Annotated in this window: 216 protein-coding genes, 4 tRNA genes, 4 pseudogenes and 1 riboswitch (2 of these 225 cut by a window edge); of the genes and pseudogenes, 104 read left to right on the top strand and 120 right to left on the bottom strand. The window is 43.8% G+C overall.

Annotated features, from left to right (window positions below):
* Together B1A85_RS02190 and B1A85_RS02185 are read right to left on the bottom strand one after the other, a co-directional pair.
* Positions 1-17, bottom strand: partial view of an amidophosphoribosyltransferase gene (locus B1A85_RS02190; protein ID WP_104545285.1) — the 5' end (the start) only. It extends 919 nt beyond the left edge of the window; the window shows 17 of its 936 coding nt (coding positions 1-17); it begins with the start codon at positions 15-17; its stop codon lies off the left edge, out of view.
* Between the two features lie 210 nt (positions 18-227).
* The gene (locus B1A85_RS02185; RefSeq protein ID WP_104545284.1) at positions 228-1,010 is read right to left on the bottom strand and encodes a GntR family transcriptional regulator; all 783 of its coding nucleotides are present in this window, start codon (positions 1,008-1,010) and stop codon (positions 228-230) included.
* A gap of 159 nt (positions 1,011-1,169) precedes the next feature.
* Here B1A85_RS02185 and B1A85_RS02180 point away from each other — a divergent pair, with 159 nt between their 5' ends.
* From B1A85_RS02180 to B1A85_RS02170, 3 genes are all read left to right on the top strand, one after another.
* Positions 1,170-2,372 (top strand): FAD-binding oxidoreductase, encoded by a 1,203-nt coding sequence (locus B1A85_RS02180; RefSeq protein WP_104545283.1) that lies wholly within the window; start codon positions 1,170-1,172, stop codon positions 2,370-2,372.
* A 283-nt stretch (positions 2,373-2,655) separates the two neighbouring features.
* Positions 2,656-3,003: an S-layer homology domain-containing protein gene (locus B1A85_RS02175; RefSeq protein ID WP_104545282.1), complete on the top strand. Its 348-nt coding sequence runs from the start codon at positions 2,656-2,658 to the stop codon at positions 3,001-3,003.
* Between the two features lie 61 nt (positions 3,004-3,064).
* Complete coding sequence (locus B1A85_RS02170; protein WP_104545281.1) at positions 3,065-4,483, top strand: cytochrome P450; 1,419 nt, start codon at positions 3,065-3,067, stop codon at positions 4,481-4,483.
* Between the two features lie 119 nt (positions 4,484-4,602).
* Here B1A85_RS02170 and B1A85_RS02165 read toward each other — a convergent pair whose 3' ends face one another.
* The 3 genes from B1A85_RS02165 to B1A85_RS02155 are packed head-to-tail and all read right to left on the bottom strand — an operon-like array spanning position 4,603 to position 8,896.
* Positions 4,603-6,198, bottom strand: coding sequence for an ATP-binding protein (locus B1A85_RS02165; protein ID WP_104545280.1), 1,596 nt, complete (start codon positions 6,196-6,198; stop codon positions 4,603-4,605).
* 2 nt (positions 6,199-6,200) lie between these two features.
* A complete protein-coding gene (locus tag B1A85_RS02160; protein ID WP_104545279.1) occupies positions 6,201-6,653 on the bottom strand; it encodes a response regulator in 453 nt (150 codons plus the stop codon).
* A complete protein-coding gene (locus B1A85_RS02155) occupies positions 6,650-8,896 on the bottom strand; it encodes an ATP-binding protein (RefSeq protein ID WP_104545278.1) in 2,247 nt (748 codons plus the stop codon). Before B1A85_RS02155 ends, B1A85_RS02160 begins: the two co-directional genes overlap by 4 nt.
* 359 nt (positions 8,897-9,255) lie before the next feature.
* On the opposite strand from B1A85_RS02155, the gene B1A85_RS02150 reads away from it, so the two are divergent.
* Together B1A85_RS02150 and cydB are read left to right on the top strand one after the other, a co-directional pair.
* Positions 9,256-10,701 carry a cytochrome ubiquinol oxidase subunit I gene (locus B1A85_RS02150; protein ID WP_104545277.1) on the top strand — a complete coding sequence of 482 codons (1,446 nt, stop codon included), beginning with the start codon at positions 9,256-9,258 and terminating at the stop codon, positions 10,699-10,701.
* 107 nt (positions 10,702-10,808) lie between these two features.
* Entirely contained in the window at positions 10,809-11,822 is a 1,014-nt protein-coding gene (gene cydB / locus B1A85_RS02145) for a cytochrome d ubiquinol oxidase subunit II (protein WP_104545276.1), read from the top strand.
* A gap of 19 nt (positions 11,823-11,841) precedes the next feature.
* On the opposite strand, the gene B1A85_RS02140 is transcribed toward cydB, so the two are convergent.
* The gene (locus B1A85_RS02140; protein WP_104545275.1) at positions 11,842-12,273 is read right to left on the bottom strand and encodes a nucleoside deaminase; all 432 of its coding nucleotides are present in this window, start codon (positions 12,271-12,273) and stop codon (positions 11,842-11,844) included.
* A 15-nt stretch (positions 12,274-12,288) separates the two neighbouring features.
* On the opposite strand from B1A85_RS02140, the gene B1A85_RS02135 reads away from it, so the two are divergent.
* Positions 12,289-13,209: a nucleoside hydrolase gene (locus B1A85_RS02135; protein WP_104545274.1), complete on the top strand. Its 921-nt coding sequence runs from the start codon at positions 12,289-12,291 to the stop codon at positions 13,207-13,209.
* Positions 13,210-13,315: 106 nt separating this feature from the next.
* On the opposite strand, the gene B1A85_RS02130 is transcribed toward B1A85_RS02135, so the two are convergent.
* Positions 13,316-13,885, bottom strand: coding sequence for an NUDIX hydrolase (locus tag B1A85_RS02130; RefSeq protein ID WP_104545273.1), 570 nt, complete (start codon positions 13,883-13,885; stop codon positions 13,316-13,318).
* Between the two features lie 116 nt (positions 13,886-14,001).
* Between B1A85_RS02130 and B1A85_RS02125 the strand changes: the two genes are divergently transcribed.
* On the top strand, positions 14,002-15,054 hold the full coding sequence (locus B1A85_RS02125) for a dipeptide epimerase (protein WP_104545272.1): 1,053 nt from the start codon (positions 14,002-14,004) through the stop codon (positions 15,052-15,054).
* The gene (locus B1A85_RS02120; RefSeq protein WP_104545271.1) at positions 15,038-16,087 is read left to right on the top strand and encodes a DUF1611 domain-containing protein; all 1,050 of its coding nucleotides are present in this window, start codon (positions 15,038-15,040) and stop codon (positions 16,085-16,087) included. Before B1A85_RS02125 ends, B1A85_RS02120 begins: the two co-directional genes overlap by 17 nt.
* 124 nt (positions 16,088-16,211) lie before the next feature.
* Here the strand turns inward: B1A85_RS02120 and B1A85_RS23800 are convergent, their stop codons facing one another.
* Both B1A85_RS23800 and B1A85_RS02115 read right to left on the bottom strand, forming a co-directional pair.
* Positions 16,212-16,385: a hypothetical protein gene (locus B1A85_RS23800; RefSeq protein WP_168192330.1), complete on the bottom strand. Its 174-nt coding sequence runs from the start codon at positions 16,383-16,385 to the stop codon at positions 16,212-16,214.
* 182 nt (positions 16,386-16,567) lie between these two features.
* On the bottom strand, positions 16,568-17,275 hold the full coding sequence (locus B1A85_RS02115) for a Crp/Fnr family transcriptional regulator (RefSeq protein ID WP_104545270.1): 708 nt from the start codon (positions 17,273-17,275) through the stop codon (positions 16,568-16,570).
* Between the two features lie 766 nt (positions 17,276-18,041).
* Here B1A85_RS02115 and B1A85_RS02110 point away from each other — a divergent pair.
* From B1A85_RS02110 to B1A85_RS02100, 3 genes are all read left to right on the top strand, one after another.
* The gene (locus B1A85_RS02110) at positions 18,042-19,634 is read left to right on the top strand and encodes a M48 family metallopeptidase (protein WP_104545269.1); all 1,593 of its coding nucleotides are present in this window, start codon (positions 18,042-18,044) and stop codon (positions 19,632-19,634) included.
* Positions 19,635-19,756: 122 nt separating this feature from the next.
* Positions 19,757-20,551: a COP23 domain-containing protein gene (locus B1A85_RS02105; RefSeq protein ID WP_104545268.1), complete on the top strand. Its 795-nt coding sequence runs from the start codon at positions 19,757-19,759 to the stop codon at positions 20,549-20,551.
* A gap of 42 nt (positions 20,552-20,593) precedes the next feature.
* The gene (locus B1A85_RS02100) at positions 20,594-21,091 is read left to right on the top strand and encodes a DUF427 domain-containing protein (protein ID WP_104545267.1); all 498 of its coding nucleotides are present in this window, start codon (positions 20,594-20,596) and stop codon (positions 21,089-21,091) included.
* Positions 21,092-21,104: 13 nt separating this feature from the next.
* Here B1A85_RS02100 and B1A85_RS25900 read toward each other — a convergent pair whose 3' ends face one another.
* Positions 21,105-21,398: an HNH endonuclease gene (locus tag B1A85_RS25900; RefSeq protein ID WP_371681630.1), complete on the bottom strand. Its 294-nt coding sequence runs from the start codon at positions 21,396-21,398 to the stop codon at positions 21,105-21,107.
* A 349-nt stretch (positions 21,399-21,747) separates the two neighbouring features.
* Here B1A85_RS25900 and dapB point away from each other — a divergent pair, with 349 nt between their 5' ends.
* Together dapB and B1A85_RS02085 are read left to right on the top strand one after the other, a co-directional pair.
* Positions 21,748-22,578 carry a 4-hydroxy-tetrahydrodipicolinate reductase gene (dapB, locus tag B1A85_RS02090; RefSeq protein ID WP_104545266.1) on the top strand — a complete coding sequence of 277 codons (831 nt, stop codon included), beginning with the start codon at positions 21,748-21,750 and terminating at the stop codon, positions 22,576-22,578.
* A 30-nt stretch (positions 22,579-22,608) separates the two neighbouring features.
* On the top strand, positions 22,609-23,322 hold the full coding sequence (locus B1A85_RS02085; protein ID WP_104545265.1) for a phosphate ABC transporter permease: 714 nt from the start codon (positions 22,609-22,611) through the stop codon (positions 23,320-23,322).
* Positions 23,323-23,334: 12 nt separating this feature from the next.
* Here the strand turns inward: B1A85_RS02085 and B1A85_RS02080 are convergent, their stop codons facing one another.
* From B1A85_RS02080 to B1A85_RS02060, 5 genes are all read right to left on the bottom strand, one after another.
* Entirely contained in the window at positions 23,335-24,141 is an 807-nt protein-coding gene (locus B1A85_RS02080) for a TPM domain-containing protein (protein WP_104545264.1), read from the bottom strand.
* A gap of 253 nt (positions 24,142-24,394) precedes the next feature.
* Complete coding sequence (locus B1A85_RS02075; protein ID WP_104545263.1) at positions 24,395-25,000, bottom strand: rhomboid family intramembrane serine protease; 606 nt, start codon at positions 24,998-25,000, stop codon at positions 24,395-24,397.
* 129 nt (positions 25,001-25,129) lie between these two features.
* Positions 25,130-25,702 carry a hypothetical protein gene (locus tag B1A85_RS02070; RefSeq protein ID WP_104545262.1) on the bottom strand — a complete coding sequence of 191 codons (573 nt, stop codon included), beginning with the start codon at positions 25,700-25,702 and terminating at the stop codon, positions 25,130-25,132.
* A gap of 18 nt (positions 25,703-25,720) precedes the next feature.
* On the bottom strand, positions 25,721-26,071 hold the full coding sequence (locus B1A85_RS02065; protein WP_104545261.1) for a YtxH domain-containing protein: 351 nt from the start codon (positions 26,069-26,071) through the stop codon (positions 25,721-25,723).
* Between the two features lie 121 nt (positions 26,072-26,192).
* Positions 26,193-26,540 carry a hypothetical protein gene (locus B1A85_RS02060; RefSeq protein ID WP_104545260.1) on the bottom strand — a complete coding sequence of 116 codons (348 nt, stop codon included), beginning with the start codon at positions 26,538-26,540 and terminating at the stop codon, positions 26,193-26,195.
* A 153-nt stretch (positions 26,541-26,693) separates the two neighbouring features.
* On the opposite strand from B1A85_RS02060, the gene B1A85_RS02055 reads away from it, so the two are divergent.
* Positions 26,694-28,112 carry a hypothetical protein gene (locus tag B1A85_RS02055; protein WP_104545259.1) on the top strand — a complete coding sequence of 473 codons (1,419 nt, stop codon included), beginning with the start codon at positions 26,694-26,696 and terminating at the stop codon, positions 28,110-28,112.
* Positions 28,113-28,244: 132 nt separating this feature from the next.
* Here B1A85_RS02055 and B1A85_RS02050 read toward each other — a convergent pair whose 3' ends face one another.
* The 6 genes from B1A85_RS02050 to B1A85_RS02025 form a co-directional block, all read right to left on the bottom strand.
* A complete protein-coding gene (locus B1A85_RS02050; RefSeq protein ID WP_104545258.1) occupies positions 28,245-29,129 on the bottom strand; it encodes a manganese catalase family protein in 885 nt (294 codons plus the stop codon).
* A 643-nt stretch (positions 29,130-29,772) separates the two neighbouring features.
* Entirely contained in the window at positions 29,773-30,114 is a 342-nt protein-coding gene (locus B1A85_RS02045; RefSeq protein ID WP_104545257.1) for a cupin domain-containing protein, read from the bottom strand.
* Positions 30,115-30,132: 18 nt separating this feature from the next.
* Positions 30,133-31,302, bottom strand: a complete 1,170-nt coding sequence (locus tag B1A85_RS02040) for a zinc-dependent alcohol dehydrogenase (RefSeq protein ID WP_104545256.1) — start codon at positions 31,300-31,302, stop codon at positions 30,133-30,135.
* Between the two features lie 68 nt (positions 31,303-31,370).
* The gene (locus B1A85_RS02035) at positions 31,371-32,540 is read right to left on the bottom strand and encodes a zinc-dependent alcohol dehydrogenase (protein WP_104545255.1); all 1,170 of its coding nucleotides are present in this window, start codon (positions 32,538-32,540) and stop codon (positions 31,371-31,373) included.
* A gap of 66 nt (positions 32,541-32,606) precedes the next feature.
* Complete coding sequence (locus B1A85_RS02030) at positions 32,607-33,314, bottom strand: SRPBCC family protein (protein ID WP_104545254.1); 708 nt, start codon at positions 33,312-33,314, stop codon at positions 32,607-32,609.
* Positions 33,315-33,407: 93 nt separating this feature from the next.
* On the bottom strand, positions 33,408-34,508 hold the full coding sequence (locus B1A85_RS02025) for a DJ-1/PfpI/YhbO family deglycase/protease (protein ID WP_210404131.1): 1,101 nt from the start codon (positions 34,506-34,508) through the stop codon (positions 33,408-33,410).
* A gap of 474 nt (positions 34,509-34,982) precedes the next feature.
* On the opposite strand from B1A85_RS02025, the gene B1A85_RS02020 reads away from it, so the two are divergent.
* Entirely contained in the window at positions 34,983-35,387 is a 405-nt protein-coding gene (locus B1A85_RS02020; RefSeq protein WP_104545253.1) for a DUF6335 family protein, read from the top strand.
* A gap of 44 nt (positions 35,388-35,431) precedes the next feature.
* Here the strand turns inward: B1A85_RS02020 and B1A85_RS02015 are convergent, their stop codons facing one another.
* Positions 35,432-36,307: an SDR family NAD(P)-dependent oxidoreductase gene (locus B1A85_RS02015; protein WP_104545252.1), complete on the bottom strand. Its 876-nt coding sequence runs from the start codon at positions 36,305-36,307 to the stop codon at positions 35,432-35,434.
* Positions 36,308-36,571: 264 nt separating this feature from the next.
* Between B1A85_RS02015 and B1A85_RS02010 the strand changes: the two genes are divergently transcribed.
* The 5 genes from B1A85_RS02010 (at position 36,572) to rdgB (ending at position 41,680) form a co-directional block, all read left to right on the top strand.
* A complete protein-coding gene (locus tag B1A85_RS02010) occupies positions 36,572-37,057 on the top strand; it encodes an orange carotenoid protein N-terminal domain-containing protein (protein ID WP_104545251.1) in 486 nt (161 codons plus the stop codon).
* Positions 37,058-37,282: 225 nt separating this feature from the next.
* Positions 37,283-37,783, top strand: a complete 501-nt coding sequence (locus tag B1A85_RS02005) for an orange carotenoid protein N-terminal domain-containing protein (protein WP_104545250.1) — start codon at positions 37,283-37,285, stop codon at positions 37,781-37,783.
* A 205-nt stretch (positions 37,784-37,988) separates the two neighbouring features.
* Positions 37,989-39,281, top strand: a complete 1,293-nt coding sequence (locus B1A85_RS02000) for a phosphatidylserine/phosphatidylglycerophosphate/cardiolipin synthase family protein (protein ID WP_104545249.1) — start codon at positions 37,989-37,991, stop codon at positions 39,279-39,281.
* A gap of 281 nt (positions 39,282-39,562) precedes the next feature.
* Positions 39,563-40,996: a phosphoglucomutase/phosphomannomutase family protein gene (locus B1A85_RS01995; RefSeq protein WP_104545248.1), complete on the top strand. Its 1,434-nt coding sequence runs from the start codon at positions 39,563-39,565 to the stop codon at positions 40,994-40,996.
* Between the two features lie 81 nt (positions 40,997-41,077).
* Positions 41,078-41,680 (top strand): RdgB/HAM1 family non-canonical purine NTP pyrophosphatase, encoded by a 603-nt coding sequence (gene rdgB, locus B1A85_RS01990; protein WP_104545247.1) that lies wholly within the window; start codon positions 41,078-41,080, stop codon positions 41,678-41,680.
* Positions 41,681-41,838: 158 nt separating this feature from the next.
* Here rdgB and B1A85_RS01985 read toward each other — a convergent pair whose 3' ends face one another.
* The 5 genes from B1A85_RS01985 to B1A85_RS25485 form a co-directional block, all read right to left on the bottom strand.
* A complete protein-coding gene (locus B1A85_RS01985) occupies positions 41,839-42,177 on the bottom strand; it encodes a P-II family nitrogen regulator (protein WP_104545246.1) in 339 nt (112 codons plus the stop codon).
* Between the two features lie 257 nt (positions 42,178-42,434).
* Complete coding sequence (locus B1A85_RS01980; RefSeq protein ID WP_104545245.1) at positions 42,435-42,950, bottom strand: hypothetical protein; 516 nt, start codon at positions 42,948-42,950, stop codon at positions 42,435-42,437.
* 163 nt (positions 42,951-43,113) lie between these two features.
* Positions 43,114-43,926, bottom strand: a complete 813-nt coding sequence (gene thiD / locus B1A85_RS01975; protein ID WP_104545244.1) for a bifunctional hydroxymethylpyrimidine kinase/phosphomethylpyrimidine kinase — start codon at positions 43,924-43,926, stop codon at positions 43,114-43,116.
* Positions 43,927-44,010: 84 nt separating this feature from the next.
* The gene (gene crtW / locus B1A85_RS01970; RefSeq protein WP_210404130.1) at positions 44,011-44,796 is read right to left on the bottom strand and encodes a beta-carotene ketolase CrtW; all 786 of its coding nucleotides are present in this window, start codon (positions 44,794-44,796) and stop codon (positions 44,011-44,013) included.
* Between the two features lie 597 nt (positions 44,797-45,393).
* Positions 45,394-45,525, bottom strand: a complete 132-nt coding sequence (locus B1A85_RS25485) for a hypothetical protein (protein ID WP_256387426.1) — start codon at positions 45,523-45,525, stop codon at positions 45,394-45,396.
* 144 nt (positions 45,526-45,669) lie between these two features.
* Between B1A85_RS25485 and B1A85_RS01965 the strand changes: the two genes are divergently transcribed.
* Positions 45,670-46,485 (top strand): SDR family oxidoreductase, encoded by an 816-nt coding sequence (locus tag B1A85_RS01965; protein WP_104545243.1) that lies wholly within the window; start codon positions 45,670-45,672, stop codon positions 46,483-46,485.
* Here B1A85_RS01965 and B1A85_RS01960 read toward each other — a convergent pair.
* Positions 46,482-46,892 (bottom strand): helix-turn-helix transcriptional regulator, encoded by a 411-nt coding sequence (locus tag B1A85_RS01960; RefSeq protein WP_104545242.1) that lies wholly within the window; start codon positions 46,890-46,892, stop codon positions 46,482-46,484. The genes B1A85_RS01965 and B1A85_RS01960 overlap by 4 nt on opposite strands.
* A gap of 200 nt (positions 46,893-47,092) precedes the next feature.
* Here B1A85_RS01960 and B1A85_RS01955 point away from each other — a divergent pair, with 200 nt between their 5' ends.
* From B1A85_RS01955 to B1A85_RS01940, 3 genes are all read left to right on the top strand, one after another.
* Positions 47,093-47,947 carry a metal ABC transporter permease gene (locus tag B1A85_RS01955; protein ID WP_104545241.1) on the top strand — a complete coding sequence of 285 codons (855 nt, stop codon included), beginning with the start codon at positions 47,093-47,095 and terminating at the stop codon, positions 47,945-47,947.
* A gap of 66 nt (positions 47,948-48,013) precedes the next feature.
* A tRNA-Phe gene (locus B1A85_RS01950) sits at positions 48,014-48,086 on the top strand.
* Positions 48,087-49,251: 1,165 nt separating this feature from the next.
* Entirely contained in the window at positions 49,252-49,914 is a 663-nt protein-coding gene (locus B1A85_RS01940) for a hypothetical protein (protein WP_104545240.1), read from the top strand.
* A gap of 15 nt (positions 49,915-49,929) precedes the next feature.
* On the opposite strand, the gene B1A85_RS01935 is transcribed toward B1A85_RS01940, so the two are convergent.
* The 3 genes from B1A85_RS01935 to sir form a co-directional block, all read right to left on the bottom strand.
* Complete coding sequence (locus B1A85_RS01935) at positions 49,930-51,006, bottom strand: M48 family metallopeptidase (RefSeq protein ID WP_104545239.1); 1,077 nt, start codon at positions 51,004-51,006, stop codon at positions 49,930-49,932.
* A gap of 29 nt (positions 51,007-51,035) precedes the next feature.
* Positions 51,036-51,749 (bottom strand): 16S rRNA (uracil(1498)-N(3))-methyltransferase, encoded by a 714-nt coding sequence (locus B1A85_RS01930; protein ID WP_104545238.1) that lies wholly within the window; start codon positions 51,747-51,749, stop codon positions 51,036-51,038.
* A gap of 119 nt (positions 51,750-51,868) precedes the next feature.
* Entirely contained in the window at positions 51,869-53,860 is a 1,992-nt protein-coding gene (gene sir / locus B1A85_RS01925) for a sulfite reductase, ferredoxin dependent (protein ID WP_104545237.1), read from the bottom strand.
* A 772-nt stretch (positions 53,861-54,632) separates the two neighbouring features.
* On the opposite strand from sir, the gene B1A85_RS01920 reads away from it, so the two are divergent.
* Positions 54,633-56,231 carry a polysaccharide biosynthesis protein gene (locus B1A85_RS01920; protein WP_104545236.1) on the top strand — a complete coding sequence of 533 codons (1,599 nt, stop codon included), beginning with the start codon at positions 54,633-54,635 and terminating at the stop codon, positions 56,229-56,231.
* Between the two features lie 288 nt (positions 56,232-56,519).
* Here B1A85_RS01920 and B1A85_RS01915 read toward each other — a convergent pair whose 3' ends face one another.
* Positions 56,520-57,047 (bottom strand): outer membrane beta-barrel protein, encoded by a 528-nt coding sequence (locus B1A85_RS01915; RefSeq protein WP_104545235.1) that lies wholly within the window; start codon positions 57,045-57,047, stop codon positions 56,520-56,522.
* Positions 57,048-57,618: 571 nt separating this feature from the next.
* On the opposite strand from B1A85_RS01915, the pseudogene B1A85_RS25895 reads away from it, so the two are divergent.
* Positions 57,619-58,257: pseudogene (locus tag B1A85_RS25895) on the top strand (Uma2 family endonuclease).
* A gap of 26 nt (positions 58,258-58,283) precedes the next feature.
* Here B1A85_RS25895 and B1A85_RS01905 read toward each other — a convergent pair.
* Positions 58,284-59,579: a hemolysin family protein gene (locus B1A85_RS01905; RefSeq protein WP_104545234.1), complete on the bottom strand. Its 1,296-nt coding sequence runs from the start codon at positions 59,577-59,579 to the stop codon at positions 58,284-58,286.
* Between the two features lie 359 nt (positions 59,580-59,938).
* On the opposite strand from B1A85_RS01905, the gene mfd reads away from it, so the two are divergent.
* Together mfd and B1A85_RS01895 are read left to right on the top strand one after the other, a co-directional pair.
* The gene (gene mfd, locus B1A85_RS01900; RefSeq protein ID WP_104545233.1) at positions 59,939-63,460 is read left to right on the top strand and encodes a transcription-repair coupling factor; all 3,522 of its coding nucleotides are present in this window, start codon (positions 59,939-59,941) and stop codon (positions 63,458-63,460) included.
* A 484-nt stretch (positions 63,461-63,944) separates the two neighbouring features.
* A complete protein-coding gene (locus B1A85_RS01895; protein ID WP_104545232.1) occupies positions 63,945-64,697 on the top strand; it encodes a creatininase family protein in 753 nt (250 codons plus the stop codon).
* Here the strand turns inward: B1A85_RS01895 and B1A85_RS01890 are convergent.
* Positions 64,664-65,182 carry a GNAT family N-acetyltransferase gene (locus tag B1A85_RS01890; protein ID WP_104546273.1) on the bottom strand — a complete coding sequence of 173 codons (519 nt, stop codon included), beginning with the start codon at positions 65,180-65,182 and terminating at the stop codon, positions 64,664-64,666. The two genes, B1A85_RS01895 and B1A85_RS01890, sit on opposite strands and share 34 nt — an antisense overlap.
* 102 nt (positions 65,183-65,284) lie before the next feature.
* Here B1A85_RS01890 and B1A85_RS01885 point away from each other — a divergent pair, with 102 nt between their 5' ends.
* The 3 genes from B1A85_RS01885 (at position 65,285) to B1A85_RS01875 (ending at position 68,978) form a co-directional block, all read left to right on the top strand.
* Entirely contained in the window at positions 65,285-65,905 is a 621-nt protein-coding gene (locus tag B1A85_RS01885; protein WP_104545231.1) for a Uma2 family endonuclease, read from the top strand.
* Between the two features lie 384 nt (positions 65,906-66,289).
* Positions 66,290-67,735 carry an NCS2 family permease gene (locus tag B1A85_RS01880; protein WP_104545230.1) on the top strand — a complete coding sequence of 482 codons (1,446 nt, stop codon included), beginning with the start codon at positions 66,290-66,292 and terminating at the stop codon, positions 67,733-67,735.
* Between the two features lie 232 nt (positions 67,736-67,967).
* A complete protein-coding gene (locus tag B1A85_RS01875) occupies positions 67,968-68,978 on the top strand; it encodes an adenosine deaminase (RefSeq protein ID WP_104545229.1) in 1,011 nt (336 codons plus the stop codon).
* 73 nt (positions 68,979-69,051) lie between these two features.
* Here the strand turns inward: B1A85_RS01875 and B1A85_RS01870 are convergent, their stop codons facing one another.
* Positions 69,052-71,073 carry an NAD-binding protein gene (locus B1A85_RS01870; protein ID WP_104545228.1) on the bottom strand — a complete coding sequence of 674 codons (2,022 nt, stop codon included), beginning with the start codon at positions 71,071-71,073 and terminating at the stop codon, positions 69,052-69,054.
* Between the two features lie 218 nt (positions 71,074-71,291).
* Here B1A85_RS01870 and ppk2 point away from each other — a divergent pair, with 218 nt between their 5' ends.
* The 3 genes from ppk2 to B1A85_RS01855 all read left to right on the top strand — a co-directional run bounded on the left by ppk2 (position 71,292) and on the right by B1A85_RS01855 (position 74,174).
* Positions 71,292-72,119: a polyphosphate kinase 2 gene (ppk2, locus tag B1A85_RS01865; protein WP_104545227.1), complete on the top strand. Its 828-nt coding sequence runs from the start codon at positions 71,292-71,294 to the stop codon at positions 72,117-72,119.
* A 116-nt stretch (positions 72,120-72,235) separates the two neighbouring features.
* Positions 72,236-72,700 carry a beta-lactamase hydrolase domain-containing protein gene (locus tag B1A85_RS01860; protein ID WP_104545226.1) on the top strand — a complete coding sequence of 155 codons (465 nt, stop codon included), beginning with the start codon at positions 72,236-72,238 and terminating at the stop codon, positions 72,698-72,700.
* A 61-nt stretch (positions 72,701-72,761) separates the two neighbouring features.
* A complete protein-coding gene (locus tag B1A85_RS01855; RefSeq protein ID WP_104545225.1) occupies positions 72,762-74,174 on the top strand; it encodes a rhodanese-like domain-containing protein in 1,413 nt (470 codons plus the stop codon).
* 81 nt (positions 74,175-74,255) lie between these two features.
* Here the strand turns inward: B1A85_RS01855 and B1A85_RS01850 are convergent, their stop codons facing one another.
* The 3 genes from B1A85_RS01850 to B1A85_RS01840 form a co-directional block, all read right to left on the bottom strand.
* Positions 74,256-75,035, bottom strand: coding sequence for a sulfite exporter TauE/SafE family protein (locus B1A85_RS01850; protein WP_104545224.1), 780 nt, complete (start codon positions 75,033-75,035; stop codon positions 74,256-74,258).
* 57 nt (positions 75,036-75,092) lie between these two features.
* Positions 75,093-75,656, bottom strand: a complete 564-nt coding sequence (locus B1A85_RS01845) for a rhodanese-like domain-containing protein (RefSeq protein ID WP_104545223.1) — start codon at positions 75,654-75,656, stop codon at positions 75,093-75,095.
* 91 nt (positions 75,657-75,747) lie between these two features.
* On the bottom strand, positions 75,748-76,446 hold the full coding sequence (locus tag B1A85_RS01840) for an MBL fold metallo-hydrolase (RefSeq protein ID WP_104545222.1): 699 nt from the start codon (positions 76,444-76,446) through the stop codon (positions 75,748-75,750).
* A gap of 367 nt (positions 76,447-76,813) precedes the next feature.
* On the opposite strand from B1A85_RS01840, the gene B1A85_RS01835 reads away from it, so the two are divergent.
* Complete coding sequence (locus B1A85_RS01835; RefSeq protein WP_104545221.1) at positions 76,814-78,130, top strand: FAD/NAD(P)-binding oxidoreductase; 1,317 nt, start codon at positions 76,814-76,816, stop codon at positions 78,128-78,130.
* Between the two features lie 48 nt (positions 78,131-78,178).
* On the opposite strand, the gene B1A85_RS01830 is transcribed toward B1A85_RS01835, so the two are convergent.
* The 4 genes from B1A85_RS01830 to B1A85_RS01815 form a co-directional block, all read right to left on the bottom strand.
* The gene (locus B1A85_RS01830) at positions 78,179-78,586 is read right to left on the bottom strand and encodes a helix-turn-helix transcriptional regulator (RefSeq protein ID WP_104545220.1); all 408 of its coding nucleotides are present in this window, start codon (positions 78,584-78,586) and stop codon (positions 78,179-78,181) included.
* A gap of 81 nt (positions 78,587-78,667) precedes the next feature.
* Positions 78,668-80,875 (bottom strand): molybdopterin oxidoreductase family protein, encoded by a 2,208-nt coding sequence (locus B1A85_RS01825; protein WP_104545219.1) that lies wholly within the window; start codon positions 80,873-80,875, stop codon positions 78,668-78,670.
* 99 nt (positions 80,876-80,974) lie between these two features.
* Entirely contained in the window at positions 80,975-81,811 is an 837-nt protein-coding gene (locus B1A85_RS01820; RefSeq protein WP_104545218.1) for a nitrate ABC transporter ATP-binding protein, read from the bottom strand.
* A gap of 37 nt (positions 81,812-81,848) precedes the next feature.
* Positions 81,849-83,852, bottom strand: coding sequence for a nitrate ABC transporter ATP-binding protein (locus B1A85_RS01815; protein ID WP_104545217.1), 2,004 nt, complete (start codon positions 83,850-83,852; stop codon positions 81,849-81,851).
* Here B1A85_RS01815 and B1A85_RS01810 point away from each other — a divergent pair.
* Entirely contained in the window at positions 83,817-84,137 is a 321-nt protein-coding gene (locus B1A85_RS01810) for a hypothetical protein (protein ID WP_146087124.1), read from the top strand. The two genes, B1A85_RS01815 and B1A85_RS01810, sit on opposite strands and share 36 nt — an antisense overlap.
* A gap of 129 nt (positions 84,138-84,266) precedes the next feature.
* Here B1A85_RS01810 and ntrB read toward each other — a convergent pair whose 3' ends face one another.
* Genes ntrB through B1A85_RS01795 form a run of 3 tightly spaced genes read right to left on the bottom strand, consistent with a single transcriptional unit; the run spans position 84,267 to position 88,092 of the window.
* The gene (gene ntrB, locus B1A85_RS01805; protein ID WP_104545215.1) at positions 84,267-85,100 is read right to left on the bottom strand and encodes a nitrate ABC transporter permease; all 834 of its coding nucleotides are present in this window, start codon (positions 85,098-85,100) and stop codon (positions 84,267-84,269) included.
* Between the two features lie 54 nt (positions 85,101-85,154).
* A complete protein-coding gene (locus B1A85_RS01800; protein ID WP_104545214.1) occupies positions 85,155-86,483 on the bottom strand; it encodes a CmpA/NrtA family ABC transporter substrate-binding protein in 1,329 nt (442 codons plus the stop codon).
* Positions 86,484-86,541: 58 nt separating this feature from the next.
* The gene (locus tag B1A85_RS01795) at positions 86,542-88,092 is read right to left on the bottom strand and encodes a ferredoxin--nitrite reductase (RefSeq protein WP_104545213.1); all 1,551 of its coding nucleotides are present in this window, start codon (positions 88,090-88,092) and stop codon (positions 86,542-86,544) included.
* Positions 88,093-88,664: 572 nt separating this feature from the next.
* Between B1A85_RS01795 and B1A85_RS01790 the strand changes: the two genes are divergently transcribed.
* From B1A85_RS01790 to B1A85_RS01765, 6 genes are all read left to right on the top strand, one after another.
* Positions 88,665-89,966 carry a HEAT repeat domain-containing protein gene (locus tag B1A85_RS01790; protein WP_210404128.1) on the top strand — a complete coding sequence of 434 codons (1,302 nt, stop codon included), beginning with the start codon at positions 88,665-88,667 and terminating at the stop codon, positions 89,964-89,966.
* A 253-nt stretch (positions 89,967-90,219) separates the two neighbouring features.
* Positions 90,220-91,188, top strand: coding sequence for a LysR family transcriptional regulator (locus B1A85_RS01785; RefSeq protein ID WP_104545211.1), 969 nt, complete (start codon positions 90,220-90,222; stop codon positions 91,186-91,188).
* A gap of 54 nt (positions 91,189-91,242) precedes the next feature.
* Positions 91,243-92,316 (top strand): anthranilate phosphoribosyltransferase family protein, encoded by a 1,074-nt coding sequence (locus B1A85_RS01780; RefSeq protein ID WP_104545210.1) that lies wholly within the window; start codon positions 91,243-91,245, stop codon positions 92,314-92,316.
* 466 nt (positions 92,317-92,782) lie between these two features.
* Positions 92,783-93,394, top strand: a complete 612-nt coding sequence (locus tag B1A85_RS01775) for a FeoA family protein (protein WP_104545209.1) — start codon at positions 92,783-92,785, stop codon at positions 93,392-93,394.
* Positions 93,391-95,715: a Fe(2+) transporter permease subunit FeoB gene (gene feoB / locus B1A85_RS01770; RefSeq protein ID WP_104545208.1), complete on the top strand. Its 2,325-nt coding sequence runs from the start codon at positions 93,391-93,393 to the stop codon at positions 95,713-95,715. Before B1A85_RS01775 ends, feoB begins: the two co-directional genes overlap by 4 nt.
* An 83-nt stretch (positions 95,716-95,798) precedes the next feature.
* The gene (locus tag B1A85_RS01765) at positions 95,799-96,065 is read left to right on the top strand and encodes a FeoC-like transcriptional regulator (protein ID WP_104545207.1); all 267 of its coding nucleotides are present in this window, start codon (positions 95,799-95,801) and stop codon (positions 96,063-96,065) included.
* On the opposite strand, the gene panD is transcribed toward B1A85_RS01765, so the two are convergent.
* The 3 genes from panD to B1A85_RS01750 all read right to left on the bottom strand — a co-directional run bounded on the left by panD (position 96,038) and on the right by B1A85_RS01750 (position 97,439).
* Positions 96,038-96,421 carry an aspartate 1-decarboxylase gene (panD, locus tag B1A85_RS01760; RefSeq protein ID WP_104545206.1) on the bottom strand — a complete coding sequence of 128 codons (384 nt, stop codon included), beginning with the start codon at positions 96,419-96,421 and terminating at the stop codon, positions 96,038-96,040. The two genes, B1A85_RS01765 and panD, sit on opposite strands and share 28 nt — an antisense overlap.
* A 100-nt stretch (positions 96,422-96,521) precedes the next feature.
* The gene (locus B1A85_RS01755) at positions 96,522-97,061 is read right to left on the bottom strand and encodes an inorganic diphosphatase (protein ID WP_104545205.1); all 540 of its coding nucleotides are present in this window, start codon (positions 97,059-97,061) and stop codon (positions 96,522-96,524) included.
* Positions 97,062-97,235: 174 nt separating this feature from the next.
* On the bottom strand, positions 97,236-97,439 hold the full coding sequence (locus tag B1A85_RS01750) for a hypothetical protein (protein ID WP_073550518.1): 204 nt from the start codon (positions 97,437-97,439) through the stop codon (positions 97,236-97,238).
* A 455-nt stretch (positions 97,440-97,894) separates the two neighbouring features.
* Between B1A85_RS01750 and B1A85_RS01745 the strand changes: the two genes are divergently transcribed.
* The 3 genes from B1A85_RS01745 (at position 97,895) to B1A85_RS01735 (ending at position 100,302) form a co-directional block, all read left to right on the top strand.
* Positions 97,895-99,223 carry a chloride channel protein gene (locus B1A85_RS01745; RefSeq protein WP_104545204.1) on the top strand — a complete coding sequence of 443 codons (1,329 nt, stop codon included), beginning with the start codon at positions 97,895-97,897 and terminating at the stop codon, positions 99,221-99,223.
* Between the two features lie 104 nt (positions 99,224-99,327).
* Positions 99,328-99,795: a phosphate-starvation-inducible PsiE family protein gene (locus B1A85_RS01740; RefSeq protein WP_104545203.1), complete on the top strand. Its 468-nt coding sequence runs from the start codon at positions 99,328-99,330 to the stop codon at positions 99,793-99,795.
* A 57-nt stretch (positions 99,796-99,852) separates the two neighbouring features.
* Entirely contained in the window at positions 99,853-100,302 is a 450-nt protein-coding gene (locus tag B1A85_RS01735; protein WP_104545202.1) for a nitrate reductase associated protein, read from the top strand.
* Between the two features lie 39 nt (positions 100,303-100,341).
* Here B1A85_RS01735 and B1A85_RS01730 read toward each other — a convergent pair whose 3' ends face one another.
* The 4 genes from B1A85_RS01730 to B1A85_RS01715 all read right to left on the bottom strand — a co-directional run bounded on the left by B1A85_RS01730 (position 100,342) and on the right by B1A85_RS01715 (position 103,421).
* Positions 100,342-101,103, bottom strand: a complete 762-nt coding sequence (locus B1A85_RS01730) for a HEAT repeat domain-containing protein (protein WP_104545201.1) — start codon at positions 101,101-101,103, stop codon at positions 100,342-100,344.
* Between the two features lie 229 nt (positions 101,104-101,332).
* Positions 101,333-101,830, bottom strand: coding sequence for an N-acetyltransferase (locus B1A85_RS01725; protein WP_104545200.1), 498 nt, complete (start codon positions 101,828-101,830; stop codon positions 101,333-101,335).
* Positions 101,823-102,041 (bottom strand): hypothetical protein, encoded by a 219-nt coding sequence (locus B1A85_RS01720; RefSeq protein ID WP_104545199.1) that lies wholly within the window; start codon positions 102,039-102,041, stop codon positions 101,823-101,825. Before B1A85_RS01720 ends, B1A85_RS01725 begins: the two co-directional genes overlap by 8 nt.
* 168 nt (positions 102,042-102,209) lie before the next feature.
* Complete coding sequence (locus tag B1A85_RS01715; protein WP_104546272.1) at positions 102,210-103,421, bottom strand: AmpG family muropeptide MFS transporter; 1,212 nt, start codon at positions 103,419-103,421, stop codon at positions 102,210-102,212.
* A gap of 219 nt (positions 103,422-103,640) precedes the next feature.
* Between B1A85_RS01715 and B1A85_RS01710 the strand changes: the two are divergent.
* A pseudogene (locus tag B1A85_RS01710) lies at positions 103,641-104,222 on the top strand (Uma2 family endonuclease).
* Positions 104,223-104,239: 17 nt separating this feature from the next.
* Here the strand turns inward: B1A85_RS01710 and B1A85_RS01705 are convergent.
* The 3 genes from B1A85_RS01705 to dndD all read right to left on the bottom strand — a co-directional run bounded on the left by B1A85_RS01705 (position 104,240) and on the right by dndD (position 108,154).
* Positions 104,240-105,688 (bottom strand): DNA phosphorothioation-associated putative methyltransferase, encoded by a 1,449-nt coding sequence (locus tag B1A85_RS01705; protein WP_104545198.1) that lies wholly within the window; start codon positions 105,686-105,688, stop codon positions 104,240-104,242.
* A 26-nt stretch (positions 105,689-105,714) separates the two neighbouring features.
* Positions 105,715-106,104: a DNA sulfur modification protein DndE gene (gene dndE, locus B1A85_RS01700; protein ID WP_104545197.1), complete on the bottom strand. Its 390-nt coding sequence runs from the start codon at positions 106,102-106,104 to the stop codon at positions 105,715-105,717.
* Positions 106,105-106,174: 70 nt separating this feature from the next.
* Positions 106,175-108,154, bottom strand: a complete 1,980-nt coding sequence (gene dndD / locus B1A85_RS01695) for a DNA sulfur modification protein DndD (protein ID WP_104545196.1) — start codon at positions 108,152-108,154, stop codon at positions 106,175-106,177.
* Between the two features lie 244 nt (positions 108,155-108,398).
* Here dndD and B1A85_RS01690 point away from each other — a divergent pair, with 244 nt between their 5' ends.
* Together B1A85_RS01690 and B1A85_RS01685 are read left to right on the top strand one after the other, a co-directional pair.
* Positions 108,399-108,962, top strand: coding sequence for a L,D-transpeptidase (locus B1A85_RS01690; protein WP_210404127.1), 564 nt, complete (start codon positions 108,399-108,401; stop codon positions 108,960-108,962).
* A gap of 301 nt (positions 108,963-109,263) precedes the next feature.
* Positions 109,264-109,758 (top strand): hypothetical protein, encoded by a 495-nt coding sequence (locus B1A85_RS01685; protein WP_104545195.1) that lies wholly within the window; start codon positions 109,264-109,266, stop codon positions 109,756-109,758.
* Positions 109,759-109,833: 75 nt separating this feature from the next.
* On the opposite strand, the gene dndC is transcribed toward B1A85_RS01685, so the two are convergent.
* Positions 109,834-111,450 (bottom strand): DNA phosphorothioation system sulfurtransferase DndC, encoded by a 1,617-nt coding sequence (dndC, locus tag B1A85_RS01680; RefSeq protein ID WP_246841292.1) that lies wholly within the window; start codon positions 111,448-111,450, stop codon positions 109,834-109,836.
* A gap of 176 nt (positions 111,451-111,626) precedes the next feature.
* On the opposite strand from dndC, the gene B1A85_RS01675 reads away from it, so the two are divergent.
* Positions 111,627-113,195 carry a DGQHR domain-containing protein gene (locus B1A85_RS01675; protein ID WP_104545194.1) on the top strand — a complete coding sequence of 523 codons (1,569 nt, stop codon included), beginning with the start codon at positions 111,627-111,629 and terminating at the stop codon, positions 113,193-113,195.
* A gap of 344 nt (positions 113,196-113,539) precedes the next feature.
* Here the strand turns inward: B1A85_RS01675 and B1A85_RS01670 are convergent, their stop codons facing one another.
* Genes B1A85_RS01670 through B1A85_RS23795 form a run of 3 tightly spaced genes read right to left on the bottom strand, consistent with a single transcriptional unit; the run spans position 113,540 to position 116,292 of the window.
* Positions 113,540-114,010, bottom strand: a complete 471-nt coding sequence (locus B1A85_RS01670; protein WP_104545193.1) for a DNA phosphorothioation-associated protein 4 — start codon at positions 114,008-114,010, stop codon at positions 113,540-113,542.
* Positions 114,011-114,052: 42 nt separating this feature from the next.
* Complete coding sequence (locus B1A85_RS01665) at positions 114,053-116,122, bottom strand: AAA family ATPase (protein WP_104545192.1); 2,070 nt, start codon at positions 116,120-116,122, stop codon at positions 114,053-114,055.
* Positions 116,119-116,292 (bottom strand): hypothetical protein, encoded by a 174-nt coding sequence (locus B1A85_RS23795; RefSeq protein WP_168192329.1) that lies wholly within the window; start codon positions 116,290-116,292, stop codon positions 116,119-116,121. The genes B1A85_RS01665 and B1A85_RS23795 overlap by 4 nt, the downstream gene beginning before the upstream one ends.
* A gap of 879 nt (positions 116,293-117,171) precedes the next feature.
* Here B1A85_RS23795 and B1A85_RS25890 point away from each other — a divergent pair.
* Positions 117,172-117,403 (top strand): annotated as a pseudogene (locus B1A85_RS25890) (type II toxin-antitoxin system HicA family toxin).
* 105 nt (positions 117,404-117,508) lie between these two features.
* The gene (gene murJ, locus B1A85_RS01645; RefSeq protein ID WP_104545191.1) at positions 117,509-119,101 is read left to right on the top strand and encodes a murein biosynthesis integral membrane protein MurJ; all 1,593 of its coding nucleotides are present in this window, start codon (positions 117,509-117,511) and stop codon (positions 119,099-119,101) included.
* A 6-nt stretch (positions 119,102-119,107) separates the two neighbouring features.
* Here the strand turns inward: murJ and B1A85_RS01640 are convergent, their stop codons facing one another.
* The 3 genes from B1A85_RS01640 to B1A85_RS01625 all read right to left on the bottom strand — a co-directional run bounded on the left by B1A85_RS01640 (position 119,108) and on the right by B1A85_RS01625 (position 121,039).
* Complete coding sequence (locus B1A85_RS01640) at positions 119,108-119,416, bottom strand: DUF3181 family protein (protein ID WP_104545190.1); 309 nt, start codon at positions 119,414-119,416, stop codon at positions 119,108-119,110.
* 70 nt (positions 119,417-119,486) lie between these two features.
* A complete protein-coding gene (locus tag B1A85_RS01635; RefSeq protein WP_015188348.1) occupies positions 119,487-119,750 on the bottom strand; it encodes a 2TM domain-containing protein in 264 nt (87 codons plus the stop codon).
* A gap of 596 nt (positions 119,751-120,346) precedes the next feature.
* A complete protein-coding gene (locus tag B1A85_RS01625; protein WP_104545189.1) occupies positions 120,347-121,039 on the bottom strand; it encodes a hypothetical protein in 693 nt (230 codons plus the stop codon).
* 224 nt (positions 121,040-121,263) lie between these two features.
* Between B1A85_RS01625 and B1A85_RS01620 the strand changes: the two genes are divergently transcribed.
* Positions 121,264-121,638 (top strand): hypothetical protein, encoded by a 375-nt coding sequence (locus B1A85_RS01620; protein ID WP_210404126.1) that lies wholly within the window; start codon positions 121,264-121,266, stop codon positions 121,636-121,638.
* A gap of 5 nt (positions 121,639-121,643) precedes the next feature.
* On the opposite strand, the gene B1A85_RS01615 is transcribed toward B1A85_RS01620, so the two are convergent.
* The 3 genes from B1A85_RS01615 to moaC form a co-directional block, all read right to left on the bottom strand.
* A complete protein-coding gene (locus B1A85_RS01615; protein WP_104545188.1) occupies positions 121,644-122,600 on the bottom strand; it encodes an arsenic resistance protein in 957 nt (318 codons plus the stop codon).
* A 124-nt stretch (positions 122,601-122,724) separates the two neighbouring features.
* Positions 122,725-123,282 (bottom strand): Uma2 family endonuclease, encoded by a 558-nt coding sequence (locus B1A85_RS01610; protein ID WP_104545187.1) that lies wholly within the window; start codon positions 123,280-123,282, stop codon positions 122,725-122,727.
* A gap of 59 nt (positions 123,283-123,341) precedes the next feature.
* The gene (moaC, locus tag B1A85_RS01605) at positions 123,342-123,839 is read right to left on the bottom strand and encodes a cyclic pyranopterin monophosphate synthase MoaC (protein WP_104545186.1); all 498 of its coding nucleotides are present in this window, start codon (positions 123,837-123,839) and stop codon (positions 123,342-123,344) included.
* Positions 123,840-123,894: 55 nt separating this feature from the next.
* Here moaC and B1A85_RS01600 point away from each other — a divergent pair.
* Positions 123,895-123,968, top strand: a tRNA-Arg gene (locus B1A85_RS01600).
* A 6-nt stretch (positions 123,969-123,974) separates the two neighbouring features.
* On the opposite strand, the gene B1A85_RS01595 is transcribed toward B1A85_RS01600, so the two are convergent.
* From B1A85_RS01595 to B1A85_RS01585, 3 genes are all read right to left on the bottom strand, one after another.
* Positions 123,975-125,198, bottom strand: a complete 1,224-nt coding sequence (locus B1A85_RS01595; RefSeq protein ID WP_104545185.1) for an MFS transporter — start codon at positions 125,196-125,198, stop codon at positions 123,975-123,977.
* Between the two features lie 149 nt (positions 125,199-125,347).
* Positions 125,348-126,358, bottom strand: coding sequence for a glycosyltransferase (locus B1A85_RS01590; protein ID WP_104545184.1), 1,011 nt, complete (start codon positions 126,356-126,358; stop codon positions 125,348-125,350).
* Positions 126,359-127,054 (bottom strand): C40 family peptidase, encoded by a 696-nt coding sequence (locus B1A85_RS01585; protein ID WP_104545183.1) that lies wholly within the window; start codon positions 127,052-127,054, stop codon positions 126,359-126,361.
* Between the two features lie 62 nt (positions 127,055-127,116).
* On the opposite strand from B1A85_RS01585, the gene B1A85_RS01580 reads away from it, so the two are divergent.
* Positions 127,117-128,043, top strand: coding sequence for a serine hydrolase (locus tag B1A85_RS01580; RefSeq protein WP_104545182.1), 927 nt, complete (start codon positions 127,117-127,119; stop codon positions 128,041-128,043).
* A 52-nt stretch (positions 128,044-128,095) separates the two neighbouring features.
* Here B1A85_RS01580 and B1A85_RS01575 read toward each other — a convergent pair whose 3' ends face one another.
* The 5 genes from B1A85_RS01575 to B1A85_RS01555 all read right to left on the bottom strand — a co-directional run bounded on the left by B1A85_RS01575 (position 128,096) and on the right by B1A85_RS01555 (position 132,494).
* Positions 128,096-129,316, bottom strand: a complete 1,221-nt coding sequence (locus B1A85_RS01575) for an aspartate aminotransferase (protein ID WP_104545181.1) — start codon at positions 129,314-129,316, stop codon at positions 128,096-128,098.
* Positions 129,313-130,476, bottom strand: a complete 1,164-nt coding sequence (locus tag B1A85_RS01570; protein ID WP_104545180.1) for an iron-containing alcohol dehydrogenase family protein — start codon at positions 130,474-130,476, stop codon at positions 129,313-129,315. The genes B1A85_RS01575 and B1A85_RS01570 overlap by 4 nt, the downstream gene beginning before the upstream one ends.
* Before the next feature lie 23 nt (positions 130,477-130,499).
* A complete protein-coding gene (locus tag B1A85_RS01565; RefSeq protein ID WP_104545179.1) occupies positions 130,500-131,018 on the bottom strand; it encodes a Ycf51 family protein in 519 nt (172 codons plus the stop codon).
* 222 nt (positions 131,019-131,240) lie between these two features.
* Positions 131,241-131,708, bottom strand: a complete 468-nt coding sequence (gene sufU / locus B1A85_RS01560) for a Fe-S cluster assembly sulfur transfer protein SufU (RefSeq protein ID WP_104545178.1) — start codon at positions 131,706-131,708, stop codon at positions 131,241-131,243.
* Positions 131,709-131,750: 42 nt separating this feature from the next.
* The gene (locus tag B1A85_RS01555) at positions 131,751-132,494 is read right to left on the bottom strand and encodes a biotin--[acetyl-CoA-carboxylase] ligase (RefSeq protein WP_256387434.1); all 744 of its coding nucleotides are present in this window, start codon (positions 132,492-132,494) and stop codon (positions 131,751-131,753) included.
* A 289-nt stretch (positions 132,495-132,783) separates the two neighbouring features.
* Positions 132,784-132,913, top strand: a riboswitch (guanidine-I (ykkC/yxkD leader).
* Positions 132,914-133,012: 99 nt separating this feature from the next.
* On the opposite strand from B1A85_RS01555, the gene B1A85_RS01550 reads away from it, so the two are divergent.
* From B1A85_RS01550 to uca, 3 genes are all read left to right on the top strand, one after another.
* Positions 133,013-133,768 (top strand): urea amidolyase associated protein UAAP1, encoded by a 756-nt coding sequence (locus B1A85_RS01550; RefSeq protein ID WP_104545176.1) that lies wholly within the window; start codon positions 133,013-133,015, stop codon positions 133,766-133,768.
* Between the two features lie 117 nt (positions 133,769-133,885).
* Positions 133,886-134,527, top strand: coding sequence for an urea amidolyase associated protein UAAP2 (locus tag B1A85_RS01545; RefSeq protein WP_104545175.1), 642 nt, complete (start codon positions 133,886-133,888; stop codon positions 134,525-134,527).
* A gap of 265 nt (positions 134,528-134,792) precedes the next feature.
* Entirely contained in the window at positions 134,793-138,392 is a 3,600-nt protein-coding gene (gene uca / locus B1A85_RS01540) for an urea carboxylase (protein WP_104545174.1), read from the top strand.
* Between the two features lie 70 nt (positions 138,393-138,462).
* Here uca and B1A85_RS01535 read toward each other — a convergent pair whose 3' ends face one another.
* The 3 genes from B1A85_RS01535 to dnaK all read right to left on the bottom strand — a co-directional run bounded on the left by B1A85_RS01535 (position 138,463) and on the right by dnaK (position 143,056).
* Complete coding sequence (locus tag B1A85_RS01535; protein ID WP_104545173.1) at positions 138,463-139,524, bottom strand: iron ABC transporter substrate-binding protein; 1,062 nt, start codon at positions 139,522-139,524, stop codon at positions 138,463-138,465.
* A 424-nt stretch (positions 139,525-139,948) separates the two neighbouring features.
* On the bottom strand, positions 139,949-140,932 hold the full coding sequence (locus B1A85_RS25885; protein WP_104545172.1) for a DnaJ C-terminal domain-containing protein: 984 nt from the start codon (positions 140,930-140,932) through the stop codon (positions 139,949-139,951).
* A gap of 111 nt (positions 140,933-141,043) precedes the next feature.
* Positions 141,044-143,056: a molecular chaperone DnaK gene (gene dnaK, locus B1A85_RS01525; RefSeq protein WP_104545171.1), complete on the bottom strand. Its 2,013-nt coding sequence runs from the start codon at positions 143,054-143,056 to the stop codon at positions 141,044-141,046.
* 267 nt (positions 143,057-143,323) lie between these two features.
* Between dnaK and B1A85_RS01520 the strand changes: the two genes are divergently transcribed.
* From B1A85_RS01520 to B1A85_RS01500, 5 genes are all read left to right on the top strand, one after another.
* A complete protein-coding gene (locus tag B1A85_RS01520) occupies positions 143,324-143,452 on the top strand; it encodes a DUF4351 domain-containing protein (RefSeq protein ID WP_104545170.1) in 129 nt (42 codons plus the stop codon).
* Positions 143,453-143,708: 256 nt separating this feature from the next.
* Positions 143,709-144,176, top strand: coding sequence for a hypothetical protein (locus B1A85_RS01515; RefSeq protein WP_104545169.1), 468 nt, complete (start codon positions 143,709-143,711; stop codon positions 144,174-144,176).
* Positions 144,160-145,092 (top strand): 15-cis-phytoene synthase CrtB, encoded by a 933-nt coding sequence (gene crtB / locus B1A85_RS01510; protein ID WP_104545168.1) that lies wholly within the window; start codon positions 144,160-144,162, stop codon positions 145,090-145,092. Before B1A85_RS01515 ends, crtB begins: the two co-directional genes overlap by 17 nt.
* A 104-nt stretch (positions 145,093-145,196) precedes the next feature.
* Positions 145,197-145,288 (top strand) — tRNA-Ser (locus tag B1A85_RS01505).
* A gap of 151 nt (positions 145,289-145,439) precedes the next feature.
* Positions 145,440-146,804, top strand: coding sequence for an ABC transporter substrate-binding protein (locus tag B1A85_RS01500; RefSeq protein ID WP_104545167.1), 1,365 nt, complete (start codon positions 145,440-145,442; stop codon positions 146,802-146,804).
* Positions 146,805-147,011: 207 nt separating this feature from the next.
* Here the strand turns inward: B1A85_RS01500 and B1A85_RS01495 are convergent, their stop codons facing one another.
* Positions 147,012-147,767 (bottom strand): hypothetical protein, encoded by a 756-nt coding sequence (locus B1A85_RS01495; RefSeq protein WP_104545166.1) that lies wholly within the window; start codon positions 147,765-147,767, stop codon positions 147,012-147,014.
* Positions 147,768-148,110: 343 nt separating this feature from the next.
* Here B1A85_RS01495 and B1A85_RS01490 point away from each other — a divergent pair, with 343 nt between their 5' ends.
* On the top strand, positions 148,111-148,776 hold the full coding sequence (locus B1A85_RS01490) for an SGNH/GDSL hydrolase family protein (protein WP_104545165.1): 666 nt from the start codon (positions 148,111-148,113) through the stop codon (positions 148,774-148,776).
* Between the two features lie 16 nt (positions 148,777-148,792).
* Here the strand turns inward: B1A85_RS01490 and B1A85_RS01485 are convergent, their stop codons facing one another.
* Positions 148,793-149,404 (bottom strand): DUF2062 domain-containing protein, encoded by a 612-nt coding sequence (locus B1A85_RS01485; RefSeq protein WP_104545164.1) that lies wholly within the window; start codon positions 149,402-149,404, stop codon positions 148,793-148,795.
* Between the two features lie 166 nt (positions 149,405-149,570).
* On the opposite strand from B1A85_RS01485, the gene B1A85_RS01480 reads away from it, so the two are divergent.
* Positions 149,571-150,008, top strand: coding sequence for a thioesterase family protein (locus B1A85_RS01480; RefSeq protein WP_104545163.1), 438 nt, complete (start codon positions 149,571-149,573; stop codon positions 150,006-150,008).
* A gap of 29 nt (positions 150,009-150,037) precedes the next feature.
* On the opposite strand, the gene B1A85_RS01475 is transcribed toward B1A85_RS01480, so the two are convergent.
* From B1A85_RS01475 to B1A85_RS01455, 5 genes are all read right to left on the bottom strand, one after another.
* Positions 150,038-150,454 carry a DUF1636 domain-containing protein gene (locus B1A85_RS01475; RefSeq protein ID WP_210404124.1) on the bottom strand — a complete coding sequence of 139 codons (417 nt, stop codon included), beginning with the start codon at positions 150,452-150,454 and terminating at the stop codon, positions 150,038-150,040.
* Between the two features lie 50 nt (positions 150,455-150,504).
* On the bottom strand, positions 150,505-151,494 hold the full coding sequence (locus tag B1A85_RS01470) for an iron-siderophore ABC transporter substrate-binding protein (protein WP_210404123.1): 990 nt from the start codon (positions 151,492-151,494) through the stop codon (positions 150,505-150,507).
* Entirely contained in the window at positions 151,469-153,925 is a 2,457-nt protein-coding gene (locus B1A85_RS01465; RefSeq protein ID WP_104545161.1) for a TonB-dependent siderophore receptor, read from the bottom strand. The genes B1A85_RS01470 and B1A85_RS01465 overlap by 26 nt, the downstream gene beginning before the upstream one ends.
* Before the next feature lie 144 nt (positions 153,926-154,069).
* Positions 154,070-155,032 carry an AraC family transcriptional regulator gene (locus B1A85_RS01460; RefSeq protein ID WP_104545160.1) on the bottom strand — a complete coding sequence of 321 codons (963 nt, stop codon included), beginning with the start codon at positions 155,030-155,032 and terminating at the stop codon, positions 154,070-154,072.
* An 88-nt stretch (positions 155,033-155,120) separates the two neighbouring features.
* Positions 155,121-155,768, bottom strand: coding sequence for a TVP38/TMEM64 family protein (locus B1A85_RS01455; protein ID WP_210404122.1), 648 nt, complete (start codon positions 155,766-155,768; stop codon positions 155,121-155,123).
* 123 nt (positions 155,769-155,891) lie between these two features.
* Here B1A85_RS01455 and B1A85_RS01450 point away from each other — a divergent pair, with 123 nt between their 5' ends.
* The 8 genes from B1A85_RS01450 to B1A85_RS01415 all read left to right on the top strand — a co-directional run bounded on the left by B1A85_RS01450 (position 155,892) and on the right by B1A85_RS01415 (position 162,917).
* Positions 155,892-156,332 carry a GNAT family N-acetyltransferase gene (locus B1A85_RS01450; protein ID WP_146087123.1) on the top strand — a complete coding sequence of 147 codons (441 nt, stop codon included), beginning with the start codon at positions 155,892-155,894 and terminating at the stop codon, positions 156,330-156,332.
* Between the two features lie 59 nt (positions 156,333-156,391).
* Positions 156,392-156,715 carry a helix-turn-helix transcriptional regulator gene (locus B1A85_RS01445; protein ID WP_104545157.1) on the top strand — a complete coding sequence of 108 codons (324 nt, stop codon included), beginning with the start codon at positions 156,392-156,394 and terminating at the stop codon, positions 156,713-156,715.
* Between the two features lie 116 nt (positions 156,716-156,831).
* Positions 156,832-157,884: a PstS family phosphate ABC transporter substrate-binding protein gene (locus B1A85_RS01440; protein ID WP_104545156.1), complete on the top strand. Its 1,053-nt coding sequence runs from the start codon at positions 156,832-156,834 to the stop codon at positions 157,882-157,884.
* A gap of 145 nt (positions 157,885-158,029) precedes the next feature.
* On the top strand, positions 158,030-159,184 hold the full coding sequence (gene arsB, locus B1A85_RS01435) for an ACR3 family arsenite efflux transporter (protein ID WP_104545155.1): 1,155 nt from the start codon (positions 158,030-158,032) through the stop codon (positions 159,182-159,184).
* A 73-nt stretch (positions 159,185-159,257) separates the two neighbouring features.
* Complete coding sequence (gene arsH, locus B1A85_RS01430; protein WP_104545154.1) at positions 159,258-159,935, top strand: arsenical resistance protein ArsH; 678 nt, start codon at positions 159,258-159,260, stop codon at positions 159,933-159,935.
* A gap of 102 nt (positions 159,936-160,037) precedes the next feature.
* The gene (gene arsC / locus B1A85_RS01425; RefSeq protein ID WP_210404121.1) at positions 160,038-160,451 is read left to right on the top strand and encodes an arsenate reductase, glutathione/glutaredoxin type; all 414 of its coding nucleotides are present in this window, start codon (positions 160,038-160,040) and stop codon (positions 160,449-160,451) included.
* Between the two features lie 14 nt (positions 160,452-160,465).
* On the top strand, positions 160,466-161,806 hold the full coding sequence (locus B1A85_RS01420; RefSeq protein WP_104545153.1) for an FAD-dependent oxidoreductase: 1,341 nt from the start codon (positions 160,466-160,468) through the stop codon (positions 161,804-161,806).
* 112 nt (positions 161,807-161,918) lie between these two features.
* Complete coding sequence (locus B1A85_RS01415) at positions 161,919-162,917, top strand: 1-acyl-sn-glycerol-3-phosphate acyltransferase (RefSeq protein WP_104545152.1); 999 nt, start codon at positions 161,919-161,921, stop codon at positions 162,915-162,917.
* Between the two features lie 129 nt (positions 162,918-163,046).
* Here B1A85_RS01415 and rppA read toward each other — a convergent pair whose 3' ends face one another.
* Positions 163,047-163,733, bottom strand: coding sequence for a two-component system response regulator RppA (gene rppA / locus B1A85_RS01410; RefSeq protein WP_104545151.1), 687 nt, complete (start codon positions 163,731-163,733; stop codon positions 163,047-163,049).
* Between the two features lie 115 nt (positions 163,734-163,848).
* On the opposite strand from rppA, the gene hisG reads away from it, so the two are divergent.
* Both hisG and B1A85_RS01400 read left to right on the top strand, forming a co-directional pair.
* On the top strand, positions 163,849-164,493 hold the full coding sequence (gene hisG / locus B1A85_RS01405) for an ATP phosphoribosyltransferase (protein WP_104545150.1): 645 nt from the start codon (positions 163,849-163,851) through the stop codon (positions 164,491-164,493).
* Between the two features lie 91 nt (positions 164,494-164,584).
* Complete coding sequence (locus B1A85_RS01400; protein ID WP_210404120.1) at positions 164,585-165,283, top strand: class I SAM-dependent methyltransferase; 699 nt, start codon at positions 164,585-164,587, stop codon at positions 165,281-165,283.
* A 96-nt stretch (positions 165,284-165,379) separates the two neighbouring features.
* Here the strand turns inward: B1A85_RS01400 and B1A85_RS01395 are convergent, their stop codons facing one another.
* Positions 165,380-165,835 carry a hypothetical protein gene (locus B1A85_RS01395; RefSeq protein ID WP_104545148.1) on the bottom strand — a complete coding sequence of 152 codons (456 nt, stop codon included), beginning with the start codon at positions 165,833-165,835 and terminating at the stop codon, positions 165,380-165,382.
* An 83-nt stretch (positions 165,836-165,918) separates the two neighbouring features.
* A complete protein-coding gene (locus B1A85_RS25480; RefSeq protein WP_256387425.1) occupies positions 165,919-166,047 on the bottom strand; it encodes a hypothetical protein in 129 nt (42 codons plus the stop codon).
* On the opposite strand from B1A85_RS25480, the gene B1A85_RS01390 reads away from it, so the two are divergent.
* Entirely contained in the window at positions 166,046-167,881 is a 1,836-nt protein-coding gene (locus tag B1A85_RS01390; protein WP_104545147.1) for an ABC transporter ATP-binding protein, read from the top strand. The genes B1A85_RS25480 and B1A85_RS01390 overlap by 2 nt on opposite strands.
* Positions 167,882-168,032: 151 nt before the next feature.
* Here B1A85_RS01390 and B1A85_RS01385 read toward each other — a convergent pair whose 3' ends face one another.
* The 3 genes from B1A85_RS01385 to holA all read right to left on the bottom strand — a co-directional run bounded on the left by B1A85_RS01385 (position 168,033) and on the right by holA (position 172,642).
* On the bottom strand, positions 168,033-170,123 hold the full coding sequence (locus B1A85_RS01385; RefSeq protein ID WP_104545146.1) for a PhoX family phosphatase: 2,091 nt from the start codon (positions 170,121-170,123) through the stop codon (positions 168,033-168,035).
* An 809-nt stretch (positions 170,124-170,932) separates the two neighbouring features.
* The gene (locus B1A85_RS01380) at positions 170,933-171,427 is read right to left on the bottom strand and encodes a DUF4168 domain-containing protein (protein ID WP_104545145.1); all 495 of its coding nucleotides are present in this window, start codon (positions 171,425-171,427) and stop codon (positions 170,933-170,935) included.
* Positions 171,428-171,664: 237 nt separating this feature from the next.
* A complete protein-coding gene (gene holA, locus B1A85_RS01375; protein ID WP_104546268.1) occupies positions 171,665-172,642 on the bottom strand; it encodes a DNA polymerase III subunit delta in 978 nt (325 codons plus the stop codon).
* Positions 172,643-172,653: 11 nt separating this feature from the next.
* On the opposite strand from holA, the gene B1A85_RS01370 reads away from it, so the two are divergent.
* Both B1A85_RS01370 and cbiE read left to right on the top strand, forming a co-directional pair.
* On the top strand, positions 172,654-173,283 hold the full coding sequence (locus B1A85_RS01370) for a cobalt-precorrin-8X methylmutase (protein ID WP_104545144.1): 630 nt from the start codon (positions 172,654-172,656) through the stop codon (positions 173,281-173,283).
* Positions 173,284-173,298: 15 nt separating this feature from the next.
* Complete coding sequence (gene cbiE / locus B1A85_RS01365; RefSeq protein WP_104545143.1) at positions 173,299-174,540, top strand: precorrin-6y C5,15-methyltransferase (decarboxylating) subunit CbiE; 1,242 nt, start codon at positions 173,299-173,301, stop codon at positions 174,538-174,540.
* A 36-nt stretch (positions 174,541-174,576) separates the two neighbouring features.
* On the opposite strand, the gene B1A85_RS01360 is transcribed toward cbiE, so the two are convergent.
* Both B1A85_RS01360 and B1A85_RS01355 read right to left on the bottom strand, forming a co-directional pair.
* Positions 174,577-175,383, bottom strand: a complete 807-nt coding sequence (locus tag B1A85_RS01360; protein ID WP_104545142.1) for a CPBP family intramembrane glutamic endopeptidase — start codon at positions 175,381-175,383, stop codon at positions 174,577-174,579.
* Between the two features lie 144 nt (positions 175,384-175,527).
* Complete coding sequence (locus B1A85_RS01355) at positions 175,528-175,941, bottom strand: AbrB family transcriptional regulator (protein ID WP_104545141.1); 414 nt, start codon at positions 175,939-175,941, stop codon at positions 175,528-175,530.
* 743 nt (positions 175,942-176,684) lie between these two features.
* Between B1A85_RS01355 and B1A85_RS01350 the strand changes: the two genes are divergently transcribed.
* Positions 176,685-177,680, top strand: coding sequence for a succinate dehydrogenase/fumarate reductase iron-sulfur subunit (locus B1A85_RS01350; RefSeq protein WP_104545140.1), 996 nt, complete (start codon positions 176,685-176,687; stop codon positions 177,678-177,680).
* An 89-nt stretch (positions 177,681-177,769) separates the two neighbouring features.
* Here the strand turns inward: B1A85_RS01350 and B1A85_RS01345 are convergent, their stop codons facing one another.
* From B1A85_RS01345 to psbX, 4 genes are all read right to left on the bottom strand, one after another.
* Complete coding sequence (locus tag B1A85_RS01345; protein WP_104546267.1) at positions 177,770-178,279, bottom strand: TolB family protein; 510 nt, start codon at positions 178,277-178,279, stop codon at positions 177,770-177,772.
* 227 nt (positions 178,280-178,506) lie between these two features.
* Positions 178,507-179,088, bottom strand: coding sequence for a TolB family protein (locus B1A85_RS01340; protein ID WP_104545139.1), 582 nt, complete (start codon positions 179,086-179,088; stop codon positions 178,507-178,509).
* A 168-nt stretch (positions 179,089-179,256) separates the two neighbouring features.
* The gene (locus B1A85_RS01335; RefSeq protein WP_104545138.1) at positions 179,257-180,168 is read right to left on the bottom strand and encodes a Ycf66 family protein; all 912 of its coding nucleotides are present in this window, start codon (positions 180,166-180,168) and stop codon (positions 179,257-179,259) included.
* 216 nt (positions 180,169-180,384) lie between these two features.
* Positions 180,385-180,504 (bottom strand): photosystem II reaction center X protein, encoded by a 120-nt coding sequence (gene psbX / locus B1A85_RS01330; RefSeq protein WP_104545137.1) that lies wholly within the window; start codon positions 180,502-180,504, stop codon positions 180,385-180,387.
* A 321-nt stretch (positions 180,505-180,825) separates the two neighbouring features.
* On the opposite strand from psbX, the gene B1A85_RS01325 reads away from it, so the two are divergent.
* Complete coding sequence (locus B1A85_RS01325; RefSeq protein WP_104545136.1) at positions 180,826-181,119, top strand: YggT family protein; 294 nt, start codon at positions 180,826-180,828, stop codon at positions 181,117-181,119.
* Positions 181,120-181,224: 105 nt separating this feature from the next.
* Here the strand turns inward: B1A85_RS01325 and accC are convergent, their stop codons facing one another.
* Positions 181,225-182,580: an acetyl-CoA carboxylase biotin carboxylase subunit gene (gene accC / locus B1A85_RS01320; RefSeq protein ID WP_104545135.1), complete on the bottom strand. Its 1,356-nt coding sequence runs from the start codon at positions 182,578-182,580 to the stop codon at positions 181,225-181,227.
* 146 nt (positions 182,581-182,726) lie between these two features.
* On the opposite strand from accC, the gene B1A85_RS01315 reads away from it, so the two are divergent.
* Positions 182,727-182,808: transfer RNA gene (locus B1A85_RS01315), tRNA-Leu, on the top strand.
* A gap of 39 nt (positions 182,809-182,847) precedes the next feature.
* Here B1A85_RS01315 and ffh read toward each other — a convergent pair.
* Positions 182,848-184,305: a signal recognition particle protein gene (gene ffh, locus B1A85_RS01310; protein ID WP_104545134.1), complete on the bottom strand. Its 1,458-nt coding sequence runs from the start codon at positions 184,303-184,305 to the stop codon at positions 182,848-182,850.
* A gap of 427 nt (positions 184,306-184,732) precedes the next feature.
* On the opposite strand from ffh, the gene B1A85_RS01305 reads away from it, so the two are divergent.
* Entirely contained in the window at positions 184,733-184,936 is a 204-nt protein-coding gene (locus B1A85_RS01305; RefSeq protein WP_104545133.1) for a hypothetical protein, read from the top strand.
* 256 nt (positions 184,937-185,192) lie between these two features.
* On the opposite strand, the gene B1A85_RS01300 is transcribed toward B1A85_RS01305, so the two are convergent.
* The 4 genes from B1A85_RS01300 to B1A85_RS01280 form a co-directional block, all read right to left on the bottom strand.
* Positions 185,193-185,975, bottom strand: a complete 783-nt coding sequence (locus B1A85_RS01300; protein WP_104545132.1) for an amino acid ABC transporter ATP-binding protein — start codon at positions 185,973-185,975, stop codon at positions 185,193-185,195.
* A 58-nt stretch (positions 185,976-186,033) separates the two neighbouring features.
* Positions 186,034-187,239 carry an amino acid ABC transporter permease gene (locus B1A85_RS01295; protein ID WP_168192327.1) on the bottom strand — a complete coding sequence of 402 codons (1,206 nt, stop codon included), beginning with the start codon at positions 187,237-187,239 and terminating at the stop codon, positions 186,034-186,036.
* A 265-nt stretch (positions 187,240-187,504) separates the two neighbouring features.
* Positions 187,505-188,704, bottom strand: coding sequence for an amino acid ABC transporter permease (locus B1A85_RS01285; RefSeq protein ID WP_104545130.1), 1,200 nt, complete (start codon positions 188,702-188,704; stop codon positions 187,505-187,507).
* A gap of 168 nt (positions 188,705-188,872) precedes the next feature.
* Positions 188,873-189,937 (bottom strand): amino acid ABC transporter substrate-binding protein, encoded by a 1,065-nt coding sequence (locus tag B1A85_RS01280; RefSeq protein WP_104545129.1) that lies wholly within the window; start codon positions 189,935-189,937, stop codon positions 188,873-188,875.
* A gap of 617 nt (positions 189,938-190,554) precedes the next feature.
* Here B1A85_RS01280 and B1A85_RS01275 point away from each other — a divergent pair.
* The 6 genes from B1A85_RS01275 to B1A85_RS01250 all read left to right on the top strand — a co-directional run bounded on the left by B1A85_RS01275 (position 190,555) and on the right by B1A85_RS01250 (position 197,428).
* Entirely contained in the window at positions 190,555-190,806 is a 252-nt protein-coding gene (locus B1A85_RS01275) for a hypothetical protein (protein ID WP_104545128.1), read from the top strand.
* Positions 190,807-191,382: 576 nt separating this feature from the next.
* Positions 191,383-192,693 carry an ABC transporter substrate-binding protein gene (locus B1A85_RS01270; protein WP_104545127.1) on the top strand — a complete coding sequence of 437 codons (1,311 nt, stop codon included), beginning with the start codon at positions 191,383-191,385 and terminating at the stop codon, positions 192,691-192,693.
* A gap of 166 nt (positions 192,694-192,859) precedes the next feature.
* Positions 192,860-193,771, top strand: coding sequence for a carbohydrate ABC transporter permease (locus B1A85_RS01265; RefSeq protein WP_104545126.1), 912 nt, complete (start codon positions 192,860-192,862; stop codon positions 193,769-193,771).
* 16 nt (positions 193,772-193,787) lie between these two features.
* Entirely contained in the window at positions 193,788-194,675 is an 888-nt protein-coding gene (locus B1A85_RS01260) for a carbohydrate ABC transporter permease (protein WP_104545125.1), read from the top strand.
* Positions 194,676-194,756: 81 nt separating this feature from the next.
* Positions 194,757-195,857 carry an ABC transporter ATP-binding protein gene (locus B1A85_RS01255; protein ID WP_104545124.1) on the top strand — a complete coding sequence of 367 codons (1,101 nt, stop codon included), beginning with the start codon at positions 194,757-194,759 and terminating at the stop codon, positions 195,855-195,857.
* A gap of 68 nt (positions 195,858-195,925) precedes the next feature.
* Positions 195,926-197,428, top strand: a complete 1,503-nt coding sequence (locus tag B1A85_RS01250; protein ID WP_104545123.1) for a trehalase family glycosidase — start codon at positions 195,926-195,928, stop codon at positions 197,426-197,428.
* A gap of 16 nt (positions 197,429-197,444) precedes the next feature.
* Here B1A85_RS01250 and B1A85_RS01245 read toward each other — a convergent pair whose 3' ends face one another.
* Together B1A85_RS01245 and folB are read right to left on the bottom strand one after the other, a co-directional pair.
* Positions 197,445-197,858, bottom strand: a complete 414-nt coding sequence (locus B1A85_RS01245; RefSeq protein WP_104545122.1) for a ubiquinol-cytochrome c reductase iron-sulfur subunit — start codon at positions 197,856-197,858, stop codon at positions 197,445-197,447.
* Between the two features lie 72 nt (positions 197,859-197,930).
* Positions 197,931-198,287 carry a dihydroneopterin aldolase gene (folB, locus tag B1A85_RS01240; RefSeq protein ID WP_104545121.1) on the bottom strand — a complete coding sequence of 119 codons (357 nt, stop codon included), beginning with the start codon at positions 198,285-198,287 and terminating at the stop codon, positions 197,931-197,933.
* Between the two features lie 48 nt (positions 198,288-198,335).
* Here folB and menD point away from each other — a divergent pair, with 48 nt between their 5' ends.
* Complete coding sequence (menD, locus tag B1A85_RS01235) at positions 198,336-200,063, top strand: 2-succinyl-5-enolpyruvyl-6-hydroxy-3-cyclohexene-1-carboxylic-acid synthase (RefSeq protein WP_104545120.1); 1,728 nt, start codon at positions 198,336-198,338, stop codon at positions 200,061-200,063.
* Positions 200,064-200,083: 20 nt separating this feature from the next.
* On the opposite strand, the gene trpB is transcribed toward menD, so the two are convergent.
* Positions 200,084-201,316, bottom strand: a complete 1,233-nt coding sequence (trpB, locus tag B1A85_RS01230; RefSeq protein WP_104545119.1) for a tryptophan synthase subunit beta — start codon at positions 201,314-201,316, stop codon at positions 200,084-200,086.
* 138 nt (positions 201,317-201,454) lie between these two features.
* Here trpB and B1A85_RS01225 point away from each other — a divergent pair, with 138 nt between their 5' ends.
* Complete coding sequence (locus B1A85_RS01225; protein ID WP_104545118.1) at positions 201,455-201,802, top strand: translation initiation factor; 348 nt, start codon at positions 201,455-201,457, stop codon at positions 201,800-201,802.
* Between the two features lie 99 nt (positions 201,803-201,901).
* Positions 201,902-202,060: a YqaE/Pmp3 family membrane protein gene (locus B1A85_RS01220; protein WP_104545117.1), complete on the top strand. Its 159-nt coding sequence runs from the start codon at positions 201,902-201,904 to the stop codon at positions 202,058-202,060.
* A gap of 94 nt (positions 202,061-202,154) precedes the next feature.
* Here the strand turns inward: B1A85_RS01220 and B1A85_RS01215 are convergent, their stop codons facing one another.
* From B1A85_RS01215 to B1A85_RS01205, 3 genes are read right to left on the bottom strand one after another with little or no spacing between them, the layout of a single operon-like run.
* Positions 202,155-202,352: a hypothetical protein gene (locus B1A85_RS01215; protein ID WP_104545116.1), complete on the bottom strand. Its 198-nt coding sequence runs from the start codon at positions 202,350-202,352 to the stop codon at positions 202,155-202,157.
* 14 nt (positions 202,353-202,366) lie between these two features.
* The gene (locus B1A85_RS01210) at positions 202,367-203,161 is read right to left on the bottom strand and encodes a dienelactone hydrolase family protein (protein WP_104545115.1); all 795 of its coding nucleotides are present in this window, start codon (positions 203,159-203,161) and stop codon (positions 202,367-202,369) included.
* A gap of 17 nt (positions 203,162-203,178) precedes the next feature.
* Positions 203,179-204,792, bottom strand: coding sequence for an NAD(P)H-quinone oxidoreductase subunit 4 (locus B1A85_RS01205; RefSeq protein WP_104545114.1), 1,614 nt, complete (start codon positions 204,790-204,792; stop codon positions 203,179-203,181).
* A 248-nt stretch (positions 204,793-205,040) separates the two neighbouring features.
* Here B1A85_RS01205 and B1A85_RS01200 point away from each other — a divergent pair, with 248 nt between their 5' ends.
* Positions 205,041-205,400, top strand: coding sequence for a hypothetical protein (locus B1A85_RS01200; protein WP_104545113.1), 360 nt, complete (start codon positions 205,041-205,043; stop codon positions 205,398-205,400).
* Positions 205,401-205,459: 59 nt separating this feature from the next.
* Here B1A85_RS01200 and B1A85_RS01195 read toward each other — a convergent pair whose 3' ends face one another.
* The 3 genes from B1A85_RS01195 to B1A85_RS01185 form a co-directional block, all read right to left on the bottom strand.
* A complete protein-coding gene (locus B1A85_RS01195; protein WP_104545112.1) occupies positions 205,460-205,960 on the bottom strand; it encodes a hypothetical protein in 501 nt (166 codons plus the stop codon).
* An 8-nt stretch (positions 205,961-205,968) separates the two neighbouring features.
* Entirely contained in the window at positions 205,969-206,904 is a 936-nt protein-coding gene (thrB, locus tag B1A85_RS01190) for a homoserine kinase (protein ID WP_210404118.1), read from the bottom strand.
* A gap of 147 nt (positions 206,905-207,051) precedes the next feature.
* Positions 207,052-208,041, bottom strand: coding sequence for a sodium:calcium antiporter (locus B1A85_RS01185; protein ID WP_210404117.1), 990 nt, complete (start codon positions 208,039-208,041; stop codon positions 207,052-207,054).
* A gap of 121 nt (positions 208,042-208,162) precedes the next feature.
* Here B1A85_RS01185 and B1A85_RS01180 point away from each other — a divergent pair, with 121 nt between their 5' ends.
* Positions 208,163-208,714 carry a Chromate resistance protein ChrB gene (locus B1A85_RS01180; protein WP_104545109.1) on the top strand — a complete coding sequence of 184 codons (552 nt, stop codon included), beginning with the start codon at positions 208,163-208,165 and terminating at the stop codon, positions 208,712-208,714.
* Between the two features lie 4 nt (positions 208,715-208,718).
* Here the strand turns inward: B1A85_RS01180 and B1A85_RS25880 are convergent.
* Positions 208,719-209,570 (bottom strand): annotated as a pseudogene (locus tag B1A85_RS25880) (PLP-dependent aminotransferase family protein); the annotation flags it as partial.
* A gap of 664 nt (positions 209,571-210,234) precedes the next feature.
* On the opposite strand from B1A85_RS25880, the gene B1A85_RS23790 reads away from it, so the two are divergent.
* A complete protein-coding gene (locus B1A85_RS23790) occupies positions 210,235-210,387 on the top strand; it encodes a hypothetical protein (RefSeq protein WP_168192326.1) in 153 nt (50 codons plus the stop codon).
* A 380-nt stretch (positions 210,388-210,767) separates the two neighbouring features.
* Here the strand turns inward: B1A85_RS23790 and B1A85_RS01165 are convergent, their stop codons facing one another.
* Both B1A85_RS01165 and B1A85_RS01160 read right to left on the bottom strand, forming a co-directional pair.
* A complete protein-coding gene (locus B1A85_RS01165) occupies positions 210,768-212,030 on the bottom strand; it encodes an HhoA/HhoB/HtrA family serine endopeptidase (protein ID WP_104545107.1) in 1,263 nt (420 codons plus the stop codon).
* A gap of 698 nt (positions 212,031-212,728) precedes the next feature.
* Positions 212,729-213,571: a prephenate/arogenate dehydrogenase gene (locus B1A85_RS01160; RefSeq protein WP_104545106.1), complete on the bottom strand. Its 843-nt coding sequence runs from the start codon at positions 213,569-213,571 to the stop codon at positions 212,729-212,731.
* Between the two features lie 62 nt (positions 213,572-213,633).
* Here B1A85_RS01160 and B1A85_RS01155 point away from each other — a divergent pair, with 62 nt between their 5' ends.
* Together B1A85_RS01155 and B1A85_RS01150 are read left to right on the top strand one after the other, a co-directional pair.
* A complete protein-coding gene (locus B1A85_RS01155; protein WP_104545105.1) occupies positions 213,634-214,233 on the top strand; it encodes a DUF1517 domain-containing protein in 600 nt (199 codons plus the stop codon).
* Positions 214,234-214,311: 78 nt separating this feature from the next.
* A complete protein-coding gene (locus B1A85_RS01150) occupies positions 214,312-215,220 on the top strand; it encodes a hypothetical protein (RefSeq protein WP_104545104.1) in 909 nt (302 codons plus the stop codon).
* Between the two features lie 141 nt (positions 215,221-215,361).
* On the opposite strand, the gene B1A85_RS01145 is transcribed toward B1A85_RS01150, so the two are convergent.
* Positions 215,362-217,032: a Ppx/GppA phosphatase family protein gene (locus tag B1A85_RS01145; protein WP_104545103.1), complete on the bottom strand. Its 1,671-nt coding sequence runs from the start codon at positions 217,030-217,032 to the stop codon at positions 215,362-215,364.
* 107 nt (positions 217,033-217,139) lie between these two features.
* Here B1A85_RS01145 and B1A85_RS01140 point away from each other — a divergent pair, with 107 nt between their 5' ends.
* From B1A85_RS01140 to B1A85_RS01130, 3 genes are read left to right on the top strand one after another with little or no spacing between them, the layout of a single operon-like run.
* On the top strand, positions 217,140-218,021 hold the full coding sequence (locus tag B1A85_RS01140) for a 4-hydroxybenzoate solanesyltransferase (protein ID WP_104545102.1): 882 nt from the start codon (positions 217,140-217,142) through the stop codon (positions 218,019-218,021).
* A 6-nt stretch (positions 218,022-218,027) separates the two neighbouring features.
* Entirely contained in the window at positions 218,028-218,525 is a 498-nt protein-coding gene (locus tag B1A85_RS01135; RefSeq protein WP_104545101.1) for a TIGR00725 family protein, read from the top strand.
* A 44-nt stretch (positions 218,526-218,569) separates the two neighbouring features.
* The gene (locus B1A85_RS01130; protein ID WP_104545100.1) at positions 218,570-219,130 is read left to right on the top strand and encodes a Uma2 family endonuclease; all 561 of its coding nucleotides are present in this window, start codon (positions 218,570-218,572) and stop codon (positions 219,128-219,130) included.
* Positions 219,131-219,142: 12 nt separating this feature from the next.
* Here B1A85_RS01130 and B1A85_RS24220 read toward each other — a convergent pair whose 3' ends face one another.
* From B1A85_RS24220 to B1A85_RS01115, 3 genes are all read right to left on the bottom strand, one after another.
* Complete coding sequence (locus tag B1A85_RS24220; RefSeq protein ID WP_210404114.1) at positions 219,143-219,367, bottom strand: pyridoxamine 5'-phosphate oxidase family protein; 225 nt, start codon at positions 219,365-219,367, stop codon at positions 219,143-219,145.
* A 249-nt stretch (positions 219,368-219,616) separates the two neighbouring features.
* Positions 219,617-220,213 (bottom strand): glutathione S-transferase family protein, encoded by a 597-nt coding sequence (locus B1A85_RS01120; RefSeq protein ID WP_104546265.1) that lies wholly within the window; start codon positions 220,211-220,213, stop codon positions 219,617-219,619.
* A 289-nt stretch (positions 220,214-220,502) separates the two neighbouring features.
* Positions 220,503-221,210: a PD-(D/E)XK nuclease family protein gene (locus B1A85_RS01115; protein WP_104545099.1), complete on the bottom strand. Its 708-nt coding sequence runs from the start codon at positions 221,208-221,210 to the stop codon at positions 220,503-220,505.
* A gap of 141 nt (positions 221,211-221,351) precedes the next feature.
* Here B1A85_RS01115 and B1A85_RS01110 point away from each other — a divergent pair, with 141 nt between their 5' ends.
* Positions 221,352-222,020 (top strand): S-layer homology domain-containing protein, encoded by a 669-nt coding sequence (locus B1A85_RS01110; RefSeq protein ID WP_104545098.1) that lies wholly within the window; start codon positions 221,352-221,354, stop codon positions 222,018-222,020.
* 70 nt (positions 222,021-222,090) lie between these two features.
* Entirely contained in the window at positions 222,091-222,831 is a 741-nt protein-coding gene (locus B1A85_RS01105; RefSeq protein ID WP_210404113.1) for a chromophore lyase CpcT/CpeT, read from the top strand.
* Here B1A85_RS01105 and B1A85_RS01100 read toward each other — a convergent pair.
* Positions 222,779-224,674, bottom strand: a complete 1,896-nt coding sequence (locus B1A85_RS01100) for a GTPase family protein (protein ID WP_104545097.1) — start codon at positions 224,672-224,674, stop codon at positions 222,779-222,781. The genes B1A85_RS01105 and B1A85_RS01100 overlap by 53 nt on opposite strands.
* 271 nt (positions 224,675-224,945) lie before the next feature.
* Between B1A85_RS01100 and B1A85_RS01095 the strand changes: the two genes are divergently transcribed.
* Positions 224,946-225,491 (top strand): Uma2 family endonuclease, encoded by a 546-nt coding sequence (locus tag B1A85_RS01095; protein WP_104545096.1) that lies wholly within the window; start codon positions 224,946-224,948, stop codon positions 225,489-225,491.
* Between the two features lie 190 nt (positions 225,492-225,681).
* On the opposite strand, the gene ilvA is transcribed toward B1A85_RS01095, so the two are convergent.
* Positions 225,682-227,193: a threonine ammonia-lyase, biosynthetic gene (gene ilvA / locus B1A85_RS01085; RefSeq protein ID WP_104545094.1), complete on the bottom strand. Its 1,512-nt coding sequence runs from the start codon at positions 227,191-227,193 to the stop codon at positions 225,682-225,684.
* Positions 227,194-227,262: 69 nt separating this feature from the next.
* Here ilvA and B1A85_RS23785 point away from each other — a divergent pair, with 69 nt between their 5' ends.
* From B1A85_RS23785 to B1A85_RS01075, 3 genes are all read left to right on the top strand, one after another.
* Entirely contained in the window at positions 227,263-227,439 is a 177-nt protein-coding gene (locus B1A85_RS23785; protein ID WP_168192325.1) for a hypothetical protein, read from the top strand.
* Between the two features lie 14 nt (positions 227,440-227,453).
* The gene (locus B1A85_RS01080) at positions 227,454-228,428 is read left to right on the top strand and encodes an aldo/keto reductase (RefSeq protein ID WP_104546264.1); all 975 of its coding nucleotides are present in this window, start codon (positions 227,454-227,456) and stop codon (positions 228,426-228,428) included.
* Between the two features lie 296 nt (positions 228,429-228,724).
* Complete coding sequence (locus B1A85_RS01075) at positions 228,725-229,915, top strand: DUF4336 domain-containing protein (RefSeq protein ID WP_104545093.1); 1,191 nt, start codon at positions 228,725-228,727, stop codon at positions 229,913-229,915.
* Positions 229,916-229,941: 26 nt separating this feature from the next.
* Here the strand turns inward: B1A85_RS01075 and B1A85_RS01070 are convergent, their stop codons facing one another.
* Positions 229,942-230,686 carry the 3' portion of a GTPase family protein gene (locus B1A85_RS01070; protein WP_104545092.1) on the bottom strand. The gene runs 560 nt beyond the window's last position, so the window shows 745 of its 1,305 coding nt (coding positions 561-1,305); the start codon falls outside the window, past its right edge — the gene reads right to left on this strand; its stop codon occupies positions 229,942-229,944.

The following is a 230,686-nucleotide window of genomic DNA, read 5'->3' as shown; positions in this document are numbered from 1 at the left end:
CCCGCTATACCACACACAATCTATCCCTCCCGCAGCCTAAAGCTAATCATCACTTGATATATAGCAACCTCAAATAATTTATAAAAATCTCTCTAACTATCTTTCCTTCGCGTACTTTGCGTGCTTTGTGGTTTATTTCAAAAAAAACACCTCAAATTACGATTGCGATAGCCTGGTACATTTTATCTTGTTATAACAAGAATAAATGCCGAAAACTGTGTCTAAAATTACCGATTTTCTGGGGTTTCCTTCCCAGCCTGAACAGTAGTATTCTGCTTAGTTAACGTTACCGAATAGCATAAAGTATCAGCGCGCGAAAGCGTCTCACCACAAATTACGGGTTTATCTCCTGTTGTATAAGCCACGTAACGATTCACAAGCAACGGCGCACCCAGGGGGATGTCTAAAAATTCGCTAACTTCATGCGTCGCATGCGTGCATTCTACGATCGTTTCCACGCGTTCAATCGATACACCATTACTATCGAGTGTCGGGTAAATTAAGCTCGATTGTAGTTCGGTAGCAAATGTTTTACCCAAATCAAACGGAATATAAGTAATGTCTACAGCCACAGGATTTCGATCCGCGAGAATGATCTTTTTCTGGCAGTAAACTTGTGGTGTACCCTCCTCTAGCTGTAACTGCTTGCATACCTTGGGTGAAGGCGCAACGATATCAAAACTGAGGCTGCGAATGCTAGCGGTAGAACCTTGACGCGCCATGTCTTCATCAAAGAAGATCAGCGGATTTGATAGCGATCGCGTCACCTTCTTGCGGTCTTTCACAAAAACTCCCTTACCGCGATGCGAAATCACTAACCCTTGATTAACTAAATTAGCGATCGCGCGGCGCACAGTAATTCGACTCACGTTAAATTGCAACATTAACTGATGTTCGCTTGGTAGTTGCTCTCCTGGTGAGTATTCATCGCTCAAAATTTGCTCGCGCAGCTTTTCTGAAATTGCTAAATGTAAGGGAAGGTTGGAATTAACTGCTACTATCGATGTCATCGAAAATATCCGAGAGCCTTTCTTTTATTGTGTCACGTATCGCTTTTGCTATGGCTCTAGATAAATTTAAACATACTTGTTATAATAAGTTTTTTTTACCTCTAGGTCGGGTAACATTCATCACCAATTACCTCTAGACGTTCATTAGGAGAATTCTGAATGGTTGAGACAGCAGATATTGTTGTAGTTGGTGGGGGGTGTATTGGCGCATCAATTGCGTTACACTTAGCACAAAATCACGCGGGTAAGATAGTTCTACTAGAACAAAAAGAACTCGCAAACGGTGCATCGGGTAAAGGTATCGGGATTATCCGCACGCACTACACGCATCCTGCGTTAGCAGAATTAGCCTATCTGTCTCAACAGCGATTTCACAATTTTAAAGAACTTTATGGCGGTTACGACAGTGGCTTTCATCCTTGCGGTTACTTCGTGTTAGTCGGAGAATCTGACGTCGCCACGCTCAAATCTGTCGTGCAAATGCATCAATCAATGAATATCAAGGTCGATCTGATTGACTTACCGCAAGTGCAAGCACGAGTTCCTCACCTTAATCTCGATGATGTCGCGGCTGTAGCGTATGAACCACACTCAGGTTATGGTAGCCCACCACAAACAACGCTAGCGTTTGCCCAACGCGCCGCAGATTTGGGGGTAGAAGTGCTGACGCAAACACCTGTTAAAGATATCGAGTTAGATGCAGCTGGAAAGATACATGGTGTTGTCACTACGAAAGGTGCGATCGCTACGCGCACTGTTGTAGATTGTGTCGGTCCTTGGGCACGAAAATTTACGCAAAACTTGGGCTTAGAATTTCCTGTCAATCCGGTTGTGGAACACGTTGTTGTTGTCGAAAGACCAGTCGAATTTTCGCAAAATCATCCTGTGGTGTCTGATTTAGTGAATCTCTGCTATTCGCGCTCAGATCCACAGCAACCTTACACGCGAATTGGCAATTCTGACCCTAAATATCATCCACAGTTTATGTTACCAGACGCTGATGATTTTCACGGGCAAATTTATCCGCAAATTACTGAAGAATTACATCTAAAACTGATTCAACGCTATCCTATTCTCGAAAAAGGCAAGGTTGTTGAAAAGTATTCGGGTATCTGGGGCGTTACGCCCGATTATCAACCAATTATCGACCGTCTTGAGCATATTCCAGGCTTATACTGTGCCGTTGGATTTAGCGGTCACGGCTACAAACTTAGTCCAATTATTGGAGAAGTGATGAGTCAATTTATTCTCGGCGATCGCACCTCGATTGATAAGTTAAATCTCTTTCGCTTCCGTCGTTTTCAAGAAAATGACTTGGTCGTTTCACCCGTTAGTTATGGGCAAGCAAAAGGTTTGCGATGAAAAGAGGGAAGAGTACTTGCAAAACTTGCCGTTTCACCATATACTGTTTTTAGTATAATGGGAATATAAGCAAAAATTTTAAAGCTGCTTAGATTTCCATTATAAAAAAATGATAGCAGAAATTTTCTTCAACTTAAATGGGTAATCCCTCCTAATCACAGCGGAAACATTCTAAAGTATCTCAACGTTGAGAAGAATAGTGGTAGTAAAGGACGTTGCAAAATATAAGTAAGAGGTAAAAAGGTCAAAGCCACTATCCAGCACGACTTAAAAGATTAAAACAATGTCCAAGCTCTTAAAAACCCTAATAAAAGGCGCGATCGCAACTCCCCTGATGGCGGCAAGTTTATATACATCCGCTGTAGCGCAAACGCCAAGTACCCCACCAGTCCCAAACAACGAGCAACCAGGTTGCCTTGCAGGGTATCCTGACGGAACGTTTCGCGGCGATCGCCCAGTGACGCGCTACGAATTTGCAGCAGGATTAAACGCTTGCCTAGACCGTGTAAATCAACTGTTACCTAACCGCGAAAACTTAGCAACACGAGCTGAATTTGAAGCCTTAATTCAACGCCAACGCGAACTCAACGCCGAAATTCGCGAACTCAACGGTAGAGTGAGTGGTGAGTGATGTAAACAAACACTATTTCTCCTCTGCACCTCTACTTCCTCAGCTTCTTCTACTCCATGTTATGGATAACCAAAAACTTCCCGACGGTCCAAGTCCCTCCTTCATACAGCGTAGAATCAATATGCTGCGGTGGATTTTCAATCCGCTAGCAATAGTTGAAAAACGCTATCAGCAGTACGGCGATATTTATGTAGTTGCCAAGAACGTCTCACCGCTCGTTGTTTACATCAGCAACCCTGAAGCACTCCAGCAAATTTTTAGCGCGCCTGCGGGAACATTTGATAGTAGTGGTGCAAACCGCGTTTTATTACCACTGCTTGGCGATCGCTCGTTAATTTTACTCGATGGAGTGGCGCATCAACGCCAGCGCAAGTTATTAATGCCACCTTTTCACGGCGATCGCTTAAAAGCGTATGGCGAGATTATTCGCGAGATAACGCAACAAGTCATTAGCCGCTGGGAAGTGGGTAAACCTTTCAACGTGCGTGCGTCGATGCAAGAAATTTCCTTGCGCGTGATTTTGAGTGCGGTGTTTGGCTTAGATCAAGGCGATCGCTTTGAGGAACTGAGAAAGCTTTTGACACGGCTATTAGACGCGGTAGGTTCTCCGATGAGTTCGATGCTGCTGTTTTTCCCGTCGCTACAAAAAGATTGGGGAGTATGGAGTCCCTGGGGGCGTTTTTTGAACTTGCGATCGCAAATCGACCAATTAATCTACGCTGAAATTGCCGCCCGTCGAGCAGCGGACGTGCAAGGCGATGACATTCTTAGTTTACTCTTACAAGCACGCGACGAAAATGGTCAACCAATGACCGATCGAGAATTGCGTGACGAACTTGTAACGTTACTTTTTGCCGGACATGAAACGACAGCTTCGGCGTTATCGTGGGCATTGTACTGGATTGATAAGTTACCTGAAGTCCGCGAGAAGTTATTGCAAGAACTCGACACGCTTCCACCCAACGCCGATCCTAGTGTAGTTGTGCGGCTACAGTATTTAAATGCGGTTTGTTGCGAAACTTTGCGCATTTACCCAATAGCGATTAATACGTTTCCGCGCGTTGTGCGATCGCCAATCGAGATTATGGGCTACCACTTTGAACCTGGTACGCTGTTGCTTCCCTCAGTTTATCTCGTGCATCACCGCGAAGATCTCTATCCCGAACCGAAGCGTTTCAAACCCGAACGTTTTATAGAAAGACAGTTTTCGCCTTATGAATACTTACCGTTTGGTGGTGGGAATCGTCGTTGTATTGGACTAGCGTTTGCCCAGTTTGAGATGAAATTAGTTTTGGCAACAATTCTAACGCAATACGACTTGCAACTTGCAACGAAAACACCAATTAAACCGACTCGTCGAGGACCTACGGTTGCGCCTTCAGGAAATTTGCGCATGGTTGTGAAGCAAGTGCGGGTGCAGAGGAGCGGAGGGGCAGAGGAGCAGGGGAGCAGAGGAGAAATTGTTGGTATTTCTCATTAAGTTAGTAATATCTCTCCGGCTAAATAACCAAGTAGTTAGTTGCTAGTGACTAGTCACCCTTCACCTTTACTGAGCATTTTTGTGGACTCTAATCAAGCGAGTTTGATATAAAACAATGCTTAAATTATGGACAGACAATTTGATGTGGTTTGAGTTTGAAGGATGTTTGTTTTTGGAAATTCGATTGTAAAGGTTGAGCCTTGGTTAACGCCAGGACTTTCGACCTTGACGGAGCCACCATGAAGTTGCACAATGTGATCGACAATCGCCAGTCCTAACCCTAATCCACCGTGTCGTGTTGAGTCGGCTTGCCGAAATCGCTCAAAGACGTGCGGTAGAAAATCAGGGCTAATTCCTTGCCCAGTATCGCTGACGGTAATTTGAATGGCGCGATCGCTACACTCTAATTTGACTTGAACGCGTCCTTGATGTGGTGTAAACTTAACAGCATTTGATAGTAAGTTCCAGAACACTTGCTGCAAGCGAGTTGCATCACCGTAGAAGAGTACCGATGGAGTTACGGCATCGTATTGGTTTTGATGTGGTACGATTGTCAATTCAACTTGAATTGCTTTCGCTTCCGCTAGTGGATGTACAGTATCGATTGCAGATTGCAGTATAACGACCAAGTCTACGCATTGCATATTTAAGTGCAGCTTACCAGAAACAATGCACGATACATCGAGTAAATCGTCGATCAGTTGCTTTTGTAACCTGACGTTGCGTTCAATTGTTTCGTAAGCGCGGGAAATTTGCTCTTCTGTTAACTTGTGTGCTTGCAGTAGCTGTGCGTACATCAAGATCGCTGTTAGGGGGTTACGCAACTCGTGCGAAACCATGGCTAGAAAAACATCTTTGGAGTGGTTGGCGGCTTCTGCTGCACTACGGGCGAGTTGTTCTTGCAAGAGTAATTGCGCGCGTTCTTCTTCTAAGCACTTGCGGTCTGTAATATCGCGCCAGGCGATCGCAAAACCATCACCGAGTTGTGTCACGCGGATATCCAAGGCTTTGCGAATCTGCGGTCGCTCTTCATCTGTATACAAAAGAACTTCTTTTGCTAAGGGTTTGCCTGTTTTCACCACTTGGCAAATTTCGTCAAACAACCCTGCTTGAGAAAATAGCGGTAGCTTTAAAAGTGAGGTGCCAATTTGTTCGGCGGCGTTCATCTTGCTGAACGCGCAAGCGGCGGCATTGACATATTCAATCGTAAAATCTACAATTTCACCAGTATCATTGCGGATACTCTTGCAAATTCCAAAGCAGTCGAGCATCGTTTCCACCGAAGTTTGAAATCGCTGTTCGCTTTGCGCAAGTAAGTTTTGCAGGTGCGTGCGTTTAATCGCGTTATGAATGGCAATCCGCAAGCTTTCTGCGGTTGTTTCTCCCTTAACTAAGTAGTCTAATGCACCGCTTTTCATAGCTTGGACGGCGACCGCTTCATTCCCTTGACCGGTTAGCATAATTACAGGTAAGTTGGTCTTACCCGTTTGCAACTGCAAATGACTTAAAAACTCCAACCCATTGATATCGGGTAGCAAGAAATCTAATAAAATGACATCGGGCTGAACTAAGTTGCACAATTCTAAGCCGTTTTCGCCATATTCTTCGCCAAAAATTTCGTATTTATACGTCTCATCTTTGAGTAAATAGCGGCGATAAGTATCTCGATCTTCTTGACAATCGTCAATAATTACAATTGTCCGTTTTTGTACCATAATTATCCTCTTACTGAGTTAGGAAGAATGACTGCTTCAAACCAGTAATCGATTAAAACTTGGACAGTTCGCATCAATTTTTTGATATCAATTGGTTTAATAATATAACCATTAACTCCATAGCGATAACAGATTTCAATATCTTTCGGATTAGAAGAAGTTGTAAAAACCACAACCGGAATCATCTTGAGTTCTTCGTCTTGTTTAATTTGTTCTAAAACTTCTCTTCCATCAGTTCCTGGTAGATTCAGATCGAGAAGAATAATTGCTGGGCGCGGTGCTTTTGTTAAGTCGCTATATTGTCCTTTATGACGTAGAAAATCTAAAGCTTCATCCCCATCAACACATCGATAGATAGTGTTTGTAATTGATGCTTTGCGGAGAATACGTTCAAACGCCGCAAAATCTTCATCACTATCTTCAATTAAGAGTAATGGTTGAGTTGATCCTGTCATTGACTCACCCTCACACTTGGCAAGGTGAAATAGAAAGTACTTCCTTCTCCGTAGGTTGATTCTACCCAAATTTTGCCATGATGACGTTCTACAATTTTTTTAGCGATTGTTAACCCTGCACCGGTACCACCTCCATATTTATTGAGTGGATGTAAGCGTTTAAAGATCCGAAAAATTGCATCAAAATGTTTTTCTTTAATCCCGATTCCGTTATCTTTTACATACAAAGTTATTGATTCTGGCTGAGTTGGTGGGGAGTCTAAAAAGCCAATTTCTACTATTTTATCAGGTTTATTGTTATATTTGATAGCATTGCTAATTAAGTTACTAAAGACTTCGCTCATCTGAACTGGATCGCAGTAAACTGATGGTAAAGGTCGCGGAATACGGATATCAACCGCAGTTTCTTTTAAGCTAATATTAAGAATATCAATAACACCGTTAACTAATTCATTCAAATCTGTCTTGCGTAGCGCTAATTCTACGCGCCCTAAGCGCGAAAAATGAAGGAGGGAATTGATCAAGTCTTCCATTCGCTGCGTTAAGCGCACGAGAGTTTGTAGTTTTGAAACTCCTTCGGCTTCAAGAACATCTGCGTAATCTTCGATCAAAAAGTTTGAGTAGTTATGAATTCCCCGCAGCGGTTCTTTAAGATCGTGCGAAGCAATGTAAGCAAATGCATCAAGTTCGCTATTACTGCGGGCTAATTCCATATTAATTCGTGCGAGTTCATCCGCTTTACGCAAAACAATTCCTACGATCGCACTCCGCAATTCTAGGACAGCATCAATCTCGCATTGTTTCCAGGGTAACGACTGCGATCGCACAGTTTCTTGCCAAAGCTCAAACGATTTACGCGGCGATAACTCAAAGTTTCCGTACGGATCGCCACCCCAGTTGACTGTCTGAATGACTTCAGGGCGAAACCACAAAACATAATTTTTTTGCATCTGCGAAATGGATAAAACAATCAAACCACTTGCAACTTCTTTAAACTTCTCCGCTATTGGATAGTGCTTGGGCAAACAATCGGTGTAAAAAATATCGTTATCAATCTTTGTTTCTACCCATTCAATTAAATGATAAATATCGCTCTTACTAGGCGTTTTACCTGCAACGGATAGATCGCCATTCGTACAAATTGCAACGCCTTGCGCATCCACTAATTTGAGTAAATTCGCTTTGTCCTTAACTAAACCATCCATGAAGTTTTCTGTTAAGGGCATTGCTTCAATAAATTTTGTTTGAATTGATTTTAAGCGAATTTTGTAGTCTAGATTTTCATTTTCTTCCTTATTTGCTAATTCTAAAGACATCACTTGTCCTAAAAACTCACACGCCGTCCGAACTTCATACGAGACATACTTGGGAGAATAATGGTGACAAGCAATCAATCCCCATAATTTTTTATCTTTATTCAATGAAATCGACATCGAAGCCGTAACGCCCATATTTCTGAGGTACTCTAAATGACATGGGGAAACACTTCGTAAAACTGCGTAACTGAGGTCGAGAGGTTGGTTTGTAATTGGATTTTGTAGAGGAACTAATTCTTTTGGCTGTGCGTTGATATCAGGAATCAACCGCAAGCGATTGAGCATATACAATTTTTTTGCTTGGTCAGGAATATCCGTAGCAGGATAGTGTAAACCCAAGTAAGAAGTTAAATCTTCGCGTTTTTGTTCTGCAACAACTTTCCCAGCTTGTTTGCCATCAAACTGATAGATCATCACGCGGTCAAAGCCTGTCAATTTTTGTACTTCTTGCGTGATGCTTTGACACATTTCTAATAGCGTTGGTGCCTTTTGCATTTTGGCGATCGCACCCTTAACTAAATGATAAAACCTAATAAAATCTCTGTCCTCTTGCGTCAACTTAGGTTCTAGTTCTAGAATGAGAATCTCACCGCATCGATGCAGAATGCCATCAAAATTTTTAATGTTATTACTTATAGCGAGTGAAAGCTTTATCGGATTAACACTTTCAAAATCTTTCACTAAGCATCCTTCAATAAAATGCAATTCTGTAGGAGACAATAAATCTTTTAAGCTTCGATTGAGCAATGCTTGCGGATGAAAACCAAGTAATTCAAATGTATTATTGCTAACTTGAATAATTTCTAACTGAGGTTCTTTGAGCGCAAAAAGTAGACCGTGCGGTTGAATCGCTCCCGAAAGGTGAAGAAATTCTTTATCATATGTTGTTAGTATTGGTTGAACTACGATCTCTTCACTTTGACTCATCGCTTTCCTTTGATAGAAATTGCAATTTTATTCTGATGCAAAAAACAAAATAAAAATAGTAGATAAAAATGGCTAATACGTCAGAGGTGTTTTGAGGATGGAACAATCTAGCTAAAATTGTAACTATTTTTGAATTATTTCAACTATTGACCTGAGTAATGTTTCGATATTTTAAGGAGTTTATAGATTTAAAAAGAATGGATTTCACTATAAAAGCTATTCAAAGCTACTTCAGTACCATTACTAATGATTTATGACCGAGCATTGCAATTCATGAGCTTAAAATTTCCTTATAAAACTAAAGTAATCTTTGCGTTCTTTGTATAAGACTTATAGTTATTAATCAGGGGATGCCAAACATGGACTTGTTATCTAACACTGTAGCGCTGTCGCGAATGCAATTTGCGCTTACGGCGATATTTCATATGTTATGGCCCGTCCTCACCACAGGTATGGGAATATATCTCGTCATCGTCGAGGGCTTGTGGCTCAAAACGCGCAATCCTGACTATTATTACCACGCACGCTTTTGGTCAAAGTTTTACGTACTCAATTTTGGCATCGGTGTTGCTACGGGTATTCCAATGGAATTTCAGTTTGGTACGAACTGGGCGCCGTTTTCCGAAGCTGTTGGTAACTTTTTCGGGAGTGTGATTGGATTTGAAGCTTCCTGGGCATTTATGCTAGAGGCAGCATTTTTAGGGATTATGTTGTTTGGCTGGGAACGCGTTAATCCGATCGTTCACTTTCTTTCGACAATTCTTGTTGCCGTCGGTGCTAACTTATCCACGTTATGGATTTTGACTGCCAATTCTTGGATGCAGACACCAGCGGGTGGAGAAATGGTGGATGGCAAATTTATTGTCCACGATTACTTTCAAGCGATTCTCAATCCATTTATGGTAAATAGCGTACTGCATATGTTTTTTGCGACGCTAGAGACTTCGCTATTTGTCATTGGGGGAATTAGTGCTTGGTACATTCTCAACAATCGCCACAGCGCGTTTTTTGCCAAGTCGTTGAAAATTGTTTTAGCAGCTGCGATCGCCGTCGCCCCCTTACAAATTTACATCGGACACTTAAGCGGCGAACAAGTATATCACTACCAACCCTCGAAACTGGCGGCGATGGAAGCCCAGTGGAAAACCACTCCCGCCGGACAACCCGCAGATTGGAGTTTACTCGCATTACCTAACGACAAAGCTGAAAGAAACGACTGGGAGATCGCGATTCCCAATGCCTTAGGCTACATTCTCGAATTCAAGAAAAATCTGTCGGAACCAATACGCGGCTTAAGCGAGTGGAAACCCGAAGATCGTCCGCATTTGGTTGGTCTAATTTATTATGCTTTCCGCACAATGATTGCGATCGGCTTTTTCTTCGCAGGATTGATGCTGTTTAGTACCTTGCAGTGGCTGCGCGGTAAACTATCGCCAGAAAACATTAGCCAGCAGCGATTACTGATGCTTGGTTGGATTTTTGCTGCACCGCTAGGATACATCGCGGTAGAATCTGGTTGGATTGTGCGTTGTGTCGGTCGTCAACCTTGGACATTGTACGGACAAATTCGCACCGTCGATGCGGCTTCTCCTCTTCCTGCAAGTAATGTTTTAGTTTCGCTTGTCAGTTTTGCTACTGTCTACACCATACTATTTATCGCTGCGTTGTACTTTGGTAGTCGCATTATCCGCCGCGGACCAAACTTAGAATTACCAATACCTGAATTAAAAATTACCAAACCGGCAATTGATACAAAACCTGGTAGATTTGTGCCTGACGAACGCCCTGTTGAAGCAGAGCAGTAACTTGGTAAATGGTAACAGGTAATTGGCGATCGCTTTATACTACCGATTACCCGTTACCCATTACCACTCTTCACAGAGAAAAGTAACACTTACATAAACCTAAACTTATGGAGACACTAGAGTATTTTTTACCTCAAGTGTGGTTTGCTATCTTAGCATTATTTCTCTTCCTCTACGTCGTGCTTGACGGATTCGATTTAGGAGTGGGAATTTTGTCGCTGACGTCTTCAGACGAGGAACGGCGAGGACTATTAATGACTAGCTTAAGTAATATTTGGGATGCGAACGAAACTTGGTTAGTACTAATGGGTGGTGGGTTATTTGGTGCGTTTCCCCTTGCTTACGGCACGATTCTCAATGCACTTTATATCCCAATTATTGCAATGGTCTTTGGATTTATTTTTCGCGGAGTAGCGTTTGAATTTCGCGAGTTATCTAAGCGTAAGTTTTTTTGGAATATTGCCTTTGGTGCAGGAAGTTTTATTGCGGCACTGAGTCAAGGGTTTGCCCTTGGTAGTGTATTAAAAGGCATCAAAGTCGATGAATCAGGACACTTCATTGGCAGTACTTGGGATTGGTTTAGCTGGCAATCAGTCTTAGTTGCATTAACACTCATTCAAGGCTATGTCTTGATTGGTTCAACGTACCTTGTTTGGAAAACCGAAGGAGAACTTCAAGAAACGCATTACAAAACTGCTAAAATTGCTGCTTGGACGACATTAATTGGTGCAATTTTAATTACAATCACTACACCAATATTTTACGTAAGCGCGAGAGAGCGCTTATTTCAGCAACCTTTAGTTTATGTTTTTGCTATTATTCCTTTACTCGGAGTGTGGCTGATTTGGCAACTCCTCCAAAGTTTAAACCGTAAAGAAGAACGCGCTCCTTTTGTCTGGACTATCTTACTGTTTGTGCTGACATTTATTGGACTAGCTTTAGTTGTATTTCCTTACATTATTCCTACTGAAATCACAATTTACCAAGCCGCAGCCGATCCAAGTTCTCTCGTTATTATGATTATATTTATCGGCTTCCTAATTCCCGTCATGTTATTCTACAACTTATATCAATATATCGTCTTTCGTGGCAAAGTCACGGGTAGTTCCTACGGAGAGTAATAACTTTTATCCCTAACTCCTATTTTCCAATATCCTCATTCCATAATTGAGGATTTTCTCGAATGAATTCTTGCATTAATTTTTTGCATTCATCTAAATCTAAGTCAATGACTTCCACTCCATGAGACTCCATGAATTCTTTAGCACCAGAAAAAGTTTCTGATTCGCCCGCAATGACTTTTTTGATTCCAAATTGAACAACGGCACCTGCACAAAGATAGCAAGGCATCAAAGTAGAATACAACGTTGTACCTCGATAGGTGCCGATTCTACCAGCATTGCGCAGACAATCAATTTCTGCATGAGTCACTGGATCGCCGTCTTGAACGCGCTTATTATGTCCTCTACCGAGAACTTTTCCGTCTTTGACTAGTACCGAACCGATGGGGATACCACCTTCATCTCGTCCTTGTTTTGCTTCGGCGATCGCAGCTGTCATAAATTCATCCATAAATTCTCCCTAACTATGTCCAAACAACTCGTACTCATGGACCACGATGGTGGTGTTGATGATTATCTCGCAACAATGCTGCTGATGACGATGGATCGGATACAACCTTTAGGCGTTGTCGTGACTCCGGCGGATTGTTACGCACAACCTGCTGTTAGCGCGACGCGCAAAATTCTTGATTTGATGGGACGATTTGACATTCCAGTAGCCGAAAGCACCGTACGCGGTATCAATCCTTTCCCGCGACTTTATCGCCGCGATTCATTCATCGTCGATCACCTGCCAATTCTCAATCAAAGCGAAGTGCGATCGCCTTTGGTTTCAGAAACTGGGCAAGAATTTATGGTACGGGTGCTACTAGAGGCACCTGAACCAGTAACGCTGATGGTAACAGGTCCACTCACAACAGTTGCCGTTGCTTTAGATACCGCGCCAGAAATCGAGGCAAAAATTGCCAAAATTGTCTGGATGGGTGGGGCGTTGAATGTTCCTGGAAATGTGGAGAAAAGCTTAGAAGCTGGACAAGATGGCTCAGCAGAGTGGAATGTATATTGGGACCCAGTTTCGGCAGCGCGAGTCTGGCAAACTCAAATTGAAATTATCATCTGTCCGTTAGATTTAACGAATACGGTTCCCGTAACATCAGAAATCGTCTATCAAATGGGCAAACAACGCCAGTATCCGCTATCCGATTTAGCAGGACAATGTTACGCCTTGGTAATTCCACAAGATTATTATTTTTGGGATGTCTTAGCAACAGCCTATCTCGCGCATCCAGAGTTTTACGAATTGCGCGAATGGGAAACCGAAATTATAACAACTGGTGCGAGTCAGGGGCGAACAAAAATCACACCTGGGGGGCGTAAAATCTGGGCAATGGATAAAGTTGATAAGTCAAGTTTTTATGATTATATTTTGCAACAGTGGCGGCGTTAGGGGAAGGTAGAGGGGCAGAGGCGCAGAGGACGCAGAGGGGCAGAGGACGCAGGGGAAGCAGAGGAGAAATTATCTATGTTTCTTGTATTATTAAAATATTACTTAATTAATTTTGATGACTTGACTGCACGTTATTTAGGTAGTTTAAGCCCATAAAGATAGCGGATACAGTTCCGGCGACGTTGATTTCGTTGGATGCTATTTTTTCTAGAACTTTGGAGACTGGAACAAGGACGACTTCTATTTCTTCTGTAGAATCTAATTCTTGTTGACCTAGTTTTTTTACATCTGTTGCTAGAAATAAATGAATTTTGTTCGAGTCTTTCACAGGATTGTCGTAAAGAATTCCGAGTGGTATTGCTGTTTTTGCGGTGTATCCTGTTTCTTCTCTTAATTCGCGCAATGCGGCAACTTGAGGATCTTCTATTTGATTATCAAACGTTCCCGCAGGAAGTTCTAGTAAAATCTCACCTGCACCATGTCGATATTGACGAACAAAGACAATTTCTCGATCGCAGGTAATCGGTAAAATCAAAGCGACATCAAGGCGAATATTAATAAAATAGTCATCAACGATCTTCCCATTAGGTAACTCAATTTCATCTTGACGGACTTTACACCATTGATTATCAACCACCATCCTAGAACTCAAAATTCTCCATTTCCTTAAACCCATAAACTCCCAAATCTTAAATTAACAATCAAAACTTTAACATATATATAAAGACCTCCCCATTCCTACTTCTATCTTTGTGTTCTTTGTGTCCTTTGTGGTTTGTAAAAACGTACCCCATGCGAATCGAACTTGAAACCTTCACCATAAACAAACGCTTTCCCCTAACAATTAGTCGAGGAACAACAGCCCAAACAACAAACTTGTGGATTAAGCTAGAACACGATCGCATCGTTGGCTGGGGAGAAGCATCGCCGTTTTCCTTAGGAAACTACCGACAATCTACAGAAATTCTCCAACAAGCACTACAGCAAATCATTCCCCAATTAGAAGCATATAATCCTTGGCAGCGCCAACAAATTGAAACGCTACTCCATAACACTCAACTACCTTCAGCAGCAAAAGCAGCAATAGATATGGCGTTACACGACTGGTTTGGTAAGTGCGTCAACTTACCCTTATGGCAAATTTGGGGATTAGATTGCTCGCGCATCGTTCCCACCTCTGTCACAATTGGAATTAATTCTCCAGAAGGCGCGCAAACGCGAGTGCGCGATTGGCTACAATTTGCCGACATACGCGTCATTAAAGTTAAACTAGGTAATCCCGCAGGTATCGCCGCAGACCGCGCCATGTTCTCAGCAGTAAAAGAAGCAGCAACAACACAAGATATCTTTGTAGACGCAAATGGAGGGTGGAATCTCGAAGATGCGATCGCAATGTGTGCTTGGTTAGCCGATGCAGGTGTTAAGTACGTCGAACAACCCCTACCACAAGGCGCAGAAGAACAATTAAAAGAATTAAAAAAGCGATCGCCGTTGCCCATTTTTGTCGATGAAAGCTGTCATACTAGCGCTGATATTCCCCAACTTGCACGTGGCGTTGATGGCATTAATATCAAACTAATGAAAGCTGGAGGCTTAACCGAAGCAATTCGCATGGTACACACCGCACGCGCGTATGGGTTGCAAATCATGTTTGGTTGCTATTCGGATAGTGCGCTTGCCAATACCGCCGCCGCACAACTTGCACCTCTAGCAGATTATTTAGATTTAGATAGTCATATGAATTTAATTGACGATCCCTTTAGCGGTGTAACACTCAATAAAGGGCGAGTTATGCCAAATCACAAACCTGGATTAGGAGTAGAACGCAGTGCAGCTTGCAGCTAATCAACGAATCGCAATTTTGCTACACGAGGGAATTCGCGGTAATGGTAACGGTAAAACAGGGTTAGCACTTTTGCGCTATAGTGAATCTCCTGTCGTTGCTGTCATCGACAAAGATTGCGCTGGGGAATCTTTATCTGCATTAACAGGGATCGCCAGTGATATCCCGATCGTTGCGTCGGTTAATGATGCATTAGCTTATACTCCAAATGTACTGACGATTGGTATTGCCCCATCTGGTGGTGTTTTACCGCAAGCATGGTTGCAGGAGATAAAATGCGCCGTTACCGCCGGATTATCTGTCGTTAATGGATTGCACACGCCACTTGCCACAATTCCAGAATTGCGATCGCACTTGCGTGAAGGACAATCGATCTGGGATGTGCGTCAAGAACCCCCCAATTTAACTATTGGGAGTGGTAAAGCGCGATCGCTCTCGTGTCGCCGCGTGTTAACTGTGGGTACAGATATGGCGGTTGGTAAAATGTCTGCAAGTTTAGAACTCAACGCCGTCGCGAAAAAACAAGGATTGCGTTCTAAATTCCTCGCCACAGGACAAGCTGGAATAATGATTTCTGGTGATGGTATTCCCTTAGATGCGGTACGCGTCGATTTTGCGGCGGGTGCTGTCGAACAACTTGTTTTACGCTACGGTGCAGATAACGATATGTTATTTATCGAAGGACAAGGTTCGCTGTTGCATCCTGGTTCAACGGCAACGTTACCACTGATTCGCGGTACGCAACCAACGCACTTAATTTTAGTGCATCGTGCCGGACAAGCGCACGTACGCAATCATCCTCACGTCCCAATTCCACCATTATCGGAAGTCATCAAACTCTACGAAAGCGTTGCTACTGCTGCTGGTGCGTTTGCACCTGTAAAGGTTGTGGGAATCGCCCTCAATACTGCACATTTAGATGAATCAACTGCCAAATCCGCGATCGCGCAAGTTCAAGCCGAGACAAATCTCCCTTGCACAGATGTTGTCCGGTTTGATGCGGAATCGTTACTCAGTGCAATTATACAACAATAGTTTGCTTCAATGTATGATTTTACACATGTTATCTACTCAGGAATTGTCTCCTCACTGCCCTTAGGAAAACAATTTACTGAAACCAACTTTGCAAAATTTGATACAGTAACTCATTTAAATTGAGTTAGAGCGAGAAGACAGCGTGACATTCTCTTTTTTTCATGTTCTTCAGAATCTCAATGACTAACTGACGCTGTTTTGGTGTCAGTTTTCTCAAACTATCTCCCCACAATTGTTCAATAGCCTTTTGGTGAGCATCATCGTTACTATTGTTCGCAGAGTTTGTTGACTCATTCATGCTAATCCTTTTTGTTTGGCAGACGAACGACAATAATTGATAGAAGCACCCTTGATGCACAATGACTGAGTTAACTAAAAATTTGTACCACAACCAGCATACGCAAACGAGTCCGAGTTTATCTGTACGGTTCCGAACATATCAGAAAACTCGAATAAAAGTGCTTGGGCAAGCTAGCTGTTCTAAGAACCAAGTAATCGCTGATATTCTGTCTTAAGTACTTGATAACACTCACAAGCGGTTAATTCGAGTGCTTCTCGGTCGGTAATATTGATTTTGCCACGACTATAACGAATCATTCCCGCTCGACTCAGCGTACTTGCAGCTACTGTAACCCCACTGCGACGCGTCCCTAGCATTTGCGCAATGAATTCTTGCGTTAACGGTAATTCTTCTGATTCGACGCGATCGCTGACTGTGAGTAACCATCGCGAAAGCCTTTCCTCTAATGTATGCAACCGATTACAAGCCGCAGATTGTCCCGCTTGCGTGTACAGTGCTTGCGTATAACGTAGCAAGAGTTTTTGTAACGCACCACCTCGGTAAAACTCTTCTTTGAGAATCTCTGCTTTCATTTTCAGCGCCTCACCTGGAATCTGCACTACAGTTTGATGAACTGCTGTATCATCCCCCCAGCACACAGGAATACCTACCATACCTTCTTTAGCAACTATCCCGACTTCGATGATCGAACCATCTTGCATAATCGAGACGGCGGAAATCATGGCGGTGGTGGGAAAATAGATATCCGCAATGACTTCCCCTGCATTGTGCAGGACTCTTTGAAAAGGTAGCGAAACAGGTTCTAGATGGGGCGCAAGTCGCTGATAATCTTCACTCGGTAAAGCAGCGAGCAGCCTACTACCATACCGATTCGAGTTCTCGCACATTTATGTCAAAACTTCCTCAATTTTAAGTAATTTTTTAGACTTTTTAAACAAATTTCGCAACGCAAACATGCGAAATTCTTGTCCTGATGACCAAGGACAAGTTTAGTTGACACAAAAAGCAATTTCACAAGTTTTTTACTATAAAAGCAGAAAAGAGCTTCATCAGATCAGATCCCAAGACCGAAGTATTATATCTTAAGATTTTCTATATTTTTGTCATTAGAAAAACTTGTTAAAATTATAAGTGTTTGAAATAGATTTACAGCGCATAGGTTAAGCAAAGTGACAGAAAATCTCCTTAGTTTAGTCACGTATGAAGCGTTTAAATTTTAGAGGTTTCGCAGGAAACACAGTATAATTCTAGCACTCTTGCAAAGATTTTTATATAAATTAAGCTGCCAGTTGTTTAGATAAAAACAGTATTTTGACGACAAATATAGTAGTTTTTATCTATTAAAAAATAGAGCCGACCCATAGCAATCAATATTAAAAAGGAAAGCAGCGAGCAACCGAGAGCGAAAATAGTCAATATTCAAGCAAAAGTCTCTTAGGCATAGAAAAAACCACTAGTCAAACTTGCGCCTTGAATTTTTTCCTTGAGACTTCCTACACAAATCACAAATGCCTGACAACTTTCTACGGGGCTACTCACAGGAGGTTTCTTTTCCCCTCAACCTAAATACTACGACGAGTGACTAGTAACTCACATCCAAAGAAAATTGCCTAAACTGAGAATAAACTCAACCAGCAATTGAGCTTTCCACCTATGAAACCGATCTGGAACTCACTGTTGCTCAGCTTAAACGCAGTTCTATTTTCTGCTGGAACGTCAATTGTTTTAGCTGAACCTGTCAAAGACTCTAGTCCTAGTGCGATCGTTGTTCCTGTTGAAGGAGAAGCGATCCAGCCTGAGAATGCCACACCCCAGAGCAAACAACCTGCCTCTATACAAGAAATTGTAGATAAACTTAATGCTGCCGTCAAACTAAGTCCAGAAGAAATTGCGCGTCAGCAAAAATTGATCGAAGCCGATCGCTTGTATTTAGGAGGACAATTCGCCGCCGCCGAAAAAATATATCGCGAAGTCAAAGCACCATTTGCGACAGGCTCAGCCGATGTTATTCAGCGTCCACCTGCAATTGTCGATCCTGCACAACTTCCACCAGCAGGGAAAGTTTACTGGCGCGAAGCTGAAGCAGCTTTTCAACACAAAAAAGTTGCTTCCCGAATGATGGTACCTTTGCGGTTATTAGTCGAGCAATATCCAGAGTTTATTCCTGGTCATCTGCGATTAGCGGAAGCATTGCAAAAATTTGACCACAATAAAGAAGCGATCGCCGTCTTAGAACGCGCTGTCACGCTTTATCCGGAACAACCCGATTTAGTCAAAGCCAAAGTTACCGCACTTGCTGAATCCAAACAATGGATAGAAGCATCCCTCGCCGCGCGTCAATTTGCTTTACTTAGAAGTTCAAACGCCCAGCAGGCGAACGAATTTATTCAGCTTGCGGATACTCACTTAGAACGATATCAAAGGCACTTGCGCGCAGAGCTAACAGGCAATACGATCGCCAATATCTTAACAGGTGCCTTAGGCTACGCGCTCACAGGTAATCTCTTAGGTCCCTTTTCAGCAGTGCAAACTACGACAATGCTACTACGCGGCGAATCAGCGGTTGGGGAATCCGTCGCGAACCAAGCGCGGGAACAGCTAGAAATTGTCACCGATAAAGCAGTTGTCGATTATGTCAATGAAATCGGACAAAGACTCGCGCAGGTGGCTGGGCGCAATGATTTTAAATACGAATTCTACGTCGTTTTAGATAAAGATTTAAACGCTTTTGCGCTACCAGGCGGTAAGGTGTTTATTAATGCTGGGGCAATTACAAGTGCTAACTCTGAGGCAGAATTAGCAGGGCTACTAGCGCATGAATTAGCACACGCTGTTTTGTCGCATGGTTTTCAGCTAGTCGCTGAAGGGAATCTTGTTGCGAATGTCACGCAATTTTTCCCCTACGGCGGTACTGTAGCAAATTTGGTTTCCCTCAATTACAGCCGTGAAATGGAACAGCAAGCTGACGTTTTAGGGACGCGACTTCTAGCCTCGACAGGTTATGCTGCGGATGGCTTGCGTAACTTGATGGTGACACTTCAAAAAGAAGAAACAAAAACGCCCTTTACGTGGTTATCTTCACACCCCCCCACAAGCGATCGCATCCGCTACCTTGAATCGATTATTCAACGACATGGTTACAACCGCTACGCTTACGAAGGTGTCGCCCGACACAACGAAATCAAACAAAGGGTAGAAAAATTGCTACAAGCGAAACAATCTGAACGGAAAAAGCATCAACGGTAAATAAAGAGTAAGGGTGCACAGGTGCAGGGGAGTTTCAATTACCAATTCAAAACTCACGCACTAGCCACTAACCACCCGTCACTGTCTCTAGCCCCTCTCTTTTTACAATCGAGGAGTCGCTTATGTCACCACAATTGCAATTTGCTTGGCGAAGTATTGGTTTGTCTGTTGGGGTAGCAACCGCGTTACTGGGTAATAGCGTTATGGCTGCGCCACATTACAACTGGATTGCGCAGGTGAATCCTACAGTACCACCTGTTGTTGTTGATACCGAGCCACTACCGCCCGTTCCCGGAACAACACCGCCGAATGGTTCGACAGTCCCTAACGTGACAACAGGTACGCGGTTTACGTGTCAATTGAATAACGGTCAGTATACCGTCATGTATCAGCCTGAAAGTCAGCCAAACCGCTTTTTCCCCTGGGCTACTCCGACAGCCTTAGGTGGCGGTTGGAGCGAACAACGGCGTTGTGAAGAAATTAGCCGTCGCTTAGAAGCTTATCGTCCTGATGGTTTACTAGAACTCACAACAGGCGTAGAGAATAATTACAATACAGTCTGCGTGATCACGCAACGAGTTCCTTCGTGTCGAATTGTGTTTACCGTACCGCCTGGACAAGACCCGATCTTAACGCGCGATCGCGTCTTTGAAAACTTGACGATCGCCGATAGCGGTCAACAGACAACAGGCGTTTATACTTATACCAATCGTGGCAACGAACTCGACCAGTTATTGAACCTAGGACGTTCAGTTCTTGGTGGTAACAATCGACGTTCGGCACGTAGTATTGACTTAAGACCTTTCCTCGATCGCGCTGATGGAGGTAATGCTTCTCGCCTCAGCGGTGGCGTTCCCGCCCGCAGTAATACACAATCGCGACCGAGTACTGGAAGACTTAATCCTAGCAGGTTTTAGCTGCTAAAGTAGAGCTAATTGCTAAATGCTCAAGAGCTAAACATGGTTAACCGCGATCGCATTCAACCAGGTCCTGGACAAGAATCAGTATGGGATTATCCCCGTCCACCGCGCTTAGAAGATACCGACAAGCATATTCAGGTGATTTTTAATGAAATTGCGATCGCCGATACCCACCATGCCAAACGAGTACTAGAAACAAGCCATCCACCTGTTTATTACATCCCACCGAGTGATATCAAAATGGAGTACCTCATCCGTACTCCGCAATCTAGCTTTTGTGAGTGGAAAGGAGTTGCAGGCTATTACACCGTTGCTGTAGGAGACAAGCAAGTTCCCAACGCCGCGTGGTTTTATCCTAACCCAACCCCTGCTTTTGCTGGAATTAAAGATTATGTCGCTTTCTATCCACACTTGATGGATGCTTGCTATGTCAATGGTGAAAAAGTACAACCCCAACCAGGAAACTTCTACGGTGGTTGGATTACCAGTGATATCGTAGGTCCATTTAAAGGCGGTCCAGGAACGTGGGGATGGTAGCTTGATGATGCGTCTATCTTCGCTTTCGCGCACTTTTGACGCGTCTATTCGGGTCTTGCTTGCATACCCAAGCCAAAAACTTGCTCATTTGGGGCTCATTTTTCAGCTTTTCTAGCGAATTTAGCTCTTGGGCTAAACGCGTATTATCAAATAACGTATGAATTTGTTTGTGGCACGCAGTACATATATTAATTTTGGGTCCATGATGACCTTTTTTCTGTCGAGGAATTAGGTGATGAACGGTTAGTTTTTCTATGGTTCTTTCACATAATTCACACTGGCTAAAATTTCGCAAGGTAAAGTTAATTATTATATCTAAGACGATCAAAAGTTAATTTATGTTTTGTTTTGAAGATTTAACAAACCACTAAGGTCTCAAAGAAAGGATAAGAAGATAGTTTTATAAGTTTCTAAAAATTGCTGTAGCTGTCTTAAAGCATCGACAATCTCTTTTAATTTCTGTTTTATTTAGACTTGGGAATTGCTTGTGAGTTAAATAATCATTTTATGAATATATATTAATTATAGTAGCTTTAGTAGTAAATGTAGTAGGAAAATCTGGTTTTTTATTGTCGAGCTTGCAAGTTTACAACTTAAAATCGGTTCGCATCGCCTTGATTGATCTAAAATGCGGTTGATGAGTCCAAATTGAGCGCATGGTAAATCAAGCTCCGATTCCAGTAGTGGTGAATGGTGCTGCTGGCAAAATGGGTCGTGAAGTTGTTAAAGCCGTCTCGCAAGCAAGCGACATGGTTTTACTGGGTGCAGTAGATCGCAATCCTGAATACAATGGTAAAGATGCAGGAGAAGTCGCAGGATTAAGCGAACCGCTAGAAGTACCGATTACCGATCAATTAGAACCTACGCTAGCCCTGGCAACGCAAGAAAGGCAATTAGGGGTGATGGTAGATTTTACGCATCCGAATAGCGTGTATGACAATATTCGCGCGGCGATCGCCTATGGTATTCGTCCAGTTGTGGGAACAACAGGATTAAGTGTTGAGCAAATTCAAGACTTAGCCGAATTCGCGGATAAAGCAAGTACTGGCTGTTTAATAATTCCGAATTTCTCAATTGGTATAGTGTTACTTCAAGAAGCCGCCGTCAGAGCATCGCAATATTTTGACCATGTAGAAATTATTGAACTGCATCACAATCAAAAAGCCGATGCGCCGAGTGGAACCGCGATTCAAACTGCGCAGATGCTTGCAGAAATGGGTAAAACATACAATCCCCCCAGCGTAGAAGAAACCGAAAAGCTACCAGGAGCAAGAGGCAGTGTTGCCGATGAAGGTATTAGAATTCATAGTGTACGTCTTCCTGGACTGGTTGCTCACCAAGAAGTGATTTTTGGCGCACCAGGACAAATTTATACTTTACGCCATGATACGAGCGATCGCGCTTGTTATATGCCTGGAGTTTTGTTGGCAATTCGTAAAGTCACGCAACTTAAATCGCTAGTCTATGGCTTAGAAAAGATACTGTAATTACATATCTTCCTTCACTCCTTACCCCTCATGTTAGTTCCACTCACGCGCCAAAAATTTGAACAACTGATTCCCCGCATTGCAACTGGCGATCAGTACAAATATTATTGGGGCAAATTTCCTGATTTCTTGAAGCGACTGCTGATTTCAGTTGTCAGTGTTGTTGCTGTTTGGATTGTGCGACTGATTGTCGGTGAAGGATTTGGCATAATTCTCTTTCCGGTAGGCGCGATCGCTGGACTTTATTGGTTATGGGGACCTGTTTTATGGGCAAGTTTACGTAACACCGAATATCGTAAATATCCCTACAGCGGTTTTCTGCGCGGACGCGTTTTGGATGTCTACATCACCGAAGAATTAATTGGTACAGAAGAAACTGTTAACGACAAAGGCGACTTGGTCATTGTCGAAAACCGCGAACGGCGACTTAATGTAGAAGTTGGCGATGAAACCGGATTTACAACTCAAATCCAAGTTCCTCTACGCCGCTCTCACCAAGATGTTGTCCCAAATCAAATCGCAGAAATGGTTGTGCTTTCGACTCGCTCGGATCTAAGTAGCATTGCTAAAGTGACAGATATTTACATTCCGAGCCGTAACCTTTGGATAAGTGACTATCCTTACTTACAAAAGAACGTCTTTGTGGAAATGAGTCGCCGTTTGCGCGAGAGTCGAGGGCGATCGCGTCCATCCCCGCGTCGTAGACCCCGCGCCTCCTACCCGCAAGATGCAGAAAGATGGTAAAAAAAGCGTCGCTTATGTTTCTGATGCTGAAGAACGATTGAGCACCGGAGACAAATAAGCTACCAAAGCGCCAATGAGAAATCCTGCAATGTTGCGTACCAAAGGTAGCCACTCAGAAGTACGCGTGACAACCGGACCAATCCCAAAGGCAATAAATAAAATTCCCCAAAGTGGTGAAAAAATTAAAGCCCATTGCCAAGCAAATATTTGTCCAGGGCGTCGAGGTTGCGCCGCCAAGCCACAAACGACTCCTCCAATCACCGAAGTAATCAAGGTCAAAATCCACTGTTCGCGCGGTAATCCAGGAACAACGCGACAACCCCCTTGGCGCAAACATGCTTCAACCGACTCGATCGATTGAATAATCGCTTGGTCTTCTCCCTCTTCGCGGACAAAATACAAATTACCAAAGCGCGTTTGCAATTCTACCCAAAACGTCCGAGGTAGTAGCTGATAGACTGCATCGCCTACATTAAAGTTGAGAATGTTTCCCCCACGCGAATCGGCAACAACTAAAACACTTTTTTCATCTAAATTCCAAAAATCTTTGACCGCTGTGCCTGGCGTGCGATCGTACTGTGTCAAAACGCGGAGTTTCCACCCAGTTTCGGCTTCAAATTCTTCAAGTTCTTGTGCTAATCGCTCTTCCTGAACGCTCGTGAGCGATTTTGCTAAATCTATAATTGGCGTCGGTTGATCGGGAAGTAGTTCAGGATTGTTGTAGGCAAGGGCTACAGGAGCGGATATCAACCAAACTGCGCCAGCCAAAAAGAATGCAAATACGCTTACCAGTAATCGTCGCCAAATAGAACACTGCATGGACAATTCTATATAAATCTCAAATTTGAACACAAACTAAATGGTTTTATTGTAAAGAGTCACAAAAAAGATGATACTTCTTTACATTTTGTAACTTTACTCTAATTTAGCCGACGACCGCGAACAAACTCAATCCCCCGTCAGGAGAATCTCAGGTTTTGCCGAAAAAAGCTAGGTGAAAGAGGAGCAGGGGAAGAATACTACTATATTTCTAGATAACTCAACACTCACGCACTAATTACTAGCCAATCTTTCACCCACCCCTTGCCCCTTCAGTTGGTTGCAGTCGCATTAAAAATAAAATAAGCACTACACCGACTAAAGCGCCGCCCAGGTGCGCAATGTGGTCAACACCGTCTTGAATGCCTGTTTGTCGTAACTCAAAGACTACGCGCTCAATCACAAATTGACCGAGAATGAGAACTTCTAAGATTTTTCGCCAATGCCAGCTGAGTTTGATGAGAACACTGACAGCAAATAAACCAAAAACTGCTCCTGACGCCCCTAATGAGTAAACCGCACCCCCGTGAAAGAAATAACTCATGAGACTACCGCCTAGTCCGCAAATAATGTAAGAACTGACGACTCCAACAATCCCCTCTTCTTCTTCCACAATCCTGCCAAATATATAGAGAAAAAACAGATTTCCTGAGATGTGCGCCCAGTTGGCATGACAGAACATTGAAGTGAAAAACTGATACCAAGCTGGAGAAGCGTGATTAAGGTAGAGATTTTGGATAAACGGAATACCTAAAACGCGATCGGCAATAAATACAACCAAGTTGACAATAATTAGCGTGAAAACACCGTTGTAATTTTGTTTAGGGTAAGTTGTTAACGGCTGGTCTTTGTTGAGCATTTTGATGATGTCTCCAGCGATCTAGGAGAGGTTTGAAAGCAGAGGTCAGGGAATGCTTGTGATTTGACACGGTGCAGTTTAAGAAATGTGAGAGCTTGTATGCCAGCTAACCTCAAACTTCTGACCTCTTCAATCTACCGTTTCAACATCATCGCTGTCATCGTGCCAATTTGATTGATCGTAGCGTACTTGATTTGACTCTAATTCAGGGGTGTAGTTGTGATATTGTTCAATCGATGCAGCTTCTTCTGAGAATTCTTCTTGATAAGGAAGATTACTCGTGCTGCGGACTTGTCGCGATCGCTGTCCTCCTGAAAGGCGATCGCCGCTGCGACGCGAACCACGCGTAAAAGTCCTCCAAGCCACTTTTACGCCTGTAAAAACGCTGCGCGTGCTCACTTCCACTTTCTGGACTTGTTTTACCGCCTTATCAAGACTTTGGTCTACTTGCTTGGCAACGTTAGTTGCGCTTTGTACTCCTTGACTTACATCATCAGTTAAATCGCTAATTTCTAAACCTGTTAAGCGAATTGCTTCTAGTGTGGGTGGTAAATCGCGGCGCAGGGTATCAAACAATTTCTCTGCACTGCGAGCCGCCCGCGCTAATTCTTGTAAAGCTGGCAAGGCTGCCACCAATACTGCGGTTAAACTCACCGCTACTAATAGAATCGACAGTCCCAGCCAGAATAAAGGGTCAATCACGAGTAGATTAATAAATAGTTATAAGCGGTCTAGAAGCGGAGGTTGATCCGAAGAAGCTTCCATTTTATTCTGGCGAGCAGATATTTGCCGCTCTTGTTGGCTTGCCTCAATTCCTGCTGCCAAAGCTTCTCGCAATCGTTCCAGCGTATCATCCCAGTTACGGAGCGCTGTTTCTGATAAGCGATCTGCTTGGATTTGGACGCTTGTTGATAAATCTTCTGCTAATTCTGGTAGAGCATCAGCAGATTTTTTCAGCAAGGTGCGTGTTTCGCGTCCAGTACGCGGTGCCATTAGCAAGCCTGTGAGAGTGCCAATAGCAGCCCCCAACAACATACCGCCAACAAAAACCCCAGAACGGTTGTTAGACATATCTCAATCTATCTCCTTACACTCATTTTATGTAAGTTTGCTCGGCTTGCGCGACTATCGCTGTATCGTGCTCCAAAAATCCAGGTTAACTCATATGAGAGGTTAACGTTTGAATTGAGGATTACTTATAAGTGTATTTTGCCAAAGCTTTGCGGAAAAATCTTGTCTGACGCAGCAGTGCAATTTGCTGTGCAATCTGTAACCCAACTACCAAAAGATTTAATACTTGCTGGATTCTTAACAGTTTTAATTCTTGCGAAATGTCTCCCTGTCGCGTTTGGCGGATCGCCATTCTACCGACAGCGATCGCCTCTGGAGTTCGTTGTAAAGCTGCACGAGTCACCCGCTCATACACAAGTAAAACATCTGCTATCTGCGCTAACTTGAGCCTGAAACGCCAAATCTGCCAAGCAATAAACAAAAGAACTAGTGTCAGTCCTAGATTAATGCAGATAACAACTGTCACCATTGCCGATCGAATAGCTCCAACGATTTTCTAAGGCAGTCATATCCCTAGTACTATCAAGCTTAAGCTAGATGAGTATCACTTACCCTACTATGTTAATTTCCAATCTGGCAACGCTTTAGTGCATCCTTAATTTAAGGCTTAATTTAAATAACTATGTCCTTCGTGCAACAAAAATCTTCTCCAAATAAGCCCAGCCGTCACCGCCGAGGTATCGAAAGATTTTTTGCGATCGTCGCGCTCATTAACTTTTGTTTAGTATTGTTTGACTATAGCTATATACCTTGGCGAGATTTTTATTTTCATGCAGTTCCTGCCTTTACTCAACGATACGATTTTTTCAAAGGTATTGAACCGCATCGAGAAACTGAACGTTATCTTGCTCAGGTCAATGCACTAAAACAACAAGTCGAGCTAACTGGTTTGCAGTCACAGGAAACAGAAAATTTACTGCAAGAATTACAGTTTTTGAGTAACGAAATGATCGAAGATAATCCCTTTGCTGAGGCAAATAAGTCAGGAGCGCTAGCTAAGATTAAAAACCAAATTCGCGCTCGCATGCATGAAGAATCTGCGCATAAAGCTTTTGACTTGTTTTGGAGTACGCAACATTTATCGCCACAAAATTTGCAGCAGGAGTTCAACTTTTTTGATACACAACTTAGACCATTAATTGAGACTAACTATTATCGCGATATTGGCACTAATGGCAAATTTGTCGATAAGTTTTGGCTGATTGACTTACCGTTTGTTGTTTTATTTGGCTGCGAATTTGTCGTCCGGACTTTTGCAATTAGTCGTAAATATCCAGACTTAAACTGGTTACAATCGATGCTCCGGCGTTGGTTCGATCTTTTACTTCTACTACCATTTTGGCGCTGGCTAAGAATTATTCCTTTAACCGTTCGCTTATATCAATCTGAACTTGTCGATCTCGAACCACTGCGCGAACAAATCAATCATGACGTGGTAATTAATTTTGCTGAAGAAATTACCGAAATTGTAGGAATTCGGATTATCGATCAAGCGCAGGATGCTTTAAAGCGAGGAGATGTCGCAAATTGGGTCTTAAATCCAGAATCACGCCGTCCTTATATCAATATTAATAATACGAACGAAGTGCAGGCGATCGCAGCGCGTTTGCTCGACTTGAGCATTCATCAAGTGCTACCCAAAATGCAGCCCGACATAGAAGCTTTGGTACAGCACATGGTTATCAATAGTCTTAATCAATCTCCGTTGTACCGTCAAATTCAAAATGTGCCAGGAATGCGGCGCTTACCTGAGCAATTAACCGAAAAACTCGCCACAGATATCTCCCACAGTGCGTATAGCACTATGAGTCATTTCCTGCAAGATCCTGTTGTCATGCAGCTATCAAACCAGTTAGTGGAAAACTTTATTCAAGCTTTGCAAGTCGAACTACAAAAACAACAAAATGTTCAAGAAATTCAATCGCTTGTTATCGATCTTTTAGAAGAAATCAAAATCAACTACGTCAAAGGAATTGCCACTGAAGGTGTAGAAAAACTTTGGGAAGAGTCATATCAACTTCGTAAAATCGCTCAGCAATGAAGCTACAGTAGTTGTCTAGTTTATTCAACTAATAAACTCTTGTAAATCAGAAAAAGGGAGACTCGATTGCTTTCAATCATCTCCCTTCGTATAATTGCAATGATTATGGCACTTCTATGCGGCAAGTATTGATTATGCTTGACCTGCTGTACCAGGAACTTGGCTTGTTTTACTTGTACCGTGCAAACGCGGATCGGGTTGTGGTGGTTCGGGTTCAGGTCCCATTGGTTGCGGATTTGCTACATACTCAAATTCGCCTTTGCCATCTGGTGTAGGACCTTTAGCCCAACGTCCTTCAGCGCTTTGCGTACCTTCTGAATGGTTCAAGAACTTATAAGCATACTCATTCTTGCCGTATTCATACGCGATACTGGGAGAGATTGGTCCTTCTAGCCCTTCACTTTGTAGATCTTCAATTGCTGCTAACCACTGGTTTTGATGCATCGTGTCACGAGCAATCATGAAACTGAGCGTATCTTTCACGCCTGAGTCGTCGGTCATCTCATACAACCGTACAGCCTGCATCAAACCTTGAGACTCAGCATGGAGATTAGAGCGAAAGTCAGCAAGTAAATTACCACTCGCAACAATAAACCGACCATTCCAAGGAAAACCAACGCTATCAGCTGGCATTGCACCTAAACCTGAGACAATTCCGTGCTGGGGGTTCATTGCAGCTGCCATAATTTCGTCGCGTACGTTATTGCCGCCCATCACTGCGCCTACAATACGGTCTGTAGCTCCTTCTTCCTGAACTTTCAGGGGTGCTTTATCGAGTAGATACGCAATCATAGTTGCTACCATCTCGACATGACCAATTTCCTCAGTTCCAATATCGAGTAGCATATCGCGGTATTTTGCAGGTCCTCGGCAGTTCCAACCTTGAAATAAGTACTGCATCATCACAGTCATTTCGCCAAAAGCACCGCCCACTAACTCTTGCATCTTTTTAGCAAATAGAGGGTCTGGTTTATCTGGTGGAGTAAAATACTGTAACCGCTTTTGATGAAAAAACATCTAAATTCTCCCTAATAAAATTTTTGCTTCTAGCCACACAAGACATCAATAAAGATGCCTCTATCGCGGCATCTCATCTAGACAATTGATATCTTTGTACTATCTTTAAGTATCTATTTAAAAAGCTTAATTACATCAGCCATTGGGCAGACAAAAAATATCCAATTTATATAGGTATAACTGCTATTTTTAACTAATAAAGTAGCAAAAAACACCACCTTTCAATACATTTAAACATTCTATATATATTTAAGTAATTAAACTCTTGTAATTTACTTAAAATATGTGTCTAAAAATTTTGCTTTTCCTCGGCAAGTTCGCAAATGTAATGACTTTAGAGTTTTTTCTTACTAGATATTAAAGTATTATTAATCTAATATTTAACAATCATTTAACAAAAACTGCAAAAAAATAAATAACACCATTTCTCTGAATAAGAAGTACAATTAATTTCTCCTCTACCCTTTTGCACCTGAAGCGGTCTATTTATAGAAACTTTAAAGCAAGACGATATAAGACCTCGCTTGTCCTTTCTTTGTGTACTTTGTGAACTTTGTGGTTATTTCAAAAAGCTCTGGCAACTAAAAAAACCGCTACTTTTCATAGTAGCGGCTCAACAAATACTTCAAGTGTTGTTATGGCTTTAAGCCTCATCGCGCCCATGTACTTGGGCGGGTGGACTTGTAGCTTCAACGGCGGTAAAAGATTCAAGGATTTTATATGTGTGAGAAGCACCTTTAGGGACAACCCAAGAATCTCCTGGTTCTAGCAACAGCTTTTGACCTTCAAGGTGTAGCTCTGCACGACCCTGAATAACATAGCCGACCGTTTCGTACTCGCGCGTTGCTTCAGGTTTTGGTTCGCCTGGTTGTTCATTTTCCCAAAGCCGCATGGAAACGGTTTTACCCGACGCAAGATATTTTTGCCCCATTGCGCCGTGTGGCGAATGACTCGAACTGACTTTAATAACCGTAGTGTCACTCATACTAGCTTTTCTCCAGTGTTATGGCTTAAGTACAACCTTGATGCAATTGTCTTTTTTGTGCTTAAAAATCTCGTACCCGTGCGGTGCATCTTCTAACTTCAGCCGATGCGTGATCACAAAAGAAGGGTCAATTTCGCCGTTTTGAATTCGTTCTAACAAAGGTTTCAAATAGCGATGGACGTGCGTTTGTCCCATTTTGAAAGTCAAACCTTTGTTCATCGCCGCACCCATTGGAATTTTATCGAGGAAGCCACCATAAACGCCAGCGAGTGAGACGTGACCGCCTTTGCTACACGACAAGATAACTTGTCGCAGTGCAGTTGGGCGATCGGTTTCTAGGCGTACCGCTTGCTTAACTTGGTCGTAAAGCGCCATTGGTCCGGTTCCGTGTGCTTCCATACCCACAGCATCAAGACAAGCATCAGGACCGCGACCGCCAGTCATTTCTTTGAGGGCTTCGCCTGGGTCAATTTCTTCGTAGTTAATGACCTCAGCTTTACCAATTTCTTTTGCCATTTGTAGGCGTTCCGGAATGCGATCGATCGCGATGACGCGTTCTGCACCTAGCATATAAGCACTTTTAATCGCAAACTGTCCGACAGGTCCACAGCCCCAAACGGCGACGATATCACCAGGTTTGATATGGCAATTCTCCGCCGCCATGTAGCCTGTAGGGAAAATATCAGTTAGAAATAATACTTGCTCGTCTGCTAAACCGTCAGGAATTTTGAGCAAACCGACATCAGCAAAAGGAACGCGGGCGTATTCCGCTTGACCCCCAGCGTAGCCACCAAACAAGTGCGAATAGCCAAATAACCCTGCTGGCGAATAACCCATTTGCACTTCCGTCATCCAGGCGTTGGGGTTAGAGTTATCGCACAAAGACCACAAATCGCGCTGACAGAAAAAGCAGTTACCACAGGAAATAGTGAAAGGAACAACGACGCGATCGCCTACTTTTACATTCTTAACAGCGTTCCCAATCTCGACAACTTCTCCCATAAATTCGTGACCGAGGATGTCACCTTTTTGCATCGTGGGAATGTAGCCATCGTAGATGTGTAAATCTGAACCACAGATTGCGGTTGATGTAATTTTAATAATCGCATCGCGGGGATTGAGAATTTTTGGATCTGGCACTGTCTCGACCCGCACATCGTTAGCGCCATACCAGCAAACAGCTTTCATATTAATACTTGACTTGGTAATTGGTAATTGGTTAGTTTTTGCCTTATAACCCTTGATCTCTCTCAGTTTTACGGTTTTAGTACGACTTTGACGCAATTATCTTGCTTCTGCTGGAAAATCTTGTAAGCGTGGGGTGCTTCGTCTAGGGGTAACTGATGCGTGACGATAAACGACGGATCGAGTTTGCCATCTAGGACGAGTTGTAACAACAAACGCATATATTTCTGTCCGTGCATTTGCCCCATCCTAAACGTCAAACCTTTGTTGAATGCTGCACCCAAGGGCATTTTGTCTACAAAACCACCATAGACACCCATAATTGAGAGCGTACCGCCTTTACGACACGCTACCATCATTTGGCGCAAGACGTGCGGGCGGTCGGTTTCTAGCTTCAGCTTTTGCTTGGTTTGGTCGTAGAAGTCTTCAACACCTACGCCGTGTGCTTCTAACCCAACCGCATCGATGCAGCAATCAGGTCCGCGTCCGCCGGTCATTTCTTTAAGCGCGTCGCCTGGATCGACCTCCTCGTAATTAATCGTTTCAGCTTTAGCGTATTTTCTTGCCATCTCCAAGCGTTCGGGAAAACGGTCAATTGCAATCACGCGTTCTGCACCCATCATGTAAGCGCTAATCATCGCAAATTGTCCGACAGCACCGCAACCCCAAACGGCTACCGTATCGCCAGGCTGAATATCGCATAACTCTGCGCCCATGTACCCTGTAGGAATCGCATCGGAAATAAAGAGTAGCTTCTCGTCGGGTAATTCTTTGGGAACTTTCAAAACGCCAACATCTGCAAACGGTACGCGGATGTATTCGGCTTGCGCCCCTGCATAACCGCCTAAGAGGTGCGAGTAACCATAAATTGCGGAAGTGATATTACCGAATAGCTTTTCTTCCATCCAGCCGTTGGGGTTAGAGTTGTCGCACAGCGACCACATGTCGCGTTCGCAATAGTAGCAACGACCGCAACCGATTGTTGAAGGAACAACAACGCGATCGCCTACTTGTAAATTGTTAACGCCCTTACCAACTTCGACTACTTCCCCCATAAATTCGTGACCGATAATGTCACCTTTTTGCACTGTAGGGATATAACCACCATAAATATGTAGGTCAGAACCACAAATTGCAGTAGATGTAATCTTTACGATCGCATCGCGCGGGTTGAGTATTTTCGGGTCTGGAACATTATCTACCCGCACATTATTAGCACTTTGCCAGCAGACAGCTTTCATCTCAATTCTTAAATTTTAGATTTTTGCAGCGAGAAAAATAGTCTTTTGTTCTTCACTTTTCACTTACTAATCTCTACCGGAAGGTTGACCTTCGGTTGTCGCGATTTCTCCAGCTTCCATAAGTTGCTTAAAGCGACGCAATTCGTCACCGATTTGTTGGTCGGGTTCTTCGCCAAAAAGTTTAGCAAGGGCGGAAGCGATCGCCCCTCCTGGCGGGTTGTATTCCATGACAACTTTGACTTCAGTTCCGCGATTTCCTGGGGCGGGTTTAAAGCGCACAAAACCGGAATTTTCTATATCTGCGTCTTCGGTTGAAGCCCACGCGATCAATTCGTTTTCTTGCTCTTGAATAATTTCGGCATCCCATTCAACTTTAGCATCGAGGGGCGCTTTAGCTACCCAGTGCGATCGCTTATCGTCTAACACTGTTACCGATTCAAGATGCTTCATGAATGTCGGTAATTTTTCAAAATCGCGCCAGTAGCTATAAAGTTCTGCTGCTGGTTTATTAATCGTTACCGTTTTTTCGACTTTAATCGGTTGATTCAAGCCAAGCGCTTCTTGGGCTTGCTTGAGCGTACTTTGTTTTTTTGCTCCTTGGTATAGTAAGCCACCGCCTGCAACCGCCATTAACACGCCACGCAGCGATCGCTGTCTTAAACCCATTAATACCATTGCACCGCCACCGATTAACGACGCCCAGCGTTCTTTTTCGCCTGCTTCGATAGATTCTGGCGATTGTTCGCTTGATTTATCTTGTGGTGTTAATTCCATAACAACTAATAGATTGCAACTTGTATGTACAAACTTTCAGATTAAAAATTGAGAAAAGGAGAAAAGTCAAACCTTTCTCCTTACTTATCTTTATTACTGAGCAGCGATCGCAGGTCCGGTTGTTGGTTTACCTGGTTTGATTTCGCTTCCTACACGTGCGCGATAAAGTTTGACTAGCTGTTGCTCTTGCTGCATCATATCTTGAGCAATATCGCGTAATAGGTCAGTCGTTACAGGGTCGCTGGTACTTACCATCAAGGTAGAAATATCGTTGATCCCTGTTTGCAAGTCACCTAACGCGCTGCGGATTTGATAGATATCGTCACTACCGCGAAGTGCAGCTTTGACTTTGGCGTATTTATCAGCAATATTTGCAGTTAATGATGGTTTTTCTCCCAAAGCAGCTAAACGTGCTTCTAGCTTTTGGATGTGCTGCAATTTATTTTGCATCATTTGTTGAAAGAGCGATCGCACTTCGCTATCTGATTCTTTTTGTGCATATTGCTCTAGTGCTTCTTGCGCATAACGCTCACCCGCCAACGCCGTATTTAAAGCTTGGACGATTTCACCTTTTTTCGAACCACCCCACGCATCAGCGAGTTTCCACCATTCTGCATTTCTATCAGTTTCGTCGGGAAGCGCAGCTTCTTTACCACCGTAACCTAAACGGCTCAAAATCGCAGTTGTAAAGATTGGCAAATCTCCAGGTTGACGCGAAGTAATCAAGTTACCATCGACGACTACCGGCTCATCAACATAATTTGCTCCCGCGTTAATCATGTCCTTACGCACTGCAATAAAGCCAGTCGCTGTTTTACCTTTTAGCAAGTCGCCTTCAATCAAAACTTGTGGTCCGTGACAAACCGCCGCCACGATTTTGCCTTGTTCCATAGCTTCTTGCACAAAGCGTACAGTATTCGGGTTGCGGCGCATCCGATCGGGAGCCATACCGCCAGGAACGATTACAGCATCAAACTCGGAAGCCATTGCTTCTGTGGTGGTTCCGTCGGCTTCTTTAGCTAGCTTTCCTTGCTTACCTTTGTACGTTTCATTCGTACGCGAACCCAAAATTGTGACGTCAAATCCTGCTTGCTTTAAAGCATTGTATGGTATTTGAAATTCGACGTCCTCAACTCCGTTCTCAATGAGAATAGCTACTTTTTTGCGACTTCGAGAATTGCTAGAAATTGTCATTTGTCCTCCTAAAGTAGTGTAGTGTGTTGATTCGATATTCAACTGCGATCGCTAAGTGACTTAGAAATTGATGCAATCTGTTTTGCTGTAGATAACTTGTCAAAGTTGTAAACACACTGACGCGTATATAGGAAAAACTACCTTTGCGTGATTTGAATGACACATTGAGAAAATGCTTGAACTATATACCTGCCGTTTCTCATACAGTATTGGCGATCGCAAGAAGTAGCTTTACGCCAGTGTGGTTGAGATTGCTGTATTTGTAACAACGCGGCTTTACACCAATTCCTTTTACTAGGTTATGTATCTTGCCCTGAGCTTCTCGTCACTCCAAAGGGATATATTTCTTCTCTCATGGGGGATATCCCTTAAGAAATAGCTTGCCTTGCAATCAAAAAGGGTATGGTGGAAATATAAGACGGTTAGCGACAAGTTTTGTCAAACTTTCTCGCAGTGTATGAGGATGTAAAGGCTATGGCTGAAAAAGTAAATCCAGACGAAGATTTTATTAATGATGAAGACCTAGAAGACACAAATCCATCGTATGGTACCGGAGTACACACACCACCAGGAGTTGATGCAGGTAGAGCAGAGGGTTGGCGCGATCGCATGAGTGACTACACCGATGTTAGTCCAGAATTATCAGGTGGGGACTTGGATGCAGCATGGGATCAAGCTGATGTTGCGGGGGAAGAAGCCGTAGGAGGAACTGCGCCAACTCCCGACCAGAACGTTGTCGATGAAATCGGTGCTGCTGTAGGTTTAGATATGGCAGAAGAAGAGTACGTCCATACAACCGAAGTGTTGAACATTCGTGACGATCGCCGTTGGGAATTAGACCCGCAATCCTCCGAAGACTATGAAGAACACGCAGATTAAATTACTGTCGGGTAGAGCATAATTTCTACCCGATAAGCGAATTGCTATTTAATGGTTTGCGTATCTTTATTGTCTAATCCTTCTTGCGCGTGTTCCAAGCGTAATTCACCTTGCGGTTCTGAACGAAACCACATCGGAGTATCAGAACCAACAGCACCTTTAGCGACAGTGACGCCACCATCAACTAGCCACAACGCACCTGTAACATAGCTTGCTTCCGAAGATGCGATAAAAGCATACACGTTCGCAACTTCTTCTGGTGTACCGCGTCGCGCCATCGGCGTACCTTGGATGAGCATTTTTTCCATTTTGCTATCCATTGGACCTTTTTCTTTGCGCGTCCATGCAGTATCAATCGCCCCAGGACAAACGCAGTTTGCGCGAATACAGTACTTTGCTTGCTCGACCGCAACACCCTTCATAAAAGAGTGCATCCAGCCTTTCGTACCTCCATACGGCGTGTTTTGCGCAATGCCATTAAACCCTGCTTCCGAACCAGCAGAGACGATATTACCACGCGATTTTTGCAAGTGTGGTAGGGCATACTTAGTCATTAAGAACGCAGAACGGATATTCATCCGAATTGTGTCGTCAAAAACTTCCACTGGATAATCTTGCGTTTCAGCCGTCGCGAGAAAAACTCCCGCATTGTTAATCAGAATATCTAATTGTCCATACGCAGTAATTGCCGTTTGCACGCAGTTTTGCGCGTGGAACTCTTGAGAAACATCACCCGCGTAAGGAACTGCTTCGCCGCCATATTTTTTAATGGCGTCTACAACATCTTGGATCGGGTCGTCAGGTAAGCCGTTGACAACAACTTTTGCACCTTCTTTGGCAAACTTATGGGCGATCGCTTCACCAATTCCCGTACCGCCTCCCGTCACGATCGCAACTTTGTCTTCCAAACGTCGGCTCACGTTCAATTCCTCCTGAGATAGCCTTTACTTCAATTTGCGCAGCATAAAGTTGATATACATCTGTCTTCAGTGGGGTTCATTCAAATCGCGTCTTTTGATACCGTTCGTTTAGGTTAGTTTTCTAGATTGCTAGCAGAGGTCAGAGGTCAGAGTTAACACAGGGGTAATAATTCTGAGTGTCTTTAATGTCCTAACCATATTGACCTGTGTTATAGCGAAAGAATCTAGCTGTAGTTTATTTGAGCAATTTGAGTCGAGGTATTTATGCCAACAACTAATGATGAGACGATTACTCAAGTCGTCAAAGCTTTTCAAAGCTTGAGTGTAGACGAACAACTGGCTTTATTCTGGTTCATTTACAAAGAAATGGGTGATTCGATTACACCCGCTGCACCTCAAGCGAGTACCGTTTCTCCTGATATTGCGGAAGGACTTTTCAATCAAATTAAAGAAAAATCGCACGAAGAACAGCTACAATTTCAGCGCGATCTAATTAATAAAGCTGATACTGAATATACGCGGATGTACGGCTCTATGAGCGATACGACTAAATTATTAGTTTGGTATCGCTTAGCGCAAGGAATGGATAGCGGTACAATTATCCCCATGCCTCCTAACTACGAGCTTTCTTCTGAAGCAAAACAAGTTCTAGAACAAGTCAAAGGACTTGAATTTGAACAACAAATTACAACCTTACGCGACTATGTAGCACCTATGGGTGCAGAACCCGCAGGTGGATCAGAAGTATAAATGCAATGTGCTTCTTTGAAGAAGTTGAATTTGTTATTGTAGTGTTTCTAGACAACTCAAAAAGGCAATAGAAATGCTATAGCAAACTAGTTAGAAAGTTGAATATTTTCGCTTTCTAACTTCACAACTGCAATCGGAATTGGGTCATTATCTAACTGCGTTGCTATCTGTTTTTCCTGTTCTCAAAAGTCAGCTAAGACAAAAATTGAAATTGAAGAGGGTGCTATGACTTCTGCGAACACGGATGTTCTCAATCAATCTGTAAAAGCTTTCAAACAATTAGATATCGACGATCGCCTAGCAGCGATGGCGCTAATTTATCAAGATGTGGCTAGCGCGGTTCCCCCCGAAGTAGGAAATGCATCAGAAGTATCAGGATTAGTCGCTAAAATTCAGGAACTGTCTCAAGAAAGACAAGTTGATGCGTTGCGCGATCTCTTACCTGCAAGCCGCAACGATCAAAATGAAACAACGCTCGATCCTAATCCAGCTAAGGCGTTAACCGAACTCGTTTCTGGTGAAAATACTGTTCCTACCGGCGAGTATGGCTCCATGAAAACCGAGTCAAAGTTAGCATTTTGGTATCAAGTGGCGCAAAAGCTTGGTAATGGTGTTGTTGGAATACCTAACGACTATAACCCTTCGGCAAAAGTAACTGAGTTGTTAAACTCGCTGCGATCGCTCGATACCGAACAGAAGTTGAACTTTTTAACACAAGTTGTTTAGGCGATCGCTATTACTCAATCATCTCAAGTCTTGTAGAGTTAATATGCTCTAGTACTGAGTATATTGCAACTTACATTCTGCATTTACTTTTCCCAGTGTGGCTACTGCTGTATAGTATTAATTTGTACTAAAGTCGTAGCAGCATTGGGAATTTTTTCCTTATAGTTAATTGCAGACGCTGCTGGCGAGAAAGAAAAATGTCAAGATGATCCAACTTTATCCAGTGTTCCGTTGGTTGGGCGTAGCAGCGTTAGTAATAGCAGGTGTCGTTGTTTTTATTTTGTACTTTAGAGGAACGTTTCGCGATCGCGTCGAGTACAAAATCAAAAACGTTCCCGCGCCGCGCGATCCGCGATTTCCTTTAGCACTTGCTAGCCTATCAAACTCTGTGACAACCAGCGGACGCTTGACAGGTTTTTGGGTAGAATCAGAAGCCATTAATGCAGCAAGACTTGCAGCTATTCGCAGCGCCCAGCATGCAATTCATTTTGAAACCTTTTTCATGACTCCAGGGCGACGCGTCAATGACTTAGCCGATGCACTAATTGAACGCGCGCAAGCAGGGGTTGAAGTTGAAATGGTTGTCGATCAATACGGTGCAAAAAAACTGTCGCGGCGTTATTGGCATCGATTACGCGCTGCTGGAATTAATATCCATTTTTACAACGATTTTAACTGGAAAGCTCCGGTAGATTACTTTGCGCGCACGCACCGCAAACTACTGCTCATCGACGGTAAAGTAGGCTTAATTGGTGGCGCAGGAATTTCTGACTATTGGGACGGAGTTGACAAGATCCAAGATACAGGTCCTTGGTACGATTTTGAGATGCGCTGGGAAGGTGAAGTCGTCGCCGCCCTTGAAGGAATATTCATGCAGCACTGGACTTACGTACGCGGTACTGCTAACTTAGACCCTCAAATTTTTAATCCGCTACCCAACGATGATGCAACTGTTCTAGTCACCGCCGGTGACGATCCTTCGTATCGCGCCTCATCGGTAAGAGCATTATTTCAAGTAAGTATCTCGGCTGCAAAACAACGAATTTGGATTGCTAGCCCCTACTTCGTCCCTGACGAAAACTTGCGAAGAGAACTCGTCAGCGCAAAAAATAATGGAATTGATGTCCGCATTCTGACAAATGGTAGTCAGTGTGACAAGAAATTTGTCTACTACGCCTCGTGCGAACTTTACGGCAATTTACTCAAAGCAGGCGTGAAAATTTATGAATACCAACCGAGTATGATGCACGCCAAAGCCTTGCTGTTAGACCGTGACTGGGTGAGTAGCGGAAGTGCAAATTTCGATCCGCGCAGTTTCTTTCACAATGACGAACTGGATATATCTTCTGCTGACGAGCAACTCGTGCAAAATATCGAGCAATTTTTTCTTAAAGGATTTGCTAAAAGCGACCAGATCGATCGAACTCAGTGGCGTAAGCGTCCAATTTGGCAACGCATCGCGGGTAGAGTTGTATTATTCTTTCAATGGCAATTATAAATAGCTTCGGTTTCTACCGTTCAGCTATTTAAACCAATACCTGCAAAGATCGGTTTATACAACACTCATCTTGGCATAAGTCCACGCAGGTGGACTTAGTTTTTAAGCTGCACGGATGATAAAGGGCGGAGGACACCTCCGCCCAACATCCTTGACTTTAGTCGCCAAGCTCTACATTATCAATTACCCAACAAAAGACAAGGTGCGATTTTCATTAATGCTAAACTTTCAATGTTAGATTCGATCCAAGTTAATAGTGCAAATATAATAGGATACACTCGATGCCAGTTGCTGGAAATGCAATCAAATTTGGTACAGACGGTTGGCGAGGAATCATTGGTGATGAGTTTACCTTTGATAATCTTTCGCTAGTTGCGCCGATCGCAGCAAAAGTATTATCGCAAACGTATGGCGATACGGGTAGCAATACGGTTATTGTGGGTTATGACCGTCGCTTTATGGCAGAAGTGTTTGCCCAAAAAGCCGCAAAAGCCGTCACCGAAGCTGGTTTTGATGTCTTGCTTTCAGAAACTTACGCTCCTACCCCAGCGTTTAGCTTAGCAGCAAAGCAGCATAATGCATTAGGTGCATTAGTCATTACAGCAAGTCACAATCCTGGTAGCTATCTAGGATTAAAGGTCAAAGGTGCTTTTGGTGGTTCGGTTCCGCCGGAAGTCACGCGAAACATTGAAGCATTGCTGAGTGAACCATTACCTACCCAGACAACGGGCAAGATATCGCACTTTAACCCTTGGCAAAACTACTGCGAAACCTTACGCGCGAAAGTCGATATTGAAAAAATTCGCGCTTGTATTACGCAAGGAAAGTTGAGTGTATTTGCAGATGCAATGCACGGTGCTGCGTCTGGCGGGTTGTCGCAGATCTTGGGAGTACCCATCGAGGAAATCAATAGCGATCGCGATCCTCTGTTTGGTGGCGGTGCGCCGGAACCGCTACCGCGTTACTTATCACGTTTATTTCGCTTGATGCGATCGCACCAAAGAAGCGCTGCTGGCGCTTTAGCGGTAGGATTAGTCTTTGATGGCGATGCCGATCGCATTGCTGCGGTAGATGGACAAGGAAATTTCTTGAGTTCGCAAGTTTTAATTCCAATCCTCATCGAACACCTAGCAGTTGAGCGCGGTTTGACTGGCGAGATTGTGAAAACGGTGAGTGGTTCGGATTTAATTCCTAAAGTTGCTGCTTTACACCAATTATCTGTTTATGAAACACCGATTGGTTATAAATACATCGCCGATCGCATGTTAGAAACTCAGGTGTTACTAGGCGGTGAGGAATCGGGCGGAATCGGTTATGGAACGCATATTCCCGAACGCGATGCTTTGTTATCTGCGTTGTACGTCCTCGAAGCGATCGCCACTTCGCAAACCGATTTAAGCGATTTATATCGTCAATTACAGGCAAAAACTAATTTTACTTCTGCCTACGATCGCATTGATTTGCCACTCGCTAGTATGGAAGTGCGATCGCGATTGTTAGCGCAACTCCAAAATCAACCGCCAAGCGAAATCGCGGGCGAACGCGTTCAAGATTGTCTTAGCATCGATGGCTATAAGTTCCGCTTAGCCGATAACAGTTGGTTAATGATTCGTTTTAGTGGAACAGAACCCGTTCTACGCTTGTATTGTGAAGCTCCTACAATGCAACAAGTCCATCGTACCTTAGCTTGGGCGAAACAGTGGGCAGGTGGGTGAGAGGGAAGCGATATTCCTTAAAAAAGAGCTACAAATAATTTCTCCTCTGCCCCTCTGCCCCTCTACCCCTCTGCTGCCGATATGAATGCGGTATCTGTCAGTCAACAGCCAAATTTACTCGTAGTCGCGACAAGTAATCCAGGTAAGCTGCGCGAAATGCAAGCTTATCTTGTCGGTTTGGGATGGGAATTAATTCTCAAGCCAGAAGCTTTGGAAGTTGAGGAAACAGGAAGTACTTTTGTTGAAAATGCGTGTCTCAAAGCATCTACGGTAGCAAAAGCAACAGGTCAGTGGGCGATCGCCGATGATTCTGGTTTAGCCATTGATGCGCTTAATGGCGCTCCTGGCGTGTATTCTGCGCGGTATGGTCAAACTGACGCTGACCGCATTCAACGAGTCTTGACCGAATTAGAAAACGCAGCAAATCGCCAAGCAGAGTTTGTTTGTGCGATCGCGATCGCGCGTCCTGATGGTGAAATTGCGCTGCAAACCCAAGGAACTTGTCGCGGTGAAATTCTCTTTGCCCCTCGCGGTAGTGGCGGTTTTGGGTATGACCCGATTTTCTATGTACCAAGTCACAACATGACTTTTGCTGAAATGCCTCCTGAAGTCAAACAGCAAGTCAGCCATCGCGGTCAAGCCTTCAAAGTGCTACTTCCCCAACTCGCCAAACTTGGCGTTTAGGCTGGCGATATAGAAAGCAGAGGGTGCAGGGGTGCAGAGAAGGAATAGTGTTTTCTATATAACTCAAAACGCATCTCTCAAAACTCGTAACTAGTCACTAGCCACTCACAACTAGCTACTAGCCACTCGCTCAAGCGCCCCTCGCTACTAGCCTTTTGTTACACTGCTTCTAGATTCTTTTCTCCTGTTCGAATCCGAACTACTTGCTCTACTGGTGAGATAAAGATTTTACCATCTCCAATTTCCCCTGTACGGGCGGCAGCGATTACTTTATCTACCACCATATCGACTTGACTATCCTCAACAACGATTTCAACTTTGAGTTTTTGCAAAAACTCTACCGTGTATTCTGAACCACGATAACGTTCTGTTTGACCTTTTTGCCGTCCAAAGCCGCGAACTTCAGAAACTGTCATGCCAACAATACCAGCGTTGACGAGCGCGATTTTGACTTCATCGAGTTTGAAAGGACGGATAATTGCTTCAACTTTTTTCAATTTTCTTCACTCCTTACTTAAATTTGCTGAACATTCAAATAAAAGCTACTAACACATCAGTTCTAAAACAAAGTTAATTTAGTAGATGATGTCACATTCCGTCAATTCGTTATTTTCCATAAAAAGGATGACAGGTGCAATGTTTGTCTTGTGAGTGAAACATGAATTTTTAAATAGCATCCCACTATCTCAGTATTTAGTAACAAATAATACATTAAACTAATAGTACGCGGTTTTTGGGCAAAAGATTTCCTGATTCAACGATTAGACCGCAGTGGTCCCACAATCAGATAACCTGCACCAAACGCTGAGACAACAATGATTAAAATTGCGATCGCCAAGCCCCAACCGTTCACTTCTGAAGCCGTTGGAGACGCGCGACGGCGATAGCGCCCGTCTGCTTGTTCTGTATGTAAGCGTCCAACTGTACTTGTTTGCTTTGGTAGTACTGTCATCGGCTTGACTGTTTTTTTGCGGCGCTGCGTTGACCGCGAAGACGCAGCAGGTGGAGTAGCATGATGACTGCGGCTATATGGTGGCGTACTATCAACGATTTGTTGCAGCCGGATAACCGACTGAACAGCGGTTTCGATTTCTTGTCGCAGTTGCTGATTTTGTTTGGCTAACGCGTAATTTTCTGCACTCAGCAAGTTAATTTTGGCTTCTGTCGCTTGCAGTTGTGCAGCAAGTTCCTTGTATACCGAAAGCGGTACCGAGGGTGAGTCGTGTCTTCCAGAGGTAGAATTAGGGCTAGGGGTTGTACTCAATCGCATCGATGCCTTGGCATAAAGAACAGAACTTCATCAGGCTAGCCAGATCGGTGTTAGTCAGCGATCGGATTCAGCCATCCTGTAAGGTTATGCACAAAAGAATAGTCGATCTTGCCTTAGTTTTGTAGCTACTTAGAAAAAAGTAAAAAACAAGCTTTGTAGTTTTTTAGCTATCCATTGCTAACAACGGAAAAAAGTGTCCTACAGGTCCAGATCCGCCACCAATATCTAACGCGTATTGCAGCGCCGCAGTCACATACTCTTTCGCACGGCGGACAGCACTCAAGGTATCACTTCCCAGCGCCAGATGAGCCGCGATCGCAGCAGCTAAAGTACAACCCGTACCATGCGTATTATTTGTGTCTACCTGCATCGTTGTTAAAGTTTCCCAGCGCTGTCCGTCAAACCACACATCCACGCCACGCAGACTACCTGTCATTCCGCCGCCTTTAACTAAAACTGCTTTTGCACCGAGGCGATAAATTTGCCCCGCCGCTGCGCGCATGTCATCGATGGTATGAATTTCTAAACCGCTTAACAACTGCGCTTCGTACTTATTCGGAGTGACAATCGTTGCTAACGAAATTAAATCTCGCAAACTCGCAACCGCCGCATCGTCAATTAACTGCGCGCCTGTACGCGATACCATCACGGGATCGACAACCAAATTCTGAATTTCTAACTCTTTTACTTGCTGGGTAACTGCTGTGATAATCTCTTGATTTAACAACATTCCTGTTTTTGCAGCTTGAATTCCAATATCTTCAACAACTGCTTGTATCTGTGCAATCACAGCGTCGGCTGGTAGCGCGTCAACACGCGTCACTCCTAATGTATTTTGTGCCGTTATGCAAGTAATCGCACTCGTACCATGAACGCAATGAAAAGCAAACGTGCGTAAATCTGCTTGAATTCCTGCACCACCACCACTATCGGAACCAGCAATTGTTAAAGCAACAGGGATCTTTGATTTTGTCACAATCGTAAATTTGGTTATGTCCTTGTAAGCTTATTATAAATAGCAGTTGTGTGAAGACAAAAAACTACCTTTGAAATTCGCTCGTTAAACCTTAGCTTTTTTGTATACCTCTGGCAATTTCCACCAAGGAACATTTGGATATTCGTGATGTTCTCGATGATAACCAAAATGATAGCAAGTAATGAATGACCAAAAAACAGGTAGCGGATTACTTTGGGCTTTATGAATATTTGTATATCCGCCTACTGGCTCTCGATGTGGCAAGAAGGTTCCAAAATAAAATAGCTGCACGGAACTCAAAATAGAAGGAACTACCCAAAACAAAGTTAAATTTTTTTCGGGCAAATGCAGTACACAACTTGCTAGATAAAATATAACAACTAACCCCAATATCCTCCACCAACTCCAGTATTTTTTCATAAAGTGAAAATACCAACTCAAAAAGTTCGTTTCTTGACCATTATGAAAATCTGGATCTAGTTCGCTAGCTGGATTTTGGTGATGTTGCCAGTGCGCTTTGAGAAGTTTTTTATAAGAAAAAAGCGCGTATAGTACTACGGCTAATGAGCCGATGAAGTTATTCACTTTAATATTCTCAGGAAAAACAACTCCATGCATAGCATCATGAGCCGTAATAAAAAGACCTGTATACAAGAATGTTTGAAAAAGTATCGCAGGTATAAATATAATACTGGGCATATTTGAAATATCTATAGTAAGGAGATAAGCCAAGCTTCCAGCCCAAGAGGAAATGACTAAGATAGCAACTAAGAGACATTGATATGTGTTTATACTCTGATTTTTTTGCTGTAATTTATTTGGCAGTTTAGTAATAGATTGACTCATCTTATCAAGACTAGTATTTTTCATTTATTCGTCATGTTGTTACTCAGCAAAAAAAATCAGGACGATTTAATCCTGTGCTTTTGCCACTGTTAAATCTCTATTGATTGCGCTTAGCTTTAAACTTTATTGCAGCCCGTTGTAATCAAAAAATATCGCCAAAATTGATATTTTGATATAACAAATACCAAGCATTGCAATTATTTATAAATAAATTAAGACGCCAAAAAATAATACTTCACAGCATAGTATACTAGCTAAAAAGTATAGGTCTCTTACCTCGTAAAATGAGGTAATTATTCTGAAGTTCAGTATATTTAACAGAAAAAATCAGAAGCTTTCTTGCTTATTTTCCTTAGAATTAAGAATTGTGACGACTCGATTTATCTATCCTAAAAGCTTCCTTTTTTACTTAACTTTACATTTCTTATCATAGCATCAAACAGAGCCTTGCAGTCTTTCTTTAGTCATAAAATTGAGCAAATCTCGGTTATTCCTTGAGTCAAGAAGCCATTGTGTATACTAAGTCATTGAATTTGTCAAGTACTAATATATACGGCGATAGATCGTAGTAATCATCTCTCCATAAGTTTTATAATTAATGCTGATAAATTCTATAAGTATTTATGCCAACAGTGTTGGGTAAGCGATCGCCGCAATTTCAATGACTGAAGAAATACCAAAGGTAGGAAACAGAAGGCTTTTACATTCCAGATAAATAACTTCTCCCAAAAAGGTTTGCAGCCCTAAATGCACTTATGAGATGTTTCGGCTCTCTACTAAAAAACAAATGAGCTTTGGCAGTGATGGGGATAGAGATTTCTGCCAACAGAGAGAGGTACAGCAGAAATTGGCGCTAGCTAATAGATCTTGTGGGTACAGCATCAAAATGACAAAATCATGGCGACTACAGTTTTAATTACGGGTGCTTCGCAAGGTATTGGCAAGGCGACGGCGCTATTATTTGCGCGTAAAGGATACGATTTAGTCCTAGCCGCGAGACAGCCAGAACCATTACAAGCCGTAGCTGAAGAAATTCGCAGTCTTGGTCGCCAGGCGATCGCCATTCCGACAGACGTCCGCGATCCAGAGCAAGTTAAATCCTTAGCAAGTAAAGCATTAGACCATTACGGTACAATTAACGTACTCGTTAACAATGCAGGCATTTACATTTCCGGTCCTGTAGAAGAGTTCTCATTAGAAGATTGGCATCAAACGCTCGATACTAACCTGTGGGGATATATTCATACAATTCATGCATTACTACCGCATTTTCTTGCCCAAGGAACTGGCACAATTATTAATATAAGTTCGATTGGTGGTAAAGTTCCCCTTCCCTACCTTGTACCATACACAACAAGTAAGTATGCAATTACAGGTTTAACCGAAGCGCTGCATTCGGAACTCAAGCCAAAGGGAATTCATGTTGGTGGAATTTATCCGAGTATTATCAAAAGCAATTTTGTAGAACGTGCTATTCTTCGCGGTAAAGATCGACAAGACGCACAAGCACGCCTCGATCAGCTTAACCAACTTCTCAGTACCCCTATTATTGAAAAACCCGAAGATGTTGCTAAAGCTGTTTGGGAAGCTGTGAAGCACCAGCGCGAAGAAGTGTTAGTGGGTTCTGCAAATATTTCCAAAGCTGCTTACGGGCTATTTCCTGGATTAATGCAGTTAGTCTTTCGCAGAGGGTTGAAGCAGCAAAAAGACTAGTCTGCGATCTCATCGAGATGTTCGGTAACTGACTGATAAAGATTCAGCACGTGGCTATCTTCAAGATGGTAAAATACGTTGCGTCCTTGCTTGCGGTAGCTGACTAAGCGCATTGTTCTGAGAGTACGCAGTTGATGCGAAACTGCTGATTCGCTCATGTCTAGAGCTGCTGCTAAGTCACATACGCAAAGTTCTTGTGCGGCTAAAAGTGACAAAATTCGCAGTCGGTTAGGGTCTCCGAGCAAGCTAAAAAACTCTGCCATTCGCTGCGCTTTTTCAGTATTGAGAATTCGATGTTGCAGACAATGTACGCTATCTACATCAACTGGATGTGGTGGATGACACTTAAGCGCTTCATCCTGGGTAGAGTTCTTTAATACTGAATTGGCAGTATTGGTTGATGACATTTGACAATCAATTAACTATTTGACCTAGACACTCCAAGTATAACTTGAGCTACTCGCTGAACTGTTTTTAGCTGAGATGATTTGAATGGGTCTGTGTCGCCCTAGAGAAACTTTCCCACCAGAGTCTCAAAAAACGCTAAGTCTATGCAATTATTTTGAAAAGTGGCTGCACAAAACTGATTAGTTTTCTAACTATCCCTATGGACACTGTAGAACAATTAGCGGTTATTGCAAATAATGATTTGTGGACTTTACTACAGTTTCCGTTCATGCAACGCGCGATCGCGGGTGCGATGTTAATGGGAATCCTTGGTGGTTTGCTAGGTAGCTTTGTCACTTTGCGACAGTTGTCTTTTTTTAGTCATGCTGTAGGTCATGCAGCGTTAGTTGGCGTGACCTTAGGCGTGTTGCTACAGATAAATCCTACGTGGATGTTAATACCTTTTACATTGGTATTCGGCTTAGTTGTCCTTTACTTAATCGACCAAACCGACATAGCAAGCGATAGCGTTTTAAGTATTGTCTTATCAGGGGCTTTAGCGGTTGGTGTTATTCTCAGCAGCTTCATTCAAGGCTACCGAGGTAACTTGATGTCAGTTTTGTTTGGAGATATTCTAGCAATTAACCCGACTGACTTGGTTTTGACACTGCTTATACTTATTGGTAGCAGCCTTTTTCTTTTACTGACACTACGACAACAAATTTTGCTGACTCTTAACCCTGCTGTAGCTCAAGTTCAGGGTATCCCAGTGCAATTTTATCGTTATGCCTTTGTTGTCCTGCTGTCTTTTGCGGTGGCGATCGCGATTAAAGCGGTTGGTGTTTTGCTGGTCAATGCTTTTCTTGTCATTCCTGCGGCTACGGCTAAACTAGCAAGCGATCGCTTTATTCGCTTTTTAGCGATGTCTGTGCTGATTGGTGCTATTAGCAGCATTGTGGGAATGCTTGTGTCAGGTATTTTAAATTTTGCTTCAGGTCCAAGCATCGTTCTCATTCAGTTTTTAGTATTTATTGGTGTCTTTGGTTGGACAAAGTTAAGATTCAAAGCGGCTTAATTCAAAAATCTACTTGCAAAGCCAATACCAATTTGCTACATTAGTTAAGCGCAAAAAAACACACCTGCCGGGATAGCTCAGTTGGTAGAGCAGAGGACTGAAAATCCTCGTGTCCCCGGTTCAAATCCGGGTCCTGGCATCTGCTTAGGTGAGTATTCCCACGCTCCATAACTCATCTATGAACCAGATTTTATCCAGATGAATAAAAATTAAGCACGGCTTAAGGATGAAACGGGGTTATCGGACGTGTTTCCTGCAGAGTGTCCTTACTCAGCGGATCAGATTCTTGACTTTAGATTTTTCCCTGGCGACAGCAAGGAGTTACCCCGATAGCCTCGTATATAGACGAGGATTTAAGCCAAATTTAGTCCAATGGGTTTTAGCACGAGCTGGAACCCTTGTTTTTACGTACTAGACTAGTGGATTGAAAATCCTCGTGTCCCTGGTTCAAATCCGGCTCCTGGCATTTGAATGACAAACTGACAAATCAAGATGTGGCAATTTTACATAATTCTGCCACTTATTGATGATTCATTATTTCGAGCGGCGGCAATTCCTCGCGATCCATTGCACGATACTTGATATATAGAGTTAAGGCATTATCGAAGCTCGTAGTGATTTCCCTTGCCTATAGTTTAACCCCTGACCCCTGCTGTAAATGCTTTTGCACTGCATATCAATTTTCAACTAGTTCCTATTAAATAACTTTTCAGCCTCTACCTGAAATTAATTTGGCAACCAGTTTCGATCGAAAACTTGAGCAACTGTTCAAGGACAGTGTTTAGGTAGCGTGTTGCTGGGCAGCTTTGTTGCTTGATAAACTTGATGCACTGCTAGTTGGTAGCATCTGTCCAGTTCTTCAGCAGGGGGGAAGTTGCTAAATGCTGAGCACTAAAAACTTAACCTATTACCCGATAAATATTGTGTGATATTTAATTATACTTACCCGCTTATTTAGGTGCTTATAACCATGAATTGTGCATCAAGTATTGAGCATTTGTGCTGTACGCTGCTAGAAGTAAATTTATGTTAAAAAAAGTATAAAAATCTTGCTCGATCTCCGTGAAAATCTCATAATTAATTGCAGTTTGTATCTTAGGCTTCAGTTGCCTGAAATACTCGGTTGCCTAAATGTAAAGGAATTTTAGGAAGCTCTGCCCAGAGATGAGGGTGCTGGTTATAACGCTTTTTGTGCGATTAATCATCAAATTAAGGTAAATCAAGGCTAAATAAAAGGTAACATTTTGTCTTAGTTATCTAAAGTTACAGTTGAGTTTAGCGCGTCAACGCTAGGAGCGGTTGTCATGATCGGTTTTATCAAAAATATATTCAGTGGAATTTTATCATTTTTTATTGGGCTTTTTGGTGGCAAGAAGTCTCAAAAAAATCAGCCCAGTTTAGAAGCAGACAAGTCAACAGCAAGCCCTGCTAAAAAGCAGCGAAAACGTAATGGCTACTTTATGGAACTAGATGAGGCTGAGGAAACGCAGCCTACCAAGGTTAAAGAGCAAGTAACACAAGCCTTAGAGCCTGTTGCCGCAAAATTAAATGAAGTGGCTCAGAAAGCTGAACCGATTACTGCTAAAGTAACTGAAGTAGCGCAGAAGACGGCTGAACCCGTTGCAGCTAAAGTAAAGGAAGTAACTCAAAAGACGGAAGAACCAGTAACAGCGGCTAACTCTAAGGAAGCTGAACAACCAGCGATAGCTGCTAAATCTACTAAAGCAGAGGAACCCGCGACAGCAACGCAAGCACCAAAGGTACAACTAGAGCAAACAGCCGAGGGTGTCAAACCTGTACCAGCTAAACCATCGGCAACTAGCACAATAAATAAACCGCAAACTGAAACAACGTTTGCGCCTAAGTACCTTAATCCAACAACAGCTAGTTCAAACGGTCGCCGTCGTCCAGGTCCAAATATGAACTCATTTTTGGATATGGCGCGTCAAGTTAAAACTCCTGGATAAGACTGACTTATCAAGCTACTCGCGGCGGATAGCTTTAGTCAAAATTAGCCCACTGTATAAATGAAATGCTGGGTCCCAAGTTGTCTCAGTTCTGCGGAACAAATTGATGTGAGACTTGAGGTGTCCCAGCAATTCTATTTGATCGAGAACTGTATCTGCGAAAGGTGCAAAGTCAGCCCAAACATTGGCTTGGGGTATTTGCTGTTGAAAAAAGTGGCTGAGGCGATTCCAACTGAGTCTGACGGTTCGATCGTTGAGGCGATTCATCATAGCACATCCTTGGTGAAACTGATAGCTGCGATCGCACAATCGGAGAATACAAAGTCTTTCAGGAAGATGAAGATCGCAAAATTGCGCGTAGTCTTGCGTTTGCGTTTTGCGCTGTAGTTTCCCACGCACATCGCGATCGACGACTTGCTCGAAAATTGGTAATTGTGCCGTTACCCGCTGGCTAACTTCTGACCAATCAAACGCTATTGAACTTTGTTGACCTTGCGCATTGTGACCCATCACTATAGGCGGTGTCGTAGATTGAAAGTAGCTGACTTGAAAAACTTGAATTCTCTCAATTTCTACGAGGGTTGTCCAAAAACAAGGAATTCCAGCCGCACGTAAATTCTCTCCTAGAAACCGCAATTCGCCAATTTTGCCGCTTTTGTAAAATCTCCAACCCCTTGTTGGTAACTTGAGACGCGCCGTGTAAGGATCTAGCTGCATAATTTGCCCAAATGTTCGAGCAACTGTTGTTTTAATTTCTTGGGGAATCGGTTCTAAAATCAATACACCGATTTGCGCGCCATCAGGATCGGCAGTCGAAGCGGCGATCGCATTTTGCCTTTGCTGTTGTAATCTGTCCGCAACGCGCTGCAAACCATGCCGTGCTTGAGTTAGAACCTTCGTATTTGTGGTCTTTTGTAAGAGTTGACGATACACACTTTCTGCCAGTGCTAATTTGCCAGCAACTTCGTGTAATTGCCCTAAATAAAGCTGCGCCCAAGCGTTTTCGGGTGACTCTTGCAGAACTTGGTTGACTAATTCGCCTGCGCGGCGATAGTCTTGGCACTTTATTGCAGCAGCGATTTGCTCTATCATAGTAAATAAGGTGGGCATCTCTGCTTAATTTACCCATCAAAAGCAGCTGACACTAACGACATGGCGACAATGGGTGCCGTTACTGCCCGTAAGACTCGACGACCTAGCGAAACAAGTTGAAATCCTACTTCGCGTGCTGCGGCGATTTCCGATGTTGTCCATCCGCCTTCAGGTCCGATTGCGATTGTCATTTCTGTAGCAGTTGCCAGCGCGAGAATTGTTTTTAGATGCGGGCAGTTAAGTCGCGCTACGCAAAAATACAACTGCTTTGAAGAAGTTGCGTCTGCCAGTGCTTGCTGCAAAGAAACAGGTTCTAAAATGGTCGGAATAAGATTGCGTTCTGATTGTTCAGCGGCTTCTTTAGCAATGCGTCGCCAGCGTTCTACTTTTTGCGGACTCGGTTGCAATAAAGTGCGATCGCTCAATACAGGTACGATAGAACTGACGCCAAGTTCTGTACAGCAGCGGACAACTTCATCGAAGCCGTTTCCTTTGGGTAGTGCCAGAATTAAATTGACTGCAACGTTTAATTCGGATTCAACAACAATCGACTCAAGAATTTGCGCTTGATTTCCTGATAAGACGGCGAGCCATGAATTCCCCGTACCATCCATCGCAATAAAGCGATCGCCTTCCCGTAACCGCAACACTCGATAAAGATAATGCTGTTGTTCGTTCGCCAGCAAAATTTGTTCGTTGTGCAGCTGGGTATGTGCGATCGCTAGTCGTTGTAATTGCGCCATCGGTTTTTTTAGACTGCTATCAAGTCCGGTTAACCACCTGTAGTGTAGTTATTGCCTAGTAACTAGTCACTAGCAACTCAACGGTCGCCTGGTAAGTCAACCAGAGGTGACATAACTACCTAAAACTCAGATGACTGCTCTTTCAGGTAAGTTTCTAACGCTTCATTTACCATTGCGGTTAACGTTTTACCATCGCGGCTGCCAATGACTTTGAGCTTGTTGTAAATATCATCGCGAATACTGATGCGGTGACGCGAGCGGATTTTACCGTTGCTTGCTGGCGGTACAGTCTCAACGACAGTGGCGTTCGCATCGGGTAGTGGTTGCGTAGTTTCTTCAAAAACTTGTGGAGTATAGTTCGCAGCAAATTCTCGAATCGACGCCATCCCAACGCGATCGCAAAAATCACCGAAAGTTTCTGTACCTTGACGCGCTTGCTTGAAGTAGACAAACAATGGTTCAAATTCTGTTTCTAGGTTATTCAGGTGCATTTTCTCGATGTAAACTTGTGCCAAGCGCGTTTGGTTCGGACTACCACCCAACCATATTTGGTACATTTCTGGACCTGCACCGACAAATCCTAATTCTGCCATGTATGGTCTTGCACATCCATTTGGACAGCCTGTCATCCGGATTGCAAAATGCTCGTCACCTAAACCGAGTTTCTGCAACAATGCCTCAACGCGGTCGAGAACGCTCGGAATGATGCGTTCCGATTCGGTTGTTGCCAAACCGCACGTTGGTAAAGCAGGACAAGCCATTGAATAGCGTACCAAAGGCTTAATCGCATGTGGATCGGCTTCTACGTGGTAGCGATTCAGAATCGCTTCAATCGCCTGCCGTTTTTCCGGTTCAATTTCGTAGAAAATAACGTTATGGTGCGGTGTCAATCGGATTGGTAAATTGAACTGTTGCACAACCTCGCGTAAGGCAGTGCGCAGCTGCATTTTGGCATCGTCCATAATCCGCCCATTTTGGACGGAAATTCCCAAAAACAGCTTACCGTCTCCTTGTTCGTGCCAACCTAAAAAATCTTTGTATTTAAACTCTGGTAACGGTTTGAAGGGTTGTAACGGTTTGCCAAAATACTTTTCCACCATCGAGCGGAACTTATCCACACCCCAGTCGTGAATCAAATACTTCAAGCGCGCGTGACGTCGATCTGTGCGATCGCCGTAATCTCTTTGCGTGGCGACAATAGCCTTCACGATGTCGTAAACATCTTCTTTATCTACGTAGCAAATCGGATCGGCTAGGCGGGCAAACGTTTCTTCTTTATTGTGCGTTCGTCCCAAACCACCACCCGCATAGACATTAAATCCCGCTAGTTGCTCGTCGTCCTTCATCATGACTACCAGCGTCAGATCTTGAGAAAACAAATCTACCGAGTTGTCTTCAGGTACTGTGACGCAGACTTTGAACTTACGCGGCATATAGTGCGTGCCATAAATCGGCTCCTCGCCTTCATGGAAAATGGTTCCAGTACCATTTTTCTGCCGTGCTTCTTTGACTGCAGGATCTTCCTCAGCGCTAATTGCTTTTTCCCCATCCAACCAAATTTCGTAGTATGCCCCTGTTTGCGGCGTTAGTAAATCGGCAATGTTTTGCGCGTACTTCCACGCATATTGATAATCTGCACGATTCTTAAACGGGGCTGGTGGTGCCATGACGTTGCGGTTTACATCACCGCAAGCGGCGAGCGTCGAACCTAGACTTTTAACAATAGCAGCGATCGCGCTTTTGAGGTTTTTCTTCAAAATTCCATGCAGTTGAAACCCTTGTCGCGTCGTGGCACGTAATGTCTGATTGCCGTATTCTTCTGCAAGCTTGTCTAGCGTTAAATATAGCTGTGGCGTAACCAATCCACCAGGGTTTTTCGTCCGCAGCATGAATTGGTAGTCTTTTTCCTGTCCCTTGATCCGATTGTCGCGGTTATCTTGCTGGTATGACCCGTGAAATTTTAAGATTTGTACCGCTTCTTCGCTAAAATGCGTTGTATCCTGTAGAAGCTCTGTTGCTACAGGTTCGCGTAAAAAATTACTGCGTTCTTTGATGCCTTCTACTTTAGAAGGTCTTTTCGTTACGGGAGTGGGAATGGAAGAATTAACCATTGCAATTTTTAGCAGAGTTTCTCTCTAATAAAGATTTATGACAGACGCGAGTAATTATTAACACATCTATGCTTTTAGTAAATCCCCAGTAATCCAGTCGGCATTACGGTGAATACTCCAATCTTAACATGGTAAAAAGCAGGAGTTGCTATTAAGTATGCTATACAACTCCTGCGCAATCAAAAACAAGGATTATGATACGAAATCGCCTAAACCTTAATATTATCTTAAAGCTTAAGCGCGGGCGATCGCTTAATAAGTATCAATTCCTAAAGATACCGCTATACAACTTTGTACATAAGGATATTTAGTGCAAATAAGTATGCGGGCATAATTGAATACTATACAACACATTTGGCGAGTAATTTCGTGGTAATGACCAGTTGCCAGCCCTTATGAGGTGATGTTTATTTTTACCCACTTAACTTATAGAATTGTGAATTACTAAAAAAATAGTGTCTATCTTGTCTCGTTAAATTTGTACTAATTAACCTTTAATTCAACTTAATTTACTTTAATGTTCCTAAATGAGCAAATAATATCTCGTTCATATCACAAAGACAAGTATTTGCCATTTACACCATACATTCCTTAAAGCCCTCTTAATCAAAATGTACCAATCGACGTTGTTTTTTTAAGATTGCATCAATTCTCAGTAAGTGGCTGACTAGATGAATTTTATACACGTTATAAAAAGGATGGGTAAAGTAGAGTAATTTATTTTACCCAAAAATCCCAAAAAATTAACTAGTTAGCCTAAGGAAAACCTAAGGTGCTCTTACCAGCGGCTCGCGCTACCAGCAAATCAAACATTATTCAACGCATCCAAGAAATAGTTCCACTAGGTTCACCAGAACCGCAAGATCCTCAAGTGTTGACAATCTTGACGGAACTAACCGCAGATTTAATTCAAGCCTATCAAGCTGAGGGACAACTTCAAGAAGATCCTTTTACTGATGTGTGGAAGCGCACAATTCATTTGTACGAATCAGCAGTTAGTAGCAGAGTGCAAGGCAAAGTTGTGCTTGTAACTGGTGGAGAAGGTTGTGTTGGTAGTGAGTTAGTCAAAAAACTGGTTGAGTTAGGTGCGCGACAAGTCGTATCCGTGGATAAAGCCAGATGTGCTAATTTATACAACTTAACACCGAATAAAGTTCAAAAACAAGCGATCGCTTTATACGCTGCTGATATCCGTAATTACCCCGCGCTCAAGTATATATTTGAAACTGAAAAACCAGATATTGTTTTTCATTTAGCCGCGCAACGCCTTCCTGGGTTAGCAGAAGTGCAAATTCGAGAAACAGTCACAACCGCAATTTGCGGTACTCAACATATTATTCAACTCTGCGAAGAATACGGCGTACAACAATGTATTTTTGCTTCAACAGGTAAAGCTGCGAGATACTTTACCGCCGAAGTTTACGCCGCATCTAAAAAACTCTGTGAGTGGCAGATAGCACAAGCTGCACAAAAAGGCAATGTCACTTACGGAATGGTGCGCTTTACACATATGTTAAATAATAGTTCCGTATGTCAGCAAATATCAGACAAAATTCAGCAAAGCAAAATCATCAATATTCATGCTCCCCACCGCTACATAACAGCACAAAACATCCATGAAGCTTTACATTTACTACTTAATGCCCTTGTTTTATCTCAACCAAAAACACTAAAATTTCTCACAGTGCGCAATTTAGGATGGCCTACCGAAACATTAGAAATTGCCCTCTACAAAATTATTGAATCAGGTAAACAACTGCCAATTTATTTTCAAGGGCTATTACCAGGTTATGAAGAACCTTGTTTTTTAGGGCAATTTGATTGGAGTCAACCTACAGAAATCAATTTATTGATTAATGCTTTGGAAAATTCGCAAGTAGAAGCATCCGGAGATATGATGATTGCAGAGCTTGCTTGCTTTTCTAGCAAGGTATTAGATAAACACCTATCAATTATCCGAACCTTGACAGATAATTTGAGCTTGCCAGAAGCTAACATTAAATACGAACTGAAAACAGCAATCAAAGAGGTCACAACCTCGATCTTCGCTCAAACATCGCCCCAAACGCTGCTTAAGATACTGAAGTGGGGAACTAATCCTAAACAGTTAGTATCAGAAGGCATATCGCTAGAACACCATCGAGATATTATTGAATTAATTGCCCAAGGACTATATGGCAGACTGACTCAAAAGTGTCTGCTCGAGACTTACAAAAATATCATTGAATTTGAAACATTAGTTAAATCGCTGGAAACATTACCCTCAATTCAACAAGAAGTAACGTACCTAAAAGCAGTATCGCAATCCAATAGTTATGACATAAGTTCGATGGTTAGCATTCCTCCATCTAGCTTTGCTTTTTGCTCTTAATTAACAGACTAAAGACTGTAACTATACGAACAGAGTACGCCTGCGCGCACTACTTCTGCATCGCTGCGCTCTTAATGCTTTCATGACGTGAGTTGAAGCAACTTTGATAACTTATAATTTAAAATTTAACAATTAACAATCATAGCCCACTTAAGCTCCTTCATCTTTGACCTTTCACCATAGATATATATTCAAGGAAAAAGGGTTGTCATTACATTTTACACTAGACAACCCTAGCTAATTTAAATTAAGAGTTAGGTGTTAAATTCCCTTCATCCTTTTATATAGTTAGAAGCGATAAGCTGCACCTGCTTGAAAACTAACAGCTGAAGCTGGGCTATTTTCGTAAGCGCGGATACCTAGTTTCGCATCGCTGTAGAGGATGATGTCTCTAGCCACTTGCGTTTCTACTCCTGTTGTTAAAACAAAAGAGTTTCTGTTACCCAAAGGAGTAGGTCTACCGTTTTGTTCTACGAAAGAGTAGCCTCCACCAACATAAACGTTTGTGTTATTAAAAACTGGTACATCGTAAGAAACAATCGGCATGATAGCACTCGTTTCATTGCTGAAAAGAATAGCACCGCGAGCAGAAACTGGAGTGTTAGGAATTGCGTATCGAGCTTGAATATTTCCGCCAAAAGTAGCAGCATCTCCACTTTGTCCGCCGTTTGTTACTCCGGCTGCTATACCTCCGCCAATATAGCTTGCATTCGTACCAGTAGGTTGGGCAAAAGCTTTGCTAGGAGCCACAACTATTGGAGCAATAAAAAGTGCCGATAGAGCAGAAATTGTAGCAGCTTTTAAAGAGAGTTTCATAATCTTTTCCTTGGTAGTATTTAGTATTTTGTGTCTTTAGTTCTATAGTCGAATATTAAACAAAAAAGTTCCAAATGATTTTGATAAACTAGGTAAAAATCTGTCTGAGAAGAGCAAACTGTTAGAATGGATGAAAGAGGTTTGAGCGCGTTTCTATTACAACTATTTATTTTATTGGTTGTAGTTTGTAGACTGTTTCAAAACTGTCACATTACTGTGGGAACGATAATTGATCGAGCTATCCTCGCGTGTCAACTTTGTAGAGAATGAGTGTTAGTTGATTGAAGAGCAAGCACTACGATACTAAACCATGCTTGTTTCTAAAAGTAGTTAGCTATGCATTGGGTTTGAGTCTAACCACAGATTCAAACCAAGAAACTAATATTAAAGCTGATACTCTTCAATTACGGATTGTAGATTGATGTTATGTAATTCTGTCTTGGAGTTCCTATGTATCAGTCAAGATGTAGTTGATTACTAAATAGACGAGAAGTGATTTATATGTCTTGCGTCTAGAAGTAAGTCTTTGAGTGAATCAAATGATAATGTCATTAGGCAGGAGGGTTGACGAATGTTATTAGAACTGAGACGAATAAGCGTTCCACCAGGGCAGCGTGTACTGTTACATGAAGTGAGTTAGCAGGAGTTCGAGCTAATTTTAGATGAATTAGGAGAACATCGCTCGGCGCGGATAACTTATGATAATGGAACGCTAGAAATTATGACACCGTTGCCTGAACGCGAAGATGATAAAGAAATCATCAGCGATTTAGTCAAAGCGCTACTAGAGGAGTTAGATATTGAGTTTAGAAGTTTAGGTTCGACAACGAAGAATCAGGCAATGCTCAAAGGTATCGAGCCAGACCAATGTTTTTACATTCAAAACGAGTTGGCAATTCGCAGCAAGAAGCGCCTTGATTTAACCGTTGATCCTCCACCAGATTTAGTTATATAAATTGATATTACTTCGCGATCGCATCCAAGCCTGTATCAAGCACTCGGCATTCCTGAACTTTGGCGCTTTGAGCAAGATACACTACAAATTAATCTGTTACAAGCAGGAAAGTATATTTTGTCCTCAAATAGTCTGATTTTTCCAGGAATCCCTGTAGTTGAAGTTATTCCGCAATACCTAGTGCAGAGTAGAACCGCAGGGAGAAACGCCACAATTAAAGCATTTCTTCAATGGATAAGAGAACATGCAGGCTGATTGCTGCTAAATTCCCTTCTTTATGTTTATGGGTTTTCTATTGGTGCAACCAATACTTTATCAACGCGATTACCATCCATATCAACAACCTCAATTCGCATTCCTTGCCATTCAAAGTAGTCAGAAGCGGTAGGAATGCGCCCGAGATGCGTAATCACAAAACCACCTAAAGTTTGATAACTACCACGATGTTCGGTGGGAATTTCTTTGATTGCAAAAAGTTCAAAAAATTCATCAATCGATAACATGCCATCGAGTAACCAAGACCCATCTTCGCGTTGTACTACTTGGGGTTCTTCGCGATCGTCAGCAGATGGAACATCACCGACAATTTCAATCAGAATATCATTGAGCGTCACTAATCCTTGAATCACACCGTATTCGTCAACAACGAGGGCAATGTGCGTCCCTGTTTGCTTAAACATTTCCAAAACTTTTAGCCCGCGCGTACTTTCTGGAACGAATACCGGCTGACGCAGTGAAACAGTTAAATCCAGCGGTTGATTCGACAAGCAACGCGCGAGCAAGTCACTTACAGGCACTATTCCTAAAACGTTATCTAAGCCTCCTTGACATACCGGAAAGCGCGAGTGTCCGCCATTAATAATTTTATGACGATTTGCTTCCAGCGAGTCTTCCAAATCAAGCCAAACAATTTCAGGACGTGGTGTCATCAACGCACTCACAGGGCGATCGCCAAGCCGAAAGACGCGTTCTACCATGTCTTGTTCAGCCACTTCAAACGTTCCCGCCTCGGTTCCTTGTTCGATTAAAACTTTGATTTCTTCTTCGGTGACAAGCGGTTCTGTCGAGGGACCTATTCCTAAGATGCGTAGCACAAAATCAGTAGAAGCACTTAACAGGTAAACCGCTGGTGAAAAGAGTGCAGCAATCAATCGCATCGGCATTGCAATATTCGCAGCAATTCGTTCAGGGCTATGTAGTGCGAGGCGCTTGGGTACGAGTTCGCCGATAATCAGTGAAAGATATGTAATAGTTAAAACTACGATAGCTAACGCGATCGCTTGACTATACGGTGCAAGTATAGGAATTTGTTGAAGATAACTCGCGATATTTCTAGCGATCGTTGCACCACCAAAAGCACCTGTCAGAACACCAATGAGTGTAATTCCCACCTGCACAGTTGAGAGAAAGTTATTCGGCGACTCAGCAAGCTTCAATGCTGCCCGTGCTTTAGCATTACCTTCGTTTGCCAATTGTTGCAACCGTGCCTTGCGTGACGAAACAACTGCTATTTCTGACATAGCAAATATGCCATTAGCGACGATCAGCAGCAAAATGATGAGAATTTCAAAGTTCATGGAGGAAGTTGGAGGGGGCAAGAAGATAGTGGCTAGTGGCTAGTGAGTATGAAATGTCATTATTATCTCTGAGTTACCAAGTTGTGGAAACAGAAAACAGATCGGCATCCTAAGTTAACTCAAGATTGGTTTTGTTACACCAATTGTAAAAATGATTGCCACAAATCATAGCTGTCAAATCTCCTCAGATCTCCTCTGCACCCCTGCTTGCCTATACGTAGCAACCTTCACACAAAACGAGTAGGGGAATCCAACCCTTAATTGCTCAATTTCATTGCGTCAAGGACTCTAAAATAGTCAAGGAACCTATTTTCTAGCGCCTTATTAGGCAGAAGACATCAATTAAGACAGCGGAAGCTATGGCATTTTTTTCCATTGTTCGTGCTTTAGGGCGATCGCCGCTCGCAACAGAAATTTTAACTAAACTTGACCGACAGCGCGTCTGTCGGTTAAACGGCATTCCTCGCCTTCCTAAAGGATTGGTGGCTTCAGCTTTGGCACAGGAGGCGCGATCGCATCTTTTGGTTGTGTGTTCCACCCTCGAAGAAGCTGGACGTTGGAGTGCACAGCTAGAAGCAATGGGTTGGCAAACAACGCACTTTTATCCGACTTCTGAAGCTTCCCCGTACGAACCATTTGACCCTGAAACAGAAATGACGTGGGGACAAATGCAGGTTTTGGCAGATTTAATTAGGGGTAATGGGTCATCGGTAACAGGTAATGGGCAAGAACGACAATCACCAATGGCTATTGTCGCTACTCAGGCGGCGTTGCAACCGCATTTACCACCCTTGGAGGCGTTTCAGCCGTATTGTTTAAATATTGCGCAGGGGATGGAGTTAGATTTAGATACTTTTGGTGACAAGCTTGCACAGTTAGGTTATGAGCGAGTACCGCTGGTAGAAACTGAAGGACAGTGGAGTCGGCGCGGGGATATTGTCGATGTGTTTCCGGTGGCTTCCGAGTTACCCGTGCGGTTAGAGTGGTTTGGGGATGAAATTGAGCAAATTCGCGAGTTTGACCCAGCAACACAGCGATCGCGCAGCACTAATGGTAGTGCACTAGATAAAATCGATTCGCTAGTACTTACCCCAACAACTTTTGCGCCGATTATCGTTTCCTCACTGGGTGATAAGAAGCAACAAGTCAGCGCCTACTTATCACCAGAAGAACAAGAACAATTTGAAACAAATCAAATATTAGAAGGTAGCCGCCGCTTCTTGGGTTTAGCCTTCGACAAGCCCGCATCGTTACTTGATTACTTACCTGAAAATACGCTAATTGCCATTGATGAAATTGAACAATGTCAAGCCCATAGTGACCGTTGGGTAGAAAATGCCGAAGAACAACACGCCGCACTCCGTAATTTACCACGCATCCATCGCGCTTTTGAAGACTCCTTAGCAACTGCCAGTAATTTCCGCCAACTCCATCTTTCAGAACTTGTCATCGAAGAAAATTCCGCACTTACAACTATCAATCTCGCTAGTCGTCCTGTACCTGTAACACCGCATCAATTTGGCAAGATTGCGGAAACGATTCGCACTGAACGCGATCGCGGTTTTTCGGTATGGTTAGTGTCAGCGCAGCCTTCTAGATCTGTTTCTTTATTACAAGAACACGATTGTCCAGCACAATTTATTCCTAACCCTCGCGACTTTCAAGCGATCGACAAGCTGCAAATATCACACACGCCAGTCGCTTTGAAGTATTCGGGTTTAGCTGAACTCGAAGGATTTATCTTACCAACATTTCGTCTTGTCGTCGTTACAGACCGCGAATTCTACGGTCAGCATACTTTAGCAACGCCCAATTATGTGCGCAAGCGCCGCCAAGCTGCATCAAAGCAAGTTGATTTAAATAAGCTGCGCCCTGGCGATTATGTTGTCCATCGCAATCACGGTGTTGGGAAATTTCTTAAACTCGAAAGCTTAACGCTTAACAAAGAAACCCGCGAATACATTGTTATTCAATATGCTGATGGTTTACTGCGCGTCGCCGCCGATCAACTCGGATCGTTGTCGCGATTTCGCAGTACAAGTGCGTCGCCCCCAGAATTGAACAAGATGACGGGGAAAGCTTGGGCAAACACTAAAAACCGCGTGCGTAAAGCAATTAAGAAACTTGCTGTTGATTTACTGAAATTGTATGCCGCGCGATCGCAACAACAAGGCTTTAGCTATCCTCCCGATCAACCTTGGCAAGAAGAACTTGAAGACTCATTTCCGTACCAACCGACAACGGATCAGCTAAAGGCGGTACAAGACGTCAAACGCGATATGGAAAGCGATCGCCCGATGGATCGTCTAGTATGTGGTGATGTCGGTTTCGGGAAAACGGAAGTTGCAATCCGCGCCATCTTTAAAGCTGTGACTGCGGGTAAACAAGTCGCGCTGCTCGCCCCGACGACAATTCTTACTCAACAACACTATCACACGCTTAAAGAACGTTTTGCACCTTACCCAATTCAAGTAGGTTTACTCAACCGCTTCCGTACCGCAGAAGAACGCCGCGATATTCAACGCCGCCTCGCCACTGGGGAATTAGACGTCGTTGTCGGGACGCATCAGCTACTCGGTAAAGGCGTAAACTTCCGCGATTTAGGTTTATTGGTAGTAGACGAAGAACAGCGCTTTGGCGTGAATCAAAAAGAGAAAATCAAATCCCTCAAAACGCAAGTTGATGTTTTAACTCTTAGTGCAACTCCGATTCCGCGCACTTTATATATGTCGCTGTCGGGAATTCGCGAGATGAGTTTGATTACAACACCACCTCCAACTCGTCGCCCGATTAAAACGCATTTAGCACCGTATGATTCAGAAGCGGTACGCAGTGCAATTCGCCAAGAACTCGACCGCGGCGGACAAGTATTTTACGTTGTTCCCCGTGTTGATGGTATTGAAGAAACTGCGGCAAATCTGCGCGAGATGATCCCAGGGGGAAAAATTGCGATCGCCCACGGACAAATGGATGAAGGCGAACTTGAGTCAACAATGCTCACGTTTAGTAACGGTGAAGCGGATATTTTAGTTTGTACCACAATTATTGAATCGGGATTAGATATTCCCAGGGTCAACACAATTTTAATCGAAGACGCGCATCGTTTTGGCTTATCGCAACTTTACCAGCTACGCGGTCGTGTTGGTCGTGCGGGAATTCAAGCTCATGCTTGGTTATTTTACCCGAAACAACGTGCCTTATCCGATGCGGCGCGGCAACGTTTACGCGCGATTCAAGAATTTACGCAACTTGGTTCGGGTTATCAACTAGCAATGCGCGACATGGAAATTCGCGGTGTTGGTAATTTACTCGGTGCAGAACAATCCGGTCAAATGGATGCGATCGGTTTTGATCTATACATGGAAATGCTGGAAGAAGCAATTCGTGAAATTCGCGGGCAAGAAATTCCCAGCGTTGATGATACGCAAATTGACCTTAATCTCACCGCGTTTATCCCCGCAGATTATATCACAGATATGGATCAAAAGATGAGTGCCTATCGTGCTGTCGCTGCTGCCAAAACGAAAGAAGAACTAGTGCAAATTGCCGCCGAGTGGAGCGATCGCTACGGTACTATCCCTAGTGGTGCAAATCAACTCTTGCGCGTGATGGAACTTAAGCAAATTGCTAAGTCTTTAGGATTCAGCCGCATTAAACCGGAAGGTAAACAGCACGTGGTTTTAGAAACTCCAATGGAAGAACCTGCGTGGAATCTACTTGCAGCAAATTTACCCGAGAGTTTGCGATCGCGCTTTGTGTATTCGCCTGGTAAAGTTACCGTACGCGGTTTAGGTGTCCTCAGCGCTAACCAACAACTCGAAAACCTAATCGATTTCTTAAGTAAGATGCAAGGCGCACTCCCAGAACCTGTACTCACTTAGAGAGTTATTTTATGTAGCGATTTTCTTTCACATGATTGCGGAAACTCAAGAACAAATTGCTTATTACAATGCTCGCTCTCAAGAATATGTGGTTTTACTACCTTGTTACTGCAATCGCGACTGAGAACCGAGCCAACATCATTTTAATTTTAATAAAGTAGATATTCATAAAAGTGCATTATTAGGATGTAGGCAAAATCAACTCGATTTAAGCTAAACAATTCTGTTTCCGCAGAGAATGCAATTTTTCTAGTTGTCAAAGTACTGAGGATGAGTGCAATGAGTGCTTCCCTGACTTGATTTCTTACTCGGCGCACAATCAACCTTTAAAGTTATTCAGAAATCCAATGAGTACTGATAGTTAAATGGACTAAGACTTATTGCTGGATTATATAGTTCGGCTGGTAAAAACATTTCTAATGAAACAAAAGTCTGCAAATGATTCCTTACGATAAATAGATAGAGTCGTTCGCTGCAAGAAATTATGCTACTGCATTTGAGTACCTGGCTGGAAGTCGAAGCTTACTTAGAAAAATCTCAAGGTATTATTCTCCCAATTGGTTCTACTGAACAGCATGGACCAACGGGGTTAATTGGTACAGATGCGATTTGTGCAGAAGCGATCGCACATGGTGTTGGTGACACGACTGGCGCACTCGTTAGCCCGACAATTAATGTCGGTATGGCACTGCATCACACCGCGTTTCCTGGTACGATTAGTCTGCGCCCTAGCACGATGATTTTAGTTATCCGCGACTATATTACGTGTTTAGCAAAAGCAGGATTTACCAAGTTTTTCTTTATCAACGGTCATGGTGGTAATATTGCTACACTTAAAGCTGCGTTTGCCGAAACGTATACTTATCTTGCAGAAATTGGTGTGAATAACGCCGATCAAGTTCAGTGTCAAGTTGGTAACTGGTTTATGTGCAGTTCGGTGTATCAGTTAGCAAAAGAATTGTACGGCGATCGCGAAGGTTCGCACGCGACTCCTAGTGAAGTTGCGGTGACGCAATACGTTTATCCTGAATCGATCAAACACGCGCCTTTATCTGCTGAAGTTGGTAAAGGACATCCGATATATGGTCCTGTTAACTTTCGCCAGCATTATCCTGATGGGCGCATGGGTTCTGATCCGGCGTTAGCGACACCCGAACATGGTAAGCAGTTGTATGACTTGGCGGTGAAAGAGTTGAGTAACAATTACTTAGAATTTGTTGGTCGAGCGATCGCATAAACCTGTGCGGTTCTACCCCGAAAAATTGCGTCTTTTTCATAGCACAATCCTGTTTTGAGCGCCACTTTTTGTGATGCGATGTGTTTAGGAGCGATTAGAGAGATGAGGCGATCGCACCCCAGCCTGAAACCATAATCGCGAATAGCACAAGCGGCTTCTGTTGCTAAACCTTGTCCCCAATATTCTTTCGCCAGCATATAGCCAATTTCAATTTCGGGAATTCCTTCGACTAATTGCGGTATCAACCCACAACGCCCGATAAATTTGCGATCGGCTTTGTGAATTGTCGCCCACAAACCCCAACCTCGTTGTTGATAGCCGTTGATCATTCTGGCGATCTGGTATTTTGTTTCTTCTCTAGTGATTAATTTAGGGTAGTATTTCATCACCACCGGATCGGCATAAATTCGTGCCAAATATTCCACGTCGTCTAGCGTGAGTTCGCGCAAAATTAAACGGTGGGTTTCAATGGCGATCGCTTTCATTTGATACCGAGGATGTTGGACACGGTGAGGGGTAATTGGTAACTGGTAATTGAAAAGAAATCTGTTACCAATTAGCAACTGTTGAGTAATGATATTAACACTATGATTCAAGCTTTACCTAAAAATCTCTCGTTTGCCGAATATTTAACATATGAAGACGGGACAGATACTGTTTACGAATTAATCTACGGAGAACTCGTTGCAATGGCGCAACCTACTGGTCAACACGCCGATATTGCGGAGTTTCTCAATGATACGTTTAGAGAATACATTAAAAAGCGATCGCTCGCATTAGTTTCTAAACAAGGCGCGATCGCCATTCAAATCCCGCCAGTTGAAGGTAAAGATATTGCCCGAATTCCTGATGTATGCGTAGTTACAGCCGAACAGTGGCAAAATATGAAAACGCGATCTGCGGCGATCGCCCTTACAGAACCGCCACCATTACTGGTTGTTGAAATTGTCAGCACTAATTGGCGTGACGATTATTTAAAGAAACTCGCAGACTACGAAGCATTGGGGATTCCTGAATACTGGATTGTAGATTATCTAGCTTTAGGGGCTGCGCGTTATATCGGTACTCCTAAACTCCCGACTATTTCGGTTTATCAGTTAAGTGAGGGTGAATACCTAGTATGGCAATTTCGCGGTGCAGAAAGAATAATTTCAGCTACATTCCCTGAATTGATGTTAACAGCCGAACAAGTATTTGCAGGAGGATAGAAGCAGAGGAAGCAGAAGTGCAGAGGAGCAGAGGAGCAGAGGAGAACTTAGTTTATGTATCTCATATATTGGAGAGATATTACATCAGACTTTCTTTATTATCAATTGGTATATCTTGTGTACGTGATTTTTATGATTTTTGATTTATTATTTGCTGTAAATGCTTATTTGTGGCATACCTGCATAAATTAGCTGTTCTTGAGCATACAGAAAATTTGTATCTTAATCAACAAAAAATAACTCCGTATCACTATAAAGTATGCAGCTAGTTAAATAAATCTAAAAATGTGCCTTGGTATTACATTTGTTTAAGTGTATACCTACCAAGAGCCGTGAAAAGTAAATCGATATAGATCGGCAAAGATGGCATACGGAGACTGCTAGATGAATAGCGATATCGATCAGTTAGAAACGCAGAACCCAAGTTCACCTGGAGGACCACAGTATACAGGTTGGCAAGCTGCGATCGCCCGCTACTTTAAATTTGGTGAATACAGAACAAACTTTCGCATCGAGACTTTAGCAGGGTTGACGACCTTCATGACGATGGCGTACATACTAGTCGTTAATCCGTTAATTTTATCGGATGCGATTTTCTTAAATCAACCACGCGATTTGTTTGCAGAACAAGTTTTTGCCACGGCGATATCCGCCGCAGTCGCCACCTTAGTAATGGCATTTGTAGCAAAATATCCTTTTGCACTAGCCCCAGGAATGGGTTTAAATGCCTTTTTTGCTTACTCGGTTGTTTTAACGTTAAATATTGACTGGCGCTTAGCACTATCTGCCGTATTTGTCGAAGGTTTAATTTTTATTGCACTCACCTTGACAAACGTGCGTCGACAAATCATCGATGCGATTCCACTATCACTCAAAACAGCGACTTCGGTAGGTATTGGGTTATTTATCGCCTACATTGGACTTTCAGGCAATCCAGAAACCGGAGGTGCAGGAATTATTGTTGGTAGTGAAGTCACAACAACAACATTAGGCAGTCTACAGCAACCAAACACGCTGCTTGCGATCGCAGGTATTTTTATCACAACCGCCTTCCTAGTACGCCGCATCAAAGGTGCATTACTTTGGGGAATCTTAGCAACTGCATTACTCGGCTGGATTTTGGGCAACACGCCTTGGCCTACAGGAATTGTACAGTTTCCTACCGCACCAACCGATTTAATTGGGCAAAGTTTTGTCGGTTTTTCGCGGTTAACCGCAGCGAACTTTATCGATTTTGTTGCGGTTCTACTCGTATTTCTATTTGTTGATCTATTCGATACCGTAGGTACGCTTGCTGGCGTGAGTATGAAAGCAGGATACATTAAAGAAGATGGACAACTACCACGAGTCAACCAAGCGCTATTTGCCGATGCGGTGGGAACGACTTTTGGGGCGATCGTTGGTACATCAACTGTCACAACTTATGCAGAATCAGCCGCAGGCGTTTCTGAAGGCGGGCGTACAGGTTTTGCAGCGGTGATTACAGGTATTTTGTTCGTTTTCGCAATCTTTCTTGTACCAATCTTTGAGGCTATTCCTGCGTACGCGACAACTCCTGCATTGGTGATTACAGGCGTTTTAATGATGGCAGGTGTTTTAGAAATTCGTTGGGGCGATCCTGCTGAAGCGATTCCTGCATTTTTGACAATTTTCTTTATTCCACTTTCCTACTCAATTGCAACAGGACTATCTGTAGGTTTTATCACGTATCCTATTGCTAAGACACTACAAGGTAAAGCTCATGAAGTAACTATCGCTACCTGGATTCTGGCAGCAATCTTTATCGCTAGATTTGTCTTTATGACATTACGCTTTGGAACCGCTGAGTAAGACAAAATATTGCTTTAAGCTTGGTAATTGGTAATTGGTAATTGGTAAGTGGGGAAAATAAACATAACTTAAAGGCTGGTAACTGGTAATTGGTAATTATTAAGTAGGTGGGGAAAGTAAACATAACTTAAAGGCTGGTAACTGGTAATTGGTCAAGCAAAATATATATTACTGATTACCGATTACTGATTGCCCATTACCCATTACCTATTTTTTAACCTATTCAAAAACGATGGATACTTTTTTACAACAGATTCCCAAAGCTGAATTGCATATTCATATTGAAGGTTCTCTCGAACCAGAAATGATGTTTGCCTTAGCAAAGCGTAATGGAATTGAACTTCCATACAAATCTGTTCAAGAAGTCCGCGATGCGTATAACTTTCAAAATTTACAGTCGTTTCTCGATCTGTATTATGCAGGGATGAGCGTGTTGCAGACACAACAAGACTTTTATGATTTGACTTGGGCATATCTGCAAAAAGCAGCTGCGGAAAATGTACGGCACACTGAAATATTTTTTGACCCGCAAGCGCATACTTCTCGCAAAATTGAGTTTGCAACGGTTCACGCAGGTATTTATCAAGCGTTGCAAGATGCTAAAGAAAAACTTGGTGTCTCTTCTTATCTCATTTTGTGTTTCTTGCGACACTTGAGTGCAGAATCAGCAATGGCAACTCTCGAACAAGCATTGCCTTATAAAGATACGATTGTTGCTGTGGGCTTAGATTCATCCGAGATGGGTAACCCACCATCGAAGTTTCAGCAAGTGTTTGACCGCGCGCGCGAAGCTGGATTTTACACCGTAGCACACGCAGGGGAAGAAGGACCACCCGAATATATCTGGGAGGCGATTCAGTTATTAAATGTGTCGCGTATCGATCATGGCGTACGCTGCATTGAAGATAGCCAGTTAGTGAAATATTTGATTGAACAACAAATTCCACTTACGGTTTGTCCGCTGTCGAATATCAAACTGTGCGTGTTTGATGCAATGGAAAAGCATAATATCAAACAACTATTGCATATGGGATTGTGCGTCACAGTAAATTCGGACGATCCTGCTTATTTTGGTGGTTATGTCGCTGAGAATTTACAGCAAATTCAGCAAGCTTTGGGTTTAAGCAAAGCGGATATCTATCAAATGATGAAGAATTCGTTTCAAGCTACGTTTTTGAGTTCTGAAGACAAACAGGCGCGAATTGCAGAATTAGATCGTTTTATGGCGGTATCTGGCGTTTAGAAGCGTAGCATAAATTATAGTTGCCTTTCGACTGAACTCGGAGCTATATAAACCACTTGTAATGCGATCGCCATTAAATATTATTGACAATTTGAATTAAATGTGCATTAACTTGAACTTTGCTCAATTCGCGGACTAAATGCTGTGCTTGGTGATAATACAAAGGTTGTGGTAAGGTGGCAGGTAAATTGTTCATTAATTGGCGGGCGATCGCCAAACTGCAACCGGAAATAAGCGCGATCGCATTGGCACCATCAAAAATTGCATCTTGATACAAAGCCTTTTCAACGCGGATTTGCCACTGTCGCGGGGCTAACTCGCCGCGTTCGATACGTTGTAAACTATGGCTTGTCGCTAACACAACTAAGCGATCGCCGACATAAAGTCGCGTTTCGTACGCAGGCATTAATTTTGCTGACTCATGTTTGTGGTGATACAAAATGGGAACGACACCGTAACCGTAAGCAACTTCAGACAAGATTAAACCATTCAAAGTATCTCCTGCTTCAATGATGTATTCTGTCACGAGTACGGTTGTGTTGTTGAAGTGAAACAAACTCAAGACGTTTTCGCCAAACGCCGCCGCCGCAAAGACTTCCGCCGATAATGCTGAAGCGCACAATACTTTTGCATAGGGAAACAACCGCGCGACGCGATCGCTAAAATGCTGATCGTAACAGTGAATAACAACGCCCAACTGCGGATTCACCGCATGAATCATCAAGCCAACTTCCAGATTTTCTAAATCATCTTCGGTAATTACAATCGCACTTTTCGCATTTTCAAGATGCACTTTGGTAAGTGCACTCGCGATATTGTCTACGACTAGCGGCATTTGCGGTAATATTCCAGAATCTAACTCTGCGTGACTAATTCCGACAATCGCTTGCTTGAATTCTTGCAACAATGTCGCGACGCGTTGACTCAACCTACCTAATCCAATCACAACAATGTGATCTTGTTGTGGTAGCGGCGGGCGACTTCTAAAGTGAAACCGCGAAGTTAACAGCATCTCAATGAGTAAGGCATAAAGTACGCCGATAAATGCTGTACCTGCTAGCGCGAGTATTAAACTAAAAACTTGCAACCCCAAAGATAGCGGAGTTTCTGGTCTAATATCACCAAACAAATCGCCATAGCCGCCCAATAATAACGTTGCTGTGGCGTTGAAAGCGGCTTGCCAGTCAATTGAATATTCCCAGCGAAACAAAAGTGTACCGCAAATTAATAACGTCAATACTGTCGCACCGCAAATCACTGCTACCCGATGCGTTTGATATTGATACATCCATTGCCAAAATTGGCTGAGTTGTTGCTGAAGATGACGCCCTAAAGCGCGAGGTATAGCTTTATGTTGCTTAGCAGAATGCGTTCTGACTGGCTGCGCGGTACTGCTTAACTGGGCAACTTCGATGTACACTAGCGTATCGCCTGCGCTGACCTTTGCTTCTGGTTCCCATTCATAAAATTGTTTCGGTAATTGTGAAGAATTGGTTGTATGACTCAAGACGCGACGATTGCGAGTATTTAAGCCGTATACCAGCCAGCGATCGCACCAGCGATCTCCTGGTTTAATTTGATACTTGACAACTCGCAGTAATTGTCCTTCTAAGTTAAAATAACCCAACGTTTGATCGCCTAAAGCAGCTAAAGCAAATGCGGCGGCTGATAGCTGACTCGGCTCGAATGCCACAAAATTACCGAGATTTTCACTCAAAAGTTGATTGAGATTTTGTTTGTCAGACCGCAAAATTAACCGAATGTGTGGATTCAACAGTCGGGCGGCAAAGGCTGCTTCCGTATTTCCCCGCTCATCGTTTGTTACTAAAAGAACTGAACGACATTCGTGAATTTTGACTTGTTCTAGAATATTCGTTTGACGACAGTCGCCAACTACTAAATCATCTAATAAACTTGGTAACTCAGGAATTTCCCAATTTTGCGGCAATACTAAATCAATCGCACTGACGGCAACACCATAATCTTTTAAAACTGCAACACAGTGTTGTCCTAAACTACCAAGCCCGCAAACTAAAAAGCGCGTCAATTGCGGCGGTAGCGATCTCGTCTTCGTACTTCCCGATGATGGCAACATAATGAGAGAACAAGACAGTGCATTGACTGTAGCAAGATTTAAATATTGAGTTGTCCGTTTTTTTAAGTTTGATTGTTAATTAAAAATATATTCACGAGGCGCGAATATTAATAAAAGTAAAAATGAATAACCTATCAAACTTATATACTAAAATTTAAACTTATATAGTATTCAATCTAGGCAATTTTTAAGTAAATCTCATTACTTAAACTGTAGCAATGACATCTAAAAAAAATAACCAAGCTCAAGATGCCGATGATGCAACCAAGAAAAAATTAAAAAAGAAAGTATACGAAAAAGAATTAGCTCAACTACAAGTTGAATTGGTCAAATTACAGTATTGGGTCAAGCATCAGGGTTTGCGTGTCGGTATAATTTTTGAAGGGCGTGACGCAGCAGGTAAAGGCGGCACAATCAAACGCATTGTTGATTGTTTAAATCCGCGTGGTTGTCGAGTAGTTGCATTAGGGACACCATCAGACCACGAGAAAACGCAATGGTATTTTCAGCGGTATGTCCCGCACCTACCTGGTGGTGGAGAAATTGTGCTATTCGATCGCAGTTGGTACAATCGCGCTGGCGTTGAGCGCGTCATGGGTTTTTGTACTGAAGAACAATATGAGGAATTTTTGTTTTCCTGTCCGCAATTTGAGCGGATGTTAGTGCGATCGGGCATGATATTACTCAAATACTGGTTTTCGATTAGCGATGAAGAACAAGAACGTCGCTTTCAATCACGCGCTAGCGATCCAGCGAGGCGCTGGAAACTTAGCCCAATGGATATCGAATCGCGCGATCGCTGGGTAGAATACTCCAAAGCCAAAGACGTGATGTTTGCGCATACTAATATTCCTGAAGCACCATGGTTTACCGTAGAAGCCGACGACAAAAAACGCGCGCGTCTCAATTGCATTAGCCACATCCTCAGCAAAATTCAGTATCAAGATATAGTTCCTGAACCAATGGAATTACCGCCAAGACAGCCTAGTGGTAACTATGTTCGCCCTCCCAAGAACGAGCAATTTTTTGTGCCAGAAGTGTATTAGAACTGGCAACTACCTTTAGTCATACTTTTTTCATAAAATCTATCCTCCAAAAGCTAGATTAAATTATATTACTAGTTGGTAAGATAAGAATATAAAAGTTTAGTGTGAATTACTCAATGAATAACGTAAAACAAATTAACGACAGCATTTCTGTTGCTATGGGACAACCAACACCGGAGGATCTGCGACAGGCGGCTGAGGAAGGATATAAGTCTGTGTTGAACTTAAGAGCGCTGCAAGAAGAAGGTGCTTTGAGTGATGAGCAACAACACGCGGAAGCCGCAGGACTGCAATATGTAAATCTTCCTGTACGTCCAGATGCTCTAAGTCAGGAACAAGCGGATCGCATTATGGAACAAATTGACCAGTTGCCAAAGCCGCTCTTAACCCACTGTAAAAGCGGACTGCGCTCTGGTGCAATGGCTCTAATGTATGTTGCCACTCGCGAAGGTTTAAGTGCAGAGGCGGCAATGGAAAAAGGAAAGCAGATGGGGTTTGATTGCGATGCCAGTCCTCAAATGAAGGAGTTTTTTAAACAATACGTTTCTACTCGTTCTAGTGGTAGCAGTACTTCGCAATAGTTTTATCCGCAGCTAATAAGTTTTTGCTATTGCAGTTGCAGCACATTTAAGAGGTAAAACAATGGCACTTGTCTTAGAACAAATTAATGTCGAAGGTTTGGCACAATTATCGTATCTTGTAGGCGACGACAAAGCAGGAGTGGCAGTTGTAATTGACCCTCGTCGAGATGTTGATGTCTATCTACAACGAGCGAGAGAACTAGGCGTGCGATTAATTGGTAGTGTAGAAACGCATATTCATGCTGACTTTGTCTCTGGTTCTCACGAACTCAAAGCCCGTGTAGATGTGCCTATTTACGGTGGCAAAAGTGATGACTATCAGTTTGAACTTCATCAGATGCAAGAGGGTGACGAAATTCACATTGGCAGCGTAACGCTGCGCGCTTTGCACACGCCAGGTCATACCCCTGAACACATCTCACTTCTGATTTATGACTCAAAACAAGGTAAAGAACCATTTGGGCTATTTACAGGGGACACATTATTTAACTTGGATGTTGGTCGTCCTGATTTATTAGGGGGTGGAACGGAAAAGAAACTGGCAGCACAGCTTTATCACACGCTGTTCGACAAGATGTTACCTTTAGGCGATCGCATTGAGATTTATCCTTGTCACGGTGCTGGTTCCTCCTGTGGAAAATCTATTGGCGATCGCAGACAAAGTACCATTGGTAACGAGCGAATTTTCAATCCAGCATTTCAAGAACGCTCAGAAACCGAATTTGTGGAATGGATTATGAGCGAAATGCCAGAACCCCCACGTCATTATGCGCGGCTCAAAAAAGTCAACGCTAAGGGCGCACCAATTATGGGCTGTCCTCCGGTACTGCAACCACTGACGCCCAGCGAATTTCAACAGAAAATGGCAGATGAAAATACAGTGGTCATTGATACCCGCTCTATACTAGCCTTTGGCGGAGGACATATTCCTGGTGCTATCAACATCGCCTTACGTCCAGAGTTTCCCAACTGGGTAGGCTGGATGATCGATCCAGAAAAACCGTTGTTAGTTGTAGTAGAAAGCGAACGAGATGTCAAACTAGTTACAGAGCAACTTTTCCGCATCGGCTACGACAATTTAGCAGGCTATTTGCACGACGGAATGACCAGTTGGCAAAATGCCGGACTACCCTTAGAAAGAGTGCATGAATGGACAGTACATGAATTGAATCAACATAAACAAGATCCATCAGTCACTGTACTCGATGTCCGTGGCGATGACGAATATCAACACGGATTTGTCCCAGGAGCCAAACATATTTTTGTCGCTCATTTAGAAGAACATTTAGATCAACTTGACCGCAGTCAAAAAATTGCAACTTACTGCGGTAGTGGCTATCGAGCCTCAATTGCTGCAAGTCTGTTGAAAAAGCATGGATTTGAGCAGGTAATTAACGTTCCTGGCTCCTGGATTGCTTGGAAAGGTGCAGATTTACCAATTGAAAAACCAGAAGCAAACGCCGTAACAGCGTAACGCATTAACTTAAAAATATTGATGGTTGATTGTTAAGATTTAGCGATCTATTCACAATCAACCATTAATTATTAGCGGAGATTAACGTCGAATCAAAACAAAGATAGCAACTGCTAAAACAAAGTAACCAAACCCTTTCTCCAGCTGTTTAGCACTAACAAACTGATTAAGATAGCTTCCCACGAGAATTCCAAAACTTGAAGCAAGTGTGAATGAAATCAGCAGATTCCAATCAATGGGAACGTTACCAACATATCCAGCAAATCCAGTCACGGATTTAAGCGCCAGAATAATGAGTGACGTTCCTACAGCTTCTTTCATGGGAACATTTCCCAATAGAACTAACGCAGGAATAACTAAAAATCCACCGCCAATCCCGATAAAACCTGTTAATACACCAACTGCTAACCCTTCTAGAGCGATCGCTAGCCACCTGGGTACAAACAAGTGATGGGTGTGGCGATCGGCTTTCTTTGAAGTGCTTTCAGCTGGCTTGCTTCCTTTGCGGATCATTGTGATTGATGCAATTAGCATCACCACCCCAAAGGTAATGAGTTGAATGGTAGGAGTAATAAATGGAAGTGAGACAAGCCGCGCGCCTAAATAGGCTCCCAGCATCGCTGCGGGTGAAAACAAAATAACTGTGTTTAAATTAACATTTCCTTGCCTCCAATGCGGGATAGCACCAATTACACTTGCGAAACCAACAATCACCAGCGTCATAGCAAACGCCGATTGTGGTGGAACTGACATAACATAAATGAGAATAGGTGCTGCGAGAATTGAGCCGCCGCCACCAATTAAACCGAGACTGATGCCAATACAAATTGCTAGTAAGTGCCCAATAATGGCGATTAACATTGATATATTGTTCCTTGTAAGCTCTCTAAAGTGAGCGATGTTCCGACTGCATAAGAGTTAACGGTATCTTTGATTCCAAGGCATCTTGGCAAGTAGCATTCCTAATGCACAGGTATCTGTAATTCCGGCAAACATTAATCCAGCACCCACAAACCCGCTCAAAATTAAGAACCACAAAGAGACAAACGCTCCCAGTAAAGTACCAATGAGGACAAGCGAACCTGCAACAATTTGTACTTGCCGCATCAGACTAATGGGTGCTTTCTTATTCACTTGAGTTGGATAGCCTGCTTCTATCCACGCGGTTAATCCACCTTCCAAATGTTCTACTTCGTTTACACCAGCAGCAAACAATTTTTGTGCCGCTTGTGCTGAGCGATTTCCTGTACGGCAATAGAGTACAGTAGGCTTTTCAGGCGCAAATGGTACATCAGCTGGGTTGAAGTTTGATAAGGGCATCAACACTGAACCTGCAATTTTTTCTCTGGCGTTTTCAGCAGGTTCGCGAACATCTACTAAATTGACAGCTTGGCGATCGAGTAACTGTTTGAGAGTATGCACGTCGATAGTTTTTAAGCGATCGCGGCGATCAGTTAACTGCTTTTCCGGTGTACTTGTCATGCAATTCTTCTCAGTATTGATTTGAATAAGTGGGTAAAAACAAATGCAACTAAGGGAGACTTAGTCTTGTTATTTAAATTTGGTGTCAAGCTTAACTGGCAATGGCAACTTGACCGCATTGTTCGTTTGCCGGAACTGCTTCCATAATCTTTTTGGGATTGGGCAGGTTCAAATTATTCATCAATTCAATGAACTGATCTCGCGTACGTCCTGCGAATCGCGGGTTCCATTGCTTTTCTTCACCAATGGTAGAAACTGTGTGCCCGCGGTAGTCGTGTCCTGGATAAACAAGCGTTTCGTCAGGTAAAGTAAATAAGTTTTGCGTGACAAAGTCGTATAAAGTGCCTGGATCTCCGCTTTGAAAATCGGTACGTCCGCATCCCCGAATAAACAGTGCATCGCCTGTGAGCACTCTGTCACCATTGACTAAATAGGCCATGTGACTATCGGTGTGTCCTAAAGTTGCAATCGCTTGAATCTTAATGTTGCCTACTTGCAGCACATCTCCATGCTTGATCAGGCGGCTTGCACAGGAAACTTGAGCATTCTCTGGAACAATTCCTTCACAGTTTGTCAGTTCGCGAAGTTTTCCGGTGCCTGTAATATGGTCAGCATGCACGTGTGTTTCTATACAGAATTTCAACTTTAGCCCCAATTCCTTAAGCAGCTGAAAATCTCGTTCGACTTTCTCAATGACTGGATCGACAAGTGCTGCCTCTCGCGTCTGAGGGTCAGCAATTAAGTAAGTGTACGTCCATGTATCTTGGTCGAATAGTTGGCGAAACAGCATAATTTTGATCCTAATTAAACGTAAACCTGATTCAGGCAATAGCTGGGGTAGAGGCTTCACGTGTCGCTTGCCACAAACACAATGGCAGCTACCACAATGATTGAAAAAAAAGTTAAATAGCCAGCAACTATCACTTCATGAGCCTCAAAGCTTTAATGTATTACCATGTTATTTCATTAGATTACCATATGGTAATATAAAATGGCAACAAATTTTGTTAAATAATTATATTAGTTGTAAGTATTTGTTGAGAAGCAGCATCATATTATCAGATGGTAGTATAAGTTATATAGTAGGGTAGTTAATAAATTATTTCATTAACCTTATAGCTTCTCACTCTGCACTTCATAGAATTCGAGGAATCACCGTGTCATCCACTGCACAAAAAACTCAAAATATTCAACAATCTCACCTGACAACCCAAAACCTCTCGTCGAACGATACAACTGCGCTACCTGTCAAACACCATCAAATTGTCATTGTCGGAGGCGGCGCTGCTGGCATTACTGTTGCGGCTCAACTGCTCAAACGCGATCGCGCGCTCGACGTTGCTATTATCGAACCCTCTGACAAACACTACTACCAACCTGGCTGGACTCTTGTTGGTGGAGGTATTGCACCAATTTCCAAGTTTATTCGAGATGAAAAAGCCGTCATTCCTAAAGGAGCAACCTGGATTCAAAACCGCGTAACAAAACTAGAACCCGATCGCAATATTGTTATTACACAAGAGGGAGAAATTGAATACGATTACCTAGTTGTGTGTCCAGGAATTCAAATCGATTGGCATTTGATCAAAGGGTTGAAAGAAGCACTCGGAAAAAATGGAGTTACGAGTAATTATTCCAAAGACTATGCTCCCTACACTTGGGAAACCATCAAAAACTTTAAAGGCGGCAATGCCATTTTCACCCATCCTGCCACTCCAATCAAATGTGGTGGTGCCCCTCAGAAGGTCATGTACCTAGCAGATGATATTTTCAAAAGCAACAAAGTTGATGCCACCGTTATGTTTTGCACAGCTGGTGCATCAATGTTTTCTGTTCCAGAATATTCTGCTTCTTTAGACAAAGTGGTAGCGCGACGGCAGATTGTTACCAAGTTTAAGCACAACCTGAAAGAAATTAAGGCAGATACTCAAGAAGCTATCTTTGCAGTGACTACAGATAGCGGTACAGAAGAAGTTAGTCTTCACTACGACATGATTCATGTAGCTCCCCCGATGAGTGCGCCAGATTTTATTAAACACAGCCCACTAGCGGGAGCAGGTGGTTGGGTAGATGTAGATAAAGAGACATTGCAACATACGCGCTATGCTAACGTCTTTGCCTTAGGCGATGCGTCATCTTTACCTACGTCCAAAACCGCAGCAGCAGCACGCAAACAAGCTCCTGTTGCCGTACACAACTTGCTAGCGTTGATTCGCTCTAAACCATTGTCAGCCAAGTACGACGGCTATACTTGTTGTCCTTTAATCACTGGCTATAACTCTGCGATTATGGCAGAGTTTGCGTACGGGGGTAAATTAGCGCCATCTTTTCCCCTCGACCCCACACAGGAACGCTACTCAATGTATTTAGCTAAAGCACGCGTACTACCTTGGTTGTATTGGAATCGAATGCTCAAGGGTAAAGGCTTTGAAGCCGATATTCTCAAGCCTATTAACAAGCTCGTCCGACGGTAGATCGCAAAAGAAAAGAAGGTAGATTCTAGTCTACCTTCTTAAAAAAAACTAACCGTTCTTGCGTAATGATGACAGTTGCTGTAGCTGTAGACTTTGCTGTTCTACTTGCGCGATCAAAGTATTGCAAACTAAATCGCACAGTTCAAACAGAAGTGGATTAGCAATTTGATAATAAACGCATACACCACGCTGTTCCCGTGCCACAATACCTGCTTGGGTGAGCATTTTTAAATGCTTTGAGACATTTGCCTGTCCTAATTCTGTTTCTGCAATGATTTCAGTGACATTCTTAGGACCAGTTTTTAAGGAACAGACGATCTGCAACCGACTCACTTCTGACAAAACTTTGAAGAATTCTGCCATCAAGCCCAGCGCTTCAGGGGAGAGTTTAGAAATACCACACTCTGCGGTTTTTTCTGGCGCAGCAACTGACTTTTTAGGCGACTTCGTAGGCATAGGTAAGGATGGCAAAAATTTAGCGCTTTTGTTTTTATTATTATATTACCACATGGTGTTAAAAAATAGGGAAAGTGAGAATTAGAAAGTAGCGGGTAAAAATTGGTGGGGGTACTGCGGATATGCGTCAGTTTGATCGATCTTAGTTTTCTGGACAACTTTCGCTAGTTGTACTGCACAAGCTTTGAGTTCCGGTTGATGGGAATCAGGATCGCATTCAGGGTGCGTTAGTGCGTTAGCTTCGGTTTCATCGCCCCAGAGTGCGCCCCAGTGCATTGGGACAAAAACTGTACCAGGCGCGATCGCTTTGGTAACTTTTGCGGGAAATTTGACGGTTCCGCGTCGCGATCGCACTTCGACTAAGTCGTTTTCTTGAATTTCTAACTTCGCTGCATCGCGCGGATGAATTTCAAGAAATGGTTGTGGGTGCATTTGCTTAATTTTCTCAATTCTCCCTGTGCGCGTCTGCGTGTGCCAGTGACCGTATAATCTTCCAGTTGTTAGTACAAACGGATACTCATTATCCGGTGGTTCGGTAAGTCCCTTAGAGTGATAAGCACTAAATCGCGCGCGTCCATCGGGTGTCGCAAACCGCAAATCGGTGTATAACCTTTGAGAATCTCTGTTTGCCCATGTATCTGGACAAGGCCATTGTAGGGGAGATTGGGCTAACTTAGCGTGACTCATTCCTGTCATATCGCAGGGGCGATCGCAGGTCAGTTGCACGTATTCAGCAAAAACTTCCGCCGAGTTTGTAAAAGGAAACTTGTCAGCAAATCCTAAACGTCGTCCAACTTCGGCAATAATTGCCCAATCAGGCTGAGCTTCGCCAACGGGCGGACGAAACGCCTGACACAACGTGACAACGCGTTCAGAATTCGTCATTGTGCCTGTTTTTTCACCCCATTGCGCCGCAGGGAGGAGTAAATGTGCATACGCGGCGGTTTCGGTGGGGTAATACGCATCTTGATACACCGTAAATGGCGATCGCAGTAATGCAGCTTGCGCGCGCTTGACATCGGGTAAACTCACCGCTGGGTTTGTAGCGACAATCCACAGCAACCCGACATCTCCCGTTTCCAACCCTGTTATCATTTCCCACGCAGTCCGCCCCCAATGTGGTGAAATTCTGCCTGCGGGAATGCCCCAAAATTGCTCGACTTCTGCTCTATCTTGAGCATTTTGGACGTGACGGTAGCCTGGTAATAAATTACACAAGCCTCCCACTTCGCGCCCGCCCATTGCATTCGGTTGACCGGTGAGTGAAAATGGACCGCATCCAGGTTTGCCGATTTGACCTGTCATCAAGTGCAAGTTAATGATGCTGCGGACTTTTGCTGTGCCTTCTGTTGATTGATTTACACCCATCGACCACAGCGACAACACGCGTTTGCTGGTTCCCCAGTACCGTGCGGCAGTTTCCAAATCTGCAACCGATACGCCACACTTGCTCGCGACAACTTCAGGCGGATAGTGCGAAATCACTTCAGCAAACGCTGGAAAGTTCGCCGTACACTCGCTAACAAACTCAGAATCGAAATAGCCCCAACGCAATAACAGATGCGCAATGCCATTAAGTAGATCGATATCTGTCCCTGGATGGATTGCCAAATGTAAATCGGCAACTTCGGCGGTAGGAGTACGACGCGGATCGACCACAATCATTTTGACAACGTTGTGGTTTTTCTTGTGGTGTTTTTGCAGGCGATTAAAAACAATCGGGTGACATTCAGCGGCGTTAGAACCAATAATAAACGCGCAGTCGGTTAAGTCTAGATCTTCATAACAGCACGGCGGACCATCTGCACCCAAACTTTGTACATACCCCGCAACCGCTGATGACATACACAAACGCGAATTCGAGTCAAAGTTATTTGTCCCTAAGCAACCTTTGAGCAGCTTTTGCGCCACGTAATAATCCTCGGTTTGCATTTGCCCTGAACCGTACATGCATACTGCATCGGCTCCTTGAGTCGCGCAGACTGATTGAATGCGATGGACAATGCACTGATAAGCTTCATCCCAACTGACACGACGAAACGGCTCATCTAACGAGTCGCGTAGCATCGGGTAACGCAAGCGGTTTTTGTCGATTGCTTCTGCGATGGTTGCGCCTTTGACACAGACCATTCCTTGACTCGAAGGATGATTGCGATCGCCTTTTACCTTCCAAATCGGATTACCCTGACTATCTCGATTAATTGCCTTCCCTGGCTGTGCTGGCGGCGACACCTCCAAACCACAGCCTACACCACAATAAGGACAGAGGGTTCTAGTTGTATCAGTCATTGTTAATATCCCTCGATCTAGGAGTTAGGGGAGCTTCAGGTGCAGGGGTGCAAAAGAGAATGAACAACTCAAAACTTAAAACTAGCCACTCACCCCTCTCTACTCATCCACATGGGCAAAACGACGATAGAGGAAGTCTAAAGCTTGGTTGCGTAAGTTGTAATATTCGGGGTCTTCCATAATGCGGGCGCGGTTGCGGGGGCGGGGGAATGGAATATTCATAATTTCCCCAATATTTGCCGCAGGACCGTTGGTCATCATCACCAAGCGATCGGCTAAGAACAAGGCTTCATCGATATCGTGCGTAATCATCAGTACGGTGACTTGATGATCGCTCCAAATTTTCAGCAATTCTTCTTGTAATTCCTCGCGAGTAATCGGGTCAAGCGCGCCAAAAGGTTCGTCTAAGACTAAAACTTTCGGACGCAATGCCAAAGCCCGCGCAATTGATACGCGCTGTTTCATCCCGCCGGAGAGTTCTCTGGGTTTTTTATGTGCTGCGTCTGTAAGTCCGACAAGCGCGAGATGTTCGTTAGCGATCGCAACTTTTTCGGCTTTAGGTTTATTTGGATAGACCGAATCAATGCCTAAATACACGTTTTCAAACGCACTCAGCCAAGGTAGCAGCGAATAATTCTGAAATACCACCATGCGATCGGGACCTGGTTCTGTAATTCGCTTGGTTTGCAGTCGCACTTCGCCTTCACTCGGCTTCCGAAATCCCGACACCATATCCAAAAGCGTCGATTTACCACAGCCAGAGTGACCGATTAAACAAATAAATTCCCCTTCATAAACTGTGAGATTAATTCCATCCAACACGGTGTAGGGTCCGGTTGGTGTCGGATAAATTTTAGAAACGTTATCGATCACCAGAAACGGATCGCCGTTGAGAACTTCGGGTTTTCTAGCTGTTGTGGTGTTGAGAGTTTGCATAGGAGATATCGGTAAGGAGGACGGTTCAGAATATTTGTTACACGGCTGCTGGCGTTGCATCAATGACAACTTCTTCAATTCGCACATTGCGCTTGAATTTGAGACTGTTGAGATAGCGAATTGGGTCGTCTGGATTGAACACTGTGCCATCAAAGAAATGAATCGAACCGCGATCGGGTTCTATGTCTAATAAGTCGAGGTCTCTTGCTGCTGCACCGAATAAATCGACACGCTGCACGCGGTCTAAAATTTCGATCCAGTTTTTCGGGAAAGGCGTAATTCCCCAACGAGCCAATTGCGTCATCATCCACAGCCCCTCAACGCGATAAGGACAGTTCGTGCGATCGACGTAAAATTGGTTGTAGCGCAACAGCATTTGAGGTTCCGTACCGTTACCGCGATCGTATTCGTCGATGAATCCAGGGCGGATGTACTCTGGTGCAACGCCGATGTACTGCGGCTGGGCTAATAGCGCGACAATTTCTTCGCGATTGCGGCGATCGTCGCAGTATTCGCACGCTTCGAGCAAGGCTTTAATTAAAGCTAGGTGCGTTTCGGGGTGCTGATTTGCCCAATCTTCGCGAACACCTAAAACTTTCTCGACATGTCCATTCCAGATATCCAAATCTGTCGCGATCGCAAAACCTAAGTTTTCTTTAATCGCGCGAGAATTCCAAGGTTCGCCCACGCAGTAGCCATCAATGTTACCAGCTTTGAGGTTTGAGACCATTTGCGGTGGCGGAATCACCGTTAGACTCACATCTAAGTCGGGGTCGATATCTGCTGAAGAAAGCCAGTAGCGCAGCATTAAGTTGTGCATCGATGCGGGATGCACCATGCCTAAAGTATGAACTTTATCCGGCGTGCGCGCGATCGCCGCTTTAAAATCAGCAAGTGTCCGCACTCCTTCGTCATAAAACCGCTTGCTGAGCGTAATCGAATTACCATTGCGTGCTAAAACTAACCCTGTAATAGTCGGGAGCGGGGCTTTACCACCCATTCCCAAGGTCATAGCTAAGGGCATTCCTGCGGTCATTTGCGCTGCATCGAGGCGACGCGTTGCAACACCTTCGGAAATCGCTTTCCAACTCGGTTCGCGCGATAGAATCACTTCATCTAAACCGTATTTCTCAAAAAAGCCCTTCTCTTTGGCGACTACCAACGGCGCACAATCGGTTAAAGGAATAAAGCCGATTTCGAGATTGACTTTTTCTAAACCGTTGCGGGCGATCGCTACCGCTTGCTGTGCTTTACGCTGTTTCGCGCGTTTTTGCTGATTGAGGAAATAAACAATTTCGTTGCGCAAGCTGTAGTAATTCGGGTGATTCACAACTTCTAAGCGATGGCGCGGACGTGGAAAGGGAACTTCGAGAATTTGCCCGATATGCGATTCGGGTCCATTCGTCAGCATCACAATGCGATCGGATAACAGCAATGCTTCATCGACATCGTGCGTCACCATCACGCACGTCATATGGTTTTCCTCGCAGATCTTCATCAACTGATCTTGCAAGCCACTGCGCGTCAAAGCATCGAGTGCGCCAAACGGTTCGTCGAGTAAGAGTAATTTGGGGCGAATTGAGAGGGCGCGGGCGATCGCCACTCGCTGTTTCATCCCCCCTGAAATTTCCCCTGGGCGTTTATTCGCCGCATGACGCAGCCCGACTAAATCAATATGTTGTTCAACAATGCCGCGGCGTTCGCCTTTTGGTACATTGCTCATTACTTCATCGACGGCTAAAGCAATGTTTTCGCGTACCGTTAGCCAAGGTAGTAACGAGTAATTTTGAAATACGACCATGCGATCGGGACCTGGCTTGGTAACTTGTCGCCCTTCGAGTAATACCCCACCTCGCGCCGGACGATTTAGCCCTGCAATAATGTTCAGTAGCGTAGATTTACCACACCCAGAGTGTCCAATCAACGAGACAAATTCGCCTTGTTGAATTTTCAGTTCAATATTGCGTAGCGCAACATAAGTGCCACCATTCGGTAACACAAATTCTTGATCGACGTGATCGACTTCTACAAATACTTTCATAACTTAATTAATGAGGGGTCAGGGGTTATCTGGGAGCAGAGGGAGCAGAGGGGCAGAGGTTATCTGGGAGCAGAGGGGCAGAGGGGCAGAGGAAGCAGAGGTTATCTGGGAGCAGAGGAAGCAGAGGTTATCTGGGAGCAGAGGGAGCAGAGGTTATCTGGGAGCAGAGGAAGCAGAGGTTATCTGGGAGCAGAGGAAGCAGAGGTTATCTGGGAGCAGAGGGAGCAGAGGGGCAGAGGGGCAGAGGAAGCAGAGGGGAATACTGTTTTCTATCTGTACTCATAATTCATCACTAGCTACTAATAACTAGTCACTCATCCCTCAACACCAGTTGTACGCCACTTCTCTCAACGGGGGGAACCTCCGCACGAGAGTGGCTCCTCAATGGACGACACCTCCGCACGACACTGGTCTTTAAGCCTTTTGCTCTTCTGGAACGACTTTGGAAGCGACAAAAGCCACGAGTCGATCGAGAATTAGACCAACAATACCGACATAAATTAGCGCGAGGATAATTTCACTCAATCGCGAACTGTTGTAAGCATCCCAGATAAAGAAGCCAATTCCTACACCACCTGTGAGCATTTCTGCGGCGACGATCGCCAGCCAAGATAAACCAATCCCAATTCTCAAACCTGTAAAAATATAGGGAACCGCAGACGGAAGTAAGATTTTCCAGAAAAACTTTGGTCCCGATAGACGCAGCACTCTCGCAACGTTGCGATAATCTTGGGGAATTTGTTGCACGCCCACGGTCGTGTTAATGATAATGGGCCAAATTGCTGTAATAAAAATCACGAAAATTGCTGAAGGGTTCGCCTGTTGAAATGCTGCGAGTGACAGCGGTAGCCATGCCAAAGGTGGTACAGTCCGCAACACTTGAAATATAGGGTCAACTGCGCGATAGATAAACGGACTAATGCCAATGAGAATCCCTAACGCAATTCCCACAATCGCCGCTAAGGAAAAGCCGATCGCAACGCGCCCCAAACTAGCGAGAATTTGCAAACCTAAGCCTTTATTTGTTCCACCGTAATCAAAAAACGGGTTGATAATCAAAGGGTCCCATGTTTCTCGAAGTACCGTAATTGGACCTGGTAAATTGGCATCTGGACCTGAAAAAAGTAGCTGCCAAACGATTAAAAAAACAGCGATCGCAATCAGTGGCGGTACGACGTATTTCGTCACAAAAGACATTGTCTTTTGCTGATTTCTACTTCTGGGGGCGCGGCTACCAAGTGTTGTCATCCTCTGTTGTTCTCCTATCCCGTATTCTTAAAACTTTCAAGTTTTCGCGATCGCTTAGACTTTTTTAATCTTCAAGCTATTCAAATACGCTGTTGGATTTTCTGGGTCAAACTGTACGCCATCAAAGAATGTTTCCACACCACGCGAGGTACTCTGCGGAATTTCTGCTGCTGGTACGCCAAGCGCTTGGGCAGCTTCGCGCCACAAATCTTCGCGGTTAACTTGATCGACGAGTGCTTTCGTGTCGGTATCGCCTGGAATATAGCCCCAGCGAATGTTTTCTGTTAAAAACCACAAGTCATGACTCTTGTAAGGATACGAGGCATTATCGCGCCAGAACTTCATTAATAATGAGTCGCTGTAGTCTTCGACGCGACCGTTGCCATAGTCAAATTGACCTTGGAAGCGTCCTAAAATATCTTTTACTGGTACTCCCAACCATTGACGATTCGCGACAATATTTGCCATTTCCTCTTTATTTTCTGGCAAACTACACCACTGCTGTGCTTCTTGCACTGCCATTAAAATAGCTTTCGTTGCTTTGGGATGTTGGTCTACCCAGTCGGCGCGCATCGCTAACGCTTTTTCTGGATGGTCTTTCCACAGTTCGCCTGTGGTGAGTGCGGTGTAGCCAATGCCTTGGGAAACGGTTTGTGCCGGCCAAGGTTCGCCAACACAGAAGGTTTCCATGTTGCCTACGCGCACGTTTTGTACCATTTGCGGTGGTGGTACAACAATCAAGGAAATATCACTGTTAGGATTAATGCCACCCGCAGCTAGCCAGTAACGCATCCACATATCGTGCGTTCCTCCAGGAAATGTAACGGCTGCCCGCAAATCTCTACCTGCCGATTTTTGTTGCGCAAACACTTGTTGCAGTGGCGAACTATCTAGCCCAATTTTCAGGTCTTTGTAATTATTCGATAGTGAAATTGCCTGTCCATTGGTGTTAAGGCGTGCCAAGATGTACATCGGCACGCGATTGCCCTGCGTAATCGTTCCCAACGACATTAAATAGGGCATCGGAGTTAATATATGCGCGCCATCGATGCCACCACCACCAGAACCTAGCACGAGGTTGTCGCGCGTAACTGCCCAGGAAGCTTGCTTCGTGACTTCCACGCCGGTCATGCCGTACTTATCAAACAGACCTTTTTCCTTGGCAATAATTAAAGGCGCAGCGTCTGTTAACGCAATAAATCCTAACCGCGCGGTCGTGACTTCTGGTGCATCAGCAGGGTTGATATTTGCCGCCGGAACAGTACTGCTATTAGTATTTGTCGCGGTGTTGGAGTTACCGTTAGTACAGCCATGCATTAATAGTGAAGCCGCAGTTGCACTACCTGCTGTGAAAATAAATTGCCGTCTCGTAAACTTGGTCATTTTCTTAATTTCAGTTGAATTTTTGCTAATCAAATACGGTTAAATCATTGGCGGTACTCTACCGAGTAACCATCGCTTCTTGCTTGGGCTTTGCGTCGAAATGCTCAATCAGCAAATCTCGCAACACTGGCTGTAAATCTTCACAGGGAATTCCTTTAGTAACACAAGTACCAAGGTGCGCATCTTTACCAACTTTGCCACCCATATAAATATCAACGCCTTCTACTGCTTTGCCGTTTTTACGAACTTTCGTTCCCATCAATCCAATATCTGCAACTTGTGGTTGACCGCAGGAATTCGGACATCCTGTCCAGTGAATGCGCACTGGGCGTGTCAGATGCAGTTCGGCTTCGAGTGCTTTGATCGTGGCTAATGCTCGATTTTTAGTTTCAATCAAAGCGAAGTTGCAAAACTGCGCGCCAGTACACGAAACTAAACCTCTCGTTAACGTATCAGGGCGAGTAGAGAAGCGTTGCAATAATGGTTCGGCTAAAAATGCCTCTAGGCGCGAATCTGGAATGTTGGGAATAATTAAGTTTTGCTCTACCGTGAGCCGAATTTCACCATCACCATAAACTTCAGCAAGTCGAGCAATATCAAACATATCTTGGGCGTAAAGCCGTCCTACTGGAATATGTAGCCCGACATAATTTAAGCCTGGTTGCTTTTGGCGAAAGACACCAATATGGTCGCGTTTTTCCCAATCGATTTCATCTTTCTCCGCAGCAGGTTGCAGTTCTTGACCAAGTTGTTTTTCAACTTCAGCGCGGAATTTATCAATTCCCCACTCATCGATGAGCCACATTAAGCGCGATTTTTGGCGATTTGCCCGCAATCCACAATCGCGAAAGACTTCTAAAACGGCTTTGCAGACAGCTACGACATCTTCAGGCGGTACCCATGCATTCAGCGGAATCGCCGCATCGCAGCGCTTAGCCGAGAAAAAACCACCAACGATAACGTTGAAACCAAATGTACCGTCTTTAAACGCAGGGATAAATGCTAAGTCGTTAATTTCGGCATGAACCGAGTTATCGCGCCCGCCGGTAATCGCAATGTTGAATTTTCGAGGTAAGTTTGTAAACGCAGGATTGCCTTCGCCGTTGTTGGTAATCATGTCTTGTACTTGGCGAACTAAATCGCGCGTATCAAATAACTCATCTTTATCAAGTCCAGCTACCGGATCGCCTGTAATGTTACGTACGTTGTCCATTCCTGACTGCACACTTGTCAATCCAGCGGCGCGAAAGCGGCTGAAAATACCAGGAAAATCTTCAATTCGTATTCCACGTAACTGAATATTTTGTCGGGTAGTGATGTCTGCATTGCCATCATCGCCGTAGCGCTGCACAACTTCACCAAGTACGCGCATTTGATGACTGGTGATGACACCGTTGGGTATGCGCATCCGCATCATGAATTTACCAGGAGTCACAGGGCGAAAGAATAATCCTACCCACTTTAGGCGATGGTCGCGATCGGTTTCGTCCATGGCTTCCCAGCCGATCGCTGCAAAATGGTCTAGTTCGCCTTTGACCGCCAGTCCATCTTTCTCGGCTTTGAATTTCTCGAATTTATTTAGGGTTTCCTTCTTGGCTGCTTCTGTCATAGTGTCCCCTCTTTGCCTATGCGCGCTGGACATGAAAAAAGTAAAATTTTGATACAAAGCGGCTTAGTTTGTTAGGTTATTCGGTCTGAAAACGAAAGTTCGTATAGCTCGTTACGCAGATTTCTAATTAGTACAGAACGATAATTACCTTCTTTGATTTGCAGTTGCGGCTACATCAGAAATATGTGTTTGTTGCAATGTGCTTGACAACATCCAAGTTAAGATCGCATTGCAAGTAGTTTCGTATCTTATGTAACTAAATATTTCAAATTATGAATAAATTGCATTAAAACTATGCGTTTTTTGCAATAAACTCAGTCGCAAGGTGGATGCAAAATATGCATAATTGCAAAAACCACTGCGTTACAAGCTTTAGCAAGCGATTGTCACGCGTGTTTAAGTGAAGTTTTGTGAAGAAAGTGGTAGCAGCGATCGCCAAGAGCAGGTAAAGTATTTTCAGTTTCAGCAACGACTCAGATTGTGCAGAAAAACGAGCAGTTGAGCTTTCTGCAAAGTTAAGTAATTTAGTTGCGATCGCGTTAAGCTATTCCTAATCTGCATACTCAGCAATTGTGAACACAAGTATTCAACTTCAGTTGGAGCAAGCGCAGGTAGCGTTTAATGCAAAAGATTGGTCATTACTCGTGCAATGTTTGCAGCAGCTAATCCCCAGAGAAAAGCGCGCGCAAGATAATGTAAATACGGCACCGGAAGCAGCGCAACTCCTCAATTGGGCAATGGCTGTGCTACTTGCAGGAGATTTTCAACACCGCTGGGATGTAGCAAAATTGATTCCTCGCTTGGGGGTAAGCGCGATCGCCCCACTTGTCGAAATTCTCGAAGAAGACGATGACGAACTGTGTTGGTTTGCTGTGCGGATTTTAGGCGAATTTGACGATCCCCAAGCGATCGCAGCTTTAGTGGAACTCATCGAAACTACCGAAAACGAAGAACTACAAGCCGTCGCCGCGACAGCACTCGGACAAATTGGCAAAAGTGCCATTGCACCACTTACCGAATTATTAGCAGCAGAAGAGACGCGGTTACTTGCAGTGCGATCGCTGGCGTACATCCGGCGATCGGAAACAATTACGCCGTTACTCAGCGTTGTTAGCGATCCCCAACCTCATGTTCGCGCTGTAGCAATTGAAGCTTTGAGTAGTTTTCACGATCCCCAAGTTCCGCCAGTGCTATTAAACGCTTTAGATGATATTGCTGCGCCTGTAAGACGCGAAGCGGTTTTAGGTTTGGGCTTTCGTGCTGACTTATGCACAGAATTAGACCTTGTTGCACGGCTGTTGCCAAAACTTTACGATTTTAATCTTGACGTGTGTCATGCTGCGGCGATCGCACTAGGGCGATTAGGGACAGATGCTGCGGCTAATGGTTTGTATCAAGTACTGCAATCACCCCATACACCAGAGTCGCTTCAAATCGAAATTGTGCGGGCTTTAGGTCGAATCGAATCAAATTGCGCTTTAGAATATCTTGCCTCTTACTTACAGCAGTCGTCATCTGTGCGTGTTTGTCAAGAAGCGATCGCAGTTCTTGGACAAGTTGAACAGCCAAGCAATCAATCAAAAGCAGCAAATATATTAATTGATATGCTACGCTGGCAGCACCCAGTCACTAAATTGGCAAGTATTAAGGGAGCTATTGCCTTATCACTGGGGTATCTGGGCAAATTACAAGCAATAGAGCCGTTAATCAACTTATTAGCGGATTCAGAGCGCGTCGTCAAACTTCATGCGATCGCCGCACTCAAACAACTCGCGCCAGAAGCGCATCAGCAACTACAACAAATGACAACTCGCGATATCGCACCCGAATTAAAAGAAGGAGTGGCGGTCGCGCTAGCTGAATGGTCAAATTAGGAGTAGAGGAAGCAGAGGTGCAGAGGAAGCAGAGGTGCAGAGGAAGCAGAGGTTATCTGGGAGCAGAGGGAGCAGAGGGGCAGAGGGGCAGAGGGGGCAGAGGGGAATACTGTTTGCTATCTATACTCATAATTCATCACTAGCCACTGATAACTAGTCACTCCTCACTTCTTGCTGTATCAATCTCTACGAAAATAGATCGCTAAATCCGCTAAGTTAATGTAAGCCTTAAATGTGATTCAGGCTACATAAAATGCGGCTAGAGCAGTTGCAAGCCTTTTTGGCGATCGCGGAGACGGGTAGTTTTCAACAAGCAGCACGCAAGTGTGGCGTGACTCAATCGACGATTAGTCGTCAAATCCAAGCGTTGGAAGCGGACTTAGGATTATCGCTGTTTCATCGGACAGCTGGTGCGACGCTGACTTTGGGAGGCGAACGCGTACTACCCCGCGCGCGCAAAATTTGTCAAGAGTGGCGGACAATTAAAGAAGAATTAGCAGACTTAGTGGCAGGAAAGCAGCCTGAGTTATGTATCGCGGCGATTCATTCGATATGTTCTAACTGCTTACCTCCGGTTTTACAGCAGTTTTGTCACGACTATCCTGATATTCAGTTACGTGTCACTTCGTTGGGAAGCGATCGCGCGCTGAAAGTTCTCAAAGATGGACTTGTCGATTTGGCAATTGTGATGAATAATCGCTTTTTGACAACAGGCTCGGAAATGGTCGTCGAAGTACTGTACGATGAACCGATTGAAGTTTTAACCGCAGCAAATCATCCCCTCGCGCAGTTCGATAAAGTTCCTTGGTGCGAGTTAGTTCGCTATCCACAAGTTGTCTTTAAGGATGGCTACGGAATGCAGCGTCTTGTACAAGAACGCTTTGAACGTTATGGCGCGACACTGCAAGCTGTTTTAGAAGTAAATACACTCGATGCTTTTCGCGGTGTTGTCCGTCAAGGCGAATTAATTGCATTATTACCGCGTTCTGCATTGGTGGAAGCTAGCCAAGATCCGACACTCGCGGTGCGATCGCTAGCAAATAGTGATTCTTCGACAAGCGTTGAATCGGGTTTAACGCGTCAAGTTGTGATGGTGACAACACAGGATCGCTTGCAAATCCCGCCGATTCGACATTTTTGGCAACTTGTGAAGCAGCTCATCGTTCCGCAATTTGAACAACAGGGAAAACCGCAAGTTGTCAGGAATTTGCAGGTGCGATAGTGCTAGGCTGGAACTCTTGACCCGTCTTTATTATTTTTTGATTGAGCGATCGCAATGAGTAATGCATTTCGGGATTTGCTAAAAAAAGTGGGTAGCGGTAATCATACCAGCGAGAATTTGACGCGCGAGGAAGCCGCAGCTGCAACTCGAATGATTTTACTGCAAGAAGCGACTCCAGCCCAAATCGGGGCGTTTCTGATTGCGCACCGCATTAAGCGCCCTACTGGCGAAGAGTTGGCGGGAATGTTGGATGTATACGACGAACTAGGTCCCAAACTGCAACCGATTGCTACATCACAACGCGTCTTTGTTTTAGGCTTACCTTATGACGGGCGATCGCGTACTGCACCAATTAGCCCCATTACCGCTTTACTCCTTGCTGCTGCGGGACAACCTGTGATTATGCATGGCGGCGATCGCTTACCGACGAAATACGGATTACCACTCGTTGAGATTTGGCAAGGTTTAGGCGTTGATTGGACGCAATCCCTAGAACAAACGCAACAAGTATTCGAGGCGACAGGCTTGGGATTTATTTATCTACCTCAGCATTTTCCCTTGGCTCAACGTTTGTTTGAATACCGCGATCAAATCGGTAAGCGTCCGCCGTTTGCCACAATGGAACTCATCTGGTGTCCGTACGCGGGAGATGCACATATTGTTGCAGGTTATGTTCATCCACCAACCGAAGGGATGTTTCAAACTGCTTTTGCAGTAAGAGGAACTCAGCAATTTACCACAGTCAAAGGATTAGAAGGAAGTTGTGACCTCCCCCGCGATCGCACGGCTATTATTGGTCTATCAACACTCAATCCTGAGGAACCTATCGAACGTTTGCATCTCGTCCCGCGCGATTATGGCTTTACAACTAAAAATGTCCCATTAGAATCAACAACGCAACTATTAAATGCGATGCAATCAGTTTTGCAAGGTGAACCTTCGGAATTGATGCAAACAGCTTTGTGGAACGGTGGTTTTTATCTCTGGCGATGCGGTGTCTGTCCTGATATGCAATCGGGAATCGCCAAAGCTGAAGCTTTACTAAAAAGTGGCGCAGTCACGCAACAACTCCAAAAAATTATCCAGGTTATTGGTTTAGTTACGCGATCGCTTGTACAACAAGCATAAATTTGAAGAGGTCAGAGGCTAGAAATATCATTATCTCTTTTCCTCAAATAGACCGCAGAGGAGATCTGAGGAGAACTTAATTGTAGTTCTTATTTAAAGAAATGCTATGAATACGCAGGTGGACAGGGTTTGTCAAGCCGCGAAAGGAGTCGCTAGGCGTAGTAGACGAATATAATGTGAGGGAATAAACAACAAAGATTTGCAATAGATTTTAAGTTGAGTGAGTGCCTCTAAATGAGCGACTACTCGCCTACCTAGCCAGTGCGAATTTTTGAACATAGAAAACAAAAGCATTTGCAGTATCTTTTGTTTTTCACTACTGGCGTTTCTGATTTCCCTTCAGGATAAAGATTTGTGAATACAAATATAAATTCTCTCTTAAACCCTGCATTTTTTGAGGTTTATTTGAGAATATTTTTAAATAAATCAAGCAAGATAATTTCAAGTAATTCGGGAGAGCGATCGCATGAAAAACCCGAACGATACACGCCACCAAAGTCGCAAAGGGTGGGGGTTTACATTCTTTGGCGGTACAGACAGAAGCTACAAAGAACAAAGTAATATCGCGTCACGCGCGAATCAAACATCATTTCCGTTAACGATGGCAAACGTTGGCGATCGCGTGTGGATTGTCGAACTCAATGGCGAAGATGGATTCGCACGGCGGCTAATGGATATGGGTTTAACGCTTGGATGCGAACTTCAAATCGTCAGTCGTACTAGCAGTGGTTCGGTTGTCGTGGGTATTCAAGATAATCGCATTGGGCTTGGTGCAGAAATGGCACGCCAAGTCATTGTCACAACAATTCCACCAACCAATCGGCGCCAAAACAGCAAAATCAATACCAAGCTACGCAATTTAGCAGTAGGTTGTCGAGGGCGCGTCGTTGGTTATGAGCAAACAGCCCGCGCTTACCGCGAAAAATTGTTAGCGATGGGCTTAACACCAGGATGCGAGTTTACTGTCACTCGTCATGCGCCGCTGGGCGATCCGATCGAAATTGAAGTGCGAGGCTTTCACCTGAGTTTACGTAAAGACGAAGCGGATGCGTTACAGGTTGAGGAGGTGCAATCGTGACAAAGCGGACAATTGCGCTAGCAGGTAATCCCAACTGCGGTAAAACAACGTTATTTAATGCGCTGACTGGTGCGAATCAACGCGTGGGAAATTGGTCTGGAGTGACAGTCGAACGCAAAGAAGGTAGCTATCGCGATCGCGGCTGGAATATTGCGATTGTTGATTTACCAGGCGTTTATTCGCTTGATGCGACAGATACCGAAACCGGACTTGATGAAACGATTGCTCGTAATTATCTGCTTTCTGGCGAAGCCGAACTCATTGTCAATATCGTTGACGCTTCAAACTTAGAGCGAAATCTTTATCTCACCACGCAAATTTTGGAAATGCGGCTACCGATGGTCGTCGCGTTGAATATGATGGATATCGCGCAACAAAACTTACGCATCAAGCCTGAGATTCTCGCACAGCGCCTTGGTTGTCCGGTTGTACCCATCGTCGCGACGCGGGCGGAAGGATTAAAGGAACTGCGCGAGAAGATTTATCAACAACTGCAAAACCCAACTCAACCACACGCGTATGTTGCGTATCCAGCAGTGATTGAAGATGCGATCGCACAACTTATCCCGTTGGTCATGAAACACAGTCACGGTGTCGTCGATCCGCGCTGGAAAGCAATCAAGCTACTCGAATACGAAGATTCAATTGCGCCTGAATTGCGCGGACAAGCGTTATACAAACTCGTTGTCGAAAATCGCCGCAAAATTCATCAAGTGTTGAGTGAAGATATTGATATTCTAGTTGCAGATAGTCGCTACGATTTTGTCCGCCGTTTGATTCAAGAAGCCGTAGAGCGAACGCGACAAGTTAGTAGCACCGTTTCGGATAAAATTGACCGCATAGTTCTCAATCGCTGGCTAGGCATTCCGATTTTTCTGGCGTTGATGTATGTGATGTTCATGCTGACAATCAACGTTGGTAGTGCCTTTGTTGATTTCTTCGACATTTTCACAGGAACGATTCTTGTTGACGGCTTTGGTGAGTGGCTAACGCAAATCGGTAGCCCTGCGTGGTTAAACGTTTTACTAGCGCAAGGTGTTGGGGGAGGAATCCAAACTGTCGCTACTTTTATTCCAATTATTGGATTGCTATTTTTGTGTCTGTCAATTTTGGAAGATTCTGGCTATATGGCGCGGGCGGCGTTTGTGATGGATCGCTTTATGCGCTTTGTCGGGCTTCCTGGAAAATCGTTTGTACCGATGTTAGTCGGATTCGGTTGTAATGTTCCCGCAATTATGGCAACGCGTACGTTAGAAAATCGCCGCGATCGCCTCCTCACCATCATGATGAATCCGTTTATGTCTTGCGGCGCGCGTTTACCTGTTTATGCACTATTTGCCGCTGCATTCTTTCCGGTTGGCGGTCAAAATGTGGTGTTTGGTTTATACCTAATTGGCATTGCTATGGCAGTGTTTACAGGTTTAGTGCTGAAAAATACGCTACTGAAAGGCGAAGTATCTCCATTCATTATGGAGTTACCTCCTTATCACGTACCGCAATTTAAGGGCGTGCTGTTGCGTACCTGGGATCGCCTCAAAGCATTTATGTTGCGTGCTGGTAAGGTGATTGTATTGATGGTCATGGTATTGAGCTTATTAAACTCAGTCGGTACAGATGGCTCGTTTGGGAATGAAGATAGCGAACAATCTGTTCTTAGTTCGATAAGTCGCTCAATTACTCCTGTCTTTGCCCCTATGGGTATCGATCGAGATAACTGGGCAGCTACGGTAGGCATTTTTACAGGTGTCTTTGCCAAAGAGGCGGTAGTAGGTACCCTAGACTCGCTTTACGGTCAACTCGCGCCAGCAACCGACGTGACAGAAGAAGCCTTCGACTTTTGGGGTGGGATTCGCGAAGCATTTGCCAGCATTCCTGCCAACTTAGCAGAACTCCCGAATAGCTTACTCGACCCGCTAGGAATATCAATCGGGGATGTTAGTTCGGTTAATGCTGCTGCGCAGGAGCAAGAAGTTACTACAGGAACGTTTGGCGAAATGGCAAGACGCTTTGATGGCAAAGTTGGCGCGTTTGCTTACCTACTATTTGTACTTCTGTACTTTCCCTGTGTCGCCGCAACCGGTGCAATCTTTCGCGAAACGAATTTAGGTTGGACAGTATTTGCCGCCGCGTGGACAACTGGGCTTGCCTACTGGGTGGCAGTTATGTTTTATCAAATAGCGACCTTGACGCGCCATCCTAGCACTTCCATCGCCTGGATTACGGGGTTAGCAATTGCTATGGCGATCGCCCTTGCGAGTTTGAAACTGGTAAAACCTAGGAAAGTTAGACAGTTTCACATTAAGGCTGATGCAAATAGGTAGCTTCAGGAGCAGAGGAGAAACTATTCAAAGTTTCCCACACGTGGAAGATTTGGGGCTGATTAGTATAAGAACCATCATTAGCAATGATTTTACGGGAAGTTCAAGACTATTTATCGCAGCAAGGAAAAGCATCGCTGGCACAAATGGAGCTTCATTTTCGTATTGATGCGGATGCGCTGCGGGGAATGCTACAGCAACTTGTCCGTAAAGGTAGAGTGCGCAAGTTACCGATTCCACCTTGTTGTCAAGGTTGCGTTAGCTGTCGTCCTGAACAGCTTGAATTTTACGAATGGTTCGCTACAGAATCCATTCGTTCAACAAATCAAACTTGCGCTAATAAATCATCGTAGCGCCGGACTTCTAAAAGGCGATTGCGTTCAGTAACTAACACAACTGTCGGACAGTAAGTTTTCAGTTCTTCAGGTGTGAATTGCCCATAAGTCATAATAATCAAGCGATCGCCTGGTATTCCCAATCTTGCCGCAGCGCCGTTTAACTCGATCGCGCCTGAATTTGCTGGTGCGGCGATCGCATACGTGATCAGCCGTTCTCCATTCGTAACATTAACTACTTGCACTTGCTCGTAAGGTAGTATACCTGCAGCAGCAAGTAACGTTTGATCGATACTGATACTACCGACATAATGCAGATTAGCTGCTGTGAGCGTGCAATTGTGGATTTTGGCTAATAGTAGCGTACGTTGCATGAAGGAGGCGCTAAGGTTAAGTGCTAGAATCGTTTTCCCTATTGATTGCAGAAAACGACTCTAACGTTATGATAGTAGCTTTATCACAGGGTGCGTGCTGTTATGCTTCTGCGTCAGAATCGCGCCCTTGCTCGCTACCAGCTTTAATGCATCTTTCTACTAAAGGCATAACGCGATCTATATCTTCCCAACCACGAATTTCTGTAACTTTCTGTTCCAGATTTTTATAGGTACGGAAGAACTCGGCGATTTCATCTAATCGATGCGGCGCGATGTCTGCTAGCGATTTAACGTGTTTGTAACGAGGATCTTTATCAGGAACGCACAGAATTTTTTCGTCATAATCGCCCCCGTCAATCATAATTAACATTCCAATCGGGCGCGCTGCAATGATACATCCTGGAAATGTTGGCTCGTCCATCAACACCATCCCATCAAGCGGATCGCCATCATCAGCGAGGGTATTGGGCACAAAGCCATAATCGTAAGGATACTGCACTGAAGAATACAGTACTCGGTCTAATGCGAACGCCTGCAAATCTTTATCGTATTCGTATTTGTTTTTGCTTCCGGCGGTAATTTCAATTAAAACATTAATGACGCCTGGTTTTGGTTGAGGCGGAATACGGTTTAAGTCCACAACAACATCACTCCAATTTAACAGCTATTTGGGGGTGCAGTTCGGTTAGCTCCCCGTGTAGCATTTTAGGGTATGACGGACAACTACAAACCCTCAACTGTTCAAAAAAGCGTTAACTATTAGCTAACCAAAGTCTAGCTTGCTATTGCGGATATCAAACCAACACAGGTCTCATCACCATCCATCGGTTTCCATCCCTGCTCGTTGCAAGGGGTAAGATATGGGTTGCACATTCGTGAGAATATTTCTGTCAGAGTACTGAGCGATCGCCACAATTGGGGCTGTCAGCGTTAACAACGCGATTGCTGTTCCTACAATGTCTGCCAACTTATGAGAAGGTTTCTCGCCACTGGCAGACGGACTACTACTAGATTCCATAAAGAAGTTCTACTGAACCTGAATGAGCTTTGACAAAATCTGAAAGGATTACACCTTTCAACTGTTATTTTAACAATTCTTTTCTAGCACACTGTTTTCTAACCAACAAATCTTATACATTGTATCTGCACGCCTTATGTGTGGTGCAGTAGACGAGCAGTCAGCGATATAAGTGGTATAAAGCAGAGGTCAGGGGTTACAGTTTACAAAACAATGGTTATGAGTTTTGTCTGAATATCCTAATCATCTCTTTGCATTGCCGTATTTGCTGATGTAGGGCAGTCTTCATCCTGCAAGGATGCAGGCATTTTGCTAGATATATTTTTGGGTATTTGTCAATAGTTTGCTGAATATGTCGAGTGCGATCGCGTTCGGTAACAATATCTACAACACTCGTAGGTCGTACCAAATAAGTTAATAAAGAATTTTGCTTTAAAGCCCCAATAGCACAGGTTATGTCATCATCAGCTTCTAGCCAAAGCGCGAGCATAGGTAGTTCTGAAGTAGGTCGTACAAATGATGAACTAAGTTATCAACAGCTGATCTTACTTGCCGCGATCGTTGGAATTGCTGGTGGTTTGGTGGCGACAATTTATTATTATGCGTTAGAACTCAGTTTAGATATTGTTTGGAAAACTGTTCCAGAATTTCTACAAGTAAGGTTTGCCAGCGAATTTTTAGCAAAGAATTATATTTGGATTGCTACTACGATTGGTGGCTTCTTTGTAGGTTTGACTTTGTATTTTCTAGGACTTCCTGGCGAAGTAGCATTTGTTGTTGATAAAGTTCACGATCCTGGACACATTGAAATTCGTCAAACCCCAGCAATGCTGATTGCTTCTTTATTTTCCATCGCTTTTGGCGGAAGTGCAGGTCCAGAAGCACCATTAGTACAAGTCAATGGTAGTTTAGGCGGTTGGCTAGGACAAAAACTCAAGCTAACGGCGAAAAGTATTCGCGTAATGACTTTTTGCGGAATGAGTGCTGCGCTAGGTGCCTTTTTTGGCGCGCCGCTGGGAGGAGCATTGTTTGCGTTAGAAATTCCGCATCGTCGTGGCTTAGAATACTATGAAGCGCTTATTCCGGCAGTACTTTCAGCGATTTTAAGTTTTTGTGTTTTTCGTCTCAATACAGGATTAACCATTGGCGGAATTTATCACTTTTCCGCAATTCCTAAGCTTTCGTTGATGAATTTAGTTGAAGGCGCGTTACTTGGTGGAATTGGGGCGTTAATTGCCTTATTGTTTGTTCTCCTATTTCGGGCTATAGGTCATCTCAGCGAGTATGCTGCAAATCATAGAATCTTACTTGCTACTTCGGGTGGGTTGTCGATTGGCGCGATCGCGTATTTCTTTCCCCAAACATTGTTTTTTGGCGAAAAAGAAATTGAAACCATTGTTGAAACTGGGGCGACGTTTGGAGTAACGATGTTACTTTCGATCGCCGTAGCAAAAATGTTAGCAATTAGTTGTACGCTGCATTCCGGGTTTCGGGGTGGATTTATCTTTCCTTTGTTTTATATTGGTGCTGCCATTGGATTGGCGATCGCGTTGGCTTTTCCCCAAATTCATCCGACAATTGGCATGGTTTGTTTGATGGCGGCGGTAAATGTTGCTGTCACAAAAACCCCCATAAGTACAAGCGTGATTCTCAGTGTGCTTTCTGATACCGCGATGCTACCAGTAATTGTGATTGCGAGTTTTGTAAGTTTTCTATTAACGACGCAGTTATCATTGATTCCAACGCAGCGATCGCGCGATTTTAATGTAACTGCTGTAGAGTAACATCCAAATAGCTTTTAACCTCTGCTGTAGCAGAGTATTGTGTAGAGTGACCTTAATCAAGTATCCTCGGTGCATATGATTTTACACTCGCTGTTACATAAAAGATGTCTTGGTTAAGAAAGTTATCGCGGCGCGTTGCAGCAGGTTTGAGCGACAGCAACTTTTTAGAAGTTATTAGCAGCATAGAAACGCTTGTATCGAAGCTACTATCTATATTGATGGTAGTTGTTATTCTTATTGCTGTTTACGATTTATTTGTCATTTTATTCCAAGACATTTTTAGTGCTCCTGTCGGTTTTTTTACAAGAACCTTATTCGAAATTTTTGGTTTATTTTTGAATATCTTAATTGCATTAGAGCTATTAGAAAATATTACAGCATATCTCCGCAGGCACGTGATTCAAGTCGAACTAGTTATTGTAACGTCACTCATTGCTGTAGCTAGAAAATTTATTATTTTAGATTTACAAAAAACAGGAGGAATTGACTTAATTGGACTTGCGGTTGCAATTTTAGGATTATCAATCAGTTACTGGATTATTCGTAACGCCAAACCTCGGCAACCACATTAATCATAGCTATAGTCTAATCCTGACTAAAGTTTAACTCTGACCTCTGACCTTTGTTATATGAATGAGTTTTTTCAATTTGAAGCTGATTTTGTCGATAGTTTACGCTGCATTCCGATGCAGGTACGCTACAAGCTAGATACTTGTGGAGTGAAATTAAAGTTATCGCATTGGACGCAATTTAGTGCGGCGGAACGTCAAGCGCTAGTCGAAAAACCGTGTAGCGGCGAACAAGTGAGTGCTTACCGAGACTTTTTACAGCAGTTAGTCAAGCAGCATACAGGTGCTGCAGCAGGAGAACTTCCGGTAGAAGCGCATCCAGCATGGTTGGACGATACTGCGATACCGCGCGACCTACAAGAAAAAGCCCAAGAAGTTGGCGTAACAATAACATTGCCGCAGTGGCGATCGCTAACTCCTTTACAGCGATTTGCATTAATCAAACTAAGTCGCCCTAGCCATGAAAATAAAAACTTTGTTCCCGCGCTGCGAGAATTTCATTTGCTGTAATTAGCATAGGGCAGGGCATTGCCTAGCCCCTCCAACTGTTTAAAACCATCCCTCTTGTTCTAGGGTTTCGATAAGTTGCAAGCCACGCGGATCGCCTATTCCTAACAAGGAAGCTTTAGCATCTTCGCGAACGCCTAAATCTTCATCTTCGGCAAAAGCTTGAATTAGAGCATCAACGGCTGTTGCATAGACAACATTAGAAGGTAATTCGCGGCATAATTGACCGATTGCCCACGCACAATTACTCCGAATTGCAGCAACAGGATCTTGTACCAACGCTTCAATGAGTGGTGGTATTGCACCTACGACTGCATCGTAACCAACTTGTGACATTTGTGCTAGCGCACTTGCTGCCCACAGTCGCACAGCAGAAATATCGGTTCGTAAAGCGTCTGCAAGCGGTGCTAAAGTACGGCGATCGCGGCAGTTTCCCAAAGCCCAAACAACACCTTTACGCACATAACCATTCCAATCCTGATTGAGTTGTGCAATCAACGGTTCGACAGCATCAGGGCTGGGGTTGCGCCCAATACCGTATGCGGCACTGACTCGCACCAAAGGACAAGGATCGCGCAGTAAACGAATCAAATGCGGGGTAGCACGGCGATCTTCAATATCTGAAAAGGCACGCGCTGCCAACATCCGTTGCTGTGTTTGCGGATGATCCAGCAGTGCCAACATCGCCTCTGGGTCGGGTTTTGGTGTCTCTGACTCAGCACTGAGCGGTCCTAGATGGTCTAAAGGACTTTCTAGCTCAATTTCCTGGTCGAGTACACTGTTTATATCGTCTTCATCGTACATACTGCTACAGTATCGTATCCTACCGCCAATCTAACAAGGCATTGGGTGTGTATTGTTATTCAGTGCGGGTGTTTTTTGTGATGGTAAATGGTAGTGGGTAATTGGATAGATAAAAGCACTGATGACCTTTTGCTAGCGATCGAGCATTGTAGCTCGTGCTGGCATCAATCTGAGCGATTACATAATTGCAGTGAAAACCGCTTTATTTATTTTACGCGGCTACGGCTCTTCAAGGAGCAAGCGCTTTCACCATCCAGACTGACGCAGATTGGTAGCCCAATTGCTTGTAAAGGTTTAATGCTGGTTGGTTGCACAGAAACACTTGTAAACCAATTTGGCGATCGCCTCTTTGCTTTGCCCAGTCTTCAGCATGCTGCATCAAAGCTGTCCCGATTCCGCGCCGTCGATGTTCGGGTACGACATAAAGTAGAAAGATATGCGTATAGCGATCGCCCCTAACTTGATCGATTGCATTTCCCGCCCAAAGACAAGCGACAGTTTGAGTAATTAGTGGCTGGTGGCTAGTGGCAGTGCAAGAGGTTTCAACTGCAGTATTTACCAACCACAAGGGGGTTTCTTTTGAGTAGTATTGTTCAACGGTGCTGGCAAGGTGCGAAAAGTCTTGTTCGGGAAAAAGTTCCTTGTACGAGCGTTGCATGAATTTGAGTAACAACGCGCGATCGACACCACCAGCACGAATTGTATACCCAGGTATGAGTTCAGACACGAGAACTTGGAATGTGTTGCAGGGAATTTTGCGCCGTGACGCTATCGATTTTGAATAACTGTGCTTGTTTGGGTATTGTCGTGGGTTCCTCAATCGGTGCAGGCGCAGCCATATCACTAGGTAAAAAGATGCGGGCGCTAACTGCAACAAGGGCAATTAAAAATCCGATAACCGCAAGTACTGGAGCTATATATTCGCGTAAGATTTTCATATGTGACTTTTGTCGCAGTTAGTATATACAATCTTTTTCCATCCTACAACTGAATTATTGGGTTAGATAATCCTACTCGAACAATTCGACTATACTTGCAGAACATGAGGTTCGAGAAATTGAAGTAGTGATTGCTATTTGCTAGTCAAAGCGCCGCCGATCGCTCTTTCACGGTTTGGGTACAGCAACAGGTTTCGGGTTCCACGGCGCAAACACCGGAAGTAATAACAATCCTGGAATTGCAGCGACGATACTAATAATAAAAAATAAAGACCATCCGGTAAATTCTGCTAATGCGCCAGCAGGAGCAACTAAAATATCGCGACTAACAGCCATTAAACTGGAGAGTAAGGCATACTGCGTTGCAGAAAATCTTTGATTGCACAAACTCATCAAAAAAGCAACAAACGCTGCTGTCCCTAAGCCCGCACAAAAGTTTTCAATATTAATTGTTAGCACCATGAAGGGGTAATTTCTCCCTAATTGCGCTTGCATGAAATAAGCGAGGTTACTAATAGCTTGTAACCCACCAAAGACCCATAACGAGCGATTAATCCCGATTTTACTTAAAATTGCGCCTCCTGCTAGCGCCCCAACGATCGTGGCAATTAACCCCATTCCCCCTTGAATCGCCCCAATATCGGTTTGCGTGAACCCCATTTGCAGTAAAAAAGGCGTGGACATATTGTTGACTAAAGCATCGCCGAGCTTGTAGAGGACGATAAAACATAAAATAAAGAATCCTGTCAATGCGCCCAAGCGTTGAAAAAATTCGCCGAAAGGTAACAACACCGCTTCCGATAATGAGGCGGGAAGTTGAACGCGTTCTTCTGGTTCGGGTGCAATTAATGTACCAATGACACCGACAATCATAACTGACGCCATCAATAGGTAAACACTTGTCCAAGAAATGCGATCTGCCAAGATGAGTGCCAAAGAACCTGTAATCAGCAACGCAACGCGATAACCTAGGACAAAAACGGCTGCACCCGCTCCCATTTCTTTTTCCGCGAGAACATCCGCGCGGTAAGCATCCCCAGCAATATCTTGCGTGGCGCTGAAAAAAGCGACAAACAAGGCATTAATCGCCAGTAGTTGCAATGCTTGCGCGGGTTGCTGAAATCCCATAAAGGCGATCGCTAAAATTAACCCTACTTGCAACGCAATTAACCATCCGCGCCGTCGCCCTAAAAATGGCAATGCAAAGCGATCGAGTATCGGCGCCCAGAGAAACTTGAGTGAATAGGGTAAAGCAACTAAACTAAATAGTCCAATTGATGCTAAGTCAACTCCTTCAACTGTCATCCAGGCTTGTAGCGTTTTACTTGTCAGTAATAGCGGCAAACCTGATGAAATGCCGAGTAACAGTAAAGCCAGCATCTTGCGGCTTTGAAAAACTTGCAGCAGCGATCGATTAGCCACGCTTTCCACCTTATACAACTTCGGATTTTAGATTTTGGATTGAGAACAAATGTTATCGCAAGTAGTTTAACTAATTTCACTATTCGGGATGAAATTGTAGCTTTGTATAAGCAGTCCTGACGTAATGTGCTAAATTCAAATACACGACTTTAGTTGCAGCTCGGCAAGATGACTGCGATGCTCGCTCTGCCTTTGACTTTGAACCTGCAATCAGTTCATCTAACTGACGAACAGTTTTATCAACTGTGCATCTCGAATCCAGAACTTCGAGTTGAACGCAGTGCCGATGGATGTTTAGTTATCATGCCACCTGTGGGCGGCAACAGTAGTAATCGCGAACTCGAATTTGGTACTGATTTAGTAATTTGGAATCGTCAAACACGACTGGGAAAAGTTTTCAGTTCTTCCACAATTTTTAAGCTACCAGGTGGTGGCGATCGCTCTCCTGATGCAGCATGGATTGAGTTATCTCGCTGGCAGGCACTCACGCCAGAACAACGGCAAAAATTTCCCCCAATCGCGCCAGATTTTGTCTTAGAATTACGTTCTCTAACTGATTCGCTGGAAATGCTTCAGGCTAAGATGTAAGAATACCTTGATAGCGGTGTCCGCCTTGGCTGGCTATTTAATCCTCAAGCGCAACAAGTCGAAATTTATCGATTAGGACAAGCAAAAGAAACGCGATCGCTACCTACGCAACTGTCGGGTGAAGACGTGCTACCAGGGTTTACTTTACAAGTTAAACGATTTGAGGAGTGATTTGTATTTGACATACATCATTTGCAAATGATGCGATCGCCTTTAATTTCCACACCTTTTTCTTCTAACCATTTTTGCCAACCGTCGCGCGTTCCGATTGCGCGCGTATTTTTGAGTAACCCTAACTTTTCTTCACGCCGCGTCAATTTCACAAATCGTTCGTACAGCGGATAACTCGGTGTCACAAAAGTTTCTTTACGATGCAAAATTGGCGGGTTCGCTACTCGATCGTACTCGCGATAAAACACACTAAGGTTTTGTAAGTCAATTTGCATACTTGTGTGTAACGCAGGATGCGCTTCAGTGTCAAAATTGGGATAAAAAAGATACGATATTTTAGGTTTATCAGTGTAAAATTTAACTAATGTGACATTATCCATGCGTCCAATTGTGCGACTAGCACAACCTTCGTAGATCCGCAGTAAAGGATCGAGTTCGGGTAATGCGGAAACATGAACGTACAGCGCGGTAGGTAAGAGTTTACCAATCTTACTTTGTTTGCACGTTTGGGCAACAACGCCAGGTTTTCCTAAGCTAAACAGCATTTTATCCGCAACTTGGCAAGCTTCTTGGTACGTACCAAAAAAAGCTTTGATGTCTTGACGAAGTTCTGGTGCGAGTTGATTAAATCCAGGACGTTTCCCAAATTGTGTTAAGGCAAGATATACCAAAATATCCAGCGAACGACGGTAAGCGATCGCATCCCACTCGGCTTCATCGGTCGCTTGCAAAATCACATTGTAAGCGCGGCGAAAAGTCCCAAATTCGAGTAATATTTCACTTTGTGCAGCTAATTCACCTTTAACAGGTAATCTCCCACGTTCGGTAACAAAATTAATCAGTGGCGTTAAGAGTTCTTGATAATCTTCAAAGCGCTTACTCGGCGTGCGGACGCGTGGGGTCAAACTTCGCGAACGAAAGCGTAAAGCCCGAAAGCTTTCTTTTTCGGTTTCATCGCGAAAAACAAAGTAAATTCCTAAGGCGACAGGAACAGCATCAACTTGTAAGACTTCATCGATGTATAATTTTAATTCTTCTTGTTCGTAATATTTCTGAAACGTATTGCGTCGAGTCACAACTCCATCGCCATAAGCAATTTTGGCATGACTGCGGTCATGAATCAAAACTTGGGCAGCCACAATTAAAACTTTCTGCGTCAAGGTCCAAGCTTGGCAAAGTGCTTCGCGGCGTTCTTCGGGATCTTCAATGACGTTGAGAACGTAGCCCAAATTAACAACATCTGCCGGGGTACGCGGTGTATCAGGACGGTAGTACGGATCCCACCCCGTACAGGTATAGTTACGCGCTGCTAGGCGTTCGACATCGCCACCGTAGCCGCAACCGTAGTCAAAGAACGTGGTATCGTTGTTTATGATTGCCCATTCTATGGCTAGCCGCACTGGACGCGATAAATCAGTACGCGCGATCGCGGCTCTATGACGTTCAATTTCCAGAGCTTCGGTCATAACTAGCTTTAGTAGGACTATTAATCTTAATTATTTTTAATCGCTAATTCAATCAAATCCTCAATCTTCTTGATATTCGGATCGCCTGCTAAATAACCGATCCCGCGATGCAAGTGGAGGCGAAACTGCGTTGCTAGCGTTTCTTTGTCAGTTCCCAAACCGTCGTTATAGCAGCGTTGTTTCAACGCGATCGCCAGTATATCCGAGAATTCTCCACCAAACACGCGCCACGTCATTTCTACGTTACTATCTGCAGGAATTGGTACGGGTGCGGGAATCGCCGTTTCCGCAAGCGATCGACAAAATGCCCAACGACACAATATATTCCACTGGTCGATTTTAGTAATGCGTTTGAGTTTGATTAATTGTTCTTTTGCCGTTTGCGAGAGATGAATGCGCTCAAGAGGTGGTTCCATAAAAAGGGTAGAGGAAGCAGGGGAGAAATACTATCTACCATATATAGACTTTTCTTTCCTTATTTACTAGTTACCAAAAATAACCTGGCTCAATGGTGGTGCAGCGTTTTACTGGGTCGTATTTTAGAAGATATTCGCGGGCGATCGCGTTGTTAGATCGCAGTTGTTCAACTTCCTGTTTACCGATTTCTGTATCTGTAGAAAACAGCATGACTTGGTGACTTGCACAAGGAAAGTAGCGTTCGACTAAGTTATTGCGGTGCGAAGAATCGAGTCGCCCTAATGGTGTATCAATCGCAATTGGGAGGTTACGCCTTGATACGCGTGCTAATCCCCACAGTAGTGCGATCGCCAATAATTGCTTTTCTCCCGCAGAAAGACGATGTTTCGGTACTAATTGCCCTTGGCGATCGTAAAGCGAAAGACTAAAAGTCTCCGCATCAACAACAACTCGATGAATTAAGTCTGACTTATGTAGCAAGTACAAAAAACACTCGGTAATTACTGACTCTAATTGATTGAGTTTGCGTAATGTTAGTTTTTCGCGAAAGAGTTTCAGTGTTGCTTGGACTTTAGTTGATGCGGTAATAATATGCTCGTCATTTTTTCTATCAATATTTTCCTCGCTATATTGCGTTAATTCTTTTTTCGTCTTTTCGATAAGTGTTGCTAACTCGTCACAACGTCTTTTCGCTAACTCATAAGCTGCCTTAGCATTAACAAGTTCGTTTTGAGCAAATTTAACTGCCTCACCTAGTTGTTCGTAGACTTCAGGCGCAGGTGCCACAGCTAGTTGTTTTTCGATTGCTGCTAAATTTTCTTCTTGACTTTTTAGATTATGAAGTTGTTTGGCTGCTAAAGATTGTAAATCTACTAGATCGCGCGCGAGAATTTGATTAAGTTGAAAAACACTTTCTCTATCGGCAAGTAACCACAATCTTTTAAGCTGAATCTCTTGTTTTATAGTTTCCTTTTCTTGCTGAAAATACGATTTTATTTTTTCAATTACTTCGCTATCTAATCCTATATCAGCAATGTATTGTAACAATTTTTTCTCTTGGTTAGATAAGATATTTTGAGTTATTTGTGCTTGCTGTTGTCGATATTCTTGTTGTGCTTGAGTATGAGCTTGAATGAGTAATGGCGAAATCAAACTTAAAGGTAAAATTCCACTAGCTAATTCAGTCATTGCCTCGCGGTGACGTGACACTGCTTCCTGCTGATAACGTAGCTGAATTTCTAGTTGACTGCGTTCAGCGGCAATTTTACCACCTTCTAAGATAAACTTATCTGATGTTGCTTGCTGGTGCTTTTGCGCATAAGTTAATTTATCTTGAGTTGTTGCTAAATGCTCTTTGGCAATTTGATATTCTTTTTGCTGATGATTTAACTTTTGTTCAATGTCTTCTAGAGTTATAAGTGCCTGACTTTCAGCAACGAGTTTGCGTCGCCGATTCACTAAAATTTCTATGTCTGTTGCCAATCGTTCAGCTAATTCTAATCCAAGCAAAGAGCGAATTGCTTCAACAACCATTGGGGTAGGTACCTCTTGTTCGGCTAACTCTTTCACTTGCTCGCCATCGAATAAAAATAAATTTGAGATTCCCAAGGGAAGTAAATCTTCAATTCGTTCATCCCAAACTTGAGCCAAGGCACTATCAGGCCAATCATCAACTAAAATACCTAAAGTATCTTTGCCATTTCGCGGATTTTTAGTCCAACTTCGTTTTATCCGAAATTCAACTTGAACGTTATCTAAAATACTTTCAAAAGCGAGTTCAATTGCAGTTGGTTCGCCAGGAGCTGTGTAACGGTTAACTGATTGTGTTAAAAAGTCAGGATAACTCAAGTTTCCTCGCGTAGAGCATTGAGCGCGATGTCCGTATAAAGCAAGACGAATTGCATCCATAAGCGTGGTTTTTCCACCACCATTCATTCCGCCAAATAAAATAATTGGGCAAAACTGCTCGTTTTCTTGAGGACGCAAATTAATAACTTGTCGCCCTAGATAAGGACCAAAATTTTGGAGTACGAGTTCAGTAAACAGCACGGTTTTATTATTCTAAATATAAATTTAATGCGATAATAATTGATATCATAAGCTACTGATATTACGTTTAATGCATAATTAATTATCCAAAAATAATAACTTTAATAACTAAGCAGACACTTGCAAGAAGTTTATTTTAACAAATAATTGTTTTTGTTTTCTAACCTAAGTTAGATGCTTGGTAGCTAAGTTTGCTGATTTCTAGGTAAAATAGTTGTTTTTACCCAGAGATTAAATTTTTCAGATGATCAAGCAATTGTTTGCAGTGGCTGGCGTAGTAGTAGCAATCAATGTCGCTACTCGCATGGTTGCTCATCAGCAAAATTTATCAGAGTTATCAGAATCGCAACCAGCTATCACCCAATCGGTAACGCCTCAACCTCCGGATGACCAGAGCGTCGAGACAGTAGCTGCGCTACCTTTGAGGTTAGAGATTCAGCTAAGTAGCCGTAAAGTTACTCTGTATCGGGGAGAAACACCAATTAAAAGTTATCCTGTGGCAGTAGGTCGTGCTGGTTGGGAAACTCCGACTGGTAATTTTCGCGTAGGTCAGATGTTAAAAAATCCTACTTGGATTAGCCCCTTGACGGATGAGGTAATTCCAGGAGGACACCCTGACAATCCTCTAGGATCGTATTGGATTGGGTTTTGGAGTGATGGCAAAAATTCAATAGGTTTTCACGGAACTCCTAACCCTGAAAGCGTTGGTACTGCAGCTTCTCACGGTTGTATTCGGATGTATAACGAAGATGTTGAAGAGTTGTTTAATCAAGTAAGTTTGGGAACTCCTGTTACAGTAGTAGAATAGCTCAAGAAACCACGTAAGTTATGACTGTTTTTGGTGTATAAAAAAGAACTTTTGGCAGTCATTTAAATTGAGGTTTGTAAGTAAAAAAAAACTAGATAATGACACGCTGATTAGCATTGATAAACAAAACGTATCAAAAGCACAAACTACGACCCAAGGAAGAGAAAATTTTTAACGCATCTTCCTAAACTGAGTAAAAATTCCCAGTTGTGCCTTTATGAACCAACTGCAGGCGAAACTTAATGACAATCATATGATGGTTCGCCTGGTCGTTAGTAGTGTGTAATTTGAGGAGAAATCAATGCAAACACGGAAACGCCAAATGCTGCTCAAGCTTACAGGTTTTTTAGGATTTGCTGGCGCGGCAATTCTTGCTGTCCCCGCTGTAAATCAAACTAATTTGATTCAAAGCGTTGTTGCACAAACAACTGACCCGGCTGCACCTGGAACAACGACTCCCGGTGTAGGACAACCGACTGACCCGGCTGCACCTGGAACAACGACTCCCGGTGTAGGACAACCGACTGACCCGGCTGCACCTGGAACAACGACTCCCGGTGTAGGACAACCGACTGACCCGGCTGCACCCGGAACAACGACTCCAGATGCAACAACTCCTGGTCTAGGAACTGACCCGGCTGCACCTGGAACAACGACTCCAGATGCAACAATTCCTGGTACAACTACCCCTGGAGTAGGAGCACCAACTGATACAGACACTGATAACGACGTTGACAATAACGGAGCGGCTGGAACTACCCAACCTGCCGATCAAGGCGTCCGCGCTCTTTGGTAATCAGTGGTAGCTATCAACTGTCTTTGTTGGATACAGTTCAGCGTTACCTGAACTGTATCACAATCTCAGTTACAATCAGTGATTTCGATCACTTGATAGATTATCATTTCCAAATTGAGCTGGGAATTTTAAGCTAGCCCAAGTTAATTGCTTGACAGTCTCGATGTTGCCTTGCTCAGCAGCGTTTTTCAAGTCTCGCTTGTAGTGGGCGTTGGCGATCGCTTCTTCTTTAGAACGCGAACTTGTTTCAAAGCACTTTTCTAACGCCTCAAAAATGCCATTACGGCGTGCCATTGTACGATACTGGCGTTCGGTATCGAGGAGCTTTGCCATGAGTTCAAGATGCATCGCGTCATCGCCGCAAATTTCTTCCAGTACAGCCCACTCATCGCTACCAAGTAACGCGCGATCGCTTCCTGGGCGCGGATCGCGAAACACCTCACCCGTCACTTCTTGATAAATTCGCGGTAAGCTGTCGTCAAACTCGTGATTTTCTTCTAACCAAATGCGACGGATCTCACTTAACTCTTCTAGGGTGATTAAGGTAAGGTCGCGCATCTCTGCTGGTGCGGTGCGTTGAATCTGTGTTTGAATTGTTAGGAGTCTTCTGAGCCAATATTCTCTTGCTTCTTTAATATAGGGACCAGGAATTGGTTCAACAGAGATATCGCCATCTAAGTTGCGTTCGTAAAGTTGTACGTTACCATTTCTTCGCCTAAAATCTCGTCTTTCACGATTTTCTTCTGCATCTAACTCCATACGAAAATCAAGCAGTGGTTGCATCCATTCTTTCTCTTCATCGTTCTGGATCATGGCTGCTAATGATTTATCGTGACTAACCAATGTGCAAACCCAACAACCAAAACGAGAACTTCCACAGCTAGGAGTCGATGTATCCACGACTAAGGGACATTCGTTGTCAGCCGTAGCACCTCGATACATTGAGAATAAATCTTTGTTGCTATATCGCCAAGGATTCTCCCACTGCATTAGATAAAGCCACACTTCATCATTGCGCCAGTCTTCGATGGGGCTGTAGACTAACGAGTTCGGTAAATTCATGTTCGGACTAAGGCGCTCTCTTACCCGCTTAGCTTCCATTTTTTTCATTCTGTTTGCACGCTTTGTGCTTTCAGCTTTACGAGTACCTAAAACAAGAATAGTTTCACCGTTTGTTCTGATCGCATCGCGAATAAACCGGTTAGATGGATTAATCTTAAGACGCTCGGTACACCAGCGAAATTTTCCTCTAGGCGCTGGATAACCTTTACCGATTAAACCTACCCAGAATGTTTCCTTAGCCTCTGGCTGTAATAGATGCGGTTGAAATGGTAATTTCTGCGCTTCAGCCTCAAGCTTCATCTGTTTGAGCGAGTTACGCACCCAAGCAGAGACAATGGGATTTTCTACTAGTGTGTCTGTGGTGATGACGTGAATTGTTTTGGTTCGCTTGGAGGGTGGGAGAGATGCGATCGCATTCCACACAAGTTGTAAAGTCGCAGTGCTATCTTTTCCACCGCTGTAGCCTACGCACCAAGGTATTTCGTCTAAACAGTACAATTCTTGAATTTCAGTGGTGAGAGCTTGAATATCTTCAACTAAATCTGCTACAGTACGTGTCTGCTCAGCGCCAGTTTGTCCGAGGAACATAACTGGCTCTCTTTGGTTGTGTTGCTGTTGTGCTGTAGACATTTTGTCCTTTTCTACTGAACTTATGCAGTGTGGTTACACAAGTCGAAACTACGCATTTACTAACGACTCTTTTTAAGGGCAACCTCTGTATAGTCAAGTTTAAAGGTTTTTAAAAACTTTTAGCGATTAATTTCTTTGTAGCTTAAGCTTTGTAAGAACTTCTATTTGAAGAAATGATGAATAAGAGAGTAGCTGATACTACTGGTAAATATCGCCGAGAAAACAAACCAGAGGAATTGGCTTCATCGTTAGCACGGTATTTAGAAAATCGAATTCTCGTGCAAACAACAGCGATGGGTGGTACTCAAGCTTACTTAGGGTCAGTTACCTTGGAATGGTTTGCGCAACAAGTGCGTTTTGCATCATGTTTACCGCTACTTCAGCCCAAACATAATCTTGCAACAGACAATGTGGAAGTTGATGCGGATACAATTGCAGAAATTCAGCAACGTCCGCTTGATTGGTCGCGGCAAATACCACTGGTACAATACTTAGTAGCGTGGAAAAACCACAAATTTCCACCAGTGCTGGTTGTCATTCATCAACCATGGGTAGATAATCCGGAAGCAGCACAATGGGATAGTGAAGGACGCGCTACAAAGTCTACTATCGATTTTACGCCTTTAGACCGCGATGGTATTGGGTTACTCGACATCGCACCCGCAACCACAATTTATGCACTTGATGGTCAACACCGCTTGATGGGAGTACAGGGGTTGATGGAATTACTTGAGACGCATCAACTTCAGCGTTATCGCAAAGACAAGACTCCTGATGGTAGTGTTATTACTTTAAATGATTTGATCGAGCATTATCAAGTAGACATTGATTATTTAGAAAGTTTACCGCAAGAAAAAATAGGAATTGAGTTTATCTGTGCAGTCGAGAAAGGCGAAACCCGCGAACAAGCACGACAACGAGTAAGATCGATTTTTGTTCATGTCAACTTGATGGCTGTTCCTTTATCGAAAGGTCAACTAGCACAGTTGAATGAAGATGATGGATTTGCGATTGTGGCGAGAAAAATTGCGACGACGCATCCACTTCTAGAACAAAGAAGCACGCGAAAACCCCGTGTTAATTGGAATAGCGCCACAGTTGCTACTAAATCTACAGTTCTAACAACGCTACAAGCACTCAAAGAGATGTCGGAGCGATATCTCGGACAAAAGTTTTTGCATTGGAAACCATTGTCTAAAGGTTTGATTCCGATACGCCCAAGTGATGAAGAACTAGAAGCGGGAATTTTAGAATTTCAGCAGTTATTTGATCATTTAGCAACGCTACCAAGTTATCGAGTACTCGAAGCGGAAGAAACACCTTTACTACGACGCTTTAGCTTTGAAAAGGATGGTGGTGAAGGAAACATGCTTTTTCGCCCTGTTGGTCAAGTTGCTTTAGCCCAAGCGTTGGGAATCTTAGTTTTTAAAAAAGGTTTCTCACTCAAAGATATCTTTAAGAAACTTCGCAAGTTTGATTTAGAAGGCGGTTTTAGTAGAATGGAATATCCGCGATCGCTTTGGTATGGGGTATTGTACGATCCAAATAAAAAGCGCGTACAAGTTGCAGGGCGCGATTTAGCAGCAAAGTTAATCGTTTACCTTCTCGGCGGAATTCAAGAACCGATGGAACGCGCCGAACTGCGTAAAGCCGTAGCCGATGCGAGAACTGTCGAAAAACAGGCGATCGGCTTTGACGGTCAGCTTGTAGAACCAAAAGCGGTAGGATTACCACCTATGTTGTAATTCATACATTAAGAATGATTTTGAACGATTAAGTCTTAATTCATTAACAACAGACTTCTTGCAGAAGTACTTAAACTGTCATGTTGAGTAGAGCGAAACATCTCGCGGCTACATTACATGGAACCTGCCCTTAAGCGATAGCGTTGCGGCTAGAAATGACACTCGTAATTTTTCGACTTTTGCAAAATTTCTATTAAATATGAATTTTCTGTAGCAAACAATGCTATCAAATTTAGTTAATTAGTGTTAATAAAAATGGTAGCTATTAACTAGTGGTTAGTCACTATTCACTAACTAAAAAGAAAAATTATTTAGCCGGCAATGATATGGTTTTAAAGATTAGTTCAAGATAGAAATTTACTTAGGTCAAACTCTTCGTTTGACTGTTCTTGCTGTTCGCGTTCATAACTAAGCATTAATAGAAGTCGCTCAGAGTAATCTACTGCTCCACGTAATTCATTTTGCAGTATTTCTAGTCCCCCATTAGCATATTCTTCAAAGATCAGATTACGTTGAAACTCGGCTTCCTCAGTGAGTGAGAGAATTTTGATGTCTTTTGTTTCCGTAATTGCTAGTAACTTAATTATGCAGTCATGCCCCATTGAGGCAAAATACTCTAATCTAATAGGAGAAGGTTCTCTTTTTGAAATCTCTCCTAAAGGTACTCGTCTATTGTGCTTTGCACCTAAAGCAGCAGCAAAGGCGATCGCATCTGCAAAGGTTTGAAAAGGACCTGTTGCACCGTCAGTTGATAGCAAGGATTTAACTAAATCAGCTTTGTCTTTTGCTACTCTAATTCTGCCAGTTTCTACCATTTTCTTAAAGCTTTTTAGTAATTTGTAGCGCAGTGGTTACCTCTAACCATTGCGATTTACCTCGAAAATTTCAGTATACTCAAACTCATTAGGACTTTGTCTGACTAAAGGATATTGTTGTCCTGCAATTTCAATTGCGTCTTCTTCACAATCCGGTTTAGAAGAATAGTAAGTTAGAACATATTCCTTACCAATTCTCGAAGTTATTTCTGCTTCGACTTCTCCGTACCACTGGGTATTACTCACTAATACAATTAACTGATTTGCTAATTGTGGAATAATCTTGGCAATTTGTCGCCGATAAGTTTCATCTAAACTCCCAAAAGGCGAATCCATTACTATCGGAAATGTATTACTATCAGCTACCATCAACATTTTTCTTTCGCTCCACTCGCGCACTTTGTCGATGATGCTACCAATAAATGATAAGCTAAGTATTTGATTTTCGCCTGTAGAAGCTGCAACAGGTGCTTCAATACCACAAGTATTTTCTATTAATGTAAGTTCGTATTTTTCACTAATTTTAGGAATATATGGTGTTATAGAAATTTCATTAAATATTTCTTGAATTCTTTTTTCTAGCTGCAAGCGGAATTGTTTTTCTTGGCGTTGTTTAACTTCGGTTAATCGCTCAATGGCATCTAAAGTTGCAGTAATACGTCGTTGTGCTAAGGCTTGTCTTTCTTCATTCAATTTTTGTTTTGCAATTTGCTTATCTAATTCAGCGGCTTCTGTTTTTAAAGCATCAATCTGCTGATTTTTTTCACCGCGTTCAATGTTTAATTCAGCTATTTTTTTGTCAATATCATCCAATCGAAGTTGCAAATTGCGAATTTCTTCACTAGGATCTTTACGCAAACGTTCTTGAATATTATCTAATTCAGCTTCGATTTGCGATATGCTTTCTCTTAATTGATGAATTCGTAATTGTTCGCGATCGGCATCTTCCCAAAAAGTAGTTGCTTGTTTGTCAATTTCGTCAACTTGGGCGATTGTCCGAATCACAGTTTCTTGCATAGCAGAAGAACCAGCTTGATTTAACAAGTTGCTAACGTTCTGACGCGCATCACTTCCATCATCTAGTTGCGTACCGCAAATACAACGGCGATCGCGCAGTATTTCTTGCACAAATTCTTGTGAAATTCCTGCTGTTAACTCACCGCGCTGCTTTAAATCTGCAATAATTTCTCGAAATTGATTTGTCGTTGACAGTAGTAGTACACTGTACCCGCGTGTAGAAATTGTTTTCTTGAGGGTTGCTTTACTTTTTCGTAGTTCTTCTTGATTTATTGTTTTCTGGTTTTCTAAATTTTGTCGTCTTTCCTGTAGGTCTTGCGCCGCAGCAAGTTCGCGTAGACGGTTGCTTGTTTCTTTCCTAAAAGTGTTTTGATATTCTAACTCTTGAGTAATCTCACTTTGTCGCTGTATAATTTGTTCGATCTCAATTTCTATCTTTTGCCGTTCTCGCAAAAGTTGTTTTGTTTGAGCATCACCAATTGATTTTAATTCATTTTCTAGCGTTTTTTTTGCTTCACTTAGGTGCTTGATCGAGTTATCAATGACTTTCACACCTAAAAAGGTTTTAGTTGCTTCAGCAATTTCGGCTTTCTTATCCGATCGCACAATCTGTTCAATTCGCTCGCCATCAAAAAAGAAATACTGATGTAAGCTTGACGGTAGAATCTGATTGATGACGTCTTCTGGATGTTGTGGCGAAGGATACCACCGCCCATCATCACCAGCTACCTGCATAAATAACTGCGTTTTACTCGCGTCGAAGTTGGTGTCATTTTTGTACGCGCGACATTCTCGTTTCACGCGGTAGCGTTTGTTGTCGTGTTCCCAAAAGACTTCTACCCAGCATTCGATTGCTTCTCCGATGTTTGCTTCAGCGATCGCCCGTTTATTCACAAGTTGTTCAGCTGATGCAAACGCCGCACTAAACTTCTCATACAGTACCCACGTAAATGCATTTAAGAAACTTGTTTTCCCTGCACCATTGTTACCGTGAATAATCGTCGTATTACGATTTATTCCTCCTGCAAGAACAATTTCCGGTGTTTTGCCATAAAATGAACGAAAGTTACACAGCCGAATTGAAGTTAGCTTCATCGCACTGCTTCCTTGACAATCCGCAAAATATCATCGTTGATATGGCTGTTGGTTTTTTTATCAAGTCTGCTCTTTTCTAGCTTCCATACCCGTTCGATGATTTGCCTGACTTCCGGTGGTGCTGTATCGATAGGCTCTTGCACTTCGCTAACGTTGTCTTGTAGATTCATCAGAGTTTCTACGTAGTCATTATGCTACATTTTACCTCTGTATTCTGTAGCGATCGCATCCATCAAGACACTTTTACATTGTTTCTTTTGTACAGCTTTGAATTATTAACTTTTGATAAATTCAGCAAAAAAATCGCTTTATTTTTGGGGTTACTTTCTGGTATTATTTGAATTAATAAATGATTTTCTTTATACTGAAAATCTGTCTGGATTTTAAAATTTTGTAAATATTTCCATTATTTTAAATATACTATAGATTGTTAAAATAAGCAATCACAATTACCCTGAGCTCTTGCACCAATTTCATCTATTACCCACTCTCCCACCGCTAACAGTCATCTGATGATATCAGACTGAATCAGCCTTTTAGTCCACTTTGAGTGGGCTTGAGCTATGAGCCTGGGAATTAATTCCCAGGCAGGCTGTCGGGTAAGTGAGAATAGTGCAAGATCTCAGTTATCTCTATTTCATCTTTATTGCTTGCGCTTTCCTCACTACGCAATCTTTGGAGTTCATATGTAACCCCTCAAGACTCCGTGCAGCCTCCAGCTATTCACAGCGAACCTTAACAAAGCTAAGCTATGTGGGTAACGCGCAAAATATAGTCTTGGACTAAAATTAACAGCACAAGGCTATTTCAAAAGAAGTATAGATTTTTACATCATGTTGCAACAAAGTGCCGATTATTGGGTTGCTTAGTGTTTAGAAAATGGAACTGTCAGTCAAGGCGAAACGCAGGATAGCGCGAGTCTTGTCAAGATATTTACGAGTCTAGAACTGATATCTATTACGCTCCTGTTCCAATAAAGGAATTGCATGAGTTTTTGACTGTGGAATCAAAGGAGCCAGAATCAGAAGTTTACGAGTTTAGGGCAGTTTATACCTAAAAATATTCCCTCCCTCAAGCCAAAGCAATTAATTAAACTTTTAGAAAAGGCAGGTAGCACATTTTACCGCGAGGGTAAAGGGTCTTTATACCCGTGTTGTTGAAGGGAATACACGAGTCGTCCCAATCGATATAGGAGCAAAAGAAATGTCTCCTGCTTATGTATTGCGAATTTTTAGGCAGTTCGGATTGACGGATGAAGAAATTGAAGACTTGTTGAAATAGCGATCGCACAGGACAAAAAATCATGGAAGCCAACTGCCGAAGCTCGCTCACTAAAATCGCAATTCGCGGTTAAATGTTATGAGGTTGAGATAGTAGTAATGCTTTGTGTCTGAAAAACCTTCTCGTTCGTTAGCTGGAATTGCTGGGATCGTTGCAGTTGCAACTTTGCTAAGTAAACTCGTAGCTCTTGTGCGTCAACAAGCGATCGCGGCGGCGTTTGGTGTTGGTGTGGTAGCGAATGCTTATAGCTATGCGTACGTTGTTCCTAGCTTCTTCTGGGTACTACTCGGTGGTGTCAATGGACCGATTCATAGTGCCATAGTCAGTGTTTTATCCAAACGCAGCAAGCAAGAATCTGCGCAGTTAGTCGAAACCACAACCACACTGGTGAGTGGCTTACTTATTCTGATTACTGTCATCTTAGTTGTCTTTGCTGACTTTTTTATCAGCTTACTAGGTCCACAGTTGAGTTCGCAAACACAAGCGATCGCCACTGTGCAACTGCAAATTATGGCACCGATGGCATTACTTGCAGGGTTGGTGGGAATTGGCTTTGGCACGTTAAACACGGCAAATCAATATTGGCTACTCTCAATAAGTCCAGTACTTTCTAGCATCACAATCATTATTGGACTGGGAATCTTAGCCTTTCAGCTAGGAAACGATATCGTCTTACCGCAATACGCTTTACTTGGCGGACAAGTTTTAGCTTGGGGAACGCTGGCTGGTGCAATTTTACAATGGCTTGCTCAACTTATTACGCAATGGCGATTAGGATTAGGGACTCTGCGCTTAAGATTTGATTTTCGTTCTCCTGGAGTCCGCGAAGTCATTAATATTATGGCTCCCGCAACGTTTTCTTCAGGAATGATGCAGATCAATCTCTATACCGATCTGTTTTTTGCTTCAGGAATTGCAGGCGCAGCAGCAGCATTTAGCTACGCTGGTTTACTTGTGCAAACACCCTTGGGCATTATTTCAAATATGATTTTACTGCCCTTACTTCCAATGCTTTCGCAGTTAGCCGCACCGGAAGATTGGGGAAATCTCAAACTGCGTATTCGTCAAGGGTTACTCGTTACAGGTGTAACGATGCTACCATTAGGTGCGTTATTTGTGGCTTTAGCCGTTCCGATTGTACGCGTAATCTACGAACGCGGTGCTTTTGGGCAAGCAGGTTCGCAGCTAGTCGCGTCAGTACTCATGGCGTATGGTATTGGTATGTTTGTCTACTTAGCGCGCGATGTTCTTGTGAGAGTGTTTTATGCGTTAGGTGATGGTACGACTCCGTTTCGCGTTAGTTTACTCAATATTATCCTCAATGCGGGGCTTGATTACCTTTTGGTGAAGCCTTTTGGCGCGCCAGGGATTACGCTAGCAACAGTAGGAGTTAACTTTGCTTCAACGATTATGTTTCTCCTCATTCTCAACCGTCGGCTGAATGGTTTACCATTACGTGAGTGGAGCATACCGATTTTCAGCTTAATTGCTAGTAGCTTTGTTGCTGGAACTACCAGTTGGGTGACGCTTTGGGCTACTCAACAAGTCCTCGGTAGTGAGGGGTTCATTGTTCAGTTGTTGCAACTGACTATATCTGGTTTAGTCGGACTTGCTGTATTTGCCGCGATCGCTTTGCAGATGAAGTTACCTGAAGTTGATTTAGTAATTTCGCGCCTGCGCCAGCGGTTTGCAAGATAACGAGGATTAAAATCGACTTTGATACTTCTCCACAATATCGATCAAGTTCACTTGGCATTGCATCGGTAATAAATCGATTAAAGGAATTTCTCTTCTCCCACCGCCAATCTTAATAGGCATATCTTTTAAAATTGCTAAAACTTCGTCTTCATTCACAGAATTAGCCGAAAGAAGTGGATAAAATTTTTCTGCTAAAACCTTGTGCAACTTTGCATCAGAAAGATAAAGATGCCATTTAGCAACATCGATATAGATATTTTCGCCGATTTCAGCTGCTAGGGCTTCGAGAATTTCTGTCGTACTTTGGTTAGCCATAGTGTTTAATCTCACTTTGCAATCCTGTCACTGTCACAATTTCTAATTAACGATTGATTTTCATCTATCTTTAAGTAGACTTTGAAGGGTTTTCTGGTTCTGAATAATCAGCGATCGCCGAAATATAAATTAAATGCACTAGTAACACAACTAACCAACTTGCTGTTAACCAAGGTAGCCAAGTCCAAGTAATCGACTTGAGGTTGTAGAAGAACCACAATCCAGAGTTTGTCACAGCAAAAATGGCGACGTGCGTTGCAAAATTCATGCGATCGTCCAAGCGACGATACGCTGGATCGCGGCGATCCGGTTTACGCGGCCAACGAGGAGGCATAAGTCGTTATGATTATTGAGTAACTATAGATATCTCACTTATTCTAAAATTTTCTGGCACATTCTTGCTAAGGACAGGGCGAAGATAGAGAACTAGCCTAGCCATTTCACCGATGTCACGTATCGAGACAATTCACCATGATGATGACAAAAGCGAATTGCAACTAAAGAAGAGAAATGGTATCAAGTAGTACATCCAACTTGCTAGCGTTCTCGAATAATTTAGCCGCAGACGTGGAACAAGCCGGTAGTCTGAAATCTTGCAGCATTCTCAGTTTAGCCATACAGCCCGCCTGAGAATCAATTCCCAGGCTGTTAGCCCGCATTTTATAATGCAGGGCGAGCCATCGGGGAACAGATGAAAATGGTGCAAGATCTGAATAGTAGCAACAGTTGTAGTGAATGCGCGTCACCGGATATATTTGCGTGGAGTGCATTGGCAGCCTAATGTAATAGTTACTGCCGATCGCGCATTGAAACGTGAAGAAGAAATCACTGTTATATGGCCCTAATCAAATATGGTTAATGCTGCTCCAATTACCAATTACCAGTTACCAAGCCTTCATTTATACTTCTTTTTACCCACTTACTGAGTTCTTAATAAATTTCTCTCCAAGATTCAACGGTTCCCCTACCAATTTCACTATCAATAATTTCACCGCTTTCTGTCACTAACCTAATCTGGACATTTTCAATTGGAGTCGATCTTAAAGCTTTGGCAACATCAGGAGTAATCGCAAATGTGCTATTACTACCATCAAGTTGATAAACTTGTTCGCCTGTACGAATAAAAAGTCTTACAGCATTTTGCGTATTGGTTGCGATTGCGCATCTGGGAACTGGAAAGCTAGCGTAAGGAAATCCTGTATATATGAACCTTCGTCCTCGATAAGCGATAATGCGAGGCGCAAACACGCGATTAGCTAAAAATCTCCTCGAATACGCGCAATTTCGCTCTCTAGAAGCTAATAAGAAACGAACTGAATTGGGACTCCAAAGACTTAAAATTTCAAATCTGACGTTGTTATTAAGAAACCTGCGACTAAAGTAGTTGCGGTCAAAAACTCCAAGATAACTTCCTTCAAAAGGATCGTTAATTCTGACAGGACGCGACCAAGGAACATCCATATTTTGCCCCAAAGCTGCAGAACTCACAACCGGAACTTCTTGAGCAGCTTGTGCTATTCGACTAGGTACAATACCAACAATAGAGGTATTAGCTACTGCTAAGCTTAGTAATAATATTTGCTTAGTCAAGTTGGGGATTTTGCGACTGAAGATGTTGTTCATTTGCCTAGCCGAACTCGATGCACGCCTTATGATGATTTTAGCGACAAATTAGGGAAGGCGGTTGCTGGCAGTATTAGAGCTTTGATAAAAGTGGGAGAATAATAAACCACAAAGGACACAAAGAAGAGTGGTTTTATTAGTAACAAAGTTGAAATTTAAGGTACGAAGAGTTATTTTCTAAAACATGAGGATGCTACATTTTCATGAATTCATGGTAGTTGGTGATGAGAAATATTGTGCGATCGCTAACACTTATTCATAACTCACCTCTATCGACACTGACTCAACAATGGGAAGGTATTACTGTTGAATATAGTTGTATGAATGCGGTTAGTGAATTCGATTTTGCTATGCCTAAAACTGCAATTAGTGTTGCTTTTGCACCGCACGATCGCGTTACTTGGTCAGTTGATGCTGCTGTGAATCAAATGCTGCGAAACTATAGTTTTGTACTGGTAAAACCTCAATTAGGGAATAAGCTACTAGATACATTGAAACTCAATCAATTTAAAGATTGTATTGAAGAAAGTTTAGCACAAAAGGTCGCAGTTGCTGATGTGGCGGCTGTCGTTCACAGTGGATATACCGCAGTGCAATAGCGTAACTACTCTTTTTGCCGTCGAATTCGCAACAGTAATTGAGAAATGAAAACCATGATGGGTAACTCAATTAATGGACCAATGATTAATGTCAGAGCAATTAAAGGTCGATGGGGAAATGTAGAAACAGCGATCGCTAAAGACAAAGGAGAGTTACGAGCTAAAGTAGTGCAGCTAAAACAAGCTAACTCTTCGTAAGAAAAACGCAAGCAACGTCCAACCCATTGCGCCAACAAAAAATTTGTCACAAAGAACAAAGAAACAGGCACAAAAAGCAGAAATAGTAATTCTGGGCGCTGTAGGAGTGTACTTCCTTCAGAAGCAAAAATAGCAATAATTGCTAGATTAAGGCTAATAACTTGCACTACTGTAATTTTTGCAATTGTCTGCTCAAACCAAATATTGCCTTTCCACCAGAAAACAAATTGTCGCGAGACTATAGCTAAAAACAGAGGAACAAGTAATACCCAAACCATACTTTCTAAAAGTTGGATAGGGTTTAACTCAACTAACGTTTCTGCAAAAATGAAGAGATAAGCTGGAAGTAGCAGGATTTGCAATATCAAGTTTAATGGTAATAGAGCAGTTGCCAAAGCGACATCTCCACCTGCAACTCCCGTAAAAACAAGATACCAATCTGTACAAGGTGTAACCATTAGCATCAGTAACCCTACTCGTAAATCAGGGCTACCTTGCAGAAATACAGCACCCAATCCCCAAGCAAAAACAGGTGTCCACAGAAAGTTAACGAGTAAGCTTGCGAGTGTCACCTTAAAGTTGCGCAGTACTCGTCCAAATCGTTTTAAAGGCAGTGGCAAAAACGTTGCGTACAACATCATTCCCAGCAGTGGCACAATAATTGTTGAAGCAACATCGCTAAACCATACTGCCTGAGCTAGTACTAGCCCGATCAAAATCGATAGCAGTACTAAAAACGGTTGGACTTTATCGAACAACGTCATCTTGCCTGACAAAATTCCCCATCTGAGGCAGAACTATTTGGCTCAACTACCATACCCAGGTTGGATGCAATCTATGGGTAAGTGTGGAGAGGTAAAAGTAGCACTAGACTTTTAGTATATTCACTTATGCCGATAAGATTTGCTGGGTTGTCAGTTGTAACTGTGGTAGAAGTTTAGAAATCTGCTGATTTGCCGCGTACACTATTCGTTGATAACTTTCCTGATTGAGCAAACATACCGTCACTTGATTCATTAATGGATCGACAATCCAGTATTCAGGAATGCCAGCGGCTGCATATTCTAGTGTTTTACGATTATAGTCTCGATCGATAGACTCTGGACTGACAACTTCGACAACTAATGGTGGTGGAGTTTGGATAATCGCCGAAACATTTTCGATACTTTGCGCTTGTTCATTCGTAATAATACAAACATCAGGTCGTCGGGAGTTCTCGTTTGTTGTTTGTACTTCTGTACCACTCGGACGAACTTGTAAAGCTAGCCCCCGTTTCTGGATTTCTGAGTAAAAATAAATCAATAGCAAAGTCACGATCGCCTCATGCTTGCCAGTCGCAGGAGGCATTTCTAACAACGCTCCATCCTCAAGTTCGTAACGCTTATCAGTACCATCTGTGTAAGTTTTGTACTCCTCCAACGTTAGCTTTACTGGCGTTTTGCTCATCGCCGCCTCCAAAAAATGCAAATCTCAGATCGCAACCATCACCAATTACCAATTACCAATTACCCATTATGGTAATCTCCCGACTTCCCACCAGATTTACTAACCAAATGAATTGCTTCAATCGAAATCGACTTTTCCAAAGCTTTTGCCATGTCGTACAAAGTTAGCGCCGCAACTGAAACTGCGGTTAACGCTTCCATTTCTACACCAGTTTCTGCTTTGGTTTTAACTGATGCCCTAATTTGATAACCAGGTAAGTGTGAATCTGGTTCAATCTGCACTTCGACTTTGTGCAACGGTAAAGGATGACACAACGGAATTAAATTCGCTGTTTGTTTCGCCGCCATAATTCCCGCAAGTCTTGCAGTCCCCAAAACATCGCCTTTCGGGGCGTTTCCCGCTTGGATTGTGGCAAAAGTTTCGCTCAACATTCGCACACTTGCTGCTGCAACAGCTTGGCGCACAGTCGCCGTTTTGTGCGAAACATCAACCATTTGAGCTTGTCCTTGACTGTCTAAGTGCGTCAAGTTAGAAGAATTTTGAGAAATTTGTTCCATTTCACTTTTTCGTGATAGTATAGATACTCGCGAGAACAAAGCGAACAGCTTTTAAGGGCGTGTAGCTCAGTGGACTAGAGCACGTGGCTACGGACCACGGTGTCGGGGGTTCGAATCCCTCCTCGCCCGTTTTATTTACCTTAATGCATAAACATCTTTACCTTTACCTAGTGCAAAGCGTAGAGAATGCGGGATATCTTTACTCGATTGTGTCAGGAAAACAACGATCGCCAGCGCCGTTAAGCTTGCCGCAACACCGAAAAGATGGCGATAACCAATTTGCTGGGCAACTGCCCCTAACACAGGTCCTGCTACTGCAATTCCGACATCGAACCCCACCATACACAAGCCAAACATTCGTCCGCGTTCTTGTGGTAGCGCGCGATCGGCAACGACTGTAGCCACCATCGGAATTAAAATACCAGCACCTAAGCCTTCAACAGAACCAGCAATTAAAAACGCACTAGCACTATTCGCAAACCACAACAGCAACATTGATAGAGTATAAAAAATTAAGCTAAGCGTAATAAATAAACCTCGTCCGTAGCGATCGCTTGCCCTTCCTGTAGGAATGCGGATCGTAAAACTCGCGATCGCTGCTGCTGTATAAAATAAACCGACATTAAGCTCCACACCAATCGATTGAATATACAATGGCACAAACGTACTCAAAGTACCAAACGCCAACCCAACCAAAAGCAATATCAGTGCTAAAGTCCGAATGCGGGGACTACCCAACAGCTGCCAAAAGCGGTTATCCGCTGCTTGCTGTTTCAGCAAATTAGCGACTGGATTCACAACTTGAGATGCAAACACTATCCCCAACATTCCCAAGCCTGAAGACAGCAAAAACAAGGCGGTGTAACCAACACTTGCTTGTAAATAACCGCCTAAAGCAGGACCTATTGCCATCCCCAATGGATTGACTAAACTCATACCACCAATAATTGCACCGCGACTTTTCGCTGGGGCGATGTCTGCAACTAAGGTAGTATACCCACTCGAATAAGCGGCAATACTAATGCCATGAAATGCACGAATCACCATTAGTAGCCACAAGGATTTTACCATCAAGTAACCCAACGGGGCTAAAGCAACCGCACTCAGGGCAATGATTAACACCAATTTACGACTGCGCAAGTCCGCCAGCTGCGCCAACCAAGGACGCATAGTTAACAACCCAATCGCAAAACTGCCCATGACAACGCCAATCTGCTGCGGCGTCCCACCGATATCGTTGATATAAAGTGGTAATGTTGGCAATAACGAAGCCAAACTCGACCAAAATAATAAACCCGCAATAAAAAGAAACTGCAAGTTACGGCGCGGTTGAGAATCAAGCGTCTGAAAAACGTTCAAAGTTCAACTAGTAAGTAAAGTGGTTAGATACGTAGGTTTTACTTCCAGGCTGGTTATTGGTAACTGGTAATTGGTAATTGGCAAGAATACTATTACCCATTCCCCATTACCGATTACCCATTACCTATTCCCCACATCCCATTGTTACTTTACTTAATATTTTTGCCCACAACCTCTCGCACGCGATAGATAGGTCGTCCTTGCGATTCGTGGTAAGTACGCATCAACAACTCTGCCAACAACCCAAAACACAAGAGTTGCACTCCAGCGATAAACAACACAACCGCCAAAATCAACAGCGGACGATTCCCAATACTCTGCCCTAAACCCAACTTCAAAAACGTTAAATACAAACCGATCGCCGTTCCCAACAGCATCGAAATTAGCCCGAACAAACCAAAAACGTGCATCGGGCGCGTCAGGAACGTTTTCATAAACCAGATTGTAAGTAAATCCATCAACACGCGAAACGTGCGCCACAAGCCATACTTACTCTTACCAAACCGCCGCGCATGGTGACGTACAGGTAACTCGGTAATTCGCGCGCCCTCAATAAACGCCAATGCTGGTAGAAAGCGGTGTAACTCGCCATATAAATGCATGTCCTTGACAAGTTCCGCATTATATGCTTTTAAAGAACATCCATAATCGTGCAACTGCACCCCAGTTACTCGCCCAATCAACCAATTCGCAATTTTAGAAGGCAACAATCGTGTTAAAGCCGCATCCTGCCGTTTGTGCCGCCAACCACTCACCAAGTCATACCCTTCCTCCAACTTAGCAAGCAACAACGGAATATCCGCTGGGTCGTTCTGCAAGTCACCATCTAATGTGACGATCGCCCTACCCACAGCGTAATTAAACCCCGCAGCCATCGCCGCCGTTTGTCCGTAATTGCGCCGCAACAACACCGCCCGCAAATCAGAACGCAACAACGCTTGCTGTTTCAACCACTGTGCCGAACCATCGCGCGAACCATCATCCACACAAATAATTTCATAACTGTACCGCGACTGTTTCAAACTCGCAGCGATCGCCTCAATCAAATGCGGCAAACTCTCCACCTCGTTATAAACCGGCACCACCACCGAAACATCAGGGTTACTCTCTGTTGAAAACCCATTCTGTTCCACACTCCCCGCCACAACAATACCTTTCATCTACCCTTCGTGTCCTTTGCGTCTTCGTGGTTTATAACTTTCAATAATCCTTCCCAGACCTCTCAACTGCTGATAATACGATCGACTCACTGCATCCCCGTGTTCCGACAACCGATCAATACCAATACCATTACGCCCCATCTTCTCCCCAGAACTATGGATGTAATAACCATCTCCCAAATAAAGCCCGACATGAGTTGCCTTCTCAACGCCAAAAAACACTAAATCCCCTGGCATCATTTCCTCTACCGTAATTGCTAGCGTAAACGCCTCTTGCTGATACGCATCCCTCGGCAACCACACCCCAACAGAAGCAAACGCCGCCTGCATCAAACCCGAACAATCGTAATTAGGTCCTACAGTACCACCCCAAAGGTAGTAATTGGGCTGCTGCATCGCCGCCTGCGTAAACTCGATCGCTTGCGGAATTAACTTTCTAATTTCTGCTTTTGTTACAACCTTAGCTTCATACAGTTGCGTTGCCACTTGTAATTTGCCAACATCCGCAAGTGAAAGCCAGCCAGGATAGTCATCTTCACACAAACATACCGCGATCGCAGACTTTTGTTGCGATACTACTCGTAAATGTCGCCCTTTAGCTGCTTGTGTTGCCAAGCGATCGCATTGTGGAGAATCATAAATATTCAGATGCGTTTGACACTCATATTCAGTAACTTGTAACTCTGTTGCGGTCATTTTTGCTGCTTTCTGACCCAATTCTTATAATCTAGTTCTAACTTAAAAGCTAATTGCGAGTTATGACTTTTTTCTTACAAGACGAACAACTAAAAAATCTTGGCGATCGCATTTTACAAGCAACTTGGAAAGAATTTCCGCAATTGCCGCAAAATTCTTTAGCTTTGACTTGGATTGTCTACGACTCTCCAGTTCCAGTCAACACTGGCGGGGCTTTAAGCCCTAACGCTTTTTGGAATTACCAAGTGCGAGGATTTAGTTATCGTGGCGACGAACGAATTTATCCAGCAAGCGTCGTCAAATTATTCTATCTTGTCGCGATCCACGAATGGTTAGAAAATGGCATGGTGCAGACTACGAGTGAGTTAGAACGTGCCATACGTGACATGATTGTGGATTCGAGTAACGATGCCACCAGTTTAGTTGTAGACGTGTTGAGTGGGACGACAAGTGGTCCCGAATTACCACCAGGACCATTCGAAACTTGGAAATCGCAGCGTAATATCGTCAACCGCTACTTTCAGTCGTTGGGCTGGGAAGAAATTGAAAAGATTAACGTCAATCAAAAAACTTGGTGTGAAGGTCCTTACGGGCGCGAGCGAATATTTTTGGGCGAGATGATGCAAAATCGCAATATGCTGACAACGAACGCGACGGCGCGGTTATTGCACAGTATTGTGGGTGGCGTGGCGGTATCCCGCGAGCGATCGCAGGCGATGATGACTTTACTGCAACGCGACCTCAAAGATTTGGCGACGGATGTGGAAGAAAATCAGGTGACGGGTTTTTTGGGTGCGGGTTTACCAGATAATGCACAGTTATGGTCTAAGGCTGGGTGGACATCTCAAGTGCGTAACGATGCGGCTTATGTTGAGATTCCTGGAAAGCAGCCTTTTCTTTTGGTGGTGTTTGTTGAGGGTAAAGCACACTGTCAAAATCAGCAGCTTTTACCGTTTATTTCGCAGCAGGTCGTGCGAGAGATTTTCTGAACGAACCACAGAGGCTTAAAGGACTCAAAGGATAGAGGTATCGAGAGAATTTTTATCCTATCCTGACCTCTGACCCCTGACCTCTGACTCCTTCCATGTAGCAAATTCCAGCTTGTTTGAAGCGATTCAATACTTCTTGCAGGCGATCGCACTCTGCTATTAAACTAATGCGTACGTAACCTTCACCCGCAGCACCAAAGGCGTTTCCTGGAGTGACGACAACGCCAGTTTGCTGTAATACATCGAGCGCGAAGTTTGTGGAAGTGGTATCTTTAGGACAAGGAACCCACAGATACATTGTTGCTTTAGTTTTGGGAATATTCCAACCGAGTTCGGCGAGTCCCTTAATCAGGAAATCGCGGCGTTGTTGGTAGCGTTGTTGGACTTCGTGTAAGTACACATCAGGGAGTTGAAGTGCGGTTTCGGCTGCGGTTTGCAGTGCGGCGAAAATCCCGTAGTCTAAATTAGTTTTAAGCGTGCGTAAACCTTGAATAATGTGGCGATTTCCCACAACAAAGCCAACGCGCCAGCCTGCCATGTTGTATGTTTTAGAAAGTGTATGAAATTCGACGCCGATTTCTTTTGCACCAGGAATTTCGAGTAAACTCGTAGGTTGATAACCGTCAAAGGCAAGTTCGGCGTAGCACAAATCGTGAACTAATAGAATTTCGTATTTGCGGGCGAAGGCGACAATTTCTGTAAAAAATTCCCTGGGTGCAGTCGCTCCAGTGGGGTTGCTGGGATAATTGAAATATAAAATTTTAGCTTTTTGGGCAACGGCTTCGGGAATTTTAGATAAGTCAATCAGCCAATCGTTTTCGGGTGACAAATTTAAGCTATAAACATCACCACCTGCAATTACAGGGGCGCGAAAATGTGCGGGATAAGCGGGAGAAGGTACTAAAACAACGTCGCCAGGATTGATATAAGCGATCGCTAAGTGTCCTAGTCCTTCTTTGGAACCGAGTAACGGTAAGGCTTCACTATCAGGATCGAGTTTCACCGCATAACGACGATGATACCAATCGGTAATCGCGCGGCGGAAGCTTGCGGTTCCTTCAAAGGGAGGATAACCGTGATTTTTTGAATTTTGCAAGGCTGCGATCGCCGCTTCTACGACAGGCTGCGGTGTCGCGCCATCAGGGTTTCCCATACCCAAATCAATTAAATCCAGCCCTTGTTCCCGCGCTTTGGCTTTGAGTTCGTCTAAGCGGGCAAACACGTACGGGGGCAATTTTTGGACGCGATCGGCTGGAATCCAATTCAAACTCATTCAGTTACCTCATCGGGAATCATCCTCACAGAAGGATTGACGGAATTACTCATCGGTGCTGTTGTCGAAACCATCGCCGCCATCAGTTGTTCAGGTGCAACTTTAAAGGGTAATCGGTGAATATCCGACTGCGGAGCGCAGGCTATTTCAACACACCTTTGCAGGTCTTCTATTGTAATACCCCCCATGCCCAATTCATTTAACGTTTTTGGTAATTTAATTTCGTCATAAAATTTGAGTAATTGTTGCCGTGCGGTAGCCGCAAGTTGATTGCCTTGCAGCATTTCTTCTAAGCGCAGTTGTACCAAAATTCCATACGCAACTTTTTCACCATGAATGCTGTGATGGATGTGTAGATGCGTCAATCCATTGTGTACCGCGTGGGCGGCGACAGTCCGACATTGCGCGCCACCAAGTCCCCCAACAACACCAGCAAGTAATACAGTAGCATCGACAACTTCACGCCATACCGCGCTTCCTGGTGCTTGCAGGGCGGCGACAGATTTTTGGAACAAAATATCGCGTAAGACTCGTGCTTGTTGTACAGCAGCGATGGTTAAAGTATCTTCAGAAGCAGCACTACTCACAGAGGCTTCGTACCACTTTGCTAAAGCATCGCCAATTCCAGCAACTAAGGTACGCTGCGGTGCTGTCTGAATCAAGTCATAATCGAGGAGTACCAAATCGGGACACCGCGACAAACTAACATCATAGAGAAAGCCGCCTCGATCGGTGTAAATATTAGAAAGTGCTGTCCATGCAGCACACGTTGCTGCTGATGTCGGAATTGTCACCACAGGTAAGTTGCACTGATGCGCAAGTAATTTGGCTGCATCAAGGGCTTTACCACCTCCTGCACCAACGATCAAATCGGCTTGATGCGCGGCTACTGCTTGTTTAAGCGCGGCTAAACTTGCTTCACTCGAATCACAACCATAATCAGCCGTTGCCACTTGTAATTGCTGCTGTTCTAATACGGGTTGCAGTAGTGGTAAGGTGACAGCCAGCGTGCGATCGCCGCCAACAACTAACGGACGCCTACCCAGTTGGGCGATTTCTGCTCCTGATTGCGACAAAATCTGTGTGCCGCGCAACACGCGTGCGGGTGCAACAGCCAACGTTAGGACATTATTAGTAGCAGTTTGTGTCGTTTGAGTCATCGATGCTTAGTTTATCTGAAAAATTATGCTGAGGATTTTGGTAATTTGGCGAATTTATCCGAAAAAATTTCAATTTGGATTTGTTCGTCTTCGCGATTGCGCAGCGATCGCTTAACGTCACCTAAGTACAACGGTTGGGAAACGCCAGGTTCAGGATGAATGACAGTTCGCGCGCGGATGTTGAGTTGGTCTTGTTCGCGACCGAGACGACCGTAGGAATATAAATCGCTAGCTGCTTGCCGTAGCGTCGCTTCTAATTCTGTTTCAGTAATTGTTGGCGGTACTGAAATGACGGCTTGCGTTGCTCCATTGTCGTAAACGACAGAATACCGTACCGCACCAGGAACTACTGTACGGACAATTGGAACTAAACTCAACGCAAATAAACCTCCTGTCAGTACCGCCATGAAGCCGGTAACTCCCACCAACTGAAACCGAACGCCCCACTTAAAGATAAAGCCCGCGATCGCTAACACCGCGACAATCAGTGTCGTAATACCTGCCCATTGCGTAAGTTGAAAAAATTCAGCTGTTGTGAGCATGACGTTGATGAAGTGTAATATAAGGCAATTAGCTGTCAAGCAGGGGAAAATAAACGTAACTAAAAAAGGTTGGTCATTGGTAACTGGTAATTGGTAAGAATATTGCTCAACTTCCCAGTACCTAATGTCAACACGTATGATGTTTGACCGCGTTCATCTACTCGGTAACTAACTATGAGCTACCTGCGGATGATGATGTTTAAAGGTCAAACGTATCATATTTTACGTGTCTTCGTTACTAACAAATCCATGCGTGTTGGGTGATTCTAACGCAGCTTTTAAGGTATGCCACGTGAGGTTTGCGCATTTAATCCGTACAGGAAACTGCGATACACCTTGCATCACATTGAGTTTGCGAAGTTCTTTGGGAAACTCATCTTCGCCTTTCATCATCTTTTGAAAGCGCTGCACCATTGATAATGCTTCACTAATTTGCTTCCCGCGCAATGCATCTGCCATTAAATCGGCTGACGCCATTGCGATCGCACATCCTTCGCCTTCAAATTTCACATCTTCAATTGTGTCACCAGCATCATTGAGCTGGACGGTAAGTTCAATTGTGTCTCCGCACGAAGGATTATGCCCGCGTTGCTGGCGATGCACTGGATTCGTTTTACCTTTGTGTCGAGGTTTTTTATAGTGTTCTAAAATGACCTGCTGATACAGATCGCGGACATTACTAAGTGCCATAATTGCTGTACTACAACGTTGTTGATCGTTATTTTGATCCTATCAGTCAGCAACAGAACTCACTGTTTTATCTCCCCACCAGACAACTCGTCCTGATACCAAAGCCTTAACTTCTGTCGGTAACTGTACTAACAACCGACCACGCGCATCAATTCCGACAGCTTGACCGGAAAATTGCTCGCCTGCTAGTTCTATCTTTACCGGACGACTATACAGAAAATCGCGATCGCGCAACTGTGGAATCAAGGCTGCAATTCCATTGCGTTGACAAATATCGCTGACTTCTAGTAAATAGTGCCGCAGTCTTTCTAGCAGTGCTAATTCCTCTGGCACGCTTGTTGAAACTTGATGCAAACTAACAGCACTATGAACTAAATCGGGTTCTAAGCCAGCTTGGGTGAAATCAGCACAGCGGTTGAGTCCAATGCCAACAATGACACGAGTATAAGAGCCGCGACTTACCGCTTCACACAAAATTCCTGCTAGCTTACGCCCTTCAATCAATACATCATTTGACCACTTCAGCCATAGCTTTGAAGATAAATCAGGAAGTAAATCTTCCACAGCATAGATCGCTGCTAAACCAGCGGCTAAACTCAGTCCTGGTAATTGCGAACTGTGTAGGCGATCGAGAATAAAACTAGCTGTCAATACCCCAGGGGGGGCATGCCAAGTCCGCCCATGTTGACCGCGCCCCGCTGTTTGTTGTCGCGTAAACGCAACTTCTCCATGCCGCAAATCATCTCTCTGCATAGCCCAAGTGTTTGTGCTAGGGCAACTTTCCACCCAATGCAACCACGAGGGCAAACAACTTGAATCAACACCAGTGCTGGAAAATGGATTTAATGGCACGTTCTACGCAGAATATTGTAAGGATCAGGGGTAAAAGTCAGTTGGAGTAACGGGTCTGAGTCTCTATAATTAAAGCACGATCCAAGATGAGAGTCATTCTTCTTGCCTCTACTTTAACTCTGACCCCTGTTATATCCCTGGGAGGGGGATTGACTTTTTGGCAATATTGAGTATTATGGTAAAAACAAATATTTGACATAATAATTCAAATAGTAATTAGACAGGAATTTGCTTCTAGGGTTCCGATTCGGTATTTTGACAACCGAGTGGCTGGTCCAAGAGAAGCAGCCAACTTAAAATTCTGAGTGTCGGAATCCGAGTTGGTCACACGGCGGGAAAAAAGCCCGGGAGAGCCACACAAGATTGAAGTGTTGGTAACTCCTGGGCTTTGCCATTTGAGAATGTCACTTCTAACATCTCAATTGATTATCGAACCGTAACAGGAGACTTTCATGGTGCAAGCATCTGTTCAACCCTCAGCAGCAATTGACCCTAGCCTGATTTTACTTGATGAAAAACTGCCTGGTGGCGCGTACTGGCATGGTGTCATCAAGCGGGGAAATACCCTACGCGTGACTGACTTGGAAGGTTCGCAAGGTGTTTCGCTCATTTGCTATAACGCGGACAATCCGATCGAGCGACTAAATGTTGCGGATACTGCCAAAATTCAGTTCAATGCCTTTTTGAAAAAGGGCATGGTAATCTACTCCGACATGGGACGGATTCTGTTTTCCATTACCGAAGATACCTCTGGTCATCACGACTTGATCTGCGGATGCAGCAATGCAGCAAGCAACGCGGCAAAATACGGTGAAGGTCCTTACAATAAATACGGCGAAAGCGATTACAACAACTCGCGGGACAATTTCCTCAAAGCACTAGGTAAACGCGGCTTAACGCGCAAAGATCTGATGCCCAATATTAATCTCTTCAGTCGCGTAGCAGTGCATCCTAATGGCGACTTAGAATACATCACAGGCTGTGAAAAACCTGGTAGTTTTGTTGACCTGCGGGCAGAAATGAATGTGTTGGTCGTCATTTCCAACTGTCCGCACGTATTGCATCCTGACACTGTTTACAAGCCTAAGCCGATTCAACTGACAGTTTGGCGATCGCCCGCACCTGCACCCGACGACCTGTGTCGCACTGCCAACGAAGAAGTGATTCGCGGTTTTATCAACACCGATGCACTGTTTGCTCAGATGTAGTTATAGCAGAGGTCAGAATTAAAAGTTGAATCGCCAGAATTGCTCTTCCATCATGTCTTAACTCGATTGACCATTGCTATATCAGGATAATTCACAGCTTTTTAGAGGAGAAAAACAATGGTTGCCACACTACCAACAGAACTCGATCCATCCACAGCGATTTATGATGAAGTCTTACCTGCGCGTAAACCTTGGTCGCGGGTCATCAAAAAAGGGCAGATTTTACGAATTATCGACCTAGAAGCGAATCAAGCCGTCGATACGCTATTTTACAATGCGCATGACTTTTCCGAGCGCTACAGCGCACCCGACACAGTTGTCCGCCAAGGTAACATTTTCATCACCACCGGCACGCAACTCATTTCCAACGAAGGAAATGTCATGATGACCGTCATCTACGATGATTGTGGCAGACACGATACGCTGGGTGGTGCGTGCAGCATGGAAAGCAACTCGGTGCGTTATGGGTTGCACAAAAAGCATCTTCATGCTTGTGTCGAAAATTACTTGCTAGAACTGAGTAAGTATGAAATGAATAAACGCGACTTAGTGAGCAATGTGAATTTCTACATGAATGTTCCTGTGAGTGAAGACGGTACGCTAGAGATCGTCGACGGTATTTCAGAAGCAGGCAAAAGAGTCGATCTGCGCGCAGAAATGGATGTGATGGTATTAATTTCTAACTGTCCGCAAATTAATAATCCTTGTAATGCTTATAATCCAACACCGATTCGATTGATTGTGTGGGACGCAGCATAGGTGAATTGGAAGTTAGATTATCGCAAGCTATAGTGTACGCACCTTCGTTGTATTACCTTGCCTCCCAACCCCGCTTCTTGCTCACTTCTGGAGAAGATCGACAAGGGGCTGCCAAACTACCTAAAGTCCCCAGGCGTGGGAGATTTAGGGGCCAAGAAGACTTGAGTATACACTGTAGGTCATAGGGAGTGGGAAATACCCTGCTCCCTAATTTTTGTTGTTAAATGTGGTATTTGGCGCTCATTCAGCAGTTAGTGGAATTTTCATGTTCAATAAAGTTTTGATTGCCAATCGCGGTGAAATTGCTTGTCGCATAATTCGGACGCTCGATCGCTTAGGAATTGCCTCAGTCGCGGTTTATTCACAAGCAGATGCGCACGCACCGCACGTTTCTATGGCAACTGAAGCCGCGTGTATTGGGGCTGCACCAGTTGCGGAAAGCTATCTTCGGTACGATCGCATTCTCGAAGTCGCACAACAAACTGGCGCGCAGGCGATTCACCCAGGCTACGGCTTTTTGAGTGAGAACATCGAATTTGCCCAAGCGTGCGTCGCCGCCGGAATTGTCTTTATTGGTCCTAGACCCGAACAAATTCGCTGCTTTGGGTTAAAGCATACAGCGCGCGAGTTAGCCGCACAAAATCAAGTACCATTAGTGCCAGGAAGTGGGTTATTAGAGAGTTTAACGGACGCACAACACGCCGCAGCGGCGATCGCCTATCCGGTAATGCTCAAAAGTACCGCAGGTGGTGGGGGAATTGGCATGCAAGTGTGCGCCAATGATGCTGAATTAGCGGATGCTTTTGAGAAAGTGCAGCGCTTGAGTCAAGCAAACTTTAAGCAAAGCGGTGTCTTTTTAGAAAAATATATTCAAACCGCACGCCATATCGAAGTGCAAATCTTTGGCGATGGTTGTGGTCGTGTTATTGCCCTAGGAGAACGCGACTGTTCGACACAGCGCCGCAATCAGAAAGTGATTGAAGAAACTCCTGCACCAGGAATCAGCGACGCGCTACGGCAGCAATTGTATGACTGTGCGGTGCGCTTGGGACAGGCTGTAAACTATCAATCGGCGGGGACTGTTGAATTTGTTTTTGATGTCGCAACGCAACAATTTTACTTTTTAGAGGTAAACACGCGCCTACAGGTGGAACACGGTGTCACCGAAATGGTGAGCAACATTGACTTAGTAGAGTGGATGGTGCGACTCGCCGCAGGTGATACAACGTTTTTGGATAATTACACTTATCAGCCGCAAGGTCATTCAATTCAAGTCCGAATTTATGCAGAAGATCCGCACAAGAATTTTCAGCCGAGTTCGGGGTTACTGAGTGCGGTTCGTTTTCCCAAGAACCTCCGCTGTGACGCCTGGATTGAAACCGGAACCGAAGTCACGCCGTTTTACGACCCGCTGCTGGCAAAACTCATTGTCCATGGAGAAGACCGCGCAGGTGCGATCGCCCAACTACAAACTGCGCTGAAGGAATCAGAAATTGCGGGAATAGAAACGAATCTCGACTATTTACGCCAAGTTATTGCGAGTTCCGCGTTTATCGAGGGAAGCGTTAGCACGCGCTATCTCAACACGTTTGCTTATCAGCCGCGCACGATTGATGTTCTAGATGGTGGCACTTACACGACAATTCAAGACTATCCTGGACGCATTGGCTATTGGGACATCGGCGTACCGCCATCAGGACCACTGGACCACCTAGCATTTCGGCTAGGAAACCGAATTCTGGGCAATCCTGAATCAGCACCTGGGCTGGAATGTACAGTTATGGGTCCAACGTTGCGCTTCCATTGCGATACTGTCATTTGCTTAACGGGTGCAGCGATGAAAGCTACGCTAGATGGCGAACCTGTACCATTTTGGACGGCAATTCCTGTCAGTGCAGGTAGTACGCTGAAACTAAAAACAATTCAGGGACATGGCTATCGCACTTATATTGCGGTTCAACACGGATTTGATGTACCCGAATACTTGGGCAGCAAAGCAACGTTTACTCTAGGTCAATTCGGCGGACACGCGGGACGCACGCTGCGTGCGGGGGATGTTTTGCGATTAGCGCCAGGAGAATCTAACGCGATCGCGTCGTTACCTACGGAATTAATTCCTGAATATACGAATGCGTGGGAAATTGGCGTTCTTTATGGTCCGCACGGCGCGCCCGATTTCTTCACCGCAGAAGACATTGAAATGTTTTTTGCCACTCGGTGGACAGTTCATCACAACTCGGCGCGTACAGGAATTCGTCTCATAGGTCCGAAACCGCGTTGGGCGCGGACTGACGGTGGTGAAGCAGGGTTGCATCCATCGAATATTCACGACAATGCTTATGCGATCGGCACGATTGATTTTACAGGTGATATGCCGATTATCTTGGCGCACGATGGTCCGAGTCTGGGTGGATTTGTTTGTCCAGCAACGATCGTCCAATCAGAACTTTGGAAAATCGGACAACTCAAACCAGGGGACACGGTACGCTTTTATTGTCTGACTGCGGCTGAGGCGCGACAGCGCGAATTAGAGCAAGATCGTCAGATCGAAACATTAGCGATCGCCGCAACGCAAAGCAAATTAACTGAGGTCACAAATCCGCTTTCACCGATTCTACGCGAGATTCCCCCGTCACCAACGCAAATCGCTGTTACCTATCGGCAAGCAGGGGATAAATACTTACTCATCGAATACGGTCCACTTGTCCTCGATCTCAATCTGCGCTTTCGAGTACACGCGCTGATGGAGTGGCTTAAAGCAAATCACGTAGCAGGAATCATTGACCTTACCCCAGGAATTCGTTCGCTACAAGTGCATTACGATAGCCGAGTTCTCCCTGTGCAAGAATTGCTCAACGCGCTGACTACCGCAGAGTCGCAGCTACCACCCGTTGATGATATGGAAGTTCCAACGCGGGTAGTGCATCTACCGCTTTCGTGGGATGACGAATCGACGCAACTTGCGATTCAGAAATATATGCAGTCGGTACGTGCGGATGCGCCTTGGTGTCCGAGTAATATTGAATTCATTCGGCGGATTAATGGTTTAGAAAGCATTGAGCAAGTGCGCGAAATTGTCTTCAATGCTAGTTACTTAGTTTTGGGCTTGGGAGATGTTTACTTGGGCGCACCCGTGGCGACACCACTCGATCCGCGTCATCGTCTAGTAACGACTAAATATAATCCGGCGCGAACTTGGACACCGGAAAATGCCGTCGGAATTGGCGGTGCGTATATGTGTATTTATGGTATGGAAGGTCCAGGCGGCTATCAATTTGTGGGGCGCACTGTTCCGGTATGGAATCGCTACAAACAAACTGAGGATTTTTCGCAACCTTGGCTGCTGCGCTTTTTCGACCAAATTCGCTTTTTCCCTGTGTCGCCCGCCGAGTTGTTGCGCTACCGCGAAGATGTGATTCAGGGTAAGGTGAAGCTAAAGATTGAGGAAGAAACTTTTAGTCTTAAGCAGTATCGCGAGTTTTTGCAAGCGAATGCACCGAGTATTGCGGCTTTTCAGGCTAAACAACAAGCGGCTTTTGCTGCGGAACGCGATCGCTGGGTTGCGGCGGGAGAGTTTACCCGTCAAGAAAGTCTTCAACAATCCGACGAAGAATCAATTGCTCCTGAAATTGTGCTTGCTGACGGTGTGGAGGCGATAGTAGCGCACGTTTCGGCAAATGTCTGGCAAGTGCTTGTCAAAGTTGGCGATCGCGTTGCGTCTGGCGATCGCCTCGTCATTTTAGAAGCAATGAAAATGGAAGTGGCGGTACTTGCCGAAGATAGCGGTACGATTACCGACGTCTTTTGTCAACCAGGACAAACAGTGACAGCTGGACAAATTTTGGCAGCAATCCAACTTGATTGAGATTCCCCTACTTCATAGCTTTGTCAGGTCAACGGACAAGGTGACCCAAAACTCTATGCAGATCCGATGGTTACAAGACTTGCGTTTGCTGCAACAGCTGCAATGTTCCTTCTAAGTCTCTCAAGTCACTCAGATTTATTTCAGGAGTTTGACTTTCAATCTGGCTAAGGGGTATCAAATCGCCTGCTGGCGTGACTCCGGAAGCTAAAGGATACTCTCTCGTTTCGGTTGCAAAATAATTTTGGGCATCAGCACTTAACAAGTATTCTACAAACCGCTGCGCAATGTTAGGATGTCTTGCTGAATTGAGAATAGCGACACCGGCAACGTTAACTAATGAACCAACGTCGTTTGTAAAATGGTGTTCTACAGGAACTTGCGGATTTTCTCGCTTGATTCGTTCTAAGTAGTAGTGGTTGACAAAGCCTACGCCGACTTCTCCACGAGTCAAGCCTTCTAAAATAGAAGTGTTATTTGGGAAAACTCTGGGATTATTAGCACGAATACCTTCTAACCATTTCCTTGCTTGGTCTTCTCCCTGAGAGACGCGCAAAGCCGTGACGAAAGCCTGAAATGAGCCATTAGTGGGTGCCCAACCGATTCTATCTCTCCAAGTCGGCTCGGTGAAGCCAAAGATTGATTGTGGTAGTTCTGCCGCTTGTACCAAGTTGGTGTTGTAATCAACGGTTCGTACTCTACCTGTAATGCCAATCCATTGACCTTCAGGCGAACGATAGCGGCTATCTACTTGATTTAACAGGTTTTCCGGTATTTGTGTGGTTCTTCCTTCTTGTTGTAGTGCACCTAGTGCCCCTGCGTCTTGTCCAAAGAAAATATCGGCTGGACTATTATTACCTTCTTCTAAAATTGTTGCCGCCAGTTCTGCCGTATCACCATAACGAACTTGGACATTAGCGTTGGTTTCTTGTCTAAATCGGTCGATCATCGGACCAATTAATTGTTCGTTACGCCCTGAGTAGATTACTAATTCGTTTTCTAAGGCTGCAGGTGTAGCTGGTGTAGCAGCGGGTGATGTGGTTGTGGTAGTTGTCTGGTTATCAGCGCAGGCGATCGCAATGCTTCCCGTTGCACCTGCTAATCCTGCTAGATATATAAACTTACGACGTCTCATTATTGCCCCTCGCTTTCAATCTTGCAACTTATTCTTAATTATTTAATAAATCTATCTAAAACAATCGCCAAAAAGAATGACAAAAAGATGACAAAACTACTATTGGTTAACGATAAGTTTTCTAAATTTAAACCAAATACAAAATTACGTAACAGAGATACAAGCTAGCCGTGAGTAATAGCAATATGTATCAATTTGGTAATTAACTATTGACAATTGTTACACTTAATACTTTAGGGGCTAACTAGGAGAATTTTGCATTAATTGGTAAGTTAGCAGCAAGTTACTCTAGCTGTAGTAGCTAATGGCTACAGAGAATTTAGTAAAGAACGCGATGCTCAGATTAATCAAGAGAGCTTTGGAAATCTCTCAAGCTGCGTACGCGATATAAGATTATCTTTGACTTTTACAGGTCAATCTTTAGTTACACCGGTAAATCATCGCGGGGGTTGTAAGTTTCAATTTGATTTAGTTTTTCGTAGAGTTCTCGTTCTTCAGGACTCAAATTCTTAGGGACGACGATTTGAATTTCGACTAATTGGTCGCCGCGTTTACCTTGTTCGTCAGGATAGCCTTTATTTGCCAAACGCAATCTTTGACCCGATTTGACCCCTGGAGGAATGTTCATTTTCACCCAACCGTCCAAAGTCGGGACTTCTACAGGAATTCCCAACGCGGCTTCACTAGGAGTTATGGGCACTTGAATTGCCACGTCATATCCTTCAAGCTTAAAAAATGGATGCGGAGAAACTGCGATCTTCAAATAGAGATCCCCACCACCAAGACCTTGCTCGCGCAGGCGGATCGTTTGACCTGTTACCATTCCCGCAGGCATATCAATTTCGAGCGATCGCCCATCTTCCAAGCGAATTCGCTCTAACCCACCTTGATAGGCTTTTTCTAAAGGTAGAGTTAGCTTAGCTTCCACATCGCGACGACTCGAACGCGAAGAAATCGTATAAGCAGTTCGCGTTGTTCCAGGACGAAAAGGATCGCGTGGCGGACTACTCGGCGGTGGCGGAGTATTTTTGCCGTTTCTTTCTTTACGACGTCCGAGAACTTGGTCAATGAAGGTATTAAAATCAGAAAACTGATCGTAATCGACATCGCCTGTACCACGGCGATTATCACTCCAAGATTTCGCGCGCGCTGTTTGCTTTCCCCAAAATCCTTTTTTCCAGTGACTGCTGTATTCGTCGTATTGTGCCCGTTTCGTTTGGTCAGAAAGAATTTCGTAAGCTTCGTTGATATCTTTAAATTTTTCCTCGGCTTCTTTATTTCCTGGATTTAAGTCAGGATGGTATTGTCGCGCTAACCGTCGGAAAACCTTCTTTATCTCCTCATTAGTTGCGTCTTTAGGTACTCCTAAAATTTCGTAATAGTTCCGAAAGTTTTGCACGTTTTGCATAGTTTAGCGATTAGCTATCAGCCCTCAGCCATCAGCTTTCAAAGTTGTCTGTTCAAACTAGTTTAGTTGCCGCAACCGATTGCGGTCGAGTTAACGCCAACTGCTCTATTGTTACAGCCAGTTGTCATCGTCGTCATCCCAGTTATCTTGGTACGACGGACGCGGTCTACTTGACCTGTCATTATAAGTTGGTCTTGGTCTGTCGTTATAGTATGGAGAACGCGTCTCGCGGATTGGTGGTTCCCAATCGTCTTCACCAGTGAAGATGCGACGAATCGACCCGAACAAGTCATCATCTTCGTCCTCGCTAAAGTATTGTCGAACTTCGCGATTGAGTTCGTAAACCGCGTCTTGAAGATCGGCGTAAGCTTGGTCAATTCCTCGGTCATTTTCTTCCGCAAGATATTCGCGTAATTCGCGGCTAATCGCTTCGATGCGTTGTCTGCGACTGCGCGCAAACTGCATCCCAAAGTCCAAACCAATTTCTTTGAGTTGGCGTTCTGCTTGTAAAATCAGAGCTTCCGCCCGCGTGCGCTTTTCGACTTTCTCTTTGCGTTTGCGGTCAGATTGCGCGTATTGTTCGGCTTCTTGAAGCATTCGCTGCACTTCTGCTTCGCTGAGTGTCGAAGCACCTTGAATTGTGATACTTTGTTCGCGACCTGTGGTTCGATCCATCGCGGTCACTAATAAAATACCATTCGCATCGATATCAAATGCGACTTGAATTTGCGGTACGCCTCGTGGTGCGGGAGGAATTCCCGTCAGCTTAAACCTCCCCAATGATTTATTATCAGCTGCCATTTCGCGTTCGCCCTGCACTACGTGGATTTCCACCAACGTTTGATTATTACTTGCGGTAGAAAATATATCCGATCGCCGTACAGGAATTGTCGTGTTACGGGGAATGAGCTTTTTCATCACGCCGTTACTCGTTTCTAGCCCTAACGACAGCGGCGTAACATCTAATAGCAGAATGTCTTTAACTTCGCCGCCGAGAATTCCAGCTTGAATCGCGGCACCGACTGCAACAACCTCGTCAGGGTTGACATTTTGGTTTGGTTCTTGACCGATCATCGCGCGGACGAGTTGTTGTACCATTGGCATTCGCGTACCGCCGCCCACAAGGACGACTTCTTCAATATCTGACGGGCGGAGATTTGCATCTGCTAGCGCGCGTTTTACGGGTGTCCGCAATCGTGCCACTAAGTCAGCGCAAAGACCTTCGAACTGCGATCGCGTTAGGCGCGTTTCGAGGTGTTTAGGTCCATCTGCCGTCGCCGTGATAAAGGGTAAATTGATGTCAGTGACTGTGACGCCCGAAAGTTCGATTTTGGCTTTTTCAGCAGCTTCAGTGAGGCGTTGCAGCGCTTGGCGATCGCGTCTTAAATCGACTTGTTCGGTTTCCAAAAACTGATCCGCCAGCCAGTCAACAATTTTTTTATCGAAATCATTACCGCCAAGCTGAGTATCGCCACTGGTGGCTTTGACCTCGAATACTCCATCGCCAACTTCTAAAATCGATACGTCAAAGGTGCCACCACCTAAATCGAACACCAAAATCGTTTGGTTTTCTCGCTTATCTAAGCCGTATGCTAAAGATGCCGCCGTTGGTTCATTGAGTATCCGCAACACTTCTAAACCTGCAATGCGCCCAGCATCGCGTGTCGCTTGTCGTTGCGAATCGTTAAAGTATGCGGGTACTGTCAGGACTGCGCCTGTTATCGGTTCGCCTAAATAGCGGCTAGCGTCTTCTACGAGTTTGCGTAGCACCATCGCGCTGATTTCTTCTGGTGCAAATTCTTTGTCTAAGCGCGGACATTTGATTTTGACGTTTCCTGCTTCGTCTCGCCGAATCGTATAGGGCACTCGTTTTGATTCTGGGCTGAGTTCGCTGTATTTGCGACCAATAAATCGTTTAACTGCGTAGAAGGTATTTTGAGGGTTGAGAACGGTTTGTCGCCGTGCCATCTCGCCAACAACTCGCTCACCGTCTTTGCTAAAGCTTACCACCGAGGGCGTAGTCCGCATTCCTTCGGCATTGGCAATTACCACCGGCTTGCCACCCTCCATGACAGCTACCACTGAGTTGGTTGTACCAAGGTCTATGCCGACTACTTTACCCATGCGTGAATGTTCTCCTCGCGCGTTTTAATAAATTATTGTTGAGAACCTTTGCTGAATCAATTGTATCTTGCTAGCGAGGGATACATAAGACAAGAGGTCCGCGATCGGGGGTCGGAGGTCAGAAAATCATCTAATCTCTGTTTGTTCATTAGTAAAAACAAATTTTTCAGTCTTTTCGATCAGGTGTATTTAGGAACATTCCTCGTTTTTAGATTCAGGTTTCCTCTAACCCTGACCTTTGACCCCTTTTTCCAGTTGGATGGAACGATGACACCAGAAGTCGAAGCCAGAATTCGCAATTTATCGATTGAGCAGTTAGAAAATTTAGGTGAAGTCTTGCTAGATTTTTCAGATGCTGCTGATCTGGTGACTTGGTTGGAACGTGAAGCTGCTTGAGCGAAGTGCGATCGCGTCGTTGAAACTTTCGCGATGTAAACTGCTGTTCTCATTTTTCTGATGTAAATTAAGCCAAAAAAATGCTTGGAGAAACGAGGCAATACCAGTCACTGCTTTCATTTCATTGAATTGTGCGATGCTAGAAGTTCAGTAGACTAATTGCTTCGTCTTCGCTGAGTGACTACAAATGTAAAGGAATGCAAAGTATAATGAGACCGAGTAAACGTCAAAACACTGAAGGTCAAACACACAACAGATGCGAGTCGCGATCGCTAAGGCAGGTTTAGCAGGGCTTTCCTGCACGCAATATCTCACAACAGTTAATTTCGAATTAGCCGCACTCTTACATGAGATCGTGGCAATCGTTCGCCATCGCGCTATGCTGACTTGGGGTGAAAAAATTGAGTTAGCAAAAAGCTTGGGTTTGATGCACTTTGGCAAAGATAATGCTTCAAAGTTATTGAAATACTCGGTCGTGAACATCTTACAGTCAATTTACACAGTAACGTTAGGGCGTCAAGATGACCGTTCTAGCCTGCAAATACGCAATAATTTTTATCGCAATAGAAGTGACACCATGCAACCATATCTAGGTAGCATGGAAGGTGCCGTACTTTCTGGTAAGCTGACAGCGCAGGCAATTAATGCAGCCCATCAGTCGGCAAATTCTTATAGCCTGCAAATGCAAAACATCCAGCCTGCAACGAATGCTGCAACTGCCTGATTCTTTGTGCATGAAAAAGCTCGCATCTGTAGAGGATGCATACCAACTTTGCCGTCAGATTATGGCAAAGTATGCTAAGACTTTTTACCTCGCCACACTACTGATGAGTGAGGAAAAACGTCGCGCAATCTGGGCAATCTATGCCTGGTGTCGCCGTACTGATGAATTGGTCGATGGTCCGGCTGCTGCGATGACAACGCCAGAAACGTTGGAATTGTGGGAACAGCAGTTAGAATCTGTGTTTGCGGGTCATCCTGTTGATGACATGGATGTTGCCTTAGTAGACACAATCCAGCAATTTCCCGATTTGGATATTCAACCGTTTCGGGACATGATTGCCGGACAACGAATGGATTTGTATCGCAGTCGCTATGAGACGTTTGAACAATTAAACCTTTACTGTTACCGAGTTGCGGGAACTGTAGGTTTGATGTCAACCGCGATCATGGGTGTTGAACCTGCGAACACCACTGCTGCGTGGCAACAAAATCAAGCACCGCACGACCCAACTCCAGAAGCGATCGCGCTAGGAATTGCTAAACAACTGACGAATATCTTGCGTGATGTCGGCGAAGATGCGCGTCGAGGACGTATTTATCTACCTCAAGAAGACCTCGAGCGTTTCGGTTATTCTGAAGAAGAACTCTTTCAAGGCATCGTCAACGATCGCTGGCGCGAACTGATGCGCTTCCAAATCGAGCGGACGCGACAGATTTATGCTAAAGCGGAAACCGGAATTAGTTATCTGTCTTCAGATGCGCGTCTTCCTGTGTGGGCAGCTTTAATGCATTACAGCCAAATATTGAATGTTATTGAACGTAACGACTACGATGTTTTTCGCCAACGTGCTTATGTCACGCAGGTACGAAAATTACGCACATTACCGATCGCGTGGTTGCGATCGCAGGTGCTGTAACTAGAGGCATTGAGCCGCAAAGGGTCAAAAAAGTTTAGCTTAAAATTAGCTTTTACCTTTTGCTTATCGCCTCTAGGTATGATAGTATATTGTTTCGTCACCATGGAGAGGTGGCTGAGTGGTCGAAAGCGGCGGATTGCTAATCCGTTGTACAGTACGTAAGGCTGTACCGAGGGTTCGAATCCCTCCCTCTCCGTTAGCTCTATTATCAAAGTTATCAAACTCTGAATTCTCAGTGAAGACTTAACAATTTCTCACTCTGATTATTTGACGAGTTGCCGTACAATCAAGCTCATTCCCCAATCGTATAGAAATTAGTACGACTGCATAAGCACAGGAGCGAGCATATGAAAAGACTTGATGCGGTGAGGACTTCCGACGATCTCCCTCAACGGCAAGTAAAGCGTAGTACCGTAGCTTTTACACTAACGACCTTAGGTACTGCGCTTTTGTTAGCGGCTTGTGAAAATACTCCTCCTGCCAGCAATACAGGAGCAAATAACGCTTCTCCCGCTGCGACAACCACAAGTGCAACGAGTAGTAACGACGGACTCAAAATTGGTTCGTTATTACCATCAACTGGCGATTTAGCTGCGATTGGACAACAGATGATAGATTCTGTTCCTTTAGTCGTCGAAACAGTGAATGCTTGTGGCGGAGTGAACGGCAAGCCCGTGACACTAATTGCGCAAGACGATCAAACTGATCCGCGCGCTGGCGCAGCCGCGATGACCAAGTTAGCTGAAGTCGATCGCGTTGCAGGTGTCGTTGGTTCATTTGCAAGTAGCGTTTCGAGTGCGGCTGTCCCAATTGCCGTGCGTAACAAAGTGATGCTGATTTCTCCTGGTAGCACCAGTCCAGTATTTACCGAACGCGCCAGCAAAGGTGAATTCCAAGGCTATTGGGCACGTACTGCGCCTCCAGATACTTATCAAGCACTCGCCTTAGCTCAACTCGCAAATCAACGCGGCTTCAAGCGAGTTTCAACGGTTGTGATTAATAACGACTACGGTGTCGGTTTTGAACGCGCATTTGTGCAAGCGTTTAAGCAACTCGGTGGCACTGTTGTCAATGAAGCGAACCCAACGCGCTATGACCCGAAGGCAACGACTTTTGAGACTGAGGCGGCTGCCGCTTTCAGTGGCAATCCTGATGCTGTAGTCGCAGTGCTTTACGAAGAAACAGGTAGCTTACTGCTTAAATCAGCATATCAGCAAGGCGTGAGCCAAGGAGTACAAGTGATGCTGACCGACGGCGTGAAGTCAGCAGGCTTCCCCACCAAAGTTGGTAAGTCGAGCGATGGTAAATACATCGTATCAGGTGCGATCGGTACCGTTCCAGGTGCTGATGGTAAAGCTTTACAAGCGCTAACACAATTGTGGCAATCAAAAAAAGGTCAACCACCTGGCGAGTATGTTCCTCAAGCATGGGACGCTACTGCTCTCCTCGTTCTGGCTGCACAAGCAGCACAATCTAACACTGGTGAAGGCATTGCAAGCAAAATCCGTGAAGTTGCAAATCCACCAGGAACTGAAGTAAGTGATGTTTGTGAGGGGTTGAGATTACTTCGCGAGGGACAGGATATCAACTATCAAGGCGCAAGTGGTAATGTCGATATCGATCAAAATGGTGATGTTGTCGGTGTTTATGACGTTTGGACGGTGAATGACGATGGCAAATTAGCAGTCATAGATAAAGTTAACCCGAAGTAAGTTGAGTGAGAAGCGAAAAGTGAGGAGTGGTTAGTGGAAGTGTCGGAGTGTAGGAGGTGTGAGAGAGACGAAAATGCTACTTTTTCCTCTCATACCATTTCACTAAATCAAAACGACAAATCATTCCTCCTCTGCTTCCTCTGCTCCTCTGCTCCTGAAGCTGCCTATTTGTAGTAACTTCAAAGTGAAATAGTATATTCGCCCTCTTTAGAAACCAAATCCACCGAAGTTGTAACCGACTCCGATAAGTATTCCGATATCGGTGTTATCGACGAACGCAACATTAAGCGCGGCGGTTGCGGTAAATTGAGATGTTAGGGGAACATCTACCCCACCTGTTAACACGGCTCCAAAGGTGCTATCTTCACCGGTAGAAATGGCAACACCTCCGCCGACATAAGGAGCGATTGGCAAAGGATCGGTAAAAGCCCCTACAGGTTGAAAAGAGAAATCGTAGGTGACTGGAATCAGAATGACCGCATTGTTTCCTAACACAGCAGTGGGACGTGTTGACAAAGTATTCGTTAACCCAATCTTGCTGATGATGGCAAAATTACCACCGCCTAGAGCCGTGCTGCCATTGTCACTTAAACCAATGTTACCTGCAACACCCACATAACTAGAGCCGCCGATTGTCGGTTGACCTGGATCGACAAGGATTTGAGCGATGCGATCGCTTGACGCACTTTCGACTGTTTGGGGAGCAACTGGTGCTTGTGTCAGCGGTGCAGAAGCAGTTGTCGTTGTTCCTGGAGTAGGTACGTCTGATGTTAAAGAAACTGCTGGTTGACTTTGAAGCCTCTCTACTAAACGATTTGTCGATTGTGCAGATTGCACTTGTTCAACGTCAGGCGCTGGAACTGTTGTCTGCGCTTGAACCGCTACTGTCACACTTGCCATCAACGGTGCTAACACAACTGCTTTGAATGGGGAAGGAATACGTTGAGTAAAAATCGCATTCATAATCACTCCTCAACCACTTCTAGGAAGATCAACGATAATTTCAGGCATTTTTGATTGACTTTCGCCAATATTCAACATCTAGCACGCGAATTTATAATTTTGTGCTGCTAGTTTGACAGATTTATAAAACTGTGCGTGGTGGGAAAATCTCAGCAAATTCTCTGCTAAGCTTATATATTTGAGCAATTACACGCCTCGGCTTTGTAGAAAAATAAAGACTCTAGTAGATTTAAGCTGCTCTTTTAGCGCGCTCTCAAACAATTACGAACTGCTCGCTCATAAGTTTGAATAGCAGCTTTTTTTATTTGGGTGATGTCTCACTGAAAGGGTTAAAAATTCAATAATGAGCAAGACAATTTTATGCTTTGGTGACTCAAATACTTGGGGCTGGAACCCCACTACACAGCAACGCTTTCCGCGTGATGTAAGATGGACTGGTATCTTACAACAGCAACTTGGCAATCAATATCACATTATCGAAGAAGGATTATGCGGACGAACTACGCTGCGCAAAGATTTGTTTGAGCGTTATACCAATGGCAAAGAGTATTTAATTCCTTGCTTGAGTTCGCACAAGCCAATTGATTTAGTCACGATTATGTTGGGAACTAATGATTTAAAGAAGCGTTTCGGTCTTTCTGCTTTCGATATTGCTAAAGGTGCTGGGATTTTAGTTAATATTATACAACGAAGCAAAACAGGACCTAACAGTAGTGCGCCAAAAGTTTTATTGATGGCACCACCACCAATCGGAAAAATCGCGAACGATCGCGGATTGTTTCAAGGTGCAGAACCTAAATCAAAACAGTTGGGCAAACTGTATATGCAAGTTGCTCAGCGTTATGGATGTGCATTTCTCGATACAGCAGAAATTATTCGTTCTAGTGATATCGATGGAATTCATCTGGAAGCAAGCGAGCATTTAAAACTAGGGATAAAAGTTGCTTCTATAATTAATGAGATTTTTGCTGGTAAAATATTATGTTCTAATTCTAACAAAATTGCTTAAAAGTTATTTGTAATTATTATAATTCATTATCCTTGGGCATACTTTTTGGTTGAGAACAATTAAGTTTATCTGTGTAATTTTTTGAGCGATAAGATAGTGGTTGTTTATAATCGGAAAAGTTTGTTGGAGAAGGTTGTTGCTTAATAGCACGGTAACGTAAGAAGCGAATGAGGATTATGCACGTATAGTAACTAGCGATCGCACACGTTAACCCTACAACAAAGCAACCAACAAATAATACAAATATAATTTCGGTTCCGAGTTCTAAAAACTGCTGCCAACTTGCAACGCCTGCAGAAGTAAAAACTAAATTTCGATCGCCGATTAGCCAACGACCAACTTGAAAATTAAACAGAAAAATTGGAATATAAGTTAATGGATTACTGACCCAAGTTCCGGCAGCGGCCATTAACTTACTGCCTTTGAATAAAATTGCTAAAGCTACGCCAATCAGTGTTTGGAAGCCAAACAGAGGAAATAATCCAGCAAAGACTCCCGCAGCGAAGCCTCTAGCAATGTATTGTGGGGTTCCAGGCAAATTTACTACGCGCCAAAACCAACTGTGAATTTGTTGCTGCCAATACCCCTTAAACTTTTTTAACTTTGGAGTAATCTTACGTCTTTTCACTACTACTGTAAGAAATAAAACTGTACCCTCTGTGCCGTTGACTCAAGTACAAATTTATACTCAATTAATTTAAGCACGATCGCATTCCCGCATACCTATATACCCTTGTTGTTAGTTCGGCAATCCGTTACTTTTAGATCTATCATCGTATGTTTAAGCTTAGTTTATGAATTGCGAAAAGCTTTTACCTTTTGAAATTGCACTACCCTTATCTGTCAGAACTTACGATATAGATTTTGCAGGTATTGTTAGTAATATTGTATTCATTCGCTGGTTAGAAGATTTACGCTGCGAAATTTTGGTAAATCATTTACCAATTGAAGAACAACTTCAAAATGGCGTTGCGCCATTGCTCATCCAGACACAAATTGATTACAAAAAATCGATTACTTTAGTTGATAAACCCATAGGGAGAATGTGGATTAGCAAGTTAAAAACGATGAAATGGTTTGTCAATGCTGAAATATCTGTCGATGGTATGGTTGCAGCGACTGCGGAACAAACAGGTTGTTTTATTGACTTAACAACAAGGCGTCCGGTTCCTGTACCCGCAGAACTACAGCAGAAATATTTGGAGTATTATCAAAACAAGGGTCAGAGGTAAACTCCTATCAGGGAAGTCATTATGAGCTTCTATAATGTCCTAACTCTGTTACTAGAGCTATAATTTCTCCTAATGAATTGCTGGAACAGGCGGAATTCGGGCATAGCGGCGGTTTCTGAGACAGGCAGTTTGGCAGGTAGAATATAGCCATCTTCGCTATCGAGATACAATTCACACAATTGCAGCAGTGCTTCAGCACTTTCTAAGGGTGGTAAATCGCCAAATAGGTAAGTAATTTTATTCGTTGCACCAAGCGCGATCGCACGCGGACGTTCGCACGCACACAAGCAACCCACCGTTTGAATTTCAAGTTCTGATTTTCTTGCCCAATTTTCATACAGTGGCATAAGTTGATGGAGTAAGTGCGTTCCGCCTGGTTGTCCTTCATAAAGTTCCCGATCGGCAGAAAAACCGCAAGCTTCGCAGACAAAAAGAACGCGCGTCATAGATCTAGTAGGAATCAGAGGTCAGGGTTAAAATCTAGCCAGGTAAATCACTACGCGTTAGTTTGTTCTGACTCGTTAACCAGATACTTAAATAAGTCATCAATTACTAAATTGGCAGCAATTGGACCACTCCCAATCCAGTAATTTGGTACTTGATAAATTTGGTTTTGTTGTACTACTTCTAAGTTTTGCCAAAGTGGATCGGACTTTAATTGTGCTAGTTTTTGTTGGGCTTGTTGATTAGCTTCCACAGTATTTTCACCCGTCCAAACGAACATGACATCACCATCAGCTTGATGGAATAATTCACGGCTAATTGATGTTTGGATTGGATTGCCAAATCCTTTTTGGGCTTCATCGGCGGCGATCGCCTGCGCTGGAGGACGCGATAATCCAGCATCTTGTAAGATAATGCCAGCGAAAGAATCTTTGAGGTAAAGATGAATGCGGTCTGGATAGATGCGAACAACAGAGACTTCTGTACTTTTAAGACGTTCTCCCATTTGTTGTTGAAATTGCTCTAAGCGCGAGTGATAATCGTTCATCACTTGTTTTGCTGTATCGACTTTTTGCAGCTTTTGGGCAAAATCGAGAAAAACTGCTTTCCACTTGCCGCTATGTTCAAACTCGTAAAGTAGAGTAGGCGCAATTTGTGAAGATTGAGGATAAATTGTTTGATAGAAATCTAGCCCGACAATGAGATCTGGTTGAAGTGACAGAATCTTTTCTAGGCTAGGTTCACCAGTACTACCAATATTGATAATTCCTGCTACGTCCTGTCGCCAGGAGAATGCAAAATTATCTGAAACAGCGCCAATTGGTCGAATTCCCAAGGATAACAAGTATTCGAGTGTGACACTATCGAGTGCTACAACTCGCTTGGGCTGACGCGGTACGCAAGTTTCTCCTGCAATATGTTGCACGATATAACAATCAGTCTCAACTGCAACGCGCTCGTGGTTTGTGCAAGCCGCAAGCAAAGCGATCGCGACAAGCGGTGCGATGCAGCGTGACTTAAAATGTAACAGATAATGAACCAATGACTGTAAAAGGCGCACCTGGTGCATTTGCTTCGCGAAATCCTTCACTATTACGGATGTAGTTGACGTCGAATAAATTCTGGAAGTTCAGTGCAGCCCGCCAGTTATCTTGACGGTAAAATATTGCCGCATCAGTGCGAACATAGCTAGGAAGTTCATAAGTGTTATCAAAGTCACCCGCGCGATCGCCAACAAAGAATAGTCCCAACCCAAAGCCTAGCCCTTGTAAATTGCCATTTTGAAATTCATATGTCGTCCATACGCTGGTGCTATTTCTGGGGACATTATTAGGACGATTTCCCGCAGGGTAATAGTTATCTTCTGTGATTTCAGCATCCGTATAAGCATAGGACGCGATCGCATTCCATCCTGGCAAAATCTCACCAGCCACATCAAGTTCAATTCCGCGACTTCTGATTTTACCGACTGCAATGGCAAAATCTGGATTGAGTGGATCGGGACCTTCGACATTTCGCTTTGTTAAGTTATACGCCGCTAGATTCGCCACCAATCGCCCATTGGCAAACTCGCCGCGCACGCCAACCTCGAACTGTTCGCTAATTTCTGGGTCGAGAAAAGAGCCATCGACAGTCTGACCAAAAATGTTAGGTGTAAAAGCCTGACTATAGCTACTATACAGCGACACTTCGCGACTAGGTTGATAAACTACACCAACGCGCGGAGTAAAACGTTGCACAGTATCTTCAGTTTCTGTATTCGATAGGCTATCTACCGATTGCAAATCGTAAACGTCGAATCTTCCCCCTGCTAAAACTTTGAGATTTTCACTCAAAGTAATTTGATCTTGTAGATACACGCCAATATTGTTTTCTCGACGCGTACTATCCCGCACAATTAACGTTAAATCGCCTAAGTTCGGACGCGAAATCAAATCGCCTTCTTGAGTAAAGATATTGATAAAGAAACTCGGATCGCCTGGTAAACGGCGCTGACCACCTTGGGCGGTACTGCGGTTAAAATCGATTCCGGCTAAAAGTGTATGTTGAACATTACCTGTGGCAAATTCGCCCACGACATTGGTTTGCAGTGAGTAGAATTCGTAATAATCATCGTTAGAGCGCCAGCGGCGATCGAGCGTGCCATCATCTTCAATAATCCAGCTATCAATGCGAAAATCGAAAGTATCAACTGAGAGATAGCGAAACTCGTTTCTGAGTTGCCAATTGTCGTTAAAGTTATGGGTTAAGCGATAGCTGGCGCTCAATTCTTCGGTTTGGACGATCGCACTCGGATCTTGAAATAAGCGATCGCGCGGTACGTCTGCAACTCGATTCCCAATCGCCGGAAGACCGCGGTCGAACGGGCGTTCTGCATCTGCGTAGGTAAAATTGAAGGCTAAAGCGGTGCGATCGCTCAAATTCCATGTTAGTGATGGCGCTAGCACAAAGCGATTCACATCTTGACCATAATCGCGAAAGCCATCTTCAGCTTCATACAGTGCGGTGAAACGATACAATAGCCGGCGATCGGGATCTAGCGGTCCTGTAAGGTCAATACTCGGACGCACTAACCCGAAACTACCAACGACAGTGCCTATCGTATAAGCCGGATCGGCTTGCGGTTGCCTGGTGACAACATTGACAACACCGCCTGGTTCCAAATTACCATACAATACCGAGGCGGGTCCCTTGAGAACTTCAACGCGTTCAATCAGTTCAGGATCGGAGGTTCCTCTAGAACTAAACGATCCGCGGCGAAACCCATCTTCAAATAATACATCAGACTGAAAGCCGCGAATATTAATGCGGTCTAGACTGTCACCAAAACTATCACCGACGCTGACGCCGCTGACGTTGCGCAAAGCCTCACTCAGACGGTTAACTTGCCGATCTTCTAAAACACGTTGTGGTAATACTTGAATTGATTGCGGAATATCGCGCAGTTCTGTATTTGTACGAGTTGCAGTTGTCGCATTAGGGACAAAATAACCTTCTAAATCTAATTCACCCGTCACGACAATTTCAATTTCTTCATCGGTTGGAGGTGTTACTGCTAAGACTAATCCTTCTGCTGCGACTTGTAATTCAACTGTTGGTGGTGCATCAATTCCGGTAATGGCGACACGCACCTGATTGTTTGGTAAATTTGTCACGCGCACTAACGTAATACCCTCAGTTGGATTGACGGCTTGAAATTCTTCAGGTAATGCCAACACGGCGTTAGGAATATCTGCAATCAAGGTATTATTGAGGGTTGACGTCGTTGGAGATAATGTTGCTGTTGTCTCCAGAACCACTGCAATGCCGTTTGTTGTATCTATTCTCACTCCAGTAATTTGAGCGAGTGTTTGCGCAATTTGCTTTTGCTGTGCAACAGCAGTTGCTTCATTTGTAACGGTTTGTGCCCAAGCAGGAGGAGAAAACAGTAATGAGAGCGCTGTCAATAACGCTAATTGCCAATAATGCCGCATCACACCACACACCAGTTAAAGATTGAGAACTAGGCTCAATACGCTAGTACAGCTTCTGTTGCTAAACTTTTTCAAAAAAAAGTGTAAGGGAATTTATGAGGTTATGGGCGATCGCTTTGACTACTAGCGGGAATTTTTTGAACGCTAGGCGGAATTTTTTTGAGTAAGGTAATCTCTCGGATTTACTCCAAATTTCTTTCTAAAGGCAGATGCAAAATAACTACGATTAGCAAAACCAACGCTACGCGCAATTTCAGAAACGTTCATACGACGTTGTTCGAGTAGTTGACGCGCTTGTTCGAGGCGATAGTCATGCAGATAGCCGAATACAGTCTTACCAAAACAGTAGCGAAAGCCACGTTTGAGCGTACAGTCATTTAAACCAACTTGTCGCGCTAACTCGATTAATGACAGTGGATTGTCTAGTTGTTGCAGTAAGATTTCTTTAGCGTAGTGAATTCGCTCAATATCATCAGGTTTGAGTGGAGTATGAGATAGATTGCGCGGATGTTCTAGATCGTGCATCAGCAACGCCATCAGTTCCCAAACTTTGCTTTCGAGATACATCCGTTTGGTCAAAGATAGATAAGGACACTGAAGAATTTGCTGAATTGCGGTTTGCATCGCAATTGTTGTGCGTCCAGAATAAGTTTCGTATTCTTCGTCACCTTTCAACAATGGTTGCGTTACTGAGAAGGAAAATTCTGATTCGCCGTGCCAAAATGCGGTAAACAATTCCGGCTCAATATGAACATTAATCGCAAAAATCGGTTGAGTAGCGCAGGATTTTGGCTTTTCTTTAGGTGCTACGCCACTACTATACAGGCTATAATGCCCACCACGCATGACTTGTGTGTCATATTGTTCCACTCCCGAAAGCAGGAATGTATACTCAATAGGGTGCGATCGCTCTGGCATGTCAACAATAATGTCATCATGCAGTTGATATTTAGTGATATCTAATTCCAATCCATCGCGCAGATTGATGTGACGATAATAACCCTGTCCTAGCTGAGGTGGAAACTGATAAGTGATATCATCAACGTGCGCTTGCTCCACTGCCGTTTCTTCAAACAATTCCCAATAAGCTTCTTTTGAAATCATCATGGCATGGAGGCGCTATCAACTATTGCAAATAATTCCTAGAATTATCGCATACTTAACGAGGTAAATTAAGCATAGCTAGCCACTATACCTAATCACTAGCCACTTTCTTGCGACTTAACCATCCTGTCAACATTGCCAGCGCAAAGATTCCTAACATTGCACCCACAAGTAAAATTCTACCGCCTTCAAAAACCCCTGCACCAAGTGCAACAATGGGCGGTGTAGAAATAGCGATACCAAGAATCAGCGCCAAAATAAAACTACGCCATTTCATTTGCGTGAGTCCGACAGCGTAAGCAACAAAGTCAAATAACCCTGTCATCAAAAAGCCTGTTACCAGAAAAATATTGCGTTCGAGATACTTTTGGCTAAGAGAATCAACTCTACCCATAAATCTTTGTCCAACCAGCTTTTGCACTAAACTACGTCCATAGCGTTTGGCGATGTAAAAGTTGAGGTTACACGCAATCAAATCAGCGATCGCAATCACGACAATTCCTTGAACAAAACCAAACAGCACTCCTGATAAAATCGAGTAAGCTGTGCTTGGTAGTGCTGGAATCACAATGCTGACCATCCGCAAGGATATCACTGCTAACGGTGCCCAAACACCAAGTTGATCGACATTTGCTCTTACTTGTTCAATCCCGATACGATTGACAAACCAAATTCCTACAGCAATGAGTAAGACGATCGAACTCAGTTGTACGATTTGAATAAATTTGCGTTTTGTCATTTGCGCTTCTAAACTTGCTGCTATATCCCACCTTCATAAACTAAACTAAGATAAGTCTGCGTAGACAGACTTTGTGTGTAGGCACGAATTTGATTCGTGAGGTATTGATTGCAACTTAACAATTTGAGTAATAGTAATTGCGCGATCAGACACGCGATCGCCCAAGATGCAGATGCGATCGCAAACTTATCTCACCAGTTAGGTTATCCCACAACTACGAGTGCTGTACAACACCGTTTAGCACAAATGCACTCAGCAAATCATGTTGTCTATGTAGCAGAAATTCCTAATATTGGTGTCATTGGCTGGATTCACGCCCACCTATGTTTACTTTTACAAACAAACCTACACGCCGAAATTGGTGGTTTAGTTGTTGATGAAAAATATCGTGGTAGTGGTATCGGTCAGCAATTATTGTTACAAATAGAACAGTGGGCAAGTCAGCAAGGATGCGAAAGTGTGTATCTCCGCTCAAATATTATCCGCGAGCAGGCACGCATTTTCTATAGAAAGATGGGCTATAGCTATATCAAAACTTCCCTCACCTTCAGTAAGCATCTCTAAAATATTTTGGCGATCGCCTACCATTTAAACATCGTTTCGTTACATTTCAATTTAAGTTGATGCAAGTTACATCTCGAACAAATTTTGATTCTGTTGTTTTAGGCTTTCATGCTTTATCCGATTCGCTGCGCGTGAATGTTATTGAATTATTGCGCGATCGCGAACTGTGTGTTTGCGAGTTATGCGATGCTTTAGGCGTTACGCAGTCAAAACTCTCTTTCCACCTCAAGACTCTCAAAGAAGCTGGTTTAGTGCGATCGCGTCAAGAGGGACGTTGGATTTACTACAGCTTGAATTTACCACAATTTGTCGCTTTAGAGCAGTACTTAGCCGAATTCCGGCGTTTTAGTGCGATCGTGCCCAGTCGTTCGTGTCCAAGCTAGCTTTGTAAATCTTAAGTTTGGTTGTTTCCACAAAGTAGAAACTTTCTACTTGACAAATCAATTTTTTTTGAAATGATAGAGATATATTATCACTACTTGCCATTTAGGTGAGGTCAATGAACGTCACACATAAAGAATTGGCGATCGCGCTTGGGGCGCTAGCTTTAACAGTAGGTTGCACAACACCAAACACCTCAACACAAACGCAACAATCGCCACAGTTAGCCGCAGCAACAAACACCGCAGATACAGTAGTTAGAGTTGATGGATCGAGTACGGTTTATCCAATTACACAAGCTGTAGCCAAAGAATTTCAATCGACTCAAGGTAATCAAGCCCAGATCTCAGTTAATTTTTCTGGAACAAGCGGTGGATTTGAAAAGTTCTGCGCGGGAGAAATTGATGTGACTGGCGCTTCGCGTCCCATCTTAACCGCAGAGATGGAAGCTTGTAATAAGAATAATGTGAGATACATTGAACTTCCGGTTGCCTTTGATGCATTAACAATCGCCGTTCATCCACAAAACGATTGGGCGCAAGAGATTACTGTTGCTGAGTTAAAAAGAACGTGGGAACCAGCGGCAGAAGGTAAAATTACTCGCTGGAACCAAGTACGATCTTCATGGCCCGATCGCCCGTTAAAGCTATATGGTGCAGATAGAAAGTCGGGTACGTTTGATTACTTCACTGAGGCGGTGGTTGGTGAAACAAGAGCTAGTCGTAACGACTATATAGCAAGTGAAGACGATAATGTATTAGTTGAAGGAATCAGCAAAGATCCTAACGCACTAGGTTACTTCGGTTTTTCGTATTTAGAAGAAAATCAAGATAAATTAAAAGCCTTAGCAGTAGATAACGGCAAAGGACCAGTGCTACCCTCGCGTCAAACCGTAGAAAACAACGAATATCAACCGCTGTCACGTCCTTTATTTATTTACGTTAATGCACAATATGCACAGAAGAAACCCGCAGTCAAAGATTTTGTGAATTTCTATAACAAACAAGCACCAACACTAGTAAGTTCAGTAGGTTATGTTCCCTTACCTGAAGAAGCATACGATTTAAACGAAAGACATTTCTATACCGGAAAAGTTGGAACAGTATTTGAAGGGGAAGCAGAACTGAATATCACAATTAGCGAATTATTGCGTAGACAAGCGAAATTTTAGTTATTTCAGGAATAGGTAATTGGTAATGGGTAATTGGTCATAAACATTGCTTTAAATATCTATGTTGTTAGCTTTTAAAGTTTATCTTTTTACCTATTTACTTAGTTCAAGCAATTATTAGTCATTTTCTTTCAATATAAACCTGATGAGTACAAAGAATCCTCAAGTAAATCGAACTGCTGTTAAAGCTGGTAGTAATCTCAGTTTTTTTGAAAAATACCTTACTGTTTGGGTATTCTTGTGTATCTTTGCAGGAATTTTACTCGGTAGATTATTTCCTGGGGTTGCAGTTGCATTAGATGCGATGAGTATCTATCAAGTATCAATTCCGATCGCGATATGTCTCTTTTTTATGATGTATCCGATCATGGTAAAAATTGACTTTACCCAAGCAAAAAATGCAATTCGTGCCCCAAAACCCGTCATTCTGACTTTAGTAGTGAATTGGTTAATTAAACCGTTCACGATGGTAGCATTTGCTCAGTTTTTCTTAGGGTGGTTATTTCGTAACTTTCTCACAGGTACAGAACTGATTCGCGGTGCTGAAGTTAGCCTAGCAAATTCTTACATCGCTGGTACGATTCTATTAGGTATTGCTCCTTGTACAGCAATGGTATTGATGTGGGGATACTTGTCTTATAGCAATCAAGGACATACCTTGGTCATGGTAGCGGTAAACTCTCTAGCAATGCTGTTTTTATACGCACCGCTAGGGCGATGGTTGCTTGCTGCAAATGATTTAACTGTACCTTGGCAAACTATTGTCTTATCGGTACTAATTTATGTTGGTTTACCTTTAGTTGCTGGAATGTACAGCCGCCACTGGATTTTCAAAAATAAAGGTAGAGAATGGTTTGAGCGTAAGTTTCTCAAATATTTAAATCCTGTTGCAATTACTGCATTACTCGTTACTTTGGTATTGCTATTTTCCTTCAAAGGCGACCTTATTGTTAACAATCCACTGCACATCTTACTGATTGCTGTACCGCTGTTTATTCAAACAAATTTCATTTTCTTGATTACATACGTTGCAGCGTTGAAAATGAATTTGTCATACGAAGATGCTGCACCAGCGGCGTTAATTGGTGCGAGTAATCATTTTGAAGTGGCGATCGCCACAGCGGTCACCCTTTTTGGTTTAAATTCAGGTGCAGCCCTTGCCACAGTAGTCGGTGTACTTATTGAAGTACCCGTAATGTTGATGTTAGTGGAATTTTGTAAGCGAACCGCCGCCTGGTTCCCCAGAGAACCTGAAAAAGCAACTTTAAGAGATCCGCGTTGTGTTAGTGCTTATAAGTAATTACGTAATTTTCTAGAGGTACTTAGAGAATAACAATTACCAATTACCGAGTACCGATTACCAATGAGCGACTATGCCGACATTTAACCACAAACCACGCATTTTATTTTTGTACGGTTCTTTACGCGATCGCTCTTACAGTCGTTTGTTAGCAGAAGAAGCTGCGAGAATTATCGAGGAATTTGGTGCAGAAGTGCGATTTTTCGATCCGCGCGAGTTACCAATTTACGCCAGCGTTCCCGAGACACATCCTAAAGTCCAAGAACTGCGAGAATTAAGTTTATGGTCAGAAGGACAAGTTTGGTCAAGTCCTGAAATGCACGGTAATATTACCGGCATCATGAAAAACCAAATTGACTGGATTCCTCTAAGTTTAGGCGCAGTTAGACCAACACAAGGTAGAACTTTGGCTGTGATGCAAGTCAGCGGCGGTTCGCAGTCATTTAATGCCGTCAACACACTGCGAATCTTAGGGCGATGGATGCGGATGTTTACGATTCCCAATCAATCCTCAGTTGCAAAAGCGTATCAAGAGTTCAACGACGACGGAACAATGAAAGATTCACCATATCGCGATCGCGTTGTTGATGTCATGGAAGAACTCTATAAATTCACCTTACTACTGCGCGACAAAGTTGATTATCTCACCGACAGATACAGCGAACGCAAAGAAAAAGCGGCAAAAGAAGTTATTCAAATTGCCAATAGCGCATTAGAAGTCAAGACGAATAACCAGCGATCTAGCCCCTAAATTCCTTAGAGATGAGGGACTTTGAACCAAACTCGGATTCTATCCTTTGTGACCTTTGCGGTTCGTTCAAAGAAAATCTAACAACTCAACTAGGATGACGATATGAAAAAAGTCATGTTTGTATGCAAGAAAAACTCGCGCCGTTCGCAAATGGCAGAAGGATTTGCCCGTACCCTCGGAGAAGGTAAAATTGCCGTCACAAGTTCCGGCTTAGAAGCAAGTGCTGTCGATCCGACAACTGTAGAAGTCATGTCAGAAGTTGGCATCGATATTAGCAATCAAACATCCAAACCTTTAAGCGATTTTAATCCTGAAGATTACGATGCCGTTATTTCCTTATGCGGCTGTGGTGTTAACTTACCCGAAGCATGGGTACTGCGGGAAGTCTTTCAAGATTGGCAACTCGACGATCCAGAAGGCGAATCAGTCGAGAAGTTTCGCGAAGTGCGCGAACAAGTCAAAGAAAGAGTCGAAAAACTGATTGCATCTCTCAGCAGCAAAACTACTGCACAGTAACTATCCTTAAATCCATGATACTTATTATCGGTGGTAGCGACGCAGGTATTAGTGCGGCGTTGCGGGCGCGGGAGTTGGATTCTACAGTTAATTTAACAGTTGTTGTCGCGGATAGTTTTCCGAACTACAGCATTTGTGGATTACCGTTTTTCCTGAGTGGTGAAGTTCCAGATTGGCGAAACTTAGCGCATCGCACAACCGAGGAAATTACACGCGAAGGCATTCAGCTGCTACTCGATTGTACAGCTCAGACGATCGATCCGCAGCAAAAAATTGTCACCGTTGTCGATCGCGAAATGCGATCGCGCAATTTAAACTACGATCGCCTAATTATTGCTACAGGTGCGGTATCAACTCGACCGCAAATTGCTGGACTCGATCTTCCTGGCGTTTTTTTGTTGCACTCGATGGCAGATAGCTTTGCCATTCATCAATATTTAACCACCGAACAACCACAATCCGTCGCGATTATTGGCGGTGGATACATTGGTTTAGAAATGGCTGATGCTTTGACGCACCGAGGTATCGCTGTTACGGTGATTGAACATTCAGAAACAGTGATGAAAACTGTTGACCCTAGTTTAGGTCAAATTATTCAGGAAGAACTACAGCGTCATAACATTACAGTTGTCAATGGTGTGGCAATTGAGACAATTGAAGCGAAAGGAACGCAGTTATTAGTCAAAGGCGAAAACTATCATACAACTGTTGATATGGTGTTAGTGGCTGTCGGCGTCAAACCTAACACTGAACTTGCCAAAACGGCTGGCGTGGCTTGCGGTATCAAAGATGCAATTCAAGTCACGCGAAAAATGGAAACAAGCGTTCCAGATATCTATGCAGCAGGCGACTGTGTTGAAACTTGGCATCGAATTTTAACTGAATCCACCTATCTACCGCTAGGAACCACCGCACACAAACAAGGGCGAATTGCTGGTGAAAATGCAGTAGGTGGAAATCAAGAATTTGCGGGAACGCTAGGTACGCAAGTAGTGAAGGTTTTTGATTTGGCGATCGCGCGGACTGGTTTACGCGATTCTGAAGCCCAAAATGCAGGAATAGACGCAGTTACCGTCGAGCTAGAAACATGGGATCGTAAAGTTTATTATCCTCACGCGCACAAACTCCGAATTCGCGTGACCGGCGATCGCCATACTGGGCGTTTACTAGGCGCGCAAATTGTTGGTCATTATCAAGGAGAAGTCGCCAAACGAATTGATATTTTTGCGACTGCTTTATTTCACGGTATGAAGGTGGATGAATTAAATCAACTCGATCTCAGCTACACGCCTCCGTTTAGTAGCCCTTGGGACCCCGTACAAATGAGCGCGCAAGCTTGGGTTAAGGCACAATAATCATTAAATAGGTCAAATTAAGCGTAAGTTACAGGCTGGTGAATGGTCATTGGTTATCGGGAAGAATATTAAGTAATAATTTCCCATTACCCGTTACCTATTACCAGAGATAATGAAGGAATCGACACTTGATACCTATCAATTCACATGGTTTGACTGGTTCTGCCTGTGGTATCCTCCAGGGTGGTTAATTCTCTTCAATCGCCACTGGCAACATTATCACGTCGATCCTGATGGTTGGAATTGGCTAGAGTACATTTTATTTCTCATCCCTTGCGGCTTTTATTTGGCGTTGTTGATTCGCTGGTTACGTTTGGGATGTCGTTTCCCTAAAAATCAAGGTTATACATTTAATCCCAAATATCAACAAGCATTCCGCGAAGAAATTCTGAATCCTATCGTTAAATATTACTTTCGTGCTGAGCTAAAACAAGTCGAAAATTTACCGCAAACAGCACCATTGCTAGTCGCCATGAATCATGCGGGAATGTGCTTTCCGTGGGATTTTCTCGTCCTTGGTTATCTTTTAGCAGAAAACCGCGATTGGACTGTACAACCCCTTGCGGGTGTAGCATTATTCGATCATCCTTGGATGGTATGGTGGCTACCGCCTGGATGGTCGCAAGTTTTAGGTGGCGTGAGGGCAGAACGCGATGATTTTGAGGCGGCATTAGCGCAAGAAACAATTTTATTATATGCTCCTGAGGGCTTACGCGGTCCAATGAAAGGATGGAAAAAAAGATATCAATTAGAAACGTTCGATTCGAGTTTTATTCAACTGAGCGATCGCTACAATGTTCCCATCCTTCCCGTAATTTGTATCGGTAACGAATATTTACATCCTTGGGCAATTCACTTCAAAGCTTTAGCCAAGAAACTTTATCTTCCTTTTTTACCGCTTTCCCCATTAATTCCCGTGTTTGCTCTTTTTCCTTCAATGGGAGTTTGGGCAATGCGATCGCGTTTATATTACTTCATTCAACCTGTGTATAAAACTGAGTTGAAAGTAAATGGTAATGCGAAAATGCGATCGCGTATTTATCAAGAAGCGCAATCTTTACGCGAAAAAATGCAAATTCTCATTCATCAACTCCGCAACTATCAAGCTTGAAAAATGGTATAGTAATAGATTACTTTAAAACATTATGCTTGTTGAGATAGGGGAACGCAGTAATAGGTAATGGAAGTGGTACTCAACATTCTTACCAATTACCAATGACCCATTTACCAACATTGATACTTAATTACTTTCCCCAAAACGATAACCCTTACCATAAACAGTATGAATCAGTGGCGTTTCTCCTGGGGCTTCTATTTTACGACGTAACAAACGAATTAAAGCAGCTAACACGTTACTACTCGGTGGTTCGCCATCACCCCATAAATATTGTTGAATTTGGGTATGCGTTAACAGTTGTCCCGCATTACGCATAAAATATTCGAGTAATTGACTTTCTTTTTCTGATAATTCAATCATGCGTTCTTGACGATACGCTAGCTGATTTTCACAATCAAGTTCTAGATCGGCAACTTGCAGTTTTTGAGATGTCGATGTCGTCACCTCAGTACTTGACCGCCGTAGTAAAGCGCGAACTCGTGCGAGTAACTCGCGTAATTCAAACGGTTTAACGAGATAATCATCCGCACCCGCGTCTAAACCTTGAACGCGATCGTCTACGGTATCTTTCGCTGTGAGAAACAGTACAGGCGTTGTTTGTCCCTTACGGCGTACTTCCTGACAGATTTCTAAGCCAGTTTTAAACGGTAGCATCCAGTCTAAAATCAATAAGTCGTAGCTTTGGTGGGAAGCTAGTTCACTACCCGTTGCACCATCATAAGCAGCATCAACGCTGTAACCTTCGCGGCTAAGAACGCGACTTAAAGGATCGGTAAGTTCAACTTCGTCGTCAACTAAAAGAATTCGCATAATGAGGGGTGAGAGGAAGAGTGATTAGTGGCTAGTGATGAGTAAATAGCATAATGAGGGATGAGGAGTGAGGGTATAGAATTTGTGTTAGTCTTAGCAACTCTATTTAACTTTTATGCTTACTGTTGCATTGCCGAAAGGCGCACTTTTGAAAGATAGCATTAGCTTATTGCAAGCTGTAGGATTAGATTTTAGTGCTTTTTTAGATTCTGGTAATCGGCAATTGCAAATTCAAGATCCGATGGGAAAAGCGCAAGCATTGCTTGTGAGAACGCATGATGTTCCGGTGTATGTAGAATACGGTCAAGCCCAATTGGGCATTGTAGGTTACGACGTACTCCGCGAGAAAAAACCCCAAGTTGCCCATTTGATTGATTTGGGATATGGTCGCTGTCGGATGTCAGTTGCCGTGAAAGCATCGAGTCCATATCGTTCAGCGGTAGAATTACCAACGAATAGTCGAGTCGCCTCTAAATTTGTGCATTGCGCGCGCGAATACTTTGATAGTATCGATTTACCTGTAGAAATTGTACCTTTATACGGTTCGGTAGAATTAGGACCAATCACCGGAATGTCCGAAGCGATCGTTGATTTAGTTTCGACTGGGCGAACTTTACGCGAAAACGGCTTAATCGAGATTGAAGTACTTTATGAAAGCACTGCGAGATTAATTGCGCATCCATTAAGTTATCGGTTAAATACAGATAATTTGAGTGAAGTCATAGAAAACATCCGCTGTAACACTTTAGCTACGGTTTAATTTCAGATAAATAATGTTCGACTGGTTGGCTTTATACATAAATCTTGAACCCAGTTAAAATACCTTCATCGCTCGAAAGTTTGACTCTATTATGGAGAAAACGATTGATTTTGACACTAACCCGCCAGTTGCTACTACCGAATATGACGATCGCGCGCGTAGGGCAATTCCTGGTTATGAAGCAATGCATACAATGGCGTTGTCGTTTTTAAAATTTCATTTACCTGAAACTGCGAATTTATTGATTGTCGGTGCGGGTACAGGAATGGAGTTGGTGAAGTTTAGTAATAACCCACAGTGGCAATTGCTGGGTGTCGATCCATCAACTAATATGTTGGCGATCGCCCAACAAAAAATCACTCAAAACGACTTATCAAATCGCATTAAACTGTTTCAAGGATACACTCACGAGTTACCAGAAACGCCGCTTTATGACGGCGCAACGTGTATTTTAGTCATGCATTTTCTACCTGACGATGGCAGCAAACTTGCGTTACTTCAAAGTATTGCCCAACGACTCAAATCATCCGCCCCATTGATATTAGTTGATATCTGTGGTGAAAAAGGTTCGCGCGAGTTTGAGAAAACAACTGCAATTATCAAACTCTTTTGGGAAGAAATGGGAATGCAACCAGAACAAATTAATGAGGGTATGAAAACGATTGATAAAGGCGTTTATCCTATTGCGGAATCACGCACAATTGAATTATTACAGCAAGCGGGGTTTGGCGATCTTGTCAAGTTTTACACGGGACTGTGGGGCGGTGGTTGGGTAGCAGCTAAAAACTAGATTATCTTAAGCACAAGTTGTTAGTCTGCAACCCTGCAAGTTTACTGGCGCGTAGCGCTACAAAAAATGCGATCGCATCTCAGCTAATAAGTTAATTTATAATCCTGTAGTTTTTTGATAGACACTTTGACGATAGGTGCTATTAAGCATATTTCTATCCAATGGTTCGCCATTAGTATTGGTAGCAACACAAGTGACTTCTGGTAAATCTTCACCGTTATTAAAGTAAATTAAATGACAGATAGCCCAAGGCTTTTGTTTAAAATTATCAAGCATCATAGATTCACCTTTCATCTCTACTTCCGTTTTAGCAATATCTTGCTTGTAAACTTTAGCTTTTATACCCCAATAAAAAAGATATTCATCTAAAGAAGTTTCTGTACCTTGATAAACAATGTGTTTATAGTAATTTGCTGCTGTCGTTGGGTAATGAACAATCGCTGAAGAAAGTTTCCAAGGATCGTCTTTATACCATACTGGAGAAGCTTTGGCGGCAAAACTAAATAAAATAGCGCTGGTAACTAATATGCAAATAACGAGTTTTTTCAACATTTTTCTGGGTAATAACCGAGTAAATATACACGAGTTGAAGAATCTACACTTAATATGCCCAGTTACTTGTCAAATATCTCTACTTAGCTGCGCGATCGCATACTGTTTGATAAGCGATTTTCCATCTCAAGCATGGTGACTGAAGTTACGCTAGCGCTAAACTCGATAAACGTGCCTTGTGCTTCACAGATTACTTTATTGGGTTTGAGCATGACTAGTTCAGCGCCACTTTCGCAGCCAGTGACAAATCGTCGCCGCGAAACAGACTGGCGATTATTCTTACGATTAGTGCCTTATGGAAAGCGTCACGGGCGATTGTTAATACTCTCTATGTTGCTACTTGTTCCCGTAGCGATCGCTGGCGCGGTGCAACCATTGATTATTGGACAAGCTATTTCGCTGATTCGTCAAGAACCGAATGTTTACGAGTTTCTCCAAAATCGTCCTTTATCTGAAGGACTGAGGATACTAGAAGGCTTATTACTACTAACAGTCGTCTTGCGATTAATATTTACAGGACTTCAAGGCTATCTTGTCCAAAAGGTCGGACAACAAATTACGGCAGATATTCGAAATGACTTATTTGAGCATGTTACATCACTAGCCGTGCGTTTTTTTGACCGTACGCCTGTTGGTAAGTTAATTACTCGCCTGACAAGCGATGTCGAAGCTTTAGGTGATGTCTTTACAACTGGCGCGATTGGAATTATCAGCGATGTCTTTTCAATGCTGGTAATTTTAATTACGATGTTCGCTTTACAGTGGCAACTTGCTTTGATGCTGACGTTGATGTTATTGCCCGTAACAGCGTTGATTATTTACTTTCAGCAACAGTACCGCAAAGCTAACTACAAAGCTAGAGAAGAACTTTCAGTATTAAATTCCACATTGCAAGAGAATATTACTGGTATCAATGTGGTGCAGTTATTTCGACGCGAGAAATTCAACGCGCAACTATTTCGGACAACCAATAAACAGTATATTCGTGAAGTTGATAAAACAATCTTTCACGACTCAGCGGTATCTGCAACATTAGAGTGGGTTGCTTTAGTTGCGATCGCGGGTGTTCTTTTAGTTGGTGGCTTTTTTGTCCTGCGCGAACAGTTGACTTTTGGTACATTATCTGCGTTTATTCTGTTCGCGCAACGTTTATTTGACCCTTTACGGCAATTTGCTGAAAAATTCACTGCAATTCAAGCAGGCTTCACCGCAGTAGAACGCGTCAGTGACATTTTAGATGAACCAATTGAAATTCGCGATCCTGAAGATAGAAGGCAGAGAGCAGGAGATAGAAGGCAGAGGGAAATAGGGAGAGTAGGAGAAATTCGCTTTGAAGGCGTCTGGTTTGCTTATAAAGATGATGATTACGTTATCAAAGATTTAAACTTCGTCATTCGTCCTGGTGAAAAAGTTGCTTTAGTAGGTCCTACGGGTGCAGGCAAAAGTTCTATTATTCGACTACTGTGTCGCTTGTACGAACCAAGTCGCGGGCGGATTTTGGTAGATGGTATCGATATTCGCGAACTACCACAAGCTGAATTAAGACGGCGCATGGCAGTGATTCTGCAAGAGGGTTTTTTATTCGCAGGAGATGTTAAAGGTAATATTACGTTAGGCGATTCGTACTCTTTTGAAGAAATTACAGCAGCCGCAGAGAAAACAAATATCGCTCAATTTATCGAACAGTTACCCCAAGGGTACGATACCCAACTTCGAGAACGCGGTACAAACCTTTCTAGCGGTCAAAAACAACTTCTGGCATTTGCTCGCGCTGCCATTCGCGATCCGCATATTCTTGTACTCGATGAAGCGACAGCTAATTTAGATGTTGGCACCGAAGCTTTAATTCAAGATGCCTTGGAGCAATTACTAGTAGATCGCACAGCAATTATTATTGCGCACCGCTTGTCAACTATCCGTAACGTAGACCGCATTTTTGTTCTCAAACGCGGTCAGCTTATTGAATCAGGTACACATGAAGAACTACTACAGCAAGGTGGTTTATATGCGAGTTTACACAATTTACAAATGCTTGGAACCGAGTAAGTTTGATGTTTGGTTAAGCTGATTGTTAAGGCAACAGAGGTGCAAGATTGCAGTAGTATGTCAAGAATGTTTGAGGGGTCATTGACCCCCCAAAATCACTAGAGTTTATTTGTCAGTTGCGATTACTCCTCAATTGAAAATTGAGCGATCGCTAAGTTCCAATAATGCCACCGTCATCTTTAGTAATCACTACCGTCGCGGAGCGAGGATAGATTTTTGGATCTTGGTTAGGCCAGCGCGAGTTGATTTTACCTGCTGCAAATTCCTCTTCAGAAGTGGTTGCTCCTGGGTGCTGGACGTTGATAAACATCGTGCGCTGGTCAGGCGTTGTCACCACACCTGTAATTTCTTGCCCGATGGGTCCTGTCAAGAAGCGGCGAATTTCACCAGTATCTGGATCAGCTGCTAACATTTGATTGTTACCAAACTGAGCAAACTCGCCCTGATTTTGAGAGCTTTCACCAATATCAGTCTGAATCCACAGGCGAGCGTCGGCATCAAACCACAGTCCATCTGGGTTCACGAAGATATTGTCTGCATTGAGGGGACGACCAGATAGCTTGCGGCTATCATCTTCTGGTCCAGCCAGCACAAATATATCCCACTTGAACGAGGTGGCAGTTGGGTTATTACCTGCTTCACTCCAGCGAATAATGTGTCCCCAATCGTTCTCAGGGCGGGGATTAGCAGCATCTACTTGGTCTGGTTTGCGATTAGAGTTGTTGGTCAGTGTAAAGTAAACATTCCGATTGCGAGGATCGATTGCTCCCCACTCAGGACGATCCATCTTGGTTGCACCGACAAAATCAGCAGCTGTGCGCGTATTCACCAAAATATCTGCCTGATCTTGGAAGCCGTTTTCAGGAGTGAGTCCGTTTTCGCCAAACTTTAGTGCTAACCAGTTACCTGTACCATCTTCGTTGAAGCGAGCTACGTAGAGCGTTCCATCGTCCAACAAAGTTCCGTTTGCAGTTGCTCGACAATAAGGCTGGGCGGAAACGTATTTGTAAATATACTCAAATCGAGCATCGTCGCCGGAATAGCAGACAATCGGCTGACCTTCTACAGGTGGCTGAAACACAACTCCTTCATGCGCAAAGCGTCCGAGGTAAGTGTGCTTCACCGGCGTACTTTTTGGATTAAAAGGATCGATTTCTACTACCCAACCAAAGGTATTTGGTTCATTGCGATAGTCCTCAGTGGCACTAGCACCGCTTGCAGAAGCAGCAAAACGAATGTACTCATCTGCTTTGCTATCTGCCAATTCCCAACCGTAGCGTGAAGTGCCATCGGTAGAAACTCCGTAACGCTCGTGGTCGCGAGGTACGTCTTCATCGTTGTTGAGGAAATATCTCGCCCAGTTTTCTTCACAAGTAAGATACGTATTCCAAGGAGTGACGCCATGGGCGCAGTTGTTGATTGTGCCGCGAGTTCTTGTTCCATCTGGACTGTACTTCGTTTTAACTAAATCCGACCCGCGTACAGGTCCTCGAATTTCCATTGGAGTCAAAGCTGTAATTCGACGATTGCGCGGATCGCGTACTACTTTCCAACTACCATCGGACTGGCGAGAGATGCGCGTAATAGTGACTCCATGTCCATTCATTTCCTTGAGAACTTGATCTGTTTCACGAGTACCGTCCTCTTTCTTCGGAAAATCATCAGGACCCAATGCTTGCCCAATCGCTGCTGCATGAGTATAGCGCGGCTCGATATACTCGTGATTTACAACTAAGAGTCCATCAACCGAGCTACCTTCATAAGGTGATTTCCCTTCAATTGGAAAGAAGTGCATGCCGTCGTGGTGCTGACCGACTTGCATTCCCTGCTCTGCTCCCGTATTTTTCAAGCTATAACTGGGAAAACTGCCGCTGATAGGTTCTCCCCAAGGTATGAGAACGCGAGCAGTGTAGCCTTCTGGAACGACAATGGTATCGGCTTCGCTAACAGGAACTGCTTTGAACCCCAACTTATTAGTGGTACTGCCACTTGCCGGACGAGCTTTTAATCCATCTAGAATTGGTCCTGCAAAGAGCGAGGTGACTGCTGCTGCTAGCGTACCTCTTAAAACTTGACGACGTTGTAAGCGAGAGTTCAGGATCGATGAAAAATAGGGATTGTTGGAGCGATTACAGATCGGTTCGCCATCGCTATCAAACTGCTGAGCGTGATGTGTATCTTTATACACTCCTTCTCTGGTAATGCGAGAATACTTCCGCCACATGCTGCGTTTACTACTCACGTTAAGTTCTCCTCTTGTCCTTGCTTCTTGCTTACTCTATTGCCGAGCAATGCGAGTGTGTGTGAGGTTATAGCCAGCGGAACTTACGCAAATGATGACAAAATCAACCAAGTTGAAGCAGCCTTCGCGTCAGGTGAAACGTGAAGGATACTAAAAACAGGATTTTTAGAGATTTTTTACGTAAGTCCGAAGGTATTAAAAACTCACGTTATTACAGCTAACTACAATACTCTTACAAGATTAAGATATAGTTAATATTAGCTAGTTTTATGTGAATATTGCTTAATTTCAGCATGCCAAAAACAACGGAGGATTCTTGTGCTGTCAGCACTTGGTTATCCCCTACATCAACAAAAAAAATAATTGTTAAATCAAGAAATAGTGTATAAGTGAACGTGCATGCAGATGTTGCTCGACCTTTGTAAACTTAATGTGTAAACATAAGCAAAATCAATGATTTTAAATTAATTTGAAGATTTTTTACCATTTCAATTAATTAAGAATCATAAACAACTTCTGCTCTGTACCCTTGCTGCCAGTTTTAGCAACTATAAAGTAAAGTTGTTGTCGGCTCATACTCAACAATTTTACTATGCTAAACATTCTTTTGATAGAAGCATAGAGATTTGGATTTAATTGAACAAAATTTTTATTGTCTATCGTCTATTTGGAAACGCTATTGAAAACTGATAGCATTTCACTAAATGAGAACTACAATTAATTTCTCCTGAAGCTCTCTGCTTTTGAAGCGGTCTATTTGTAGTAACTTCAAAGTTAAACAGTATGAGAGTGCTAGCTTTTTGAGGCAACTAATTAGCAGAAGCATTTTGCAGCCGCAATAACTCATTTTTGACACGCCGTTCGAGTTGCGCGTCGCTTTGCAAGTTGACTGTAATTGCATTGAAGCGATTAATCGTTAATCCATTGCTTTCGACGATTTGCCGCGATCGCTTGCAAAATTCAACGGCAATATTACGCGCCTCTGTAGGTAGCGAACTAAAGCTTCGCGGTTGGTTGCAAACAATCGGTGGAATATTGTCTGAAGAAATAATTCTTTTTATTTCGTTAAAGGCGGTTTGACGCACAGGTTCCATAACAAGCACTGAACGTGCATAATTGGTCACCTCTGCATTGCTGACAGCTTGTGCATAAGCTACAGAAGAAAATTCTACTTGCCGCGACTCAGCTAAATTAGGTATCAATCCAGATATGACACCTATACCACTTAAGGTAGCGATAACGAGCGATCGCGATAGCATTCGGCGTAAGCGATGACCAGAAACAGTATGCCGATAAGATATCATACAACGAGCAACGAGAACAGTAGTTAGGGTAACAATTGTTTTGAAGTAATTTCTTCCTCAGAAGTTCCACAAATCAAATTTTTCTCAAGTTTTTACTTATACGACCGCAACAATCTGCAAACTTAAGTTTTCTGCTTTCTCAGTATTTCCCCCGAACTTTACTGAAGTTCTTGTAAGATGCCAAAACTAGAAGAAATTCCTAATTTTCAAACTACACGCAACCATTTACTAACAGATTTAGCGAAAAAGTTGGCACAGTTCTACAATCTTCGTTTGTAGGATAGAGTTTTCTTCGAATCCTTGTTTGAGGTTGACTTCGAGTTCGAGTAAGACTGGCAATGTAGAAACGAGCTGAGTCACGCAAACGCCTTTAACTTCCTGTTGGAGAAAGTAAACGCGCTTAGGATTTGCAATTTCAGCCGCTTGTGCAATCGTTGTAGGATCTTGCTTTGCCTCACTCATCAGCTTCACCCACAACCACGTGCGAAATTGCCCAATTAATGTGGCAACAATGCGCAAAGCGGGTTCATTTTGCGCAATCAGTTGTGTCATTAATTCTAACGCTTTTGGCGAATCGCCATCTTTAATCGCAGCCGCTAGGTGCAAACTGTTGTGAGTATTATTACTAACTAAGGTGGCTACTGTGGTTTTATCTATGGGTTTTGAGTCAAAACCGGCAAAGGTGCGTAATTTCTCTAATTCGTTATACATCTGGCGTGTATTATTGCCGACAGCTTCAGCCAACATCTGCACGCTTTCTGATGTCAGTTTGACGTTCAATTCTTGCGCCGCTTGTTGTACTTTATCGATTAGTTGCTCGGTTTTCCAGGGTGGAATTAAAGAAAATTCTTGAATTTGGGCAAATTTTTGGAGTAGCTGGGTAGATTTGAGCCGTTTATCCGGTTTGTTGCGACAGGTGAGTAGTAAAACCGAGTTTTCAGGGATAGCAGGTAATGTGCGTTGTAACTCGGCTAATAAATCGGCAGAACACTGCTGCAATATCGTTGTATCGACAAGCCATGTCAAGCGACTACCAGCGCCAAAAGGAGGTGTAATTGCTTGCGTGAGTCCTTGGATAACTGCCTCAGGTTGAGTTGCTGGAATTACAGTATAGTTAAAACTGAGCCATTGGGCATCAACAATGCGATCGCGTAAGCGAAAAATCGCTGTTTGCATCTCAAAATCATCTTCACCCCAGTAAACATAAATTGGCATAAAAATCACTCGTGAAGCGCGAACAAAGCGAAAGTACGATCCAAATTCATCCCATCATGGAGCAAAGTTTTGCCGTCATTGACCGCGAAATCGGCGCGCATAATTTGAGTGACGCGGAATATGCGATCGTCCGACGCGTAATTCACACTACTGCTGACTTTGAGTTTAAACATCTTGTTTCCTTTAGTCCAGACGCCATCAATGCGGGAATTACGGCGCTGCGGCGTGGCGTTCCAATTGTGACCGATGTCAGCATGGTGAAACAGGGTGTTGTGGGATTAGTAACCAAAACTTTTCATAACCCACTGCTCAGCGCTGTAGAACAAGTCAGCACTGCTTTACCAGGAAAAACGCGCACCGAAACAGGTATACTTCAATGTTACGAAAAATATCCGCACGCTATTTATGTAATTGGTAATGCGCCAACCGCTTTACTGGCGTTGTGCGATCGCATCACTACAACTTCTATTTTACCCGCATTGGTAATCGGTGCTCCGGTAGGCTTTATTTCGGTTTTGGAGTCGAAAGCCGCATTAGCTCAAACATCTGTTGCTCAAATTCGCGTTGAAAGCCGTAAGGGCGGATCGGCTGTTGCTGCGGCAATTCTTAATGCTCTGATTATGCTAGCACTACAAAAGTAGAAATCAGGATGATTGATGAGCGTAGTTCACGTAGTCGGAATTGGTTTGGATGGAAAAGCAGGGTTAAGCGAGAATGTACGGCAAATTGTTGCCCAAGCAACACTATTAATTGGTAGCGATCGCCATTTAAGCTATTTTCCCCAGCATCCTGCCCAAAAGTGGGTACTTGGCGATTTTACTGCAACCATTGAGCGCATCCGCAATCAAGATACAGGGAATGTCGTTGTTTTAGTCAGTGGCGATCCGTTGTTTTTTGGTTTAGGGCGACTCTTACTAGCAGAATTTCCACCTGAAAAACTTGTCTTTCACCCGCATTTAAGTTCAGTACAATTAGCGTTCAATGCGATTAAAGTTCCTTGGCACGATGCTAGAATCATTAGCGTTCACGGACGTTCGTTAGCAGAATTAATTCAAGCGTTGCAGCAAGGCGCTGAGAAGATTGCTGTTTTGACGGATAACACAAATACTCCGAGTGCGATCGCGCGTTTAATTCAAGCGTTGGATTTACCAAGCGATTATCAGTTTTGGGTTTGCGAGAATTTAGGAAGTCAGCAACAACGCGTACAATCTTGGTCACTCGCACAAGTTGCATCAACAACGTTTGCACCGTTGAATGTTGTTGTTTTACTGCGTCAAAATCATGCCCAAGACTTGGATTTAGCAACACTACCACAGTTTGGTTTACCCGATCGGGTATTTTTGAGTTTTAGCGATCGCCCAGGATTAATGACCAAGCGCGAAGTGCGCGTGTTAGTTTTGGGAGAATTAGCGCTACAACCTGGACAAATTGTTTGGGATATCGGCGCGGGTACGGGTTCTGTTGCGATCGAAATCGCCCGTTTATTTCCGACATCTTGCATCTATGCCATCGAAAAAACCGCAGCAGGGACAACATTAATTCAACAAAATTGCGATCGCTTTGGTGTAAAGAATGTTGTTTCGATTCGCGGTAGTGCGCCAGAAGTTTTATCGCAACTTCCCACCGCAGACCGCGTTTTTATTGGTGGAAGTGGCGGTAATTTAGTGGCAATTTTAGAAGCTTTGCGCCTTTCTCCCAATGGTGTTATTGTCCTTGCTTTAGCAACGGTAGAACATCTTGCGATCGCTTTAGATTGGCTCAAACATCAACAATGGCATTATCAAATGTTGCAAGTACAGCTATCGCGATCTGTACCAATTGCGGACTTAACGCGGTTTACGCCCTTAAATCCTGTGACAATTTTGAGTGCTGTAGCAGAGGTCAGAGTTAAAAACTAACTTATGAATAGCGCAAGCGGTATTTCCAATTACCAATTACCAGTTACCCATTACCAATAAAAGTCCTGCTGTTGCCATTAATAAAATAATTCCGAGAATTCCCGCTAAGGGTTTATTGTGTTTTCCTGTTATCCAGTCAGGAACTTTTTGGGTGTAAGCGAGGACTTGAGTTGTGTCGATAGATGCGATCGCCCACACCCAACCGCTGTGCAATCCCCACGCTAAGCCTAAACTTCCATTATCAATGACTCGCGCTAACACGAGCACCATTCCCATCAACCACAATCCAGGGAGTTGAGGTACAGTTTCGCGTTGTTCCCACACAAGATGTAGTCCCGCAAAAATTCCGCTAGAAATAATTGCGGCGAGCCACAATGGGTAATCTTGCTGCATTTGTGTCAGCATAAAACCCCGAAAAATTAATTCTTCGGTAGCACTTACCCATAGCGCTAGAACTAATGTCGGTAGCACGACACTCATGATTTGTTTTGGAGATATCTGTTGCCAATTCACCCAGCCCAAAAGTGTTTGAATTGCAAACAAGATAGCGATGCTAAGGACTGCGATCGCTAAACCTTCACCTAAAGATCGCAGAATTGCAAAATTCCAGACTACGCCATAATCTAAAAAATTTCTATTTGTGATTTGGCTCACTTTCCAAAGCACAATTGGAGCAATTAGATACAGCGAGGCTAATAACGGAAGTTTCTGCGCAGCTAATGTCTTTGACTGATCGCGCGCGACAAACAGCGGAATTGCTATTGGCAACCAACACCCAGCCCAAGCAATTAAAAAGCCTATTACTCGTAGTAATGAGCCTGGGGTAGCTGCCAAATTTATCATCAAACTATGCGCTGTATAGTTAAGGTGAGCGTTCAAAACCGCTGTTAAATTGCCAGATTTTTTTGATTGAAGATTAATAAAAAGGTTAGGCTAAAAGTCATGTTTCGGGTATTGAGGAATAAGCCTTACTCTTTTTGAAAAACATTATTCTTCATCTTCGTCATCATCTTCATCCTGGCTAGCACTTTTATCACTATCTAGTTGAATCAAGTGAATGTGCTTGTATCCTAGCTTGATTTCAAATTCATCTCCTGGTTTGAGTCCCATCGCCTCAGTGTAAGTTGCACCTATGACGATTTGACCATTTTTGTGAACGCTAACACGATACGTTGGTTCGCGACCGCGTCCATCTTTTGGTCCTTCTGGACTTAAGGGAATTCCCCTCGCTGCTAATAATGCATCATAAAAATCTGTGAGATTAACGCGAGTCTGTTTATTCTTGGTTATTGTGTAATAACCACAGCGCTTTGCTCTTTCTCGTCTTGGTAAGTCGGATAATTCTTTTACCTTTTGCAGTAATGCTTTTCCTGTTAATGGTGCAGTTGCGGTTTCAGTCATCGCACTTATAAATCCTTACGTTCTCCAAGTTGGTTTCGTTGTCTTTTACAACAATCACATTATAAAAAATATATCCTCTTCTCTCTACTTTTTGGCAAAATGATCTGGGAATATTTACATCTTATCCTTTGTTAATTATATTTGCATACAATTTTTATTTTAGTGACAAAGCATTGAGGTAATGAGTAAAGTTTTTTGCAATTCCTAAAATTTTTTATTCTGCCAGTGAGGCAACCATCGATTACTGAGATAAAAGCTTAAACTGAGATGGCTCTTCTTCGGTTTTTTTCGTCTGTATGGCAAATAACAGGTAGCAGTTTACTGATTTAGCTGCAAGGTACTCAATCCTAGCGAGCATATTGTGTCAAGCCCAGACACATAATTCTTAAGACATATTTTTGCAACGTTGCAGTTTGTCATTGACAAATTATGACAAACCAACCACTTAACCTTAGTGATACCAACTGAAAAATATAGTTATCACGAATCACAATTCTCCCTTCTCCTTCTGTACGTACCTCTATGCATCTCTTTATCTCAACCTTAAAGCAAAACACTATTAGATAGGTAGAAGGGCTGAGCTAACTAGAGTTCCAAGATTGGTTTTAAACTAGAAGTAACGCCCAATTTACCCATTAAATACCAGCGTGTCGCAAGTAAACGCCAGAAATCCTAGCAAGTAAATGCTAGGTAAGCTCGTTAATTTTAGAGATACGCAGAAAAATTTGTAAGGCTTTGTAAAGATGCAAGTTATTTTTAAAGTTATTCGACAAAAAGAAAATTCTCCGCCCCAAGCCCAGACATACCAATTGGAAGTTGAACCAGGTAATACAATTTTGGATTGCCTAAATCGCATTAAATGGGAACAAGACGGAAGTTTAGCATTTCGGAAAAATTGTCGCAATACGATTTGTGGCAGTTGTGCAATGCGGATTAACGGACGTTCTGCTTTAGCGTGTAAGGAAAACGTTGGAAGTGAAATTCAAAGATTACAAAGTATTGAGGGTCGTCATGGAGCAACTCCAGAAATTATTCTAGCGCCGTTAGGAAATATGCCAGTCATTAAAGACCTAGTGGTAGATATGACAAGTTTTTGGAATCACTTAGAGGCAGTAGAACCTTATATCAGTACGAGCGCTAGAAAAATACCAGAACGCGAATTTTTACAAACTCCACAAGAGCGATCGCGCCTCGATCAAACGGGTAATTGTATTATGTGTGGCGCCTGCTATTCCGAATGCAATGCGCGGGAAATTAATCCAGATTTCGTCGGTCCGCACGCGCTTGCCAAAGCTTACCGCATGGTCGCAGATTCGCGCGATACTCAAACTGAAACGCGCTTGGAAAAATATAATATTGGTACTCAAGGTGTATGGGGCTGTACGCGCTGTTTTTACTGCAATAGTGTGTGTCCGATGGATGTTGCACCTTTGGATCAAATTAGCAAAATCAAACAAGAAATCTTAGCGAACAAAGAAGTACCAGATAGTATCCCGATTCGTCACCGCAAAGGATTAATTGAACTGGTAAAACAAGGCGGCTGGATTAACGAGCCGAAGTTTGTGCTTCAGGTGGTTGGCGATTACTTTCGCGATCTCAAAGGTTTATTACGAATTACACCGCTTGGTTTCAAAATGCTCATTCGCGGTAAATTCCCACTTCATTTTGAACCATCGACAGGTACCGAAGAAGTGCGATCGCTGATTGAATCAGTACAGCAAAAGAGGGGTGAGAAGTGAGAAGGTAGTGGTTAGTGGCTCTAGTGACTAGGGGGTAGTGAAAAGATGCATTCTCATGCTTCCTCTGCTTCTGTGCTTCCCATCTCTTTTTATTGTGGCTCAGTTGGGATATTAATTGGTTTTCCGGTGCGATCGTAAATAAGAATATCCCACTGTCCGTTAGCACTGGATTCAAAGGCAATTCGATTGCCATCAGCGCTAATTGTCGGGTTACGGACTTCGGCTTGCAAGTTAGTTGTCAAGTTCCTTAACTGGCGAGTTTCGCGATCGTACAAAAAGATGCCAGACTTTCCTTGACGATTGCTAGCAAATACAATGTACCGACCATCTTCAGATATAGCAGGACTTGAGGCGATCGCATCAAACGAATTTAATCCTGGTAAGTCAACTAATTTGCGGCTAACCATGTCAAATAAATAAATATCTTGACGCCCGAAGCGATCTGAACTAAAGACGATGTATCTTCCAGAGACGCGCGGGGTGAGTTCAGCTGCAGGGCTATTCAGGCTTCTTCCACTTGGCTCTGAGGGGAAGCTTAGCAAGCGGGCGGAGCTTCCATAACTACTCAATACTATTAAAATTAACGTCAGCGCTAGGATGGTTGCTAGTAGAGTAACGAAGCGTTTCACAAATGAATGATAAAAAGCTAAGGTTTAGAAGTGCTTGACTAGGGTTTGCAGCAAGACAAGCCTGAATGCGATTGCGCGTGCATTCGCAACGAGAACCACAAGAGTTACTTGCATCGACTGCGAGCAAAGTATGCCTTACTCCCTCAGGTCTCTTAGCTTAGTATGTAAAAGTACAATTTGTTTAGGTAACCTTGACTTTAGTCGGAAGACGTCTGTAATTTATGCTCCTCAATAGGAACGCCATCAGGAATATCTAACTCAATCCTAGAACCTCGATCGAGGACTTCGATATCCCACTGACCATTAATACTACTTTCAACTGCGATGTAGCGACCATCAGGACTAATGCTAGGATTGCGAATCCATCCTTGATACCATCTGCTGAGAAATTGTCGCTGTTGAGTTACGCGATCGTAGAGGACTAAACTCGGTCTTCCTTGGTCATTAATAATACAGACAATGTAGCGTCCTGTATAGCTAATGCTGGGGCTTTCGGCAATAACTTCAGGGCGGTCTTGTAAGCCTGGTAAAGGTAGCAAAACCTGCGCTTGTAAGTCATATAAGAGGAGATGACGACTACCATCACGATTTGAAACAAAAGCGACGTAGCGACCATCGCCACTCAATGCTGGTTGTTCGTCAGTATATCGGCTGTTCAAACTAGCGGGAATGCTGGGGCGATCGAGAGGAGTACACGCGATCGCAAAAAGCAATAACCCCGAACCCAGACAAAGATTAATCCAGTGCCGAAGTCCCCATTTTGCTAAAAATTTTCTCACCTCAAGTCTACTGCAATGCCCCTACCCAAGTTGACATTCAGAATTTTATTATTTTTCAGGGACAACTTGACCATACTTGTTTGCAGCACTATCAATTAGCAACTACCATTAGCGCTAATAGCTAATTGATAAGTATAGCCCTATGACTTGAGTTTGACCTATAAATTTCTAAGGTTCGTCAAACCTGACTGGATTATCAAAGTCACTATCTGAGGCATCAACGGGCTTGTAATCTACATAATCGGTTGGCGTTGCTTCAATATCGTCCTCTCTTCTTCGAGACGTACCTTGCGCAGGCGCAGGACGGCGTTTTCTGGTCGTCGGTCGAGCTACTGTATTCGAGCTATCCTTGTCTTCCCACGAAGAGTCACTACTTCTTGTAGGACGTGAGGGTCTACTCGTGCTGCTGCTACCGACATCATCCCAGCTACTATCTGATTTGGGATATCCCCACTCATCAACTTCTGGGCGCTCAACGCTTGAACGGCTTGTTGGACTTGTCGGACGAGGAGAACGACGACGCTTTGTTGGTCTATCTGCAGGTGCTAAGCGCTCAGAACTACTAGCGCGATTCGAGTACCGACGCCGAGGCTCGTCATCGTAATCATCGGTAGAATTACGCCGGAGTTCGTCTTCATATTCGGTAGTTCTTGCTGGGCGCGTTTCTTTTGTGCCCTGAATTCTTCTTCTGGGATTAATTGTAGGGCGTTCTTCGTAAAGTGGCTCAAGCTCGTCTAACTCGGCTTGATACTCATAAACGGGGCTAACTGGTCTTTCTTCATCCACAATTCGCGTGTTGCGTTTTGCTTGTTCAGTTGCAACACCCCGCAATCGGACACTTTCAACCGCAAAGAAGATTGCTGAACCCGTGAGTAATAATTGACCAAATTGCAAAATTGGGTCTAATCGCCAGCCTTGAAATAAAAGAATAAAACCGCACAATAGCCCGACAGCCGCGAAAAAAATGTCGTGGTCTCGCGATAGCTCTGGACGCACTGAGCGCAGAAAATATAGACCTGCACCAGCTACAGCTAAGACGATGCCCAGGATACTCGCTGAATTTAGTCCAAAGTTAACCATTTCTATTCTCTCAAGTATGTCTTATCCTAACGAGTCCAGCCAAAAATCACCATAGGGATCTGGGCATTGTTTTTGTTGCATACTGCCAATCGATATTAATTAAATCTGTGCTTCTATGCAACTTATCTACTCGCTTCTACTCGCTACACATCTATGACACAACTACAGCACGCGTTACTGAATTTGTGGGGAGTCATTGCGACTCCCTTAAATCTATTATGAACGCTGGATTTTATCCTTTTGACTAATAAAAATCAAACCTACTGTTGCTGGAATAACAACAATTAAAAGTCCAGCCAGCAAACTATAAAAGAAATTCATTAACGACGGTGTCATAGATTCGCAACCTTTTTGCACACTTCGATCTTAATTTTAATCTTCTGTTACACCATTGAGAAGTTCATCGCATACTGTTTTATGTCTTAGATTAACGCACTGCCTTGACAAGTAAGAATGAGCTGCAGTGGAAATAGTTGTATTAACTGCGATTTTTCTACGCGCCGCCAGTAAGCCTTTTTTAGTTAAAATACAAAATATTTACAAAATTTAAAATAAAGTATGTCATTCTTGGTCATTCTTGATTGAGTACTTCTTTCATAGTTAGATACTTTTGCACCCTAGCAGTCAATTTCTGAGTCGTTTCGCCGTTAAACCAATATGAGCGCTGTTACTCTAACGAATTGGATTCTTGGTTCTATATTGGGACTGATGATCTTGTTATTTCTCTTTCGCATCGTTCTGACGTGGTATCCACAAGTCGATCTCAAACGCTTTCCTTTTAACGTCATTGCTGTAACCACTGAACCCTTTTTAGCGCCTTTGCGTAAGTTAGTACCACCAATCGGCGGAGTCGATATTACTCCTGTGATTTGGCTAGGGATTGTCAGCTTACTGCGCGAGCTACTGTTAGGTCAACAAGGATTACTCACAATGGCAACGCGTTTGCACTGATAAAGAGGGATGAGGCGCGAGTGAATAGTGGCTAGGCGTGAGTTTTGATTTTTGGAAAGAATTTTCCTGACTCAACTCTGCGCTAGAAATCCTGACCCTTGACCTCTAATTTCCCCGCGAGAACATGACATGTTCGACAAAGTTCGTATAAACGTCACCTTGTAAAAATTCTGGTGTTTCTAGGATTCTTTGATGGAAGTTAATTGTTGTGGGCAAACCAGTTAGAGCACATTCGCGTAAAGCACGTTTCATTCGTCTGATCGCGCTGGCACGATCTGGTCCCCAAACGATTAATTTGGCAATTAAGGAGTCGTAGTAGGGAGGAATTTGATAATCGGTGTAAACGTGGGAATCCATGCGCACGCCGGGACCACCTGGCGGTAAGTAGCCGCTGATCCGACCTGGAGACGGGCGAAAGTCATGGTCGGGGTCTTCAGCATTAATGCGACATTCGATCGCGTGACCGCGCAGAACAACTTGGTCTTGAGTCAACTGCAGTTTTTCCCCTTGGGCGATGCGAATTTGCTCAGCCACCAAGTCCAGTCCAGTAATCATTTCGGTAACTGGATGCTCGACTTGAATCCGCGTATTCATTTCCATGAAATAAAATTCGCCGTTGGGAGCAAGGAGAAATTCCACCGTTCCCGCACCCACATAATCAATTGACTTCGCAGCTTTAACTGCAGCTTCTCCCATTTTTTCGCGGAGTTCAGGAGTGAGTGCGGGGCTAGGTGCTTCTTCTAATAATTTTTGGTGACGGCGTTGAATCGAACAATCGCGTTCGCCAAGGTGAATGACGTTGCCGTAGCTATCTGCGAGAATTTGAAATTCGATATGACGCGGACGTTCGATAAATTTTTCCAGGTATAAGCCAGGATTACCAAAAGCAGCTTCTGCTTCGCCTTGAGCGGCTAAAAAGAGTTTAGTGATTTCACTGTCGTCGCGGACAAGACGCATGCCACGTCCGCCTCCCCCTGCTGTTGCTTTGACGATTACCGGATAGCCAATTTGACGCGCGATCGCACTTGCTTCGAGTTCGTCTTTGAGTAATCCATCGCTACCAGGGACAATCGGTACGCCGGCGCGAATCATCGTTTCTTTCGCTGTTGATTTATCGCCCATAGCGCGAATTGCTTCGGGTGAGGGACCAATAAATGTAATTTGATGATCCGCACAAATCTCTGCAAATCGGGCATTTTCGGCTAAAAATCCGTACCCAGGGTGAATCGCCGTCGCATTGCGCGTTAAAGCTGCGGCGATAATGCGGGGAATATTGAGATAACTTTTGCTACTCGGAGCCTCGCCGATGCATACCGCCTCATCTGCTAGTTGGACGTGGAGGGAATCGCGATCGACGGTCGAATGAACCGCAACGGTCGCAATTCCCATTTCTTCACAAGCACGGATGATCCGCAGGGCAATTTCTCCCCGATTGGCGATGAGTATTTTAGAAAAGTGCATTTGCCAGCAACACCAACAGCTAGAATAATTGCTCTCGCTAACTCCTAGAACTTCTTTATAGCGGCAGTGCGATCGCGTAGCTTCAGCATACAGTAAATCTGCAACGAAATTGCGCGTAATCTGCTACTATCTATAATTAGTCGCAAGCGGATGTGGTGGAACTGGTAGACACGCACGTTTGAGGGGCGTGTGGCTTACGCCTTGCGAGTTCGAGTCTCGCCATCCGCATTAACAGTTTTGAATTGCAGAACGTTTTATAACTCACCCCTAAAGAGTTCCAAACCCTTTTTTCTTCTTTTCCTTTTTCTTCTTCTTGGCTGTACCACCGCCACTGTAGCCGCGCCAGCCAGGGGCTGAGGGACGATTACCAGCGGCAGCGAGAGGATTACCCATACCGCCACCGAACATTCCAGGCATTCCAGGGAACCCGCCTTGCGTCATTTGTTGCATCAGCGATCGCATTTTCTGAAAATCGCCCACTAACTTACTCACATCGGCTTCTTTGTAACCCGAACCATTGGCAATCCGTTTTCTGCGACTTGGAGAACTGGCGAGTAGATCGGGATCGCGGCGTTCTTGCGCGGTCATTGAATTAATCATTGCTTCGGCGCGCTTTAGCTGTGTTTCGCCTTGCTTGAGTTGATCTTCCGATAACTTATTCATGCCTGGAATCAGCTTCATGATGCCGCCCAGCGAACCCATATTTTTCAGCAGCCGCATCTGCTTGAGGAAGTCGGTAAAGTCAAATTTTGCTGCCATAATTTTTTCTTGCATCTTGGCAGCATCTGCAAGATCGATTTCCTCCTGCGCTTTTTCAACCAGCGTCAAGACATCTCCCATTCCCAGAATTCGCGACGCCATGCGATCGGGGTAGAACGGTTGAAGTGCTTCTACTTTTTCTCCAACACCAACAAACTTAATCGGTTGACCAGAAATCCGACGTACTGATAGCGCTGCGCCACCTCGACTATCGCCGTCCAGTTTCGTCAGAATTGCCCCTGTAATTCCAATTTGCTCGTGGAAGGTTCGCGTCAAATTCGCCGCTTCTTGCCCTGTCATGGCGTCTACAACAAGTAGAACTTCATGGGGTTGCACCGTTTCTTTAATTTGGGCTAACTCTGCCATCATGTCTTGGTCAATTTGTAAGCGACCAGCTGTATCAATAATGACGGTGTCTACTCCTTCGGCTTTTGCGCGTTCGACGCCTTGACGTGCAATTTCCACAGGGTTAGCATCACTTCCCATTTCAAACACGGGTACTTCTATTTGCTTACCTAGCGTCACTAACTGGTCAATCGCCGCAGGACGATAAACGTCGGTAGCTACCATCATGCAACTGCGATCTAACTTGCGTAGGTGTAATGCTAATTTAGCTGTCGCCGTCGTTTTTCCAGTTCCCTGTAAACCAGCCATCAGGACAATTGTTGGTGGCTGATCTGCTTGTGCTAGGGGAACGTTCGTTTCCCCCATGACTTGCACAAGTTCCTCATATACAATTTTGATGAACTGCTGATCGGGTCGTACTCCTGCAATCACCTCAGCACCTTGTGCATGAGATTCGACTTCAGCAATAAAGTCTTTGACTACCTGTAAATTAACGTCTGCTTCCAACAGTGCGCGACGTACTTCTCGCAGCGCATCTTGAATGTTGGACTGGGTAATTTTGTCTTGACCCCGCAGTTTTTTCCAGGCAGACTCTAAACGGTCAGCAAGTGCATCAAACATAATTCGTCAAAATCCGTTCGTCTATAAAAAGTATTGTGTCAGCTAATTTGCTTGTCTACTTACTACGTTAAATGCTTAGCTATCACTAAAGCTATTAGCGAGCATTGCCAAGACTAGAGAACTGCTTTCAGTAAGCTTTTTTGTCGCTTGCTTCTGCATCTGCATCAATGTCCAAATCTTGACTTTGCTGCCATCTCCTCAATTCAGCGGCTTCTGCGTGCCTTAGTAGTGGTGTATGCACTTCGTCGGAAGCTTAGAAGGAGTCAGTCATACAAAGCCGGTTTGTTGCGATCGCATCTTCAAACTTGCAGGAAAATTGTAAATTTTTGTTAAAGTAGGGTATTTTGTATTTTTAGCTACAGAATTATCTGATATAGTAAAATTGTAAAGCAAAAACGCAAACAAATTATTTAAAGAGGAAGCCAGTATGTCTACTCAAGATCAAGCCCGTGCCTTAATGATGCGTCATCATCACCTCATCAGAAATCGTCAGCAAGCGATGCTGAATCGTGCCGCATCTGAGATGGGTCTAGACGGAGCCGAATATCTTGACTATATTCAAGACATTCAAGGTAAAGTAAATCCCAGCTTCCGCAACACATACGACCGCAGTTCAGCGACGATGAGCTAAAGATTAATACCAAATTTTGCGACAATCTCAAACTATTCAACGCAACTAACTCATTTAATTGCTTGAGAATTTTACTTCTTAGTCGAGCGAGCAATAGAAAAATAAACTAAATATATTAATCACCGTTTGCCTTGCAGCAAATTATCTTCAACTCTGGCAAGGCAAAATTACCGAAGAGTTATTCATCTTTACATTTGGGCTTTCTTCAATCGTTGAAGAAATGCCCATTTTTTATTGTTGATGAATAAATGCTTAATTACAAAATCTGAGATAAAAACTTGCGCGTGCGTTCTTCTTTCGGATTTTGGAAGAATTCTTGGGGTGTAGCTTCTTCGACAATAACACCGCTATCCATCAAGACGATGCGATCGGCAACTTCGCGGGCAAAACCAACTTCGTGAGTAACGACCACCATCGTCATTCCCGAACGTGCCAGCGATCGCATCACATCTAATACTTCTCTTACCATTTCTGGATCGAGGGCGGATGTTGGTTCGTCAAAGAGCATAATTTTTGGTTGCATTGCCAAAGCGCGGGCGATTGCGACTCGTTGTTGTTGACCGCCAGAAAGTTGACCAGGATACTTATGCGCTTGTCCTAAGATTCCAACTCTTTCGAGTAGCTGCATCGCAACTTCTTCGGCTCTTTTTTTTGGCCAGCGGCGTACCCAAATCGGGGCTAAAGTGACGTTATTGAGTACCGTAAGATGGGGAAACAAATTGAATTGTTGAAACACCATCCCGACTTCTTTACGAATTGCATCGATGTTGCGTAAGTCGTGGGATAGTTCAATGCCATCAATTTCAATTCTGCCTTGTTGGTATTCTTCTAAAGCATTGAACGTGCGAATAAACGTTGATTTTCCTGAACCAGATGGACCCATAACGACAACAACTTCACCTCGGTGAACATTAAGACTGACACCGCGTAGAACGTGAAATTTGTTGCTGGCGTACCACTTATGGACATTCTGAGCGATAATTGCAGGTTTTTGTGGCGAAGAAGAATCTGTTTGTGTTGTAATAGTCTGCTGCGTCATTGTTTTGTTTTTCCTTAGATGGTGTTAGGTCATAGGTAATAGGTAATTGGAATTGCTGCTACCGCTGACCAACATTCAACTTGCGTTCGAGATTGCGGCTAGCTTGCGACATTCCATAGCAGAAGATCCAGTAGATTAAACCGATGAATAAGTAAACTTCGGCGTAGCGTCCGATAAATTCTGGTTGTGCCAAGATCGAACGGGCGATTCCAGTAAGTTCGAGTAAGCCAAAGAGTGCAAGGAGCGAAGTATCTTTAAATAAGCTGATGAACTGACCAACAATTGCGGGAATCACGGCTTTTAGGGCTTGGGGTAACACGATTAAGGACACTGTTAGAGGTGCGCTGAGTCCTAAAGCTTTAGCAGCTTCGGCTTGTCCGCGTGGAACGGCTTGCAAACCACCACGAACGTTTTCAGCGAGATACGCAGCACTGAATAAGACAAGTCCGGCGATCGCGCGTAGTACTCGGTCTAAATCGCGGAACCAAGGCGGGAGAAACAAAGGTAGCATCACTTGCGCCAAAAACAAAATGCCGATTAATGGTAAGCCTCGGATGACTTCAATATAGAGAGTTGATAAACCGCGTACAACCGGAAGCGGACTTTGCCTTCCAAGGGCGAGTAACACTCCTAAAGGAAATGAAAGAATGATACTTGTTGTTGCAGTAAGTAATGTTAATAGTAGTCCTGACCAAACCGTTGTTGGGGTAGGTGCTAACCCTAAACCACCTTTGATTAACCACCAGACAACGAGAAACGCAACGCCCCACGCGACGGGAAACCAACCACTAAAATTAGCTGGTAATTGCCGCCCGATTGTATAGCCAACTGTTGCTACAAGTGCGATCGCCAGTAACCACAACCGCGATGATAAAGGCAGTGGTAGCAAGATGACAGCAGCGAAGATAATACCCAAAGCAATCAACGTAGAACGACTGAACCATCGTGCATCTTTGCGACTAAAACCCCAAGCGATTCCGGCTAAACCTGCAAGGACTCCCAGCGATAGCCAAACACGCCAATAAAGTTCGGGAGGAAATCTACCGACAAAGAACAACTGTAAATTAGTGGCAACGACATTCCACTGGGCGATATCAAATACCCAGCGCAATAAATTACTAACTCCGACAACAATGACGACGGTACACACAATCGTCAGAATGACGTTGTACCAAGTACTAAATAAATTGACACGCATCCATTCCCAAGGCGAGGAAGCGCGACTTATAGGAGGGGCAATAGGAGGAGGTAGTTCTGTTTGCATAGGGTGAGGGGTTGGAGGAAGAAGGGGAGCAGAGGTGCAGAGGTGCAGAGGAAGCAGGGGAGCAGAGGAAGCAGGGGAGCAGAGGAAGCAGGGGAGCAGGGGAGCAGAGGAAGCAGGGGAGCAGAGGTGCAGAGGTGCAGAGGTGCAGAGGAAGCAGGGGAGCAGAGGAAGCAGGGGAGAATTTCTTTGTAACTCTCGTTGAGTGAAGTAGAAGAAAGTGTTTTAATAATGCTTGCTAATTATGAGCGCGAACACTTTTAGCGCGTTATCGTTCTTTAAATTGCACGGTGCGGTTAAACAAGTTCATCGCCAGTGAAATGATTAAACTAATTGTGAGGTAGGTAATCATGATCAGAAACATGACTTCTACTGCACGTCCTGTTTGGTTAAACGTTGTTGACGCAACAAAATAAACATCAGGAAAACCGATCGCGATCGCTAAACTAGAGTTTTTCGCCAGGTTAAGGTATTGACTTGTCAATGGCGGGACAATTACGCGCAAAGCTTGGGGTAAAACAACACTTTGCATCACTCTTCCTGGTTTGAGTCCTAAAGCGCGTGCGGCTTCCCACTGTCCTTGCGGAACGGCTTGAATTCCGGCGCGGACGATTTCGGCGATGAAACTTCCGGTATAAACCACAAGTCCCAAAAGCAAAGTTCCGAATTCGGGCGATAAGCGCAGTCCGCCTTCAATTTGCTCAGTTCCTACTAGTTGGGGCAATGTAATACTGAAGGGAATTGCACCGTTGATAATGTACGCAAGCGCGATCGCCGCAACGATTGGTGTTAAAGCCCACCAGAATTGATTGCCAGGAACGCCCTGTTCTTGCATAACTCGCGTTCGCCACTGCCAAAGCGCGATCGCTCCCACAATCCCTAACGCGAGTAACAATAACCATACTCCCGCGCCCGCACTTCCTTGTATCCAGGGTAAATATAGTCCGCGACTGGATAAAAAAGTTGGACCTGGAAGCGTAATGCGATTAGCAACATTTGGTAATTGCAAGAAAAACGCAAAGTACCAAAAGAATAGTTGTAAAAGTAGCGGTATATTGCGAATCGTTTCAACGTACACTAGTGCTAATTGCCGCACTAACCAGTTATTTGATAATCGGGCAATTCCGGCAACTAAACCTAGAATTGTTGCTAAAACAAGTCCTACTGCAATGACGCGTAGCGAGTTAACCAGTCCAACTAAAATCGCTCGACCGTAACTATCTGCCGGATTGTAGGAAATGAGCGTTTCACCAATGTCGAAGGAAGCTTGCGAACCAAGAAACCCAAATCCTAGCTGAATGCCTAATGCTCGCAAGTTGTAGATGACGTTATCGATGACCAGAATCACCAACAACAAAAACAGCAATACAGCAATAACTTGTCCAGCGACTCGCCAAAATCGGGTATCTCTGAGTAAATCCTGAAACTTGGGTGCATTGCGCGTAACCCGTGGACGCTGTGTTGTCATTAATTTGCTTTGAAGATTGATTAGTAGTTAGTGGCTAGTGGTAAGTGATAAGTTTTGAGTTAACCCTCATTTGTCATTATTTATTCTCCTCTGCCCACGCCAGTTGCCTCAACGGGGGAAACTCCCGCACGGAGCAGGCTCCTCTGCTCCCCTGCTCCCTTGCTTCTTTTACCGGAAGGGAGGTGCATAATGTAGTCCACCTTCAGTCCACAACTCATTTTGACCGCGTGGGAGATTAAGGCGTGTTTGAGGACCAAGGTTGCGGTTATAGATTTCGCCGTAGTTACCAACTTCGCGAATTGCCCGCGCTATGAAATCATTTGTTAGTCCTAACCCTTGCCCTAAATCGCCTTCGGTTCCGAGTAAGCGTCGTACGACTGGATCTTCGCTATTTGCAAAAGAATCGATGTTTTGTGACGTAATTCCGAGTTCTTCTGCTTCGATTAATCCAAAGATGACCCACTTTACGGTGTCGTACCATTGCGGATCGTTGTTTCTCACTGCGGGTGCGAGTGGTTCTTTGGACATAACGATATCCAAGAGGACGTGTTCGTCAGGGTTTGGTAGGGCACTGCGTTGCGCGACTAATTGCGAGCGATCGCTCGTGACTCCTTCACAGCGTCCTTGTTGATATGCGGCGAATGTTGCTTTATCGTCTTCAAAGACGATCGGTGTATACTTAACTCCTAACTTACGCATTTGGTCAGCAAGATTTTGTTCGGTACTGGTTCCTGTTTGGACGCAAATGGATCTGCCTTGCAAGCCTTTTAAATCTTTAATGCCGCTATTTTGTTTGACCATCATGCCTTGACCGTCATAAAACACGGTAGGTGCAAACTCTAACCCGATGGATGTATCGCGGCTAATTGTCCAGGTGGTGTTGCGGCTGAGGATATCGATTTCGCCTGCTTGTAGGGCTGTGAATCGCTCTTTAGCGTTGAGGTTGCGAAAATCTACTGCTTGCGGGTCGTCAAACATCGCTGCGGCGATCGCCCGACAAATATCAACATCTAACCCGTTATATTCGCCTTGTTGAGTCACATAGCTAAATCCTGGTAAATTCCCACTGACGCCACACGATAACCTGCCACGGGTTTTGACTCGATTCAATACCGCCCCTGATGCTGTGCCACCTTCTTGGGCTGATAATCTGGGATATAAAAACAGGCTACAACCCGATAACGGAGCCGCCAGCAGTGCTGCACTCAACAGCAGGGAACTCCACTTAAGCATATTTTTCTTCCCGTATTTCCTTTCGTTGTTATCTACACTTTTAAAATCAGGCTAAACCGGAATTTTTTATATAAAGTTAATCTTGCCGAATCGATAACCTTAACTGCGGTTTAATCTTATAATTTGATATACACGATAAATGCAGCTACTGATACAGTTTGTGATTTTTATTAACTAAATAGTACTAAAGTAAAATAGACTAATAGCTGATTGCTAATAGTTGAGCACGAGCGATCGAATTGCTGTTATACATTCGCTTCTTTCAGGAGAAGCTTTAATTGAAAAGATATTATGCCATTATCCTCCAGCGAAACCACAAAAGTGTAAGCTGTATAAACGCGGTCTTAATGATACTTATTTAGTCGAAGCTGAACAAAGTTGACACTACATTTTGCACGTTTGCCGTTATGGGTGGCGAACCCTAGCCGCAATTAAGTTAGCCGTCCTGAACTCAATTGCGAGTATCTTTATATATTGGTCAATCGATGCGATCGCTGCGTTATTTCCGCACCGTAGAAGTGATATTGATTATCTTTTCAACTTAAGCACTCAAATCAAAACAGAGTTAATTGAATTAGCGTTATCTCAAACACCATCAACTTACAGAGTTTGCATTGGTGACTTTCATTCAACCAGCGCTATTTGATTTTAACCAATGTGGTTACAGTTGGCGGGCTTTTGATATTGCTAAGTTTGTGCATACGGTCTATCGGTGGGAATTAGATGTTAGTATTCGCGAATCATTTATACAGGGATATCAAAAAATCCGCCAGTTGAGCCAAGCCGAGGTTAACGCAATTCCTGTGTTTACTATAGCAGCACGCATTTGGGTTATGGAAATTGCTCGTGCTGTTGTAGAAATGGTTTGATACTCGGATGGTTTTACTAAGTAAGCTTACTTAATGTGTGAGATTATACTTATTGATAAAAAATAAAAGTGCTACTTTCCTTACAGCGTTGTAGTAATCCATGCTATATCGTATTACTTTGAGACTACTACAAGTAAGTAGTATCTTTGATAAAATGGTGTTCAGCTAATAAAGATTATTTTATTAATGACTATTTTATCATTGAAATAGTAATTTCAGGTGAATTTTTATACAAACTTATATTCTATCCGCTTGCTATATCTTTAGAAAGATGTGGCAGAATTCAAATAAATATTAAGTTACACATATTACAGTAATTTGGTATATTCTATTCGTTAGGTGCCTGTCGTTGGATGCGGAAAAACGTGTCTTCAGGTCATCAAGCGCTACTGTAATGCTTGCCAATTAAACAACAAAGTTGTTGATATTTACAATCTGAAACAATTTTTGTAAAGTTAGCTGAACTTTTTTTGCTTTTTTTAAAAGCAGATTTGCTAACAAGTAATGAAATTTGTTGCCTCAGATAGTTAAATTTATTCCTCTGCTCATGAGTAGCTCGTGAATTTTGATTGAAAGATGTTGTACCGCAAACCGTTAAACAAACTGCAAAGATTTTTACGCAAACAAGGCTTTTTACGTTTAGGGGTTTTTAGTGCGTTTTTCTTAGGTATCGTACTTTATAGTTGGATCGCACTATCGCAGCAACCAGTAACACTTAATTTATTAATGACTGCGCCTGATGCCCAACCTTGGCAACAGGGAATCGTTAAAGAATTTGAAGCAAGAAACCCTGATATTCGGATCAATATTATTGAAGGTCCAAACGCGACAAACTTACTAGAAGATTTATACACTTCGGCGTTTATTTTAGGTGATTCTCCTTACGACCTAGTAAACATGGACGTAATTTGGACGCCTAAATTTGCAGCGGCTGGGTGGTTGATGGATCTAACGGATCGGATGTCTGCTGAAGAACTAGAAGCATTTTCACCCGCAGACGTCGAAGGTAGTCGCTACGAAGGTCGGCTATATCGCATTCCGATGCGTTCGGACGTAGGAATGCTATACTACCGCACCGATTTACTCGAACAAGCTGGATTGCAACCACCAGAAACATTTGCAGAATTGATTCAAGCTTCACAAACGTTACAACAAAAAGATTTGGTTAACTGGGGTTACGTTTGGCAAGGGCGGCAATACGAAGGACTTGTCGCGATGTTCATTGAAATATTAGAGGGCTTCGGTGGATTTTGGGTAAATCCGGAAACGCTTGAAGTCGGATTGGATCGACCGGAAACAGTGCAAGCAATTAACTTCTTGAAAGACACCGTAGCGCAAGGAATTTCACCGCCTGGAGTGACAACATATCAAGAAGAAGAAACACGCCGCTTTTTCCAAAGTGGTCAAGCCGCGTTTTTACGTAATTGGCCTTATGTTTGGCCTTTAGCTCAAGAAGAAGGTTCGCCAATTCAAGGCAGAATCGCGATTAAGCCGATGGTTGGTAGTGAAGGAAGAAGCGGTGGCGCGTGTCTTGGCGGTTGGGGCTTAGGAATTTCGGCTACCACAAGACATCCTGAAGAAGCATGGAGGGCAATTCAATTCTTTACTTCTGAGGAAGCACAAAAGAACTTCGTTTTGAATGCAGGCTTTGTTCCGAGTCGGCGATCGCTGTTTACCGATCCAGATATTGTTGCGGAGTACCCGCACTATCCGCAATTACTCGAAGTTGTACAGCAAGCAGTGTTACGTCCACCAATCGCGCAGTATGCGCAAGCGTCTGATATCCTACAACGTTACCTCAGTAGCGCATTGACAAATCGGATGACACCCGAACAAGCAATGCAAGCTGCTGCTAACGAAACTCGCCGTTTACTCAATAGAGGTTAGGGGTGAGAGTGATGAGTTTAAGAGAGTTACGAGTGAAGTCACTTTTTTTAAAAAATACCTCAGACACCTTTGTGCGCTTTCCAAAACTCTTCCACTAGCTACTAGCCACTAATCACTTCCTTCTACCCTCAAAACCTTTGGAAATTTAAAATCTTTTGTGCATTCGATGTTTAATACAAAGACAATTCGGGGACGCGAACAACGGACAGCATGGATTTTGATCGTACCAGCCTTGTTCATGCTGTTGTTTGTGTTTGGTTATCCCATTATCCGTGCTTTTTGGCTGAGTTTATTTACGCAAAACTTGGGAACGCGACTGCAACCTGTGTTTTCTGGGTTTGACAACTACGTGCGGATGGTAGGAGATGGTCGTTTTTGGCAAAGCTTTGGGGTAACAATTATCTTTACCGTTTCTTCGGTTATCTTGGAGTTACTTTTAGGATTAGCGATCGCGCTGATTCTCAACCAAAAGTTTTTTGGGCGCGGTTTAGTACGAACATCCGCAATTATTCCCTGGGCTTTGCCAACCGCTTTAATTGGTTTAGCTTGGGCGTGGATTTTTAACGACCAATTCGGGATCGTTAACGATATTTTACTGCGGCTAGGAGTTATCAATACCGGAATCAACTGGCTAGGAGACCCGACGCTAGCAATGTTTGCGGTCATTTTTGCTGATGTTTGGAAAACGACGCCATTCATCAGTATTTTGCTACTTGCAGGCTTGCAATCGATTTCACCCGATTTATACGAAGCGCACTCGATTGATGGCGCGACTCCTTGGCAAAATTTCAGCAAGATTACCTTACCTTTACTGCTACCGCAAATTTTAATCGCGATGTTGTTTCGCTTTGCGCAGGCGTTTGGAGTTTTCGACCTAATTCAGGTAATGACGGGCGGGGGACCTGGCGGTGCAACCGAAGTGGTATCACTATACATCTATTCGACGGTGATGCGTTACCTCGACTTTGGCTATGGTTCAGCACTCGTCGTCGTGACATTTTTATTACTGGTGTTAGCTGTGGCGATCGCCAGTCTCCTCCTCAACAAACTTCGCGCTCGAACCTCTGGTACAACTTAATTCATAATCTACAATCATGACTGCAACTCCTGAAGTCGTTCCCATTACTCCAAGACAAACCGGCGGCGCCAAAAAAATTCCCTGGCGGAAGATTTTAACAACCATCGCCGTCATCTTCGTTGTCATCTTTTGTCTAGCGCCAGTAATGTGGCAAGTGTTAACTTCATTCAAAGTTAATGAAGATATTGCGGCTGTGCCAACAGTGTATTTCCCAACGCGCTATACGTTAGACCACTACAGAGAGTTATTTATCCGCCGCCCATTTTGGCGCTATATCCTCAACAGTGCGTTTGTGTCGATTGTGTCTACTGCACTAGCTTTAGCGCTGGGCGCACCGGCTTCTTATGCGCTAGCGCGACTGCGTCCTTGGGGCGGTAGGGTGATTTTGGCAGGGATTCTCATCGTTACCCTATTTCCAGGAATTTTACTATTCATTGGACTTTTAGAAATTATTCAACAATTAGGATGGGGTAACAACTACCTAGCACTGATTGTTCCCTACACAGCCATTAATTTGCCATTGACAATCTTGGTGCTGCGCAGTTTCTTTGAGCAATTACCAAAAGACTTGGAAGACTCCGCTAGAGTGGATGGCTACAACACGTTTCAAATGCTGTGGGAAATCTTACTACCAATGACGCTTCCAGCTTTGGTGACAACCGGAATTCTCACCTTTATTTTTGCCTGGAACGAATTCATTTTCGCGCTGACCTTCATGACACGCGAGGAACTCAAAACAATTCCCGTTGCAGCAGCCCAGTTAGGAGGTGCATCGGTGTTTGAAATTCCCTATGGACCGATCGCCGCTGCGACAGTTCTCGGTACGTTACCGCTTGTGTTGCTCGTTCTTTTCTTCCAACGCAAGATCGTTCAAGGTCTTACCGCCGGTGCTGTTAAAGGCTAGTAATTGGTGGTTAGTGGCTAGTTACTAGTTGCTAACCGCTACACAACAACCACTTATCATTCATCACTAACCACTAATAAAATGGCTAGACTCGAACTCAAAAACTTAAATAAAACCTTTTCTCCTAAAGTCGTTCCCGTCAAAGACGTTAGTCTCACTGTTGAAGATGGAGAATTTCTAACTCTACTTGGTCCTTCCGGTTGTGGTAAATCGACAGTACTGCGCATGATTGCGGGGTTAGAAGAACCAACACGCGGTCAAATTCGGCTAGGTGGTGAAGATATTACGTTTAAACGACCAGGCGATCGCAATATGGCAATGGTATTCCAAAGCTATGCGCTGTATCCTCACATGACTGTCGCCGAAAACCTGGCTTCGGGACTTAAACTTAAAAATGTACCGCGCGCAGAAATTAAACAGCGCGTTGCTGAAGTTGCGCAATTGCTTGGTCTAGAAGAGTTACTCAACCGCAAACCTGGTCAAATGTCTGGAGGACAACGCCAGCGGGTTGCTGTCGGTCGCGCTTTGGTGCGTCAAGCCCAAGTATTCTTACTCGACGAACCTTTGAGTAACCTCGATGCGCTACTGCGCGAACGCGTTCGCGCAGACCTTAAACAAATCTTTGCAAACCAAAAAGCCCCAGTCGTTTACGTAACGCACGACCAAACCGAAGCAATGACGCTTTCGACGAAAGTTGCAGTACTCAATAATGGCTATGTGCAACAGTTAGCACCACCGGATCGCATTTATACGCACCCTGCTAACTTGTTTGTAGCGGGGTTTGTTGGTAGTCCCCAAATGAATCTTTTGACTTTACCGTGTCGCGGACGTTACGCCCTACTGGGAGATTATCAAATTCCCCTGATTAATATTCCAACAGTTCCACCACAAATTGTTTTAGGAATTCGCCCTGAAAACGTCCGCGTTGCTCGCTCAGAAGATGAATACATCATCCAAGGTAGGGTATTTTTAGTAGAAAATTTGGGGATGCACAACTTAGTTAGTGTTCGTGTCAATAGTTCGCATTCAGAACCTGTGACAGTACGCGCATTGCTACCTACAGACCAAGTTTGGAGTAACGAAGAAATTACACTTGCTCTACAGCCACAAAGTATTCACTGGTTTGATGTTGAATCAGGAGATGCACTTGTCGGAAGACAAATGGTCGGAACAATGAGTTAGTGGCTATTGTTTGAGTAGCTAGAGTAATAATATCTCATTAACTTATTTCTCTAGCTACTTTTATCGTGATGCAGCAATTTACACAATTTCCCTCGGCTGAACAACTTGCAGCCGTAAAAACATATATTAAACAAAGCTGGAAAACTTTGTCGCGATCGCCTGCGGATATTTTATTAGCAGCTTATGACCCAAAGCTGAAGCGTAGTGAAAATTCTTCTTGGCTAGTTTACGTCTCCGATAAAGAAGAACGCTCAAAAGTTGAACAATCGTTACAACAAATTCTGAGTCAAGCAGAATTTAATAAGTTAGAAATTAGAACTTTACCCGCAGATATTTCAACAATTCAAGAACACGGATTACTTTACCTTCCAGGTTCTTACGTTGTTCCTGGAGGACGTTTTAATGAAATGTTTGGCTGGGATAGTTATTTTATTTTATTAGGATTACTACGAGATTGCGAATTGGAACTGGCGCAAAGCTTAGTCAGTCAATTTATTTACGAAATTGAGCATTATGGCACAATTCTTAATGCAAATCGTACGTATTTTTTAACGCGATCGCAACCGCCAGTATTAACTTTAATGGTACTAGCGTTGTTTGAGCATACACAAGACAAACAATGGTTGCAATCAGTACTTCCAGCCATTGAAAAGTATTACAACTTTTGGACTACAGAGCCACATTTACATCCAGAAACAGGACTCTCGCGCTTTTTTGACTCTGGAACTGGACCTGCACCCGAAGTTATCAGCGATGAAAAAGATGACGCGGGCAGAACTCACTATGACCGAATTTTAGAATACTATAGAACGCAGAAAATTGACGGTCTAGAGGCATATTACGATCCAATAAGTGGCTTTACCGAATCCTTTTATCAAGGCGATCGCTCAATGCGCGAATCTGGCTTTGATTGTTCGCATCGCTTTGGATTATTTAATCTCGAAACTACGCAGTATTTACCTGTGTGTTTAAACGTTTTGCTGTATCAGATGGAGCAAGACATTGCACAAATTTATCAAATTTTAGGTAAAGATTCACAACTTTGGCGCGATCGCGCGACAAAACGCAGCCAAACGATTAATCAACTGATGTGGGACGAACAAGCAGGACTTTATTTTGATTACAACTTTGTCACCCGTCAACGCAGTCAGTACGAATTTATCACGACATTCTATCCTTTATGGGCTGGAATTGCTTCACCACAACAAGCTAAAAAAGTTGTAAAAAACTTAGCAAAATTTTTAGCACCAGGCGGTTTACTCACTAGCACTGTTGTCACAGGAAATCAATGGGATGCACCGTTTGGATGGGCACCGTTACATCTAGTTGCTGTCCAAGGTTTAAGCCGTTATCATTATGTCGCGCAAGCTGAAGATGTTGCTAAACGATTTATGATGTTGGTTGTGCAAGAATTTGAAAAATACGGTGCGATTGTCGAAAAATACGATGTTGTTAAGTGTTCTGCCAACGTTTCTGATGAAATTCTCTTTGGCTATAGTTCTAACGAAATTGGTTTTGGTTGGACAAACGGAGTTTTTTTAGAACTGTTATTTTGGTTAGAAAACTTATAGTTGCAATATTTGTAATTTAACTACTCACTAATACCAAATCGCCTTCAAACTTAGCACGATAAGTCGCAAGTGGTTCCTTTGCCGGACCATTTTGCACGCTACCATCACTCGTAAACTTAGAGTTATGACAAGGGCAGACAAAGGCTTTTTGGTCTTGAACCCATGCAACATTACACCCAGCATGAGTGCAAGTAGGATTAACCGCGATCGCTTGATTTGCATTAGCTGGATCGCGAATCACTAATGCTTTTCCAACTGCCAAATTTTCATTGAGAAGTTGCCCAGTTTTATCTAATTCGCTGACGGTTCCTACTACTTCAAAGCCATCAGCGCGAACATCAGAAGCAACATTTGCTGATTGCGAATTGCAAGCCGCGATACTAACACTAGCACTCGCTCCCACCAAACTGATAAATTCTCGACGATTCATTTGTGAAATCTCTAATATGCCTTACTTAAGTTAGCAGTGCAGATGGGCTTTTCCAAGTAGTTTCGAGAAATTTTAGCGGCTGCGTGTGATTTCAACGGTGATTTTACCACCAAAGTCAGGAATAGGGGCGGCGAGTTTTGTGAGGCGAACTTGGACTTGTTGCACGCGGTCAGCTTTTAGAATAGATGTAGCGATCGCATCTACCAAGCGTTCGATCAACGCATACTTAGAGGTTTTCACCAAGTGTTTTACGTCATTAATCACGCTACGGTAATCGAGAGTATCCTCAATCGCATCGGTCTTACCTGCTACGGACAAATCTAACCACAGCGTCAAGTCTACCTCAAACCATTGACCCAACACTTGTTCTTCGGGCAAATAACCCGTGTAACCGTAGCAACGAATTCCTGTTAAATGAAAACAGTCCATACAATTTTCCTTATCATTAGCTAATGGCTCATCGCTCATTGCTTGCTCATGCTTGATTTTCGCAACACTAATACCGTTTGGGGTTCCATATTAGCAGAGACTTTTGGGCGGCTGGGGTTAAAAACTGCCGTGATTTGTCCAGGCTCGCGATCTACACCACTCGCGATCGCCTTTGCCCAAACGCACAACGTCGAAGCCATCCCTATTTTAGACGAACGTTCCGCAGCGTTTTTTGCTTTGGGAGTTGCTCGTCAGACTGGACGCCCTGTCGTATTAGTTTGTACTTCTGGAACCGCCGCCGCGAATTTTTACCCTGCAGTCATCGAAGCGCGCGAAAGCCGAGTTCCTCTAATTGTCCTAACCGCCGATCGCCCCCCCGAATTACGCGATTGTCATTCAGGACAAACCATTGACCAAGTAAAGTTATACGGAACATATACCAACTGGTACGCCGAATTAGCACTCCCCTCGTTAGAAATTGAGATGCTAGCGTACCTCCGTCAAACGCTGATTTATGCATGGGAGCGATCGCGCTATCCTGTTGCTGGAGTTGTTCATCTCAATATCCCGTTTCGCGATCCTTTAGCACCCATTCCTGACACCGCCACCGAAATCCTGCGATCGCAATTTAATACTCAAGACTTTTTCAGTAGCATCCCATCACCAATTACCAGTTACCCCTTACCTATTCCCTCTCCAGACGAGTGGAAACAATGCGATCGCGGAATCATCATTGCTGGACTTGCCCAGCCACAACAACTACGCGAATATTGTGGTGCGATCGCCCAACTTGCTAAGACACTCAAATTTCCGGTACTCGCCGAAGCACTTTCCCCTGTGAGAAACTTTGCAGATCTTAATCCTTATCTAATTTCTACCTATGACTTGATAGTGCGCAATCCGCAACTAGCCCAACAGCTACAACCAAAAATTGTCATTCAAATCGGGGAACTTCCCACAAGTAAAGATCTGCGTCAATGGTTAAGCGTAACGCAACCCCAGCGCTGGATTGTCGATCCTTGCGAGCATAATCTCGATCCACTGCACGGAAAAACAATTCATCTACGCACTACAGTAGAACAACTAGCACAATCGATGGAACCAAAAGCCCCAACTCCATATTTAAAGTCATGGTGTGATGCGGAAGCTAGAGTAAGGTCAGCGTGCGATCGCGCAATGGCAGAAATGGAGCATTTATTTGAAGGTAAAGCTGCTTGGTTGTTATCGCAAACTCTCCCACCCGAAACACCCCTCTTTATCGCCAATAGTATGCCCGTCCGCGATATGGAGTTTTTCTGGAAACCGAGTAATTCTAATATCCGCCCATTTTTCAATCGCGGTGCAAATGGTATTGATGGCACATTATCAACTGCCTTAGGGGTAGCACATCGCCATCCAAGTAGCGTGTTACTCACAGGCGATTTAGCTTTATTGCACGATACAAACGGTTTTTTAATTAATAATAAGTTTATTGGGCATTTAACAATTATTTTAATTAATAACAATGGCGGTGGCATTTTTGAAATGTTACCTATTTCCCAGTTTGACCCTCCTTTTGAAGAGTTTTTCGCGACACCACAAAATATAGATTTTGCGCAATTATGTGCGACTTATAATGTCGAACACGAGCTGATTCATTCTTGGGAACAATTGCAACAAAAGCTCAATCCATTACCGACAACAGGAATCCGAGTATTGGAATTAAAAACCGATAGAAAGTTTGATGCCCAATGGCGAAAAGAGAATTTAGCGAAGCTAGCTGCGATCGCCATGTAACGTTTTGAGCGTAGTAGAGGCTACTGAAGATGCTTGGCAACAGTTTGCACGTCTTTATCACCACGTCCTGAACAATTGATGACAATTCGCGGACTGCCATCGAGTTGCGGACATAATGTATCGAGATAAGCGATCGCGTGTGCAGTTTCAAGCGCCGGAATAATTCCCTCTAGCTGAGCTGTACGCTGAAATGCAGCTAACGCTTCTTCGTCAGTAACGCTGTAATATTCTGCTCGTTGTATATCTTTTAAGTAACTATGTTCAGGTCCTACTCCAGGATAATCTAATCCGGCGCTGATCGAGTGTGCTTCTAAAACTTGACCGTCATCATCTTGTAAAAGATAACTCATTGCCCCGTGTAATACGCCAACTCGCCCCTGAGTCAAAGTAGCTGCGTGTTTTTCAGTATTAACGCCTTCCCCCGCTGCTTCAACACCAATTAATCTTACAGACGGTTCATTCACAAATTCATGAAATAAACCCATTGCGTTAGAACCACCACCCACACACGCCAGCAAAATATCAGGTAATCCGCCCCATTTTTCTAGACATTGCGCGCGAGTTTCTTTACCAATGACTGCATGAAAATCACGTACAATCATGGGATACGGGTGCGGACCTGCAACCGAACCTAAAATATAATGCGTTGTTTCAACGTTTGTTACCCAATCGCGAATTGCTTCCGAAGTTGCATCCTTAAGCGTTCCTGTTCCCGCCGATACGGGGCTAACTTCTGCGCCCATTAACCGCATCCGAAATACGTTAAGACTTTGACGTTCCATATCTTGAACGCCCATATAAATTATGCATTTTAAGCCAAATCTCGCGCACACTGTAGCTGTTGCAACGCCGTGTTGTCCTGCACCTGTTTCGGCAATAATCCGCTGCTTACCCATGCGCTTGGCGAGTAATACTTGCGCTAGGGCATTATTAATTTTGTGCGCGCCTGTATGATTTAAATCTTCGCGCTTTAGATAAATTTGCGCGCCTGTGCCGTCAGGTCGTGCATAATGCGCCGTCAGACGTTCTGCAAAGTATAATGGTGTAGCCCTGCCCACATAATCCCGCAGCAATTCTTGTAATTCGGTGATAAATTCTGGATCGTGGCGATACTGCTGATATGCTGCTTCTAGTTGACTTAAAGCAGGCATCAACGTTTCAGGTACGTATTTACCACCAAAGCGCCCAAAGCGTCCGAGTGAGTCAGGGCGCTGTTCAGCTTGCGATTGTGCAGGTAAGGGAGTAGTAGTCACAGACTGGCTAAAATAACGAAATACAGTTAATTAATTATAAATTAAACTCAGATAAACTCTTAGACCTATTTCTATTTCATATTTATTCTCCTCTGCTTTTCTGCTCGCGCAAGCTGAAATTTAGGAAATACTACAACTATGGCTGCTGCAAATCGTAAATCTTCGGATGGTTCCTATGTTTACCGCGAGTTTGGCGGTGATAACTCTCCTGCACTCGAACGCGGAATTCAAGAATTGCCACCTGCGCAACAAAATCTCCGCGTTCAAGCTTCCCGAAAAGGACGTAAAGGAAAAACAGTAACGGTAATTAGTGGTTTTCAAGCGAAACCAGAAACTTTAGCAGCGTTGGTAAAGCAGTTAAAGACGCAATGCGGTAGTGGTGGAACCGTGAAAGATAACGAAATTGAGATTCAAGGAGATCACAAGCAAAAAATTGTTGAAATTCTCACTCAACAAGGTTATAAAGCAAAAATCAGTGGTGGCTAAACCCTGTGTTAGTATGAATACAATTTAAGACTCGCTTAAGAAATTAGCCTGATTGTTTGTTGACGATCGAGCTAGCAAATTGCAGTTAGATGAGAAAAAATGGACATTATTCGCTTAATTTGTGCAGTCTTCCTACCACCGCTGGGCGTATTTCTGCAAGTGGGTTTAGGTCGAGATTTTTGGATTAATGTACTTTTAACACTACTGGGTTACATTCCTGGCATCGTTCACGCGTTTTGGATCATTCTTTCCAAATAAGCAGCATTTACAAATATTAATCAGTGCCCGTTAATTATGAGCGCTGCGCAACAATAACTTTAAATACAAATAACAAATATAAAACCCGATGAGCTTACTCTTCTAAAGGTTTATTTTCAAAATAACCTGCTTCACATAAAGAGTGTTTGACTAAGTCCATCTCAAAAATAAACTTAGGATCGCCACGACGCATAGAATCTAAAGCACTAACGAGTTTAGACACTACCTTCAACGTAGTATCTAATTTTTCTTCCAACTCTGCGACTCTAGCCACAAGCTCTTGTTCGCTCATTGCTCTGCGGTTAATTAGTTTACTCCAAATATCTCCGCGAAAAACTGCCGCATATCCTGCCAAGAACGGCGATCAGCTAACTGATTATACGCTGTCCCTTGCGATTTATCATTACCCGCTTCAGGATTTGTAAAACTGTGGACAGCACCACCATAAGCAACTAATTGCCAATCTACGCCAGCGTTACCCATCTCCTCAGCAAAGCCTAAAACTTGTTCAGGCGGTACTAATGGATCTTCCGCACCATGCAAGACCAGTACCTTACCCTTAATATTTTTTGCATCACTGGGGTTTGGCGTATCAAGACTACCGTGAAAACTAACGACACCAGCGATATTTGCCCCGCTACGCGCGAGTTCCAACACAGTGCTACCACCGAAACAATATCCAATAGCAGCAATGCGTTGGACATCAGTTAAAGGATTTTTTTGGAGGACTTGTAGCCCTGCCAAAGCGCGATCGCGCATCAACTGACGGTTAGACCTGTAGATTTTAGCTTGTGCTGCTGCTTCTTGGGGATTTTTTGGTCTAATACCTTTACCGTAAATATCAGCTGCAAACGCAACGTATCCTAGTTTTGCTAATTGTTGGGCGCGTTGTTGAATATAAGAATTAATCCCTGTCCACTCATGAACAACCATAACACCAGGACGTCTGCCTTGAATGGCGTCATCGTAGGCAAGATATCCTTCTAATACCGTGTTGCCTTGCTTGTACTCTACAACTTGTGTTCGGATTGCAGCTTGGGCAACTGTACTAAACGCTAAAGCAAAAATAGGAGCAAGTAAAAGTGAGCGTAAGATCTTCATTGCGTTGACAGTAGAACTTATTCGCTAGCAATGAGTACTTGTGATTCAGGTACAGCTAGCTGTGGTGCGACCAATGCAGTTGAGTATAGAGGCGATCGCTGTTTTTGCGCGATAACTGTTGGTAAAACTTGACGTACCTGCGCTGCAACCGCAACTGTTTTTACATCATACGTCTGAGTCGCTAACTTGGGATACATGCCGATGCCAATAATTGGTAACAACAAGCAAGCCGCAATAAATACTTCACGTGGCTTCGCGTCACCAAGATACTCTTCAATTACAATTCCAGAATTGTCTTTGCCGTAAAATACTTGGCGCAGCATCGACAACAAGTAAATAGGAGTTAAAATCACGCCCACCGCAGCTAAGAGAGTTACGACAACCTTAAACGCAGGGTTGTAAGCATCACTTGTGGTAATTCCCAAAAAGATTGTTAATTCACCAACAAAGCCACTCATACCAGGTAGCGCTAACGAAGCCATCGCCCCAGCGGTAAAGAGTGCGAAAACTTTGGGCATTGCTTGCGCCATACCACCCATTTTCTCCATGATCAGCGTATGCGTGCGCTCGTAGGTGACACCAGACAAGAAGAACAAGCTAGCCGCAATCAAACCATGCGATACCATTTGCAATACTGCGCCACCGATACCAAGTTCGGTAAACGAAGCAATACCGATCAATACAAAACCCATGTGCGCGATCGACGAATAAGCTAAGCGGCGCTTGAGATTTGTTTGCGCAAACGCAGTTAATGCACCGTAAACAATATTGACGACACCTAAAATAGCGAGTACAGGCGCAAACGCAACATGCGCAGAGGGCAACATTTCGATATTCATGCGAATTAGCCCGTAGCCTGCCATTTTGAGGAGTACACCTGCCAAAATCATCGATACAGGAGCAGAAGCTTCGCTATGCGCATCTGGAAGCCAAGTATGTAACGGGAAGATTGGTAACTTAACGCCAAAAGCGATGAGTAGTGCAGCGTAAACTAATAACTCAAACGCTCTGGGGTATTGTTTGATACCCAAAGTTGCCATGTCAAAGGTAAGGACATCACCATACATTGCCATTGCAAACGCGGCGACAAGGATAAAGATCGATCCCGCAGCAGTGTAGAGGATAAACTTTGTTGCGGCGTAGCGGCGATTTTGTCCTCCCCAAATCGAAATCAGCAAGTAAACAGGAACTAATTCAAGTTCCCACATTAAGAAGAACAGTAGTAGATCTTGAGCAACAAAGACGCCAATTTGCGCGCTGTACATCATCAGCATCAACGCGAAAAATAAGCGTGGCTTTTTCGTAACGTTCCACGCTGCCAAGATTGACAAAGTTGTAACAAAACCTGTTAACAAGACCAACGGTAACGATAAGCCATCTACCGCAACCGACCAACTCATGCCTAGCTGGGGTATCCAAGGATAGCTTTCAGCAAGTTGAAATGTTGAGATTTGTAAATCGTAGTTCTGCCAAACGGCACATACCATCAGAACGAAGTCTATGATTCCTACACCCAAGGCGTACCAGCGAACTGTTTTACCTTGATTGTCTGGAAGCAAAGGAACGGCTAGGGCAGCCACTAGTGGTAATAAAATGACGGTTGTTAACCAAGGAATTTGTATGCTAAGCATGACTGAGGATAAATACCTATTGCCTATGACATACATTTTATTAAGTTACGTGAAGTTTTGAGAAGGTATATTTTGGAGAATTAAATTATAAGAATAAATACTTAGTGGGCTTTATCATTACAAATCTTAATGAATAAATGTTAAGCACAAAAGTACGTTAGCGATCGCCCACCACATCCAACTTATAAGGTTCTCCAAACCATGACTCCAAAACAAGCTCAAGACTGATATGCTGTAGCAGCAAATGCATGCAATTTAGCCGTCGCTTGCACAATCTGAGTCGAGAAGTACTCAGGAAGGAAGAAAGTCTAAGCAAGTTTGGACAAGCGGCGATCAAATCGCGGCGATTCAAGGATTTAACCACCGAGCAATTGACGTGGGAAGCTACGCATAGTGTTGATGACTATTTGACGCTTTTAAGTACATCGTCACTATGTATAAAGCTAGAAAGACACAAGCAAAAAGCACTAATTGCCGATTTAAAGAAAGTGCTAGCGAGAAACGGGATAACAAGTATCTCAGTTTCTTATCTCTCAGCGCTTCAGGTTGCTCAAAAAGCGCGAATCTGTAATGGTGCAAGCTTAGCGAATAAATTCGCGACTCAATGAACCAAGTCCACCTGCGTGGACTATCAACACAATAAAACACCCTCATTGATAGGGTAGCGTTACACGATGCGATTCACAATCGTTAAAACATCGCTATCAGTACGCACATAGGGAACCGAAATCGATCTAAAGCCAGTAATTAAAGGTTTGTAGTACACTTGCCAGTAACTAGGGCTGAGTTCATCTGCTGTTGCTTTGAGCGATCGCAGTTCTTCTGCGAGTTCAGCGGCGAGTTGATTAATGCGTTCAGCTTGAGCTAAAGCCTGCTTTTTCCCAGCGGCGACACGTTGTTCTAGAGAGTCGTTTTGCTGTGAAAATTTTGCTAACTCGATTTGTTTTTGTGCAAGTTGTGCTTCTAAAGCTGCGATCGCATCATCAATGCCCTTGACTTCTGCAAATAATTGTAAATCTTCTCTAGCACGACGACGGTAAGCCGCCGCGATTGCTTCGGGAGATGCATTTTCTAAATCTATTGGGTCGGTTGTCAGTGAAATTCGTTCCTGACGTAGCGCCGCAATTTGAGCTTGAATAGCCGTAATTTCTGCTTGGATATCATTCATAGTACTTACTAGGCTACCTCAATCGTGCTACGCGCACCGGACTTATCAATTTCGAGCGATCGCACGTGTGGATTCACTCCTGCTTGCTGCCAAGCTTGGGCGATCGCCCTAATTACCGCCTCAGCTTGTCGTTGATTCGTCAAAGCAAGTAAAGTAGGACCTGCACCACTAATAACCAAACCATACGCCCCAGCAGCGATCGCCGCCTGCTGTACTGCTTCATACCCCCGAATCAAAGCTTGACGATAAGGCTGATGCAACCGATCCTGCAACGCCCCCTGAATCCAGGCTTCATTTCCCGTCTCCAACCCACGTAACAACAATCCTAAATGCGCCGTATTAAAAATTGCATCCGCCCGACTCACTTCATTTGGTAGAACCCGCCGCGCCTCAGCCGTCGAAAGCTCAAAATCAGGAATCGCAACCACAGGTACTATACTCTCATGCCAAGGCACATCACAAATTTCCCAACCTTTGTGTCTTTGTGGTTGATTTCCCTCAACACTCGCCGCCAACCGACACCCGCCCAACAACGCCGGAACCACATTATCAGGATGTCCTTCTAGAGAAATCGCCAACTCCATCACCGCATTTGTATCGAGTGGTTCGCCTGCGAGTAAATTTGCACCAACCAAGCCGCCAACAATTGCCGTTGCAGAACTACCCAAACCCCGTGCTAGCGGCACATCCATCGCAATATCTATATGCACAGATGGTGGCGTTTGTCCAATATGTTCATATAATTTGACAAACGAGCGATAAACCAAATTACTCGCATCTGTACGGACGCGATCGCTTTCTGTTCCTGTCACGCGAATTGCGACTTTTTCTTGATGCGTAAACTTGAACTGGTTATACAGCGTCAACGCTGCACCAAGACAATCAAAACCAGGACCTAAGTTAGCCGTTGTCGCCGGAACCGAGACAGAGACAGAGTGAGTCATTGTTGAGTGTGTCATACCACAGACCGACGCAAATCATAGCAGAATTCCTCCACAAACATCGACGTCAATCTTGACTTTTCAACCACTTCTGGCACTAACAAGCGGTACGTTGCTCCACTTAAACTCAGCATTTAAAGGTATTTGAGATTAAAGCAAAAATATCCCCAGCAACAATACCGGATAGGCAGCTACTAAAAACCAGCCTGATGCGCGACTGATTTGCTTTTTTGGGGTTGCCAGTAAGATAACTAATACTAATGCAGCTAGCATGGCGATCGCAGGTTTATGCAGTAGTGAAGCATCAGTAATTGTGAGAGGACGAATCAGCGCAGCGGCTCCCACGGTCATAGTGACATTATATGTAAAAGAACCTACAACCCCAGCTACAACAACTTCTGTGGCTCCTTGACGCGCCGCAGACCAACAGAGAACGACCAACTCAAATGAAGTGGCAAAACCGACAACTGTAAGCGCCAATGTGGTTTGAGTTTCCTCAACACGGGTAATCTGCCGCACTGCCTCGACTAACATAACCGAACCGATTGCCATTGCGACCAAACCCGCTGCTACTAGCAGCAATTCTTTGCCAACGCGACCTTTTTCTGTTTTCTCATGCGCCAGTTCTTCCGCCGCTTCTTCTAAAACTCCTGTTTCTCCCATGGCTGGCGGCTGTCGTTCCACAATCCAGATAATGCCGATATAAAGGATGTAGAGGGCTAGTAAAATAACTCCTTCGAGTCGCGTAACCTGACCATTCCAAATAAAACCTACCGCCGCTACAGCAATTGGAAACCCAAACAGCGCATAGCGCATAACTTGTTTACCAAAGGGAAGCGGTGCCACAATTGCCCCGACGCCTAACGCCACGAGACAAATCGCAATATTTGACCCGATCGCATCGCCAAATGCGATCGCTGGTACACCTCTTAAAGTTGCGGCGATCGTGGTTGCTAGTTCTTCGGGTTCTGCTCCTGCTAACAGTAATGCTAATGCGAAGCTACTAACCTGCAACCGCACTGCTGCTTCTCCCAAATTTTCGGCAAACGTTTCTGCCCCCCAGACAATCGCTGCTACTCCTACAAGAATTACTCCTATCCACAAAATAATCACAAGCCCTAGCCTCCTGGCTACTGCCATTGCCTGCACGCACCTAGATATGCAACACTTGTTGCAAACATACGAGCAGCATAACCGCGATTCGTTAAAAAGGCAACAGATGTTGCAATTATTTTTGTGAGTGGAACTACAGGAATGTCTTATGAGCCAGCAATACTGGAATCTCTTGATCTACCGCGTCCCCGCGCAGCCTTCAACCAAGCGGGTATATATCTGGCGCAAGCTCAAAAGTTGGGGCGGACTTTACCTGCAACAATCGGTCTGCGTTCTTCCTCATCGCGAGGATTTTCAGCGCTATTTAGAAGAGTTAAAGACAGACATTTTAGCAAGTGGTGGCGAAGCAGATTTACTAACGGTTGCGATTGATGACGCTGAACAAAATACGATGCTGATTCAGCGATTTCAGCAGCAAGCAGAGGAGGAATATCAGGAATTTCTGGGGCGCTGCCGAGATTTTCACAAAGAACTGGATCGCGAACGGCAGATCAGTAATTTAACCTTTGCCGAGTTGGATGAGAATGAAGCAGAACTAGCAAAGTTGCGATCGTGGTTGCCGAAAATTCGCGATCGCGATCTGTTTGACACTCCTATCTATGCAACGGTTCTCGATGCTCTTACTGCTTGTGAGGAGGACTTTCAATTGTTTAGTCAACAGGTCTATGATGCCCAAGGCTTGGAAACAGGTGATGCGTAATTGATTACAAATACGCTTGCACTAATTCACCTAATACGGAAATACCCCGCTCGATCTTCTCTGGCGAAAGTGTAAAATTGAGACGTAATGCCCGATAGCCCTGTTGTCCTGGGAAAAATGGCGAGCCTTCAGCAACAAAAACTCCGCGCGATAAGGCTTTTTGACAAATTTCAGCCATTGGTACTGGAGGCATTTCCACAAGAAAGTGCCACCGTTAGGCACTGTCCACGAGGCGGAGGCAGGGAAATACTTTTGCAAAGCAGCTAACATTGCTGTTTGGCTTTGACGATGTTGGGCTTGTAGGTGGGCTAAGTGATGGCGATAGTGTCCTGAGGCGAGATACTCACTGACAATTGCTTGAGACACGGTAGACACGTGCAAATCGTCGAGTAACTTGCGTTCGACTAACGGCTGATAATGCTTTCCAGTAACGACTAAGTAACCAACGCGGATACCTGGCATTAAGGTTTTAGAAAAAGTACCGACGTAAACCGACGTAAGTCGCGATATCTTTACGGTCTAAAGCTTTGATTGGGGCGGGAACAGGTTCAAAATTCAATCCTTCATAGGCATTGTCTTCGAGAATTACGCAGTCGTAGCGTTCCGCAAGTTGTAGCAATTGCTGACGATGTGCTTGCGATGTTGTGATTCCGGTAGGATTGTGCAAAGTGCTGACGGTAAAAATTAACTTTGGGCGATACGTGTGGAGATTCTTCTCTAATAACTCCAAGTTCATCCCCTCAGCGGTCATCGGAATACCAATAACTCTTACCCCCATGCTGTATAACAGTGATAGCATTCCGTACCAAGTTGGACTTTCAACAATCACCCAATCGCCTGGTTTGACGTAGTAGTGGCAGATACTTACATTAATACTACCTACAAGCCTGCGGACAAAAGCAATTTCTGCTGATCTCACTCGTTTCTCTCGATTTAATGCGCAGACCTGGCCGTAATTCCATTAAAATTTCTGCCTTGTTGGGTCAGTTTTGTTAAAATTAAGCATTGGTAATACAAATATCTACTCTGAAGCAGAAAGCAAATTACAAGCTACAGTTATTGGATTTTTTCCTTGATATTCAACTTTAGCTGTGCAGTTGCGGTTATATTGCATATATGTAATGTAACCTATTCATTTTTTGCATCTTTGAAGCAGATTTATCTTGAGTTGTGCAATACTTAAGTGACTAAAATTAACAGTATAGTTAGGCTTTGACAGCTTAAAATTAAATAGTAGGCTTTACAAATATCCGACACATATTCTTCATATGGCTGTCATATGCAGTTGGTAGTTTAATAGTGTTCGGTAGTAAAGCTCTGTGTTGTACGTTATCTGATGATTTAATCAAATCTTTAGATTTGAGCCGTAATTATCTGGGAACTGAGCAAGCAATATCCTTTGATCAACAATTCAAATTTTTAATTTTTAAAAAATTAAATTGTTGTTTGAATTAGCTTTATTGTATTCTCAGGAGGATAGTATGTTTTTTACTCAAAGTTTTAAATACCGCTTTCCTTTAATGATGGAATCTATAACAATATCTTCTTTACGTCGTAGCTTAAAAGATTGGATTCGCCGAGAGATCGTTGATGACGATCCCTACGATGTAGAAAGCTTGTTTCCTGATGTAAATCAGTTTAAGATATTGACAGCAAAAGACAACACGGATTAACTTTGCTCAAGTGTAGCTAAGCAACAAGTAATCTTTTATCCTCCTGCATTAACCTCCTTCCCATCCGTTGCCTGCGTTTGACAGGTGCATGATGACAAGATGTTGCTGTAGTTTTTTTACCAAGTAGAGGCTATGGAGGTGAGTTTGCTCAGATGAGCCCTGAAGCTGTGAATGATAAATTTTTAAGCTCGCAATAAGCAGTTTTTTAGTTATGCCTCATTTGTTCTTTGCATTTGTTTTGGTCAGTTTATTGACGATGTTTGCTTTTACAGCGATCGCCTACTTATTTCCTCAAGATTAGGCAATAGTATGACAAAAAAAAGTGCCCCTTTTCCCAAAAATGAGAGAAGGGGGTTAAGATTATCTAACTTGCTGTTGTATTAATTTTGAGACTGCAACTGTGCAGGGAAAGCACCCGTATTCAAGGCAAGGTTGACATTTCTACCACCACGACGTATTTCAAGTTGTAGTTGTCCCCCGACACTTGTATTTTCTACCGCTCTTTGCACAACTTCAGCGGTTGTTGCGTCTTGACCATTAACACGACGAATTACGTCACCAGCCCGCAATCCAGCACGAGCAGCAGGAGAATTCGGAAGAACTCGCACAATCAAAACACCGCGATCTTCGGCGATCGTGATACCGTTGTTCGGGTCACTATTGATTTCTTGGCGCAAATCAGGGGTGATTGCTACCATCTGAATTCCAACATAAGGATGTTCGACTCGACCTTGCGCAATCAATTGACTCGCAATCCGTTGCGCGGTGTTGATTGGAATTGCAAAGCCTAAGCCTTGAGCGCCGCGCAGAATTGCGGTATTCATCCCAATAACTTCACCGCGCGCGTTTAGTAATGGTCCACCAGAGTTACCAGGATTAATTGCGGCGTCAGTTTGAATAAATTGTACGCGCTTATCAGCAACACCAACTTGATTGCTGGAACGACCCGTAGCACTAATGATACCAGTTGTTACCGTGTTGTCTAATCCTAAAGGGTTGCCGATCGCGATTGCAAATTCACCTGGGCGCAGTTGATCCGAGTTACCCATTGTAAGTGTTGGTAGTCGATCGGCGTCGATTTTAATCACAGCAACATCGGTGACCGGATCGGTTCCTAGTACTCTACCAGTAAAGCGGCGTCCGTCGTTGAGAACGACACTCACACTCCGCGCACCATCAACAACGTGAGCATTCGTTAAGATGCGTCCATCGGAACTAATAATGAACCCTGAGCCTGTTCCTTGCTGTACTCTTTGTTGCGTTCGGGGAATTTGCGAACCAAAGAATCGACGGAAAAACGGATCGTCAAAGACATCAGGAACGCGAGTGGTGACGGTGCGCGATGCGTCAATCCGCACGACCGCAGGTCCAACTCTTTCGACAACATTTGCGACAAAATTGGGGTCAGTTGTGGGGATAGGTGCGGCGATCGCAGGGCTAATCGGTGAAGTTGCAACACTCGACGATGGTTGAAGTCGCGTTGCTAAATTACTTCCTGAAACTGCGATACCTGCTCCTAACAACATCATTGATAAGTAACTCGCACTTTTACGCCAGGGAGCGGCTAGTGAGGTTTTTCGCGTAGCGCTTGAGGAGTTGTGGACTTGGTTTGATTGACTTCTTTCTTTTGGTTCGTTTTGCATATGTCTCACTTACAACAAAGACTCATTGATGACTAGATACAAAAATACAAATACAGTTTTAGCAAGGTTCTTTATATATTGTTGACTGTGTATATACCTTGATAGTTTCCTGTTTAACTTAGTTTTAGTTTAAATTGCTACTATGTCATTTTTGTGACAGGGTTATTGCACTTTAATGAAAATGATTCTACGTAATAATTTTGTTATTCGTGTTGGTACGTTTTGCCGATTTAATAGACCTTTTACGAGTATAAGAACTAGCCTCTAGAATTGGAGGGGGGGGAGACAGCTTGCGCGATTAAGCAACAGATACCTACTTTAGGAGCACGCGCGAAAGTAGTACACACAGCTTTGTTGCGCGTACACGCATAAGGGTTTTACTAACTTTCTTTACGGATAGTACTACTTGCCTTTCTATAAGTTTTGTTATAAAAGAATCACCGAGTTTGTAGTTCTAAAAAGCCAGAATTAGAGTACTAGGCTTGGCATCTTCAACACAAATACACTTTACCAAAATTCCCGAACTTATTGCCGGCTTTGTTGTCGTCAAGCTAGTGAGATAACTACTCACTCTCACATATAAAATAGCATTAATTAGAACGGTTATGACCTGATGACCAAGTGTAATAACATCCTTAAATTGAGGAATGCTACGCTTCAACGCTGTAGTGTCTTAGTGATGATAAAACAGACTCTCATTACTCTTTGAGAAAACGAGGTCGGGCGGAATGTGTAGACTTAAGTTGTTGTTCTAATGCTTCCCAGTTTTCTTGCTCGACGATCGCAATCAAGTCGTCTAGGTGTTGGCGATACGAGTTTAGCGATCGCAGTAGTTCTTGACGATTGTACCGTGCCATCATCACGCCTAATTCTGAATTTCCACCGCCGACGCGACTCGTATCGCGAAATCCAGAACTTGCTAAATTCTGCGCCAAAGTTAAAACTTCAGGGTTACTCTCACTCATACACGCCGCGATTAAATTGCTACTCACCATCACGGGTAAATGCGAAATCCAACTTACCGCACGGTCATGGTCTTCAGGGCGACAGTGATAAATTTTAGCTTGTAGCGATCGCGCGACTTCCTCAACGATTTGTACCGCACCCGCTGGGGTTGACTCAATCGGAGTTAATACATACGGGTTGTTGACAAATAACTCTTTTTGTGCAGCTTCAATACCACTTTCTGTTTTTCCCGCCATCGGGTGTCCGCCCACAAAATTTTGCCACAATGGGGCGATCGCCTCGACAACAGGAACTTTCACCGAACCAACATCGGTGAGAACCGTCTTTGGCGAGAGATGCGGAATCAGTTGCTGTACGGTTGGTAAAATTGCCGCGATGTGCGTACAGATAATGACAACGTCGGTAGTTTTAAGCGTCGCCAAGTCAAGACTCGCGCTGTCAACCGCACCGCAGGCGATCGCTTGTTCGCACGTTTGTTCGCGACGACTCACACCCAAAACATGATATCCTTGCGCTCTTAAATCTAAACCTAACGAGCCACCGATTAAACCGAGTCCGACAATGCCAATATTCATAATGGATGCTTTGTTAACTTAGTAGGCATTAAATCATTTTTGTAAAAGGCGAGGATATAAAAATGAACGCATGGCGCGATCGCTTAAATCGAATGACGGGGCGCACCCGCTTTGTTGTCTGTCGCATCTTTGTTCATCTGGCAGGTTCTGACGTAGCACCGTTGCTAGGAATATTAAATCGTACCGCACGCGAAGCAATTGATGCAGAGGGTGACTTAGAAGTTTTGGGCGAAGGCTTAGTAGAAGTTTGCCAAAGCTTACTGCAATACGATGAATACTGGCTTTCTGCGGCTAATGAGGGCGATGTTTTTTGGGACGAAGGAGAAGCAGGCGACTACTTCAACGAGTTGTTTACTGATTCAGCACAGCGATACTTGAGTGAAGTAGACCTAGACGATGCTGATAGGAATGAACCGCTGTCGCTACCAGTCACGCGCAATGTCGTTGTCATGCTGACTGCGGCTTTTGAAGGCGAAGTTCCCGAATTAGAAACAAATTTAGCAGATATAAGCGCTTTGAAAGCTGGATTGAAAGCATTAATTAATTTGCACTATCAAGACAGACTGCGCGGAATTCAAGTGCATTTTTCGCCAGCGCAATTTGGCGATGAGTTGACGAATGACCAACTGCTGCAATATTTTCCTGAGTTAGTTCCTTTGTAATAAACTGTCAGGGGCAAAAGCCAGCTGTCAGAAGAGTTGAGATCTTGTTAATCTCGAAATAAGCTAATTTTTGAAAATATGATGACAATCTTGCGGCGATTTACACTGATTTTTTTAATGATAACTTTGTGCTGGACGACAATTGCCTGTGGTAGCAGACCAGAGTCGACGGCTTCCCAAGTGCGCAATGTCGCATCTCCCGTGGCTACAAATACGCGGCTGAGTGATGGAGAATATCCCGTCCAGCAAGTGACTTATGATGATGCAACCGGAGAGTATAGTTTATTCTTACTCAATACTCCTCCTGGGACGCCACCAACGTTTACAACAGCTAACTTGCAGATGGCGCGGCTAACGGATGAAGAAATCAAAGCTGGTCAAAAAAGCTATCTTAAAGTAGAAAACGGTCAGCCAGTTCTGTACCTCACTGAGGATTTTAAAATCGAGTACGTTCACAATGTCGCAGAAACGCAGACAAATCCGCAAACCGGACAACAAGAAACCGTAATTGTCCGTCGCGAGACAGGATTTTGGTCGCCGTTTGCAGGTGCTTTAGCAGGTCAAGCAATTGGCAGTTTGTTGTTTAGACCGCAGTACTACGTACCACCACTTTACCAACCAGGGGCATCTGTAATTACAGGTTTTGGTGGTTATGGTAGCTCGTACAGTCAAGCCGTCGATCGCTATCAATCCCGCTATAACGCGCCACCGCTTGCTGAAAGAAATCGACGCTCGAATTTCCGTACAACCGGACGTATTCGAACACCGAGTTACAGCCAACCGACAACGACGACACGACGTAATACGCCCCGCGTAACGACGAACAATCGTCCTACAGGTTCAGGATTCGGTGCAAGTAATTTGCGATCGGGCAATTCGAGTAACCGCCGTCCTTCGTCAGGAAGTTTTGGTAGCAGTCGTTCGTTTGGATCGAGTCGCACTCGGAGTAGCAGTGGTTTCCGCAGTAGTGGTGGACGTCGCCGTTAGATGTATAGCAAGGGTCAGGTGAGTAGCAAAAAGAAAATAAAGCTCTTATTCCACCTTGGCGAATGTATTTGCACCTAGATAAACAAAGTCCACCTTTCGTGTGGACTTTTTGTCTATGTAGCCCCGAAGAAAGTCGCAGCGCTACGCTGTTGCATGATAGGCAGAAAGAGTGGTTTCTGATTTAGGTGCTTCTAAGGTAGCAATTAATTTAACATTGTATTCCGCCTCGAATACGGGTTTTTTGTAATCTAAACTCCACAACTCTAAAGCACAGTCGTCGCCTGGTTGCGATGGAGTGAGCCGCAAGTGAAATTCTTGCGTTTCTGGACGATATTCACTTTGCACTTGCGCGATCGCACCAATTTGACGGCGATCGAGCGCGACGGCTATTCGCAACAATGCACTGAGTTGACTGACCATTTGGCGGTGTTGTTTTGTCGGTAAGTTGCGATAATTCTCGTGTTTTTTCTTTGGGGCGCTACGGCGGTGGTAGCGGGCGATATTAGCAATGAGTTCGAGTTCAGTTTCGGTGTAGCCGAGAAGTTCGCCGTTACGGATCAGGTAATACGAGTGTTTGTGGTGTGAGGAATGACTGACAAAGTGACCGCAGTTGTGTAAAATCGCTGCTGCCCAAAGAAGTTCGCGTTCTTCAGTTCCCCAGTTGTGTAGTACTCCTTGCGTTTGATCGAACAAACTCAAAGCAAACGCGGCAATGCGATCGCTATACTCTAACTTGACTTGATATTTTTGGGCAGTTCTAATCACACTACGTTGGCGTACCGAACCTTGATAGCGTAAGCGATCTTCGATTAAGCCGTGAGTAAGCATCCAGTCTACAATCACACCTTCACGCAGCGCGCGTTCGCAGATTGTGATAGAATCTGCACCTAATAGTGTCATCGCTTCTTGTAAGATAATTAGCCCTGCGACGATGATTTCCGATCGCCGATCGGACATTCCTGGAATTGCAGCGCGTTCGGCATAACTTAACTTGCGCAAGCGGTTGAGGATTTCCCGCAAGTCTTTTAGACTGACTTGATAGCCAGTTAAGGGCGAGGGAACCATCCCTAATTTTTCTCGCGCGTGAATGACGGCTAGCGTTTCAATTGTCCCTGAAGTTCCTACAAGGCGGAGTGTTTCATCAGGTTGCAACTTGGCTAGCAACTCTTCGACAGGACGTTCTAACATCCCGCGCACGTATGCTTGCAAGAATTGAAACTCAGCATTACTGATCGGGTCGGTAGTGACAAATTCGCTTGTAAGCCTTACAGCACCAACTTTAGTACTACTCAGCGATCGCGGTTCGTGGCTGTCACCGAGAATTAACTCTGTCGATCCGCCGCCAATGTCGATAATTCCATGCGGATGGCTATTGAGTTCCATCGCTGACAAAACGCCAAGATAAATGCGTCTTGCTTCTTCTTGTCCGGAAATTAAGTCAACATTAAGGTCGAGTTCATTTTTGACTTGTTGTAAGAACTCTTTACCGTTGGGAGATTCGCGTACTGCACTGGTTGCAACAGCAACAATCGTATCTGCACTGAGACTTCTGGCAATTTCTTGAAACCTGCGTAAAGTTGCGATCGCGCGTTCAATTACTTCCGGTTTTAAATTGCCGTCTGGCGTGCGATCGCCTAACCTTACGGTATCTTTTTCTCTGGCGATAATACTAAACGTTGGCAGTTCCGGTTTAATGCGCACGACTACCATATGCAAGGAGTTTGTCCCCAAGTCTATGGCAGCGAGGATTTTTTCTTGCTGCATTGCCAGAGTAGGAAGACTTATTGCACTGGCTGATACTAAATTGACCATGAATACCCGCTAAAACTCCAGCCCCGATCTGAATAACGATATTCTATAGGGGAAGCCGATCCAAAATTCCTTCTTACATTATTTCATTTTCAGTAAATTTTTTAAGTATGCTGACACAGCAAGAACAATCTGAACCAACGTGGTTTACGATCATTCGCTTATTGCGCTGGGATAAGCCTGAAGGAAGGTTAATTCTGATGATTCCGGCACTTTGGGCAGTCTTTTTAGCCGCGCAAGGAACACCACCCTTACCGCTTGTTGGTGTTATTGTCTTAGGAACTCTCGCGACAAGTGCAGCGGGTTGTGTTATTAACGATCTTTGGGACCGCGACATCGATCCGCAAGTGCAAAGAACTCGCAATCGCCCATTAGCATCTCGTGCGCTTTCTGTCAAGGTGGGAATTGTTGTTGCTTTTGTGGCGTTATTTTGCGCGTTTGGTTTATCGCTATATCTCAACACCTTATCTTTTTGGCTGTGCGTCGCGGCTGTACCCGTTATTCTGTTGTATCCTGGGGCAAAGCGCGTATTTCCCGTTCCTCAACTTGTTCTTTCCATTGCTTGGGGGTTTGGCGTATTAATTAGTTGGAGTGCAGTAACAGGATCGCTATCGCTTCCAACATGGTTACTTTGGGGGGCGACGGTACTATGGACACTCGGTTTTGATACAGTTTATGCAATGAGCGATCGCGATGACGATCGCCGTATTGGTGTAAATTCTAGCGCTTTATTTTTTGGCGACTATGCAGCAGATGCGATCGGGATTTTCTTTATCGGAACTGTTGGTTTACTCGCTTGGTTAGGCATTGAGTTACAACTTCATCTTACTTTTTGGATTGCGCTTGCCCTAGCTACAGCAGGTTGGATTTGGCAGTATATTCGTTTAAAACAAGAAGATATTTCTAATTCAGCTTATGCAGAGATGTTTCGCCAAAATGTTTGGTTAGGTTTTCTTGTCCTTGCTGGCATGATTGCTGGAAGTTTGAGTTAATTAAGGATGACTCGTAAAACAATTATTGGGGTGATGGGTCCTGGCGATCGAGCGACTGAACGCGATCTACAAAATGCTTATCAGCTAGGATATCTCATCGCCCAACAAGGGTGGATATTGCTGACTGGTGGTAGAAATGTCGGCGTGATGGAAGCTGCAAATCAAGGCGCAAAAGCCGCCCAGGGGTTAACTGTTGGTATTCTTCCTAGTAACAATACGAGTGGCGTTTCGGCTGCGGTTGATATTGCAATTGTTACTGATATGGGTAACGCCCGAAATAATATTAACGTGCTTTCTAGTGATGTTGTGATTGCTTGCGGTATGGGTGCAGGAACCGCCTCAGAAATTGCTTTAGCAATTAAATCAAATAAACCAGTTATTTTGTTAAATGATGACCTAAACAGCAAAGATTTTTTTCAGAAATTAGCACCAAAAAATATTTATATTGCTGATAGTGTAGAGCAGGCGATCGCTTTAACTCAAAACATTTTATTCAACTTTTAAAAACTGATAGAATACATATATTATCCACTAATAGGAGTGGTTTAATGAATCCTGCAACAAATATCCGCTGGACAACAGCTGATCTCAAGTTATTTCCAGATGACGGCAATCGCTACGAAATTATCGATGGAGAGTTATTAGTGAGTAAAGCCCCTCACTGGAAACATCAAGAAATTTGTGTCAAAATCGGTACACAATTAGAGCTTTGGTCAAGTAGAAGTAATACAGGGAAAGTTGCTTTCGCACCAGGAATCATCTTTACAGAAGCAGATAATGTAATTCCAGACGTAGTTTGGGCAAGTCATCAACGTTTAGCAGCAATCCTAGATGACGCAGGACACTTAACCGATGCACCAGAGTTAGTCATTGAGGTTCTTTCTCCAGGAGAAATACAAGAGAAACGCGATCGCCAACTCAAACTGAAACTTTACTCGATTCAAGGCGTCCAAGAATATTGGATTATTGATCCTCAAAAGCAGCAGGTAGAAATTTATCGTCGAGAAAATGCAGTACTGAAACTAGCAGCAACTTTGTATAAAGAAGACGAGTTATATAGCCCTCTTTTACCTGATTTCAGTTGTAGTGTTGCGCGGATATTTAACTAGCGATCGCTTCAATTACAATACCGGATTAAATGGAGAGTATTCTGCCAACTTCCACCGTAAATTTGTAGCATTAATAGTTTCTTTAACGCCTTCAATTTGGAACTCGACAAAACGTTCTTTTCCCCAAATGATGCTAGCTTTTCCTGTAAGTTGTAATGTATTGCCACGTTCAAAATCAATAAATAACAAACTGGAATTTGGATTGAGTGCAATATTACCCAGAGTAACGATGCCCATACATTATTTGAATCTACAGTGGATGCGATCGCAAATCTTTGATTTTGCAAAAAGGCTTTTGCTGCTAATTTAATCGTTGCACTAATGATATTTCTCAAGCTTGCAGCTTCTGCTTGTACTCCCGCTCGATTTTGAAGTGCAAGTTCTCCAGCGTAGTAAGGAATTTCCATAATTTTAGTATTGAATAATTGACTTGCTGAACGTTTAGCAAATGAAGGTTATTTTCTCCCCTGCTCCTCTGCTCCCTTGCTACCCAATACCTGGCATACTGATATAACCAGGAAGATCTTTGATACGGTTGATCCAAGCAGTAACGTGAGGATAAGCATCTAAAGAAATTTTGCCTTGTGGTGCTAATGCAATATATGGAAAACAGGCTATATCTGCAATGGTTGGGCGGCTGCATTCTAACCATTCACGTCTACTCAAGTGTTCATTGAATATTTGCAGAATTTGGTAAGCTTTCTGCTGTGCTAAATCTAAATCTAGCTGGATATTAAATAAGAAATGCAACCTAGCTGCAGCTATACTATTTTGAATATTGTTAGCTGTTATCGATAACCACTTCATTACCTGACTCATGGATTTTGCATCTGTAGGCAACCATTGTTCTCCTCCATAGCGCCGCGCCAGATACACTAGAATTGCTTGCGAATCGCAAATTACTACCTCTTCATCAATTAGTACTGGTACTTGCCCTAGCGGATTCAGTTGCAAAAACGCTGCTGTTTTCTGTTCGCCTTCTTTCAAGTTGACGAAAACAAGATCGTAATCGAGTTGCAACAGTGACAACATTAATCGTACTTTATGGCAGTTGCCTGATAGTGGGAAATCGTACAATTTCATAGTTTTAGGTGCATACATTTTATTACCGCTCGTTCGGTACAATACTTTTTCAACGTGTTCTACAACGTTTACCTGAAGAGTTAAGAAAAATCTAAAATGCAAGCATTTTTTTACTATAGCAATCTTAGACTATTCGCGAGAATCTCTCTTTTTGTCTTTTCTTTGTTTACTGACATTGAATTAGAATATCTTTAAATTAACCACTGTAATAAGATTTTTCACTTAGCCTTCATCACTTATAACTTACCATTACCCGTTACCTTCATACCCATATCACCATCAATAAATTCTAAGAAAAGCTCCTATCAATCTCCAGTTTCTGTAATGTTTGATAAGCTTCTACTCGCTCAATCCATTGTTGCCAATAATGTTGAATTTGTGCTGGTTCAAACCAAAAAACTTCGGCTGGTGTGTCTGGAATTGCAACGACTAAGAGTGCATGGTCGAGTTTAATGCCATAATTTTGGTAAGAGTGATTAACGGCTCCAAGATACGCAGCAAGTTGTAAAGGATATTCATAAAGTCGCTCGATCGAACCTTTTGGTTTATCAGCAGTTTTCCACTCGCACAGCACAGGAGTATCTTTGTAACTTGCAACGCAATCGACTTTACCAGAGTAGCCTAAGTCGTAGTGAAAAATTGAACCTTCAACTAGGCGTACAGTGTCAATATCTTGCAATACTGGTTTGATGCTTTCCCAGTAAGAAATGCTATTTTCTGGACAAATACTATCTTTACCCAAAAGATAGCGCTGAATTTGTTTGTGTGTTTGTGTACCTCGACGACTTGCAGTTCCTGCGATTTTATTTGCTTGTTCTGTACCAACACGCTGTCGCCAATTGAAAAGTCTTTCGCGTTGTTCTTGGGGTTTGGTGGCGTTGAGAATTGTGGTGACACTTGGTAGGCGATCGCCTTTCGCATCCACAAAAAATTGTTTTCCCTCTAATCGAATAGATTTTGCTGATATTGCAGGTAACAAATCGATAATTGACGGCATTAGTAAGTGTTGGCAGTAACTTAACTCTATTTGAGCAAGTTTTGCGGTGCAATGGCTATGTTTACGCAACTTTGCTTTAAACTAAATCGTCGTGACTAGCATGAAGACAGAAGTTTTGAGTGAGGGTGGAGCAAATTAGATATGTCTCGAATACGTCAGCTTGCTGGTACACTTTGTATGGTGATGGTTCTTCATAGTACGAGTGCGATCGCATTCTTCGCAGCGCCCAAAGCGATCGCGCAAACACCTCCGACAACATTATCTACTTCTGATGCAATTCAACAGGTTGTTGCTGCGGGGTTGATGAATAATTATGCTGATGGGCAATTTCATCCCGAACGATTTATGAGTCGTGCTGAACTGGCGTCAATTTTAGTCAAAGCTTTTGCCCTCGATACACGTGCAGCTGCTACTCAAGAAAACTTAGTGGAAGTTCAAGATGTTCCGGCTTCGCACTGGGCTTTTAATAATATTCAAACTGTGCTGAAAACTGGTATTATGCGCGGCTATCGGGGAAATATGTTTTTTCCTAACCAAAGGGTAAACCGTGCGGAAGCCTTCGCGATTTTTGCGCAAGCGTACGGAGTTTATCAATTTCCTGATGATACCGTTGCCGAGATTCTCACGCCTTATCCTGATGCAGCATCCGTTCCCACATGGGCAAGAAGATCGCTTGCTACAGCATTAAATGAAGGATTTGTCAATATTGATGCTCAAGGTAATATTAGACCACTACAACCAGTGACGCGCGGTGATATGGCGTATGCACTGAGTAGGTATTTGGCGAGACAACAGCAACCAGGGGTATGAGAGGTCAGGTTTCAGGTATCTATTAAACTAATTTATGTGTAGTTGTGTGCGATCGCTTTGAGTAACTGCTGTGGGAAGTAAAAAGAGTATTGCAATATTAGTGAGTGCTGCGGTTCTTAGTTATACCAGTCCGATTAACGCTGCGCCTGTAGATAACCAACCTTCGCCTGCACAACAAGTACAAGAAGTTGTTTCTCACCTCGATGGTGCGATGGATACTTCTGCACAAGCCCGTGCTAATCCTAAGGCACCAGATGTCCGCATCACAACTTGTCAAGTGACAGTCAAAAATGCTGGTGCGATCGCGCGTCCTCATGCGGTATTTATGTATCAAGAACAAGCACTTTCACAACGCCTTTCCCAGCCATACCGTCAGCGTTTTTTGCGAATTGCACCAAGTGTAGATAACAACAGTATCGAGTCAGCAGTATTTAGACCGCCAACACCGCAAGCTTGGATTGGTTTATGCAATAAACCTGAAGTGCAACGCATCGTTGACGCGAACGATATTGGCACGTCAAACTGTAGCGTCTTCTTGCGTCGCCAACAACAGAATTACATCGGAGAAACATCTGCGTCGGGATGTCCCAGTAATTACAAAGGTGCAGTACGTATCACAAATCGCATCACTTTACACCAAGCAGGTATGGATACTTGGGATCGCGGCTTTGATGCTATAGGTAATCAAGTATGGGGTGCGGAAGGTGAGGCTTATCAGTTTCGTTGGATTAGAGGAAGCAGAGGAAGCAGGGATTTTATCAAGCCTGCTGTAAGTATTTTTCAAACCGCTGGTGCAGTTCTTCCACGCTAAGATTTTCTGTCCAATATTCTACTAAAGCATGACCAAATGCCCATGCGTTACGCTCTGGTGATGAGCTATTTTCCAATAAAAGTGACCAAAGCGAGAGAAGATCGAAGTTACGCTTATTACCAGGCTTCAAAAGCGAGAAAAGTTCATACGCCATTTGTAGCTTACCAATCACAACCGGTAACTGTTCGACAGGAATTTGCTCAGCCAAAATATACGCAAGCGTGGGAGAACCTGTGGAAACTGTGGAAATGAATCGCAAAACAGGACTTTTGAGGAGTGCGGCGAGTCCTTGGGTAGTTGTCAATTGGAAAGTGTAATGGTCAATAATTTTAGCAGCAGCAACCGTGCGGGCTTCTAAATTACGTAAAAAGCGGGCAAGTCGCAGTTGTTTTGCAGGCGAAATCGCCTCGACTAATGCTAGAGATAAAGCGTCGATTCCCCAAGCTGTTCGACCTGTTGTAGGATCGCCTGTAACTACAGGTAGAACGAGATCGCATTCCTTGAGTAATTGAGCGCGATATGCAGTCGCTTCGCGAATCGCAATTTCTTTTGGGCGATTGCCCCATTCCCAATCATACGGTGGTTCCCACTCGCGGATCGGACGCAGGCGATCGACTTGAGTAACAACCGCGATTGCAGGTAAATCGGCAACTTCAGCTTTAATATCTTGCAGAAAGTCTACATCCATTTGCAACGCTGGATCGAGTGCTGGAGTAACGATGAGAAGTAAATCTGCATTCGTGGCATAATCAAGCACAAGTTCGCGCAAATCATCGCGGTTAGCTTGTTCGTACCCTGGAGTATCCCACAGCGTGAGTTCTCCTGCATCTGTTTGCCAATAGTAATTTTGAATGCGATCCGTACTCGGTAACACATCCACCTCGGCTAACTCGGCTTGAAACAGCGTATTAATTAAGCTGCTTTTTCCTGCGCCAGTGCGCCCAGCAAGTAAGATACTGACAGGTTTTTGTTCAACCTCCTCAACAGGTTCAGCTTTCTCTAAGATTTCGCGCAGTGTTTGCGTTTGTGCTTTGGGGAGTGTTGGAGTTGTGGGAGAAAATGTACTCGGTAGTGTCGTACCGCCATAAAGCGCGATCGCTTGTTTGCATAAGTTGCGTAAAGCAGCTTCGCGAAGTAATTGACTCAAATTAACTAATAATTGTTGTGTTGCTTGGTTACTTGATTTTTGCGTTGCTTGTTTCGCGATCGCGACTGCGGGATTTAACAACCATTGCGCCCAGTTCCAAGCCTGCAAAACTTTCCGTGCTGAGGGTTCGAGTTTTTGATAAACTTCGTAAGCTTGATACGCTTGCCCTACAGTCACTTGATTGAGTGCAGGCGATAACTTTTGCATCCACCGATCCATATCGTCCACAGTTCCGCGAATCAATCCGTAGGCTTGGGGGATGTAGATATTAAGTAAAGGATATTTGACTTCGGGATGGTAAATCTGCGCAACAGCAACGACAAGTTCCTGACAGCGTTGCCAAAAAGTTTGCCAATCTTCCCAAATTGGGCGATCGCTTTGTGCTTTTTTCAGGATTTCTTGCAGTATCGTTTCGACGCGACTTGCGCTATCACTTCCATTTGGTAGTACCTCATCACTTGCAGATTGTAGTTCTTGACTCACTTCGCTGACAACTGCCTCGATCTGCGCCACAGCGGGGCTAGTCCACTTCACCAGCAACCAACGCCAACCTACAAAGACAAGAATAAAGACACCCCAAATCCAATTAACGCGCCACTCGTGAATTTGCCACCCAGCTGCAACGAGTAAAAAACCGATGATTCCTGCAACTGGAGTTGCTAATACCACCCATTGCCACACCTTGAGTCGCACCATAGCCTACCTCAATCAGATCTCTATTGTCGATTTTTGGAGTAATGGGTAATCGGTAATAGATATTCTTTACGTTTGACCAATGACCAATTACCAGTTACCATTTACCAACCTTTAAGTTATGTTTATTTTTACTGATGCAATGATTCGTTCGATTCCTGCGCAAGTATCGCACATAGATGAACGTTTTGGGTTATTTGTAATCATCGTACTCGGTGCGGCAATCCTGCTACTTGCTTGAGTTATAATCTGAACGCAGAACAATGCAATTCCCATGGCACTCACTACAGCCAAGTGGACAATAGACGACTATCATCGGATGATTGCAGCAGGCATTTTAGACGAACGGCGTGTAGAACTGCTGCGTGGAGAAATTGTTGAAATACCACTGGAGGGAGAAGCGCACGCTTATTTTAGTAGTGAAGCTGGGAAATACTTAATCCGATTATTGGGCGATCGCGCTACAGTTCGTTTGAGTAAATTGATTACACTCCCTAATGATTCAAAACCTGAACCTGATATAGCGGTAGTTCAAAGATTAGGGCGCGAGTACTTATCGCATCATCCCTATCCAGAGAATATCTTTTGGCTAATTGAATACTCTGATTCCAGCTTAGATAAAGATTTAGAAGTAAAAAGTCAAATTTATGCTGAAGTTGGAATTGCTGAATACTGGGTAGTTAACCTGAGAAAAAAACAACTCATTGTCTTTCGAGACTGCCAAGATGGATACGCTTCCAAGTTTACGTTAGCGGGAGGCACAATTTTTCCTTTAGCATTTCTCTCGATCGCTGTATCAGTAGATGCAATTATTAGTTAGGTAGGTGAGAAATAAGTGTCAGTGTTAGGCTGGTAGATGGTAATTGGTAATTGGTAATTGCTCCTCTGCTTCCTCTGCACCTCTGCTTCCTCTGCACCTCTGCTTCCTCTGCTCCTCTGCTTCCTCTGCTCCTCTGCACCTCTGCTTCCTCTGCTCCTCTGCTCCTCTGCTTCCTCTGCTATATCACCCATCACCCCAAAAACAACTTATACGCTGGATTCTGGCTTTCATCCCAGTAACGATAGCCCAAAGTATCAAGAAATGCTTGCCATTGTTCCATCTCATGAGGCGGTACTTGCATCCCGACAACGATTCGCCCGTAGTCTGCACCGTTGTTGCGGTAGTGAAATAAGCTAATATTCCAATCAGGACTCATTGAACCAACAAACTTCATTAATGCGCCAGGGCGTTCGGGAAATTCAAAACGGTAGAGTAACTCATTGTACGCTAGCGGCGAGTGTCCGCCAACCATGTGTCGTAGGTGTAATTTCGTCAATTCGTCATCGGTTAAGTCAATCGTCTTAAAGCCACAACGTTCAAAAGTTTCAACTAACTTTGCCCGATCCGCACGATTCTCAATCTGCACTCCTACAAAAATATGCGCTTCTTTTTCATCGGCAATGCGATAGTTAAACTCGGTTAAGTTGCGCTTGCCAATACATTCACAAAACTTCCGCAGGCTACCCCGTTGTTCGGGAATTGCCACAGCAAAAATTGCTTCGCGGCGTTCGCCAAGTTCTGCACGTTCGGCAACAAAGCGCAGGCGATCGAAGTTCATATTCGCACCGCAAGCTACCGCAATGAGGGTTTGTCCCTGAATTTGTTCGCGTTCGACATAAGCTTTAGCAGCAGCGATCGCTAATGCTCCCGCAGGTTCTAAAATAGAGCGCGTATCTTCAAATACATCTTTAATTGCGGCACACGTCGCATCGGTATCAACGAGCATAATTTCATCAACATACTGCTGACATAGACGAAATGTCTCTTCACCAACTTCGCGTACCGCAACGCCATCAGCAAATAAACCAACTTGCGTTAATCGCACTCGTTTTCCGGCTTTGAGCGACTGATACATCGCATCGGCATCGACAGGTTCCACACCAATAATTTTAATTTCTGGACGCAACCTTTTGACATACGCCGCAATTCCCGAAATCAGTCCGCCACCGCCAATCGCGACAAAAATTGCATGAATTGGTTGCTGGTATTGCCGCAGAATTTCCATCCCGATTGTTCCTTGTCCAGCAATCACTTCTGGATCGTCAAACGGATGAATGAATGTCAAGCCTTTTTCAGCTTCTAATTGTCGGGCATACGCATACGCATCATCGTAGGTATCGCCATGTAATACTACCTCTCCACCGCGCGATCGCACCGCATCAACTTTAACTTGAGGTGTCGTTACTGGCATCACAATAAATGCGCGCGTTCCCAAATAACTTGCAGCTAAAGCAACGCCTTGCGCGTGATTTCCCGCCGAAGCAGCAATGACACCTTGTGCCAGCATATCTGGTGGTAGGTTTACCATTTTGTTATAAGCACCCCGCAGCTTGAAGGAAAACACCGATTGCATATCTTCGCGCTTGAGGAAAACTTTGTTATTCAACCGTGCGGATAAATTTGCAGCATAATCAAGCGGTGTTTCTTGCGCGACATCGTACACGCGAGCAGTCAGGATTTGTACCAGGTAGTCGCACAGCATGGGATGAGTTTATTTCAGTGCCGAATAAGAGATAATTTTACTTTATAGCGGGCTAGGATGAGGAAGAAAGTGCGATCGCATGTAGCAATGATTCAAACCTTACCAGAACGCATGAGCTTTGCAGAATTTGTCGAGTGGTATCCCGACAACGGCAGACGCTATGAGTTACACAATGAAATTGTTATCGAAACGCAACCTCTGTGTTTCAAGCCGCAGAAATGTAGAGGTATAGTAGGCGATCGCTAGTAGGATAGATGAATATGCAAATCCAACAACTTATCCTTCCGACGATGGGCTGCGGAACTTGGGCGTGGGGTAATCGCTTGCTTTGGGGCTACGACGAAAGCATGGATAGTCAATTGCAAGCTGTGTTTAACCTCTGCGTAAGTAATGGTGTCACGTTGTTTGATACAGGTGATTCTTACGGAACTGGGCGCTTGAATGGACGCAGCGAATTGCTTTTGGGAAGATTCACGCACGAATACCAAGGAATCAATAAAGAAGACATCTGCATTGCAACTAAGCTAGCGGCGTATCCTTGGAGGTTAACACGTCAGTCGATGGTGAAGGCTGGCAAATCTTCTGCCCAACGCTTAGGGCGAGTGGATTTGGTACAGATGCACTGGTCTACGGCAAACTATGCGCCTTGGCAAGAAGGTGCGCTTTTAGACGGTCTTGCAGATCTCTACGAGCAAGGATTAGTTAAAGGTGTAGGATTATCTAATTATGGACCAAAACGACTGCAATGGGTGCATAAAAGATTTACAGAGCGAGGAGTACCAATTGCAACTCTACAAGTACAATACTCATTGCTCTCTACCTATCCTGTGACGCAGTTGAGAGTAAAAGATGTTTGTGATGAACTGGGAATAAAACTAATTGCTTATAGCCCTCTAGCATTGGGTATACTCACAGGAAAATACTCCGAAAAAGGTCCTTTTCCAAAAGGTATTCGCGGGCTATTGTTTCGACAGTTATTGCCAGGAACTCAACCACTTTTGTCATGTCTACGCGAGATAGCGCAATTGAGAAACAAAACGATGTCGCAGGTAGCACTGAATTGGTGTATTTGCAAAGGAACTATCCCGATTCCTGGCGCAAAAACAGTAGAACAGGCAAAAGAAAATATTGGTGCTTTAGGTTGGAAATTGGATGCTAGTGAGATTGCAGAATTAGATCGAGTAGCAGCGAGTGTTGATAAAAAGATGGTGCAAAATATCTTTCAAACCAAGTAATAAATAGTTAAGCATAAAAGTTTGGATAAAAGCGTTTTTTAGTCGAAGCAAGATCGGCATATCGATAACACCATTTCTCGCTAATTACGAACGACAAATTACAAATGTTTCGAATTAGTATCTTGTACATACACGTCCTCTACCACCACATATAGCGTCTGATACTTTAAGTCGCTGACATCAAGCTTTTAGTATTGCAGTTAACATAGTATTCTAGGAGATCTCCTTGAGTGGCGATGTCGCACAACATCTACCCATGTTGATTCACTGGAGGAACTAGAATAGCTAAAACAACGATGAACGCGCAGGAAACACTTGAAAAAACGCCTCTCAACGACTTTGCTTGGTGGTTCTGGTTCGTTGTACCACTCTATCCGTTTAGCAAGCGGCGGACAATTCGTAGAGAAGTTATCAAAGATACCGTTTGGACTTTTGACCAGATTCAAGGCATTTTCTACGTTGTTGTGCCAATTCGCATGACGGTTGTCAAGCTCGATCGAGGCTTGCTGATTTATGCACCTGTTGCGCCTACTCCAGAGTGTATTCGCCTTGTCAATGAGTTAGTTGCCGAACACGGTGATGTTAAGTATATTATTTTACCAACAATATCAGGAATTGAACATAAAGTTTTTGTAGGTCCTTTTGCTCGTCACTTTCCCAATGCACAAGTGTTTGTTGCACCGAATCAGTGGAGTTTTCCGCTCAATTTACCATTAAGTTGGCTGGGGTTTCCACCTCAACGCACGCACGTATTACCCCAAGATAGCAGCCAAGCGCCTTTTGCAGACGAGTGCGACTATGCTATTCTCGGTGCAATTGAACTGGGACCTGGGCGATTTTCTGAAGTTGCTTTCTTCCACAAAAAATCGCGCACCTTACTCGTGACTGATTCGGTAGTGTCTGTACCAGAAGATCCACCTGCGATTGTGCAACTCGATCCTTATCCGCTACTGTTTCATGCTAAAGATAGTGCCACAGATGCGATCGCAGATACCCTGGCTAATCGCCGTAAAGGATGGCAACGCACTGCACTGTTTGCATTGTACTTTCGCCCTAGCGTTCTTGATGTTGTAGGCTGGGGTAAGGTATTTCGCAATGCTGTTAGATCGCCAGATCGTTCGCGCAAAAACTATTTTGGGCTATTTCCGTTTAAATGGACGCAGAATTGGCAACGATCTTTTGATGCACTGTGCGGAAATGGTCGTTTATTTGTGGCACCGATTCTGCAAACACTTATTTTAAACCGCGCACCAAAAGAAACTATCGACTGGGCTAATAAAGTGGCAAGTTGGGACTTTGAGTGGATTATTCCTTGTCATTTCGACGCACCAATTAAAGCGCGATCGCATCAATTTAGACAAGCCTTTACCTTTTTAGAACAACACAATACATTTCCTTTACCTCAAGAAGATTTTCAACTGCTGAAAGATATTGATGCAGGTTTATCTAAACTCGGTATCGTACCGCCGCCACAGCACAAAAGTTAGAACCAACTACCCATTACCTATTACCATTAAGACTTCATCCCCTTAAACCGCGCTTTTGCTGATTGAAACGCTTCTTGCATTACCGCTTGAATTTTCTGCGGATCGGGTTTTTTACCGCCCATCAAGTCGCCAAAGTAAACACACGCGGCTTCTCCTAATGACCAAGTATAAGCAGCAGCCCAGGAAGCGGCGATCGCACTGCCAAAACCAGGAATAAATTTTACAATCTCGCGCCCGATCGCTTGCGCTAAGAAACCACCGGCGATCGCACTAACGACACCTCCCGCTTGCGATGGTGTTAGTGTCTGTCCGTATAATTTTCCGAGTAACCCTACCATTGATACTTGCAACGCAGTTAAGACAGGCATTGTCGCAAAGGGTAATGGAACGGCGGCGAGCGTTGCTGCCATAATTGAAAATGGTAAAATATAGCGTCGTCCTACATCACGGTAGAGATTACCGATTTTGTCGCCTACTTCCCGATCTAACAATTGATGAATCGCACGCGCTTCGGCTTCGGGGAGAAGATCTGCTAAAGTATCGCGCAAAGCTTCTAAGCCATAAAATACCGGAGTATAGCCATCTTCTTCGAGGGTGAAATCAATCAGAACTGCGCGATCGCACAATCCGCTAAATGTTTCTTGCATGGCTGCAAAAGCGCGATTGACTTCGGTGTAGTTGGGTGGATAAGTTGGATGATCTTCAATTCCTGGAGGATAAACCTCGTGCAAGCACGTTACAGCTAGCAAACAGGGAACCGCAGGATATTTT

Source organism: Chroococcidiopsis sp. TS-821 (genome assembly GCF_002939305.1).
Lineage (GTDB): Bacteria > Cyanobacteriota > Cyanobacteriia > Cyanobacteriales > Chroococcidiopsidaceae > Chroogloeocystis.
Note: the sequence above shows the minus strand (reverse complement) of the source record. Positions and strands in the feature narration are given on the sequence as shown.

Excerpts from the sequence above, each read along its gene's own strand:
- B1A85_RS01670 (WP_104545193.1), bottom strand. The coding sequence starts at position 114,010 with ATGGTAGAAACTGGCAGAATTAGAGTAGCAAAAGACAAAGCTGATTTA.
- B1A85_RS01270 (WP_104545127.1), top strand. The coding sequence starts at position 191,383 with ATGTTGTACCGCAAACCGTTAAACAAACTGCAAAGATTTTTACGCAAA.
- B1A85_RS02030 (WP_104545254.1), bottom strand. The coding sequence starts at position 33,314 with ATGGAATTAACACCACAAGATAAATCAAGCGAACAATCGCCAGAATCT.
- sir (WP_104545237.1), bottom strand. The coding sequence starts at position 53,860 with ATGGTTAATTCTTCCATTCCCACTCCCGTAACGAAAAGACCTTCTAAA.
- B1A85_RS01325 (WP_104545136.1), top strand. The coding sequence starts at position 180,826 with ATGAGCGCTGTTACTCTAACGAATTGGATTCTTGGTTCTATATTGGGA.
- B1A85_RS01165 (WP_104545107.1), bottom strand. The coding sequence starts at position 212,030 with ATGCAAAACGAACCAAAAGAAAGAAGTCAATCAAACCAAGTCCACAAC.
- B1A85_RS01350 (WP_104545140.1), top strand. The coding sequence starts at position 176,685 with ATGCAAGTTATTTTTAAAGTTATTCGACAAAAAGAAAATTCTCCGCCC.
- B1A85_RS01960 (WP_104545242.1), bottom strand. The coding sequence starts at position 46,892 with ATGTCATCAACCAATACTGCCAATTCAGTATTAAAGAACTCTACCCAG.
- B1A85_RS02055 (WP_104545259.1), top strand. The coding sequence starts at position 26,694 with ATGTCCTTCGTGCAACAAAAATCTTCTCCAAATAAGCCCAGCCGTCAC.
- B1A85_RS01720 (WP_104545199.1), bottom strand. The coding sequence starts at position 102,041 with ATGAAAATCTTACGCGAATATATAGCTCCAGTACTTGCGGTTATCGGA.
- B1A85_RS01400 (WP_210404120.1), top strand. The coding sequence starts at position 164,585 with ATGGAGAAAACGATTGATTTTGACACTAACCCGCCAGTTGCTACTACC.
- B1A85_RS01225 (WP_104545118.1), top strand. The coding sequence starts at position 201,455 with ATGGCTGCTGCAAATCGTAAATCTTCGGATGGTTCCTATGTTTACCGC.
- panD (WP_104545206.1), bottom strand. The coding sequence starts at position 96,421 with ATGCAACGTACGCTACTATTAGCCAAAATCCACAATTGCACGCTCACA.
- B1A85_RS01110 (WP_104545098.1), top strand. The coding sequence starts at position 221,352 with ATGTCTCGAATACGTCAGCTTGCTGGTACACTTTGTATGGTGATGGTT.
- sufU (WP_104545178.1), bottom strand. The coding sequence starts at position 131,708 with ATGGCACTTAGTAATGTCCGCGATCTGTATCAGCAGGTCATTTTAGAA.
- B1A85_RS01220 (WP_104545117.1), top strand. The coding sequence starts at position 201,902 with ATGGACATTATTCGCTTAATTTGTGCAGTCTTCCTACCACCGCTGGGC.
- B1A85_RS02005 (WP_104545250.1), top strand. The coding sequence starts at position 37,283 with ATGACTTCTGCGAACACGGATGTTCTCAATCAATCTGTAAAAGCTTTC.
- B1A85_RS02140 (WP_104545275.1), bottom strand. The coding sequence starts at position 12,273 with ATGGATGAATTTATGACAGCTGCGATCGCCGAAGCAAAACAAGGACGA.
- B1A85_RS01620 (WP_210404126.1), top strand. The coding sequence starts at position 121,264 with ATGAGAAATATTGTGCGATCGCTAACACTTATTCATAACTCACCTCTA.
- B1A85_RS01480 (WP_104545163.1), top strand. The coding sequence starts at position 149,571 with ATGAATTGCGAAAAGCTTTTACCTTTTGAAATTGCACTACCCTTATCT.
- B1A85_RS02160 (WP_104545279.1), bottom strand. The coding sequence starts at position 6,653 with ATGACAGGATCAACTCAACCATTACTCTTAATTGAAGATAGTGATGAA.
- B1A85_RS23790 (WP_168192326.1), top strand. The coding sequence starts at position 210,235 with ATGATGGAATCTATAACAATATCTTCTTTACGTCGTAGCTTAAAAGAT.
- B1A85_RS01205 (WP_104545114.1), bottom strand. The coding sequence starts at position 204,792 with ATGCTTAGCATACAAATTCCTTGGTTAACAACCGTCATTTTATTACCA.
- B1A85_RS01420 (WP_104545153.1), top strand. The coding sequence starts at position 160,466 with ATGATACTTATTATCGGTGGTAGCGACGCAGGTATTAGTGCGGCGTTG.
- B1A85_RS01580 (WP_104545182.1), top strand. The coding sequence starts at position 127,117 with ATGACTTTTTTCTTACAAGACGAACAACTAAAAAATCTTGGCGATCGC.
- B1A85_RS01625 (WP_104545189.1), bottom strand. The coding sequence starts at position 121,039 with ATGAACAACATCTTCAGTCGCAAAATCCCCAACTTGACTAAGCAAATA.
- B1A85_RS01390 (WP_104545147.1), top strand. The coding sequence starts at position 166,046 with ATGACTAGTTCAGCGCCACTTTCGCAGCCAGTGACAAATCGTCGCCGC.
- B1A85_RS01715 (WP_104546272.1), bottom strand. The coding sequence starts at position 103,421 with ATGCTGGCTTTACTGTTACTCGGCATTTCATCAGGTTTGCCGCTATTA.
- B1A85_RS01360 (WP_104545142.1), bottom strand. The coding sequence starts at position 175,383 with ATGATAAATTTGGCAGCTACCCCAGGCTCATTACTACGAGTAATAGGC.
- B1A85_RS01965 (WP_104545243.1), top strand. The coding sequence starts at position 45,670 with ATGGCGACTACAGTTTTAATTACGGGTGCTTCGCAAGGTATTGGCAAG.
- B1A85_RS02050 (WP_104545258.1), bottom strand. The coding sequence starts at position 29,129 with ATGTTTTTTCATCAAAAGCGGTTACAGTATTTTACTCCACCAGATAAA.
- B1A85_RS01705 (WP_104545198.1), bottom strand. The coding sequence starts at position 105,688 with ATGACCGAAGCTCTGGAAATTGAACGTCATAGAGCCGCGATCGCGCGT.
- B1A85_RS01830 (WP_104545220.1), bottom strand. The coding sequence starts at position 78,586 with ATGCCTACGAAGTCGCCTAAAAAGTCAGTTGCTGCGCCAGAAAAAACC.
- B1A85_RS01820 (WP_104545218.1), bottom strand. The coding sequence starts at position 81,811 with ATGCAAACTCTCAACACCACAACAGCTAGAAAACCCGAAGTTCTCAAC.
- B1A85_RS01490 (WP_104545165.1), top strand. The coding sequence starts at position 148,111 with ATGAGCAAGACAATTTTATGCTTTGGTGACTCAAATACTTGGGGCTGG.
- B1A85_RS02105 (WP_104545268.1), top strand. The coding sequence starts at position 19,757 with ATGTCACCACAATTGCAATTTGCTTGGCGAAGTATTGGTTTGTCTGTT.
- dndE (WP_104545197.1), bottom strand. The coding sequence starts at position 106,104 with ATGGAACCACCTCTTGAGCGCATTCATCTCTCGCAAACGGCAAAAGAA.
- B1A85_RS01745 (WP_104545204.1), top strand. The coding sequence starts at position 97,895 with ATGTCATCATCAGCTTCTAGCCAAAGCGCGAGCATAGGTAGTTCTGAA.
- B1A85_RS01815 (WP_104545217.1), bottom strand. The coding sequence starts at position 83,852 with ATGAAAGTATTTGTAGAAGTCGATCACGTCGATCAAGAATTTGTGTTA.
- moaC (WP_104545186.1), bottom strand. The coding sequence starts at position 123,839 with ATGGAACAAATTTCTCAAAATTCTTCTAACTTGACGCACTTAGACAGT.
- B1A85_RS01615 (WP_104545188.1), bottom strand. The coding sequence starts at position 122,600 with ATGACGTTGTTCGATAAAGTCCAACCGTTTTTAGTACTGCTATCGATT.
- B1A85_RS01735 (WP_104545202.1), top strand. The coding sequence starts at position 99,853 with ATGAATGAGTTTTTTCAATTTGAAGCTGATTTTGTCGATAGTTTACGC.
- cbiE (WP_104545143.1), top strand. The coding sequence starts at position 173,299 with ATGAGCGTAGTTCACGTAGTCGGAATTGGTTTGGATGGAAAAGCAGGG.
- B1A85_RS01080 (WP_104546264.1), top strand. The coding sequence starts at position 227,454 with ATGCAAATCCAACAACTTATCCTTCCGACGATGGGCTGCGGAACTTGG.
- B1A85_RS01565 (WP_104545179.1), bottom strand. The coding sequence starts at position 131,018 with ATGCTCACAACAGCTGAATTTTTTCAACTTACGCAATGGGCAGGTATT.
- arsH (WP_104545154.1), top strand. The coding sequence starts at position 159,258 with ATGCCGACATTTAACCACAAACCACGCATTTTATTTTTGTACGGTTCT.
- B1A85_RS02025 (WP_210404131.1), bottom strand. The coding sequence starts at position 34,508 with ATGACAATTTCTAGCAATTCTCGAAGTCGCAAAAAAGTAGCTATTCTC.
- B1A85_RS01195 (WP_104545112.1), bottom strand. The coding sequence starts at position 205,960 with ATGAATGATATCCAAGCAGAAATTACGGCTATTCAAGCTCAAATTGCG.
- B1A85_RS01785 (WP_104545211.1), top strand. The coding sequence starts at position 90,220 with ATGCGGCTAGAGCAGTTGCAAGCCTTTTTGGCGATCGCGGAGACGGGT.
- B1A85_RS01100 (WP_104545097.1), bottom strand. The coding sequence starts at position 224,674 with ATGGTGCGACTCAAGGTGTGGCAATGGGTGGTATTAGCAACTCCAGTT.
- B1A85_RS01765 (WP_104545207.1), top strand. The coding sequence starts at position 95,799 with ATGATTTTACGGGAAGTTCAAGACTATTTATCGCAGCAAGGAAAAGCA.
- B1A85_RS01145 (WP_104545103.1), bottom strand. The coding sequence starts at position 217,032 with ATGGTCAATTTAGTATCAGCCAGTGCAATAAGTCTTCCTACTCTGGCA.
- B1A85_RS01795 (WP_104545213.1), bottom strand. The coding sequence starts at position 88,092 with ATGACAGAAGCAGCCAAGAAGGAAACCCTAAATAAATTCGAGAAATTC.
- B1A85_RS01355 (WP_104545141.1), bottom strand. The coding sequence starts at position 175,941 with ATGACTGAAACCGCAACTGCACCATTAACAGGAAAAGCATTACTGCAA.
- B1A85_RS01245 (WP_104545122.1), bottom strand. The coding sequence starts at position 197,858 with ATGAATCGTCGAGAATTTATCAGTTTGGTGGGAGCGAGTGCTAGTGTT.
- B1A85_RS01140 (WP_104545102.1), top strand. The coding sequence starts at position 217,140 with ATGCTGACACAGCAAGAACAATCTGAACCAACGTGGTTTACGATCATT.
- B1A85_RS23800 (WP_168192330.1), bottom strand. The coding sequence starts at position 16,385 with ATGAATGAGTCAACAAACTCTGCGAACAATAGTAACGATGATGCTCAC.
- B1A85_RS01675 (WP_104545194.1), top strand. The coding sequence starts at position 111,627 with ATGAATAAGAGAGTAGCTGATACTACTGGTAAATATCGCCGAGAAAAC.
- B1A85_RS02040 (WP_104545256.1), bottom strand. The coding sequence starts at position 31,302 with ATGAAAGCTGTTTGCTGGTATGGCGCTAACGATGTGCGGGTCGAGACA.
- B1A85_RS01515 (WP_104545169.1), top strand. The coding sequence starts at position 143,709 with ATGCGAGTCGCGATCGCTAAGGCAGGTTTAGCAGGGCTTTCCTGCACG.
- B1A85_RS01115 (WP_104545099.1), bottom strand. The coding sequence starts at position 221,210 with ATGCCGTCAATTATCGATTTGTTACCTGCAATATCAGCAAAATCTATT.
- B1A85_RS01740 (WP_104545203.1), top strand. The coding sequence starts at position 99,328 with ATGTCTTGGTTAAGAAAGTTATCGCGGCGCGTTGCAGCAGGTTTGAGC.
- B1A85_RS01930 (WP_104545238.1), bottom strand. The coding sequence starts at position 51,749 with ATGGCGCAATTACAACGACTAGCGATCGCACATACCCAGCTGCACAAC.
- B1A85_RS02020 (WP_104545253.1), top strand. The coding sequence starts at position 34,983 with ATGGCTGAAAAAGTAAATCCAGACGAAGATTTTATTAATGATGAAGAC.
- B1A85_RS01415 (WP_104545152.1), top strand. The coding sequence starts at position 161,919 with ATGAAGGAATCGACACTTGATACCTATCAATTCACATGGTTTGACTGG.
- B1A85_RS01185 (WP_210404117.1), bottom strand. The coding sequence starts at position 208,041 with ATGGCAGTAGCCAGGAGGCTAGGGCTTGTGATTATTTTGTGGATAGGA.
- B1A85_RS01685 (WP_104545195.1), top strand. The coding sequence starts at position 109,264 with ATGCAAACACGGAAACGCCAAATGCTGCTCAAGCTTACAGGTTTTTTA.
- ppk2 (WP_104545227.1), top strand. The coding sequence starts at position 71,292 with ATGACATCTAAAAAAAATAACCAAGCTCAAGATGCCGATGATGCAACC.
- B1A85_RS01445 (WP_104545157.1), top strand. The coding sequence starts at position 156,392 with ATGCAAGTTACATCTCGAACAAATTTTGATTCTGTTGTTTTAGGCTTT.
- B1A85_RS01935 (WP_104545239.1), bottom strand. The coding sequence starts at position 51,006 with ATGATAGAGCAAATCGCTGCTGCAATAAAGTGCCAAGACTATCGCCGC.
- B1A85_RS01095 (WP_104545096.1), top strand. The coding sequence starts at position 224,946 with ATGGCACTCACTACAGCCAAGTGGACAATAGACGACTATCATCGGATG.
- B1A85_RS01955 (WP_104545241.1), top strand. The coding sequence starts at position 47,093 with ATGGACACTGTAGAACAATTAGCGGTTATTGCAAATAATGATTTGTGG.
- B1A85_RS01250 (WP_104545123.1), top strand. The coding sequence starts at position 195,926 with ATGCAGCAATTTACACAATTTCCCTCGGCTGAACAACTTGCAGCCGTA.
- B1A85_RS01255 (WP_104545124.1), top strand. The coding sequence starts at position 194,757 with ATGGCTAGACTCGAACTCAAAAACTTAAATAAAACCTTTTCTCCTAAA.
- B1A85_RS02155 (WP_104545278.1), bottom strand. The coding sequence starts at position 8,896 with ATGAGTCAAAGTGAAGAGATCGTAGTTCAACCAATACTAACAACATAT.
- B1A85_RS01545 (WP_104545175.1), top strand. The coding sequence starts at position 133,886 with ATGGTTGCCACACTACCAACAGAACTCGATCCATCCACAGCGATTTAT.
- B1A85_RS01155 (WP_104545105.1), top strand. The coding sequence starts at position 213,634 with ATGAACGCATGGCGCGATCGCTTAAATCGAATGACGGGGCGCACCCGC.
- B1A85_RS01665 (WP_104545192.1), bottom strand. The coding sequence starts at position 116,122 with ATGAAGCTAACTTCAATTCGGCTGTGTAACTTTCGTTCATTTTATGGC.
- B1A85_RS02180 (WP_104545283.1), top strand. The coding sequence starts at position 1,170 with ATGGTTGAGACAGCAGATATTGTTGTAGTTGGTGGGGGGTGTATTGGC.
- B1A85_RS01885 (WP_104545231.1), top strand. The coding sequence starts at position 65,285 with ATGATTCAAGCTTTACCTAAAAATCTCTCGTTTGCCGAATATTTAACA.
- B1A85_RS01200 (WP_104545113.1), top strand. The coding sequence starts at position 205,041 with ATGCAATTTAGCCGTCGCTTGCACAATCTGAGTCGAGAAGTACTCAGG.
- B1A85_RS01845 (WP_104545223.1), bottom strand. The coding sequence starts at position 75,656 with ATGACAAGTACACCGGAAAAGCAGTTAACTGATCGCCGCGATCGCTTA.
- B1A85_RS01295 (WP_168192327.1), bottom strand. The coding sequence starts at position 187,239 with ATGCAAACAGAACTACCTCCTCCTATTGCCCCTCCTATAAGTCGCGCT.
- B1A85_RS02085 (WP_104545265.1), top strand. The coding sequence starts at position 22,609 with ATGTTAGTTCCACTCACGCGCCAAAAATTTGAACAACTGATTCCCCGC.
- B1A85_RS02045 (WP_104545257.1), bottom strand. The coding sequence starts at position 30,114 with ATGAGTGACACTACGGTTATTAAAGTCAGTTCGAGTCATTCGCCACAC.
- B1A85_RS01500 (WP_104545167.1), top strand. The coding sequence starts at position 145,440 with ATGAAAAGACTTGATGCGGTGAGGACTTCCGACGATCTCCCTCAACGG.
- thrB (WP_210404118.1), bottom strand. The coding sequence starts at position 206,904 with ATGACTCACTCTGTCTCTGTCTCGGTTCCGGCGACAACGGCTAACTTA.
- hisG (WP_104545150.1), top strand. The coding sequence starts at position 163,849 with ATGCTTACTGTTGCATTGCCGAAAGGCGCACTTTTGAAAGATAGCATT.
- B1A85_RS01825 (WP_104545219.1), bottom strand. The coding sequence starts at position 80,875 with ATGACTGATACAACTAGAACCCTCTGTCCTTATTGTGGTGTAGGCTGT.
- menD (WP_104545120.1), top strand. The coding sequence starts at position 198,336 with ATGCTTGATTTTCGCAACACTAATACCGTTTGGGGTTCCATATTAGCA.
- B1A85_RS01775 (WP_104545209.1), top strand. The coding sequence starts at position 92,783 with ATGAAAAACCCGAACGATACACGCCACCAAAGTCGCAAAGGGTGGGGG.
- B1A85_RS01130 (WP_104545100.1), top strand. The coding sequence starts at position 218,570 with ATGAATCCTGCAACAAATATCCGCTGGACAACAGCTGATCTCAAGTTA.
- B1A85_RS02150 (WP_104545277.1), top strand. The coding sequence starts at position 9,256 with ATGGACTTGTTATCTAACACTGTAGCGCTGTCGCGAATGCAATTTGCG.
- B1A85_RS01880 (WP_104545230.1), top strand. The coding sequence starts at position 66,290 with ATGAATAGCGATATCGATCAGTTAGAAACGCAGAACCCAAGTTCACCT.
- B1A85_RS02010 (WP_104545251.1), top strand. The coding sequence starts at position 36,572 with ATGCCAACAACTAATGATGAGACGATTACTCAAGTCGTCAAAGCTTTT.
- B1A85_RS02060 (WP_104545260.1), bottom strand. The coding sequence starts at position 26,540 with ATGGTGACAGTTGTTATCTGCATTAATCTAGGACTGACACTAGTTCTT.
- B1A85_RS25885 (WP_104545172.1), bottom strand. The coding sequence starts at position 140,932 with ATGCAAAACGTGCAAAACTTTCGGAACTATTACGAAATTTTAGGAGTA.
- B1A85_RS02185 (WP_104545284.1), bottom strand. The coding sequence starts at position 1,010 with ATGACATCGATAGTAGCAGTTAATTCCAACCTTCCCTTACATTTAGCA.
- B1A85_RS01995 (WP_104545248.1), top strand. The coding sequence starts at position 39,563 with ATGCCAGTTGCTGGAAATGCAATCAAATTTGGTACAGACGGTTGGCGA.
- dapB (WP_104545266.1), top strand. The coding sequence starts at position 21,748 with ATGGTAAATCAAGCTCCGATTCCAGTAGTGGTGAATGGTGCTGCTGGC.
- B1A85_RS01550 (WP_104545176.1), top strand. The coding sequence starts at position 133,013 with ATGGTGCAAGCATCTGTTCAACCCTCAGCAGCAATTGACCCTAGCCTG.
- crtW (WP_210404130.1), bottom strand. The coding sequence starts at position 44,796 with ATGAAAAATACTAGTCTTGATAAGATGAGTCAATCTATTACTAAACTG.
- B1A85_RS01380 (WP_104545145.1), bottom strand. The coding sequence starts at position 171,427 with ATGATATCTTATCGGCATACTGTTTCTGGTCATCGCTTACGCCGAATG.
- B1A85_RS01730 (WP_104545201.1), bottom strand. The coding sequence starts at position 101,103 with ATGTACGATGAAGACGATATAAACAGTGTACTCGACCAGGAAATTGAG.
- cydB (WP_104545276.1), top strand. The coding sequence starts at position 10,809 with ATGGAGACACTAGAGTATTTTTTACCTCAAGTGTGGTTTGCTATCTTA.
- B1A85_RS24220 (WP_210404114.1), bottom strand. The coding sequence starts at position 219,367 with ATGGGCATCGTTACTCTGGGTAATATTGCACTCAATCCAAATTCCAGT.
- B1A85_RS01800 (WP_104545214.1), bottom strand. The coding sequence starts at position 86,483 with ATGACCAAGTTTACGAGACGGCAATTTATTTTCACAGCAGGTAGTGCA.
- B1A85_RS01855 (WP_104545225.1), top strand. The coding sequence starts at position 72,762 with ATGGCACTTGTCTTAGAACAAATTAATGTCGAAGGTTTGGCACAATTA.
- B1A85_RS01305 (WP_104545133.1), top strand. The coding sequence starts at position 184,733 with ATGTCTACTCAAGATCAAGCCCGTGCCTTAATGATGCGTCATCATCAC.
- B1A85_RS01285 (WP_104545130.1), bottom strand. The coding sequence starts at position 188,704 with ATGACAACACAGCGTCCACGGGTTACGCGCAATGCACCCAAGTTTCAG.
- B1A85_RS01395 (WP_104545148.1), bottom strand. The coding sequence starts at position 165,835 with ATGTTGAAAAAACTCGTTATTTGCATATTAGTTACCAGCGCTATTTTA.
- B1A85_RS01640 (WP_104545190.1), bottom strand. The coding sequence starts at position 119,416 with ATGGCTAACCAAAGTACGACAGAAATTCTCGAAGCCCTAGCAGCTGAA.
- B1A85_RS01535 (WP_104545173.1), bottom strand. The coding sequence starts at position 139,524 with ATGAGACGTCGTAAGTTTATATATCTAGCAGGATTAGCAGGTGCAACG.
- B1A85_RS01300 (WP_104545132.1), bottom strand. The coding sequence starts at position 185,975 with ATGACGCAGCAGACTATTACAACACAAACAGATTCTTCTTCGCCACAA.
- B1A85_RS23795 (WP_168192329.1), bottom strand. The coding sequence starts at position 116,292 with ATGAATCTACAAGACAACGTTAGCGAAGTGCAAGAGCCTATCGATACA.
- B1A85_RS01120 (WP_104546265.1), bottom strand. The coding sequence starts at position 220,213 with ATGAAATTGTACGATTTCCCACTATCAGGCAACTGCCATAAAGTACGA.
- B1A85_RS01475 (WP_210404124.1), bottom strand. The coding sequence starts at position 150,454 with ATGACGCGCGTTCTTTTTGTCTGCGAAGCTTGCGGTTTTTCTGCCGAT.
- B1A85_RS25480 (WP_256387425.1), bottom strand. The coding sequence starts at position 166,047 with ATGCTCAAACCCAATAAAGTAATCTGTGAAGCACAAGGCACGTTTATC.
- B1A85_RS01210 (WP_104545115.1), bottom strand. The coding sequence starts at position 203,161 with ATGAAGATCTTACGCTCACTTTTACTTGCTCCTATTTTTGCTTTAGCG.
- B1A85_RS01570 (WP_104545180.1), bottom strand. The coding sequence starts at position 130,476 with ATGACTCAAACGACACAAACTGCTACTAATAATGTCCTAACGTTGGCT.
- B1A85_RS01160 (WP_104545106.1), bottom strand. The coding sequence starts at position 213,571 with ATGAATATTGGCATTGTCGGACTCGGTTTAATCGGTGGCTCGTTAGGT.
- B1A85_RS01465 (WP_104545161.1), bottom strand. The coding sequence starts at position 153,925 with ATGCGGCATTATTGGCAATTAGCGTTATTGACAGCGCTCTCATTACTG.
- B1A85_RS01635 (WP_015188348.1), bottom strand. The coding sequence starts at position 119,750 with ATGCCTCCTCGTTGGCCGCGTAAACCGGATCGCCGCGATCCAGCGTAT.
- B1A85_RS01520 (WP_104545170.1), top strand. The coding sequence starts at position 143,324 with ATGACACCAGAAGTCGAAGCCAGAATTCGCAATTTATCGATTGAGCAG.
- B1A85_RS01750 (WP_073550518.1), bottom strand. The coding sequence starts at position 97,439 with ATGGAATCTAGTAGTAGTCCGTCTGCCAGTGGCGAGAAACCTTCTCAT.
- B1A85_RS01495 (WP_104545166.1), bottom strand. The coding sequence starts at position 147,767 with ATGAATGCGATTTTTACTCAACGTATTCCTTCCCCATTCAAAGCAGTT.
- ffh (WP_104545134.1), bottom strand. The coding sequence starts at position 184,305 with ATGTTTGATGCACTTGCTGACCGTTTAGAGTCTGCCTGGAAAAAACTG.
- B1A85_RS02165 (WP_104545280.1), bottom strand. The coding sequence starts at position 6,198 with ATGGTACAAAAACGGACAATTGTAATTATTGACGATTGTCAAGAAGAT.
- B1A85_RS01440 (WP_104545156.1), top strand. The coding sequence starts at position 156,832 with ATGAACGTCACACATAAAGAATTGGCGATCGCGCTTGGGGCGCTAGCT.
- B1A85_RS01850 (WP_104545224.1), bottom strand. The coding sequence starts at position 75,035 with ATGTTAATCGCCATTATTGGGCACTTACTAGCAATTTGTATTGGCATC.
- B1A85_RS01940 (WP_104545240.1), top strand. The coding sequence starts at position 49,252 with ATGATCGGTTTTATCAAAAATATATTCAGTGGAATTTTATCATTTTTT.
- B1A85_RS01610 (WP_104545187.1), bottom strand. The coding sequence starts at position 123,282 with ATGAGCAAAACGCCAGTAAAGCTAACGTTGGAGGAGTACAAAACTTAC.
- B1A85_RS02065 (WP_104545261.1), bottom strand. The coding sequence starts at position 26,071 with ATGTCTAACAACCGTTCTGGGGTTTTTGTTGGCGGTATGTTGTTGGGG.
- B1A85_RS01860 (WP_104545226.1), top strand. The coding sequence starts at position 72,236 with ATGAATAACGTAAAACAAATTAACGACAGCATTTCTGTTGCTATGGGA.
- rdgB (WP_104545247.1), top strand. The coding sequence starts at position 41,078 with ATGAATGCGGTATCTGTCAGTCAACAGCCAAATTTACTCGTAGTCGCG.
- dndC (WP_246841292.1), bottom strand. The coding sequence starts at position 111,450 with ATGTCTACAGCACAACAGCAACACAACCAAAGAGAGCCAGTTATGTTC.
- uca (WP_104545174.1), top strand. The coding sequence starts at position 134,793 with ATGTTCAATAAAGTTTTGATTGCCAATCGCGGTGAAATTGCTTGTCGC.
- ilvA (WP_104545094.1), bottom strand. The coding sequence starts at position 227,193 with ATGCTGTGCGACTACCTGGTACAAATCCTGACTGCTCGCGTGTACGAT.
- B1A85_RS01075 (WP_104545093.1), top strand. The coding sequence starts at position 228,725 with ATGAACGCGCAGGAAACACTTGAAAAAACGCCTCTCAACGACTTTGCT.
- ntrB (WP_104545215.1), bottom strand. The coding sequence starts at position 85,100 with ATGACAACACTTGGTAGCCGCGCCCCCAGAAGTAGAAATCAGCAAAAG.
- folB (WP_104545121.1), bottom strand. The coding sequence starts at position 198,287 with ATGGACTGTTTTCATTTAACAGGAATTCGTTGCTACGGTTACACGGGT.
- B1A85_RS02110 (WP_104545269.1), top strand. The coding sequence starts at position 18,042 with ATGAAACCGATCTGGAACTCACTGTTGCTCAGCTTAAACGCAGTTCTA.
- B1A85_RS02080 (WP_104545264.1), bottom strand. The coding sequence starts at position 24,141 with ATGCAGTGTTCTATTTGGCGACGATTACTGGTAAGCGTATTTGCATTC.
- B1A85_RS02075 (WP_104545263.1), bottom strand. The coding sequence starts at position 25,000 with ATGCTCAACAAAGACCAGCCGTTAACAACTTACCCTAAACAAAATTAC.
- arsC (WP_210404121.1), top strand. The coding sequence starts at position 160,038 with ATGAAAAAAGTCATGTTTGTATGCAAGAAAAACTCGCGCCGTTCGCAA.
- B1A85_RS01335 (WP_104545138.1), bottom strand. The coding sequence starts at position 180,168 with ATGGTTAACTTTGGACTAAATTCAGCGAGTATCCTGGGCATCGTCTTA.
- B1A85_RS02135 (WP_104545274.1), top strand. The coding sequence starts at position 12,289 with ATGTCCAAACAACTCGTACTCATGGACCACGATGGTGGTGTTGATGAT.
- B1A85_RS01870 (WP_104545228.1), bottom strand. The coding sequence starts at position 71,073 with ATGTTGCCATCATCGGGAAGTACGAAGACGAGATCGCTACCGCCGCAA.
- B1A85_RS01260 (WP_104545125.1), top strand. The coding sequence starts at position 193,788 with ATGACTGCAACTCCTGAAGTCGTTCCCATTACTCCAAGACAAACCGGC.
- holA (WP_104546268.1), bottom strand. The coding sequence starts at position 172,642 with ATGCCAATTTATGTTTACTGGGGTGAAGATGATTTTGAGATGCAAACA.
- B1A85_RS01780 (WP_104545210.1), top strand. The coding sequence starts at position 91,243 with ATGAGTAATGCATTTCGGGATTTGCTAAAAAAAGTGGGTAGCGGTAAT.
- B1A85_RS01895 (WP_104545232.1), top strand. The coding sequence starts at position 63,945 with ATGCTACTGCATTTGAGTACCTGGCTGGAAGTCGAAGCTTACTTAGAA.
- B1A85_RS02125 (WP_104545272.1), top strand. The coding sequence starts at position 14,002 with ATGCGAATCGAACTTGAAACCTTCACCATAAACAAACGCTTTCCCCTA.
- B1A85_RS01585 (WP_104545183.1), bottom strand. The coding sequence starts at position 127,054 with ATGACCGCAACAGAGTTACAAGTTACTGAATATGAGTGTCAAACGCAT.
- B1A85_RS02115 (WP_104545270.1), bottom strand. The coding sequence starts at position 17,275 with ATGTGCGAGAACTCGAATCGGTATGGTAGTAGGCTGCTCGCTGCTTTA.
- accC (WP_104545135.1), bottom strand. The coding sequence starts at position 182,580 with ATGCACTTTTCTAAAATACTCATCGCCAATCGGGGAGAAATTGCCCTG.
- psbX (WP_104545137.1), bottom strand. The coding sequence starts at position 180,504 with ATGACACCGTCGTTAATGAATTTCTTTTATAGTTTGCTGGCTGGACTT.
- dnaK (WP_104545171.1), bottom strand. The coding sequence starts at position 143,056 with ATGGGTAAAGTAGTCGGCATAGACCTTGGTACAACCAACTCAGTGGTA.
- rppA (WP_104545151.1), bottom strand. The coding sequence starts at position 163,733 with ATGCGAATTCTTTTAGTTGACGACGAAGTTGAACTTACCGATCCTTTA.
- B1A85_RS01460 (WP_104545160.1), bottom strand. The coding sequence starts at position 155,032 with ATGATGATTTCAAAAGAAGCTTATTGGGAATTGTTTGAAGAAACGGCA.
- B1A85_RS01905 (WP_104545234.1), bottom strand. The coding sequence starts at position 59,579 with ATGAACTTTGAAATTCTCATCATTTTGCTGCTGATCGTCGCTAATGGC.
- B1A85_RS01890 (WP_104546273.1), bottom strand. The coding sequence starts at position 65,182 with ATGAAAGCGATCGCCATTGAAACCCACCGTTTAATTTTGCGCGAACTC.
- B1A85_RS01590 (WP_104545184.1), bottom strand. The coding sequence starts at position 126,358 with ATGAAAGGTATTGTTGTGGCGGGGAGTGTGGAACAGAATGGGTTTTCA.
- B1A85_RS01690 (WP_210404127.1), top strand. The coding sequence starts at position 108,399 with ATGATCAAGCAATTGTTTGCAGTGGCTGGCGTAGTAGTAGCAATCAAT.
- B1A85_RS01280 (WP_104545129.1), bottom strand. The coding sequence starts at position 189,937 with ATGCTTAAGTGGAGTTCCCTGCTGTTGAGTGCAGCACTGCTGGCGGCT.
- arsB (WP_104545155.1), top strand. The coding sequence starts at position 158,030 with ATGAGTACAAAGAATCCTCAAGTAAATCGAACTGCTGTTAAAGCTGGT.
- B1A85_RS01180 (WP_104545109.1), top strand. The coding sequence starts at position 208,163 with ATGAGCCAGCAATACTGGAATCTCTTGATCTACCGCGTCCCCGCGCAG.
- B1A85_RS01455 (WP_210404122.1), bottom strand. The coding sequence starts at position 155,768 with ATGACAAAACGCAAATTTATTCAAATCGTACAACTGAGTTCGATCGTC.
- B1A85_RS01265 (WP_104545126.1), top strand. The coding sequence starts at position 192,860 with ATGTTTAATACAAAGACAATTCGGGGACGCGAACAACGGACAGCATGG.
- B1A85_RS02035 (WP_104545255.1), bottom strand. The coding sequence starts at position 32,540 with ATGAAAGCTGTCTGCTGGCAAAGTGCTAATAATGTGCGGGTAGATAAT.
- B1A85_RS01150 (WP_104545104.1), top strand. The coding sequence starts at position 214,312 with ATGATGACAATCTTGCGGCGATTTACACTGATTTTTTTAATGATAACT.
- B1A85_RS01915 (WP_104545235.1), bottom strand. The coding sequence starts at position 57,047 with ATGAAACTCTCTTTAAAAGCTGCTACAATTTCTGCTCTATCGGCACTT.
- B1A85_RS02130 (WP_104545273.1), bottom strand. The coding sequence starts at position 13,885 with ATGGGTTTAAGGAAATGGAGAATTTTGAGTTCTAGGATGGTGGTTGAT.
- mfd (WP_104545233.1), top strand. The coding sequence starts at position 59,939 with ATGGCATTTTTTTCCATTGTTCGTGCTTTAGGGCGATCGCCGCTCGCA.
- B1A85_RS01575 (WP_104545181.1), bottom strand. The coding sequence starts at position 129,316 with ATGAGTTTGAATTGGATTCCAGCCGATCGCGTCCAAAAATTGCCCCCG.
- crtB (WP_104545168.1), top strand. The coding sequence starts at position 144,160 with ATGCTGCAACTGCCTGATTCTTTGTGCATGAAAAAGCTCGCATCTGTA.
- B1A85_RS02000 (WP_104545249.1), top strand. The coding sequence starts at position 37,989 with ATGATCCAACTTTATCCAGTGTTCCGTTGGTTGGGCGTAGCAGCGTTA.
- B1A85_RS02170 (WP_104545281.1), top strand. The coding sequence starts at position 3,065 with ATGGATAACCAAAAACTTCCCGACGGTCCAAGTCCCTCCTTCATACAG.
- B1A85_RS01980 (WP_104545245.1), bottom strand. The coding sequence starts at position 42,950 with ATGCGATTGAGTACAACCCCTAGCCCTAATTCTACCTCTGGAAGACAC.
- B1A85_RS01215 (WP_104545116.1), bottom strand. The coding sequence starts at position 202,352 with ATGAGCGAACAAGAGCTTGTGGCTAGAGTCGCAGAGTTGGAAGAAAAA.
- B1A85_RS01875 (WP_104545229.1), top strand. The coding sequence starts at position 67,968 with ATGGATACTTTTTTACAACAGATTCCCAAAGCTGAATTGCATATTCAT.
- B1A85_RS02175 (WP_104545282.1), top strand. The coding sequence starts at position 2,656 with ATGTCCAAGCTCTTAAAAACCCTAATAAAAGGCGCGATCGCAACTCCC.
- B1A85_RS02100 (WP_104545267.1), top strand. The coding sequence starts at position 20,594 with ATGGTTAACCGCGATCGCATTCAACCAGGTCCTGGACAAGAATCAGTA.
- B1A85_RS01135 (WP_104545101.1), top strand. The coding sequence starts at position 218,028 with ATGACTCGTAAAACAATTATTGGGGTGATGGGTCCTGGCGATCGAGCG.
- B1A85_RS01840 (WP_104545222.1), bottom strand. The coding sequence starts at position 76,446 with ATGCTGTTTCGCCAACTATTCGACCAAGATACATGGACGTACACTTAC.